General features: G+C 70.9%; 233 protein-coding genes, 1 tRNA gene, 3 rRNA genes, 3 pseudogenes and 2 riboswitches (2 of these 242 only partly in view). Of the genes and pseudogenes, 74 read left to right on the plus strand and 166 right to left on the minus strand.

Features of this window, described 5'->3' with window-relative positions:
• The 12 genes from dop to V6S66_RS07885 all read left to right on the plus strand — a co-directional run.
• Positions 1–1256, plus strand: partial view of a depupylase/deamidase Dop gene (gene dop / locus V6S66_RS07830; RefSeq protein WP_334206187.1) — the 3' portion only. 253 nt of this gene lie to the left of the window's left edge; 1256 of the gene's 1509 nt are visible here — the last part of the coding sequence; its start codon lies beyond the left edge, outside the window; its stop codon occupies positions 1254–1256.
• A gap of 62 nt (positions 1257–1318) precedes the next feature.
• Entirely contained in the window at positions 1319–1513 is a 195-nt protein-coding gene (locus V6S66_RS07835) for a ubiquitin-like protein Pup (RefSeq protein ID WP_334206188.1), read from the plus strand.
• Complete coding sequence (gene prcB / locus V6S66_RS07840) at positions 1513–2343, plus strand: proteasome subunit beta (protein WP_334207239.1); 831 nt, start codon at positions 1513–1515, stop codon at positions 2341–2343. Before V6S66_RS07835 ends, prcB begins: the two co-directional genes overlap by 1 nt.
• Before the next feature lie 16 nt (positions 2344–2359).
• On the plus strand, positions 2360–3055 hold the full coding sequence (gene prcA, locus V6S66_RS07845) for a proteasome subunit alpha (protein WP_334206189.1): 696 nt from the start codon (positions 2360–2362) through the stop codon (positions 3053–3055).
• Positions 3056–3060: 5 nt separating this feature from the next.
• Entirely contained in the window at positions 3061–4422 is a 1362-nt protein-coding gene (gene pafA, locus V6S66_RS07850) for a Pup--protein ligase (protein WP_334206190.1), read from the plus strand.
• 94 nt (positions 4423–4516) lie between these two features.
• A complete protein-coding gene (locus V6S66_RS07855; RefSeq protein ID WP_334206191.1) occupies positions 4517–5527 on the plus strand; it encodes an FKBP-type peptidyl-prolyl cis-trans isomerase in 1011 nt (336 codons plus the stop codon).
• 12 nt (positions 5528–5539) lie between these two features.
• Complete coding sequence (locus V6S66_RS07860; protein WP_334206192.1) at positions 5540–6517, plus strand: helix-turn-helix transcriptional regulator; 978 nt, start codon at positions 5540–5542, stop codon at positions 6515–6517.
• Positions 6514–7488 (plus strand): helix-turn-helix transcriptional regulator, encoded by a 975-nt coding sequence (locus V6S66_RS07865; protein ID WP_334206193.1) that lies wholly within the window; start codon positions 6514–6516, stop codon positions 7486–7488. Before V6S66_RS07860 ends, V6S66_RS07865 begins: the two co-directional genes overlap by 4 nt.
• Entirely contained in the window at positions 7488–7766 is a 279-nt protein-coding gene (tatA, locus tag V6S66_RS07870; RefSeq protein ID WP_334206194.1) for a Sec-independent protein translocase subunit TatA, read from the plus strand. Before V6S66_RS07865 ends, tatA begins: the two co-directional genes overlap by 1 nt.
• A gap of 30 nt (positions 7767–7796) precedes the next feature.
• Positions 7797–8582: a twin-arginine translocase subunit TatC gene (gene tatC / locus V6S66_RS07875; RefSeq protein ID WP_334206195.1), complete on the plus strand. Its 786-nt coding sequence runs from the start codon at positions 7797–7799 to the stop codon at positions 8580–8582.
• Positions 8579–9490: a diacylglycerol kinase family protein gene (locus V6S66_RS07880; protein WP_334206196.1), complete on the plus strand. Its 912-nt coding sequence runs from the start codon at positions 8579–8581 to the stop codon at positions 9488–9490. The genes tatC and V6S66_RS07880 overlap by 4 nt, the downstream gene beginning before the upstream one ends.
• A 34-nt stretch (positions 9491–9524) precedes the next feature.
• A complete protein-coding gene (locus V6S66_RS07885) occupies positions 9525–12266 on the plus strand; it encodes a DEAD/DEAH box helicase (protein WP_334206197.1) in 2742 nt (913 codons plus the stop codon).
• Here V6S66_RS07885 and V6S66_RS07890 read toward each other — a convergent pair.
• Positions 12257–13156, minus strand: a complete 900-nt coding sequence (locus tag V6S66_RS07890) for a 5'-3' exonuclease (RefSeq protein WP_334206198.1) — start codon at positions 13154–13156, stop codon at positions 12257–12259. The genes V6S66_RS07885 and V6S66_RS07890 overlap by 10 nt on opposite strands.
• 62 nt (positions 13157–13218) lie before the next feature.
• Here V6S66_RS07890 and V6S66_RS07895 point away from each other — a divergent pair, with 62 nt between their 5' ends.
• The 3 genes from V6S66_RS07895 to V6S66_RS07905 are packed head-to-tail and all read left to right on the plus strand — an operon-like array spanning position 13219 to position 16563.
• A complete protein-coding gene (locus tag V6S66_RS07895; protein ID WP_334206199.1) occupies positions 13219–14301 on the plus strand; it encodes a M24 family metallopeptidase in 1083 nt (360 codons plus the stop codon).
• 10 nt (positions 14302–14311) lie between these two features.
• Positions 14312–15811 (plus strand): apolipoprotein N-acyltransferase, encoded by a 1500-nt coding sequence (gene lnt / locus V6S66_RS07900; protein WP_334206200.1) that lies wholly within the window; start codon positions 14312–14314, stop codon positions 15809–15811.
• Positions 15808–16563 (plus strand): polyprenol monophosphomannose synthase, encoded by a 756-nt coding sequence (locus V6S66_RS07905; protein WP_334206201.1) that lies wholly within the window; start codon positions 15808–15810, stop codon positions 16561–16563. Before lnt ends, V6S66_RS07905 begins: the two co-directional genes overlap by 4 nt.
• A 1-nt stretch (position 16564) precedes the next feature.
• On the opposite strand, the gene V6S66_RS07910 is transcribed toward V6S66_RS07905, so the two are convergent.
• From V6S66_RS07910 to V6S66_RS07940, 7 genes are all read right to left on the minus strand, one after another.
• On the minus strand, positions 16565–16948 hold the full coding sequence (locus V6S66_RS07910) for an RNA polymerase-binding protein RbpA (RefSeq protein ID WP_334206202.1): 384 nt from the start codon (positions 16946–16948) through the stop codon (positions 16565–16567).
• 103 nt (positions 16949–17051) lie between these two features.
• The gene (locus V6S66_RS07915; protein WP_334206203.1) at positions 17052–18371 is read right to left on the minus strand and encodes an MFS transporter; all 1320 of its coding nucleotides are present in this window, start codon (positions 18369–18371) and stop codon (positions 17052–17054) included.
• The gene (locus V6S66_RS07920; RefSeq protein ID WP_334207240.1) at positions 18371–19096 is read right to left on the minus strand and encodes a glycerophosphodiester phosphodiesterase family protein; all 726 of its coding nucleotides are present in this window, start codon (positions 19094–19096) and stop codon (positions 18371–18373) included. The genes V6S66_RS07915 and V6S66_RS07920 overlap by 1 nt, the downstream gene beginning before the upstream one ends.
• Positions 19097–19127: 31 nt before the next feature.
• The gene (locus tag V6S66_RS07925; protein ID WP_334207241.1) at positions 19128–20621 is read right to left on the minus strand and encodes a UDP-N-acetylglucosamine 1-carboxyvinyltransferase; all 1494 of its coding nucleotides are present in this window, start codon (positions 20619–20621) and stop codon (positions 19128–19130) included.
• Positions 20622–20690: 69 nt separating this feature from the next.
• Positions 20691–21653: a DMT family transporter gene (locus V6S66_RS07930; protein ID WP_334206204.1), complete on the minus strand. Its 963-nt coding sequence runs from the start codon at positions 21651–21653 to the stop codon at positions 20691–20693.
• Positions 21650–22312: an MBL fold metallo-hydrolase gene (locus V6S66_RS07935; protein WP_334206205.1), complete on the minus strand. Its 663-nt coding sequence runs from the start codon at positions 22310–22312 to the stop codon at positions 21650–21652. Before V6S66_RS07935 ends, V6S66_RS07930 begins: the two co-directional genes overlap by 4 nt.
• Before the next feature lie 15 nt (positions 22313–22327).
• The gene (locus tag V6S66_RS07940) at positions 22328–23572 is read right to left on the minus strand and encodes an oxygenase MpaB family protein (RefSeq protein ID WP_334206206.1); all 1245 of its coding nucleotides are present in this window, start codon (positions 23570–23572) and stop codon (positions 22328–22330) included.
• A gap of 44 nt (positions 23573–23616) precedes the next feature.
• Between V6S66_RS07940 and V6S66_RS07945 the strand changes: the two genes are divergently transcribed.
• The 5 genes from V6S66_RS07945 to V6S66_RS07965 are packed head-to-tail and all read left to right on the plus strand — an operon-like array spanning position 23617 to position 26589.
• Positions 23617–24228: a TetR/AcrR family transcriptional regulator gene (locus tag V6S66_RS07945; RefSeq protein WP_334206207.1), complete on the plus strand. Its 612-nt coding sequence runs from the start codon at positions 23617–23619 to the stop codon at positions 24226–24228.
• Between the two features lie 26 nt (positions 24229–24254).
• Entirely contained in the window at positions 24255–25115 is an 861-nt protein-coding gene (locus tag V6S66_RS07950) for an alpha/beta hydrolase (RefSeq protein WP_334206208.1), read from the plus strand.
• Between the two features lie 12 nt (positions 25116–25127).
• Complete coding sequence (locus tag V6S66_RS07955) at positions 25128–25622, plus strand: phosphoribosyltransferase (protein ID WP_334206209.1); 495 nt, start codon at positions 25128–25130, stop codon at positions 25620–25622.
• Between the two features lie 29 nt (positions 25623–25651).
• Positions 25652–26317: a 4a-hydroxytetrahydrobiopterin dehydratase gene (locus tag V6S66_RS07960; RefSeq protein WP_334206210.1), complete on the plus strand. Its 666-nt coding sequence runs from the start codon at positions 25652–25654 to the stop codon at positions 26315–26317.
• Positions 26314–26589, plus strand: coding sequence for a tetratricopeptide repeat protein (locus V6S66_RS07965; protein WP_334206211.1), 276 nt, complete (start codon positions 26314–26316; stop codon positions 26587–26589). Before V6S66_RS07960 ends, V6S66_RS07965 begins: the two co-directional genes overlap by 4 nt.
• Here the strand turns inward: V6S66_RS07965 and V6S66_RS07970 are convergent.
• Complete coding sequence (locus V6S66_RS07970) at positions 26561–27157, minus strand: TetR/AcrR family transcriptional regulator (protein ID WP_334206212.1); 597 nt, start codon at positions 27155–27157, stop codon at positions 26561–26563. The two genes, V6S66_RS07965 and V6S66_RS07970, sit on opposite strands and share 29 nt — an antisense overlap.
• Before the next feature lie 85 nt (positions 27158–27242).
• Here V6S66_RS07970 and V6S66_RS07975 point away from each other — a divergent pair, with 85 nt between their 5' ends.
• Positions 27243–29462 (plus strand): MMPL family transporter, encoded by a 2220-nt coding sequence (locus tag V6S66_RS07975; protein ID WP_334206213.1) that lies wholly within the window; start codon positions 27243–27245, stop codon positions 29460–29462.
• Positions 29463–29469: 7 nt separating this feature from the next.
• A complete protein-coding gene (locus tag V6S66_RS07980; protein WP_334206214.1) occupies positions 29470–30486 on the plus strand; it encodes an LLM class flavin-dependent oxidoreductase in 1017 nt (338 codons plus the stop codon).
• On the opposite strand, the gene V6S66_RS07985 is transcribed toward V6S66_RS07980, so the two are convergent.
• The 3 genes from V6S66_RS07985 to V6S66_RS07995 are packed head-to-tail and all read right to left on the minus strand — an operon-like array spanning position 30483 to position 32852.
• Positions 30483–31040 carry a dihydrofolate reductase family protein gene (locus tag V6S66_RS07985; protein ID WP_334206215.1) on the minus strand — a complete coding sequence of 186 codons (558 nt, stop codon included), beginning with the start codon at positions 31038–31040 and terminating at the stop codon, positions 30483–30485. The two genes, V6S66_RS07980 and V6S66_RS07985, sit on opposite strands and share 4 nt — an antisense overlap.
• A gap of 9 nt (positions 31041–31049) precedes the next feature.
• Positions 31050–31652: a class I SAM-dependent methyltransferase gene (locus V6S66_RS07990; RefSeq protein WP_334206216.1), complete on the minus strand. Its 603-nt coding sequence runs from the start codon at positions 31650–31652 to the stop codon at positions 31050–31052.
• A 9-nt stretch (positions 31653–31661) separates the two neighbouring features.
• Positions 31662–32852 (minus strand): HNH endonuclease signature motif containing protein, encoded by a 1191-nt coding sequence (locus V6S66_RS07995; RefSeq protein ID WP_334206217.1) that lies wholly within the window; start codon positions 32850–32852, stop codon positions 31662–31664.
• A 119-nt stretch (positions 32853–32971) separates the two neighbouring features.
• Between V6S66_RS07995 and V6S66_RS08000 the strand changes: the two genes are divergently transcribed.
• Positions 32972–33751, plus strand: a complete 780-nt coding sequence (locus tag V6S66_RS08000) for an alpha/beta fold hydrolase (protein WP_334206218.1) — start codon at positions 32972–32974, stop codon at positions 33749–33751.
• On the opposite strand, the gene V6S66_RS08005 is transcribed toward V6S66_RS08000, so the two are convergent.
• The 3 genes and pseudogenes from V6S66_RS08005 to V6S66_RS17025 all read right to left on the minus strand — a co-directional run.
• Positions 33722–34915 carry a low temperature requirement protein A gene (locus tag V6S66_RS08005; RefSeq protein WP_334206219.1) on the minus strand — a complete coding sequence of 398 codons (1194 nt, stop codon included), beginning with the start codon at positions 34913–34915 and terminating at the stop codon, positions 33722–33724. The genes V6S66_RS08000 and V6S66_RS08005 overlap by 30 nt on opposite strands.
• Positions 34916–35527: a DMT family transporter gene (locus V6S66_RS17020; RefSeq protein ID WP_442885897.1), complete on the minus strand. Its 612-nt coding sequence runs from the start codon at positions 35525–35527 to the stop codon at positions 34916–34918.
• Positions 35506–35913 (minus strand): annotated as a pseudogene (locus tag V6S66_RS17025) (EamA family transporter); the annotation flags it as partial. The pseudogene V6S66_RS17025 and the gene V6S66_RS17020, both read right to left, overlap by 22 nt.
• Between V6S66_RS17025 and V6S66_RS08015 the strand changes: the two are divergent.
• On the plus strand, positions 35888–36394 hold the full coding sequence (locus tag V6S66_RS08015) for a MarR family winged helix-turn-helix transcriptional regulator (RefSeq protein ID WP_334206221.1): 507 nt from the start codon (positions 35888–35890) through the stop codon (positions 36392–36394). The pseudogene V6S66_RS17025 and the gene V6S66_RS08015 overlap by 26 nt on opposite strands.
• Before the next feature lie 19 nt (positions 36395–36413).
• On the opposite strand, the pseudogene V6S66_RS08020 reads toward V6S66_RS08015, so the two are convergent.
• Both V6S66_RS08020 and V6S66_RS08025 read right to left on the minus strand, forming a co-directional pair.
• A pseudogene (locus V6S66_RS08020) lies at positions 36414–36785 on the minus strand (DoxX family protein); the annotation flags it as partial.
• A gap of 50 nt (positions 36786–36835) precedes the next feature.
• On the minus strand, positions 36836–37009 hold the full coding sequence (locus V6S66_RS08025; RefSeq protein WP_334206222.1) for a hypothetical protein: 174 nt from the start codon (positions 37007–37009) through the stop codon (positions 36836–36838).
• Between the two features lie 107 nt (positions 37010–37116).
• On the opposite strand from V6S66_RS08025, the gene V6S66_RS08030 reads away from it, so the two are divergent.
• The 6 genes from V6S66_RS08030 (at position 37117) to V6S66_RS08055 (ending at position 41276) form a co-directional block, all read left to right on the plus strand.
• Entirely contained in the window at positions 37117–37263 is a 147-nt protein-coding gene (locus V6S66_RS08030; protein ID WP_334206223.1) for a hypothetical protein, read from the plus strand.
• Between the two features lie 304 nt (positions 37264–37567).
• On the plus strand, positions 37568–38788 hold the full coding sequence (locus tag V6S66_RS08035) for a Fic family protein (RefSeq protein WP_334206224.1): 1221 nt from the start codon (positions 37568–37570) through the stop codon (positions 38786–38788).
• A 201-nt stretch (positions 38789–38989) separates the two neighbouring features.
• Entirely contained in the window at positions 38990–39550 is a 561-nt protein-coding gene (locus V6S66_RS08040; RefSeq protein WP_334206225.1) for a hypothetical protein, read from the plus strand.
• Positions 39547–40125 (plus strand): dihydrofolate reductase family protein, encoded by a 579-nt coding sequence (locus V6S66_RS08045; RefSeq protein WP_334206226.1) that lies wholly within the window; start codon positions 39547–39549, stop codon positions 40123–40125. The genes V6S66_RS08040 and V6S66_RS08045 overlap by 4 nt, the downstream gene beginning before the upstream one ends.
• Before the next feature lie 121 nt (positions 40126–40246).
• A complete protein-coding gene (locus V6S66_RS08050) occupies positions 40247–40720 on the plus strand; it encodes a GNAT family N-acetyltransferase (protein ID WP_334206227.1) in 474 nt (157 codons plus the stop codon).
• A gap of 34 nt (positions 40721–40754) precedes the next feature.
• On the plus strand, positions 40755–41276 hold the full coding sequence (locus V6S66_RS08055) for a GNAT family N-acetyltransferase (RefSeq protein ID WP_334206228.1): 522 nt from the start codon (positions 40755–40757) through the stop codon (positions 41274–41276).
• Between the two features lie 34 nt (positions 41277–41310).
• Here the strand turns inward: V6S66_RS08055 and V6S66_RS08060 are convergent, their stop codons facing one another.
• The 6 genes from V6S66_RS08060 to V6S66_RS08085 form a co-directional block, all read right to left on the minus strand.
• Positions 41311–42324, minus strand: coding sequence for a zinc-binding dehydrogenase (locus V6S66_RS08060; RefSeq protein ID WP_334206229.1), 1014 nt, complete (start codon positions 42322–42324; stop codon positions 41311–41313).
• A gap of 40 nt (positions 42325–42364) precedes the next feature.
• Positions 42365–42565: a tautomerase family protein gene (locus V6S66_RS08065; protein ID WP_334207242.1), complete on the minus strand. Its 201-nt coding sequence runs from the start codon at positions 42563–42565 to the stop codon at positions 42365–42367.
• A gap of 47 nt (positions 42566–42612) precedes the next feature.
• The gene (locus tag V6S66_RS08070) at positions 42613–43167 is read right to left on the minus strand and encodes a pyridoxamine 5'-phosphate oxidase family protein (protein ID WP_334206230.1); all 555 of its coding nucleotides are present in this window, start codon (positions 43165–43167) and stop codon (positions 42613–42615) included.
• Between the two features lie 67 nt (positions 43168–43234).
• Entirely contained in the window at positions 43235–43639 is a 405-nt protein-coding gene (locus tag V6S66_RS08075; RefSeq protein WP_334206231.1) for a type II toxin-antitoxin system VapC family toxin, read from the minus strand.
• On the minus strand, positions 43636–43881 hold the full coding sequence (locus V6S66_RS08080; RefSeq protein WP_334206232.1) for a type II toxin-antitoxin system Phd/YefM family antitoxin: 246 nt from the start codon (positions 43879–43881) through the stop codon (positions 43636–43638). Before V6S66_RS08080 ends, V6S66_RS08075 begins: the two co-directional genes overlap by 4 nt.
• A gap of 41 nt (positions 43882–43922) precedes the next feature.
• Positions 43923–44558, minus strand: coding sequence for a LysE/ArgO family amino acid transporter (locus tag V6S66_RS08085; protein ID WP_334206233.1), 636 nt, complete (start codon positions 44556–44558; stop codon positions 43923–43925).
• 72 nt (positions 44559–44630) lie between these two features.
• Between V6S66_RS08085 and V6S66_RS08090 the strand changes: the two genes are divergently transcribed.
• A complete protein-coding gene (locus V6S66_RS08090) occupies positions 44631–45515 on the plus strand; it encodes a LysR family transcriptional regulator ArgP (protein WP_334206234.1) in 885 nt (294 codons plus the stop codon).
• A gap of 19 nt (positions 45516–45534) precedes the next feature.
• Here the strand turns inward: V6S66_RS08090 and V6S66_RS08095 are convergent, their stop codons facing one another.
• Both V6S66_RS08095 and V6S66_RS08100 read right to left on the minus strand, forming a co-directional pair.
• Entirely contained in the window at positions 45535–46956 is a 1422-nt protein-coding gene (locus V6S66_RS08095) for a phytoene desaturase family protein (protein ID WP_334206235.1), read from the minus strand.
• 22 nt (positions 46957–46978) lie between these two features.
• Positions 46979–48793 (minus strand): DUF3556 domain-containing protein, encoded by a 1815-nt coding sequence (locus tag V6S66_RS08100; protein ID WP_334206236.1) that lies wholly within the window; start codon positions 48791–48793, stop codon positions 46979–46981.
• Between the two features lie 161 nt (positions 48794–48954).
• Between V6S66_RS08100 and V6S66_RS08105 the strand changes: the two genes are divergently transcribed.
• Positions 48955–50241, plus strand: a complete 1287-nt coding sequence (locus tag V6S66_RS08105; protein WP_334206237.1) for a PucR family transcriptional regulator — start codon at positions 48955–48957, stop codon at positions 50239–50241.
• A 14-nt stretch (positions 50242–50255) separates the two neighbouring features.
• On the opposite strand, the gene V6S66_RS08110 is transcribed toward V6S66_RS08105, so the two are convergent.
• Positions 50256–50669, minus strand: coding sequence for a hypothetical protein (locus tag V6S66_RS08110; protein ID WP_334206238.1), 414 nt, complete (start codon positions 50667–50669; stop codon positions 50256–50258).
• A 104-nt stretch (positions 50670–50773) separates the two neighbouring features.
• Between V6S66_RS08110 and V6S66_RS08115 the strand changes: the two genes are divergently transcribed.
• The 3 genes from V6S66_RS08115 to V6S66_RS08125 all read left to right on the plus strand — a co-directional run bounded on the left by V6S66_RS08115 (position 50774) and on the right by V6S66_RS08125 (position 53252).
• A complete protein-coding gene (locus V6S66_RS08115; protein ID WP_334206239.1) occupies positions 50774–51712 on the plus strand; it encodes a DUF808 domain-containing protein in 939 nt (312 codons plus the stop codon).
• 90 nt (positions 51713–51802) lie between these two features.
• Entirely contained in the window at positions 51803–52672 is an 870-nt protein-coding gene (locus V6S66_RS08120; protein WP_334206240.1) for an HpcH/HpaI aldolase/citrate lyase family protein, read from the plus strand.
• A gap of 49 nt (positions 52673–52721) precedes the next feature.
• Positions 52722–53252 carry a J-domain-containing protein gene (locus V6S66_RS08125; protein ID WP_334206241.1) on the plus strand — a complete coding sequence of 177 codons (531 nt, stop codon included), beginning with the start codon at positions 52722–52724 and terminating at the stop codon, positions 53250–53252.
• A gap of 14 nt (positions 53253–53266) precedes the next feature.
• Here the strand turns inward: V6S66_RS08125 and V6S66_RS08130 are convergent, their stop codons facing one another.
• Both V6S66_RS08130 and V6S66_RS08135 read right to left on the minus strand, forming a co-directional pair.
• The gene (locus V6S66_RS08130; protein ID WP_334206242.1) at positions 53267–53887 is read right to left on the minus strand and encodes an L-threonylcarbamoyladenylate synthase; all 621 of its coding nucleotides are present in this window, start codon (positions 53885–53887) and stop codon (positions 53267–53269) included.
• A 24-nt stretch (positions 53888–53911) separates the two neighbouring features.
• Complete coding sequence (locus tag V6S66_RS08135; protein ID WP_334207243.1) at positions 53912–54190, minus strand: VOC family protein; 279 nt, start codon at positions 54188–54190, stop codon at positions 53912–53914.
• A 50-nt stretch (positions 54191–54240) separates the two neighbouring features.
• On the opposite strand from V6S66_RS08135, the gene V6S66_RS08140 reads away from it, so the two are divergent.
• Genes V6S66_RS08140 through cobA form a run of 4 tightly spaced genes read left to right on the plus strand, consistent with a single transcriptional unit; the run spans position 54241 to position 58487 of the window.
• Positions 54241–55044: a phosphoadenylyl-sulfate reductase gene (locus tag V6S66_RS08140; protein WP_334206243.1), complete on the plus strand. Its 804-nt coding sequence runs from the start codon at positions 54241–54243 to the stop codon at positions 55042–55044.
• A gap of 44 nt (positions 55045–55088) precedes the next feature.
• Entirely contained in the window at positions 55089–56000 is a 912-nt protein-coding gene (gene cysD / locus V6S66_RS08145) for a sulfate adenylyltransferase subunit CysD (protein ID WP_334206244.1), read from the plus strand.
• A complete protein-coding gene (locus V6S66_RS08150; protein ID WP_334206245.1) occupies positions 56000–57277 on the plus strand; it encodes a sulfate adenylyltransferase subunit 1 in 1278 nt (425 codons plus the stop codon). Before cysD ends, V6S66_RS08150 begins: the two co-directional genes overlap by 1 nt.
• 7 nt (positions 57278–57284) lie before the next feature.
• Positions 57285–58487, plus strand: a complete 1203-nt coding sequence (cobA, locus tag V6S66_RS08155) for a uroporphyrinogen-III C-methyltransferase (RefSeq protein WP_334206246.1) — start codon at positions 57285–57287, stop codon at positions 58485–58487.
• A gap of 16 nt (positions 58488–58503) precedes the next feature.
• Here the strand turns inward: cobA and V6S66_RS08160 are convergent, their stop codons facing one another.
• The 3 genes from V6S66_RS08160 to V6S66_RS08170 are packed head-to-tail and all read right to left on the minus strand — an operon-like array spanning position 58504 to position 59886.
• A complete protein-coding gene (locus tag V6S66_RS08160) occupies positions 58504–58899 on the minus strand; it encodes a hypothetical protein (RefSeq protein WP_334206247.1) in 396 nt (131 codons plus the stop codon).
• Positions 58892–59257 carry a hypothetical protein gene (locus tag V6S66_RS08165; RefSeq protein ID WP_334206248.1) on the minus strand — a complete coding sequence of 122 codons (366 nt, stop codon included), beginning with the start codon at positions 59255–59257 and terminating at the stop codon, positions 58892–58894. Before V6S66_RS08165 ends, V6S66_RS08160 begins: the two co-directional genes overlap by 8 nt.
• Positions 59254–59886 carry an alpha/beta fold hydrolase gene (locus V6S66_RS08170; protein ID WP_334206249.1) on the minus strand — a complete coding sequence of 211 codons (633 nt, stop codon included), beginning with the start codon at positions 59884–59886 and terminating at the stop codon, positions 59254–59256. The genes V6S66_RS08165 and V6S66_RS08170 overlap by 4 nt, the downstream gene beginning before the upstream one ends.
• A gap of 121 nt (positions 59887–60007) precedes the next feature.
• Here V6S66_RS08170 and sigK point away from each other — a divergent pair, with 121 nt between their 5' ends.
• Genes sigK through V6S66_RS08185 form a run of 3 tightly spaced genes read left to right on the plus strand, consistent with a single transcriptional unit; the run spans position 60008 to position 62137 of the window.
• Entirely contained in the window at positions 60008–60613 is a 606-nt protein-coding gene (sigK, locus tag V6S66_RS08175; RefSeq protein WP_334206250.1) for an ECF RNA polymerase sigma factor SigK, read from the plus strand.
• On the plus strand, positions 60610–61302 hold the full coding sequence (locus V6S66_RS08180; RefSeq protein ID WP_334206251.1) for an anti-sigma factor: 693 nt from the start codon (positions 60610–60612) through the stop codon (positions 61300–61302). The genes sigK and V6S66_RS08180 overlap by 4 nt, the downstream gene beginning before the upstream one ends.
• Before the next feature lie 28 nt (positions 61303–61330).
• Positions 61331–62137: an alpha/beta fold hydrolase gene (locus V6S66_RS08185; RefSeq protein WP_334206252.1), complete on the plus strand. Its 807-nt coding sequence runs from the start codon at positions 61331–61333 to the stop codon at positions 62135–62137.
• Here V6S66_RS08185 and gcvP read toward each other — a convergent pair.
• The 11 genes from gcvP to V6S66_RS08240 all read right to left on the minus strand — a co-directional run bounded on the left by gcvP (position 62077) and on the right by V6S66_RS08240 (position 71184).
• Complete coding sequence (gene gcvP / locus V6S66_RS08190; protein ID WP_334206253.1) at positions 62077–64902, minus strand: aminomethyl-transferring glycine dehydrogenase; 2826 nt, start codon at positions 64900–64902, stop codon at positions 62077–62079. The two genes, V6S66_RS08185 and gcvP, sit on opposite strands and share 61 nt — an antisense overlap.
• A gap of 78 nt (positions 64903–64980) precedes the next feature.
• Positions 64981–65075: riboswitch (glycine riboswitch) on the minus strand.
• Positions 65076–65159: 84 nt separating this feature from the next.
• Entirely contained in the window at positions 65160–65714 is a 555-nt protein-coding gene (locus V6S66_RS08195) for a maleylpyruvate isomerase family mycothiol-dependent enzyme (protein ID WP_334206254.1), read from the minus strand.
• 8 nt (positions 65715–65722) lie between these two features.
• Positions 65723–66316 (minus strand): MerR family transcriptional regulator, encoded by a 594-nt coding sequence (locus V6S66_RS08200; RefSeq protein WP_334206255.1) that lies wholly within the window; start codon positions 66314–66316, stop codon positions 65723–65725.
• Between the two features lie 167 nt (positions 66317–66483).
• Entirely contained in the window at positions 66484–66945 is a 462-nt protein-coding gene (locus V6S66_RS08205; protein WP_334206256.1) for a bifunctional nuclease family protein, read from the minus strand.
• Between the two features lie 5 nt (positions 66946–66950).
• The gene (ftsR, locus tag V6S66_RS08210; RefSeq protein ID WP_334206257.1) at positions 66951–67643 is read right to left on the minus strand and encodes a transcriptional regulator FtsR; all 693 of its coding nucleotides are present in this window, start codon (positions 67641–67643) and stop codon (positions 66951–66953) included.
• A gap of 39 nt (positions 67644–67682) precedes the next feature.
• Positions 67683–68129: an FHA domain-containing protein gene (locus V6S66_RS08215; RefSeq protein WP_334206258.1), complete on the minus strand. Its 447-nt coding sequence runs from the start codon at positions 68127–68129 to the stop codon at positions 67683–67685.
• 75 nt (positions 68130–68204) lie between these two features.
• Positions 68205–68579, minus strand: a complete 375-nt coding sequence (gene gcvH / locus V6S66_RS08220) for a glycine cleavage system protein GcvH (RefSeq protein WP_334206259.1) — start codon at positions 68577–68579, stop codon at positions 68205–68207.
• 48 nt (positions 68580–68627) lie between these two features.
• On the minus strand, positions 68628–69407 hold the full coding sequence (locus V6S66_RS08225; RefSeq protein ID WP_334206260.1) for a DUF881 domain-containing protein: 780 nt from the start codon (positions 69405–69407) through the stop codon (positions 68628–68630).
• Positions 69400–69732 carry a small basic family protein gene (locus V6S66_RS08230; RefSeq protein WP_334206261.1) on the minus strand — a complete coding sequence of 111 codons (333 nt, stop codon included), beginning with the start codon at positions 69730–69732 and terminating at the stop codon, positions 69400–69402. The genes V6S66_RS08225 and V6S66_RS08230 overlap by 8 nt, the downstream gene beginning before the upstream one ends.
• Positions 69729–70565, minus strand: a complete 837-nt coding sequence (locus V6S66_RS08235; RefSeq protein WP_334206262.1) for a DUF881 domain-containing protein — start codon at positions 70563–70565, stop codon at positions 69729–69731. Before V6S66_RS08235 ends, V6S66_RS08230 begins: the two co-directional genes overlap by 4 nt.
• Positions 70566–70569: 4 nt before the next feature.
• Complete coding sequence (locus V6S66_RS08240; protein WP_334206263.1) at positions 70570–71184, minus strand: CDP-alcohol phosphatidyltransferase family protein; 615 nt, start codon at positions 71182–71184, stop codon at positions 70570–70572.
• 186 nt (positions 71185–71370) lie between these two features.
• Here V6S66_RS08240 and V6S66_RS08245 point away from each other — a divergent pair, with 186 nt between their 5' ends.
• Positions 71371–71988: a superoxide dismutase gene (locus V6S66_RS08245; protein WP_334206264.1), complete on the plus strand. Its 618-nt coding sequence runs from the start codon at positions 71371–71373 to the stop codon at positions 71986–71988.
• A 72-nt stretch (positions 71989–72060) separates the two neighbouring features.
• Here V6S66_RS08245 and V6S66_RS08250 read toward each other — a convergent pair whose 3' ends face one another.
• Together V6S66_RS08250 and V6S66_RS08255 are read right to left on the minus strand one after the other, a co-directional pair.
• Positions 72061–74091 (minus strand): cytochrome c oxidase assembly protein, encoded by a 2031-nt coding sequence (locus V6S66_RS08250; RefSeq protein WP_334206265.1) that lies wholly within the window; start codon positions 74089–74091, stop codon positions 72061–72063.
• A complete protein-coding gene (locus tag V6S66_RS08255; protein WP_334206266.1) occupies positions 74084–74635 on the minus strand; it encodes a copper resistance CopC family protein in 552 nt (183 codons plus the stop codon). Before V6S66_RS08255 ends, V6S66_RS08250 begins: the two co-directional genes overlap by 8 nt.
• Before the next feature lie 659 nt (positions 74636–75294).
• Between V6S66_RS08255 and V6S66_RS08260 the strand changes: the two genes are divergently transcribed.
• The 4 genes from V6S66_RS08260 to rocD are packed head-to-tail and all read left to right on the plus strand — an operon-like array spanning position 75295 to position 79489.
• On the plus strand, positions 75295–76014 hold the full coding sequence (locus tag V6S66_RS08260; RefSeq protein ID WP_334206267.1) for a YcnI family copper-binding membrane protein: 720 nt from the start codon (positions 75295–75297) through the stop codon (positions 76012–76014).
• Positions 76011–77648, plus strand: a complete 1638-nt coding sequence (locus V6S66_RS08265; RefSeq protein ID WP_334206268.1) for a copper resistance CopC/CopD family protein — start codon at positions 76011–76013, stop codon at positions 77646–77648. Before V6S66_RS08260 ends, V6S66_RS08265 begins: the two co-directional genes overlap by 4 nt.
• Positions 77645–78268, plus strand: coding sequence for a DUF1775 domain-containing protein (locus V6S66_RS08270; RefSeq protein WP_334206269.1), 624 nt, complete (start codon positions 77645–77647; stop codon positions 78266–78268). The genes V6S66_RS08265 and V6S66_RS08270 overlap by 4 nt, the downstream gene beginning before the upstream one ends.
• Positions 78269–78277: 9 nt before the next feature.
• Positions 78278–79489: an ornithine--oxo-acid transaminase gene (gene rocD, locus V6S66_RS08275; protein WP_334206270.1), complete on the plus strand. Its 1212-nt coding sequence runs from the start codon at positions 78278–78280 to the stop codon at positions 79487–79489.
• A 268-nt stretch (positions 79490–79757) separates the two neighbouring features.
• Here rocD and V6S66_RS08280 read toward each other — a convergent pair whose 3' ends face one another.
• The 8 genes from V6S66_RS08280 to V6S66_RS08315 all read right to left on the minus strand — a co-directional run bounded on the left by V6S66_RS08280 (position 79758) and on the right by V6S66_RS08315 (position 87456).
• Positions 79758–80930 carry a glycosyltransferase family 4 protein gene (locus V6S66_RS08280; RefSeq protein WP_334206271.1) on the minus strand — a complete coding sequence of 391 codons (1173 nt, stop codon included), beginning with the start codon at positions 80928–80930 and terminating at the stop codon, positions 79758–79760.
• Between the two features lie 111 nt (positions 80931–81041).
• Positions 81042–81626: a TIGR00730 family Rossman fold protein gene (locus V6S66_RS08285; protein ID WP_334206272.1), complete on the minus strand. Its 585-nt coding sequence runs from the start codon at positions 81624–81626 to the stop codon at positions 81042–81044.
• Positions 81623–82396 (minus strand): inositol monophosphatase family protein, encoded by a 774-nt coding sequence (locus V6S66_RS08290; protein ID WP_334206273.1) that lies wholly within the window; start codon positions 82394–82396, stop codon positions 81623–81625. Before V6S66_RS08290 ends, V6S66_RS08285 begins: the two co-directional genes overlap by 4 nt.
• A gap of 9 nt (positions 82397–82405) precedes the next feature.
• The gene (locus V6S66_RS08295) at positions 82406–83320 is read right to left on the minus strand and encodes a bile acid:sodium symporter family protein (protein ID WP_334206274.1); all 915 of its coding nucleotides are present in this window, start codon (positions 83318–83320) and stop codon (positions 82406–82408) included.
• A gap of 33 nt (positions 83321–83353) precedes the next feature.
• The gene (locus V6S66_RS08300; protein WP_334206275.1) at positions 83354–83971 is read right to left on the minus strand and encodes a dihydrofolate reductase family protein; all 618 of its coding nucleotides are present in this window, start codon (positions 83969–83971) and stop codon (positions 83354–83356) included.
• A gap of 43 nt (positions 83972–84014) precedes the next feature.
• The gene (locus V6S66_RS08305; RefSeq protein WP_334206276.1) at positions 84015–85208 is read right to left on the minus strand and encodes a dipeptidase; all 1194 of its coding nucleotides are present in this window, start codon (positions 85206–85208) and stop codon (positions 84015–84017) included.
• Positions 85205–86299 (minus strand): alanine/ornithine racemase family PLP-dependent enzyme, encoded by a 1095-nt coding sequence (locus V6S66_RS08310; RefSeq protein WP_334206277.1) that lies wholly within the window; start codon positions 86297–86299, stop codon positions 85205–85207. Before V6S66_RS08310 ends, V6S66_RS08305 begins: the two co-directional genes overlap by 4 nt.
• Positions 86296–87456, minus strand: a complete 1161-nt coding sequence (locus V6S66_RS08315) for a DUF1611 domain-containing protein (protein WP_334206278.1) — start codon at positions 87454–87456, stop codon at positions 86296–86298. Before V6S66_RS08315 ends, V6S66_RS08310 begins: the two co-directional genes overlap by 4 nt.
• Before the next feature lie 184 nt (positions 87457–87640).
• On the opposite strand from V6S66_RS08315, the gene V6S66_RS08320 reads away from it, so the two are divergent.
• Genes V6S66_RS08320 through V6S66_RS08335 form a run of 4 tightly spaced genes read left to right on the plus strand, consistent with a single transcriptional unit; the run spans position 87641 to position 89928 of the window.
• The gene (locus V6S66_RS08320; RefSeq protein ID WP_334206279.1) at positions 87641–87820 is read left to right on the plus strand and encodes a hypothetical protein; all 180 of its coding nucleotides are present in this window, start codon (positions 87641–87643) and stop codon (positions 87818–87820) included.
• A gap of 38 nt (positions 87821–87858) precedes the next feature.
• On the plus strand, positions 87859–88896 hold the full coding sequence (gene moaA, locus V6S66_RS08325; protein ID WP_334206280.1) for a GTP 3',8-cyclase MoaA: 1038 nt from the start codon (positions 87859–87861) through the stop codon (positions 88894–88896).
• A 40-nt stretch (positions 88897–88936) separates the two neighbouring features.
• On the plus strand, positions 88937–89440 hold the full coding sequence (locus tag V6S66_RS08330) for a MogA/MoaB family molybdenum cofactor biosynthesis protein (protein WP_334206281.1): 504 nt from the start codon (positions 88937–88939) through the stop codon (positions 89438–89440).
• Entirely contained in the window at positions 89437–89928 is a 492-nt protein-coding gene (locus V6S66_RS08335; protein ID WP_334206282.1) for a molybdenum cofactor biosynthesis protein MoaE, read from the plus strand. Before V6S66_RS08330 ends, V6S66_RS08335 begins: the two co-directional genes overlap by 4 nt.
• On the opposite strand, the gene V6S66_RS08340 is transcribed toward V6S66_RS08335, so the two are convergent.
• From V6S66_RS08340 to modA, 5 genes are read right to left on the minus strand one after another with little or no spacing between them, the layout of a single operon-like run.
• Positions 89883–90116, minus strand: a complete 234-nt coding sequence (locus V6S66_RS08340; RefSeq protein WP_334206283.1) for a MoaD/ThiS family protein — start codon at positions 90114–90116, stop codon at positions 89883–89885. The genes V6S66_RS08335 and V6S66_RS08340 overlap by 46 nt on opposite strands.
• Positions 90113–90592, minus strand: coding sequence for a cyclic pyranopterin monophosphate synthase MoaC (moaC, locus tag V6S66_RS08345; RefSeq protein ID WP_334206284.1), 480 nt, complete (start codon positions 90590–90592; stop codon positions 90113–90115). The genes V6S66_RS08340 and moaC overlap by 4 nt, the downstream gene beginning before the upstream one ends.
• A gap of 33 nt (positions 90593–90625) precedes the next feature.
• Positions 90626–91690, minus strand: a complete 1065-nt coding sequence (locus V6S66_RS08350) for a sulfate/molybdate ABC transporter ATP-binding protein (protein WP_334206285.1) — start codon at positions 91688–91690, stop codon at positions 90626–90628.
• Positions 91687–92472: an ABC transporter permease gene (locus V6S66_RS08355; protein ID WP_334206286.1), complete on the minus strand. Its 786-nt coding sequence runs from the start codon at positions 92470–92472 to the stop codon at positions 91687–91689. The genes V6S66_RS08350 and V6S66_RS08355 overlap by 4 nt, the downstream gene beginning before the upstream one ends.
• A complete protein-coding gene (modA, locus tag V6S66_RS08360; RefSeq protein ID WP_334206287.1) occupies positions 92469–93188 on the minus strand; it encodes a molybdate ABC transporter substrate-binding protein in 720 nt (239 codons plus the stop codon). The genes V6S66_RS08355 and modA overlap by 4 nt, the downstream gene beginning before the upstream one ends.
• 194 nt (positions 93189–93382) lie before the next feature.
• On the opposite strand from modA, the gene V6S66_RS08365 reads away from it, so the two are divergent.
• From V6S66_RS08365 to V6S66_RS08385, 5 genes are all read left to right on the plus strand, one after another.
• A complete protein-coding gene (locus tag V6S66_RS08365) occupies positions 93383–94072 on the plus strand; it encodes a hypothetical protein (RefSeq protein ID WP_334206288.1) in 690 nt (229 codons plus the stop codon).
• A 138-nt stretch (positions 94073–94210) separates the two neighbouring features.
• Complete coding sequence (locus tag V6S66_RS08370) at positions 94211–95425, plus strand: molybdopterin-dependent oxidoreductase (protein WP_334206289.1); 1215 nt, start codon at positions 94211–94213, stop codon at positions 95423–95425.
• Positions 95422–95850, plus strand: a complete 429-nt coding sequence (locus V6S66_RS08375) for a hypothetical protein (protein WP_334206290.1) — start codon at positions 95422–95424, stop codon at positions 95848–95850. The genes V6S66_RS08370 and V6S66_RS08375 overlap by 4 nt, the downstream gene beginning before the upstream one ends.
• Before the next feature lie 12 nt (positions 95851–95862).
• Positions 95863–96663 (plus strand): S-methyl-5'-thioadenosine phosphorylase, encoded by an 801-nt coding sequence (locus V6S66_RS08380; protein ID WP_334206291.1) that lies wholly within the window; start codon positions 95863–95865, stop codon positions 96661–96663.
• The gene (locus V6S66_RS08385; RefSeq protein WP_334206292.1) at positions 96660–97700 is read left to right on the plus strand and encodes an NAD-dependent epimerase/dehydratase family protein; all 1041 of its coding nucleotides are present in this window, start codon (positions 96660–96662) and stop codon (positions 97698–97700) included. Before V6S66_RS08380 ends, V6S66_RS08385 begins: the two co-directional genes overlap by 4 nt.
• 1 nt (position 97701) lies before the next feature.
• On the opposite strand, the gene V6S66_RS08390 is transcribed toward V6S66_RS08385, so the two are convergent.
• Complete coding sequence (locus tag V6S66_RS08390) at positions 97702–99108, minus strand: hypothetical protein (protein ID WP_334206293.1); 1407 nt, start codon at positions 99106–99108, stop codon at positions 97702–97704.
• Between the two features lie 141 nt (positions 99109–99249).
• Here V6S66_RS08390 and V6S66_RS08395 point away from each other — a divergent pair, with 141 nt between their 5' ends.
• The 4 genes from V6S66_RS08395 to heR all read left to right on the plus strand — a co-directional run bounded on the left by V6S66_RS08395 (position 99250) and on the right by heR (position 102051).
• On the plus strand, positions 99250–99912 hold the full coding sequence (locus tag V6S66_RS08395; protein ID WP_334206294.1) for a glycosyltransferase family 2 protein: 663 nt from the start codon (positions 99250–99252) through the stop codon (positions 99910–99912).
• Positions 99909–100547, plus strand: a complete 639-nt coding sequence (locus V6S66_RS08400) for a TIGR04282 family arsenosugar biosynthesis glycosyltransferase (RefSeq protein WP_334206295.1) — start codon at positions 99909–99911, stop codon at positions 100545–100547. Before V6S66_RS08395 ends, V6S66_RS08400 begins: the two co-directional genes overlap by 4 nt.
• The gene (locus V6S66_RS08405) at positions 100544–101182 is read left to right on the plus strand and encodes a class I SAM-dependent methyltransferase (protein WP_334206296.1); all 639 of its coding nucleotides are present in this window, start codon (positions 100544–100546) and stop codon (positions 101180–101182) included. Before V6S66_RS08400 ends, V6S66_RS08405 begins: the two co-directional genes overlap by 4 nt.
• Before the next feature lie 77 nt (positions 101183–101259).
• Positions 101260–102051 (plus strand): heliorhodopsin HeR, encoded by a 792-nt coding sequence (gene heR, locus V6S66_RS08410; protein ID WP_334206297.1) that lies wholly within the window; start codon positions 101260–101262, stop codon positions 102049–102051.
• A 40-nt stretch (positions 102052–102091) separates the two neighbouring features.
• Here the strand turns inward: heR and V6S66_RS08415 are convergent, their stop codons facing one another.
• Together V6S66_RS08415 and V6S66_RS08420 are read right to left on the minus strand one after the other, a co-directional pair.
• Positions 102092–103084, minus strand: a complete 993-nt coding sequence (locus V6S66_RS08415) for a phytanoyl-CoA dioxygenase family protein (RefSeq protein ID WP_334206298.1) — start codon at positions 103082–103084, stop codon at positions 102092–102094.
• Complete coding sequence (locus V6S66_RS08420) at positions 103075–103887, minus strand: class I SAM-dependent methyltransferase (protein WP_334206299.1); 813 nt, start codon at positions 103885–103887, stop codon at positions 103075–103077. Before V6S66_RS08420 ends, V6S66_RS08415 begins: the two co-directional genes overlap by 10 nt.
• 66 nt (positions 103888–103953) lie before the next feature.
• Between V6S66_RS08420 and V6S66_RS08425 the strand changes: the two genes are divergently transcribed.
• The 3 genes from V6S66_RS08425 to V6S66_RS08435 all read left to right on the plus strand — a co-directional run bounded on the left by V6S66_RS08425 (position 103954) and on the right by V6S66_RS08435 (position 106314).
• Positions 103954–104844: a class I SAM-dependent methyltransferase gene (locus V6S66_RS08425; RefSeq protein WP_334206300.1), complete on the plus strand. Its 891-nt coding sequence runs from the start codon at positions 103954–103956 to the stop codon at positions 104842–104844.
• 277 nt (positions 104845–105121) lie between these two features.
• Positions 105122–105907, plus strand: coding sequence for a DDE-type integrase/transposase/recombinase (locus V6S66_RS08430; protein ID WP_334206301.1), 786 nt, complete (start codon positions 105122–105124; stop codon positions 105905–105907).
• Entirely contained in the window at positions 105838–106314 is a 477-nt protein-coding gene (locus V6S66_RS08435; RefSeq protein ID WP_334207244.1) for an integrase core domain-containing protein, read from the plus strand. Before V6S66_RS08430 ends, V6S66_RS08435 begins: the two co-directional genes overlap by 70 nt.
• A gap of 57 nt (positions 106315–106371) precedes the next feature.
• Here the strand turns inward: V6S66_RS08435 and V6S66_RS08440 are convergent.
• The 28 genes from V6S66_RS08440 to V6S66_RS08575 all read right to left on the minus strand — a co-directional run bounded on the left by V6S66_RS08440 (position 106372) and on the right by V6S66_RS08575 (position 134211).
• Positions 106372–106448, minus strand: a tRNA-Pro gene (locus tag V6S66_RS08440).
• Positions 106449–106485: 37 nt separating this feature from the next.
• A complete protein-coding gene (locus tag V6S66_RS08445; RefSeq protein ID WP_334207245.1) occupies positions 106486–107316 on the minus strand; it encodes a pseudouridine synthase in 831 nt (276 codons plus the stop codon).
• Between the two features lie 105 nt (positions 107317–107421).
• The gene (gene der, locus V6S66_RS08450) at positions 107422–108771 is read right to left on the minus strand and encodes a ribosome biogenesis GTPase Der (RefSeq protein WP_334206302.1); all 1350 of its coding nucleotides are present in this window, start codon (positions 108769–108771) and stop codon (positions 107422–107424) included.
• Entirely contained in the window at positions 108768–109478 is a 711-nt protein-coding gene (locus tag V6S66_RS08455) for a lysophospholipid acyltransferase family protein (RefSeq protein ID WP_334206303.1), read from the minus strand. The genes der and V6S66_RS08455 overlap by 4 nt, the downstream gene beginning before the upstream one ends.
• Complete coding sequence (gene cmk, locus V6S66_RS08460) at positions 109475–110149, minus strand: (d)CMP kinase (RefSeq protein ID WP_334206304.1); 675 nt, start codon at positions 110147–110149, stop codon at positions 109475–109477. The genes V6S66_RS08455 and cmk overlap by 4 nt, the downstream gene beginning before the upstream one ends.
• Positions 110150–110156: 7 nt before the next feature.
• Positions 110157–111263, minus strand: a complete 1107-nt coding sequence (locus tag V6S66_RS08465) for a prephenate dehydrogenase (protein WP_334206305.1) — start codon at positions 111261–111263, stop codon at positions 110157–110159.
• Positions 111260–111997: a pseudouridine synthase gene (locus V6S66_RS08470; protein ID WP_334206306.1), complete on the minus strand. Its 738-nt coding sequence runs from the start codon at positions 111995–111997 to the stop codon at positions 111260–111262. The genes V6S66_RS08465 and V6S66_RS08470 overlap by 4 nt, the downstream gene beginning before the upstream one ends.
• On the minus strand, positions 111990–112745 hold the full coding sequence (gene scpB, locus V6S66_RS08475) for an SMC-Scp complex subunit ScpB (protein WP_334206307.1): 756 nt from the start codon (positions 112743–112745) through the stop codon (positions 111990–111992). Before scpB ends, V6S66_RS08470 begins: the two co-directional genes overlap by 8 nt.
• A complete protein-coding gene (locus tag V6S66_RS08480; RefSeq protein ID WP_334206308.1) occupies positions 112738–113697 on the minus strand; it encodes a segregation and condensation protein A in 960 nt (319 codons plus the stop codon). Before V6S66_RS08480 ends, scpB begins: the two co-directional genes overlap by 8 nt.
• Positions 113694–114065: a hypothetical protein gene (locus V6S66_RS08485; protein ID WP_334206309.1), complete on the minus strand. Its 372-nt coding sequence runs from the start codon at positions 114063–114065 to the stop codon at positions 113694–113696. Before V6S66_RS08485 ends, V6S66_RS08480 begins: the two co-directional genes overlap by 4 nt.
• A complete protein-coding gene (locus tag V6S66_RS08490) occupies positions 114050–114895 on the minus strand; it encodes a ParA family protein (protein ID WP_334206310.1) in 846 nt (281 codons plus the stop codon). Before V6S66_RS08490 ends, V6S66_RS08485 begins: the two co-directional genes overlap by 16 nt.
• A gap of 147 nt (positions 114896–115042) precedes the next feature.
• A complete protein-coding gene (locus V6S66_RS08495; RefSeq protein ID WP_334206311.1) occupies positions 115043–115987 on the minus strand; it encodes a site-specific tyrosine recombinase XerD in 945 nt (314 codons plus the stop codon).
• 22 nt (positions 115988–116009) lie between these two features.
• Positions 116010–116633 carry an NUDIX hydrolase gene (locus V6S66_RS08500; RefSeq protein ID WP_334206312.1) on the minus strand — a complete coding sequence of 208 codons (624 nt, stop codon included), beginning with the start codon at positions 116631–116633 and terminating at the stop codon, positions 116010–116012.
• Positions 116630–118315, minus strand: coding sequence for a CTP synthase (locus V6S66_RS08505; RefSeq protein ID WP_334206313.1), 1686 nt, complete (start codon positions 118313–118315; stop codon positions 116630–116632). Before V6S66_RS08505 ends, V6S66_RS08500 begins: the two co-directional genes overlap by 4 nt.
• A gap of 81 nt (positions 118316–118396) precedes the next feature.
• Entirely contained in the window at positions 118397–119254 is an 858-nt protein-coding gene (locus tag V6S66_RS08510) for a copper transporter (protein WP_334206314.1), read from the minus strand.
• Entirely contained in the window at positions 119251–120429 is a 1179-nt protein-coding gene (gene steA, locus V6S66_RS08515; RefSeq protein WP_334206315.1) for a putative cytokinetic ring protein SteA, read from the minus strand. The genes V6S66_RS08510 and steA overlap by 4 nt, the downstream gene beginning before the upstream one ends.
• A gap of 57 nt (positions 120430–120486) precedes the next feature.
• A complete protein-coding gene (gene recN, locus V6S66_RS08520) occupies positions 120487–122178 on the minus strand; it encodes a DNA repair protein RecN (RefSeq protein WP_334206316.1) in 1692 nt (563 codons plus the stop codon).
• A complete protein-coding gene (locus tag V6S66_RS08525; RefSeq protein ID WP_334206317.1) occupies positions 122178–123098 on the minus strand; it encodes an NAD kinase in 921 nt (306 codons plus the stop codon). Before V6S66_RS08525 ends, recN begins: the two co-directional genes overlap by 1 nt.
• A complete protein-coding gene (locus tag V6S66_RS08530) occupies positions 123095–123910 on the minus strand; it encodes a TlyA family RNA methyltransferase (protein ID WP_334206318.1) in 816 nt (271 codons plus the stop codon). The genes V6S66_RS08525 and V6S66_RS08530 overlap by 4 nt, the downstream gene beginning before the upstream one ends.
• On the minus strand, positions 123907–124143 hold the full coding sequence (locus V6S66_RS08535; RefSeq protein WP_334206319.1) for a hypothetical protein: 237 nt from the start codon (positions 124141–124143) through the stop codon (positions 123907–123909). Before V6S66_RS08535 ends, V6S66_RS08530 begins: the two co-directional genes overlap by 4 nt.
• Positions 124140–125144, minus strand: coding sequence for an HAD-IIA family hydrolase (locus V6S66_RS08540; RefSeq protein ID WP_334206320.1), 1005 nt, complete (start codon positions 125142–125144; stop codon positions 124140–124142). Before V6S66_RS08540 ends, V6S66_RS08535 begins: the two co-directional genes overlap by 4 nt.
• Positions 125145–125153: 9 nt before the next feature.
• Positions 125154–125513, minus strand: coding sequence for a single-stranded DNA-binding protein (locus V6S66_RS08545; RefSeq protein ID WP_334206321.1), 360 nt, complete (start codon positions 125511–125513; stop codon positions 125154–125156).
• A 101-nt stretch (positions 125514–125614) separates the two neighbouring features.
• Entirely contained in the window at positions 125615–126550 is a 936-nt protein-coding gene (locus V6S66_RS08550) for a tetratricopeptide repeat protein (protein WP_334206322.1), read from the minus strand.
• A gap of 71 nt (positions 126551–126621) precedes the next feature.
• A 5S ribosomal RNA gene (rrf, locus tag V6S66_RS08555) occupies positions 126622–126738 on the minus strand.
• A gap of 117 nt (positions 126739–126855) precedes the next feature.
• A 23S ribosomal RNA gene (locus tag V6S66_RS08560) occupies positions 126856–129960 on the minus strand.
• A gap of 338 nt (positions 129961–130298) precedes the next feature.
• A 16S ribosomal RNA gene (locus tag V6S66_RS08565) occupies positions 130299–131816 on the minus strand.
• Together the 16S, 23S and 5S rRNA genes form the textbook arrangement of a ribosomal RNA operon.
• 494 nt (positions 131817–132310) lie before the next feature.
• Positions 132311–133567, minus strand: coding sequence for a tyrosine--tRNA ligase (tyrS, locus tag V6S66_RS08570; protein ID WP_334206323.1), 1257 nt, complete (start codon positions 133565–133567; stop codon positions 132311–132313).
• 50 nt (positions 133568–133617) lie between these two features.
• Entirely contained in the window at positions 133618–134211 is a 594-nt protein-coding gene (locus tag V6S66_RS08575) for a DNA-3-methyladenine glycosylase (protein ID WP_334206324.1), read from the minus strand.
• Between the two features lie 29 nt (positions 134212–134240).
• Here V6S66_RS08575 and V6S66_RS08580 point away from each other — a divergent pair, with 29 nt between their 5' ends.
• Complete coding sequence (locus tag V6S66_RS08580) at positions 134241–134684, plus strand: hypothetical protein (protein WP_334206325.1); 444 nt, start codon at positions 134241–134243, stop codon at positions 134682–134684.
• On the opposite strand, the gene V6S66_RS08585 is transcribed toward V6S66_RS08580, so the two are convergent.
• Both V6S66_RS08585 and V6S66_RS08590 read right to left on the minus strand, forming a co-directional pair.
• Complete coding sequence (locus tag V6S66_RS08585) at positions 134677–135996, minus strand: M1 family metallopeptidase (protein ID WP_334206326.1); 1320 nt, start codon at positions 135994–135996, stop codon at positions 134677–134679. The two genes, V6S66_RS08580 and V6S66_RS08585, sit on opposite strands and share 8 nt — an antisense overlap.
• Positions 135993–139859 (minus strand): Pls/PosA family non-ribosomal peptide synthetase, encoded by a 3867-nt coding sequence (locus V6S66_RS08590; RefSeq protein WP_334206327.1) that lies wholly within the window; start codon positions 139857–139859, stop codon positions 135993–135995. The genes V6S66_RS08585 and V6S66_RS08590 overlap by 4 nt, the downstream gene beginning before the upstream one ends.
• Before the next feature lie 95 nt (positions 139860–139954).
• Between V6S66_RS08590 and V6S66_RS08595 the strand changes: the two genes are divergently transcribed.
• Both V6S66_RS08595 and V6S66_RS08600 read left to right on the plus strand, forming a co-directional pair.
• Positions 139955–140611, plus strand: a complete 657-nt coding sequence (locus tag V6S66_RS08595; RefSeq protein WP_334206328.1) for a DsbA family oxidoreductase — start codon at positions 139955–139957, stop codon at positions 140609–140611.
• Positions 140608–140742: a hypothetical protein gene (locus tag V6S66_RS08600; RefSeq protein WP_334206329.1), complete on the plus strand. Its 135-nt coding sequence runs from the start codon at positions 140608–140610 to the stop codon at positions 140740–140742. The genes V6S66_RS08595 and V6S66_RS08600 overlap by 4 nt, the downstream gene beginning before the upstream one ends.
• Position 140743: 1 nt before the next feature.
• On the opposite strand, the gene V6S66_RS08605 is transcribed toward V6S66_RS08600, so the two are convergent.
• The 4 genes from V6S66_RS08605 to V6S66_RS08620 are packed head-to-tail and all read right to left on the minus strand — an operon-like array spanning position 140744 to position 144177.
• On the minus strand, positions 140744–141151 hold the full coding sequence (locus V6S66_RS08605) for a universal stress protein (protein WP_334206330.1): 408 nt from the start codon (positions 141149–141151) through the stop codon (positions 140744–140746).
• Positions 141148–142656 (minus strand): tripartite tricarboxylate transporter permease, encoded by a 1509-nt coding sequence (locus V6S66_RS08610; protein WP_334206331.1) that lies wholly within the window; start codon positions 142654–142656, stop codon positions 141148–141150. Before V6S66_RS08610 ends, V6S66_RS08605 begins: the two co-directional genes overlap by 4 nt.
• A gap of 1 nt (position 142657) precedes the next feature.
• Complete coding sequence (locus V6S66_RS08615) at positions 142658–143191, minus strand: tripartite tricarboxylate transporter TctB family protein (RefSeq protein WP_334206332.1); 534 nt, start codon at positions 143189–143191, stop codon at positions 142658–142660.
• Positions 143188–144177 (minus strand): Bug family tripartite tricarboxylate transporter substrate binding protein, encoded by a 990-nt coding sequence (locus V6S66_RS08620; protein WP_334206333.1) that lies wholly within the window; start codon positions 144175–144177, stop codon positions 143188–143190. The genes V6S66_RS08615 and V6S66_RS08620 overlap by 4 nt, the downstream gene beginning before the upstream one ends.
• Before the next feature lie 87 nt (positions 144178–144264).
• Between V6S66_RS08620 and V6S66_RS08625 the strand changes: the two genes are divergently transcribed.
• Both V6S66_RS08625 and V6S66_RS08630 read left to right on the plus strand, forming a co-directional pair.
• The gene (locus tag V6S66_RS08625) at positions 144265–145884 is read left to right on the plus strand and encodes a sensor histidine kinase (RefSeq protein WP_334206334.1); all 1620 of its coding nucleotides are present in this window, start codon (positions 144265–144267) and stop codon (positions 145882–145884) included.
• Positions 145881–146567 (plus strand): response regulator, encoded by a 687-nt coding sequence (locus V6S66_RS08630; protein ID WP_334206335.1) that lies wholly within the window; start codon positions 145881–145883, stop codon positions 146565–146567. Before V6S66_RS08625 ends, V6S66_RS08630 begins: the two co-directional genes overlap by 4 nt.
• 110 nt (positions 146568–146677) lie before the next feature.
• Here V6S66_RS08630 and argH read toward each other — a convergent pair whose 3' ends face one another.
• The 16 genes from argH to infC all read right to left on the minus strand — a co-directional run bounded on the left by argH (position 146678) and on the right by infC (position 163298).
• Positions 146678–148111 carry an argininosuccinate lyase gene (argH, locus tag V6S66_RS08635; RefSeq protein ID WP_334206336.1) on the minus strand — a complete coding sequence of 478 codons (1434 nt, stop codon included), beginning with the start codon at positions 148109–148111 and terminating at the stop codon, positions 146678–146680.
• Positions 148104–148616 (minus strand): arginine repressor, encoded by a 513-nt coding sequence (locus V6S66_RS08640; RefSeq protein WP_334206337.1) that lies wholly within the window; start codon positions 148614–148616, stop codon positions 148104–148106. Before V6S66_RS08640 ends, argH begins: the two co-directional genes overlap by 8 nt.
• Positions 148613–149560: an ornithine carbamoyltransferase gene (gene argF, locus V6S66_RS08645; protein WP_334206338.1), complete on the minus strand. Its 948-nt coding sequence runs from the start codon at positions 149558–149560 to the stop codon at positions 148613–148615. The genes V6S66_RS08640 and argF overlap by 4 nt, the downstream gene beginning before the upstream one ends.
• Positions 149557–150768: an acetylornithine transaminase gene (locus tag V6S66_RS08650; protein ID WP_334206339.1), complete on the minus strand. Its 1212-nt coding sequence runs from the start codon at positions 150766–150768 to the stop codon at positions 149557–149559. The genes argF and V6S66_RS08650 overlap by 4 nt, the downstream gene beginning before the upstream one ends.
• Positions 150765–151739 (minus strand): acetylglutamate kinase, encoded by a 975-nt coding sequence (gene argB, locus V6S66_RS08655; protein ID WP_334206340.1) that lies wholly within the window; start codon positions 151737–151739, stop codon positions 150765–150767. Before argB ends, V6S66_RS08650 begins: the two co-directional genes overlap by 4 nt.
• Entirely contained in the window at positions 151736–152896 is a 1161-nt protein-coding gene (gene argJ, locus V6S66_RS08660) for a bifunctional glutamate N-acetyltransferase/amino-acid acetyltransferase ArgJ (RefSeq protein WP_334206341.1), read from the minus strand. Before argJ ends, argB begins: the two co-directional genes overlap by 4 nt.
• A gap of 61 nt (positions 152897–152957) precedes the next feature.
• Positions 152958–154007 carry an N-acetyl-gamma-glutamyl-phosphate reductase gene (argC, locus tag V6S66_RS08665; protein WP_334206342.1) on the minus strand — a complete coding sequence of 350 codons (1050 nt, stop codon included), beginning with the start codon at positions 154005–154007 and terminating at the stop codon, positions 152958–152960.
• A gap of 35 nt (positions 154008–154042) precedes the next feature.
• Positions 154043–155476, minus strand: a complete 1434-nt coding sequence (gene argG, locus V6S66_RS08670) for an argininosuccinate synthase (protein ID WP_334206343.1) — start codon at positions 155474–155476, stop codon at positions 154043–154045.
• A gap of 171 nt (positions 155477–155647) precedes the next feature.
• Complete coding sequence (gene pheT, locus V6S66_RS08675; protein WP_334206344.1) at positions 155648–158176, minus strand: phenylalanine--tRNA ligase subunit beta; 2529 nt, start codon at positions 158174–158176, stop codon at positions 155648–155650.
• Positions 158173–159291 (minus strand): phenylalanine--tRNA ligase subunit alpha, encoded by a 1119-nt coding sequence (gene pheS / locus V6S66_RS08680; protein ID WP_334206345.1) that lies wholly within the window; start codon positions 159289–159291, stop codon positions 158173–158175. The genes pheT and pheS overlap by 4 nt, the downstream gene beginning before the upstream one ends.
• Positions 159292–159334: 43 nt before the next feature.
• Positions 159335–160381 (minus strand): ATP-binding protein, encoded by a 1047-nt coding sequence (locus V6S66_RS08685; RefSeq protein WP_334206346.1) that lies wholly within the window; start codon positions 160379–160381, stop codon positions 159335–159337.
• 26 nt (positions 160382–160407) lie between these two features.
• On the minus strand, positions 160408–161136 hold the full coding sequence (locus V6S66_RS08690; RefSeq protein ID WP_334206347.1) for a 3-keto-5-aminohexanoate cleavage protein: 729 nt from the start codon (positions 161134–161136) through the stop codon (positions 160408–160410).
• On the minus strand, positions 161133–161954 hold the full coding sequence (locus tag V6S66_RS08695) for a TrmH family RNA methyltransferase (RefSeq protein WP_334206348.1): 822 nt from the start codon (positions 161952–161954) through the stop codon (positions 161133–161135). Before V6S66_RS08695 ends, V6S66_RS08690 begins: the two co-directional genes overlap by 4 nt.
• A gap of 22 nt (positions 161955–161976) precedes the next feature.
• Positions 161977–162369, minus strand: coding sequence for a 50S ribosomal protein L20 (gene rplT, locus V6S66_RS08700; protein WP_334206349.1), 393 nt, complete (start codon positions 162367–162369; stop codon positions 161977–161979).
• A gap of 44 nt (positions 162370–162413) precedes the next feature.
• A complete protein-coding gene (gene rpmI, locus V6S66_RS08705; RefSeq protein WP_334206350.1) occupies positions 162414–162608 on the minus strand; it encodes a 50S ribosomal protein L35 in 195 nt (64 codons plus the stop codon).
• Positions 162609–163298, minus strand: coding sequence for a translation initiation factor IF-3 (gene infC, locus V6S66_RS08710; RefSeq protein WP_334207246.1), 690 nt, complete (start codon positions 163296–163298; stop codon positions 162609–162611).
• Positions 163299–163584: 286 nt separating this feature from the next.
• On the opposite strand from infC, the gene V6S66_RS08715 reads away from it, so the two are divergent.
• Entirely contained in the window at positions 163585–164574 is a 990-nt protein-coding gene (locus V6S66_RS08715) for a GNAT family N-acetyltransferase (RefSeq protein WP_334206351.1), read from the plus strand.
• Positions 164575–164599: 25 nt separating this feature from the next.
• Here the strand turns inward: V6S66_RS08715 and V6S66_RS08720 are convergent, their stop codons facing one another.
• From V6S66_RS08720 to fmt, 11 genes are all read right to left on the minus strand, one after another.
• Positions 164600–165115 carry an SseB family protein gene (locus V6S66_RS08720; protein ID WP_334206352.1) on the minus strand — a complete coding sequence of 172 codons (516 nt, stop codon included), beginning with the start codon at positions 165113–165115 and terminating at the stop codon, positions 164600–164602.
• The gene (locus V6S66_RS08725; protein ID WP_334206353.1) at positions 165112–165510 is read right to left on the minus strand and encodes a PH domain-containing protein; all 399 of its coding nucleotides are present in this window, start codon (positions 165508–165510) and stop codon (positions 165112–165114) included. Before V6S66_RS08725 ends, V6S66_RS08720 begins: the two co-directional genes overlap by 4 nt.
• A 1-nt stretch (position 165511) precedes the next feature.
• Complete coding sequence (hisG, locus tag V6S66_RS08730) at positions 165512–166357, minus strand: ATP phosphoribosyltransferase (RefSeq protein WP_334206354.1); 846 nt, start codon at positions 166355–166357, stop codon at positions 165512–165514.
• A gap of 53 nt (positions 166358–166410) precedes the next feature.
• Positions 166411–166674, minus strand: a complete 264-nt coding sequence (locus V6S66_RS08735) for a phosphoribosyl-ATP diphosphatase (protein ID WP_334206355.1) — start codon at positions 166672–166674, stop codon at positions 166411–166413.
• A 12-nt stretch (positions 166675–166686) separates the two neighbouring features.
• Positions 166687–167169, minus strand: a complete 483-nt coding sequence (ribH, locus tag V6S66_RS08740) for a 6,7-dimethyl-8-ribityllumazine synthase (RefSeq protein WP_334206356.1) — start codon at positions 167167–167169, stop codon at positions 166687–166689.
• Positions 167170–167173: 4 nt separating this feature from the next.
• The gene (locus tag V6S66_RS08745) at positions 167174–168421 is read right to left on the minus strand and encodes a bifunctional 3,4-dihydroxy-2-butanone-4-phosphate synthase/GTP cyclohydrolase II (protein ID WP_334206357.1); all 1248 of its coding nucleotides are present in this window, start codon (positions 168419–168421) and stop codon (positions 167174–167176) included.
• Positions 168418–169071: a riboflavin synthase gene (locus tag V6S66_RS08750; RefSeq protein ID WP_334206358.1), complete on the minus strand. Its 654-nt coding sequence runs from the start codon at positions 169069–169071 to the stop codon at positions 168418–168420. The genes V6S66_RS08745 and V6S66_RS08750 overlap by 4 nt, the downstream gene beginning before the upstream one ends.
• Complete coding sequence (ribD, locus tag V6S66_RS08755) at positions 169071–170102, minus strand: bifunctional diaminohydroxyphosphoribosylaminopyrimidine deaminase/5-amino-6-(5-phosphoribosylamino)uracil reductase RibD (protein WP_334207247.1); 1032 nt, start codon at positions 170100–170102, stop codon at positions 169071–169073. Before ribD ends, V6S66_RS08750 begins: the two co-directional genes overlap by 1 nt.
• A gap of 128 nt (positions 170103–170230) precedes the next feature.
• Positions 170231–170357: riboswitch (FMN riboswitch) on the minus strand.
• A gap of 50 nt (positions 170358–170407) precedes the next feature.
• Positions 170408–171073 carry a ribulose-phosphate 3-epimerase gene (gene rpe / locus V6S66_RS08760; protein WP_334206359.1) on the minus strand — a complete coding sequence of 222 codons (666 nt, stop codon included), beginning with the start codon at positions 171071–171073 and terminating at the stop codon, positions 170408–170410.
• A gap of 43 nt (positions 171074–171116) precedes the next feature.
• On the minus strand, positions 171117–172388 hold the full coding sequence (locus V6S66_RS08765) for a transcription antitermination factor NusB (protein ID WP_334206360.1): 1272 nt from the start codon (positions 172386–172388) through the stop codon (positions 171117–171119).
• A complete protein-coding gene (fmt, locus tag V6S66_RS08770) occupies positions 172385–173320 on the minus strand; it encodes a methionyl-tRNA formyltransferase (RefSeq protein ID WP_334206361.1) in 936 nt (311 codons plus the stop codon). The genes V6S66_RS08765 and fmt overlap by 4 nt, the downstream gene beginning before the upstream one ends.
• A gap of 74 nt (positions 173321–173394) precedes the next feature.
• Between fmt and V6S66_RS08775 the strand changes: the two genes are divergently transcribed.
• Positions 173395–173676 (plus strand): DUF4287 domain-containing protein, encoded by a 282-nt coding sequence (locus V6S66_RS08775; RefSeq protein ID WP_334206362.1) that lies wholly within the window; start codon positions 173395–173397, stop codon positions 173674–173676.
• A 25-nt stretch (positions 173677–173701) separates the two neighbouring features.
• On the opposite strand, the gene V6S66_RS08780 is transcribed toward V6S66_RS08775, so the two are convergent.
• The 14 genes and pseudogenes from V6S66_RS08780 to V6S66_RS08845 form a co-directional block, all read right to left on the minus strand.
• Positions 173702–175690, minus strand: a complete 1989-nt coding sequence (locus tag V6S66_RS08780; protein WP_334206363.1) for a primosome assembly protein PriA — start codon at positions 175688–175690, stop codon at positions 173702–173704.
• A gap of 259 nt (positions 175691–175949) precedes the next feature.
• Positions 175950–177140, minus strand: coding sequence for a methionine adenosyltransferase (metK, locus tag V6S66_RS08785; RefSeq protein ID WP_334207248.1), 1191 nt, complete (start codon positions 177138–177140; stop codon positions 175950–175952).
• 143 nt (positions 177141–177283) lie between these two features.
• Positions 177284–178516: a bifunctional phosphopantothenoylcysteine decarboxylase/phosphopantothenate--cysteine ligase CoaBC gene (gene coaBC, locus V6S66_RS08790; RefSeq protein WP_334206364.1), complete on the minus strand. Its 1233-nt coding sequence runs from the start codon at positions 178514–178516 to the stop codon at positions 177284–177286.
• Positions 178517–178535: 19 nt separating this feature from the next.
• Positions 178536–178838, minus strand: a complete 303-nt coding sequence (gene rpoZ / locus V6S66_RS08795; RefSeq protein ID WP_334206365.1) for a DNA-directed RNA polymerase subunit omega — start codon at positions 178836–178838, stop codon at positions 178536–178538.
• A gap of 55 nt (positions 178839–178893) precedes the next feature.
• Positions 178894–179481, minus strand: coding sequence for a guanylate kinase (gene gmk, locus V6S66_RS08800; protein WP_334206366.1), 588 nt, complete (start codon positions 179479–179481; stop codon positions 178894–178896).
• On the minus strand, positions 179474–179851 hold the full coding sequence (gene mihF, locus V6S66_RS08805) for an integration host factor, actinobacterial type (RefSeq protein ID WP_442885898.1): 378 nt from the start codon (positions 179849–179851) through the stop codon (positions 179474–179476). The genes gmk and mihF overlap by 8 nt, the downstream gene beginning before the upstream one ends.
• Positions 179835–180272 (minus strand): hypothetical protein, encoded by a 438-nt coding sequence (locus tag V6S66_RS08810; protein ID WP_334206367.1) that lies wholly within the window; start codon positions 180270–180272, stop codon positions 179835–179837. The genes mihF and V6S66_RS08810 overlap by 17 nt, the downstream gene beginning before the upstream one ends.
• A gap of 41 nt (positions 180273–180313) precedes the next feature.
• Complete coding sequence (gene pyrF, locus V6S66_RS08815) at positions 180314–181153, minus strand: orotidine-5'-phosphate decarboxylase (protein ID WP_334206368.1); 840 nt, start codon at positions 181151–181153, stop codon at positions 180314–180316.
• Complete coding sequence (gene carB, locus V6S66_RS08820) at positions 181150–184494, minus strand: carbamoyl-phosphate synthase large subunit (RefSeq protein WP_334206369.1); 3345 nt, start codon at positions 184492–184494, stop codon at positions 181150–181152. Before carB ends, pyrF begins: the two co-directional genes overlap by 4 nt.
• 596 nt (positions 184495–185090) lie before the next feature.
• Positions 185091–186209: pseudogene (gene carA, locus V6S66_RS08825) on the minus strand (glutamine-hydrolyzing carbamoyl-phosphate synthase small subunit); the annotation flags it as partial.
• Positions 186206–187507 carry a dihydroorotase gene (locus tag V6S66_RS08830; protein WP_334206370.1) on the minus strand — a complete coding sequence of 434 codons (1302 nt, stop codon included), beginning with the start codon at positions 187505–187507 and terminating at the stop codon, positions 186206–186208. The gene V6S66_RS08830 and the pseudogene carA, both read right to left, overlap by 4 nt.
• Complete coding sequence (locus V6S66_RS08835) at positions 187504–188466, minus strand: aspartate carbamoyltransferase catalytic subunit (protein WP_334206371.1); 963 nt, start codon at positions 188464–188466, stop codon at positions 187504–187506. The genes V6S66_RS08830 and V6S66_RS08835 overlap by 4 nt, the downstream gene beginning before the upstream one ends.
• Positions 188463–189071: a bifunctional pyr operon transcriptional regulator/uracil phosphoribosyltransferase PyrR gene (gene pyrR, locus V6S66_RS08840; RefSeq protein WP_334206372.1), complete on the minus strand. Its 609-nt coding sequence runs from the start codon at positions 189069–189071 to the stop codon at positions 188463–188465. Before pyrR ends, V6S66_RS08835 begins: the two co-directional genes overlap by 4 nt.
• 94 nt (positions 189072–189165) lie before the next feature.
• Positions 189166–189801, minus strand: coding sequence for a trimeric intracellular cation channel family protein (locus V6S66_RS08845; RefSeq protein ID WP_334206373.1), 636 nt, complete (start codon positions 189799–189801; stop codon positions 189166–189168).
• A gap of 40 nt (positions 189802–189841) precedes the next feature.
• Between V6S66_RS08845 and V6S66_RS08850 the strand changes: the two genes are divergently transcribed.
• The gene (locus tag V6S66_RS08850; protein WP_334206374.1) at positions 189842–190195 is read left to right on the plus strand and encodes an SdpI family protein; all 354 of its coding nucleotides are present in this window, start codon (positions 189842–189844) and stop codon (positions 190193–190195) included.
• Here V6S66_RS08850 and V6S66_RS08855 read toward each other — a convergent pair.
• Complete coding sequence (locus V6S66_RS08855; protein ID WP_334206375.1) at positions 190185–192059, minus strand: acyltransferase family protein; 1875 nt, start codon at positions 192057–192059, stop codon at positions 190185–190187. The genes V6S66_RS08850 and V6S66_RS08855 overlap by 11 nt on opposite strands.
• A gap of 403 nt (positions 192060–192462) precedes the next feature.
• Here V6S66_RS08855 and V6S66_RS08860 point away from each other — a divergent pair, with 403 nt between their 5' ends.
• Positions 192463–193746 carry an HNH endonuclease gene (locus V6S66_RS08860; RefSeq protein ID WP_334206376.1) on the plus strand — a complete coding sequence of 428 codons (1284 nt, stop codon included), beginning with the start codon at positions 192463–192465 and terminating at the stop codon, positions 193744–193746.
• A 4-nt stretch (positions 193747–193750) separates the two neighbouring features.
• Here the strand turns inward: V6S66_RS08860 and V6S66_RS08865 are convergent, their stop codons facing one another.
• The 18 genes from V6S66_RS08865 to V6S66_RS08950 form a co-directional block, all read right to left on the minus strand.
• Positions 193751–195046, minus strand: coding sequence for a hypothetical protein (locus V6S66_RS08865; RefSeq protein ID WP_334206377.1), 1296 nt, complete (start codon positions 195044–195046; stop codon positions 193751–193753).
• Positions 195047–195092: 46 nt separating this feature from the next.
• Positions 195093–195503 carry a transcription antitermination factor NusB gene (gene nusB / locus V6S66_RS08870; protein WP_334206378.1) on the minus strand — a complete coding sequence of 137 codons (411 nt, stop codon included), beginning with the start codon at positions 195501–195503 and terminating at the stop codon, positions 195093–195095.
• Positions 195504–195516: 13 nt separating this feature from the next.
• Positions 195517–196080: an elongation factor P gene (efp, locus tag V6S66_RS08875; protein ID WP_334206379.1), complete on the minus strand. Its 564-nt coding sequence runs from the start codon at positions 196078–196080 to the stop codon at positions 195517–195519.
• The gene (locus V6S66_RS08880) at positions 196080–197150 is read right to left on the minus strand and encodes a M24 family metallopeptidase (RefSeq protein WP_334206380.1); all 1071 of its coding nucleotides are present in this window, start codon (positions 197148–197150) and stop codon (positions 196080–196082) included. The genes efp and V6S66_RS08880 overlap by 1 nt, the downstream gene beginning before the upstream one ends.
• Positions 197151–197170: 20 nt before the next feature.
• A complete protein-coding gene (gene aroB / locus V6S66_RS08885) occupies positions 197171–198271 on the minus strand; it encodes a 3-dehydroquinate synthase (protein ID WP_334206381.1) in 1101 nt (366 codons plus the stop codon).
• On the minus strand, positions 198268–198825 hold the full coding sequence (locus tag V6S66_RS08890; RefSeq protein WP_334206382.1) for a shikimate kinase: 558 nt from the start codon (positions 198823–198825) through the stop codon (positions 198268–198270). Before V6S66_RS08890 ends, aroB begins: the two co-directional genes overlap by 4 nt.
• On the minus strand, positions 198822–200012 hold the full coding sequence (gene aroC / locus V6S66_RS08895; protein WP_334206383.1) for a chorismate synthase: 1191 nt from the start codon (positions 200010–200012) through the stop codon (positions 198822–198824). Before aroC ends, V6S66_RS08890 begins: the two co-directional genes overlap by 4 nt.
• Positions 200013–200045: 33 nt before the next feature.
• Positions 200046–200726, minus strand: coding sequence for an A24 family peptidase (locus V6S66_RS08900; protein WP_334206384.1), 681 nt, complete (start codon positions 200724–200726; stop codon positions 200046–200048).
• A gap of 59 nt (positions 200727–200785) precedes the next feature.
• Positions 200786–201577: a shikimate dehydrogenase gene (locus tag V6S66_RS08905; RefSeq protein ID WP_334207250.1), complete on the minus strand. Its 792-nt coding sequence runs from the start codon at positions 201575–201577 to the stop codon at positions 200786–200788.
• A complete protein-coding gene (mltG, locus tag V6S66_RS08910) occupies positions 201577–202689 on the minus strand; it encodes an endolytic transglycosylase MltG (RefSeq protein WP_334206385.1) in 1113 nt (370 codons plus the stop codon). The genes V6S66_RS08905 and mltG overlap by 1 nt, the downstream gene beginning before the upstream one ends.
• 76 nt (positions 202690–202765) lie before the next feature.
• Positions 202766–203242, minus strand: coding sequence for a Holliday junction resolvase RuvX (gene ruvX / locus V6S66_RS08915; RefSeq protein ID WP_334206386.1), 477 nt, complete (start codon positions 203240–203242; stop codon positions 202766–202768).
• Between the two features lie 7 nt (positions 203243–203249).
• Positions 203250–205928, minus strand: coding sequence for an alanine--tRNA ligase (gene alaS / locus V6S66_RS08920; protein ID WP_334206387.1), 2679 nt, complete (start codon positions 205926–205928; stop codon positions 203250–203252).
• Entirely contained in the window at positions 205928–206233 is a 306-nt protein-coding gene (locus V6S66_RS08925; protein ID WP_334206388.1) for a DUF6167 family protein, read from the minus strand. The genes alaS and V6S66_RS08925 overlap by 1 nt, the downstream gene beginning before the upstream one ends.
• Positions 206230–206802 carry a hypothetical protein gene (locus tag V6S66_RS08930; protein ID WP_334206389.1) on the minus strand — a complete coding sequence of 191 codons (573 nt, stop codon included), beginning with the start codon at positions 206800–206802 and terminating at the stop codon, positions 206230–206232. The genes V6S66_RS08925 and V6S66_RS08930 overlap by 4 nt, the downstream gene beginning before the upstream one ends.
• Positions 206803–206835: 33 nt before the next feature.
• Entirely contained in the window at positions 206836–208209 is a 1374-nt protein-coding gene (locus tag V6S66_RS08935; protein ID WP_334206390.1) for a replication-associated recombination protein A, read from the minus strand.
• A gap of 20 nt (positions 208210–208229) precedes the next feature.
• On the minus strand, positions 208230–210011 hold the full coding sequence (gene aspS, locus V6S66_RS08940; RefSeq protein WP_334206391.1) for an aspartate--tRNA ligase: 1782 nt from the start codon (positions 210009–210011) through the stop codon (positions 208230–208232).
• Positions 210008–211372: a histidine--tRNA ligase gene (gene hisS, locus V6S66_RS08945; RefSeq protein ID WP_334206392.1), complete on the minus strand. Its 1365-nt coding sequence runs from the start codon at positions 211370–211372 to the stop codon at positions 210008–210010. Before hisS ends, aspS begins: the two co-directional genes overlap by 4 nt.
• Entirely contained in the window at positions 211372–212079 is a 708-nt protein-coding gene (locus V6S66_RS08950; protein WP_334206393.1) for an MBL fold metallo-hydrolase, read from the minus strand. Before V6S66_RS08950 ends, hisS begins: the two co-directional genes overlap by 1 nt.
• A gap of 74 nt (positions 212080–212153) precedes the next feature.
• Here V6S66_RS08950 and V6S66_RS08955 point away from each other — a divergent pair, with 74 nt between their 5' ends.
• On the plus strand, positions 212154–213392 hold the full coding sequence (locus tag V6S66_RS08955; RefSeq protein WP_334206394.1) for a DUF349 domain-containing protein: 1239 nt from the start codon (positions 212154–212156) through the stop codon (positions 213390–213392).
• A gap of 134 nt (positions 213393–213526) precedes the next feature.
• The gene (locus V6S66_RS08960; RefSeq protein ID WP_334206395.1) at positions 213527–214459 is read left to right on the plus strand and encodes a hypothetical protein; all 933 of its coding nucleotides are present in this window, start codon (positions 213527–213529) and stop codon (positions 214457–214459) included.
• A gap of 54 nt (positions 214460–214513) precedes the next feature.
• Here V6S66_RS08960 and V6S66_RS08965 read toward each other — a convergent pair whose 3' ends face one another.
• From V6S66_RS08965 to V6S66_RS09020, 12 genes are all read right to left on the minus strand, one after another.
• Positions 214514–216895: a RelA/SpoT family protein gene (locus tag V6S66_RS08965; RefSeq protein WP_442885899.1), complete on the minus strand. Its 2382-nt coding sequence runs from the start codon at positions 216893–216895 to the stop codon at positions 214514–214516.
• A 163-nt stretch (positions 216896–217058) separates the two neighbouring features.
• A complete protein-coding gene (locus V6S66_RS08970) occupies positions 217059–217589 on the minus strand; it encodes an adenine phosphoribosyltransferase (RefSeq protein WP_334206396.1) in 531 nt (176 codons plus the stop codon).
• Positions 217590–217594: 5 nt separating this feature from the next.
• Positions 217595–218161 carry a hypothetical protein gene (locus V6S66_RS08975; RefSeq protein WP_334206397.1) on the minus strand — a complete coding sequence of 189 codons (567 nt, stop codon included), beginning with the start codon at positions 218159–218161 and terminating at the stop codon, positions 217595–217597.
• A gap of 63 nt (positions 218162–218224) precedes the next feature.
• Complete coding sequence (gene secF / locus V6S66_RS08980) at positions 218225–219316, minus strand: protein translocase subunit SecF (RefSeq protein ID WP_334206398.1); 1092 nt, start codon at positions 219314–219316, stop codon at positions 218225–218227.
• Positions 219316–220941, minus strand: coding sequence for a protein translocase subunit SecD (gene secD / locus V6S66_RS08985; RefSeq protein WP_334206399.1), 1626 nt, complete (start codon positions 220939–220941; stop codon positions 219316–219318). Before secD ends, secF begins: the two co-directional genes overlap by 1 nt.
• Positions 220941–221231 (minus strand): preprotein translocase subunit YajC, encoded by a 291-nt coding sequence (gene yajC / locus V6S66_RS08990; protein ID WP_334206400.1) that lies wholly within the window; start codon positions 221229–221231, stop codon positions 220941–220943. Before yajC ends, secD begins: the two co-directional genes overlap by 1 nt.
• Before the next feature lie 148 nt (positions 221232–221379).
• A complete protein-coding gene (ruvB, locus tag V6S66_RS08995) occupies positions 221380–222462 on the minus strand; it encodes a Holliday junction branch migration DNA helicase RuvB (protein ID WP_334206401.1) in 1083 nt (360 codons plus the stop codon).
• 24 nt (positions 222463–222486) lie between these two features.
• On the minus strand, positions 222487–223080 hold the full coding sequence (ruvA, locus tag V6S66_RS09000) for a Holliday junction branch migration protein RuvA (protein ID WP_334206402.1): 594 nt from the start codon (positions 223078–223080) through the stop codon (positions 222487–222489).
• The gene (gene ruvC / locus V6S66_RS09005; protein WP_334206403.1) at positions 223077–223607 is read right to left on the minus strand and encodes a crossover junction endodeoxyribonuclease RuvC; all 531 of its coding nucleotides are present in this window, start codon (positions 223605–223607) and stop codon (positions 223077–223079) included. Before ruvC ends, ruvA begins: the two co-directional genes overlap by 4 nt.
• Positions 223608–223659: 52 nt before the next feature.
• Positions 223660–224424 (minus strand): YebC/PmpR family DNA-binding transcriptional regulator, encoded by a 765-nt coding sequence (locus V6S66_RS09010; RefSeq protein ID WP_334206404.1) that lies wholly within the window; start codon positions 224422–224424, stop codon positions 223660–223662.
• 17 nt (positions 224425–224441) lie between these two features.
• Positions 224442–225038, minus strand: a complete 597-nt coding sequence (gene pdxT, locus V6S66_RS09015; protein WP_334206405.1) for a pyridoxal 5'-phosphate synthase glutaminase subunit PdxT — start codon at positions 225036–225038, stop codon at positions 224442–224444.
• A gap of 27 nt (positions 225039–225065) precedes the next feature.
• A protein-coding gene (locus V6S66_RS09020; protein WP_334206406.1) for a signal peptidase I crosses the window boundary here: on the minus strand, positions 225066–225653 show its 3' portion. It continues 441 nt past the right edge of the window; only the last 588 of its 1029 coding nucleotides appear in the window; its start codon lies off the right edge, out of view; it ends in the stop codon at positions 225066–225068.

Consider the following 225653-nt stretch of genomic DNA (forward strand, 5'->3'; position numbering starts at 1 on the left):
TCCTCACCAACGGGGCGCGGCTCTACGTCGACCACGCCCACCCGGAGTACTCCAGCCCGGAGGTCACGAGCCCCCGTGACGTCGTGGTCTGGGAGAAGGCCGGGGAGGAAGTCATGCGGTCCGCGGCGGAGCTCGCCGGACGCATCCCCGCGAACGGCACGATCGTGCTCTACAAGAACAACATCGACAACAAGGGCGCCTCGTACGGCTCGCACGAGAACTACCTGATGAACCGGTCGGTGCCGTTCGAGCAGATCGTCACGCACCTCACGCCGTTCTTCGCCTCCCGCCAGATCGTGTGCGGAGCCGGTCGGGTCGGCCAGCAGCAGGACGGCAGCGTCCACGCCTTCCAGATCAGCCAGCGCGCCGACTACTTCGAGGTGCCGGTCGGGCTGGAGACGACGTTGAAGCGGCCCATCATCAACACCCGCGACGAGCCGCACGCCGACGCCCGCAAGTACCGGCGCCTGCACGTCATCATCGGCGACGCCAACTGCTCCGAGACCTCGATCTACCTCAAGCACGGCCTGGCCTCGCTCGTGCTCTCCCTGGTCGAGGCGGGGCAGACCGTCACCGACCTGACGCTGGAGAACCCGGTACGGGCGCTCCACCAGATCTCCTACGACCCCACGCTGCGCACCGCCGTGACGCTCGCCGACGGCCGCACCATGACGGCACTGGAGCTGCAGGGGGAGTACCTCACCCGCTCGCGCGACTTCGTCGACCGCCAGGGCGACGCCGATCCGCAGACCCTCGACGTGCTCGACCGCTGGGAGAGCGTGCTGACCCGGCTCGCCCAGGATCCGATGGACCTCGCCACCGAGCTCGACTGGGTCGCGAAGCTGGCGCTGCTCGAGCGGTACCGCGAGCGCGACGGACTCGACTGGGACCACGCGAAGCTTCACCTGGTCGACCTGCAGTACCACGACGTCCGGCCCGAGCGGGGCCTGTTCCACCAGCTCGTGCGCACCGGTCGCATGCAACGCATCGTCGATCCCGCTGAGATCGAGGCCGCCGTCCAGGCGCCACCCACCGACACGCGCGCCTACTTCCGCGGCAAGTGCCTCCAGCACTTCGCCGCCGACATCGCCGCGGCCTCCTGGGACTCGGTCATCTTCGACCTGCCGGGCTACGCCTCCCTGCAGCGCGTGCCCACGCTCGAGCCGCTGCGGGGCACCCAGGAGCACGTCGGTGCGCTGTTCGACTCCGGCCCGACGGCGACCGAGCTGTTCCGGGCACTCACGACCGGCGGCTGACCGCGTCCCGACGCCTCGGGTTCGTCACGCGCCCGCAACCGTTCTGGGTCTAGGGTGAAGACATGTCCGAGCAGCAGCACAGGAGCAACCGTCCGGCCAAGGACGACGAGCAGCAGGTCGACGCCGCCCCGGTCGACTCCGAGGCCAAGGCCAAGCTCGACGACGACGTCGACTCGATCCTCGACGAGATCGACGACGTGCTCGAGGATAACGCCGAGGAGTTCGTGCGCAGCTTCGTGCAGAAGGGCGGGCAGTGATGCTGCCCGATGCCTTCCGCACGGCAGGATCGGCCTCGTTCTCGGAGTTCCTCACCCAGCACGCCCCGGACCAGCTGCCGGGTGCCGGACGGGACGGAGCACCCCTCGAGCGCACCGGTGCCCTCGACGGCGTCACGCACGGCACCACGATCGTCGCCGCGACGTTCCCCGGGGGCGTGGTCATGGCCGGCGACCGCCGCGCCACGATGGGCAACGTCATCGCGCAGCGTGACATCCAGAAGGTCTTCCAGACCGACGAGTACTCCTGCGTCGGCATCGCCGGCACCGCGGGCCTCGCGGTCGAGATGACGCGCCTGTTCCAGGTCGAGCTCGAGCACTACGAGAAGATCGAGGGCTCGGTGCTGTCCACCGAGGGCAAGGCCAACCGCCTCGCCACCTTGATCCGGGGCAACCTCGGGATGGCGATGCAGGGCCTCGCGGTCGTGCCGCTGTTCGCGGCCTACGACCTCCACCTCGGCGTCGGCCGCATCTTCGCGTTCGACGTCACGGGCAACCGCAACGAGGAGCGCACCTTCCACTCGGTCGGGTCGGGCTCGCTGTTCGCCCGCGGCTCGCTCAAGAAGCTGTACCGCGACGACCTGTCTGAGCGTGACACCGTCACCGCCGCCGTCCAGGCGCTGTACGACGCGGCCGACGACGACTCGGCCACCGGCGGGCCCGACCTGGCTCGACGCATCTTCCCGATGGTCGCCGTCATCACCGCCGACGGCTTCCGGGCGTACGCAGACGACGAGACCGCGGCGATCGCCGACCAGATCGTCGCCGCCCGACTCACCGCGCCGGACGGCCCGTCCGCGCCGCTGATCTGACGAAGGGAGCGGCACCATGACCCAGCAGTTCTACGTCTCGCCCGAGCAGCTCATGAAGGACCGGGCCGACTTCGCCCGCAAGGGCATCGCCCGTGGCCGGTCCGTCACCGTGGTCCAGTACGCCGGCGGCATCGTGTTCGTCGCGGAGAACCCGTCGCAGGCGCTGCACAAGATCAGCGAGATCTACGACCGCATCGGGTTCGCCGCGGTGGGCCGGTACAACGAGTTCGAGAACCTGCGGATCGCGGGCGTGCGCCTGGCCGACCTGCGGGGGTACTCCTACGACCGTCGCGACGTCACCGCCCGGGGCCTGGCCAACGCGTACGCCCAGACCCTCGGCACGATCTTCTCCTCCGGGGGCGAGAAGCCGTACGAGGTCGAGCTGTTCGTGGCCGAGCTCGGCACGGAGTCGTCGGGCGACCAGATCTACCGCCTCACCTACGACGGTTCCGTGGCCGACGTGCGGGGCTGGGGCGTCATGGGCGGCACGACCGAACCGGTCGAGCAGTGGTTCACCGACCACTTCACGGCCGATCTCGACCTCGGGTCCGCGCTCCGGCTGGCCCGGACAGCCCTCGGCCACGACGACGCCGCGCCGCGCGAGGTGCCGGCCGAGTCGTTGGAGGTCGCGGTGCTCGACCGCTCACGCGGTCAGCTGCGCAAGTTCAAGCGTCTGACCGACGCCACCGTGGCCGAGCTGCTCGAGGGGTAATCGACATGGACCGGCGCATCATGGGCATCGAGAACGAGTACGGCGTGACCTGCTCGTTCAAGGGCCAGCGCCGCCTGTCGCCCGATGAGGTCGCGCGCTACCTGTTCCGGCGCGTCGTCTCCTGGGGTCGCAGCAGCAACGTGTTCCTGCGCAACGGCTCGCGGCTCTACCTCGACGTCGGCAGCCACCCCGAGTACGCCACGCCCGAGTGCGACGACGTCGCCGAGCTCGTCACGCACGACAAGGCGGGGGAGCGCATCCTCGAGGGCCTGATGCTCGACGCGCAGCAGCGGCTGCGCGACGACGGCATCGAGGGCGACATCTACCTGTTCAAGAACAACACCGACTCCGCCGGCAACTCCTACGGCTGCCACGAGAACTACCTCGTGACCCGCAGTGGCGAGTTCAGCCGGATGGCGGACGTGCTGATCCCGTTCCTGGTCTCGCGGCAGATCATCTGCGGCGCGGGCAAGGTCCAGCAGACCAGCCGCGGCACGATCTTCTCGGTCAGCCAGCGCGCCGAGCACATCTGGGAGGGTGTCTCGAGCGCCACGACCCGCTCGCGTCCCATCATCAACACCCGCGACGAGCCGCATGCCGACGCCGAGCGGTTCCGTCGCCTGCACGTCATCGTCGGCGACTCCAACATGAGCGAGACCACCACGCTGCTCAAGGTCGCCACGACCGAGCTCGTCCTGCGCATGATCGAGGCCGGCGTCACGATGCGCGACCTCACGCTCGACAACCCGATCCGGGCCATCCGTGAGATCTCGCACGACATGACCGGGCGCACCAAGGTCCTGCTCGCCAACGGACGCGAGCTCTCCGCCCTGGAGATCCAGGCCGAGTACTTCGGCAAGGCCGCCGAGTTCGTCGACCGCCAGGGCCTCACCGACCCCGTCGTCCACCGTGCTCTCGACCTCTGGGAGCGCACCATCAAGGCCGTCGAGTCCGAGGACCTGTCGCTCGTCGAGCGTGAGATCGACTGGGTCATCAAGCTGCGGCTGCTGGAGCGCTACCGCACGACCCACGACCTCAGCTGGAGCGACCCACGCATGGCCCAGCTCGATCTGGCCTACCACGACATCAGGCGCGACCGCGGTCTCTACTACCTGCTGGAGCGCAAGGGGGCCGTCGCCCGGGTCACCCGGGACCTCGACGTCTTCCGCGCGAAGTCCGTTCCGCCGCAGACCACGCGGGCCAGGCTGCGCGGCGAGTTCATCAAGCGGGCCCAGGAGCGGCGCCGCGACTTCACGGTCGACTGGGTGCACCTCAAGCTCAACGACCAGGCCCAGCGCACCGTGCTGTGCAAGGACCCGTTCCGCTCGGAGGACGACCGCGTCCAGCGGCTCATCGACGGCATGTGATCGCGCCTGGTCGGGCCGTGCGGGTTGATTGGCTAGGGTGGGCCTCGCTCTGTCGTCGATGGCGCTCCCGTGCGCTGATACCCGAGGTTCCTCCGTGCGCCGCAACACCGTTCTCGCCCTGTCCACCGTGGTGGTCATGGCGGTCGTCGCCGCCCTCCTGATCGTGCTCACCCGCGGTGGCGACGACGGCATCTCCGGGGTCACCGTCAGCGACGGCGACGTCCCGACGATCACGGTCGACCAGCCCGTGGAGATCGAGTCGGGCGACCCTGAGGTCTCGACCCTCGAGGAGGGCGACGGACGCAAGGTGGCCGAGGGCGACTACTTCCGGGCCAACTACATCTTCGCGGACGGCGAGGACGGCGAGCAGCTGGAGTCGTCCTACGAGCCGGCGGCCGAGGGCGCCCCCGCGGCGTCGGTCGTCTTCGAGATGACACCGACCGACGAGGCCGCGTCGCCGTCGGCACCCGGCCTGCCCGGCGGTCTCGTCGACGCGCTGGCCGACACCACGGTCGGCTCGACCGTGCTGGTCGCGCTCACGGCGGAGGACTTCTTCGGCGCCGACGTCTACGAGCAGGCCGAGGCCCAGGGCGGGGTCGACCAGCTGCCGTACACCAAGGACCAGGTCCTGCTGTTCTACCTCGACATCGAGGACTCGATCGACACGCAGGCCGACCCGGCGCCGAAGGGCGACGAGACCGACGTGCCCGCCGGGGTCCCGGCCCCGGTGGTCGACGGTGACGGTGTCGCGAGCCTGGACGGCTCGACGGCGACGGGCCCGGCTGCGGACGGTGTGTTCCCGGTCATCACCGGTGACGGCGACACCGTCGAGGCCGACGACTTCGTCTATGCCAACTACGTCGGCCAGATCTACCCGTCGGGCGAGGTCTTCGACTCCTCGTTCGAGCGCGACGAGCCGTCGCTGTTCTCCCTCACCGGGGTCATCCCGTGCTGGACCAACGAGCTCGCCGGCCAGACCGTCGGGTCCCGCGTCGTCCTGACCTGCACGTCCGAGAGCGCCTACGGCGCCGGTGGCGGGGCCGGCGGCGCCATCCCGCCGAACTCGCCGCTGACGTTCGTCGTCGACATCGTCGCCACCATCTGAGACGAGGACCTCGTGGCCGAGCGCAAGTCCGAACGGTTGATGAACCTCATCTTCCTGCTGCTCTCCACGCGCCAGTTCCTGACCAAGGACCAGGTGCGGGCGGCGATCGAGGACTACCGCGACTCCGGCGACGAGGCCTTCAACCGGATGTTCGAGCGCGACAAGGGTGAGCTCCGCGACCTGGGGATCCCGCTCGAGATCGGGAGCTTCGACCCCCTCCACGAGGACATGCAGGGCTACCGCATCCCGCGCGATGCCGCCGAGCTGCCCGAGCTCGAGCTCACGGCCGAGGAGTCGGCCGTCATCGGCCTCGCGGCGCAGGTCTGGGAGCACGCCGGACTGGCGGGTCAGTCGAGTGATGCACTGATCAAGCTCAAGGCCGCGGGGGTGGCGATCGACACCAGTGCGGTGCCCCTGGCGCAGCCGCGCATCCCGGCCGCGGAGCCGGCGTTCGACGCCGTGTGGGAGGCCGTCCGGGCGCACCAGCCGATCCGGTTCTCCTACGGCCGCACCGGCGAGACCCCCACCGAGCGCCATCTCCAGCCGTGGGGCGTGCTGTCCTGGCGCGGCCGGTGGTACGTCGGCGGACACGACCTCGACCGCGGTGAGCCCCGACTCTTCCGGGTCTCCCGCATCCTCGGCGAGGTCCGCACGGCGGGTCCGGCCGACTCCTACAGCGTTCCCGAGGGCGTCTCGGTCCGTGACCTCGCGGCGTCCTTCACCACCAACGACCCCGTGGGCGAGGCCGTGCTCCACGTGCGTCGCGACCGCGCGCTCCCGCTGCGCCGGCACGCTCTGGCGGTCACGCGGCTCTCCGACGACCACGACGAGGTCGTCGTCGGGTACCGCTCGACGTGGGAGCTGGCCACCTCGGCCGCCTCCTTCGCTCCGCACGTCGTCGTGGTGTCCCCGCCCGAGGCCCGCACGCTCGCGATCGAGGTCCTGAGGTCGGCCGCGCAGGCCAACGCCGACGACGAGGCGTACGCATGAGGCCGTCCGCGCGCGACGTCCAGCGTCGCCTCGCGCTGGTGCCCTACCTCCAGAGCAAGCAGGGCGTGTCGGTCGACGAGGTCGCGCGCGAGTTCAACGTGAAGGCGCGAGTCATCCGCAAGGACGTCGAGCAGCTCATGATGACCGGTGTCGGCGCCCACGGCGGCGAGCTCATCGACATCGACCTGTTCGCGTTCGAGGACGACGACCGCATCTACATCTCGAACGCCGACTTCATGACACGGCCCATGCGGATCAACGGCGGTGAGGCCGCCGCGCTGATCGTCGCGCTTCGCGCACTGCGGGACTCGGCCGGAGACGTCCACACCGACGTCGTCGACTCGGCGCTGACCAAGCTGCAGGGCGCCGTCGGAGGGCAGACTGCCGAGTCCGTGGCCGTGGTCGTCGAGCCGGTCGACCACGGCGTGCTGGGCGCCGTGCGCCGGGCGCTCGGCGCCGGCCGCCGCCTCGAGATCGTCTACACCACGGCCTCACGCGATGCGGTCTCCACCCGGCAGGTCGACCCGATCGCGACGTTCGTGCGCGACGGCCACGAGTACCTGGACGCCTGGTGCCACTCGGCCGGCGGCCAGCGCTTCTTCCGCCTCGATCGGATCGAGCGGGCGGAGGTCCTCGACGTGTCGGTCGAGCACCAGGCCGTCGTGCCGCGACGCGGTGACGGCGGGTTCTTCAGCTCCGGCGAGGACAGTCTCCAGGTCGAGCTCGAGATCGCGCCGGCCGCCCGCTGGATCGTGGAGTACTACGACGCCACGGTCGTCGACGACTCCCACGACGTCTGGCGGGTCTCGCTCCTGGCCGGCGACGAGGCCTGGGTGCGGCGGCTGGCCCTGCGGGCCGGCGGCTCGATCCGTGTGCTGGCACCGGAAACCATCCGCACCGAGGTGACGGACCACGTCCGCTCAGCGCTGGCGGCGTACGATGGACTCACGTCCGCAACCGAGGAGTACTGATGTTCAAAGGTATCGGCGCCCCCGAGATCCTGCTGATCCTGGCGGTGGTGCTGCTGTTCTTCGGCGCCGCCAAGCTCCCCGAGCTCGCCCGCGGCTCCGGTCGCGCCCTGCGTATCTTCAAGTCGGAGATCAAGGAGCTCGAGGACGACGACAAGAAGCGCGCCAGTGACACGGAGGCGTCGTCCGACACGGGGTTCGACACCGGGTCCGACGCCGACGAGCGCCGGACGCGTCAGGTCGAGATCACGCGCGTCGACGGTCCCGACGACAAGTCCTGATCCGCCTTGGGGCGGAAGAAGGGTGCCGACGTGGCGCCCAGCGGAAGCATGCCGCTCCTGGAGCACCTGCGTGAGCTGCGCACGCGACTCCTGCGCGGCGTCCTGGCGATCGTGGCAGCGACCGTGCTGGGCTTCGTCTTCTACGAGCAGCTCCTGGCGTTCCTGACCGAGCCGTACCGCGGGATCGAGCCCGACCTCGCCGCCCAGGGGATCGACACCAACCTCGTCATCACCGGGGTCGGCGGCGCCTTCCAGTTCCAGCTCAAGATCGCGCTCGTGGCCGGCATCGTGCTGGCCAGCCCGGTCTGGATCTGGCAGCTGTGGGCCTTCGTCCTGCCGGCCCTGCACCGTCACGAACGACGCGGGGCCCTCCTGCTCACCGGCATCGGCGTCCCGTTGTTCCTGGCGGGGGTCGCCCTGGCCTACGTCATCCTCCCGAAGGCGATCCTGCTTCTGATCGGCTTCGTGCCCGAGGGCTTCGAGAGCCTCGTCAGCGGTGCGGAGTACTACGACTTCATCATCCGGATGATGCTGGTGTTCGGGGTCGCGGCCGAGATCCCGCTCGCCGTCGTGCTGCTGAACCGGCTGGGCGTCGTGAGCGGCCAGGCCCTCGTCCGCGCCCGTCCGTGGACGATCGTCGGCATGTTCGTCTTCGCCGCCATCGCGACGCCGAGCACCGACCCGCTCACGATGCTGTTCCTCGCCATCCCGATGACCCTGCTGTACTTGGTGTCCGAGACCATCGCCCGTGTGAGCGACCGGCGCCGCGCGAAGGCGGTGCCGGAGGTCCCCGACGACGAGGCGTCACCCCTGTGAGGCACGCCGCCCTCGTCGTGAACCCGGTCTCGGGCCAGCGTCGGGGTGAGGCCATCGGCGAGGTGGCGACCCGCCGCCTGCGAGACGCCTCCTGGACGATCGACCGGGTCACCGGCGACGACGTGCCGGCCGTGCGCTCCTCGCTGCGCACGCTGCTCGAGGCGGGTGCCGACACCGTGGTCGTCATCGGGGGAGACGGGGCGCTCCACGGGATCCTCGACCTGGTGGTCGAGTTCGACGCGACCCTCGGCCTGGTGCCGGCCGGCACCGGCAACGACCTCGCGCGCGGGCTGGACCTGCCGTACCGCGACCCCGAGGCCTGCCTCGACCTGCTGCTCGCGAGTCCTCCTCGCCGCATCGACCTCGCGCGGGTCGACGACGGGCAGCACCGACGCCTCGTGGCCACGGTCGTCGCCTCGGGGTTCGACTCCAAGGTCAACGAACGCGCCAACGCCATGACCTGGCCCCGCGGCAACCTGCGCTACACGATCGCGATCCTCGCCGAGCTCCGGGCCTTCGCTCCGGTGCCGTTCTGCCTGGAGCTGGTCGACGCCGCTGGACAGACGCGCCGCGTCGACACCGAGGCGATGCTCGTCGCGGTCGGCAACGGGCCCTCGTTCGGTGGTGGCCTGCGCATCGCGCACGGCGCCGTGCTGGACGACGGCCTGCTCGACGTCTGCCTGATCCGCCCGGTGAGCCGGTCCCTGCTGGTCCGCACGTTCCCCAAGCTGCGGCGGGGCACGCACGTCTCCCTGCGCGAGTTCGAGCGTCTGATGGTGCGCTCCGTCCGCGTCGACGCGCCCGACATCGTCGGCTACGGCGACGGTGAGCGCCTCGGGCCGCTGCCGGTCACGATCGAGGTCGTGCCCCGCGCCCTCGCGGTGCTCGCGCCTGCGCGCGTCGGCTGACCCACCTGCGTACGCCCTTCCGTAGTCTGGGGGCATGCCCAGTCCGTCGGAGGCCTACGCCCGGTCGCGGGCCGAGCGTCAGTTCCCGCACCTCACCGAGTTCCGCGGCCACCACACCTTCCCGCTCGACGACTTCCAGGTCGAGGCGTGCCGGGTGGTCGAGACCGGACAGGGCGTCCTGGTCGCGGCTCCCACCGGTTCGGGCAAGACGATCGTGGGTGAGTTCGCGGTGCACCTCGCCCTCGCGACGGGCCGCAAGTGCTTCTACACGACGCCCATCAAGGCGCTCTCGAACCAGAAGTTCCACGATTTCGGCGACCGCTACGGCGTCGAGAACGTCGGCCTGCTCACGGGTGACAGCAGCATCAACGGTGACGCCCCGATCGTGGTCATGACGACCGAGGTCCTCCGCAACATGCTGTACGCCCGGTCGCGCACCCTCGAGGGCCTCGGGTTCGTCGTGATGGACGAGGTGCACTACCTCGCCGACCGCTTTCGCGGTGCGGTGTGGGAAGAGGTCATCATCGGCCTGCCGGAGTCGGTCAGCATCGTCTCGCTGTCGGCGACGGTCTCGAACGCCGAGGAGTTCGGCGAGTGGCTCACCGAGGTGCGCGGTGACACCGTCACGATCGTCGAGGAGCGCCGCCCGGTGCCGCTCCACCAGCACGTGCTCGTCGGACGCAAGATGTTCGGCCTGTTCGAGGAGGGCGCCGCCAGCCCCGAGGGCGGCCCGGTCGTCAGCCGCCAGCTCGAGCGGTTCGCCCGCGACGACTGGCAGCTGAGCCGGATGCAGAAGGGGCGCCCGAAGAAGGGCGGCCACCGACCGCGGACGCGCCACACCACCCCGTCGCGCCTCGACATCGTCATGAAGCTGGAGCAGGAGGGCCTGCTCCCCGCGATCGACTTCATCTTCAGCCGCGCCGGCTGCGCCGCGGCCGTGCAGCAGCTCCTCGACGCCCGGGTCATGCTGACGACCCCCGAGGAGCGGGTCGAGATCGAGAGCTACGTGGACGAGGCGTGCGCCCACCTCCCTGACGAGGACCTGCACGTCCTCGGCTTCCACGAGTTCCGCGAGGCCCTCGGACGCGGCATCGCCGCGCACCACGCCGGCATGCTGCCGACGTTCAAGGAGTGCGTCGAGCACCTGTTCAGCCTGGGCCTGGTCCGGGCCGTCTTCGCCACGGAGACGCTCGCGCTCGGCATCAACATGCCGGCCCGGTCGGTCGTGATCGAGAAGCTCAACAAGTGGAACGGGGAGGCGCACGTCGACGTGACGGCAGGGGAGTACACCCAGCTCACGGGTCGCGCCGGGCGTCGCGGCATCGACATCGAGGGCCACGCGGTCGTGCTGTGGCAGGCCGGGTTCGACCCGCGGCAGGTCGCCGGGCTCGCCTCACGACGCACGTATCCGCTCAACTCCTCGTTCCGCCCGTCGTACAACATGGCGGTCAACCTCGTGGCCCAGGTGGGTCGCAAGACCGCCCGCGACCTGCTCGAGCAGTCGTTCGCCCAGTTCCAGGCCGATCGTGGCGTCGTCGGGCTCGCCCGCCAGATCCACAAGGCCGACGAGGCCCTGGAGGGATACGTCGAGGGCGCCACCTGCCACCTGGGCGACTTCATGGAGTACGCCGACCTCAGGCGCCAGATCGGCGACATCGAGAGCGAGGGCTCGCGCGCCCGCAAGGCTCGGGCGCGCGAGGGCGTCGCGTCGTCGTTGCTCGCCCTGAAGCGGGGCGACATCATCGAGATCCCTCGCGGCAAGTGGGCCGGCTCGGCCGTCGTGCTGGACCCGGGCCACGCCGCCGACCGCGAGGGTCCGCGTCCGTTCGTGCTCACCGAGGGGCGTCACGCGCGACGCCTCGCGTCGGTCGACTTCAGCGGCCCGGTCGAGCCGCTCGGGCAGATGCGCGTGCCCAAGAACTTCAATCCCCGCAGCCCGCAGTCACGGCGCGAGCTCGCCACGACGCTGCGCAGCCGCGTGCCCCTGCGTCGCGACGCCGTGGAGCGGCAGGGTCGGTCGCTGCACACCGGCGGCACCGGACCGACCGACGAGGACCCGCGCGTCACCGAGCTGCGGCGGCTCATCAAGTCGCACCCGTGCCACCAGTGCCCCGACCGCGAGTCGCACGCCCGGTGGGCCGAGCGGTACCAGCGGCTCGAGAAGGAGACCCTGCAGCGCCGGCGCACGATCGAGCAGCGCACCAACACGGTGGCCCGTGAGTTCGACCGGGTCTGCGAGGTCCTCGACGAGCTGGGCTACCTCGAGGGCGACACCATCACCGACACGGGACGGCGCCTGCAGCGGATCTACGGCGAGCTCGACCTGCTCATCAGCGAGTGCCTCAACCAAGGCGTCTGGAACGGCCTCACGCCGGCCGAGCTCGCCGCCGTCGCGAGCGGGCTCACGTACACCTCGCGCAACGCCGACGACACTCCGCCGCCGCAGTTCGTGACGCAGCGGTCGCGCGACGTCGCGCACCAGATGGGCGAGATCCATCTGGATCTCTCCGCCCTGGAACGACGCCACCGGCTGCGATTCCTGCGCGATCCGGACTTCGCCTTCGCCCAGGGCGTGGGTCTGTGGGCCGACGGCGCACCCCTGCACGAGGTGTTGAGCATCACCGGCCTGGCCGCCGGCGACTTCGTGCGGTCGATCAAGCAGCTCGTCGACACCCTGGCGCAGATCGCCGTCGCCGCGGGCGACGACTCGGCGATGCGCAGCACGGCGCGGCGTGCCCTCGACGGCCTGCGCCGCGGCGTGATCAGCTACAGCTGAGCGAGCAGACGCACGACGGGGCTGTCGACGCCCCACCGCGCCCCGAACGCGCGCAGGCCCTCGGGGTCGGCCGCGGGCCGGGGCGACGGGACCTCGACCGCGAGGTCCTGACGCACCGCCACGACCGTGCGTGCCGCGTCGACGTAGTCGCGGGAGTCGAGCAGCGACGTGCGCGGCCGGGGCTTGATCGACGAGGTGTCGTCGTCCGCCGCCGCCAGGATGGCGTCGAGGTCCCCGAACTCGTTGACGAGCGTGGCAGCGGTCTTCTCGCCGATCCCGGCCACGCCGGGGAGTCCGTCGGACGCGTCGCCCCGCATCACCGCGAAGTCGACGTACGCCTGCGGCTCGATGCCGTACTTGCTGCGGATCCAGGCCGCGTCGACCGTGTCGAGCTTGGCCACGCCGCGCGCCGTGTACAGGACCCGCACGTCACGGGCGTCGTCGACCAGCTGGAAGAGGTCCCGGTCGCCGGTGACGATGTCGACCGGGCCGTGCCACCGGTGCGCGAGGGTGCCGATCACGTCGTCGGCCTCGGCCTCCGGCGCACCGATCACGGGGATGCCGGCGAGCGCGAGCGCCTCCGCGATCAGGGGCACCTGGGGAGCCAGGTCGTCGGGCGTCTCCTCGGAGTCCGCGCTGCCGTCGGCGAGCCGCTGGGTCTTGTAGCTCGGCACGAGGTCGACGCGCCACTGGGGCCGCCAGTCGTCGTCCCAGCACGCCACGACCGCCTCGGGCGCGTCCTCGCGCCCGATCAGCGTCGCGGTGAAGTCGATCATCCCGCGCAACGCGTTGACGACCGTGCCGTCCGGCGCCTTGAGGGAGTCGGGGATGCCGAAGAACGCGCGGTAGTAGAGGCTCGCGGTGTCGAGGAGCAGCAGACGTCCGGCCATGGACCGATCCTAGGCGTCAGCGCGCGTGAACCGTGTCGTGCGGCGCTCGGTACGCTCGGGGGATGCAGCGACTGGAGCGTGCCCGAGACCTCGCCGCGGCGGCCGACATCGACGCCCTGCTCGTGACCCCGGGGGCCGATCTGCGCTACCTCACCGGATATGCGGCCAAGCCGTTGGAGCGCCTGACCTGTCTGGTCGTCCCGGTCTCGGGCAGCCCGTTCCTCGTCGCCCCGAACCTCGAGGTCGCAGCGGCCGAGGCGGCCGGTGTGGAGCTCGAGATCGTCGGCTGGAACGAGACCGACGACCCGTTCGCGATCCTCGCGTCGCGCCTCGGCGAGGTCACGCGGCTCGCACTGGACGACGAGATGTGGGCCTCGCGCGTCCTGGCGCTTCGCGACGTCGTGCCGACCGCCGAGCAGGTCCTCGCCGGGCCGGTGCTGACGGAGCTGCGCATGCGCAAGGACCCGGCCGAGGTCGACGCGCTCCGGGTCGCCGGCGCCGCGATCGACCGGGTCCACTCCCGCATGGCCGAGTGGCTGCGGCCCGGCCGCACCGAGCGCGAGGTCGGCCACGACATCGCGCGGGCGATCGTCGACGAGGGGCACGAGAGCGTCGACTTCGTGATCGTCGGCAGTGGCCCGAACGGCGCCTCGCCCCACCACGAGGTCTCCGACCGTGTCATCGAGGTCGGCGATCCCGTCGTGGTCGACATCGGCGGCACGACCCCCGCGGGCTACTGCTCCGACAGCACCCGCAACTACCTGGCCGGCGGCTCGGTGCCCACCCTCTACCGCGAGGCGTACACCGTGTTGCACGAGGCCCAGGCGGCCCAGCGAGCCCACGCACGACCCGGCGTCACGGCCGAGTCGGTCGATCGCGTGGGTCGTGACCTCATCGCGGCGGCCGGCTTCGGCGAGCTCTTCATCCACCGCACCGGCCACGGCATCGGTACCCAGACCCACGAGGAGCCGTACATCGTCGAGGGCAACGCGCTGGTGCTCGAGCCCGGCATGGCCTTCTCGATCGAGCCCGGCATCTACCACCCCGGTCAGTTCGGGGCCCGGATCGAGGACATCGCGATCTGCACGGCCGACGGTCTCGAGGTCCTCAACGACACCGAGCGCCAGCTCGTCGTGCTGGACTGACGGCGCGCCCGTGACCTTCCGGCTCGCTGCGCCCCTCGTCGTCCTCTCCGGGGTCCTGTCCTCGTTCGCGTTCGAGCCGCTGGCGCTGCCCTACGCGATGGTGATCGGGGTGGCCGTGCTCTTCGGCGTGCTGCGCGCCGTGCCCGACCTGCGGGGGCGCAGCGTCTATGCCCTCGGCGTGCTCTGGGGCCTGGCCTTCTTCGGGCCCCTCATCTGGTGGATGCGCGCCGTGAGCGACGGCGCCTACGTCGGCCTGGTCATCGCCGAGGCCCTGCTCCTCGGGATCGTGGCGCTGCCGCTCCGGTCCGTCGCCCGTCTGGCCGCCTGGCCGGTGCTGATGCCGGCCGTCTGGCTCCTCGGCGAGCAGGTTCGCGGGTCGTTCCCGTTCTCCGGGTTCCCCTGGGGCCGCCTCGTGCACACCGCGCTCGACACGCCACTGGAGTCCTGGGTCCGCCTCGTCGGCCTCCCGGCCACGTCGTTCCTGCTCGCCTGCCTGGCCGCGGCCCTCGTGCTGGTCGCCGACCGCGCGGCTCGCCACCGCGCCGTCGCGCTCGCAGGGTTCGTCGGCGCCTTCGTGCTCGGCGCGCTGCTCCCCGTGGGGCTGTCCGGACCGTCAGAGGGGCAGACTGCGCGGTTCGCGCTGATCCAGGGCGACACCCCGGGGGAGTTCCTCCAGTGGCCGCCCGGGGCGATCTTCCAGCTGCACGCCGACGAGACCCGACGACTCGTCGAGCGGGTGGAGGCGGGCGACACCGAGGCGCCGGACGTGGTGCTCTGGCCCGAGAACTCGACCGACACCGATCCGCGCAACCGGCCAGAGGAGAGCGCTCAGCTCGATGCGCTCGTGCGGGACCTCGGTGTCCCGATCCTGGTCGGCGGGCTCCTCGACGGGCCCACGGTCGACACCGTCGAGAATGCCGGGCTGGTCTGGACCGCGGACGGTCCGGGCCAGAAGTACGTCAAGCGCAAGCCCGTGGCCTACGGCGAGTACGTCCCGTTCCGCGACGCCCTGGGCAGCCTGGTGCCCAGGATCGACCGCGACATCCCGCGCGACATGGTGGCCGGCGAGGAGCCGGGCGCCTTGACGATCAACGGCGTCCGCGTCGGCGACACGATCTGCTACGACATCGCCTTCGACGGCGTCGTCGACCAGGCGATCGCCGACGACGCCCAGGTCCTCGTGGTCCAGACCAGCAACGCGGCGTTCACCGGAACGGCCCAGCCCGAGCAGCAGTGGTCGATCTCCCGGCTCCGCGCCATCGAGACGGGACGGTGGGTGCTCGTCCCCTCGACCAACGGCATCTCCGGCGTGATCGACGCCGACGGCGACGTGGTCACGCGCGCGCCGCTGCGGCAGCCCGCCACGATCGAGACCGACGTGCCGCTGGCCGACGGCACGGCGCCGTCGGCGCACCTGGCACGCCCCCTCGAGCTGCTCCTGCTGGCCCTCGGTGTGGTGGGATGGGGACTCGCCATCGTGACGAGACGACGGGAGGGCACGACGACGTGAGCACGTTGGTCGTCGTGCCGACCTATGACGAGGCGGAGTCGCTGCCGCGGCTCCTCGACGGTCTGGCCGTCCACGCCCCGTCCGTCGACGTGCTCGTGGTCGACGACGCGTCACCCGACGGCACGGGCCTCGTCGCCGATCGCCTCGCCCGCCGCGACGACCGGGTCCACGTGCTGCACCGCCCCGCCAAGGAGGGGCTCGGCGTCGCGTACCGCGCCGGCTTCGCCTGGGCCCTGGCCCGGGACTACGACGTCGTCGTCGAGATGGATGCCGACGGCTCCCACCGTCCACAGGACCTGCCGACCCTCCTGGCGCGCATCGCCCACGAGGACGCCGACGGGGCGCCCCACCTGGTGCTCGGCTCCCGCTGGGTGCCGGGCGGCGGCGTCGTGAACTGGCCGTGGTACCGCAAGCTGATCTCCCGGGGCGGAACCTGGTACGCCCAGAAGGCGCTCGGCCTGTCGGTGGCCGACGTGACGGGCGGGTTCCGCGCCTTCCGACGCACGACGCTGGAGCGTCTCCCGCTCGACGACGTGTCGTCGCAGGGCTACTGCTTCCAGGTCGACCTGGTGAGGCGGGTCCTCGACGCCGGGATGACGGTGGCGGAGGTGCCCATCACGTTCGTGGAGCGTACGCAGGGGCGCTCGAAGATGAGCGGTTCGATCGTGCGCGAAGCCCTGTGGAAGGTGACCCTCTGGGGCTTCGAGCGCCGGGTAGCGCGGTCGAGGACCGCGCTGACCCGACGCCCCTAGCTCAGCGGCGCGCGGCCGCCTTCTTGGTACGGCGGTGCAGGTGCGGGGGACCGATCTCGCCGGCCCGCAGCAGCTCGATGCGCTCGGTGAGGATCTCCTCGAGCTCGTCGACGGAGCGACGCTCGAGCAGCATGTCCCAGTGGGTGCGGACGTGCTTCTCGTCCTTCGCCTCCGGCTCGGCGCCGTCGACGAGACGGCCGACGATGCCGGACTTCGGGTCCTCCCACTGCAGGGGGACCTCGGCCTCCTCGGACATCGTGACGGTGAAGGTGCGGCCGTCGGGCAGGACGTACGCGACCTCCTGCCGCGGCGCCATCTCGACACCGCGCTCGTCCTCGAAGCTCTGGGCACCCAGTCGCGCACCGCGCAAGGCACGTTCAGCCATGATCGGACTCCTCTCGTGTCGTCTCTTCCTCAACGTACGGCAGGACTGTGAGATTCCCCTGAGCAGCCGGAGAGGAGGAGTGATCCGGTCCCGTGACCCCCATTCAGCCCGAGGTCGCGCGGTCCCGCACGTCGGACGGCACCGCCAGCAGGGCCAGGAGCCCGGCAGCCAGCACGAGCATGATGCCGAGGATGCCCCAGCGGTCGTCCCCGCCGAGGAAGGCGCAGAGGCCGAACAGGGCGGGGGAGAGGAACGAGGCCGCCCGGCCCGTCATGGCGTAGAAGCCGAAGTTCTGGCCCTCCAACCCGGGCGGGGTGAGCCGCACCAGGTAGGTGCGTGCCGCCGACTGGGCCGGACCCACGAACAGGCACAGCATCAGGCCGAAGACCCAGAACATCGCCATCCCGTCGACGACGAGCAGCACCAGGCCGGCGACCAGCATCGCGCTCAACGAGACGACGATCACGGCGCGCGGACCCCGGACGTCGTCCAGGCGCCCTGCCACCAGGGCCCCCGCGGCGGACACGACGTTCGCGGCGATGCCGAAGATGATGACGCTCTCGTCGGTGAACCCGTAGACGGACACCGCGAGCACGGCACCGAAGGCGAAGACCCCGGCGAGCCCGTCGCGGAAGATCGCGCTGGCGAGGAGGTACTGCAGCACGACACGGTCCTCACGCCACATGCGGGCGATGTCCCGGCCCACGTCGCGGTACGACTGGGCGATGCCGACCTTCTCCGCCGGGCTCGCCGACGCGGGGAGCTCGGGCACGACGAGCAGGACCGGCACCGCGAAGACGGCGAACCACACCGCCGCGAGGATCGCGACGACACGGATGTTGAGACCGTCGTCGGTCGAGACGCCCAGCAGACCGCCGTCGCCCGTGATCAGTCCGAAGAAGCAGATCAGCAGCAGGACGATCCCGCCCAGGTAGCCGAAGGCCCAGCCCAGGGCCGAGACGCGACCGACGTTGCCCGGCGTGGAGACCTGACGGAGCATCGCGAAGTAGGGCACCTGGGACAGCTCGAACAAGATCTCGCCGACCACGAGCAGCAGCAGCCCGAGCCAGAGGTACGACGCGTCCTCGCGGACGAAGAACATCAACGCCGTGACGACGACGACCCCGGCGGTCAGGAAGCCCAACGACCGCCGGCGACCGCCGCCGGCGTCGGACCGGCGTCCGGTGACCGGGGCGAGCACCGCGATCACGACGGAGCCGGCGGCGACCGACCACGCGAGCCAGGTCGCGGCCGAGATCGGGCCCTCGAGGTCGTCGCCGACGCCGTCGACCAGGTAGACCGAGAAGACGAACGTGATGATGACGGCGTTGAACGCGGCCGAGCCCCAGTCCCACAGGCTCCAGGCGAGGACCTGTCGGCGGGTCGTCGCGGTCGCCACGGCGTCGGTCACGGGCTCGGCCATCAGTTCTCCCAGGTCCCGAGGGCGACGAGGACGTCGCGCAGCGTGTCGGTGCGGTCGGTGAAGATCCCGTCGACGCCCAGCCCCACGAGGCGCTCGATCTCCGGAGGTGTGTCGATGGTCCAGACGAGCACGCCCACGCCCGTGGCGTGCGCCGCGTCGACGAAGCGCCTCGTGACGACCGGGATGCCCTTGCGGGTGGCGGGCACGCTCAGCCACCGGTATGCCGGGCGGCGGCGCGCCGCCGGCACCAGGAGGGCCTCGATCACCTCACGGCGCGAGGCGGCGGTCTCGACCTGCGGCAGGCGCTGCCGGATGGCCATGGTGCGCCGGTGGTCGAAGCTGCCGAGGCAGACTCGGTCGACGGCACCGAGCCGCTCGACGACCCGACAGGTCTCCTCGACGGCGTCCGGCGACTTGACGTCGATGCTGAACCAGGCGTCAGGGTGCGTCCGCAACACGTCCTCGAGGCGGGGGATCCGGGCGCGTGCGTCGAGCAGGAGCTCGTCGACCTGGGTCGAGTCGAGGTCGGCGACGTGCAGGCGCTGCCCAGTGAGCCGGTGCAGCTTGACGTCGTGGCACGCGTACGCGACGCCGTCGCGGGAGGTGACGACATCGGTCTCGAGGTGCCGGTAGCCCAGGGACGCCGCGTGGGCGAAGGCCTCGAGGGAGTTCTCGATGCCCACGTTGGTCGCCGTGAGACTTCCGCCGCGGTGGGCGATCGCCATGGTCACGGCTCCCACGCTAGGGCGTCGCGGGTCAGATGTCGCGGAAGGTCTCGATCCGCGCGCCGAGGGCGTTGAGACGCTCGGCGAGGTCCTCGTAGCCACGGTTGATGACGTAGACGTTGCGCAGCACCGAGGTGCCCTTGGCCGCCAGCATCGCCAGCAGGATCACGACCGCCGGACGGAGTGCCGGCGGGCAGACCATCTCGGAGCCGCTCCAGTGGGTGGGTCCCTCGACCAGCACGCGGTGCGGGTCCATCAGGGTCACCTTGGCGCCGAGCTTGTTGAGCTCGGTCAGGTAGATGGCCCGGTTCTCGTAGACCCAGTCGTGCAGCATCGTCTGGCCCGTGGCGGTGGCGGCGATCACGGCGAAGAAGGGCAGGTTGTCGATGTTGAGGCCCGGGAACGGCATCGGGTGGATCTTGTCGATCGGTGCCCGCATGGGCGAGGGATGGGTCGTGACGTCGACGAGTCGCGTCCGGCCGTTCTCGGCGAGGTACTCCGGGCTCTGGTCGTAGCGGAAGCCCATGTCCTCGAGCACCGCCAGCTCGATCTCCATGAACTCGATCGGCACGCGGCGCACCGTGATGCTCGACTGCGTGACGATCGCCGCGGCGATCAGGCTCATCGCCTCGATCGGGTCCTCGCTCGGCGCGTACTCGACGTCGCGGCTGATGCGCGGCTTGCCCGTGACGCGCAGGGTCGTCGTGCCGATGCCCTCGATCTCGACGCCCAGCTCGAGCAGGAAGAAGCAGAGGTCCTGGACCATGTAGTTCGGGCTGGCGTTGCGGATGACCGTGACGCCGTCGACCCGGGCCGCGGCCAGGAGGGCGTTCTCGGTGACGGTGTCGCCGCGCTCGGTCAGGACGATGGCCTTCTCGGGCACGTGCGGCGTGGCGTCGGCGTGGTAGCTGCCCTCGGTCGCGACGACCTTGAGCCCGAAGTGCTTCAGCGCGGTCATGTGCGGCTCGACCGTGCGGGTGCCGAGATCGCAGCCGCCGGCGTAGGGGAGCTCGAAGGTCGACTCGCGGTGGATCAGCGGGCCGAGGAACATGATGATGCTGCGCGTGCGCCGGGCCGCCGTCTCGTCCATCTGGTCGAGCCGCAGCTCGGCCGGGACGACGAGCTCGAGGTCGTTGTCGGCGTTGAGCCAGCGCGTGCGGACGCCGATCGACGACAGCACCTCGAGCAGCCGGTTGACCTCCTCGATCCGCGCGACCTTGCGCAGCACGGTGGTGCCCGCGTTGAGCAGGCAGGCGCACAGGAGCGCCACGCCGGCGTTCTTGCTCGACTTCACGTCGATCGAGCCGTGCAGCTCGATGCCACCGTGCACCCGCAGGTGGCTCGGTCCCGAGGAGCCCACGTTCACGAGCCCGGAGTCGAGCGCGCTGCCGATCCTGGCGACCATCTCGAGGGTGAGGTTCTGCGACCCCTTCTCGATCCGGTTGACGGCGCTCTGGCTGCTGCCGAGCGACTCGGCGAGCTGGGCCTGGGTCTTGTTGGCCCGGACGCGGGCGTCGCGGATCATGGTACCGATGCGCTTCAGGTAGTCGTCAGTCACCGCGCCAGCGTATCTCGCATATGAGATACGACAAGCTCACGCCGTCGGCGTGTCCCGCGGGGACGTCAGTGCCAGCGCCACGCCGACGCCGACGAGGGCCACGACGCCGCCGGCGATCCCGAGCGGGCCGACCTCGACCGCAGGGTCGATCACGTCGAGCACCTCCGCCGTCACGACCTGGCCCGCGATCATGCACAGCCCCAGCACGAGCACGCCGTAGGCGTGCACCGCGATCGCCGCGACCATGATGAAGCCGATGCCGAGCACGCCGCCGAGGTAGAGCCATCCCGTCGTCGGCAACGTGCCGACCTGCCCGTCGACCAGGAACGAGGCGGCGAGCAGCACGAGCAGCGCGGTCGTCCCGACTAGGAAGTTGTTCCACGTCGTGGCGGGGGAGCCGACGACCTTCGACACGCGGCCGTTCAGCGCCTGCTGGACCGCCTGGGCGACGCCCGTCGCGAAGGCCAGGACCGCCAGCGCGAGCGTCAGCCACGTGGCGCCGGTCTCGATCTGGTCGAGGGCCTTGAGCAGCACCGCCACGATCGCGAACGCCGCCGCCACGGCCCGACCGGCGGAGGCCCGCTGGACACCGCCGGGGCCGAAGCCGATGTGGTCGACGGCCAGTGAGCTCAGCGACTGGCCCGCGGTGAACGCCACGATGAACAGGGCGACGCCGATCGTGCCGACCGCGATGCCCTGGCTCGCGACGAAGAACGCTCCGCCGAGCCCGCCGAGCAGCTCGTACCACCGCAGTCGCTTGACGGCGCGCGCGTGCGCCAGCCTCCGCATCGACGTGCGGCCCGCGGGGGTGGTCACCACGGCGACCGAGATGACCGCGAGGCCGCTGCCGAAGCTGATGACGGCCGCCAGCGCCCCGGCCCGCAGACCCGAGCCGATCTCGTCGGCGAGGGCGCCGTTCACGCGGGACTGCAGGGCCACCAGGGCACCGGCCAGCACCATGAACGGGACCATCGCGGCCCGTGGGAAGGTCGGTGTCACGCGCTGGCGTCCGCGAGGTCGACCGCGGTGCCGTCGGTCTGGTCCAGGCGGCGCACGTCGTCGACGCCGCCGTGGTTCACGACGTGGTTCCAGTAGATGTCGTACGCCAGCGCCGAGATCGTGCAGTCGTGCACCGGGAAGGCCACGCGTGGAGCCACGCGGCGCAGGAAGTCGACCGTCTCGGAGACCTTGGCCCAGGGCGCGCCGAGGGGGAGGGCGAGGACGTCGACGCCGTCAGGAGTCGTCGCGTAGCTGTCACCGGGGTGGAAGAGCGTCGGCTCGCCCGGCGCCGTGACGAGGATGCCCACGTTGTCGACGATCGGGAGCGACGGCAGGATCTCGGCGTGCTGCCGTCCCGCGGCGCGCAGGACCAGGTCTCCGAGGTCGTGGCGGTCACCGTCGGTGTGGGCCTGCCATGGGCCGCCCAGCTCGCCGGCGGTCATCGGGTCGGCCAGCAGCAGCGCCTCGGGACTCGCTGCAAGAAGCGTGGGGACGCGGTCTCGATCGACGTGGTCCGGGTGCTGGTGGGTCACGACGATCGCATCGAGGTGCTCGAGTCCGAAGGTCGCCGGCGAGCTGAAGGCACCCGGATCGATCAGGACCCGGCGGCCCGCCGCCTCCACGAGCACGGCCGCATGTCCGAAGCGGGTGATCTGCACCGGTCCATCATGCGCTCAGGCGCCCAATCGGCCGACGTCCGGGGCGTCGTCGCCGAAGTAGCGGTACATCTGCTCGTCGCGGTAGGCGCGGGCCCAGCGATCGATCCGCCGACGCCCCCACGCGGTCCGCACCAGCACGCCGTACCGCCAGAGGTTGCCCGGCACCACCAGGGCCGTGGCCCACGGCAGGCGCACCGGGAGACCCAGGTCGGCCAGCCCCCGTCTTCCCAGGAAGGGGCGCAGCATGCTCAGCAGGCGGCGCGGCGCGTACCAGCGGCGGAGCGCGCCGAACCGCCGGAAGTGCAGGTCGGCCTGCGCCTCGACGATCGAGCCTGCGAGCCGGGCACCGGCTTCCGTCACGTCGTCCTGGGCGAGCAGCACGTGGTAGTTCAGCCGGTGCTGCTCGCGCTCGGTGTCGAACAGCCAGTCCTCGTCGACGCCCATGACCCAGCCGACGTACTTCCAGAGGTGCATCACGGCCCGCGACTCCTCACGGGTGACCGTGACGCCGAGGGTCCGGACACCCAGCAGGAGCGCGCCGGTGAAGAGGCCCAGCGTCGCGGCCTGGTCGGTCTGGTTGATCGGACGGCCCCAGTGCGCCGCGTCCCACTCCGGGCGGGCGTCGAACCGGTGGTTGACCAGTGCGTGCATGAGGCGCACGTGGGCCGTGAGCCTCCACCCGGCGCCGTCCCGACGCATCGCGTCGTGCTCGGTCACGGCGATGCTCCACGCTTGCGTCTCGGCGAGCCGGCGACGCGTCATGTCGCCGGTCAGGCCCCCGGTGGCGACGAGCAGGTCGGTCGGGCCGCCGAAGCGGTAGCCACCGATCAGGGACAGCTGCAGCAGGACGTCTCCGGCGTTGCGTCCGAGTCGCCGATAGACCTCGCCCCCGCGATTCATGAGGTCCACGTCGACCCAGTCCGGCGTGTCCTCCACGGTGGCGAAGAACTCCCGCAGCGCGCGGGGTGCTTCCGGAACGGCGTCGATGCCGTGCGCCAGCGCCCGGTGGAACTGGTCGAGCCGGACCTGGTCGTCACCCTTCGACCGGATCGCGGCCGCGAGCCGTGCGCCGGGCTCGTCGACGGTCCAGAACCGCTCGCCGATGCGGGTCATGAGGTCCTCGTCGACCTCGCGCACCCGACCCACGACGCGGAGCATCTTCCCGATGGCGGCACCGCGAGCCTCGGCAGCCCGGAATCGGGTGGGGGGCGCGGGGTGAGCGACGCGGCCCGTGACGTCGGGGAGCAAGGGTGCTGACATGCCGGCAGCGTGACACGAGCAATTACTCGCATACAATTCGCGTCATGACGACGTCACGCCCCGGACTGCGCAAGTCCCCGCAGCAGGAACGGTCGAAGCACATGGTCGACCGGATCGTCACCGCCGGCCGTCAGGTCCTGACCGAGCACGGCTACGAGCGCGCGACGACGAACCGGGTCGCCGAGGCCGCCGGCATCAGTCCCGGATCGCTGTACCAGTACTTCCCGAACAAGGAAGCCGTGCTGTCGGCCGTGGTCGACGCCTACTCGAACGAGATCACCGAGCAGCTCACCGCCGTGGTCACTGAACGCCTCGACCGGCCACCGCTCGAGCTCATGCGGGCCTCCTACGAGGGACTGCTCGAAATCCTGGAGGCGAACCGCGAGTACGTGCGCCTGATGACCCGAGAGCTGCCCCGTGCTCGCGTCGCGCCGCATGTCGACCAGATCGAGCGGCGCATCAGCGAGCTGATCGGGGCGTACCTGGCGGTCTCGCGGCCGACCGACCGCGTGCAGCCGGCGGTCTCCGCGTGGCTGCTGGTGCGCATGGTCGAGCACCTCTGCGTGCAGTGGGTCCTGGAGGAGCCGGGATTCTCCCGGGAGACGCTCCTGGACGAGCTGATGCTCCTCAGCGCGGCGCACCTGGCACCCACCTGACGGGCCACCGGCTCCGAAGTCCCTACATGTCGTTCCTCGCCGATGCCCAGGCCGTCATGACGGGCGCGACCGCGCGCCTCACCGTGCACTACGGCCGGGACCGGGTCTTCGCCGGCGGCGACCTTCCGCAGCCAGAGCGGTTGAAGATCCCGACCCGCCACGGCCGGGTCCGGTGCGAGGTCTACAGCGATCCCGCGCGGACCGTTCCTGCCCCCGTGCACGTGCACCTGCACGGCGGCGCGTTCCTCATGCGGTACCCGCGGATGGACGACTTCTGGTGCCGCTACCTGGTGGCCGAGGCCGGCGTCACGGTCGTCAACGTCGACTACGACGTCGCCCCGCGCCGCCGCTATCCCGTGGCCCAGGAGCAGGCCCACGACGTCCTGGCCTGGGTGCAGCAGAACGGCGACTGGGACCGGACCCGACTGACGGTGAGCGGGTTCAGCGCCGGGGGCAACCTCGCGGCGTCCGCGTGCCTCCAGGCGGCCGACCTCGGGACCCCGCTGCCCCGACTCCAGCTGCTCGGCGTGCCGTCGCTCGACGTGTCCACGGTCGACAAGCCCGCGGCCGCTGGCGCCATGATCTCGCCGGCCGTGATCGACCTGGTGCGCAAGACCTACTTCCGCGACGTCGAGCGGCGGACCGAGCCGTACGCATCACCCTTGCTCGCAGCGACCCTCGCCGGCCAGCCGCCCGCGTTCGTCGTCACCGCCTCCCGTGACCGCCTCCGGGCGGAGGCCGTCGCCTACGTCGCCCGGCTCGAGGCCGCAGGCGTGCCCGTCGAGCACCTCGACCTGCCGGGCCGCGACCACTACTTCCTCGACGGTCCGGCCGAGGACGCCGGGCGCGCGATGGCGACGATGGCGGCAGCCGTCGCGAACGCCTGACACGATGGCGCCATGACGACGCCCGAGCGCGAGGTCCTGACCTGGGATTTGTTCGGCACCGCGAGCCGGGAGCTGGCCACGCTGGTGCACGACTCGGGCTTCGCGCCCGACGTCGTGCTCGGCATCGCCCGGGGCGGCCTCGTGCCGGCCGGGGCGATCGCGTACGCCCTGGACTGCAAGAACCTCTTCGCCCTGAACGTCGAGTTCTACACCGGCGTCGGCACGACACGGGACGCGCCGGTGATCCTGCCGCCGTTCCTCAACGCCGCCGACCTGGACGGCAAGAGCGTCCTCGTGGTCGACGACGTCGCCGACAGCGGCCGCACCCTGGAGCTCGTCGTGAGCTTCTGCCGCGGGCACGGTGACGACGTGCGCACCGCGGTGCTGTACGACAAACCCGCGTCGGTCGTGGCTCCCGACTACACGTGGCGCAGCACCGAGCGATGGATCAACTTCCCGTGGTCCGAACCTCCGCTCGTCGACCGCACCGGGGTCCTCGACGTGTGAGGTGGTCCGGATCGGGCAACACTCGAGGCATGAGTGACTCCGCCACCCCCGTCCCGACCACCCAGTTCCTCGCCGAGGGCCTGCACGACTGGGTGCTGGCCGATCGATGGCTGCACGCCCGCTTCGCGACCCCGGACTTCGTGACCGGTCTCGCGCTCGTCGTCGCGATCGGCGATGCCGCGGAGACCGCGAACCACCACCCGGACGTGATGCTGCGGTACGGCCACGTCGAGGTGCACCTGCGCAGCCACGACGTCGGCGACCTGACGACGCGGGACCTCCGCCTCGCCCACCGAATCACCGAGCTCGCGGCCGAGCACGGTGCCGAGGCCAAGCCCTCCGCCGTCACGCTGCAGCTGCTCGCTCTCGATGCCGCCGACCTCGAGGCGGTCGGTCGCTTCTGGTCGGCCGTCTACACCGGCTCACCGGACAACGTCGACGGCAACGACGTGGTCGATCCCGACACGCACGAGATCCTCCTGTGGCTGCAGGCGACCCAGCCGCACAGCGAGCCGCCTCAGCGCTTCCACGTCGACCTCTGGGTCGCGCCCGAGGTGGCGCCCGATCGCATCGCTGCGATCCTGGCCGCCGGCGGGACCCTGGTCAGCGAGGACGAGTCGCCGTCGTTCACGGTGCTGGCCGATCCGGAGGGCAACAAGGTCTGCATCTGCACCTGTCTGGAACGCCAGCCGTGAGTCACGAGGGCGACGAGGCGGTTCGGCTCTTCGAGGCCGCCGGAGAGCACGACAGCGCCGGACGCGAGGTCGAGGCAGCCGCCCTGTACGAGCAGGCGATGAGCCTCGGACTCGACGAGGACAGGTCGGCGCAGGCGACGATCCAGTACGCCTCGACCCTGCGGAACCTCGGTCGAGCGGAGGAGGCCGTGGTCCCGACGCTTCCGCGCTACCAGCGCTCCGTCGCCGCCTACGGCGTCGCACTCACGGACGGGGCAGACGAGGCCCCATGACGTCGGCGCCCTCGAGCTCGGCGACGACCTCGCGCACGGCGTCGGTGACGGCTCCACCCGGGCGGCTCCGCATCCGGTCCGAGGCCCGCTCGAGCACCAGCACGGCGTTCCAGGAGAGGGCGGAGGCGACGATGTCGTCCTCCGGTGCGCCTCGCCGCTCGGCCAGCGCTGCCGTGAGGGCCAGATGGGTCTGCATGAGCCAGTCGAGGAGCCGCCCGTGCATGCGGGGGTTCTCCTGGATGAGGTCACGGATCCGGCCCGAGTGGACCAGCTCCTCGTCGCTGAAGGACACGAACTCCAGGAGCGCCTCGCCGAGCGCCAGCTCAACCGGCTCATCGCCGGGTCGAGCCCGGACCAGCTCGGCCAGCTGCCCCGGCTCGCCGAGGTAGGAGGTGCCGAGGAGCTCCTTGGTCGGGAAGTACCGGTAGAGCGTGGACAGACCCACCTCCGCCGCGACCGCGACCTCTTCCATCGTGGTCTGCTCGTAGCCGCGCTCAAGGAAGAGCGTCATGGCCGCGTCGGCGATCCCGTTCCGCGTGCGTGTGGCATTCGTCTCGCGCAGGCCCATGGGCACATCCTAGGACTCAATGAGAGACTGTTCCATGGTGGGATGAACTTCCACTTTCCGACGTCTGTCCTCGAGGGAGATTCCCATGGCCTGGAACCTGTACCGCCTCGGACGCTGGAGCTTCCGGCACCGCTTGCGCGTCATCGGCGTCTGGGTCCTGCTCCTGGCCCTCGGTGGCGCGGGCGCACTCTTCCTGTCGGGCCAGACCGACGACTCCTTCCAGCTGCCGGACACCGAGTCCAGCCAGGCCTTCGACCTCATCAAGGAGCGCACCGACGTCCAGGCCGACGGCGCGATCGCCCGGATCGTGGTGTCGAGCGACGACGGGGGAGCGCTGGACCAGGGCGTCGTGACCGGCGCACTCGAGCAGGTCCGGACCGACCACGTCGCCTCCGTCACCGATCCGTTCACGACGGGCACGGTCTCCGAGGACGGGACCACGGCGTACGCGACCGTCAGCTACGACCGCACGGGCCCGGAGCTCGACGCGGCCGACCGTGACGCGCTCGACGACGCGGTGGCCGAGCTCGAGGACGCCGGCCTGACCGCCGCGGTCGGCGGAGACGCCGCAGAGACGCCCGCCCTGAGTCACCTCTCGGAGGTCATCGGCATCGCGATCGCGTTGGTCGTGCTGGCGATCACGTTCGGCTCGCTGGTCGCGGCCGGGATGCCTCTCCTCACGGCGGTCGTCGGCGTGGGCCTGGGCATCATGGGCGTGTTCACGCTGACCGGGTTCCTCGACCTGTCCTCGGTCACCCCGGCACTCGCGAGCATGCTCGGCCTGGCCGTGGGGATCGACTACGCCCTGTTCATCATGTCGCGCTTCAAGCACGAGGTCGGTCAGGGACGCGACCTCGAGGACGCCGCCGGGGTGGCCGTCGGCACCGCCGGATCGGCCGTCGTGTTCGCGGGCCTGACCGTCATTATCGCGCTCGCCGGGCTGTCGGTCTGCGGGATCTCGTTCCTGACGCAGATGGGTCTCGCGGGGGCCGCCACGGTGGCGATCGCGGTGGTCGTGGCCCTCACGCTGCTGCCCGCCCTGCTGGCGCTCGTCGGCAAGCGGATCACCTCGGGCCACGTCCCCGGCCTCCACGACATCGAGCCCGGCGCGCACGAGCGCACGGCCGGCCACCGCTGGGTCCAGCTCGTGACGCGCCACCGCGTCCCGACCCTCGTGCTCGGGATCGCCGGCGCGATCGCCCTGTCGATCCCCGTCGCGTCGATGGAGCTCGCGCTGCCCGACGACGGCTCCCGCCCGGCCGACAGCTCCCCGCGCCAGGCCTTCGACCTGATCGCCGAAAACTTCGGCGCCGGGGCCAACGGCCCACTGACGGTCGTGGTCGACACCGCTGGCGCCGACGATCCCGTGGGTGCGGTCGACGCCGCCATCGCGCAGATCGCCATGATCGACCGGGACGTCGCGGCCGTGGTGCCCCCCGTGACCGATCCCAGCGACGCCACGGCGGTCGCGACGTTCCAGGCCCAGCTCGAGCAGGTGCGGTTCGCCACCGTCACCGTCGTCCCCGAGAGCGGACCGTCGGCGGAGGAGACCAAGCAGCTCGTGCGCGACATCCGCACGGGCCTGTCCGGCCTGGAGTCCGACACCGGCGCCGTCCCCTACGTGACCGGACAGACCGCTGCGGGTGTCGACATCGCCGAGACCCTCAGCGACGCGTTCCCGGTCTACCTGGCCGTGGTCGTCGGGCTGGCCTTCGTGCTGCTCGTGCTGGTCTTCCGGTCGGTGCTGGTGCCCCTGAAGGCCGTCGTGGGCTTCCTGGGCTCGGTCGGCGTCTCGCTCGGCGCCACCGTCGCCGTGTTCCAGTGGGGCTGGCTGAGCAACCTGATCGGCATCGACACCGAGTCACCGGTCGTGTTCATCCTCCCGCTGCTGCTGACCGGCATCCTGTTCGGCCTGGCGATGGACTACGAGGTGTTCCTCGTCTCGCGCATGCGCGAGGAGTTCGTCCACGGGCGCGGCGCGCACGAGTCCGTCGTGACCGGCTTCACCCACAGCGCCCGCGTCGTCACGGCTGCGGCCCTGATCATGACCGGCGTGTTCGCAGGCTTCGCACTCGGTGACGACATCATCATCAAGACGATCGGCTTCTCGCTGGCCGTGGGCGTGATCGTCGATGCCTTCCTGATCCGCATGACGCTCGTCCCCGCGCTGATGTCCCTCGTGGGCCGGCCCATGTGGTGGTTGCCACGCTGGCTGGACCGGGCCCTGCCGAACGTCGACATCGAGGGCGAGTCGCTCGCGCGCGAGCTCGACAGGCCGGGAATGGCTGACGCTCCTGCGCGTTGACACCTGCGTGAAGAAGATCGGTTTCCTGTCCTTCGGCCACTGGTCCGACACGCCCCACTCCCAGACACGTTCGGCCTCCGACGTCCTGCTGCAGTCGATCGACCTCGCGGTAGCCGCGGAGGAGCTCGGTGCCGACGGCGCGTACTTCCGGGTGCATCACTTCGCTCGCCAGCTTGCGTCGCCGTTCCCGCTGCTCGCCGCCGTGGGAGCCCGGACGTCGCGCATCGAGATCGGCACCGGCGTGATCGACATGCGGTACGAGAACCCGCTCTACATGGCCGAGGACGCCGGGGCAGCTGACCTCATCTCCGGCGGCCGGCTGCAGCTCGGCATCAGCCGGGGGTCACCGGAGCAGGTCGTCGACGGCTACCGCTACTTCGGCTACGCGCCCGCGGAAGGCTCGACCGACGCCGACCTCGCGCGCACCCACGCCGACGTGTTCCTGCAGGTCATCCAGGGTGGCGGCTTCGCCGAGCCGAGCCCGCGACCCATGTTCCCGAACCCGCCGGGCCTGCTGCCCATCGAGCCACAGTCTCCCGGGCTGCGCGAGCGCATCTGGTGGGGTGCCGGCAGCCGAGCCACCGCCGAGTGGACCGCCGAGCAGGGCATGAACCTGATGAGCTCCACCCTGCTCACCGAGGACACCGGTGTGCCGTTCCACGAGCTGCAGGCCGAGCAGATCCAGATGTTCCACGACGCCTGGAAGACGGCCGGCCACGAGCGGGCGCCGCGCACCTCGGTCAGTCGGAGCATCTTCCCGATCGTCGACGAGCGCGACCGCGCCTACTTCGGCGGGTCGGGCGGCACCGACCAAGTCGGCTACATCGACGGGGGAGTGGCGCGCTTCGGCAAGACCTATGCGGCCGAGCCCGATCGTCTGATCGAGCAGCTCCGTGAGGACTCGGCGGTCGCCGCGGCCGACACGCTGCTGCTGACGGTGCCGAACCAGCTGGGCGTCGACTACAACGCCCACGTGCTCGAGTCGCTGCTCACGCACGTGGCTCCCGCCCTCGGCTGGCGCTAGTCGGCCCGTCGGTAGCGCACGGCGATCGCGCCGTTGCTCAGCGGATCCGCTGACACGAGGTCGAGACGCCGGATGCTGGGCAGGCCACCCTGGTGGAGGGTGGGCCCGTGCCCGGCGATCCGGGGGTGCACGAGGAACAGGTACTCGTCGATGAGGTCCAGCCGGTCCAGCTCGGTCGCCAGCGCGACGCTCCCGAGCAGCACGCCGTCCGGAGTCCTGTCCTTGAGCTCCTGCACGGCGGTGCGGAGATCGCCCTGGAGGTGGTGGCTGCCCGTCCAGGGGAAGTCGCTGCGCGTGGTCGACACGACGTACTTGGGCTTGGCCTCCAGCTTCTCGGCCCACTCGCGGATCGCCGGGGGAGCGTCGACCTCGCCACGGGCGACCAGGGGCCAGTAGCCCTCCATCAGCTCGTAGGTCGTGCGACCCCAGAGCATCGCGCCGGCCTCGTCCATCAGACGGGTGAAGAGCGCATGCGTCTCGTCGTCGGCGATGCCCGCCTCGTGGTCGACACACCCGTCGAGGGTGACGTTGATGCTGTAGGTGATTAGGCCCATGGGCCGAGGCTAGGTGATCTTCTGCGCGACGAGTAGGCCTTGGGGCCGCGCAGGCGGGTCGTGACGCGTCTGCGCGCTGGTGACGGTCAGCCCGGCCGTCTCCACGACCTCGGTCAGGGCGTCGACGGACCAGTAGTAGGCCGTCACCACGGCGTGGTCGAAGGGCTCGCGCGCCGGCCCGTCAAAGAACCCGATGGCGAGGCTCCCGCCCACCCGGAGGCGCAGGGCCATCTCGCGGACCGCCCCGTCGATCCCGGCGGGGTCAGTGTGGATGAGCGAGAACCACGCCAGGACGCCGCCGAGGCTCTGCTCCGGCACGCCCAGGGCCTCGGCTCGACCGAGTCGGAAGCGCGCCGTGGGATACCGCCTGCGCGCGTCCTCGAGGAACGTCTCGACCGGATCGATGCCCTCCACGTCCACCCCGGCCTCGTGCAGGAAGCTCGTCCACTGACCCGGCCCACACCCGACGTCGAGGATCGGGCCGTCGACGGAACGTGCCCACGCGAGGATCGCCGCGCGATCCGTCTCAGCGGCGTGCTCGATCCGACCGACGACCTCGACGTACTCCGCGGCACGGCGGGAGTACGCCTCCCGCACCCGGTCGATCGTCACCGCGCCACCCTAGGCGGCGTCGTCGAGCTTGAGCTCGATCGTGAGGGCGCGTCCGGGTCCGGTGTCGCGGAGGTGGTCCAGGAGTGCGGGTGTGATGTCGTGGCCTTTGTAGGCGTGGTGCGGTTTGCATCGCCATCGCAGGTTGCTGCCCCGGGTCGGCCCTTCGGGCCACGGAACGTGATGGTCGAGCTCGCACTTGTCGGCGGGGACGAGGCATCCGGGTGTGGTGCATACCCCTGATCTGAAGGTCAGGGCCCGCCGGAGGATGTCGGGTGGGCTGTAGCCCTTGTACTCGTGGGCCAGGACGTCGGCGGTGATGGGATCCAACAGCATGCGGTGCCAGAACGCCTCGCCGGCGAACGCTGACTCCAGGAGCCAGTCGGTGGGCACCTGCCAGGACCCGTCAGCGGCCTCGACCGGTCCCTCGACGGCGCCGGTGAGGACGGCGGCGTCGATCGTGACCGCGATGTCGCACCGCAGGCCGGGGGTGCCGGGCAGGTGGTCGGTCGGGGCCGAGGTCAGCACGTGGACCAGCAGATCGGCGCGGCGTTGCGCGTGCGACCGCTTGATGCCGTCGGCCTTGTCGGTGCTTTGGTGGGTCTTGGCGAGTCGTTCGAGGCGGGTCTCGATCGCTGCGGCCTGGTGCGAGGGCAGGTAGGCCTGCAACCAGGCCATGCCGTCGTCGGTGTGCTCGACCCGCACGTGCCGCTTGGCCCGTTCGGTCTCGGCGCGCTCGTGGGTCAGGTCGGCCTCGACCCGCGCGACGAACCGGCGCAACCAGCGGCGCAGCTCGGCCACGGTGTGGGTGCGGGCATAGGGGACGGCTTCGTCGTCGAGGCGTTGGCGTGAGTCGTCGCGCTCGAGCTTCTCGATCGTCAACGAGATCTCCCGCACCCGGCCGGCGTCGAGGTGTCCGCGACCGAACGCGGCCCAGACCTTCGGCGCGTGCTCGATGACCCGATCGGCCGCAGCAAGACGGTTGACGACCTGCCCTTCCGACATTCCCGTCTCGGACGCGATCTGCAGGGTGACGGCCGAGCCCTCCAGCATCTGCCGCATCGGCGTGGCATCACGGCGCAACCGGGTCAGCGCACCATCGCGGTACCCGACCATCGCCGCCCACTCCGCAGCCTCCGCCTTCGCCCGCTCCCGCGTGACGCGACGCAGGTCGCGCAACGTCGGGAACGAGGAGGAGGGCATGCCCTCATGCTACTCGAACAGACGTTCGATGCCAAGACCGAAAGGTCGAAATCTCCTGCGATGCAGGGGGCACGACAACGCTCGTCCGGGCATCGGAGCCCGGTCGATAGGCTCGAACCGTGACGATCCACGCGAGGCAGGTGGGGAAGACCAGCGAACGCGTCGTCTTCCTCCACGGACTCTTCGGCCAGGGCAAGAACTTCACCCAGGCGGCCAAGGCCCTGCGGCCCGATCTCACCTCACTGCTCGTCGACCTGCCCAACCACGGCAAGTCGACGTGGACCGACCGCATCGACTACGCGGAGATGGCCGACGCCGTGGCCGAGTTCCTCCGCGCGGGCTTCGCGGCGAACGGTCCCGTCCACCTCGTGGGCCACTCGATGGGCGGCAAGGTCGCAATGGTCCTGGCCCTGCGGCACCCGGAGCTGATCGACCGGCTCGTCATCGTCGACATCACCCCGGGTGACAGCGACGGCGCGGGGGAGTTCGAGCACCTGCTGGGCAGCCTCGTCTCGATCGACCTGGCGACGATCGATCGACGCAGCAAGGCCGACGAGGCCCTGCAGGACAAGATCCCGAGCCCCACGATCCGCGGTTTCCTGCTGCAGAACCTCCGGGCCGGCGACGACGACCGCTACAGCTGGCAGGCCAACCTCGAGGTCCTGCGTCGTGACCTGGCGACGATCGGTGGATTCCCCGAGCTCGACGCGACGTTCGACCATCCCGTGCTCTGGATCTCGGGGGAGAACTCGCCGTACGTGCAGGAGGAGGACGAGGAGCGGATGCGCGAGCTGTTCCCCCGCACGCGACTCGTCACGATCAAGGGCGCCGGGCACTGGGTGCACTCGGAGCAACCGGAGTCGTTCGTGTCAGCCCTGCGCGTGTTCCTGCTGGCCTGACCGAGTCACCGGGCCGCGCCGCACGAGGACCGCGACCACGACCACGAGGATCAGGGCGGTGAGCGCCACCGGCACCGGGATCAGCGGATCGAGCAGCACGAGCAGCGCTCCCGACGGGACGACCACGTTCACGACCCGGTCCGCGTGGTCGCGGATCGCGATCCACCAGATCCCCAGGACGAAGATCGCGATCGGGACCGACACGGTGAAGGTGGCGGCGACGGCACTCAGCTTGCTGTGGTCGGTCAGCACATCGATCTCGACCTCGATGCCCGCAGACAGCGCCCCGGCCGCCGCGAACACGAAGTAGTGCACGTAGCCGTAGCGGAGCGACTGCCCGAACGAACCGATGGCCTCGTGATGCGGCGGCCAGAAGTAGATCCACCACAGCGAGCAGGTCACGACAAGGGCGAGATTCGCGATGGCGATCAGAGGAACGAGGTCGGCGTCTCCTTCGAGTGCCTCGATGATGGCGTTCGACGATCCGAGCAGGCTCTCGCCCAGCAGGATCAGCGTGAAGAGCCCGTAGCGCTCCGTGATGTGGTGCGGGTGCCACGGGGTGGTCCCGCGACGTTCAGCCACGACGGGGACGGAGATCTCGGCCAGGAGGAGCACCACGAACAGCGCAGGACGCACCGACTCGGGCACCACCAGCAGGCTCAGCCACAACACCTGCACGGTCGCCACGCCGCCCGCGTAGGTGTACGCCGTCGAGCGCAGCTCGGGCGAGCCGTGACCCGCTCGCGTCCACTGGGCCACCATCGCGACCCGCATGACGACGTAGCCGAGGATCGCCAGCGCGTAGTCGCCGTCATAGAAGTCGTGCAGACCCACCGCGAACGTCAGGACCCCGCCCATCTGCACGAACGTCAGCACCCGGTAGAGCCAGTCGTCGACGTCGAACGAGGTCGCGAACCACGTGAAGTTCATCCACGCCCACCAGATCGCGAAGAACGCAGCGGCGTACGCGACCACGCCTTCCAGGACGTGGTTCTCGGTCAGGGCGTGGTGGAGCTCGACCGACGCCACGCTCACGGCGATCACGAACACGAGGTCGAAGAACAGCTCGAGCGGGCTCGCCGAACGACCAGCTTCGCGCGGATCGCGGGGCCGCATGGGCACGAGGCGCGACAGGCGTGCCGCGGGGGATGAAGAGGCGCTCACCTAGGACTCCGATCGACGCATGGCTGGCGATCCGATGGTCGGACCGCCAAAGATCATGGCAGGTCCGGGCGCGGCAGGGCCACGTCTGCGAGCCGGTCGTGTGGCCACGGCGATCCCGGCCAGAGTCAGCGCGATGCCGGCCAGCTGCTGCGGAGCCAGCCGCTCGTCGGCCACCAGCGCCCCGAGCGCGACACCGGCCACCGGGTTCAAGAGACCGATCACACCCACCGCGCCGGCTCGGATCCGTTGCAGGCCCGCAAACCAGCAGACGAAGGCCAGGGCTGTCGCGACGACCGAGGTGAAGGCGTAGCCGGCGACGGCTGTGGGCTCCACCGCAGGCGGGGAGCCCTCGACCGCAGCTGCTGCGAGCGTGAGGACCGTGCCTCCGGCGACGAGCTGCCAGGCAGTCGTGGCCAGCACCGGCGTGCCGTCGGCCCAGCGGGTGGCAGCACCGAACCGAAGGCCGACAACAGCAAGGCCGACGCGGACGCGACGACCCCGGCGGCCGACAGCTCGCCCCGGGCACCCCCGATCAGGAGCACGACACCGGCGATGCCGCCCACCGCGCCGGCGACGGTGCGCGCGGTCGGCCGTTGGTCGAGCAGCCACCACGCGAACCCGGTCAGCACCAGGGGAGCGAGGGCCATGATCGACGCGGCCACGCTCGACGGCAGGGCCTGCGCGGCGACGTAGACCAACAGGAAGAAGGCCCCGATGTTGACGGTGCCGAGCAGCAGGCTCCGCCACCACCACGACCCGCGGGGGAGTCGTCGCGCGAGGATCAGCAGGAGCAGTCCGGCGGGCATGGCGCGGATCGCCGCACCCCACAGGGGCGCGTCCTCCGGCAGGAGCTGTCGGGTCACGACATACGTGGCACCCCACGCGAGCGGCGCGACAGCGGTAACGGCCACCCATTTGGCTTCCATGGAAGATACATTAGCATTTCGCTTCCTCGGAAGATATGGTGCAACGATGAATGACCGCGTCGGACGCATCATGGGTCAATGGCAGGTCGAGCGACCCGACCTCGACGTCAGCCCGCAGGGGGTCATCGGTCGACTTCACCGCCTGGCCGACCGGCTCCGCGACGAGCTGGTGGCCGAGTACGTGCACCACGGGCTCGGCGAGGGCGAGTTCGACGTGCTGGCCGCGCTGCGTCGCATCGGCGATCCCTACGAGCTGGCGCCCGGCGAGCTGGCCCGCCACACGATGGTCACCACGGGCGCCATGAGCAAGCGGATCGACCGCCTCGAGGAAGGCGGCCTGGTCACCCGGCGCACCAGCGTCGGCGACCGGCGCGGGCGGGTCGTCGGCCTGACGCCCGCCGGGCGTGCCGTGATCGACGAGGCCTTCACGGCCCACATCGCCAACGAGCACCGGCTCGTCGCTCCACTCACCGACGAGGAGCGCGCCGACCTCGAGCGCCTGCTGGCCCGCTGGCTCGATGCCCTCGAGGGTCCCGAGCTCGTCTCGCGCTGACCCACCACGTCCAGGCGCCGGTGCTCCACAGCGCCCAGGCGACCAGCAGCGGCTGGAAGAACAGCCGAGTCAGACGCGCTCCGTCGGAGTCGAGCCCGAAGGCGTCGGCACCCTCGAGGTACTGGTTGACGTTGCCCGGGAACACCGCCACGAAGAAGGCGGCCACGATCCAGCCAATCAACGGCCGTCGGCGGGTCGGCACCAGCAGCGCGACCGCCAGGGCGATCTCGACGACGCCCGACGCGACGACGACGAAGTCGACGCCGAGCGGAAGCCACTCGGGCACCTGCGCCCGGAACGTCTCACGGCCCCAGAACAGGTGCGACAGCCCGGCGAACCCGAGAAATCCGGCCAGCAGGAGTCGCGCAGCGGTTCGCAGCAGGTCACGCATGCCTGGACCCTATCCCCGACTCTCGCATTCCTCCGATAATGCACATTATGTCAACCACCGGACCACGCATCGCCTGCTGCCTGCCCAACATCGGGACCGCTGTCAGTTTTCAAATGGCCTGCACCGTGCCTGTAACGCAGACCACGCTGATGGCCAACAAGAACCAAGGATTTGCCCGTAGAAGTGCGGCTGATCGTCACTACCACCGCCACGTCGCCGTCCATGTCATCTTCTGTCGCTGCATCTGTGGCGGCAACCTAGGACAGCGGCACCGGTTTCGAACCCGGTGCCACCATGGCGGCGTCCGGTCGTCGCAGAGGACGGAGACACGATGGACCAGCAGCGTCGTGAGCCCATCGACTGGCGCAAGACGATCAGGTTCACCCTGTGGTGGCTCTCCCCCGTCATCCTCTTGGGCGTCTACCTACTTGGGATCGAACTCTTCGGGTTCCTCGTGTTCCGCAATTTCGGAGTGTGAACACCCCCGTGCGCGTTCAGCAGGTCTGTCCACCGTCACTGTTCAGAGCGCGCTGAGGATATCCGAGAAAGATCAACTCGCAGGAAGATCCTTCCGGGCTACCCCAGGTAACTGCGAACAACGCTCACGCTATTCGCAGTTAACGAGGCTAAGTGGGAATACAGTGGTGCTTGTTCGCAGTTGACTGAGGTAGCCGATCGCACCCAGGAGCACCATGCCATTCGATCCGTCCGCGCATCCCCGAGGAACCGATCCCCGCAATCGCGGGCGATTCTCCGAGGCCGAGCGCTCTGAGCCGAACTCGTTGAGTCTTGGCGACAGCGACGGCATCGACTGGCCAGCTCACCGAAAGCGGACGGTCCAGTGGGTCTCGCGCAACCGCAACGCTTCGCGCACGGACCGGGAGCTCGACGAGATTGAGGTCTCGCTGCCCCCACTCATCGAGCATCTCGACCACCACGCAGACCCGCGCCTTGCCGCCGAGATGGAGTCTGCGCTGGCAGAGATCGGGACGCTCGACAAGGTCCACGGCAAGAACCTCGGATCGTTGGACTCGCTGCTCATCAGGACCGAGTCGGTGGCTTCGTCGAAGATCGAGGAGATCGAGGCCGACGTCGACGACTACGCACGGGCCCTGCACGGGGTGAAGACCAACCCCTCAGCAACCTCGATGGCCAACGCCACCTTCGCGCTGACGTCGATGGTCAACGCTGCCGGCCGAGACAACGAGATACTTCTCGACACCATCTTGAAGGCGCACCAGGCACTGCTCGACTCCGACCCGGACGAGCAGACGTACGCCGGCAAGCTGCGCGACATGCAGAACTGGATCGGCGGGACAAGCGCCTACTCCCCCATCGCCGCCGACTACATCCCGCCGCCACAGGACAGCGTCGAGGGCTACATGACCGATCTCGTCGCGTACTCGAATCGAGATGACGTCCCGGTCCTGACCCAGCTGGCCATCGCGCATGCGCAGTTCGAGTCCATCCACCCGTTCACCGACGGCAACGGACGAACCGGGCGAGCGCTCGTCAACGCCATCCTCCGCCGGCGCGGCACGACCACCAACTGCGTCGTGCCTCTGGCCTCCGCAATCGTGGCTCAACGAGACCGGTACTTCGCCGACCTGAGCGCCTATCGGGACGGGCACGTCGAGCCCCTGCTTACGACCTTCACCATCGGCTCGAAGATCGCGGCAGAGGAAGCCTCAGCGACAGCCGTGCGTCTGGCCGAGATCCCTGACGAGTGGCGCGGCAGCCTCGGCCGAGTCCGGTCCGGCTCGGCAACGCACCGGCTCCTGCAGCTCGTTCACACCTCACCGGTGGTCTCGGCTGACGATGTCGAGCACCGACTCCAGGACGTGCCCGAGTCCAGCGTCTACCGCAGCATCGCCCGCCTGGAAGACGCCGGCATCCTCGCGCCGCTCACGAATCGGAAGCGTAACCAGATCTGGGGTGCACAGGCCGTCCTAGACGAGGTCGAGGACCTTTCGAGTCGCATCGCTCACCGCGCCAGCCAGTAACCGCTCCGCAGCTCGAAAGCCGCCACATCACGTCGGACTTGTAGCCAGGAGCCACGAAGTCCACTGCCACACCGATAGGTGACAGTTGGGGTTCGGCCGAGATCGCGGCCATCGAGGCGTCGGGTGTCAGTTCCTTCACTGCGCCGCGCTGCCGGCAGGCCGATCAGACACGGAATTCGGCAATGATGGTTTACTAACGTCATGGCCAGACCCCGGACGTCGACCGACGACGAGATCCTCGAACGGATCGCGACGGCCCTGCAGGTCTCAAGCAACGGCTGGACGCTGGCCGGCGCGGCAGCAGCGGCCGGGCTGCACCCGGCCACGCTGATCAAGCGCTTTGGGTCGCGCGAGGGCGTCCTCCTGGCGCTGAGCCGCCGCTGGGTGGAATCGGTGCCGACCGGACCCGCTGGACCCGATCCCCACGCCGAGCTCCTGGCCTGGGCGGCGTCCCTGAGCGTGCGCGACGTGAGCTCGGCGGCGGTCCTGGCTCGCCTCGACATGCTTGCGGAGGACCTCCGCAGCGGAGAGCTGCGTGAGCTGCTGCACCTCGGCTGGCAGCGGCAGCTCGATCACCTCACGGTCCTGATCGAGGCGGCCATCGACCGCGGCGATCTTCGGGTGTCGACCGCGCCGCGCCTCGTGGCGCGATCCCTGATGGACACCGCAGCCGGGGCATTGCTACGCGCTGCCGTGGCACCCGACCCGGCCGACGCCGATCCTTGCTCCGCGGTCCACGACCTGTTGGAGTCACTGACATGACCGAGCATCGAGCCTGGAAGGGCGCCGTGTTCATCGCGGCGAGCGTCGACGGGTTCATCGCCCTGCCTGACGGCGATCTGACCTGGCTGACCGACCCGCCCTCCGAGCCGCGCCACGTCCCGAGTCACGCTGGCGAGGACGCGCCGCCGGGCTACGAGGACTTCATCGCCGGCGTCAGCCACCTCGTGATGGGGCGCGGCACCTACGAGAAGGTGCTGACGTTCGGGTTCTGGCCCTACGAGAACCTGCACGTCGTCGTGCTGAGCACGGTGCTGCCGGCAGACGCTGACACGAGGATCACCGTCGTCCGCTCGCTCACCGAGGCCCGACACAGACTGGACCTCGACGCGGCCACCGGCGTCTACATCGACGGCGGGCAGGTCCTCACCGAGTTCCTCCGCCACGACCTCGTCGACGAGCTCACCGTCACTCGAGCCCCCGTTCTCCTCGGGCACGGACTTCCGCTGTTCCACTCGTTGCCCCACGAGATCCGCTTGGTCCACCTGGGGACCTCGATCTCCGACGCCGGCATGACCAGCACACGCTACGCGGTCGCACGCGCGGCGATCGACTAGCGGAGACGGAGGCCAGATCCGCCGCGAACGGCCTTCTCTCCCCCACCGAGCTCGGCTGAACCCGATCCACCCCCTGCGACCTGCACGTCATCGTGTCGGACCGTCTCCGTAGGCTCCGCGAGTGCCCGTCTCCGTCCGCCTGGTCCCCATGTCGCCTGAACGCTTCCGCTCCTACCGAGTCACGGCCGAACGGTCGTATGCGGACAACATCGCGGCATCGGGGATGATGCCGCCGAGCGAGGCGCTCGAGAAGGCGGCAGCGGACTTCGATCAGCTCCTGCCCGATGGAGTCGACACGGTCGACCACTGCTTCTGGACCGCGCTCGACGCCGACCAAGAAGTGGGGATCCTGTGGCTCGCGTTCTCTGAGAAGTCCAACGGCGTGCACGCATTCGGCTACGACTTCCTGGTCACGTCAGAGCTGCAGCGTCGTGGCTACGGACGAGCCATCATGGCGGCTGCCGAAGAGGTGTGCCGCGAGCGCGGGGTCGTGGAGGTCGGCCTGTCGGTGTTCGGCTTCAACTCCGGAGCACAGTCGCTCTACGAGCAGATGGGCTTCGAGGTCACCATGCTGCAGATGCGCAAGCGAATCTGATCCCCACCCAGCGGATGGACCTCAAGGAAACCTGATGACCGCTCTGACACGCCCGACCCTCGATCTCTACGACTCGTGGGCGGCGTGCGTCGCGGAGTTCGCGTCGGAGCCGGGGCACATCCACGCCTCGGCCACATGGCTGCTGGACCGCGCGCCCGAGACGTCGCAGGGGTACTGCGCCGAACTGGTCGCGGCGATCGAGGCCAACGCCGACACGCGTCGGACGCAGCGTGACGGCATCGTCCACGCCGACACGTTCTGGGTGACCCAGGACGACGTCGTGGTCGGGTTCCTCCAGCTACGCCATCATCTGGATGCACGCCTCCTCCGGGTGGGTGGCCACATCGGGTACAGCATCCGTCCGAGCCATCGCCGCCGCGGACACGCGTCGCAGGCTCTGAACCTGGCTCTGGACCGGGCGCGCGAGCTCGGCCTGGATCGCGTGCTGGTGACGTGCCACGACGACAACCCGGCATCGGCCCGCACGATCGAGTCGGCCGGTGGCGTGCTCGAGGACACCAGCGCCGGAGTGCGTCGCTACTGGATCGAGCTGTGACGGAGCGGATCGACACCGAGACGACGAGGGCACGTCAGGGCTGCAGCACGAGCTTGCCCACGTGCTCACGCCGCTCGAACTCCTCGTGAGCGGCGCGGACCTCCTCGAGCGGGAAGGTGCGCGCCACGACGGGCCGAACCTGGCCGGCACGGGCCGCCGAGACGAGCACCTCGAACTGCTCCGGGGTGTGCATGGTCGAACCGAGCAACGAGATCGACCGGAGGTAGAGCTGACGCAGGTCGAGCTCGATCACCGGGCCCGACACCGCACCAGCGACCACCCAGCGACCGCCAGGGCGCACGTGCGGCATCGCCACCGCCACCAGACCCCCGCCGACGACATCGGCCACGGCGTCCAGACCGGCCGGGACGAGATCCGCCAGCTGCTCGCCGACGTCACCCCCACCACGGTCGACCACGACGTCCGCGCCGGCCTCCTGGACGGCGGCGGCCTTGTCGCGCGAGCTCAAGGCGATCACCCGGGCCCCGCGCGCGGCGGCGAGGCCGACCAGCGCCAGTCCCACTCCGCCGGAGGCTCCGGTGACCAGGATCGTCTCCCCCGACCCCACGTTCGCGCGCTCGAGCATGCCGGTGGCCGTCCCGTAGGAGATCGGTAGGCACGCCAGCTGCTCATCACTCAACGGCGAACCCGTCACGTCGTGGACGCGGTCGGCCCGCACCACCACCTGTTCGGCGTACCCGCCGTCGACCTCGCTGCCCAGCACCGACTCGACCAGGCGCTCCGGCCCGTCCGAGTAGCGCACCACCGGATCGATCAGCACCCGTTGCCCCAGCAGATCCTCGGACACGCCCTCACCGATCCGCGCCACGTGACCACACACGTCAGCGCCCTGCACACGAGGGAAGTCGATCGGCCCGAGCCAGCCAGCGGGCTCGGTGGTGCCGTAGGCCCCCGCCCTCGTCCAGACGTCGGTGTTGTTGAGCGAGACCGCCGCGACGTCCACGACGACCTCACCCGGCCCCGGCTCGGGGCTGGCGACGTCGCGAAGCTCGAGGACCTCAGGACCTCCGAACCGAGTCAGCACCACGGCGCGCACTGGCCGCCTCCTGAGGTCTCGTCGCCTGTTCTCACGCGAGCGACTCGTCCTGGCCGGAGTCGGCGAGGGTCACGCCGCCGACTCCCCAGTTCTCCCGCGGCAGCTCGTCGATCACGACACGGATCGTGTCCGGACGCATCTGCATCACCCGCGCATAGGTGGCCGTGAGCTCGGCGATCAGCTCCCGCTTGCGGGCGGTCGTCGAGGACGTCGCGTTCATGACGTGGATCATCGGCACGTGGATCTCCTGGGATCGGACTTTCGCAGGACGGGCACGGGTCAGACCGGCAGGCCAGGCAGGCCGGGCAGTCCGTCGATGCTCCGGGCATTCTTCTGGGCGCGGTACTGGTCCAGCCCGTCCGGGCCCTTCTTCTCGGCGTGCTGGCGGATCAGATCGCGTTCCCCCGTCATCTCCATGACCGGGACACCCCATCCGCACGAGTCGCTGATGCGGGTGACGTCGACCGTGATCACCGCTCGCGTGCTGGGGTGCTCCGGCTTGAGGGCCACCACCTCGTCGAACCCCGGCTCCCCCGGCAGGTGCACCGACCCCTGCCCGTGCAGGCGGACGATGCGCGGCCGCTGGCCGAACGAGTTGAACATCAGGCACACGCGACGGTTCTCGCGGATGTGGGCGATGGTCTCGACGCCACTGCCGGTGTAGTCGACCCAGCCGACGCGATGGGGATCGAGGAACGCGAACGCGTCGTGACCCCGCGGCGACATGTTCACGTGCCCGTCCCCCGCGAGCGGAGCCGTGGCGACGAACCACATCGGCTGCGCCTCGATCCAGGCCCGCAGGTTGTCGTCGATCGAGTCGAAGATCTTGCCCATGGACTCAGAGTAGAGCGGCCGGGACCCACCACGACGTGCCCCGACCCCGTCGCGCCGGACGCCCTCATCAGAACAGGTCGACCTCGCCGGACTCGGCGGCCTGTCGCAGTCGCTCGTCGCGTGTCGCGAGCGGTAGCGCGAGGCGCTGCGCCAGGAGCAGGTAGGCCGTGTCGTAGGCAGTCAGCTCGTGGATCCGCGCGGCTCCCAGGAGCGCGTACGCCGCCGCCGAGGTGTCGACCTCCTCGATCGGCAGGTCGGCGAACAGGTCGAGGCTGCCGGTCGACTGATCCGCGGTGATCCGACCCCGGCGCTCCCCCTGGCGCAGAGCACTGCACAGCTCGTAGCGCCACAACGTGGGTACGTAAGCCACCGCGCCGTCGGCTAAGGCCTGGCGGAGTCTCTGGGTGTCGTCTCCCGACTCGTCGGAGTACACCAGCGGCAAGGCGCTCGACACGTCCAGCACGAAGCTCACCACCGACGACCTTCCTCGATCAGCTCCTTGAGCGTGACGTCCGGCCCGAGCGTGATGCCTTTGCTCAGCTCGTGGAGCTCCTCCAGCGCCTCACTGACACTGCGCACGCGCTTGGGTGGCGGCGTCAGGTGGGCAACCTCCTTGCCATGGCGGGTGATGACGACGGTCTCGCCCTGCTCAACGGCTGCAATCAGCTTGGACAGATGGGTCTTCGCCTCATAGGCCCCGACGGTGATGCTCATGGAGTCAGACTAGTCGCCGACCAGTCGTAGAACCAGCGTGCTCACCCCCGGAGCAGCGAGACCGCGATGACGACCATGACGACGGCGATGACCCCGTCGAGCACCTGCCAGGAACGCGGGGTCCGGAGCACGCCGCTGAGGTGGCGGGCCCCGAAGCCGAGGGTCGTGAACCAGGTGACACTTCCCGCGGCCGCCCCGAGGGCGAACCACCAGCGGTCGTCGCCGTGCGTCGTGGCCACCGAGCCGAGCAGGAAGACCGTGTCGAGGTACACGTGCGGGTTGAGCCAGGTCAGGGCCACGGCCGTCGCGGCGACGGTCGCCGTGCGCGAGCGGACCGCCACGGCGCCGCCGACCGCGCCATCGGGCACTCCCCCGTCGGCCGGGACGAGCTCGTTCCCGCCCACGATCGCCCGGCGGGCGGCGAGGGCCGCGTAGCCGAGCAGGAACGCCGCTCCCCCCAGGCGTGCGCCGTCGACGAGCCAGGGCACCGCCTCCACGAGGCGTCCCAGTCCGGCGACCCCGGCGGCGACCAGCACGGCGTCCGAGACGGCACAGATCGCGATCACCAGGCCCACGTGCTCGCGGCGGATCCCTTGCCGCAGCACGAACACGTTCTGCGCACCGATCGCGAGGATCAGCGACAACATGACGAAGAAGCCCGGGACGACGGTCAGCATGCGCCCGACGCTAGTGATCGGGCAGCATGAGCACCAGCAATGATGTCTCATGTACATGAAGCGGAGCTTCAGATGGATCCGAGCCTGGCCCTGACCCTCGCCGCCGTCGTCGACGAGGGCACCCTCGACGGTGCCGCACGTCGACTCCACCTCACGCCATCGGCCGTGAGCCAGCGCCTCAAGACCTTGGAGGCACAGCTCGGCCAGCGCCTGCTGGTCCGGTCTCGTCCGGTCCGTGCGACCGAGTCCGGGGAGGCGGTGGTGCGGTTCGCACGCCGCTACGCCGTCCTCGAGCACGAGGCATTGCGGGACCTGGGGGCCGACGGCGCGGGCGCGCTCATCCGCATGACCGTGGGGGCCAACGCCGACTCGCTCGCCACCTGGATCCTCGCCCCGGTGGCGCGGTTCGCATCGGCGCACGACGTCGAGGTCGACCTGGTGCGTCTCGACCAGGACCGGACGGTCGACCTGCTCGAGTCGGGCGCCGCGCTGGCCGCGGTGACCTCGCAGCGCGAGCCGGTGGCGGGGTGTCGCTCCACTCCCCTGGGCCACATGGCGTTCACGGCCATGGCGGCACCGGCCTGGGTCGAACGCTGGCTACCGGACGGACTCGCCGCCGACCGACTCGCCGCGGCACCCCGCGTCGACTTCGATCGTGACGACACGCTGCAGCTCGACTGGCTGCACCACCACGGGGTCGACGGGAGCCACTCGCCCCGGCACCTCGTGCCCTCGACCCACGACATCGCGCGCGCCGTCGAGCTCGGACTCGGCTGGGCCCTCGTCCCGGAGGGCCAGGGCGAGGAGCTGGCCGCGACGGGCCGGCTCACGCCCCTCGGGGGCCCGACCATCACCACTCCCCTGTTCTGGCAGCGCTGGAAGGGCGGGTCGAGCCTGCTCGACGCCCTCTCCGACGAGATCGTCACGGCGGCGACTCGGGACCTGCGCGCTGCCTGACCCGGAGGAGGGACTCCTCCTAGAGGCGTCGGAGCGCCGACTCCGCCGCGTGGAAGCCGCACATGCCGTGCACGCCGGGACCCGGCGGGGTGGCCGCCGAGCAGAGGTAGAGCCCGTCCCCCAGGCGGTACGGGTCCAGGGCAATGCGCGGGCGCATCACGACCTGGCGCGCGCTATTGGCGCCCACGTTGATGTCGCCACCGATGTAGTTCGCGTTGTACGACTCCATGGCCGCCGTCCCGCGGACCGCCGTCGCGAGGATCCGGTCACGGAACCCCGGGGCGAATCGCTCGATCTGGGCGATCACGGCGGCCGTGGCGTCGCCGGTGTAGCCGTGCGGCACGTGGGCGTACGCCCAGACCGGGTTCACCGAGCCCTGCGAACGGCTGGGATCGGCCAGGTACTGCTGGCCCACCAGCAGGAAGGGGCGCTCGGGCATCTCACCCCGGCCCGTGGCCGCCTCGGCCGCGGCGACCTCGGCCGCCGAGCCGCCCACGTGCACCGTGCCGGCCCGTCGGGTTCCGGGATTGGTCCAGGGAACGTCACCCTCGATCGCGAAGTCGACCTTGTGGATGGCCGGGCCGTACCGGTAGCGGCCGAGCTGGCGGCGCACGTGCCCCGACAGACGGTCCCCGAGGATCTGGACCGCCGCCGACGGTGAGGTGTCGAGGAGCACGACGTCCGGGCGTCGTCCGAGGACCTCCTCGAGCTGGGCGTGGGTCGTGACCTCGACACCGGTGCGCACCGACCCACCCAGCGACTCCAGCAGGGCGACGAGGGCGGCCGGGATCGCACCGGAACCGCCGTGTGCCACGGGCCAGCCAGCCGCATGCCCCGCGGCCGTGAGCATGAGCCCGATGGACGAGGTCAACGGCCGGTCCAGGCGTCCGAACGCGTGGGCGGCGACCCCCATCGTCAGGGCCTTGGCGGGTTCGTCACGCCACCGCTTGACCGCCCAGGTGGCCGGGAGCAACGCCTGCACGCCGAACCGGCCGAGCGCGATCGGGTGCTTCGGCACGTGCACGATCGGGCGGAACACCTCCTCGACGAGCTTGTCGAAGTTGCGCGCCTGCGCCCCGAGCGACCGCGCCCACCGGTCCCCGTCGACGCCGAGCGACTCGCGGGTCACCGCCATGTCGCGCGAGATCAGACCGGCGCGACCGTCGTCGAGCGGGTGCGCGAGGTCGACGTCCGGGTAGTCCCAGGTCAGCCCGAATCGCTGCAGGTCGAGGCTCGCGAGGAATGGCGACACCACCCCGGTGGGGTGGAACGCCGCGCAGTCGTCGTGCAGCACCCCGGGCAGGGTCAGCTCGCTGGTGCGCGTGCCTCCCCCAGGCCGGTCCGACGCCTCCAGGACCGTGACGTGCACGCCGGCCTGCGCGAGGCGGATGGCGGCGGTCAGACCGTTCGGTCCGCTGCCCACCACGACTGCGTCGGTCATGTGTCCCTCCCTCGTCGTCGGGTCACCCGCCGACGGAGGCAGTATCCCCCGCCACGTGACCCTCCCCGGGGGTGTACCCCGGCATGACCCAGTCCACCTCCAACGCGATGGGACCGTTCGGCAGCCACGGCTGCTGGGCCACGGCCTCCGCGACGTTCCAGTGCCCACGCTCGACCACGCCGAGGGCTGCGTCGATGACCCGGTAGTGCTGTACGGGCGAGTGCACCGCCTGCGACTCGACCCACATGACCCGGAGGTCGCCCGGCTGCAGGTGCAGCCGGCGCTGGATCGCCTCGATCAGGCGCTCGTCGTGCAGGTGGCCGCACCCGAAGTTCCAGCCCAGGATCGAGTTGCAGAGGAACTCCGCCTCGCGGATCACGTGGGCGTCGACGTCGTCGACGTGCCGGAACAGCACGGAGTAGAGGCCCCGGCCCTGGCTGTGCATCGCCCGCCAGGCCAGCGTCATCTGCATCGTGATCTCCGCGACGTCCGGCTCGAAGCCGAAGGCCTGCAGCTGCTCGACCTGGTTCTTGGCGGGCTTGGTCAGCTCGTTGAGCCGCTGCTCGATCCCCGGCTTCATGGCCCACGTGCCCGACGCCCAGTTGCCGGCGTACTGGCGCATCGCCGGGAGGAACGACACGAGATCGGGACGCAGGTTGCCCAGCACGGGGAAGAACAGCAGTGCGCCGGCGATGGCCGGCAGCATCCACGGCTCCGAGAAGTCGAAGAGTCCGAACCCGTCACCGTTCGGGTACCCCACGAACAGGAAGATCGCGAGGTACCCGAACAGCACGTTCCACTCGAGCGGCACCGCGAGCGGGAAGGCCAGCAGGATGAAGACGTGGAAGAAGGCCATGAAGGCCGCCCCGGCGAGGGCGATCTCGGGGGTGGTCGTGAACAGGAGCACGAGCGGGATCCCGAGCTCGACCGTCGTGCCGCCCACGTGCCCCATGACCTTCGCGAAGCGTGAGGGCAGCAGGTCCTCGCCCTCGACGTCGCGGTAGTGCATCCGGCGCATCGCCCGGGTCGGCATCGTCGGGGCGTTGGACATCATGGGCGGCACCACGTTGGCGAAGTGGTGGCCGAACTTCGAGAAGCCCGCTCCCAGCCACACCGAGACGATCAGCAGCTTGTACGCGATGACCATGTCGGTGAACGGCAGCACGGCCGAGAACACGATGACCGGCAGGTACTGCTCGCCGCGGGCCGCCAGGAAGATGACCTTGTCGCGCAGGCCCATCAGCACGAGCAGGAGGCCGGCGGCGACCCACAGCTCGGTCCGCACCAGTCCGGCCGTCCCCGCGCCGAGTGCCGCGGTGAGGTCGTCGTCCTGGACCCCGGGCAGCACCAGCGCCACGACGAGGCTCGCGAGCACCGCGGCGTAGAGCAGGACGTCGAACGGCGTGCGGGTGTCACCGCCCGTTCCGGGGACTCGACGTCCCCAGGGCGCCATCCGGATCGTGCCGGGCCGGAGCCAGTAGAGCGCTCCGCCGGTCATGGGCTTGAAGTGACCGGCGAGCGGACCCCAGGTGCCGGCGAGGCCGACGGTCTCCAGGAGCAAGGTCCAGAGCACGAGCTTCTGGTAGACGATCGGCTCGTCCCACCAGGAGGTGAACTCCCCCAGACCGCCCAGGTCCGAGGTCCACGAGACGATCAGCAGGCCGCCGAGCCCGTAGAGGACGACGAGCTTGAGGATGTAGACCACGTGGAAGACCGTCGGCGAACCGAATCCGTTGTCGGCCCAGAACAGCGTCAGGATCTTGATCCGGTCGAGGAAGGGCCGGCGGAGGAACTCCTCCGGATCGACCGGTGGCGAGTTCGGCGTCATGAATCCCATGGAGCCAGACGCTAGAGGGCCCGGCTCGGTCACTACTTGTCGCGCGAGCACGAACTCGTGCCATAGTTTTGTGTCCCACATCACTCCCCGCGCCCGTCAGGCCCCGGAACCCCCGTCCCGGGGCCGTCGGCCCCTTGTCGCTCGAGCACGAACGGAGCTCCATGAGTTCGGACACCACCACGGCGCCGGACGCCGACGCGACCGCCCTCATCGAGGCGCTCGGATCGAGGATGGCGGGCGACCTGGAGTCGCTGACTCGTCAGCTCCGCGAGCACCTGGCCGAGCGCATCCTGCCGCTGCAGGGCGACGAGCAGCTGCTGCAGCTGCTCGGTGCGAGCGTGGAGTCCAACCTCGAGAGCCTCGTCCACCTCCTGCGCTACGACCTCCCGGTCGCGGATTCGCACGCGCCGGCGGCGGCCCGCGCCTACGCCCGGCGCCTCGCGCAGCGTGGCATCGGCGTCACGGCGCTGATCCGCGCGTACCGACTCGGCCAGGAGCTCATGACGGGATGGGCCTTCGAGCAGCTCGCGGCGATGGCCTCCGACCCGGTCGTGGCGCTGCGGGCGGAGCGGCTGTTCTCCGAGCTCACCTTCCGCTTCATCGACTCGATCTCCGAGCAGGTCGTCGGGGAGTACGAGACCGAGCGCGCGCGCCGTCAGGCCCAGCGCAACACCATGCGGGTCGCCATGGTCGAGGAGCTGGTCGCCGGCCGGACGATCGACGTGGCGACGGCCGAGCAGGCGATCGGGCACCGGCTCCGCCAGCACCACCTCGCCGTCATCGCCTGGTGCGCCGAGGCGGACTCGCAGGCCAACCCTGTGGCCAGCCTCGAGCACGCGATCGACACCCTCGTCCGGGCCGTGGGTGCCTCGTCGACGCCCCTGGTCCTGCCCCGTGAGCGCACCATGGCGTGGGCGTGGCTGCCCCTGGGTCGCGGCCTGGAACCCGAGCTCGGTCAGGTCCTGCTCGAGCCGTCGCTGTCGGCGATCGGCGGCGGGGTCAGGCTCGCCGCCGGCCGGCCCGGCAGCGGAGCCGGCGGCTTTCGCACGAGTCACCTGGAGGCGTCACGAGCGCACCGCCTGGCCGTCGCCGCCGGCTCCCACGCCGCAGCCGTCACCTCGTTCCTCCGCTCGGACGTCAGGACCGCGACGATGCTCGCCCAGGACCTGGAGTCGACCCGGCAGCTCGTGGCCGGGACCCTGGGCCGGCTCTCGCACGACACCGACGGCGCTCGTCGCCTGCGGGAGACCCTGCAGGCGTTTCTCCACCACCGGGGCAGCTTCGTCGCGACCGGAGGGCACCTTCACCTCCACAAGAACACCGTGAAGTACCGGATCGACAAGGCGGTCGAGGAACTGGGCCACCCGATCGAGCAGGAACGACTCGAGCTGGAGATCGCCCTGGTGGCGGCGGACCAGCTGGGCCCGGTGGTCCTCCAGCAGACCTGACGGGACGGTCGCTCCTAGCGGACGACGATGCGGACCTCGACCTCGCGGTCGGCGTGCGGCACGAGGCCCGCGGTCCCGTCAGTCCCGACGAGCTGCTCCAGCACCTCGATCACGCGATCGGTGACGCCGCGGACCGTGCTGACGGTGACCGGGCCGAGGCCCTCGACCGTGTGCCGCACCCCCAGGTCGAGCGAGGCGACACCGCCGAGCACCTCGTCGGCGGCGACCTGTCGGGCGATGTCGGCCAAGGTCCGGCCGTCGGCCTCGATGCCCGAGATCGACAGGGTGTCGCCCGAGACCCGGATGACCGACCCGTCGAAGGTGTCGAGCGCGTGGACCAGACGGTCGGCCTGGGTCTTCGTGCTGATGTGCGTGCGCATCGGGTCCTCCGCCTCGTGGGTGTCGACCGCGGGGGTGCTGGTCGACACGGACGTACGACGGGCCGGCTCGGCCCGATGTTCCCGGGCGCACGTCGCGGGCGCCTGCTCTACCCTGAGCGCGTGAGCCTCCACGACCACACCAGGACCGTCTGATGGCCGGCGGGATCGTCGCCCTGCTCGACGACGTCGCTGCCCTGGCGCGTCTCGCCGCCGCCTCGATCGACGACGTCGGCGCCGCAGCGGGCCGGGCCAGCGCGAAGGCTGCGGGCGTCGTGGTCGACGACGCCGCCGTCACGCCGCGCTACGTCCAGGGCCTCAAGCCCGAGCGCGAGCTGGCGATCATCGGCAAGATCGCGCGCGGCTCGATCATCAACAAGCTCGTGTTCATCCTTCCGGCGGCGCTCCTGCTGAGCCAGTTCGCCCCGTGGCTGCTCACGCCGATCCTGATGCTCGGCGGCACCTACCTGTGCTTCGAGGGTGCCGAGAAGATCTGGGAGAAGGTGTCGGGGCACGGCCACGGCACCGACGAACCCGCCAGCATCTCCGGTCCCGAGCAGGAGAAGTCGGTCATCTCGGGCGCCGTGCGCACCGACTTCATCCTCTCGGCCGAGATCATGGTCATCTCCCTCAACGAGGTCACCGACGAGCCCTTCCTGAGCCGCGCCGCCATCCTCGTGATCGTGGCGCTCGGCATCACGGCGCTCGTCTACGGCGTCGTCGGCCTCATCGTCAAGATGGACGACATCGGCCTCGCCCTGACCGAGCGGGCCTCGACGATGGCGCAGACCGTCGGCCGCGGACTCGTGCGCGGCATGCCCATCGTGCTCGCCACCCTGGCCACGGTCGGCATCGCCGCGATGCTCTGGGTGGGTGGCCACATCCTCCTGGTCGGTGCCGACGACCTCGGCTGGCACGGGCCCTACGGCATCGTCCATGACCTCGAGGACGCGGTGCACGACGCCACGGCCGGGGCCGGTGCGGTGCTCGGCTGGCTGACCAACACGCTGGCCTCGGCGCTCGTGGGACTGGTCGTCGGGGCCGTGGTCGTCGCGGTGATGCACGTGGTCCCGCGCAAGACCGCGACCCACTGACTCCCCGACCCTCAGGCCACCCGGGTGAGGTGCGTCACCTGAGGCCCACGTGACTTGGGAGTAGTCGCACGAGGTTCCTACGCTCGTCCCGTGACCGCCGTCCAGGTTGACCCTTCCCCCACCGTCCCCGTGTCGATGGCGCGCTCGTGGCGCCTCGTCTCCGCCGCGTCCATCGGCGCCGCCGGGGCCGCGGAGCTGACCGCGGCCGACGTGACGCTGCTCGACCTGGAGGCCGGTTGCCCCGACGACCTCAAGTCCACGGGACGCGACGCGATCGCCCGCCACGCCGACGCAGTGGACGCCGACGCAGTGGACATGGGCGCAGTGGACACCGGCGCCGGGAGCGCCGTCTGGATCCGGCTCAACGGCGCGACCACGCGGGACTGGACCGACGACGTCGCCCTCGCGGCCGGACATCCCGGCATCACGGGCGTCATGCTGGCGATGACCGAGTCCGGCGACGAGGTCCGCGCGACGCTCGACGCTGTCGGCAAGCCGGTCGTCGCGATGGTCGAGACGGCCCGTGCCTTCGTGCACCTGGGTGAGATCGCGACCTCGGGCGCCGCCCGCATCGCCTTCGGCACCGGTGACTTCCGGCGCGATCTCGGCATCGGCAACGACCCGACCGCCCTGCTGCACGCGCGGTCGCAGCTGGTCCTCATGAGCCGGGGCCACGACCTCCCGCCACCGATCGACGGGCCCACCGTCGTCGACGACGCCGAGACGACCCGGGCCGACTCGGTGCACGCCCGCTCGCTCGGCATGACCGGGCGGCTGTGCCTCAGCCACACGCACACCATCGTGGTCAACGAGGTCTTCGCCCCCTCGTCCACCGACGTCCACGCCGCCCGCGCGCTCTTGGCAGCGCCGCCGGAGGGCTACGCCGGCGCGGTCGCACCCCGCCTCGCGCACGCCCGCCAGGTGCTGCACCGTGCCGGCGTGTTCGGCGTCGACTGCTGAGAGTTGCCGGGCGCCCGAAGCCGACCTAACGTCGGGAGCGGGTGAATCGATGGAGCGACCGATGGAGGACCGGCCGGAGCCGGAGCAGAAGTCGGAGGACGAGTCCGTCCTCGAGCGGCGACGCCGGCCTGAGGACACCGCCGTCTGGGTCGACCTGCAGATCCGGGCCGCGATGGCTCGGGGCGAGTTCGACGACCTGCCCTACGCGGGCAAGCCCCTGCCCGCGCACCTCACGTCGACCGACGACCCCGACTGGTGGCTCAAGGGCCTGATCGAGCGCGAACGGATCACCGGGGTGCTGCCCGAGGCGCTCCAGCTGCGCAAGGACGACACCGAGCTCGACGCGCGCCTGGACCGCATCGCCCGGTCGAACGACGTGCGCGAGGCCGTCACGGAGTTCAACCGACGCATCGTGGAGGCCCGGCGCCAGCTGGCCGGCGGACCTCCCGTGATCACGCCACTGCGTGACGTCGAGGCCGAGGTGGCGGCCTGGTTCGCGCGCCGGAAGGAGCGCAGCGCCCGGGCCGTGCGGAACGCGCCGCCACCCCCCGAACGACGTCGCTGGTTCAGGCGGCGCTAGCTCGCCGCCGGCTCCTACTCGAACGGCGTCGTGTCACCCGCACCCGCGCGCACGATCTCCGCCACGTCGTCGAGGAAGTCGATCACGGTCGTGGGCGACGGCGAGACCTCGCCGGAGTCGACCACGGCCTCGACGTCGTGGTCGAGCGTCTCCTTGATGGTCCATGCATCGACCATGGCCTCGGTCTCGCCCGGCAGGATCAGCGTGCTCGTCAGGATCGGCTCGCCGAGGGTCGCGACGATGGCCTGGGTCACGGCGTGGTCGGGGATGCGCGCCCCGACGGTCTTCTTCTTCGGGTGCAGCAGCCGCTTCGGCACCTCACGGGTCGCCGGGAGGATGAACGTGTACGGACCGGGCGTCGCCGACTTGATGGCGCGGAACACCGCGTTGTCGACGTGCACGAACTGACCGAGCTGCGAGAAGTCGTGGCAGATCAGCGTGAAGTGGTGCTTGTCGTCGAGCTGGCGGATCGACCGGATCCGGTCGAGCGCACCGGCGTTGCCGATCTGGGCACCGAGGGCGTAGCCGGAGTCGGTCGGGAACGCGAGCAGCCCGCCCTGGCGGATCAGGTCGACGGCCTGGTCGACCGCGCGCTGCTGCGGGTTCTCGGGGTGGATGTCGATGAAGCGAGCCATCCCCCGACCGTACGCGAACGGGCGTCATCGGGCGATGACGGAGAAGACGTTGCCGGAGGGGTCGGTGAACCACGCGATGTCGGGGCCGTAGCCCCGCATCACGCCGTGCTCGTCCTGCGGCGCCCCGTCGTAGCGCAGGAACTCCACCCCACGGGCAGCAAGCTCGGCGACGGCCTCCCCGACGTCGTCGACCGAGAAGCCGCTGAACGGCCAGTGGAAGGTGACCATGGACCCAATGTGACCCATGTCACTCGATTTCGTTTCGTGATGCGGACACCGCGTCGTCGGAATGGGTCGGCGCAGCGGCCGGTTCTACGCTGAACCCCAGTCGATCGTCGAAGAGGGAGTGTGTCGTGGCCGCAGCGAGCCTCACCCTGGCCGAGCGCCGTGAACGCCAGCAGCGCCACGACGCCGAGCGGACCGCCCACCTGGCCGAGCGCGAGCACCTCCTGTCGCCGCGACGCGACAACACCGAGCTCGAGGCCATCGCCCACGAGGCCGAGGCCCGCTTCGGCCCGCCGGAGACGACCTCCGCCGAGGTCCTCGCGTGGGTCGCCGAGACATTCGGCCTCCGCACCGCCGTCGCCTGCTCGATGGCCGACGCCGTGCTGCCCGCCGTCGTGGCCGAGCACATCGACTGGGTCGACACGCTCTTCCTCGACACCGGCTACCACTTCTCCGAGACGCTGGGCACGCGCGACGCCGTCGAGGCCTCGATGCGGCTCACGATCGTCGACGTGCTGCCACTGCAGACCGTTGCCGAGCAGGACGCCGAGCACGGCGCCGAGCTGCACCGCCGCGAGCCGGCCCTGTGCTGCCAGATGCGCAAGGTCGAGCCCCTCACCCGCACCCTCGCCGGCTACGAGGCGTGGATCACGGGCGTGCGCCGCGACGAGGGGCCCACCCGCGCCGACACGCCGTGGGTCACGTGGGACGCCAAGAACGGCCTGGTCAAGATCAACGCGCTCGCGTCGTGGACGTTCGACGAGGTGCTCGACTACGCCCGCGACCACGACATCATCGTCAACCCGCTCGTGAACGACGGCTACCCGTCGATCGGGTGCGCGCCGTGCACCCGACGCGTCGCGCCGGGCGAGGACCCCCGCGCCGGCCGCTGGGCGGGATTCGACAAGACCGAGTGCGGCCTGCACACGTGAGCACCAGCCCTTCGACCTCCAACCCTTCGACACCGCAAGGAACCATGACGACCGTCGAACCCCGACGACTCAGCCACCTCGAGTGGCTGGAGTCCGAGTCGATCCACATCATCCGCGAGGTGGTCGCCGAGTTCGAGCGGCCCGTGCTGCTGTTCTCCGGCGGCAAGGACTCGGTCGTGATGCTGCACCTGGCCGTCAAGGCCTTCTGGCCTACTCCCGTGCCGTTCCCCGTGCTCCACGTCGACACCGGCCACAACTTCCCCGAGGTGCTGGCCTACCGCGACGCCACGGTCGAGCGTCTCGGCCTGCGTCTCGAGGTCGCCAGCGTGCAGGACTACATCGACGACGGTCGCCTCCGCGAGCGCGCCGACGGCACCCGCAACCCCCTGCAGACGCAACCCCTGCTCGACGCCATCGAGGGGCACAAATTCGACGCGGTGTTCGGCGGCGGACGTCGCGACGAGGAGAAGGCCCGGGCCAAGGAGCGCATCTTCAGCCTCCGCGACGAGTTCGGCCAGTGGGACCCGCGCAACCAGCGGCCGGAGCTGTGGAACCTCTACAACGGTCGCCACACCCCGGGTCAGCACGTGCGGGTCTTCCCGCTCAGCAACTGGACCGAGCTCGACGTCTGGCAGTACATCGGTCACGAGAAGATCGAGCTTCCTCCGCTGTACTACGCGCACGAGCGCGAGGTGTTCGAGCGCGACGGCATGCTGCTGTCGGTCGGCGAGTTCGCCCAGCCCAAGGACGGCGAGACCGTGCAGACGCGCACCGTCCGCTACCGCACGGTCGGCGACATGTCGTGCACCGGTGCCGTCGACAGCCCCGCCCTCACCGTGGAGGACGTCATCGCCGAGGTCGCCGCGACCCGCGTCACCGAGCGTGGCGCCACGCGCGCCGACGACCGCATGTCGGAAGCCGCCATGGAAGACCGCAAGAAGGAGGGGTACTTCTGATGGGCACGCTTCTTCGTCTTGCCACTGCAGGCTCCGTCGACGATGGCAAGTCCACCCTGGTGGGCCGGCTGCTCTACGACTCCAAGTCGGTCCTGGCCGACCAGTTCGATGCCGTCGAGCGCGTCAGCCGTGACCGCGGCCTCGAGCAGGCCGACCTCGCCCTGCTGACGGACGGCCTGCGCTCGGAGCGCGAGCAGGGCATCACGATCGACGTCGCCTACCGCTACTTCGCCACGGCCGAACGGTCGTTCATCCTGGCCGACTGCCCCGGTCACGTGCAGTACACGCGCAACACCGTCACGGGCGCCAGCACGGCCGACGTGGTCGTGCTGCTGGTCGATGCTCGCAAGGGCATCCAGGAGCAGACCCGTCGTCACCTCGCCGTCTCGTCGCTGCTGCGGGTCCCGCACGTCGTGGTGGTCGTCAACAAGATCGATCTCGTCGACTACGACCAGGCCACGTTCGACGCGGTCTCGGCCGAGGTCAACGCCTCCGCCACCGCTCTGGGACTCAGCGACGTCATCACGGTTCCGGTCTCCGCGCTGGCCGGCGACAACGTCGTCACGCGCTCCGAGCGGACGCCGTGGTACGACGGCCCGAGCCTCCTCGAGGTCCTCGAACAGCTCTCCCCCGCGGGCGAGCCGCAGTCCGAGCCGCTGCGCTTCCCGGTGCAGCTCGTGATCCGACCGCAGCAGGCGGCCGGCGAACGCTTCCGCGACTACCGCGGCTACGCGGGCCAGATCGCCTCGGGGCTCGTCCGGGTCGGTGACGCCGTCACTGTGCTGCCGAGCGGTCGCACGAGCACCGTCGCCGGCATCGACACCGCCGATGGCGAGCTGCTCGAGGCGTACGCGCCCCAGTCGGTCACGCTCCGCCTCGACGACGACGTCGACATCGCCCGGGGCGACCTCATCGTCACCTCGCGCAGCGTCCCGACGCCCACGCAGGACGTCGACGGCACCGTGGCCTGGCTGTCGGACCGCGAGCTGCGCGCCGGCGCCAAGGTGCTGCTGAAGCACGGCACCCGCACCGTCCAGGCCATCGTCAAGCAGGTCGGCGGTCGCCTCGACCTCGATGCAGCGCGGCTCCAGCCGGCCGACACGCTCGGACTCAACGACATCGGCCACGTGACGCTGCGCCTCGCCTCCCCCATCGCGGCCGAGGAGTACCTGCACTCACGCGCCGCTGGAGCCTTCCTGCTGATCGACGCGCACGACGGCGCGACGCTCGCCGCGGGCATGGTGGGCGACGCCCTGCTGGCGACGGCCGCGGTCTGACCCGGGCATGGCACCTGGTCCCTCCGGCAGTCTTCCACTGACCCTGCGCCTGGCTGGCCGCCGGGTGCTCGTGGTCGGCGGCGGACACGTCGCGACGCGGCGCACTCACGCGCTGGTCGACGCCGGCGCCGAGGTTGTCGTGGTCTCGCCCGCGGTCAGCGCCCGCATCGGCGAGCTCGCCGACCTCGGGGTCGTGACCTGGCATCGGCGCGGCTACGAGTCCGCCGACCTCGACGGGGCCTGGCTCGTGCAGACCGCGACCGACTCCCCCGTCGACCACACCGTCGCCGCGGACGCCGAGGAGCGGCGCATCTGGTGCCTCAAGGGCGGTGATCCCGACGCCGCCACGGCCTGGGTCCCGGCCGTCGCGGAGATCGACGACATCACGATCGCGGTCAGCGGAGGTGGCGACGCCCGGCGCGCGTCCCAGCTGCGCGACGCCGTCGCCGCTGCGCTCCAGGGCGGTGAGCTCCCCCTGCGTCACCGCACGCACCACCCAGGCGGGTCGGTGGCCCTCGTCGGCGGGGGCCCGGGCGACCCGGGTCTGCTGACCTCGCGCGGGCGACGCCTCCTGGCCGAGGCCGACGTGGTCGTGGTCGACCGTCTCGGCCCCGTGCAGCTGCTCGACGAGCTCTCCCCCGACGTCAAGGTCATCGACGTCGGCAAGCGTCCCGACCACCATCCGGTGCCCCAGGACGAGATCAACCAGATCCTGGTCGACCAGGCTCGCGCCGGCAAGGTCGTCGTGCGCCTCAAGGGCGGCGACCCCTACGTCCTCGGCCGCGGCGGCGAGGAGCGGCTCGCGTGCGAGGCGGCGGGCATCCCGGTCGAGGTCGTGCCCGGGGTCACCAGCGCGATCTCGGTCCCGGCGGCCGCGGGCATCCCGGTGACCCACCGCGGTGTCGCGACGGGCTTCACGGTCCTGACCGGGCACGAGGAGCTGGGCCACCTGCCCCTCGGCGGCCACCACACGATCGTGATGCTGATGGGGGTGCGACGGCTCGCCACGACGGCGGCCGAGCTCGTGGCCGCCGGTCACGACCCGGCGACCCCCGTCGCGGTGGTCGAGCGCGGGTCCCTCCCCGACCAGCGGGTCACGGTCGGCACGCTGGCCTCGATCGCCGATCGTGCCGCTGCAGTCGGGGCGCGAGCCCCGGCCGTGACCGTCATCGGAGACGTCGTTCGCCTCTGCCCCGCCTGGACCGACTGACCCACCCGGCCGCGGTTCAGGCCCTGACCCGGCGGACCCACCAGAGTCCGACGAACGGCAGGACGAGCGGGATGAAGCCGTAGCCGGCGCCGAAGTCGCTCCACACCGTGGCGTCCGGGAAGAGCTCGGCGTCGACCAGCGTCAGGAGCCCGACCCCGAGCACACCGGCCAGCTCGAAGCCGATCGTCGCGACCGCCAGCGTCCGACGGTCGGTCGCGAGCGCGTAGGTGGCCACGAGGTACACGACACCGGCCAGGGCCGACAGCGCGTACGCGACGGGAGCCTCCGAGGCCTTCGAGCTGAGCTGGTAGACCGATCGTGCCGTCGCGGCCAGGGCGAACACGGCGTAGACGGCCACCAAGGCGCGGCCGAAGCCGGTCGAGGTGGATCGGGAGGGGCGGGCCTCAGACATACGCGCCCTGCCAGATCCCCAGGATCCGCACGACGAGGACGGCGACGGTCAGCATCGCCACGAGCACGACACCGGTGCCCCATCGGGACTTCTCGGCGACCCCCCACAGGACGGCCGCCGGCGGGATCACGAGCACCGTCACGAGGTAGGAGATGAACAATACGCCGTCGACGTCACGATCGGTGCGCGACAGCGCCACGGAGCCCCCGACCAGGAGCGCCAGCAGGACCAGCTCCAGCACGATCACGACGTAGAACAGACCGTTCGAGAAGGCCGCGTCGCGCCACATCAGCCACCCGGCGTACACCGCTGCGACCAGCGCGAGGCCGGCCACCGCGTACGCGACGGGATCGTTCACATGGTTCCTCTCCGGCGAATCTCCGCCACGGAGTCTGTCACAAAGCCATTCCAGGTCGACACGCGACGGAACATGAAGTGCCCTGCCCCCGGCAGCGAGGTCCACTCGATGCTCGCGGCGATCGATCGCGCCTGCTCGGCCCAGACCTTGCTCAGCGGTGCGGAGGTCCAGCGGTCACGGGTGCCGTGCAGGATCCGGACGTCCCGGCCGGCCACCCCCGCGATCGGCTCGCCCTCCGGGAGCCACGGCGCCAGCGCCACCACACCGATGACTCCCTTCTCGTCCGCGACGCGGCAAGCGGTGCGTCCGCCCATCGAGTGCCCGACCAGCACGATCGGGAGACCCGGGTGGGCGTCCCGCAGCTCGGCCAGGGCCGCGCGGGCGTCGCCGACGGGCGACGGCGCGGCCGGGTCGTTCCACCCTCGGGCGCCGAAGCGGATCACGTAGGAGAGCGCCGTGTCGTCGAACGCGCCGACGCGCTTCGCCATGGCGTTGACCCGCCACCAGCTGGCGTGCTTCTTCTCGACCGGCTCGAGGTTGTCCTGCTGCCCGCCGTGCAGAAACAGAACGACGCATCCCGCATCAGGCGTATCGTGGACTCGCTCAAGGACATAGGTCACGAGCGTCATCGTCACATGCGCCAGCAGCCGCTGCAGGCCGTCAGGGCGTGATTGGTGACACCGCGAAATGCCACCCATCCAAGGCGTGAGCGGCAGCGAATTTACTATGAAACCCCCAGAGAGGCACCTCATGGCCACATCACCAGCGTCGCGACCGGGCGACAGCCGACCGCTGAGCGCGGTCGGCTCCGACTCGGCTCCGGACCTCGACGACCTGTTGGTGCGCACCGCCCGCGGTGACGACCAAGCCTTCGCCGCTCTGTACGACGCGCTCGGTGCCTCCGTGCTCGGACTGGCCCGGCGCCTCGTCCGCAACCCGGCCCGCGCCGAGGAAGTCACGCAGGAGGTCTTCCTCCAGGTGTGGCGTACCGCGACCCGCTTCGACCCCGACCGAGGTCGGGCGAAGACGTGGGTCCTGGTCCTGGCGCACCGCCGGGCCGTCGACGCCATCCGGCACGACCAGGCGGCCTCCGACCGTGAGGACGCCTACGAGTGGGTCGGTTCCGACCATGACGTGGTCTCCGAGGAGGTCATCGTCAACATCGAGCACCAGCAGGTGCGTCGCTGCATGGACGGCCTGACCGAGCTGCAGCGCGAGGCCGTCAACCTCGCGTACTACGGGGGTTACACCTATCCCGAGGTCGCCGAGATGCTCGATGCGAACCTCGCCACCGTCAAGACCCGAATGCGCGACGGACTCATCCGCCTGCGCGACTGCATGGGAGTCGCAGCATGACCGTCGAACTACACTCACTCATTGGCCCGTACGCGCTCGGAGCGCTGGACGAGGACGAACGGGACGACTTCGAGTCCCACCTCGACAGCTGCCCCACCTGCGCGGAGGAGCTCGACGGATTCATCGCCACGAGCATCCGCCTGGGCGAGGCCGTGGCGGCCGAGCCGCCGGCTGAGTTGCGCGCCCACATCCTGGCCGCAGCCAGCAAGACTTCGCAGGAGCGGCCCACGGTCGTGGCCCTGCGACCCCGGTCCCTGCGCAAGCGCATTCCCGGGCTCATCGCGGCGGCTGCTGTCGTCGTGGCCGCCGCAGGAGTGACGGCCTACGTCAGCGAGCACCAGCAGGTGCAGGACGTCCGCGCCGAGCAGTCCAACGTCGAGCGGGTCATGACCGCGGGAGACGCGGTCACGAGCGAGAGCCAGCTGGGCTCGGCCTCGATGACGCTCACCCACTCGCCCTCCGAGGACGCGCTGGTGCTCGCGGTCAAGAAGCTCCCGGCCCTCAACGACCAGACCTACCAGCTCTGGACCGTCCGCGATGGCGTCACGAGCTCGGCAGGCCTGATCGACAGCAGCGACCTGGTGTACGTCGGCCAGGTCGACGGGGTCGAGCAGCTCGCGCTGACGGTCGAACCGGCCGGCGGCTCGGAGCGACCGACGTCGCTGCCGTTGGCGACCATGCAGCTCTGACCGGATCGGGACCCGTCATGATGGTCGGATGCAGAATCCGATCGTCCTGATCAACCCCGCCATGGCCGTCGGCTCGCGCTACTACGAGCCGCTGGTCAGGTCCTTCGAGGCGCGCGGGTGGGAGGCCCTGGCCCTGCGACGTCGCGGCTTCGAGGACGACCTGCCCACGGCATCTCGCCGCACCGACTGGTCGTACGCCGACGAGATCGCCGACCTGGACGACGCGATCGCCGCGGCACGCGCCGGGGCTCCCGATCGCCCCGTCATCGTCCTGGGCCACAGCCTCGGTGGCCAGATCGCTGCCGGGCAGTGCATCGGCGCCGACGTCGAGGGCCAGGGTCCCGATGCCATCGTGGGCATCGGCGCCTCCACCCCGTGGTTCCGCCGATACCCGCGCGCCGGCCTGCCGGTCCTCGCGGCCGGTGCCATGGCGTGGCCGCTGACCCTCGCGTTCGGCTACCTCCCGAAGCCGGCGTTCGGCGCACCGGGGGCGCGGACCCTGATGCGCGAGTGGGGCGCCTGGGCCGTGACGGGACGACCCCCCTTCCCCGTCCACCGCCGGATCGACGTGCCCACGCTCGTCGTCAAGCTCCAGGCCGACCCCTACGCGGTCTCCGCGGCCACGGACGACTACGTCGAGCGGTTCTGCGACCCCGCCCTCACGACGCGCTGGACCCTGACACGTGAGGCCGCCGGCCCCGACGGCACGACCGACCACGTGCGCTGGGTCCGCAGCCCCGCCGCCGTGGTCGACCGTGTCGTCGACTTCTGGGATCAGGCCTCCGCGAAGGCTTCCAGTGGCGGGCACGAGCAGGTCAGGTTCCGGTCGCCGTAGGCCTGGTCGATCCGGCCCACCGGCGGCCAGTACTTGTCGTCGGTGGAGCCCGAGGGGAACACGCCCGAGGCCACCGGGTAGGCGTGTGACCACTCGAGCAGCTGGCGCGCCGTGTGCGGAGCGTTGACCAGCGGGTTGTCGTCGGCATCCACCTCGCCGCTGGCCACCTGGTCGATCTCGGCCCGGATCGCGAGCATCGCGTCGCAGAAGCGGTCCAGCTCGGCGAGGTCCTCGGACTCGGTCGGCTCGATCATGAGCGTTCCCGCGACGGGGAAGCTCATGGTCGGGGCGTGGAATCCGTAGTCGATGAGCCGCTTGGCGACGTCGTCGATCGTGAGACCGGCCTGCTTCGTGATCTGGCGCAGGTCGAGGATGCACTCGTGGGCCACGAGCTCGTGGTCACCGGAGTACAGCACCGGGTACGCCTCGCCGAGGCGCTTGGCGACGTAGTTGGCTGCCAGGACCGCCACCGAGGTGGCCTGGGTGAGGCCGTCGGCGCCCATCAGGGCGATGTACGCGAACGGGATCGGCAGGATGCCCGCGGAGCCGTACGGCGCCGCGCTGATCGGGCCGAGACCCTCACGGCGGGAGACATCGGGGTGCAGGGGATGCGTCGGCAGGAACGGTGCGAGGTGCTCCCCCACCGCGACGGGGCCCACGCCCGGTCCGCCGCCACCGTGCGGGATGCAGAACGTCTTGTGCAGGTTCAGGTGCGACACGTCGCCGCCGAACTCGCCCGGGCGGGCGTGCCCGACCAGCGCGTTGAGGTTGGCGCCGTCGACGTACACCTGACCACCGTGCTGGTGGACGATGTCGCACAGCTCGGTGATGCCGTGCTCGTACACCCCGTGCGTCGACGGGTAGGTGACCATGATCGCGGCGAGATCGGAGGCGTGGGCCTCGCACTTGGCCCGCAGGTCGACCAGGTCGACCTCCCCCTCGTCGGTCGAGGACACCACGACGACCTTCATGCCGGCCATCACGGCGGAGGCCGCGTTCGTGCCGTGTGCCGAGCTGGGGATCAGGCAGACCGTGCGCGCCTCGTCGCCCCGGCTGCGGTGGTAGGCGCGGATCGCCAGCAACCCGGCGAGCTCGCCCTGGGAACCAGCGTTCGGCTGGATGGAGACCCGGGCGTAGCCCGTGAGATCGGCGAGCCAGCCCTCGAGCAGGTCGATGAGCTCGATGAAGCCCACGGCGTCCTCGGCCGGCACGAACGGGTGCAGCTCGGCGAAGCCCGGGTAGCTGATGGGCTCCATCTCGGCCGTGGCGTTGAGCTTCATGGTGCAGGAGCCGAGCGGGATCATGCCGCGATCGAGCGCGTAGTCACGGTCGCTGAGCTTCTTGAGGTAGCGCAGCATCTGCGTCTCGCTGCGGTGCTCGGAGAAGACCGGGTGCGTGAGGATCTGGTCGGTGCGCAGGAGTCCGGTCGGAAGCGCCGACCCGGGAGTTCCGGCCTGCGGATCGACGCCGAACGCCTGGAGCACGGCGATGACGTGCTCGGAGGTCGTGGCCTCCGACGCGCTGACGCCGACCAGGTCGGGGTCCAGCTGGCGCAGGTGCACCCCGGCGGCGCGGGCCGCGGCCACCACCTCGGCCGCGCGACCCGGCACCTCGACCGTGAGCGTGTCGAAGAAGGCGTCCGACGTGAGGGTGAGCCCGCCCTCACGAAGGCCCCCGGCGATCGTGGCGGCGTGGGCGTGGGTCCGGGCCGCGATCTCCCGCAGGCCCTCGGCCCCGTGGTACACCGCGTACATCGACGCCGTGACCGCGAGCAGCACCTGAGCCGTGCAGATGTTCGAGGTCGCCTTCTCGCGACGGATGTGCTGCTCGCGCGTCTGCAGCGCCAGGCGGTAGGCAGGACGACCGGCGGCATCGATCGACACGCCGACGAGGCGGCCGGGCAGGTGCCGCTCGAGACCGGCTCGGACGGCCATGAAACCGGCGTGCGGGCCGCCGTAGAACATCGGGACGCCGAAGCGCTGGGCCGAGCCGACCGCGACGTCGGCGCCCATCGAGCCGGGCGAGGCGAGGAGCACCAGGGCGAGCGGGTCGGTCACGACGACCGCGAGACCGTTCGCGGCGTGGGTCGCCTCGATCACGGCCCGGGGATCGACGATGGCTCCGTCGCTGCGGGGGTACGCGATGATGGCGCCCGCGCAGTCGTCGACCGGCAGGCCCTGGGCGAGGTCGGCGTGCACGAGCTCGATGCCCATCGCCTCGGCCCGGGTCGCGATGACCGCGATCGTCTGGGGGTGCAGACCCGAGTCCACCACGACGGGTGCGGTGTCGCGTCCGCGGACCGCGCGACGCACGAGCGTCATGGCCTCAGCCGCCGCGGTGCCCTCGTCGAGCAGGGAGGAGTTGGCGGTCGGCAGGCCCGTGAGGTCACCGACGAGCGTCTGGTAGTTCAGCAGGGCCTCCAGCCGGCCCTGGGAGATCTCCGGCTGGTACGGCGTGTAGGCCGTGTACCAGGAGGGGTCCTCGAGCACGTTGCGGCGGATGACCGGCGGCGTGAGGGTCGGGTGGTAGCCGACGCCGATCATTGCCACACCCGGGTTGTTGCGCTCTGATAGCGCCCGCAGGCGGTCGAGCACCTCGTGCTCGCTCTGGCCCACCGCGGAGACCTCGGTGGCCTGCTGGGTGCGGATGCCCGCCGGCACGGCCGCCGCCATCAGGGCGTCGAGCGAGTCGAAGCCGACCCGTTCCACCATCGCGGCGATGTCGGAGGGGCGGGGGCCGATGTGGCGATCGACGAACGAGGTCACGTGACGCTCCAGAGGGGTCAGTACAGAGGGGTCGAGGGGTGCTCCCCTCCCCTTCTGTCGGCGGACCTCCAGAATCGCTTCGTCCGCGTGGTCCTGGGTGCCTGAGAGGTTCCGGGGAGGAATTGCCCCTTCGGCGCTGCCCTGGGTGGGCCAGTCTCTCCCACACGGCGTCTACAGCCCGGTCAGCCTAGCAAGCGGCACCGACCCACGGCACGGAACGCGCGCGGCGTGCCTCACGCGACGGGGGTGGGAGCGGTTCAGGGCTGCCAGGCGGGGTCGCGGCCGATGAATCCCAGGAGCTGCTCCTGGACCGTGGCGTCGGCGGGCACGGGCACCGCGGGGCCGTACTGGCCGGAGGTGCGCAGCACGTCGTCGATGGGGCGCAGGCCTGCGAGCAGGTCGGCGCAGAAGTCGGCGTCGAGGGAGTCGTCCTGCCCGGTGGCACGGGCGAGGTCCCACGTGTGCATGAAGACGTCGGCGGTGTAGAACCGGTCGATCGCGGTGGCGAGCGGGTGCTCGCCCGCGTACGGATGCACGAAGACCCGGTCGGCGTCGGGAGCATCGAGCAGCTCCTGGACCTGTCCGACGTGATGGCTCCAGGCCGCCAACGGCTCATCGGCAACGGGCGGACCCGCAGCCAGGTCGACGCCACCCGCGGCGAGGAAGGCACCGGACCAGGTGATCAGGTGGTCGACGACGTCGACGGCCGTCCAGTCCGACACCGGGGTCGGGACGCTCCAGTCGGTCACGCCCTCGATCCGGTGCGTCATGGCGCCGGCGAAACGGCGGTGCCGGTCGGCCGCGCCGTCCATCGAGAGAGTCAGCTGGCGCCGCGCGCGCGGCGACGGGCGGAGAGCTCGTCGGTCAGGACCGTCTCGTCGACGGTCTGCTCGCTGGGCAGCTCGTGGAGGGAGCCCTCGATCTCCTTCCAGACACCACCGATGGCGATGCCGAAGACGCCCTGGCCACCGCGCAGGAGGTCGATGACCTCGTCGGCGGAACGGCACTCGTACACGCTGGCGCCGTCGCTCATCAACGTGACCTGGGTCAGGTCGTCGGTGCCCCGCTGACGCAGGTGGTCGATCGCGGTCCGGATCTGCTGGAGCGAGACCCCGGCGTCGAGCAGCCGCTTGATGATCTTGAGCAGCAGGATGTCGCGGAAGGAGTACAGGCGCTGGGTGCCCGACCCGGTGGCCGACCGCACGGAGGGCTCCACGAGCTTGGTGCGCGCCCAGTAGTCGAGCTGGCGGTACGTGATGCCGGCGGCCGAGCAGGCGGTGGGGCCCCGGTAGCCGGTGCCGCCGGGGACGGGCGCCAGGTCGTCGTCGAACAGCAGACCTTGGTCGCCGGCTGCGGCAGCAGCAGCGTCGTCGCGCCCCGAGGTGTCAGGTGCAGCGTCGCGGGGTTCGATCATGGCACGGCCCTTCAATGGCGTCGGTACGACGAAGACTACCCCGGACGAATTGCACCGGGGTCATTTCGACAGCACCCTCAAGTTAAAGGTGAGGGTTAGGGTGGTCAAGCACCGCTGCGGCGTGTCGGCGACCGAACCACGCGCCGAAGCCCGGATCGCACCGTGGGCTACCCGAAGTCCTCCGGCTCGACGTCGTCGAGGAACTCCCGGAAGCGCTCGACCTCCGCCTCCTCGTCGGACTCCGGCACGAGCCCCGCCGCGTCCAGGACGTCCTCGGCCACGAGCACCGTGGCCCCCGCCCGGAGGGCGAGGGCGATGCCGTCCGACGGACGCGCCTCCACGACGGCACCGGACTCGAAGTGCAGCTCGGCGTAGAAGATCCCGTCGCGGACGTCGACGATCTCGACCCGTTGGAGGTCGTCGCCCAGTGCCTCGACCACGGTCGCCATCAGCTCGTGGGTGAGGGGCCGGGCGGTGGGCGTTCCCTGGAGGGCGAACGCGATGGCCGACGCCTCGACCGCACCGATCCAGATCGGCACGACGCGGGCACCACCGACCTCGCGCAGCAGCACGAGCGGCTGGTTGGCGGGCATGTCGACCCGGACCCCGACGATCTCGACCTCACGCACCGTCGTCACCTCTGCAGGAGGGACCGGAGCACCAGCGTGTGCAGGCGGATGGACCCCGCCGCCAGGGCGGCCGCCGTGGCCTCGGCGTCGTCGCCGGATCGCGGCCCGACGACCTGGTCGACGAGGTCGGCCTCACGCTGGGCGGCCGACCGGACCTGGCGCAGGTGCCTCGGCTCGACACCCAGGCGCGCGAGCTCGGCGACCGCACTCGCGATCGCGAGGTCGTCGCCGTCGTAGTACTTCTGCCGGGCGCGACGCACGATGAGCCCGTGCGCCTCCATCTCGTCGAGCAGCTCTTCGTCGATGGCGGCCTGCTCGAGCAGGTCGTCACGGGTGAGCCGCTCGCGGCTGGGGCGCTCGCTGAAGGTCTCGGCCGTGGGCAGGCCGTCCTCGGCCAGCGACAGGTGCCGGCCCGTCTGGTCGGTCGGGACCCGTCCGTTGTCCACGTCGTCGAGCACCTGGCGGATGTGGCTCAGCGGCCAGAACGCATCGCGCTGCTGCCGCAGGATGAACCGCAGCCGCTCGACGTCGTCGAAGCTGAACTTGCGGTAGCCCGACGGCGTGCGCTCGGGCTCGAGCAGGCCCTCGGACTCGAGGTAGCGGATCTTGGTGATCGTGAGGTCGGGGAACTCCGTCAGGAGCTCGTCCAGGACCTTGCCGATGCCGAGGCGCTCGAAGGAGGCAGCGCCACCCGTCATGCCGAGGCCGCCTCAAGCTCGCTCATGCCGAGCCCTGGATCAGCCACGGCCGCGCGCGGCGCTGCTGTCGAAGTACAGGAGGCGGAACTTGCCGAACTGCACCTCGTCGCCACCGGCGAGGGCGATGTCGCGCTCGATGCGGTCGCGGTTGACGTAGGTGCCGTTCAGGCTGCCCTTGTCGGACACGACGAAGGTGTCGCCGTCGCGACGGAAGGTGGCGTGACGACGCGAGACGCTGATGTCGTCGAGGAAGATGTCGCTGCCCGGGTGGCGACCCACCGTGACCTCGTCGGCGTCGAGGAGGAAGCGGGAACCCGCCTCGGGGCCGCGCTGCACGAGCAGCATCGACGAGCCACTGGGGAGCTTCTCGACCGTGGCGAGGTCGTCGGCCGACATCTCCTCGGTGTCGTGGTCGACGTAGGGGATGTGGGTCGTGTGCTCGACCGAGTCACGCGGGTCAGGCCCGCCGTCACGTGGCATCGTCATGTGCACTCCCTTCGTGCTGCGCAGCGCTCGCGCGGGGCGCGTGCGGTTCGATGGTCAACCTAACATCCGCAGGCGTCACCCTGAGGTGAGCGCGGCGTAGGCCTCAGGCGTCAGCAGGCCGTCGGTGGCGTCCTCGTCGACTCGCACTTTGAAGAGCCATCCCTCGCCGTACGGATCGGAGTTGATGACCTCCTCGCTGCCGTCGAGCGCCTCGTTGCGGGACACGACCTCGCCGGACACGGGGCTGAAAATGTCACTGACCGACTTGGTCGACTCCAGCTCACCGACCGTGGACCCGGACTCGACCGCGTCGCCGACCTGCGGCAGCTCGACGTAGACGATGTCGCCGAGCTGGTCCTGGGCGAAGTCGGTGATGCCGATCGTGACGACGTCGCCGTCGACGCGCACCCATTCGTGCTCTTCGCTGTAGTGCAGGTCCTCGGGGATCACGGGCGCTCCTTCAAGCAGTCCGAACAGGGTCGGTGGGTCGTGCGGAGGTCAGGAATCGCCCCGAGCGTACTCGGGGGTCACGACGTCAGCCAGGGCGGTGATCGTGATGCTGTCCACACGCTCGACCGAGAGTGTGCCACCTCGGGACTCGACTCGGTCGGCGATCCCGCCACGGAAGTCGATCGCCGGTGCCATCGTGGCCGGATCGCCGATCGCCTCGATGACGTAGGGCCCCTCGACCGCCCTGCCCGAGACCAGGACTCCCCCGGACTCGTCGTCGTCGGCGAACCAGGTCCGGGCGACGACCCGGGCGAAGCCGTTGATCACGATCGCCTCGGCGCCCGCGTCGCGGAGCTCCTGCACCGTGTCGAGCAGGAGCGAGGCGCCGATCGTGCCGTCGGGGTCGGACAACGTCAGCCGCACGCCCGGGCCGGTGGCCCCGACCGTCCCGGCCAGGATCGAGAGGTCGTCGAGTCGACGCTGCGCCTCCCGCTGGGCGGTCTGGGACGCGTCGGTGGAGGTCCTCAGGTCGTTGCGCGTGGCGGTCAGGTCCTCGATCTGGTCCGAGAGGCGCCCGTTCGTCGCATCGAGGGTCTTCAGCAGCTCGACGAGCTCGACGCTGCGCAGGTTCTGGTAGCCGTCGGCCTCGTCCTGACCCAGCTGGACCGTGACCGTGAAGGCCAGCAGGGCCAGCAGTGCCGCCGTGAGCAGCTGGCGCGAACGCTGGCGCACGACCGGAGGACGTTCCTCGCGCACCTCGCCCTCCGCGACGTCGTCCGCCCGGTCGACCTCCGGCTCGCCCTCGGGCTGCTCGTCGGGGTCACGCATGGAACACCCGGCGACGGATGGCCGCCGCGTTCGCGAAGATCCTGATGCCGAGCACCACGAGGACGCCCGTCGACAGCTGGGAGCCCACGCCCAGCTGGTCGCCGAGGAACACGATGAAGGCGGCGATCAGCACGTTCGAGACGAAGGACACGACGAAGACCCGGTCGTCGAAACGCCGCTCGCCGAGCGCGCGCAGGGCGCCCACCACGGCGTCGAGGGCCGCGACGATCGCGATCGGCAGGTAGGGCTGCAGGGCCACGGGCACCTCGGGCTGGAGCACCAGACCGACCGCGACGCCCACGGCGAGGCCGAGGATCGGGATCATGAGGTTCCTTCCTCGGCCGGCGCCGGGGTGGCGCGGGTGATGGTCGTGCGATGTCCAGGGGCTGCGGGCAGCACCTGATCGTCGGCATCGAGCACGTCGTACGTCAACTCGTCCTGGTTCTCGCGCCGCTCCCAGTATCCGTCCTCGCCGCTCGTCTCGAGGCGTTCGCGGATCGCGTCGCGGTCGCCGATGACCGAGAACACGTACGGTCCACCGATCGAGGTGAAGTTGATCGTGATCGCACCGCCGGCTGCCCGCAGCGACGTGAGGGCCCCCCAGCGCTGCCCGTTGATCGCGATCGCCTCGGCCCCGCCGATCCAGAGCTCGTTGACCAGGGCCCGCAGCTCTCCGTCGCCCAGGGCGACCCCGTCCGCGGGGTCGATCGTGATGCGCAGACCGTCGCCGCGGACCTCCGACGCACCCACGGCGACGTCGTCGGCGACCTCGGCGGGCGTCCTCTGCAGGTCTCCGCGCAGCGACGCGACCTCGGCCTCCAGCGCCGCGACCTGGAGCTGCAGGTCGCTCTGCTGGGCCTGGCCCTGCTGGATGTCGGCCAGCAGGGCCTCGCGGGTCTCGCTGCGCGACGGACGGTCCTGGTAGTACTGCACCGCGGTGATGGTCACCATCAAGGTGAAGAGCGTGAGCACGAGGGCCGTCGCCGCCGTGTTGAGTCCGCGCGATCGCGAGTAGCGGCCCGGCCGCACGACGTAGTAGTCGTCGTCGAGGGCGCGCTCGGCGATCTGGTCGAGCAGGCCCGTGGCCTCGCGGCTGTACGGGGTGCGCTCGGGCCTGGGGGTGCGGGTGCCGGGGGCACCCGACCGGTCGGGGCGCATCGGGTCAGCCCGGGTGGCGCTCGCCGCGCGCCGGACGGTCGTCCGGGGCCAGCCTTGCCGAGGTCGTCAGCAGGCGGCGGACCTGGAACGCGTAGAGGACACCGCCCCACCAGTACAGGCCGACGCCCCAGATGGCGAAGCCCCAGCCGAACACGTTGGCGAGGTCGGCGACCGTGCCCGCACCGTCACCGAGCAGCAGGAGCGGGAAGGCGTACAGCAGCCCGGCGGTGGCCGCCTTGCCCAGGAAGTGCACCGGCAGCGAGCTGAACCCGCGGGTGCGCAGGAACGGCACGAGGCTGAACAGGAACACGTCGCGCAGCGGGATGGCGACCACGAGCCACCACGGGATGATCTCCCGCAGACCGAGCCCGACGACGACGGCCAGGATGTACAACCGGTCGGCCACGGGATCGAGGATCGCCCCGATCTTCGAGGTCTGACCGAGGCTGCGGGCCAGCTTTCCGTCGAGGTAGTCGGTGATCCCGGAGACGATGAGCACGAGCAGGGCGAGCTCGTCCCACTCCGGTCCCAGGACGAGCCACAGGAACACGGGAACCAGCAGCAGCCGGACGAAGCTGAGGGCATTGGGCACCGTCAGCACGCGATCCTCGGTGTTCATCACCGGCAAGACTAGGCCATCGACCCGCGAACCCGGCGCCCTGCGCGTCGCGTCGCCGTTCCACATCGAGAGACACCGCAGGGCTCGTGCTGCACGGTTCGCGGTGAGTGCCAAGATGGAAGAGGAAGAACATCTCCACCCCATCGAACTAGGCGGGGCCTGACGGCCCCGACCCGAGGAGGACGCGTGGCTGACTACAGCTTGCCCGATCTGTCGTACGACTACGGTGCCCTGGATCCGCACATCTCCGGCAAGATCATGGAGCTGCACCACTCCAAGCACCACGCCACCTACGTGAAGGGCCTGAACACGGCCCTCGAGAAGCTCGAGGAGGCGCGCGACTCCGACAACTTCGGAGCGATCGCCGGCATCGAGAAGAACCTGGCGTTCAACCTGGGTGGTCACATCAACCACTCGATCTTCTGGAAGAACCTGTCCCCCGAGGGCGGCGACAAGCCCACCGGCGACCTCGCGGCCGCGCTCGACGAGAACTTCGGTTCCTTCGACAAGTTCCGCGCGCACTTCGAGCAGACCGCGCTCACGATCCAGGGGTCCGGCTGGGCCATCCTCGCGTGGGACTCCCTCGGCCAGAAGCTGCTCGTCGTGCAGCTCTACGACCAGCAGGCCAACATCCCGGCCACGCTGATCCCCATCACCCAGCTCGACATGTGGGAGCACGCGTTCTACCTCGACTACCTCAACGTCAAGGGCGACTACGTCAAGGCGTTCTGGAACATCGTCAACTGGGCCGACGCCCAGGAACGCTTCACCGCAGCCACCACCGGCGGCCAGATCATCTTCTGACCACCCCTGGTACGACGAAGGCCCGCACCTGGTGGTGCGGGCCTTCGTCGTGCCCCAGCCGCCGGGCACCGGTCAACGTCCGTCGTTCGCGGCGATGCGCTGCAGGCGCTCGTTGTACGCCTTGAGCTCAGCGTCGTCGTCACGGTCGGCGGCACGGTCGATGCGGCGCTGCTCGCGCAGGTCGGTGCGGAACCACTGCACCAGCAGAGCGACCATGACGATCAGGAGCGGCACTTCGCCCAGCGCCCAGGCGATCGAGCCGCCGAGGTACTGGTCCTGCACGAGGTCGGTCAGGTACGGACGGTCGAGGTCGCGGTAGTACGACTCTCCCGTCGCGACCGTGGCGGACATCACGGCGATCGAGAAGAACGCGTGGAACGGCAGCGTCACGAGCATGACGCCGAACCGCGCCAGCGGAACCAGGCGCCTCGGCGACGGGTCGACGCCGATGATGACGTAGTAGAAGAGCGTCCCCACGGCGAGGAAGTGCAGCTCCATGCCGACGTGGCCCAGGATGCTGCGCATCAAGGTGTCGAACAGCGGCGTGAAGTACAGGCCGTAGAGGCTGCCGATGAAGAGCATCGGCCCCACGACCGGGTGCGTCAGGAAGGTCGCGACGCGGGAGTGGAGGACGGCCGTCAGCATCCCGCGCGGCGAGACCTCGCCGGACTGCCGCGGCCCGGGCAAGGCCCGCAGTGCCAGCGTGACCGGGGCGCCCAGGACGAGGAAGATCGGCGCGACCATCGAGAGCAGCATGTGGCTGACCATGTGCGCGCTGAAGAGCACGTGCGAGTAGGTGCCGAGACCGCCCATCGTGGCCCAGGCGACGACGAGCATGCCGAGGCCCCACGCGACGGAGCGTCCGACCGGCCAGCGGTCGCCACGACGACGCAGCACGAGGACCCCGGCGACGTACAGGGCCGTCCCGAGGCCGACGACCGCGATCCCGATGCCGCTCGGGTAGAACCCGGTCAGGAACCGCTCCAGGGTGGGGGCCGGGGGCATGGGGCCACCGATCAGGTCCTCGGCCGGGGTCAGCAGGACGTCGCCAGCGGGGGGCGCGGTGCGCGAGAGCGCGACCGCGACGCCGACCGTGCCGACCATGATCAGGATCTCGGTGGCCGCGAGTCGCAGGAACCCGCCGCCGGACGCCAGGATGCGACGACGCTGGTACCAGCCGAGGACCCCCAGGACGACGAACGCCGCGGCCTTGAGCAGGACCATGCGGCCGTACGCGGAGTCGAACAGCTCGCCGAGGGAGGTGGCCCGCACGGAGGCGTTGAGCACACCGGACACCCCGACCACGACGAAGCACCACAGCGCGAGGGTCGAGTAGCGGGCGACGGCCGCCTCGAGGCGTCGACTCCCGCGCCGGGCCACCCAGCCCAGGGCCACGAGCCCACCGACCCAGACCGCGACGCCGGCGACGTGGAGGTAGAGGCTGACCGAGGCGAGGGAGTGCGAGCCCCCGGAGGCCGCGTGCCCCGTGAGCGCGGCCGGAAGCAGGACCGCGAGGGCGAACGCGCTCCAGCCGGCCAGCGCGCGCACCCCGATGGTCCAGCGGAGCACGACGGCCAGGACGAGCGCACCCACCGCCTGCAGGACGATGCTGCGGCCGATGTCGCTGTCGCGGGTCACCGCCGTCAGGACGTTGCGGTCGAGCTGAGAGATCGGCACGGCGAAGAGGTCGGCGGCCGTCACGACGTACAGCAGCACCGAGGCCCAGAACCACGTCCAGGCGGCACGGCGCGCGATGCGGATCCCGTCGACCGCCATGCCCCGGGCGTCACCACTGGGCGACGGCAGGAGCAGCGCGGCCAGCACCAGGAACCCGATGACGGCGATCGCCATGAGATCGGCCAGGAGCGTCACGGCTGGCAGCAGCCAACCCACCCAGGGACCCGGGTCGGGCAGGCCCACGGCCGCCGGTTTCGGGGCCGAGCCCCCCACCACGAGGGTCAGGACGAGAGCCGTGAAGGCGACGGTGGCGCCGACCGCCACCGCGAGGCCGGGTCCGGTCGCGGGCCGCCGGTCCGTCTCGGCGGCGGGTCCGGCGCCCCCGCCCTGCTCGGCCTCGGGCTCGGTCGTGGCCTGGTCAGTCATGGGTCTGCCTGGTCGGTCTGGTTCGTTGGCGCTGGAGCAGCAGCGCCGCGAGGGCGAGCCACGGGAGGGTCACGAGACCGACCCACCACCAGGTGGACGACGTGACCTGCTCGACCGGGCCCGACTCCACGGCGTCGCCCGTGGTGACGTCGAACTCCAACGCCCCCTCGACGGGGTGGCCGTCGGCCGAGATGACGCGGTAGTCGACGCGGTAGGTACCGGCCTGACCGGGGTCGTCGACCTGCTGTACGACGTCGGCTCCGTCGACGGCGCCCTCTCCTTCGGCGACCACCGTGCCGTCGGGCGAGGTCACGGTGACGTACGAGGGCCGGTTCATCTCCTCGTTGAACGTCAGTCGGACCTCGGGGGGCATCGTCTCGAGCTCGGCCCGTGAGGCAGGGTTCGACGACAGGAGGCCGGCGTGCGCGGCGGCCGGCGACGCGGCTCCCAGGAGTGTCGCGCCGACCAGGAGCGGAGTCGCCAGGAGGGCCGAGACCACGAGTCCTGTGGACTGGGCCGACGGGCGTGGGAGGAGGTCGGTCATGGCGCTGCCGAGCGTACCTGCCGGGACCGAGGCACCCGATCCCAGTGCTAGGGTCCGGCGCATGTGGGATCCGGGCCGGGGGCGGCTGCGTCTCGTGCGCGCCGGGGCCGTCGGCCTGGTCGTGGCCGGCGTCGCGTCGGCCTCCCACGTCGCCGGCGGCGGAGCCCACACGTCGTGGCTCGCGGTCGTCCTGGCGTGCCTGGCGGTCACCGCCGTCGCCGCGGCGATCGGCGGGCGCCGCATCAGCACGATGGCGCTCCTGCTTCTCCTCGTGGTCGCGCAGGCCGGCGTCCACGCGCTCACCGGGTACCTCCACGGCCTCTCGCCGTGGCACGACCCCACGATGCTCCTGGCCCACCTGGCCGGCGTCGTCGTCAGCGCCGTGGCCCTCGCCCGGGGCGAGGCCCTGCTGTGGCGGCTGCATGCCTGGCTGCGACCCTCGCTCGTGGGCGGGCCGGCCGGAGCCCCCTCGTGGCCCGCCGGATCGCCGCGGCAGCGGTCGTGCCGCATGTCCTGGTTCCGCTCCTCACCGGGTCCGTCACCCGCCGAGGTCCTCCCGTGTCGTTCGTCTGACACCCCGGACGCACCCCGCGGTGCGTCCGTCGCCGTCGCGCGCCCTGCGTGGCGGCGTCCCGACCGAACGCTGAAGGACCACCTGCATGAACCAGTTCACCCTGCCCACACGCGCCGTCAGGCGGCTCAGGCTCGGCGCCGCCCTCGGCCTGGGCACCACCGTCCTCGCGGCCGGTGCCGCGAGCGCTCACGTGACCGTCACCCCGAGCACGACCGCCTCCGGCGCCTACTCCGTCCTGACGTTCAGCAACGGACACGGCTGCGAGGGCTCGCCCACGACCAAGGTCAGCATCTCGATCCCGGACGGCATCTTCGCGGTGACGCCCACCAGGCACGCCGACTACACGATCGAGAAGGTCATGGAGGCGCTCGACGAGCCCGTCGACGACGGACACGGCGGCCAGTACACCGAGCGGGTCGCGGAGGTCGTCTACACCGCGACCACGCCGTTGCCCGACGGGTACCGCGACGCCTTCGAGCTCCAGCTGAGGCTGCCCGAGGGCGAGGCGGGCGACCAGCTCGCCTTCCCCACGATCCAGACCTGTGAGACCGGCGAGACGGCGTGGATCGACGAGACGGTCGAGAGCGAGCCCGAGCCCGACACGCCGGCCCCGGCGTTCACGCTGACCGCCGCCACAGGTGAGGGCCACGGCGCCGGTCACGACGCCGACGAGCCCGCCCGGGCCGCCGACGAGTCCGAGTCCGGCAGCGGTGCCGGGCCCGTGGGCTGGATCGCCCTGGCGCTGGGTGCGGGCGGCCTCCTGCTCGGCGGCACGGCCTTCGTGAGGAGCGGCGCGAAGTCGTGATCTCCACGACGATCCGACGGGCACGGCTCCTCGCCGTGCCCGTCGGGCTGCTCCTGCTCGCCTCGGGCGTCCTGGCGTCGCCCGCAGCGGCGCACGCCTCCCTCGTGTCCACGACCCCCGCGGACGGCGAGGTCCTGTCCGACGCGCCCGGCGAGATCACCCTGACCTTCACCGAGTCGGTGCGCCTGACCGACGGCATCGAGCTGCTCGCTGGCGACGGCACGCCGGTCGCTGCCGACGTCGGTGCGTCCGACGAGGTCGTCACGATCACCCCCGACGCTCCCCTGGCCGACGGCACCTACGTCGTCGGGTGGCGAGTCATCTCGGCCGACAGCCACCCGATCGCGGGGGGCCTGAGCTTCTCGGTCGGGGCGCCATCGGCCACGACGGTCGAGATCGCGACGACCGAGGCCCCCCGCGACGTGGACCTGCTCCGCAAGACCGCCGAGGCCGTCCGCTACGGCGGCGTCCTCGTGGCCGCCGGGCTCCTCCCGTTCGGACTCCTCGTGGCCGGCTCAGCCGTGCGTGACTCGTCGACGGCACGTCGCCGCGTGCTGCGGACCGGGGGTGTCGCCGCCGGACTGGCCGCGCTCGCGGCCGTCGCGCTGGCCCCCCTGACCACGCTCTGGCAGAACGCGAGCCCCCTCAGCGCCATCGGGGCCGTCCTGATCGAGGGCACGACGTGGCGGACCGAGACCGGAGCGGCAGCACTCCTGCTGGTCTGCGCGCTCGGCGTCGCTGTGCTGACCTTGCGCCGTGCCCCGGCGCTCGCGCTCGCCGCGGCGGCCGTCGCCGTGGGCTCCCTCGCCGTCGTCGGTCACACCCGGACCTTCGGGCCCGTGTCAGTGGTGCTCACGGCCGACGTCCTCCACACGGTCACCGCCGCCCTGTGGGCCGGGGGCATCGTGGGTCTCGTGCTGCTGCTCACGGCCGGACGGGCGGTCCGAGCCGCCCTGGTGCAGCAGGCCGTCCGCCGGTTCTCCGCCCTCGCGCTCGTGTCGTTCGCGGTGCTGACGGTCTCGGGCGGCGTGCTCTGGTGGCGGGTGCCCGCCACGGTGGGCGACCTCCCGGACAGCTCCTACGGCGTGCACCTGATCGTCAAGGTCGTGCTGGTCGGGGGCATCGTGCTGGTCGCCGCCTGGAACCTCCGCCACCTGCGGAGCCACCGCACGATCGACCTCACCGCGCTGCGGCGCACCACCGCCGCCGAGGTGGCGCTCGTCGCCGTCGTCACGGCCGTGACCGCCGGCATGGTGACCCAGGTGCCGCGCATCGCCGAGCCCGTTCCGGCGTCCGCCACCCCCGCGCCGGCTGAGCTCGACCTCGACCTCGGCGACGGGATCACGGCCACGCTCGTCCTGACCCCCGGAGGCGTCGGCACCAACAGCGCCCAGCTGACGGTGGTCGACTCCGCCGGCGGTCCCGTCACGGCGGTCGAGCCGCCACAGGTGTCCGTCGGGATCGAGGAGTTCGACCTCGGCCCGTTCCGGCACGAGCTCGTCGCGGTCTCCCCCGGCTCCTACGAGGGCAGCATCGACCTGCCGATCGCCGGGACGTGGCGCATCGACGTCGGCGTGCGGACCTCGGTCTACGAACGCCCGTCCGACTCCGCCACCCTGGAGGTGACCGAATGACGAGGACCAGCATCCGCGGCTCCGCCGTCGTGACCGTGCTGACCTTCCTCCTGTGGTGCGGGGTGGCGCCGGCCTCGGCCCACGTGCTGCTGGAACAGGCCGTGCCGCTCGGTGACGGCTCCGTCGAGCTCACGATCACGTTCGACCACAGCTGCGACGCGTCCCCCACGGTCGAGCTGTCGGTAGAGGTGCCCGAGGGCGCCGAGATCGTCGGTGGCACGGGTCCGGACGGTTGGACCGCGACACCCGGGGGCTCCCGCGTCGTCTTCACCGGGCCCGGCATCGGCGACGGGGCGAGTCCCCGCTTTACCGTCGTCGCCAGACTCACCGGGTCGGTCGGGCAGACCCTGCTCTTCCCGACGCGGCAGACGTGCGCCGACGGCGACGGGTACGACTGGGCCGACTCCTCGGAGTCCGAGGAGCGTCCCGCACCTCGGCTCATCGCCACCGAGGCCGTCCTGGCCGACGTCGTGTCGCCCGCGGCGGCACCTGCGCCGGCAGCCCTGCCCGACGAAGGGGCGTCCGCGACCCAGCTCGCCATCATGTTCACGGTGCTCGCCGGAGCCGCCTACGTCGTCTCCCGCGCGCTCCTGGCCGGCGGCCGTGCGGGGAGCCGTTAGCGTGGGGGCATGGCTGAGCATCTGACGACACAGTCCGTGATCGAGCTGGACGACGCGTGGGGGGCGCACAACTACCACCCGTTGCCCGTCGCGATCGCCGAGGCGGAGGGTGCGTGGGTCACCGACGTCGAGGGCCGCCGGTACCTGGACTTCCTCTCCGGCTACTCGGCACTGAACTTCGGTCACCGGCACCCCGCCCTGATCGCGGCGGTGCGTGACCAGCTCGACCGGCTCACCCTCACGTCGCGGGCGTTCCACAACGACCGCTTCGGCGCCTTCTGCCGTGACCTCGCCGAGCTGACCGGGACCGAGATGGTCCTCACGATGAACACCGGCGCCGAAGCCGTCGAGTCGGCCATCAAGGTCGCGCGCAAGTGGGCGTACGAGGTCAAGGGCGTCGCCTTCGACTCGGCCGAGATCATCGTGGCCGCCGGGAACTTCCACGGACGCACCACCACGATCGTCTCGTTCTCCGACGATCCCGCGGCGCACGACAACTACGGTCCGTTCACGCCCGGGTTCGTCACCGTGCCGTACGGCGACGCGCAGGCCGTGCGGGACGCGATCGGCCCGAACACCGCGGCCGTCCTGATGGAGCCGATCCAGGGCGAGGCCGGGGTCGTCGTGCCGCCGGAGGGGTTCTGGGCCGACGTCCGCGAGGCGTGCGACGAGAACGACGTGCTGCTCATCGCCGACGAGATCCAGTCGGGCCTGGCCCGCACCGGCACCCTGTTCGCGCTCGACCACGAGGGCGTGCGGGCCGACCTCTACACGCTGGGCAAGGCCCTCGGCGGCGGCATCATCCCGGTCTCGGCCGTGGTCGGGCGTCGTGACGTGCTCGGCGTCCTGAAGCCGGGCCAGCACGGCTCGACCTTCGGCGGGTACCCCGTCGCCGCCGCGGTCGGCCACGCCGTGGTCGACCTGCTGCGCACCGGGGAGTTCCAGGAGCGTTCGACCGAGCTCGGCGCCCACCTGCACGGCCGGCTGAACGACCTGGTCGGCCACGGCGTCGCTGCCGTCCGCGGCCGCGGCCTCTGGGCCGGGGTCGACATCGACCCGGCCGCCAAGACCGGCCGCGAGGTCTCGATGGCGCTGCGCGACCAGGGCGTCCTCTGCAAGGAGACGCACGAGCGCACGCTGCGGATGGCTCCCCCGCTCGTCATCACCCGCGACGAGATCGACCACGCCGTCGACGCCCTCGCTACGGCCCTGCAGGCATAGGGCGGGTCACCCGCCAGAGCTGGTGGTGCCGACAAGCAGCATGGACCATCGGCGGATCGTGCGGTCGGCGGGCGTCCGCGGTGGGACCGAGGATGATGCATCCGGGTAGCCAGGACGACCCCGCTGCATCACCGTGTGTCCTCCAGCGACCGAGGACGATGCATTCGGGACGCGCGAGGTACCGCGATGCATCATCCCCCGTCCGACGTCGGCCGAGGTCAGACCCTTCGGTCGGTGCCGCTTGTCAGGGACCGGCAGGGCCCAGCCGTCAGGCGCGGGCGCGACCCCGCTTGCGCAGCAGGCCGAGCGGGAACGGTTCGGCCGGGAGGCCGGCCTCGATCGCAGCGGCGTAGTGGCCGACGAGCTCCCCGCAGACCGACGACCATCGGCGGTCCTGCACGGCGCGGCGCGCCGCCGTGCCGAACGCGCGGCGCTTCGACTCGTCGCCGGTGAGGTCACGGACGTGGTTGGCCATGGCGGCCAGGTCGCCGGGCGGGTAGAGCCAGCCCGTGCGGCTGTGGTCCACGAGGTCGAGCGGGCCGCCCTTCGCGACTGCTACGACCGGGACGCCCGCAGCGAGGCCCTCCTGCACGACCTGGCAGAAGGTCTCCGTCTCCCCCGGGTGCACCATGACGTCCAGGCTCGCGACGTGCCGCCCGAGCTCGGCCCCGTGCAGCATGCCGGTGAAGTGGGCTCCCGGCAGCGCGGCCGCGAGCTTCGCGCGGTCCGGCCCGTCACCGACGACCACGACCCGGATGCCCGGCACGCCGGCGAGAGCGGCCAGGTCCGTGACCTGCTTCTCGGGCGCCAGGCGGCCGACGAAGCCAACGAGCTTCTCGCCGTTCGGGGCCAGCTCGCGGCGCAGTGCCTCGTCACGGTGGTCGGGCGAGAACCGCGCGGAGTCGACGCCCCGTCGCCAGATGCGGATGCGCTGCACCCCCTGCGCCTCGAGCGCGGCCACCGCGCTCGAGGACGGGGCGAGAGTCAGCGCAGCGCGATCGTGGATGTCGCACACGCGACGCCACAGCAGACGCTCGGCCCACGGCATCCCGTACTCGGCGGCGTACGCCGGGACGTCGGTCTGGTAGATCGCGACGGTCGGCACGTCGAGCTCGCGGGCCGCGAGCGTCGCCCGCCAGCCCAGCACGAACGGCGAGGCCAGGTGGACGACGTCGGGACCGAAGTCCTCGAGCAGGCGCTGCAGGCGCGCCACGCCACCCGTCGCGACGCGCACGTCCGGGTACATCGGAAGCGACCACGACGGGACCGTGACGACCTGGGCGCCGTGCACCTCGGACGGCACCTTCCCCGCGGTGCTGTCCGGCACGATCACGAGGACGTCGTCACCACGACGCTCGAGGTGCTGCAGCACGTGCAGCACCGACGTGACCACTCCGTTGGTCTGCGGGAGGAACGACTCAGCGACGATGGCAATCCTCATGCCACCCACGTTCGAGGCGCCGTCTGACGGGACGGAGACGTCACGATGACGTGTCGGCGAACGGCGGGTGCGCGTGAGGGTGGGCTGCGTCACGTCGCGGGCACGCCGGGATCAGGGACGCGTGTCGTAGTCCTTCTGCTGCGCCGGCAGCGGCTGGCCGAGCAGGTCCAACAACGGCACGAGATCGGCGCCGAAGCTCACGAGCGCCGCGTGCTCGGCGGTCAGGAAGCCGGTCTCGACCATCGAGTCGACCAGCGTGGAGAGGGGCTGCCAGAAGCCGCCCACGTCGTAGAACGCGCTGCGCTTGGCGTGGATGCCGAGCTGGGTCCAGGTCCACTGCTCGGTGATCTCCTCGAGCGTGCCCATGCCGCCGGGCAGCGCCAGGAAGGCGTCGGCCCGCTCGGCCATGATCGCCTTGCGCTCGTGCATCGTCTCGACGACGTGCAGCTCGGTCAGTCCGGCGTGGGCCACCTCGCGCTCGTCGAGCGACCGCGGGATCACGCCCACCACCTCACCGCCGGCGGCCACCGCGGCATCGGCGACGGCGCCCATCAGTCCCACCCGGCCGCCGCCGTAGACCAGCGTGATGCCCCGCTCGGCCAGCGTGCGGCCGACCTCGACGGCTGCCGCCTCGTACGCCGGGTCGGTGCCGAACCGCGAGCCGCAGAACACCGCGACGGACGACAGGCCGGTCATGACTGCTCCCCCGTGAGTCGCGCGGTGAGCTCTCGCGCCGCCGTGGGCGGTCCGGCGGTCGACCAGAGCAGCCCCCCGAGCTCGAGCTGGACGGCACTGCAGCCCGCGCCCGCCACGATCGCCGCACCGGGGAGCCAGTCCCACGCCGGCGTGCTGTGCTGGAACCAGGCCCCGAGGCGACCGGTGGCCACCCCGACCAGGTCCATCGAGCCCGAGCCGAGCATCCGGAGGGTCGCCGCGCCCGACGCCGCGCGCAGGAACGGCTCGCGCACGTGGTCGTGGTCGATGCCGCTGGGGTGCAGGTAGCTCGCGACGCTGAGACCGGACAGCTCAGCGTCCTCGCGGGCGTCGATCGGCTGCCCGTTGGCGGTCGTGGGCAGCTCCGGCCCCCCGACCCAGACCGTGCCGCTCGCGTGGTGCGCGACCGCACCGAGCACCGCGACGTCGTCGACCGTCAAGGCGATCGCCGAGCACCAGTAGTCCGAGCCCGAGGCGAAGTTGTAGGTGCCGTCGACCGGGTCGATGACCCACCGGCGGCCCGACGTGCCCTCGCGGGCGGCGCCCTCCTCGCCGAGCAGCCCGTCGTCGGGCCGTTCGGTCGTGAGCGCCTGCACCACGAGCTCCTCGGCGGCGTGGTCGGCGTCGGTCACGACGTCGGAGACCGAGGTCTTCCTCGCGACCTCGAGGCCGTCGGTCCGCATGTGCGCGGCGAGCCGTGCGGCGTCGGTGACGAGTCGGGCGGCGAGCTGGGCGTCGTCGATCAGGGTCACGGCCAGACCCTAGCCGGTCGGCCCCGACACGCCGTCGGGCCGGGCACGGGTCGCAGGATCGGCGGAGCCCGGCCGACGGCCGGCCGTGATCGCGAAGCCGAACGCCGTGGCCAGGACGTACATGAGGATCGAGTAGACCGCGGCCGGGATCGCCACCTCGGTGCTGTCGAGGACGCTCAGCGCGATCGTCAGCGCGATGGTCGTGTTGTGGATGCCGATCTCCATCGAGGTCGCGACGGCCTGGGCGTGGTCGAGCCGCAGGACCCGGGCGCCGAGGTAGCCGAGGCTCAGGCTGATCAGGCAGAACAGGCCGGCCACGATCCCGACCTGCTGGACGTAGTCGGCGATGTTCTCCCGCTCCCCCAGGATCGCGCCGATCGAGACGGCCACGAGCACAGCGATGGAGAACACCCGGACGGGGCGGTCAGCGCGGGCGGCGAACGCCGCGCTGCGTCGGCGGACCGCCATCCCGATCGCGACCGGGACCAGCACGATCGCCACGACCTGCACGACCTTGCCCAGCTGGAGGCCCAGCTCACCGTCCGCGTCGAAGTAGCTGATCGCGAAGTTCGTGACCAGCGGGATCGTCATGGCCGCGAGCACGGAATTGACCGCCGTCAACGTCACGTTGAGCGCCACGTCGCCGTGGAAGAGGTGGCTGAACAGGTTCGCGGTGGTGCCACCGGGCGAGGCCGCGAGGAGCATCACGCCGACGGCGAGCAACGGGTCGAGGTCGAACGCCGTGACGAGTCCGAACGCGATGACCGGCAGCACCAGGACCTGGATCACGAGCGCCACCACGACCGCACGCGGCGATCGCGCCACCCGCCGGAAGTCGCCCACCGTCAGGCTGAGGCCGAGGCCGAACATGATGATCGCCAGCGCCACCGGCAGCCCGGTCGTGATGAGGGCCGAGTCGTTCATCGAACCACCCTAGGTGAGATGCAGGTCACATCCTTAGTGCAGCACCCGGTAGACCAGGTGCGTCACGTGCTCGGTGGCACGGCAGGAGACCTGCTCGAGCCGGACGCCCGGCACCCCGTCGAACAGGCGCTGACCGCCGCCGAACACCACGGGGGCCACGTGCAGGCGCAGCTCGTCGACCAGACCTGCCGCCAGGCACTGGTTGAGGGTCGTGACCCCACCCGCGATCGAGACACGTCCCCCCTCGCCGGCACGGTCGCCGGCCACGGCCACAGCGCGATGGAAGGCGTCCCTGAGGCCGCTCGTCACGAACGTGAACGTCGTCCCTCCGGCCATCGCCAGCGGCTCCCGCTCGTGGTGGGTCACCACGAACACCGGGGCGCGGTAGGGCGGGTCGTCGCCCCACCAGCCGGTCCAGCCGAGGTCGTGCTCGCCGCGGCCGGGAGTGAACATGTTGCGGCCCATCACGTAGGCATCGGCGCCGACGGCCGACCCGATCTCGGCCGCGTTGGCGTCGACGTCGCCGAACCTCCAGCGCGCGAACATCTCGAAGTCGCAGTCGCCGAAGGGACTCTCGCTGGTCTGGCTCCGGTCGGGACCAGCGGCGTACCCGTCGAGCGAGACCATCACGTTGGCGGTCACGTGCACCATGGTCGACTCCTCGAGCTCGCTGGTGCTCGCAGACTAGCCATGATCAGGCCGGCTCGGCACCCATCCGCATGCGCGACGGGCGCCGTGACGCCCCGAGGCGCTCCGCGACGGGCAGGGCCGCCCGCATGACCCGCAGCACGTTGCCGCCCGCGAGCAGCTCGCAGTCGGCGTCCGACCAGCCGCGCGCCACGAGCTCGGCGAAGAGTGCCGGGTAGCCCGACACGTCCGGTAGGTCGTCCGGGAAGTCCGGCGTGCCGTCGTAGTCGCCACCGATGCCGATGCCCTCGATGCCGACGATCGACCTCGCGTGCTCGAGGTGGTCGGCGACCTGGCTCAGGGTCGTGCGGGGCGGCGGGTCGGCGGCGATGAACTCCTGGCGAGCCCCCTCGCGCGATCCGCGGGTGCCGCCCGCGACGCCCCGGAGTCGAAGATGATCCTCCAGGCGCACCTGCCAGGCGTGGTACTCGGCCGACACGAACTCCGGCACGAAGCTGACCATGCACAGGCCACCGTTGTCCCGCAGTCGGTGCAGCACCTCGTCGGGCACGTTGCGCGGGTGGTCGACCAGGGCGCGACAGCACGAGTGGCTGAAGATGACGGGCGCCTCGGTCACGTCGAGGGCGTCGTTCATGGTCTCGATCGAGACGTGCGACAGGTCGACCAGCATGCCGATCCGGTTCATCTCGGCCACGATCTCCCGGCCGAACCGGGTGAGTCCGTGGGCCGCGGGGACGTCGGTCGCGGAGTCGGCCCACGGGACGTTGCGGTCGTGCGTCAGCGTGAGGTAGCGGACCCCCAGCATGTGGAGGGTCCGGAGCGCACCGAGGGAGTTGCCGATCGAGTGACCACCCTCGGCACCGATCAGGCACGCGATGCGCCCCTCCTCCTGCGCGGCCATCACGTCGTCGGCGGTGACGGCGAGGCGGAAGTCACCGGGGTAGGCGGCGATCATCTGGTGCACGAAGTCGATCTGCTCGAGCGTCGCCACGAGGGCACCGTCGTCGGCCAGGTCGGTCGGGACCCACACGGACCAGAACTGCGCGCCCACGTGTCCGGCGCGCAGCCGACGCAGGTCGGTGTGCGTGAGGTCGGCGGTGTCGTGGAGGTCGAGCGCCTCCAGGTCGTAGTCGGCGACCTCGCGCGCGACCCACGGCAGGTCGTTGTGGCCGTCGATGATCGGCTGCCGCTTCAGGATCGCCGAGGCCCGGGCGAGCTGTTCGGCCTGCGTGGTCGTCATGCGGCTCCTTGGGTGGGCAGCGATGTGGTCGTCCCGGTCGGCCGGACGTGCACGAACGGCGACGTCATGGCGCGGACGAGGGCGCTGTAGTCGAGCTGGAAGGTGATCTCGTCGCCCACCACGATGCCGTGGTCACCGACGTCGAGGACGAGGTGGTCGCTGCTGGCCGCCAGCACGGTCATGCCAGCGGGCGGCGTGGCGCCCTCGGGATCGACGTCCTGTCGCCCGAGGGCGACGATCGCCTGCCGGACACGGCCGGGCCTGCCGCGCTCCGGGGTCCTCCCGAAGGCGTCCTGGCCGACGGCTCCCCAGGACTGGCCCGGCTTGGTCTGCACCTCGATGACCTCGGCCACCAGCGTGAACGCATCGGTACGCAGGCCGGCGACGACCTGGCGGTGGAGCGGCTCGGTGCCAAGCAGGATGGACTCCCCCAGCCGGAGCTCGTCGACCCGACCGACGTCACCGGAGCCGAAGGCCCAGTCGAGGTTGGCGGAGTTGCCCCCCGTCACGATCGTCATCGGGTGACCCACGCGCGCCTCGACGAGGTCGACCAGGGCCGAGAGCTGGTCCATCTTGTCCTGGTCGGGGACGATGCCGCTGCGGCACGCGAGATTGGTGCCGAGTCCGGCCAGACGCAACCCCGCCAGGCCCGCCACCGTGGCGGCGAGGCCGACGACCTCGTCGACGGCCACGCCCTCGCGCAGGTCGCCGAGCTCGACCATCAGCACGACGTCGTGCGACACCTGCTCGCGGAGGGCGGCGGCCGACAGCGCCGCGAGCACGACGGTCTCGGTGTTGAGGCTCATGTCGCTGCTGCGGACGACGCGGTCGACCTGGCTCAGCATCGGCGACCTGATCAGGGTCAGCGGCGTGAGGCGGTCGCCCGCGCGGAGGCGCTCGAGGTTCTCGACGCGGGAGTCACCGATCGCCGTCGCCCCGCCCCGCACCATGGCGGCGGCGACCTCGCTCGACCCCAGTGACGCCTTGGACACGCCCGTGACCCGAATGCCCCGCGGTGCGAGCCGGTCCACGAGGACCCGTGTGTTCTGGGCGACCAGGTCGAGGTCGACGTCGAGCCGGGGCGCCGTCACCGAGCGACCGGGGCGAGGCGAGCCTCGAGCTCCGGGAATGCCAGCAGCACCATGTCGACCAGGCGGTCGAGGGGACGCGTCAGGGGGTCGGTCGCCGGGAGGCCGAGCTCGAGCTCGAGCGTCACGATGGCATCGCTGATCTCGTCGTCGGTCATGCGCTCGTGGTTGACCGTGATGCCGATGACCTTCGTGTCGGCGAAGGCCTCGATCAGCGCGACCTCGCTCGCGGCGGTCGGCATCGCGACCATCGGGAAGTCACCCAGGACCTCCCGCTTCGGCGCGTGCTGCACGATGACGGCCTGCGGCCGGCTGCCGCGCAGGATGTGGCCGGAGGTCAGGTAGGCCGGGTGGCTGAGCGCGCCCTGCCCCTCGACCACGATGACGTCCGGGTCCTCGTTCTCGAAGGCGAGCACGACCTGGTTCTCGACCTCGCCCGAGATGAACTGCGGCACGAGTGCGTCGAGAGCGGCGCCGTACTTGCCGCCCTGGATCAAGGTCGTCTGCCCCGTGCCGACCATGACGGCCCTGATCCCCACCGAGTTGAGCGCCTGGACCAGCAGCGTGGAGGTCGTGCGCTTGCCGATCGCGCCGTCAGTGCCGAGCACCGCGATCCGCGGGCAGGTGACGTCGAAGATCCGACCGGAGAACAGGTGGAGGTCCTTGGTCTCCTTCGGACGCCGGATGTCGGTGATCGTCACGTTCGCCAGCAGGCTCGCCGCCACGAACTCGGCGTCCTCGTTGAGGAACTCGTGCAGCCCGTTGATGACGTGCATGCCGCGGGAGATGCCGTCGAGCAGCACCAGGCGCTGGGCCGTCGACAGCAGGCCGTCGGCCGGCGCGACGCCGCAGATCAGGTAGTCCGGGACGAACCCGGCTGCCGCGACGGCGTCGTCCAGGCTCGCCAGCACCGGGATGCCGTTCGGCGTGCCGTCGAGGAACTCGCCCGCGTCCGCACCGGCCTGACGGCTGTCGATGACGCTGAGGATCTGGTACTTCTCGGAGTGGCGCACGAGCCCGTTGGCCGTCTTGCCGTCCTGCTCACCGAATTGGCCCTCGCAGTACGTGATGGCGGTGCTGCCGGTGGGCAGCGACGCCGCGACGCCGGGCACGGCCCGCAGGCGCGCGCCGAGGTCGGAACGGGGAACGGGGGGAATCATGGGTCTCCTCGGGAGGTCCTTCAGAGGAGGCGTCCCAAAAAGAGAGAAAGGCCAGCGGGCCGGACGGTCGACGTAAGAGTCTTCCCTGAGTGCGGCGAGATGCCGACCCCCTCAGGATACCAGTGGGATCGCACCGTTCCGTCCGTCTCGACGAGGTCACGGCCCGCGACGGTAGCCTTCGGCCATGGCGCAGCGGCTCCGACACTCCTCCCTGATCCTTCCCCTCGACGAGGGCGTCGACAACCAGGCCGTCGACCGTCACATGCTGCTCTGGACCGACGAGGGCTGGTCGCTGCAGCACTTCAGCACGACGGCCGACCCCCGCAACCACTCGTTCCACTTCGTCTGGACCCGCCCCCACTGACTCAGCCGGGCTGCACGGCGCGGACTACGCTGGAACCGATGAGCCTCGGCGTGGAACCTACGAGCGGCACCGGCCTGGTCGACTCCTTCGGCCGGGTCCACACCGACCTGCGCATCTCGTTGACCGACCGCTGCTCCCTGCGCTGCACGTACTGCATGCCCGAGCAGGGCAACGTGTGGCTCACGCGCTCGAGCATCATGTCGGCCGACGAGATCGCGCACGTCGCCCGCGTGGCCGCTGATCTCGGCGTGACCTCGTTCCGACTCACCGGCGGCGAGCCCCTCCTGCGCGTCGACCTGGCCGAGATCGTGAGCCGCGTGGCCGCGCTGCGCAGCGGCGGGGCACCCGTCGAGGTCACCCTGACGACCAACGGCATCGGCCTCGCCTCGCGCATCGACGAGCTCGTGGCGGCCGGTCTGTCGCGCGTCAACATCAGCATCGACACGGTGCGGGCCGACCGGTTCCTGTCCCTGACCAAGCGCGACCGGCTCGCCGACGTGCTCGAGGGCATCGGAGCCGCTGCCGCCTCGTCGTTGCGACCTCTCAAGCTCAACGCGGTCGCGATGCGCGGCGTCAACGACGACGAGCTCGTCGACCTGGTCGAGCTGGCGGTCGCCCACGACGCCGAGATGCGGTTCATCGAGCAGATGCCGCTGGACGCCGGACACCAGTGGGACCGATCCACGATGCTGACCCGTGACGAGATCCTGGCCGTCCTGGGTGAGCGGTGGTCGCTGGCCCCGGTCCCGGGGCGCGGTGACGCGCCGGCCGAGCGGTTCGTGCTCGACACCGGCCCGCACACGGTCGGCGTGATCGCCTCGGTCACAGCCCCGTTCTGCTCGGCGTGCAACCGCCTGCGGCTCACCGCCGACGGCCAGGTCCGCAGCTGCCTGTTCGCGACGGACGAGCTCGACCTGCTGCAGTCGCTGCGCGACGAGACGCTGCCGGAGGCCGACCGCGACGTCGCTGTCGAGACCGTGCTGCGGCGTTCGGTCGGGGCCAAGCTGGCCGGCCACGCGATCAACGACCCGCTCTTCCTCCAGCCCGTCCGGGGCATGAACGCGATCGGCGGCTGACCCCGCGGGGTCGGGACGCAGCTGATGGGATGCTGGTGACATGAGCCACTCCGGCGTGCGCGCCACCGTGATCACGGTCTCCGACCGAGCGTCGTCCGGTGTGAGTGAGGACCGCAGCGGGCCACTGGCCGTGGCACTCCTCGAGGGCGCCGGGTTCACCTGCGCGGCCGCCACCGTGGTTCCCGACGGCGCCGCGTCGGTCGAAGGTGCGCTCCGCGCCGCGATCGTCGACGGCGCGCGCCTGGTGGTCACGACCGGGGGCACCGGGATCGGGCCGCGCGACCTCACCCCGGAGGGCACCGCGCCCGTCCTCACCCGCCAGCTGCCCGGCCTCGTGGAGGAGATCCGTCGCCTCGCGACGCTCGAGACGCCCGGCGGCATGCTGTCGCGCGGTCTGGCGGGAGTCGTCGACGGACCCTCCGGCTCCGGCGCGCTCGTGGTCAACGTGTCCGGTTCGACGGCGGCCGTCAGGTCAGCGGTTCCGGTCGTGCTGGCCGTCGCGCCGCACGCCATCGCCCAGCTCGACGGCGGCGATCACGCATGAGCCCCGACAAGCTACAGCCGGAGATCGTGCTGGCCGAGGTCACGACCACGCCGCTCGACGTCGCCGCACACCTGACCGCGGTCTCCCACGCAGCGGCAGGCGCCGTGGCGACCTTCGTCGGCCAGGTGCGCGACCACGACCCGGAGGCCCAGGGCGAGGTCGAGCTCCTCGAGTACGAGGCGCACCCCGACGCCGAGCGCGCGCTGGCCGACATCGCCGTCCGCGTCGCCGCGGGGCAGGACGTGCGGATCGCGGTCAGCCACCGCTCCGGATCGCTGGCCGTCGGCGACGCGGCCGTCGTCGTCGCCGTCGCCTCGCCCCACCGCGCTCTCGCGTTCGAGGTCTGTCGCGAGCTCATCGAGACCATCAAGACCGACCTACCGATTTGGAAGCGTCAGGTCGACGCCTCCGGACGATCGACGTGGAAGGGCCTCGGCGAGGATCAGCCGCCGGCGAACGGTGGCAGCACGTCGGCCGTGACCGCCTGATCGAGCGTGTGCCCGTCCTCGCGGCGGGTCCCGTCGACCAGCAGGGCGCAGTGGCCGAGCAGCCGCTCCAGCGCCGGATGGTCGCGCACCATCGCGGCACGCATCTCCCCCACCGTCGACTCGTGCCGCGTCTCGCACGCGACTCCCGCGGCGTGGCGGGCGGCCGCGAAGTAGCGGACCTCGATCACGCCGGCTCCCCTGGCCGCGACCAGTCGCCCGACCGACCGCCGGACTTGGCCACGACCCGCACGTGCTCGAGGCTCGCCGAGCGGTCGGTGCCCTTGACCATGTCGACGACCGCGAGCCCGGAGACCGCGACGGCGGTGAGCGCCTCCATCTCCACGCCGGTGCGGTCCGCCGTGCGCACCGTGGCCGCGATCTCGACACCCGTGTCGGTGATCTCCAGGTCCACCGTCACACCGTGCACCCCGATCACGTGGGCCAGGGGAAGCAGCGTCGGCGTGGCCTTCGCGGCCTGGATGCCCGCGATCCGCGCCACGGCCAGCACGTCGCCCTTGGGCACCGTGCCGGAGCGCAGTGCCGCCACGACCTCTGCGGAGCACGCCACCGCGCCCCGCGCCGTGGCGGACCGGACCGTGGGCTCCTTGGCGGTGACGTCGACCATCCGGGCGTGACCGGCCTCGTCGAGGTGCGTGAAGTCCATGGGGCGATCCTCCCAGACGGTCACGGGTCGACCTCAGGACCGGCGAGCCGCGTGCACCGCGACCTCGACGGCCTTGACCGCGAGGTGCACGTGGCTCCCCGGGACGAGGTCCAGCTCGGCCGCGGCGGACGGCGTCACCTCGGCCGCGATCGCGAGCGAGCCGACCCGGGTCCTGACCCGAACCCGGTCGCCGATCGGCTCGACCTCGGTCACCACGGCGGCCAGACCGTTGCGCGGGCTGCCGGCGCGGGCCTCGGCGTACACCGACACCGCCGACGGCGAGAAGACCGCGACGGCGGGCTCGTGCTCGGCCGGCGCCGAGGCCGAGGGCAGACCCGTCACGACGGCGTCCGCGTGGACCACGGCACCGTCCTCCCATCGGCCGGCCACCAGGTTCAGGCCCGCGACCCGTGCCGCGAAGGCACTGCGCGGTCGGGTGAGGACCTCGTGGCTGGGTCCCTCCTCCACCACGCGTCCCCGCTGCAGGACGACGACCCGGTCCGCGAGCAGCAGGGCGTCCACGGGGTCGTGGGTCACGAGGAGGACCGTTCGCTCGGCCAGGGTCGCCCGCAGGACCTGCCGGACGACGGGCGCCGCGTCGACGTCGAGCGCGGCCATCGGCTCGTCGAGCAGCAGGACCTCGGGCTCGGCCGCCAGCGCACGCGCGACGGCGACGCGCTGCGCCTGTCCGCCGCTGAGCTGGGCGGGCCGCCGGTCCGCGAGGTCGTCGACACCGACCTCGCGCAGGTGGGTGAGCGCCGCGGCTCGGGCGGCGACACGGCCGGCACCGCTGGATCGCGGTCCGAATGCGACGTTGTCGAGCACGGAGAGGTGCGGGAAGAGCAGCGGTTCCTGCGCGAGGAGCGCGACCTTGCGGCGGTGCGGCTCGACGCGCGTGATCTCGCGGCCGGCCGAGGTGACGTGGCCCGAGGTCGGCGCCACGAGTCCGGCGACCGTGCCGAGCACCGTGGACTTCCCCGCGCCGTTCGGTCCGAGCAGGGCCACGCTCTCCCCCGGGCCGACCTCGAGCCGGACGACCACGTCGCGCGGGCCGACCGCGACGTCGACGACCAGACCCGACTCGGAGGTGGTCGTCATGACGCGCCCCGTCCGGGGCGAGCGACACCGATCACGAGGACGGCCACCACGACGAGCACGAGCGAGAGCGCCACGGCCGAGTCCGGGTCCGCGAACCGCTCGAGGTAGATCTGCGTCGGCAGGGTCGTCGTGGTGCCCTGCAGTGATCCCGCGAAGGTGATGGTGGCACCGAACTCGCCGAGGGCCCGCGCGAACGCCAGGACGGCGCCACCGAGCAGGCCCGGCAGCACCAGCGGCAGCGTGATGCGCCGGAAGACGGTCGTGGGTGCCGCACCGAGGGTCGCCGCCACCACCTCGTACCGCTGCCCGGCCGTCCGCAGGGCGCCCTCCAACGAGATCACGAGGAAGGGCAGCGACACGAAGGTCTGCGCCATCACGACCGCTGCGGTCGAGAACGCGATGTCGAGGCCGAGCACCTCGAAGGTGGGACCGAGCAGACCGCGCCGGCCGAACGTGTAGAGCAGGGCGATGCCGCTGACGACAGGTGGGATCACGAGTGGCAGCAGGACCAGAGCTCGCAGGATGCCCTGGCCCCGGAACGAGGTGCGAGCCAGGACGACCGCCATCGGCACGCCCAGCAGGACACACAGCACCGTGCTCGTGCCGCTGGTGCGCAGGCTCAGCCACAGTGCGTCGCGTGCCGATGCCGAGCCCACGAGCGAACCGAAGTCGCCCCAGTCGACCCGGCTGACCATCGCGACCAGCGGCAGCAGCACGAAGACCACGCCGAGCATGGCCGGTACGTACAGCCACCGGGGCAGGCCGACGCCGCGCCCCGTCACGGCGTCCCGAATCCGGCGTCGCCCAGCACGCGACGACCGGTCTCGCCCAGGACCATCTCGATGAACGCGCGCGCGAGCTCCTCCTGCTCCGCCCCCTGCACGCGGGCGATGGGATAGGTGTTGACGACGCTGGCGGCCTCGGGGAACGCAATGCCCTCGACGGTGTCGCCTGCCGCGGCCACGTCGGTGACGTAGACCAGTCCCGCGTCGGCCTCCCCTGCGACCACCTTCCCGAGCACGTCGGTGACGGACTGCTCCTGGCTGTCCGGGCTCAGCTCGACGCCGGCAGCAGCGGCGACCTTCTGCGTCGCACTGCCACACGGGACGTCGGCGGCGCAGACGACGAGGCGCAGGTCCGCCGCGGCCAGGTCGTCGAACGTCTCGATGCCGGCCGGGTTGCCCGGGGGCACCACGATCTGGAGCGTGTTGGTGGCGAAGTCCTGCGGATCGATCGCGCGGTCCCCGAGCTTGGCCATGGTCGCCAGGTCCGCCGAGGCGAACACGTCGACCGGCGCCTCCCCCAGGATCTGGGTGACCAGGTCCGAGGAGCCGCCGAAGCTCAGCTTGACGTCCACCCCTGGGTTCTCGGCCTCGAACTCGGCCTCCACCTCCGCGAAGGTGGCCTGCAGGGACGCCGCGGCGAAGACGACCAAAGTTTTTTTCTCGACCCGATCGGCGCCCGCACAGGCCGTCATGGCCAGGAGCAGGACCCCCACCGCGACGCACCGAAACCGCTGGGATCGCAGTGATCTGTAAGGGGTGCGCTGCCGCGTTCCACGCCCGTTCCCCGCCCACTCGGTCATGGCTGGAGCGTAGTCCTGTCCAGAACTTTCTCGTGATCGACCAATCCGGTCTCCACCCAGCGGCGAAACATCCATGTACACCCCGCCAGACGAACAAAGGATTCATCATGAGCGCCTTCAAGACGCTGAAGACCCGCAAGGTCATGACCGGCCTCGCGATCGCCGCCGTGGCTTCACTCCCCCTGGCCGCCTGCTCGTCCACCGAGGACGACACGTCGAGCTCGAGCTCCAGCTCCGACTCCGACATCGCCAAGCCCGTCGCTCGCATCAACGCTCTCTCGGGCGTCGACACCGGCATCCTCCTGGACGCCGGCTTCGCCGAGGCCCTCACGACCCTCGGCCTGACGCCGGGCACCGTGGGCACCGCGACCCTGGCCGACGGCTCGATCAACTTCCCGATCACCGGTGGCAACGTCACCTACTTCGAGCCCGGCACCGCCAAGCCCTACGTCATCGGCCAGGTCCAGCACGAGGGTTCCGGCCTGTCGCTGACCGCCGGCGACACCGTCGTCGAGCTGACCAACTTCAACGTGGACCCGGGCATCTCGCGTGTCTACGGCGACGTCTCGGTCAACGGCGAGACCGTTGTCGCCAGCGCGTTCCTGTTCCAGCTGCGTGGCGCCACGCTGAAGCCGCTGCAGACCGAGGGTGACACCGCCATCCTCGAGGGCACCAAGGTCTTCATCTCGCCGGTCGCCGCGGAGCTGCTGAACAGCACCTTCGGCACCGACGCCGTGACCGACGCGCTCCTCGTCGGCATCGCCAAGATCACGGTCAACACGACGCCGGCTTCCTGAGCCTCGTCTGATCGAACCTGATCGAATCCAGTGCCCCGGTCCCCTCGTGGGGCCGGGGCACTGGCGTTCGGGCAGGGTAGGTTCCAGGTCAGGCCACTTGGTCCGACCACCGCGCGTGCGTGAGGAGGTGACGACGGCATGAGACTTCCCACCGTCGAGGACATCGAGCGGCGCATCCCGCGTCCGGAGGACTTCGAGAGCCGTGCCCGTGGCACGCAGCTCACCGCACGTGTCGGTGTCGCGCTCGGCGTGGCGTTCGGCATCTGCTTCCTGACCGGGCTCTGGAGCCACGCCCAGTACGACCCGCCGGGCTGGCTGCCGATCGGCCCGCAGCCCACCCAGCTCTACCGCATCACCCAGGGACTCCACGTGATCAGCGGCATCGCCGCGATCCCGCTGCTGCTGGTCAAGCTCTGGTCGGCGTTCCCCCGCTTCTTCATCCGACCGCCCCACGGTCCCCGCGCACTCGTGGTCGAGGCGCTCGAGCGGGCCTCGATCGGTGCGCTCGTGGGCTCGTCGATCTTCATGCTCGCGAGCGGCCTGCTCAATATCGCCCAGTGGTACCCCTGGGACTTCAGCTTCCGCGCCACCCACAACGCCGTGGCCTGGGTCGCCATCGGCTCGCTGCTGGTCCACATCGCCGTCAAGCTGCCCGTCATCCGCGAGGCCCTCGGGGCGCCGATCAACGGGCCCGAGGACGATCCCACCGCCGTCGAGCCCGGGTCCGAGCCCGAGGACGAATCCCCAGGCGAGAACGAGTCCGTGACCCGCCGGACCGTGATGCTGGGCGCCTTCGCCTCCTCCGGTCTCGCCGTGCTGCTGACCGCGGGCCAGACCGTCCCGTTCCTGCGCAAGATCTCGGTGTTCGCCGTGCGCGACGGAGAGGGACCCCAGGACCTGCCGGTCAACCGCACCGCCAAGGCTGCAGGTGCTGCCGAGGCCGCGGCCGATCCGGCCTTCGTGCTGGAGCTCATCGTCAACGGCACGACCCTGACGCTGGACCGCGACCAGCTCGCGGCGCTTCCCCAGCAGACCCACGAGCTGCCCATCGCCTGCGTGGAGGGGTGGAGCCGCAGCGCCTCGTGGACCGGTGTCTCGGTCCGCGACCTGATCGAGATGGCCGGCGGCGAGCCGCGGTCCGACGTGGTCGTGCGGTCGCTGCAGACCAAGGGAGCGTTCGGCACGTCCGTGCTCCCCGCGGCGTTCATCGACGACCCCCGGACGATGTTGGCCCTGGAGCTCAACGGCGAGACCCTGAGCCTCGACCACGGCTACCCGTGCCGCATCATCGCGCCCAACCGGCCCGGTGTGCTGCAGACCAAGTGGGTCCGTCAGCTCGAGGTGAAGTCATGAAGGCCGCACGCGCGCTCCTCGTGGTCGCCGGAGTCGGCTTCGGTCTCTGGGGTGTGTGGCTCATGCGCGACTTCACCTCGGAGCGACTCGTCTCGGCCGGCATCTGGCTGGGCGGAGGGATCGTCGTGCACGACGCCGTGCTCGCGCCGCTCACGATCGCGATCGTCGTCGTCGTGGCGCGTCTGCTGCCGCGGTACGCACGCGCGCCGATGGCGATCGCCTTCCTCGTGTGGTCGACGCTCACGGTCGTGTTCATCCCGGTGCTGAGCGGTCAGGGAGGCAAGCCCGACAACGACACGATCCTGAACCGGCCCTACCTCGCGAGCTGGCTGGTCCTCACCGCGGTGCTGTTCGCCGTGGCGCTGGTCGTCGCCCTGCAGCGACGATCACGGACGGCCACGCCTGCCGCGACCGCCGAGGACTGACAAACTCGGGGTGTGAGCACCCTCGACCGCCCCGAGATCGCCGTCATCGGCGGCTCCGGCTTCTACACGTTCCTCGACGACCCCGAGCCCATCGAGGTCGACACCCCCTACGGACCTCCGTCGGCACCCATCTCCGTGGGCTCGGTCGACGGCCGTAGCGTCGCCTTCCTGCCCCGACACGGACCCCATCACCAGTTCCCGGCCCACCAGGTCCCCTACCGGGCCAACCTCTGGGCGCTGCGCAGCCTGGGGGTGCGGCAGGTCCTGGCCCCCTGCGCGGTCGGAGGGCTGCGGCCGGAGCACGGTCCGGGCACGTTCCTGGTGCCCGACCAGCTCGTCGACCGCACGTCGGCGCGCGTCCAGACGTACTACGACGAGGGCGCCGTGCACGTCTCGTTCGCCGATCCGTACTGCCCGCGCCTGCGCACCCACCTGGTCGACGGGCTGGCGGGGAACGACCCGGTCAACGGCGGCACGATGGTCGTGATCGAGGGCCCGCGCTTCTCCACCCGCGCGGAGTCGCAGTGGTACGCCGCCCAAGGCGGGGCGGTCATCAACATGACCGGACACCCCGAGGCGGTCCTCGCGCGCGAGCTCGCGCTCTGCTACGCGCCTGTCGCTCTCGTGACCGACCACGACGCCGGGGTGGACTCGGCGACCTCCGTCAGCATGGACGAGGTCTTCGCCGTCTTCTCCTCGCACACCGACACCCTGAAGAGCGCGCTGCGCTCGGTCGTCGGGGCCGTGGGAGCCCGCGACTGCTCCTGCGGCGCCGCGGTCGACGGCATGACGCTGCCGATCGAGCTGCCGTGAGGATCCTGCTCACGGGCGCTGCCGGCTTCATCGCGACGCACATCGCCGAGCAGGCGCGAGCCCGCGGGCACGAGGTCATCGGCGTGGACGCCTACCTCGCCGCCGCTCACGGACCCGATGTCGAGCCCGATCCGGCGATCGCACGCCGCGACCTGCGCACCGACGACGTCGACGACCTGCTCGACGGCATCGACGTCGTGTGCCACCAGGCCGCGATGGTCGGCAACGGCGTCGACGCCCAGGACCTGCCGGCCTACGCCGAGCACAACGACGCCGGCTCGGCCCGCCTGCTCGCGGCCATGGCTCGGACCGGCGTCGACGACCTGGTCATGGCGTCGTCGATGGTGGTCTACGGCGATGGCCGGTACACCTGTGCGATCGACGGCGACGTGCCACCGGCCGTGCGCGAGGACGACGACCTCCAGGCCGGCCGCTTCGACCCTCGGTGCCCCCGCTGCGGTGGTGACATCACCTGGCGGGAGATCGACGAGGACACGCCCTTCCTCCCCCGCACGAGCTACGCCGCGTCCAAGGTCGCCCAGGAGCACTACGCCTCCGCCTGGTGCACGCTCCAGGCCAGCCGTGCGATCGCCCTGCGCTATCACAACGTGTACGGCCCCGGCATGCCGGCGGACACCCCCTACTCCGGCGTCGCGGCGATCTTCCGGTCCGCGATCGCCCGTGGTGAGGCGCCTCGCGTCTTCGAGGACGGTCGACAGGTGCGCGACTTCGTGCACGTGAGCGACGTCGCCCGGGCGAACGTGCTCGCGATCGAGCAGGTCGCGCACCACCCGACCGGCCTGACCGCCTACAACGTGGCGTCCGGCCGGACGTTCACGATCGGCGAGATGGCCTCGACGCTCGCGCGCGCGGCCGGCGGCGACCCACCGGTGCTCACGGGTGACTACCGACGCTTCGACGTGCGTCACGTCGTGGCGTCCCCCGCGGCCGCCACGGCGGGCCTCGGCTTCACGGCCGAGATTGCACCCGAGGTCGGACTGGCCCGACTCGCGACCGATCCGCTCCGCACGCGCTGACCTACCAGCGCGTGAGCAGCAGGTGCTGCACGAGCAGCGCCAGGGCGACCTGCGAGACCAGCAGCGGGCGGTGCCAGCGCTGCGGCAGGAGCAGCGGCAACGCCACGACCCAGATCGTGAACGGCATCCAGATCCGCTCGACCTCGGCCTTGCTCATGCCCGAGAGGGTCGCGGCCAGGATCGTCAGCATCGCGGCGGCAGCGAGTGCGGCCAGCACCGTGCGGTCGCGAGGACTCGAGGCGGCATCGTCCTGCGCGATCTCGTCGGAGTTCTCCTCCCACCTGCGGGGCGAGGGGAGGAACCGCGGGCCGAAGGCTCCCCGCAACGCGGCGAGAGCGCGGGGGAACGCCGCCCAGACGGCCAGTCCGACCGTGAAGGTCCAGGCTGCCACGTCGGCCCACACCCAGTACCAGTAGGCCCGGTCCGAGGCGATGCCGTCGTAGTAGCGCTCGCGGAGCACCGGGTAGGCCTCCCACCACGCGAACCCGAGGGCCGTGAAGACCGCCGCGACCGCGACGGCACCACCCAGGGCCCACGGAAGGGCACGCCACGATCGTCCGATCCACAGCACCGCCAGCGCCAGGATGCCCAGGAGCACGAGTCCGTACGACAGGTAGACGCAGAGCCCCAGGAGCAGGCCCGCGCCGATCCCGGCGGTGACGCGATGGCGTGGCACCCGGGTGGCGATCGCCAGGAGGCACAGGCCCCAGGCCGCCACCGCCGTGAAGACCGCGTCGCCGTTGACCCCCATGTACACGGCGACCGGGGCCAGCACGATCCACGGCAGCGCGGCGCGGGCGAGCTTCTCCGAGCCCAGGACCTTCAGCGTCTGCAGCACCGCGACGATCGCCGTGCTGCCGATCGACACCACGACCACGCCGATCCAGAACGGGTCCGTGATCCCCAGTCGGTCGACGAGCACGAAGAAGAGCAGCGCTCCGGGCGGGTGTCCGGCCACGTGGGTGCGCCAGTTGTCGACCGAGTCCATGGGGATGTGGTCGATGAACGTGCGCAGCATCGGCAGGATCGCGTCGACGCGCTGGGCGTCGTAGACGTACTCGCCGGGCCGCTCGACGACGTCGAAGACGCGGGAGAGGCCCTCCGGCCCCTCGGTCATGGCCACGGCCATGGTCCAGACCCACACGCCGACGTAGCCGATCAGGAGCGTCCGGCGCCAGCTCGACGCCGCGACCAGCCGGGGCAGGCCCACGACGAGCAGCAGTCCGATGACGACCGCGGGAATCGCCAGCAGGCCGATGCGTGGATCCCAGTCCGCGTGCAACGGCGGCCAGTTGACCTCGACGTCCTCGCCGGTCACTCGCGGCACGATGATCGCGGCGCCGACCAGCACGACGGCTGCGGCGCCCGAGAGCAGGGCCGCGCGGCCGGACTTCAGACGATCTGACACGACGTCCAGCCTAGAGGCGCGGTCCAGCGCTCGCCGAGGGACGTCGCGCATCACCGCTGAGGGCGAGACCAGCGCGGGTCTTCTCGCTTCCCGCAGAAATCTCGCCGCGCGGCCAATACCGGGACGCCGTAGTTTCGAACCATGATCATGAGGACCTGCGACGTCGTGATCCCGTGTCGCGATGAAGCCCTGGCCCTCCCGCAGGTCCTCGCCGACGTCCCCGACGGCTGGCACGTCATCGTGGTCGACAACGGCTCGTCCGACGGCACGGCCGATGTCGCCCGTTCCCTCGGGGCCACGGTCGTGGACGAGCCGCTGCCCGGCTACGGCGCCGCCGTCCACGCCGGAGTGCTGGCGGCCACCGCCGACTACGTCGCCGTCATCGACGGCGACGCGTCCATGCGCCTGCAGGACCTCGTCCCGATGTTCGACGTCGTGCGATCAGGAGCAGCCACGATGGCGATCGGTCGCCGGCGGCCGATCGCCCGCGGTGTCTGGCCGTGGCACGCGCGGGCCGGAACCCTCGCGCTCGCCACGATGATCCGCCGTCGCAGCGGCTTCGGCATCCACGACCTCGCACCGATGCGGGTCTGCCGTCGCGACGATCTCCTGGCCCTGGGGGTCGAGGACCGCCGTTTCGGCTACCCGCTCGAGCTCATGCTCAAGGCCGCGGCCGCCGGGTGGACCGTGCAGGAGCTCGACGTGCCCTATGGCCGGCGCGCTGCCGGTACTCGCTCGAAGGTCTCGGGCTCGGTCCGCGGAACTGCTCGGGTCATCCACGACTTCGCCGGGGTGCTGCGGTGAACCCGACCTTGCTGATCGTGGCCAAGGCGCCGATCCCGGGTCTCGCGAAGACGCGCATCGGACGCGTCCGCGGCCACGCGCACGCCGCCGAGATCGCGGCTGCCGCCCTCCTCGACACGCTCGCGACCGCCGGTGCCACGGGTTGGCCGGTCGTCGTGGCGATGACCGGCGACCTCGCCGACGCCACGCGGGGCGACGAGATCGCGGTCGCCCTGGCCGGCGCCCGGGTCATCGCGCAGCGTGGTGACGGACTGGGCGAGCGTCTCGCGCATGCTCACGTGGATGCCGATGCCGGTCACGGTGTCGTCCAGGTCGGCATGGACTCCCCCCAGGTCACGGTCGACGACTACCGGCAGGCCGGTGACGCCCTGCGAGGCGGCTCGACCGTGCTGGGCCCCGCCTCCGACGGCGGCTGGTGGCTGCTCGGCGTGCAGCGCGGCAGCGACGCCGCCGCACTGCCGCAGGTCGAGATGTCGCGTGCCGACACCGCCGACCGCACGATCGCGGCCCTCGGTGGCACCGTCGAGCTGCTGCGCACGCTGACCGACATCGACACGTGGGAGGACGTGCTGGCGGTCGCGGGCGACCTGCCTGGCTCGTGTCTCGCCCGCGCGGTCCAGGAGGTGGCTGCATGAGCAGCGCGATCGACGCCGGCAGCGTGTTCGACGACCTCTTCTCGGCCGGCTCGGGACGCTTCGTCCGCGACGACGGCAACGTCGAGCACCTGGCCGTCCACCAGTGGGCGGGCGACACCGACGACGCGGACCGCCACCTGTTCATCGAGCAGTGTGCGGGCCCGACACTCGACATCGGCTGCGGACCCGGACGCCTGGTGGGCGAGCTCGTGAACCAGCGGATCCCCGCCCTCGGCATCGATGTCTCGCGTGAGGCGATCCGTCGGACGCGTGTGCGTGGCGCCCTGGCCCTGCACCTCGACGTCTTCGACGAGATCCCCGGCGCGGGTCACTGGGACCACGCGCTCCTGGCCGACGGCAACATCGGCATCGGCGGGCATCCCGTGCGACTGCTGAACCGCGTCCGTGAGCTGCTCGGGCCGGACGGCACCGTCCTGGCGGAGGTCGCTCCCCGGGGCACCGGCGTCGTCCGTGACCAACGACGCCTCTGGGTCAACGGCCGTTACTCACCGCCGTTCAGCTGGGCCGTCGTCGGGCTGGACGCGATCGATCACGTCGCCGACGAGGCGGGCCTGGTCGTCACCGGGGTCCGCTCCATGAACGGCCGCCACACCGCCACCCTCGCCCGGGGTTGATTCCCCGCACGTCGCAGGATCGAGGCGGGGCGTGAGCAGCGCATGCGACGGGGTCCGGGCGTCGCTACTGTCGATGGATGAGCCCTGCCTCCCCCACTGCCACCTCAGCCATCGCCGACGGCGTCACCGATGACGCGCTGAAGGGTCTGCGCCGCTGGAACCTGGGCCTCACCGTGCTGCACGCGGCCCAGGCCGTCGCGATCCTGGTGCTCGGCAACGGCTTCGCCATCGCCGTCACCTCCACGTTCCCCGAGGGCCCGCCCGGAGCCGACGCGCCCGCGCCCAGCTCGTTGTTCGAGGTGTCGATCTCGGTGGCCATCGCGGTGTTCCTGTTCCTGGCCGCGGCCGACCACCTGGTCACCGCCACGGTGGGGCGCGGCCTCTACGAGTCGGACCTGCGCGGCGGCATCAACCGCTTCCGGTGGGCCGAGTACTCGATCAGCGCCACCATCATGATCGTGCTGATCGGCTTCTACTTCGGCATCACCGACATCACCGCCGTGGTCGCGGTCATCGGCGCCAACGTCGCGATGATCCTCTTCGGCTGGCTGCAGGAGCGCGTGAACCCGCCCGGTCGCACCAGCACCACCATGCTGCCGTTCTGGTTCGGCACCGTCGCCGGCCTGGCGCCCTGGGTGGCGATCGTGATCAACCTGGCCGGATCCGACGGTGCTCCCGGCTTCGTGATCGGCATCTTCGCCTCGCTGGGCCTCTTCTTCTCGACCTTCGCGGTCAACCAGTGGCTGCAGTACCGCCAGGTCGGCCCGTGGAAGAGCTACGCCTTCGGCGAGAAGACCTACCTGGTGCTCAGCCTGGTCGCGAAGTCGGCCCTCGCGTGGCAGATCTTCGGCGGTTCACTCGCCGGTTGATCCCCGGCTGCGCCCGGGCACCGTCAGGAGGGGGTCGACGTCACGCCCGGAGGACACCCACCACCGGGTTGAGCTCGGAGGCCGCCAGGCCTCCCGGCTGCACCCCGGGCAGGAACTCCCGCCAGGTGCCGCTGATCAGGGTCGGGGACTCCACGACGCGAGCACCGTCGGCGAAGTAGGTGGTGGCCAGCGCGCGACGTGGCTGGGTGGTCCGGTTGGGACCGGCGGTGTGGAAGCAGAGCGCGGAGTGGAAGGAGACGTCACCGACCGCGAACGGTCGTGACTCCACGGCCACCTGCCGTTCGGCGAACCGCTGGGCGACCGCCTCGTCGTAGGACGTGCCGACCTTGTCGAAGTCGAGGTCGGCGACCTCCGCGAGCACCTCGCGACCGCGGGCGAAGGACAGCGGTCCCATCGGGCCGGGAATCGCTGACATCGGCATCCACGCCGTGACGGCCTGCACCGTCTGCAGGGGGAAGTGCTCGGCGTCGTGGTGCCACGGCGTGCGGCCACATCCGGGCTCCTTCGACAGGGCGTTGTCGTGGTACAGCCGCACGGCGGGCTCCTCGAGGAGTGCGGCGGCGAGACCACCGATCCGGGGCGAGAGCGCCACGGCACGCATCAGGTCGTCGTGGAGCCACATCTGCTCCAGGGCGGTGAACCGTCCGGCGACGTCGTCGCCGTGCTCGGCCTTCAGCAGCTCCTCGAGCCGCTCGGCCAGCCGCCGCACGACGGCCGGTGAGAGGACGCCGGGCAGGCGGACGAACGCCTCGCGCCGGAAGGACTCGATGACCGTCGGGTCGAGGTCGTACGGCTCGGCCAGCTCGCGCTCGAGCTCGTCGTCGGAGGCCGGAGCGACGTCGGGCAGACCGGGGCCCTCGACGAGCTCGGCGGACGCGTCCTCGTTCTTCGCGAGCGTGACGTACCAGTCCCACCAGTCCTGGTCGTTGCCCGCCCAGTCCTGCTCCAGGCCTTCCCCGCGGTTCTGCTCGGGGAGCCGGTCGTTCGTCGTGGTGTCGTTGTTCAGAACCACAGCAGGGCCGCCTCGTGCTCGAAGGTGTAGGCACCGCTCTCGTCGCGGCAGGAGGCGAGGTAGTCGCCCAGGACGGGAGCGTCTTCCATCTGGGCCAACGACACCGAGTCGTCGAACGCGCAGCGTTGGAGGAAGCCCTCGATGACGGCGCGATCGTCGCTGCCCGTGCGGTAGGTGATGCGCTGGTCCCGCACGTCGGCACCGGCGCCCGTCAGCGCGTCGCGCACCTGCTCGGCGGAGGTGTACGGCGTGGCGTCGCGCACGCCGGCGCGGAAGGCGTCGTAGAACGCCAGGTAGTGCGAGGTGGACGTGGCCTGGGCGACCAGGCCCAGACCGCCCGGGGCCAGGGCGGCCACGATCCGCTGCGCGGCGACGTCGAGCTCATCAGCAGGTAGGGCGTACAGGGCGTGCGTGGCCCACACGACGTCATACCCCGTGCGCTCGGCGGGCAGGTCCTGCAGCGTCATCACCAGGTCGTGCCGGCCGACGAACGGCGGTGCGAGGACACCGCGTGCCTCCTGGACCGAGAAGGCCGACGGATCCAGCAGGTCGTAGGCGATGGCGGGCACCTCGCCCAGATCGGTGTGGAGGCGCAGGGCGGTCGGAAACTTCCCGCTGCCACATGCCACGTCGAGCATCGACCAGCCCTCGTGAGCCCGATCGGCGAGCACCCGTGGCCAGTCGGCGGCCAGCGCCAGCTGGCGATAGTCCTCGGTGGCCAAGGCGTAGAACGCCTCCATGCCGGTGCGCCCCGCCTCGCTCCAGTGCTGGAGACTGCGCTCCGCGGTGGATCCTGTGCTCACGCTGCTCCTCGACGCGCCGCCCAGCGGGTGGCACGCATGTTGTTCCTACCTGATTGACTCCAGTCAATGTCCAACGTATCCCCGTCCACCTCGCCTCACCCCGCACCGGCACTCCACGAGCTTCGCGAGGACGGGATTCTCGGCGACGTGCGCGCGGCTCGTCGCGGGGAGGACGCCCTCTCGGACCTCGCACCGGATGCCTACGCCCGCGGCCACGCCGCGTTCGAGGCGCGCTCGGACCAGCGGTCGTTGATCAGCGGCCATCTCGCCGCCCGACTGGCCAGCCGCGCCACCGGACCGGTCGCCGTGCTCTCCGTCGGCTGCGGCGACGGGTCGCTGGACGTGCCCCTCGCTGCTGCCCTGACCGACGTGGTGCCGGCCCGACCGGTTCGCTACGTCGGCATCGATCCGTACGTCGGGAGCACGACCGCGTTCGCCTCGGCGATGGCTGCGTTGGGTCGGGCCGGTCTGTCGGCCGAGGTTCACGCCACGACGTTCGCCGAGGCGCCGGTCAGCGAGCACTTCGACGTCGTCACGTTCGTGCACTCGATGTACTACGTCCCCGAGGTCGCCTCGACGCTCCGCGAGGCGCATGCGCTCCTGCGACCAGGGGGTGAGCTGCTGGTGGTCAACGCCCCCCGCGGAGCCCTGAACATCCTCGTCGACGTGCTCGCCCCGCCGGTCGAGGGCCACCGGCAGTGGTTCAGCGAGGACATCCCGGCGGCACTCACCCGTGCAGGCTTGCGGACCGAGGAGGTCATCACGGTCGACGCCCGCGTGGACCTGGAGGGCGCCAGCGACGAAGTCCTCGACTTCACGGTGCAGGCTCGACTCACCCCCGCGCTACGACCTCTCGTGCGCGCCTACCTCGATGCGGTGTCGGTCCCTTGCCCCACGTCGGGCGTCCCGCTCGTGCCGCACCCGGTCGACGTCTACCGCGTGCGCAGGGCTGCCTGAGTCGTTCCCACCGGCTCCTGGTGTGGGATCAGCCGATCGAACGTCGACAGGCCCAGAAGTCCTCGGACCTGCGGGCCTGACCAGTCCGGTCGAGCGGATCGGATCGGCACCGGAGCTCCTGGTTCCTCGAATCCTGCACGCCTCGACACAGCACGAAGGGCCCCCCGACTGCGTCGGTGGGCCCTTCGTTGCTGGTCGGGCTGACAGTGTGCTGGTTCAGGACATCGGCAAGGCATGTCTCAAGACATAGGCAACACTCCCGGCCACGCTGCTGGGGGTGTCGAAAGCCAAGCTCGTCATCAGCGCGATCACCGTCCAGGGACTGACCCAGGCCGAGGCCGCCCGCACCTACGGACTGTCGCAGGCCTGGGTCTCGCGCCTGATGGCCCGCTACCGCGACGAGGGTGAGGCCGGGTTCGAACCACGCTCCCGACGGCCCAAGACGTCCCCGAACGCGACCCCGGCCGCGACGGTCGCATTGGTGCTCCAGCTCCGCCGCGAGTTGACGACGGCCGGCCTGGACGCCGGCGCCGACACCATCGGCTGGCACCTGGAACACCATCACCAGACCCCGCTGCCCCGCGCGACGATCCACCGAATCCTGACCCGACACGGCTTGGTCACACCCGAACCGAAGAAGAAGCCGAAAACGGCGCTGCACCGTTTCGAAGCATCCATGCCGAACGAGACCTGGCAGTCCGACTTCACCCACTACCGCCTCAGGACGGGCGTCGACGTCGAAATCCTGACCTGGCTCGACGACTGCACCCGTTACGCCATCCGTGTCACCGCCCACCGAGCCGTCACCGCGATCATCGTCCGAGACTCTTTTCGTGAGGCCGTCAGAACCGCTGGAATCCCGGCCTCGACGCTCACTGACAACGGCATGGTCTTTCCCCCAAGCACTTCGTGCAGGGAGGTGCCCCCACCACCCGCTTCGCGAGTCGTCCCGGTCGCAACGCCCTCGAGAACGACCTCCGCCGCTTCCACGTCATCCAGAAGAACGGCCGTCCGAACCACCCGACCACCCAGGGCAAGGTCGAACGGTTCCAGCAGACGATGAAGAAGTGGCTCCGCGCTCAACCCGCCCAACCGGCCACGATCGACGCGCTCCAGGCGCTGCTCGATGAGTTCGTCGACGAATACAACAACCGGCGCCCCCACCGTTCACTCCCGCACCGAGCACCACCGGCAACCCTCTTCGAGGCCATGCCCAAAGCACTACCGATGAATAGCCGCGACGCCGAGACTCACGCCCGGATCCGACATGACCGCATCGACACCAGCGGCGTCGTCACCCTGCGCATCGCCGGCCGTCTTCACCACATCGGCATCGGCCGAACCCACGCCCGAACCCACGTGATCCTGCTCGTCCACGACCTCCACGTCCGAGTCGTCGCAGCAGCCACCGGCGAACTTCTCCGAGCGCTCGAAATCGACCCAGAACGGGACTACCAACCCCAGAAATAACAAGGCGTGAACCCACATCCGTGGGTTCACGCCTTGCCGATGTCCTGAGACATCACATGGTCGGGCTGACAGGATTTGAACCTGCGACCCCCTGACCCCCAGTCAGGTGCGCTACCAAGCTGCGCTACAGCCCGTGAACCGTCGATCACTCTATCGCAGGTGGGTCGTGGGTCATGCCACCGGCTCGGCGTTCACCGGCAGGGTCCGTCGACTCACGAACCGGCGCTCGTGACCCTCGACGGGATCGGTGAAAGCCAGGGCCTGGGCCAGGAGCTGCAGCGGCGTGCTGAAGTCGTCGACCTCGACCTCGAGGATCTCGGGGTAGAGCGGGTCGCCCACGATCGGGATGCCCAGTCCCGCCAGGTGGACACGCAGCTGGTGGGTGCGTCCGGTCCGGGGCGACAGGCGGTAGACGGCGCGACGGCCCAGGACCTGCTCGAGCTCCACGAGGGTCTCGGCGTTCGGCATGACGTCCGGCACGACCGACGCCTGCAGCTCGCCACGGTGCTTGCGGAGGTGGTTCCGCACCACGACCGGCAGCTCCAGCGCCGGGTCGTACGGCGCCAGCGCCAGGTACGTCTTGGCCACACCCTTGGCCTGGAAGAGACCGTGGTACGCACCGCGCCACCGGCGCTCGGTCGTGAGCACGAGCACGCCCGAGGTGACCCGGTCCAGACGGTGCACGGGCGACAGCTCCGGCAGGTCCAGCTCGTCACGCAGCCGCACGACGACGCTCTGGGCCACGTGGCGCCCGCGCGGGATCGTCGAGAGGAAAGGCGGCTTGTCGACCACCACGAGCCGCTCGTCACGGTGCAGGACGTCAAGGGAACCGGGCACCGTGGGTTCCTCGCGCAGGTCGCGGTGGAACCAGACGAAGGTGTGGGGGCGGTAGGGGTCGTCCTCGCGGACCACCCGGCCGCCATCGCCGACGAATCGCCCGTCGGCCAACATCCCGGACACGTCGACGCGATCGGGAAGCTTGGCGCGGAGCCAGTCGCCCATCGTCGCCCACGGCGCCGCACCCGGCGTTCGGTCCGGGGTGCGGACCCAGGCGGGCGCGAGTCCCTGTCGGGCCGGCAGGGGCGCCTGAGGAGGCATGCCCCCGGCCTAGCGGCGCTTGCGCTTCTCGCGGACGCGCTGGGTCAGGTGGATCGGCGTGCCGGCGAACCCGAACTCCTCGCGCAGGCGACGCTCCACGAAGCGCAGGTACGTGTCCTCGAGCTTGCCCGACGTGAACAGCACGAAGGTGGGCGGTGAGGTCTGCGCCTGCGTGCCGAACAGGATCTTGGCCTGCTTGCCACCGCGCACGGGGTGCGGGTGCTCGGCGACGAGACGGCCGAGGAACGAGTTCAGCATGCCGGTGCCGACGCGGGTCTCCCAGCCGTCGATCGCGGTGTCGAGGGCGCGGACGAGCCGGTCGATGTGCCACCCGGTGAGGGCGGCGATGTTGATGCGCGGCGCCCACTGGACCTGCACGAGCTCGCGGTCGATCTCGCGCTCCAGGTAGAACCGGCGGTCCTCGTCGACGAGGTCCCACTTGTTGAACGCGATGACCAGGGCCCGACCCGTCTCGCGGACGGACTGGATGATGCGGATGTCCTGCTCGCTGAGCGACTGGCTGGCATCGACGACCATGACGGCCACCTCGGCGCGCTCGATCGCCTGGCTCGTGCGCAGGCTCGCGTAGTACTCGTGGCCCGAGGCCTCCCGCACCCGCTTGCGAATGCCGGCCGTGTCGATGAAGGTCCAGGTGCGGCCCCCGAGCTCGACCAGCTCGTCGACCGGGTCGACCGTGGTGCCGGACTCGTCGTGCACGACCACGCGGTCCTCGCCGGCCAGCTTGTTGAGCAGGCTGGACTTGCCGACGTTGGGCTTGCCGACGATCGCGATGCGACGCGGACCGCCGACCGGCTCGCCGTCCCACTCCGGGGCCTCCGGCAGGGCGTCGAGGATCGCGTCGAGCATGTCGCCGCTCCCCCGGCCGTGCAGGGCCGAGACGGGGTAGGGCTCGCCGAGGCCCAGGTTCCACAGCGCCGCGGCCTCGGCCTCGGTGCGCTGGTCGTCGACCTTGTTGGCGGCCAGCACGACCGGCTTGCCGGACGCGCGCAGGATCTTGACGACTGCCTCGTCGGCATCGGTGATGCCCACCGTGGCATCGACGACGAACAGCACGGCGTCGGCGACGGACACGGCGATCTCGGCCTGGGCGGCGATGCGCTCGGCGAGGCCTCGGGCGTCGGGGTCCCAACCACCGGTGTCGACCACCGTGAAGTTGCGCCCGTTCCACGTCGCGTCGTAGGGCACCCGGTCGCGCGTGACCCCGGGGACGTCCTCGACGACCGCCTCACGGCGGCCGATCATGCGGTTGACGAGCGTCGACTTGCCCACGTTGGGTCGTCCGATCACCGCCAGGACGGGAAGGGGCCCGGTGGGCTGGTCGTGCTCGATCTCAGTCATTCGAAGGTGTCCTGCTGGGGAGGCGGACCGGGAAGGTCGCGCTGGAGGGTCTCGGTCGCCCACTCGACGTGGGTCCGCAACGCATCGGCGATCCGGTCGCTCGCGGCCGAGACGGATCCTGCGTCGCGCGGCCACGGTGTGGCCGCGAAGGTCAAAGGACGACCATAGACGACGTCGACCCGTTGTCCCGAACTCGGCTTGCTCTCGATGTCCGCCCCGGGCTCACGGGTGCCGATCACGGCGACCGGCACGACGGGGCTCCCGGTGGCCAGCGCGAAGTACCCCGCACCCCCGAACACCTCGTGCACCAGCCCGTCGCCGCGCTTTCCCTCCGGGTAGACGAGCAGGGCCTGGCCGGCCCGCAGCACGCGCAGCGCGGTGCGGACGGCGGCGGCATCGGTACGACCGCGGTGCAGCGTGATCTGCGCCCCGAGGCGCAGCAGCCAACCCCCGCCGCCCTCGAACGACTCGTGCTTGACCAGCGCGTGCAGGGCACGGTCCGAGGTGATCACGGTCAACGGACCGTCGAGCCAGCCGATGTGGTTGCTCGCAAGGATCACGGGGCCCGCGGTCGGGACGTGGTCGAGTCCGCTGACGTGGACGTCCCAGCGCCGGCTCAGGCGCCGGCGCAGCAGCGGCTTCAGGACGCGGTGCGGCCACTCGGTCAGCCCCGAGCGCACGGGTCCGGGCTGGGCGATCGTCGTCATCGGCGCTGCTCGACCAGCGTCACGATGTGGTCGATGACCTGCTCGAGCGAGAGGAACGTGCTGTCGACCTCGACCGCGTCGTCGGCCTTGGCCAGCGGTGAGGTGGCCCGGGTGGAGTCGATGCGGTCGCGGCTCAGGAGCGAGGCTGCCGTGGCGGCGGTGTCGGTGCCGCCCTCCTCAGCGGCACGACGCGCGGCGCGGGCCTCGGTGTCGGCGACCAGGTAGACCTTGAGCAGGGCGTCGGGTGCGACGACCGTGCCGATGTCACGGCCCTCGACGACGATGCCGGGGCCCGCGGCCTCGATCGCCGCCCGCTGGAGGTCGACCAGGTGGGCGCGCACCTCGGGGACCGTCGAGACCGGGCTCACGTGACGCACGACGTCCTCACCGCGGATCTGCACCGCGACGTCGGTGCCGTCGACCGTGATCGTCGGCCCCAGCGGGTCGGTGCCCGAATCGATCCGGATCTCCGGGACCGTCGCGGCGACCGTTGCGGCGTCGGCGGGGTCGACCCCGCGCTGCAGCAGGGCCCACGTCACGCCGCGGTACATCGCCCCGGTGTCGAGGTAGGCCAGACCGAGCCGGCTCGCGACGCCTCGAGCGGTGCTGGACTTGCCGGACCCGGACGGTCCGTCGACGGCGACGACGAGGGGGGTGGCGCTGACGGGCACAGGGCTCCTATCGGTACGCGGGCCAGCCGCGTGTGGTGAGGGACGTCGTGAGGTGGTCGGCCCGGTCGGCGGCGACCTCGACCTGGGCCAGACCCACGGGTCGACCGTACTCGTGGTCGATGCGGAAGTCCTCGATGTTGACCCCCGAGTCGCCGATGTCGGCCATGAGCTGCGAGAGCACGCCCGGGCGGTCGTCGACCGGGACGAACACCGAGGCGCTGACGGTGCGGATCTCGCCGTGCTTGCCGGGGATGCGCTGCGTCCCGGCCCGGCCCGCGTCGAGCACGTCCGACAGGCGTCCGGCGAGCACGTCTCCCCCGGCGTCGAGCGCGTCGAGCACCCGGTCGAGGTCGCCGCGCAGGGACTTCAGGAGGGTCGTCACGGCGCCGGCGTTGCTGTCGAGGATCTGCAGCCACATGCCGGTGGCGCTCCCCGCGATGCGCGTGACGTCGCGCAGACCCGGCCCCGCGAGGTCGACGTGCTCGCGCGGCGCGCTGGCCAGCAGCCCTGCCGTCAGCACGGAGACGACGTGGGGCACGTGCGAGACGAGGGCGACGGCCTCGTCGTGCCGGTCGGCCTCGAGCACCGTCGGCACGGCCTCGACGGCGTGCACGACCGCGGTGACCAGCGCGAGCGCGCGGTCGCTCGACTCCGGGAGCGGCACGACAGCCCACGGTCGTCCCTCGAACAGCAGCGCGGAGCCCGCGGTCGGACCGGACCGCTCGGTGCCGGCCATGGGGTGTCCCCCGACGAACCGGGAGGCGCCGGGAGTGCCGGCGACGGCGCGCGCGACGGGCGCCTTGACGCTGGCGACGTCGGTCACGACGGCCTCCGGGAACTCCGCCAGGAGCTCCAGCACGGTTGCGGGCACGACAGAGGGCGGGACGGCGACGACGACCAGATCGGGCGCCTCCGCCGGCGCCACGGTGCCGGCGCCCACCGAGGCGGCCACCTCGGCCACGCCCGGCACCGCGTCCCGCAGGTGCACCTGGACGTCGCGCGACCGCAGCGCCAGCGCCACGGAGGTCCCGATCAGGCCGCATCCGACGACGAGGGCCGTGCTGGGGAGGGTGGCGGCGGGCCGAGCAGCCTCAGTCGTCCCCTCCGTCGTCATGCCCCCACGCTATCGAAGAGCGCTCCGAGCTCGTCGCGGCTGAGGTCGCGCGTGCGACCGGAGGCCAGCGCGCCGACCCGGAGCGGGCCGAAGGCCGAGCGGGTCAGGTCGATCACCGGGTGCCCCACGTGGTCGAGCAGCCGGCGGACGATCCGGTTGCGTCCCATGTGGATCTCGAGCTCGACGAGTGAACGGCCCGTCGTGACGTCGTTGACCTTGAACCGGTCGACCACGGCGCGACCGTCGTCGAGCTCGACCCCGGCCCGGAGCTGCGCACCGACGCGGTCGGTGACCTGCCCCTCGACGAGCGCGACGTACGTCTTGCTGATCTCGAAGGACGGGTGCGCGAGCCGGTGCGCGAGGTCACCGTCGTTGGTCATGACGAGCAGGCCGGAGGTGTCGGTGTCGAGCCGGCCGACGTGGAACAGCCGCTCCGGACGGTCGCCCACGAGCGTCCGGAGGTCAGGCCGGCCCCGCTCGTCGTTCATCGACGTCACGACGCCACGCGGCTTGTTGAGCATCACGTACACGTGGTCGTTGGGCGGCGGCAGACGACGACCGTCGACGCGGATGACGGCTCGGGCGGGATCGACGCGCATGCCCATCTGCGACACGATCTCGCCGTCGACCTCGACCCGGCCGTCGAGCATCAGGTTCTCGCAGGCACGGCGGCTGCCGAGGCCGGCCGCCGCCAGGACCTTCTGCAGGCGCACCCCTTCGGCGGACTCAGGCATGGGCGCCCCGGTCCACGTCGTCGTCGGACTCCGCCGGCTCGACCTCGGGTTCGGGCACGGGCGTCTCCTCCGTCGCCTCGCCGGGCGTCCCGTCCGGGTCAGGGCCCGGGTCAGGGGCCGCTGCCGCGGTGGGCGGGGTGGCCGGCGCGAAGAGATCGTCCTCCATCTCGTCGAGCTCGGGCAGCATCGGGGCGATCTCCGGCATCTCGTCGAGGCTGCCGAGTCCCATGCGCTCCAGGAAGTAGCTGGTGGTGCGGTAGAGCAGCGCGCCGCTCTCGGCGTCCTGGCCCGCCTCCTCGATGAGGCCCCGGGTCACGAGCGTGCGCACCACGCCGTCGACGTTCACGCCGCGGATCGCGGAGATGCGCGAGCGGCTGATCGGTTGGCGGTAGGCCACGACCGCGAGGGTCTCGAGGGCGGCCTGGGTCAGCCGGGCCTGCTGCCCGTCGAGCACGAATCGCTCGACGGCCGCCGCGACGTTCTCGCGGGTGTAGTAGCGCCAACCACCGGCGATCGGCCGCAGCTCGAAGCCGCGTCCCTGCTCGTCGTACTCGGCGGCGAGGGCCTCGAGCGCCTCCTGCACGTCGACCGGGGGGTGTCCCACGGCCTGGGCCAGCGTGAGGTGGTCGAGCGGCTGGTCAGCGACCATCAGCACCGCCTCGAGGGCGGGCCGCAGGTCGAGCATCTCGAGCTCGAGCTCGTGGGGGCCCCTCGGCAAGCTCGATGAGGGCAGCTGGGCGTCACTCATGGGAGGTGTCCTTCGCGGGTTCCGGGTGGGGGGCGTCGCCGGGCGACGCGTCCGAGTCGGTCGGGGCGGCACCCGGGTCGTCGAGGTCGGGGGCGAGCAGCTCGGCCGGGAGCACGTGGGCCTCCCCCGTCTCGGGCGGGGCGTCGAACTCGAGGCCGACCTCGATCTCGCCGTCGTCGCTGCCGGTCCACCGCAGATGGAGGTCGCCGAGCGGCGTGGCCTGCTCGAAGGCGACCATGCCCTCGCGGAACAGCTCGAGCAGGGCCAGGAACCGGGCGACCGTGGTCATGAGGTCCGGCGAGTCCGAGGTCAGCGTGCGAAACGTCAGGCGGCCTTCGCGGCGCAGGCGGTCGACCACGACGTGCGCCTGCTCGCGCACGCTGACCTGCGGCGCGTGCAGGTGTGCCAGCGACAGGATCGGCTCGGGCCGCGGGGTCAGGGCGTGGGTGGCCAGCCGGGCGAGGTCGTCGGGCGTCGCCGCGATCAGGATCTCCGGCAGCAGCTGCGCGAACCGTGGCTCGAGCGGCACGGCGCGGGGGTGACGACGCTGCTCGGCCTCCAGACGGGTGCCGATCTGCGCCGCCACCTGCTTGAACGCGCGGTACTGCAGGAGTCGGGCGAACAGGAGGTCGCGGGCCTCGAGCAGCGCGAGGTCCTCCTCGTCCTCCACCTCGGCCTGGGGCAGCAGGCGCGCCGTCTTCAGGTCGAGCAGCGTGGCTGCCACGAGAAGGAACTGCGTCGTCTGCTCCAGGTCGCCGCCGAGCTCGGCGATGTAGGCGATGAACTCCGACGTCACCTCCGACAGCGCGACCTCGGTCACGTCCATCGTGTGGCGACTGATGAGCTGCAGGAGCAGGTCGAACGGGCCCTCGAAGCCGCCGATGCTCAGAGAGAAGCCCGTGCCGGGCTCGGCTGCCGGATCGACCGGCGCGTCGACCTCGACCTCGCTCATCGGTTCTCCGGAAGTCCCTCGATGCGACGGACGAGATCGCTCTCGCCGCCCCGGGCCTCGAGGTCCTCCAGCGACGCGGCGAGTGCCGCCCGGACGATGCGACCGCGGTCGACGTTGCGCCCGACGACGGCACGCACCGTGAGTCGCGCCTGCTCCAGGGCCAACAGCTCGTCGGCCGTCACGTAAACCGTGATCTTCTCGTCGTGCTTGACCCGTCCACTGGCAGCGGGCTTGACCGGCTCCTCGGACGGCGCGACGGGTTCGGGTGCCGTGGACGTCGACGCGGACGTGGACCGGAACAGCTCGTCGGCCCCCGGCATCGTCGGTCGGCGGGCGGAACCGCCGCCCGAGCTCACGCCGCGGGGCATCGCACCAGGACCTCTCGCGCCAGCTGGCGGTAGGCGTCGGCACCGGGCGAGCTGGGGGCGTACTCGGTGATGGGTTCGCCCGCGACGGTCGAGTCGGAGAACTTGACGGTGCGGCGGATGACGGTGTGGAACACGAGGTCGCCCCAGCCCTGGACGAGCGTCTGCAGGACCTCGCGGCCGTGCAGCGTACGGCTGTCGTACATCGTGCCGAGCAGGCCCACGATCTGCAGGCGCGGGTTGGTGCGCTCGCGCACCTTCTCGATCGTCTCCTTCAGGAGCGCGACCCCGCGCAGCGCGAAGTACTCGCACTCCAGCGGGATGATGACCCCGTCGGACGCGGTCAGGGCGTTGACGGTCAGCAGTCCGAGCGAGGGCTGGCAGTCGACGAGGATCACGTCGTAGTCGTCGCGCACGTCGTAGAGGGCGCGGGCGAGGGCCTGCTCGCGGCCGACCTCGGTGACGAGCTGCATCTCCGCGGCGGAGAGGTCGATGTTGGCCGGCGCGAGGTCCAGCCCCGGGACGGATGTGGGGCTGATGATGTCGCGCAGGGACAGCGACCGGTCCATCAGGACGTGGTAGATGCTCTGGTCGAGCTCGTGGGCGTTGAGACCCAGGCCCACGGTGAGCGAACCCTGGGGGTCGAAGTCGACGAGCAGCACGCGACGGCCGGCCTCGACGAGCGCGGCACCGAGGCTGATCGTGGTGGTCGTCTTGCCGACGCCACCCTTCTGGTTGCACATCGACAAGACCGTGGCCGGGCCGGGACGACGGGGCTGGATCTCACCGAACTCCGGTGTCGGACGCCCCGTGGGTCCGGTTTCCTGACTCATCTCGTCCCCATCTTCTCCAGTGCCAACAGTGCCGCTCACCCTATCGCTGTCGCCGCCGGCGACCCGCGATTGAGGCAACACGACAGAGTAACCGTCTTCCACCACGGGCCGAGGCCGGCCGGGGGCCGCGGCGCCGCGCCAGGAACCTCAGCGTCGGGCTCGGGGGTGCGCCGTCGCGTACACCTCGCGGAGGCGGTCGACCGTGACGAGCGTGTAGATCTGCGTCGTCGTGACCGAAGCGTGGCCGAGCAGCTCCTGCACGACGCGGACGTCGGCACCGCCGTCGAGCAGGTGGGTCGCGAAGGAGTGCCGCAGCGTGTGCGGCGACACGTCGACGCCGATCCCGGCGAGCCGGGCCGTGCGGGTCAGGACGGTCCACGCGCTCTGGCGCGAGAGGCGACCACCGCGGGCGTTGAGGAACAGGGCCGATGACGAGGTGGGCGTGCTCGCCGTCGAGGACACGAGGGCCGGACGCGCGGTGGTCAGGTACGTCTCGATCGCGGCGAGCGCATAGCTCCCGACCGGGACGATCCGCTGCTTGCCGCCCTTGCCGCGCAGGAGCAGGGCCCCGTCCTCGCGATCGAGGTCGTCGATGTCGATCCCCACGGCCTCCGAGATGCGGGCCCCGGTGCCGTAGAGGATCTCCAGCAACGCACGGTCGCGACGGGCCAGCGTCGTGCCGGGGGCCCCGGCCGTCTCCAGGATGGCCTCGATCTGGTCGAGCGGCAGCGCCTTCGGCAGCCTCTGGTCGGGGCGAGGTGGTCGCACCTCGGCGGTGACGTCGACCGCGACGAGCTGCTCCCGCAGCCAGAAGCGGTGGAGTCCTCGCACCGTCACGACGTGACGGGCCACGCTGGCCGGCCCCAGGGGCGGGTGGTCGTCGTCGCCGGTGCGCAGCGCAGCCACGAATCCCTGGACGTCGGCCTCCGCGACGTCGGCCGGGCTCGACCGCCCGATCAAGGCGAGGTGGTCGAGATAGCGCCGCAGGTCGCGGCGGTAGGACGTCACGGTGTTGTCGGCGAGGCCACGCTCGACGCCGAGGTGCGCGAGGTAGTCGAGGATCGCGCGGTCGAGGTCCTGCCCCTCGCTCATCGACGTGCTCGCCGGCGGGCACTCACCGCGTGCGCCGGGCGTGCTCGGCCAGGATCGAGCCGATGGCTGCACCGTTCGAGATGCGTCCGGCCAGCACCGCGTCGACGGCGTCCGGGAACGGGAGCCACCACTGGCCCATGTCGGCCTCCTCGGCGTGCCGCTCCGTGCGCTCGTGCTGCGGGATCGGCGACAGACCCGTGGCGCGGAACACCGTCAGCGCCTCGCTCGTGTAGCCGGGCGAGGACCGCACGACGAGCTGGTGCTCCCAGTGCTCGGCCCGGACGTCGGCCTCCTCCGCGAGCTCGCGGGCGGCGGTCGCGAGCTCGTCCTCGCCCTCGACGTCCAGCACCCCGGCCGGCAGCTCGACCATGCGTCGCCCGACCGCGTGCCGGTACTGCGCCACCAGGAGGAGTCGGTCGTCATCATCGAGGGCGAGCACGCCGACCGCGTGACGCGGCTGCACGACCGCGCGCAGGTGCTGGCCCCCGGACGGATCGACGATCGTGTCGCGGCGCAGGGCGACGTAGGGCGTGTCGTAGACCGACTCCGACGCCGCGACGGGCCAGGCGGCGTCGGAGTCGGCGATGTCTGTCGGGGCGAGCCGGCCGGGCAGGCTCGGGTGCAGGCGGGTTCCGTCGCCGGTCACTCCGCCTCCGCCTGGTCCTGGGCTGCGACCTCGACGGGCAGCCGAGTCTCGCGCTGGCGCTGCAGCGCCGCCTTCACCAGCCCGGCGAACAGCGGGTGGGGCCGCGTGGGCCGCGACTTGAGCTCGGGATGGGCCTGGGTCGCGACGTAGTAGGGATGCACCTCGCGCGGGAGCTCCACGAACTCGACCAGGGTGCCGTCGGGCGACGTGCCGCTGAACGACAGGCCGGCCTCGGCGATCTGGTCGCGGTAGGTGTTGTTGACCTCGTAGCGGTGGCGGTGGCGCTCCTCGACCTTGTCGGTGCCGTAGACCTCGGCCACGATGCTGCCCGGCGTGAGCGAGGCGGGGTATCGGCCGAGGCGCATCGTGCCGCCGAGGTCGCCCGCACCATCGACGAACGCCTGCTGCTCGGCCATCGTGGCGATGACCGGCGCGGCCGTGTTCGCATCGAACTCCGTGGAGCTCGCATCGACGATGCCGGCCTCGTGCCGCGCGTACTCGATCACGATGCACTGCAGACCGAGGCAGAGACCGAGGGTCGGGATCTTGCGCTCGCGCACGTACTTCAGGGCGCCGATCTTGCCCTCGATGCCACGGATGCCGAATCCCCCCGGGACGCAGATCGCGTCGACGTCACCCAGCATGCGGGCCGCGCCGGCCTCGGTGGCGCACTCGTCGGACGGCACCCACCGCAGGTGGACCTTGGCGTCGTTAGCGAAGCCGCCCGCGCGCAGCGCCTCACCGACCGACAGGTAGGCGTCCGGGAGGTCGATGTACTTGCCGACCAGGGCGATCGTGACCTCGTCGGCCGGCTCGTGGACCCGGCGCAGCAGCGCGTCCCACTCGGTCCAGCTGACGTCGCGGAACGGCAGGTCGAGGCGTCGCACGACGTAGGCGTCGAGGCCCTCGGAGTGGAGCACCTTCGGGATGTCGTAGATCGACGGGGCGTCCGAGGCGGTCACGACGGCCTCGGGCTCCACGTCGCACATCAGCGAGATCTTGCGCTTGACGCTCTCGGGGATCTCGCGGTCCGAGCGGCAGACGATCGCGTCAGGCTGGATGCCGATCGAGCGCAGCGCGGCCACCGAGTGCTGCGTGGGCTTGGTCTTGAGCTCGCCGGACGGACCGATGAACGGCACGAGCGAGACGTGCAGGAAGAACACGTTCGTGCGGCCGATCTCGTGGCGCACCTGACGGGCCGACTCCAGGAACGGCTGGCTCTCGATGTCGCCCACCGTGCCGCCGATCTCGTGGATCACGACGTCGACGTCCGGGCCGCCCATCGAGAGCATGCGGTCCTTGATCTCGTTGGTGATGTGCGGGATCACCTGCACCGTGTCGCCGAGGTAGTCGCCGCGACGCTCGCGCGCGATGACGTCGGAGTACACCTGACCCGTCGTGACGTTGGCGCGACCCACGAGGTCCTCGTCGAGGAACCGCTCGTAGTGACCGATGTCGAGGTCGGTCTCCGCCCCGTCGTCGGTGACGAAGACCTCACCGTGCTGGAACGGGTTCATCGTGCCGGGATCGACGTTGAGGTACGGATCCAGCTTCTGCATCGTGACGCGCAGACCGCGCGACTTGAGCAGTCGTCCCAAGCTCGAGGCGGTCAGCCCCTTGCCGAGCGACGACGCGACGCCGCCGGTGACGAAAACGTGCTTGGTGACGGCGGTGTTGGCCAAGGCGACTCCCGTGGTTGCGCCCCGAGACCGGGGCCGGATGGAAACTCCACCACGGGATTCCAGCCTACACCTCGGGAGGCGCTACTGGGGCAGCTGTCCGTCGGCGCTGCGTGTCGTGCCCCAGGAGCCGTTCTCGCCCGCCGCCGATCGCACGAGGGCGAGGACCGACACGAGTCGTCCGGCGGCGAGGTCGGTCACGTCGACCGTCGAGAACGACCCGGAGCCGTTGTTGGAGCGCACCTGGTCCAGCACGCCCCCGTCGACGCTCGTGGTCGACGGTCCCACCAGGGCGCCGCCGGCGCCGCTCGTGGCGAGCTGGGAGGTGACGTCGGCGAGGATCTCGCCGCGGGCGCTGTCGGCCGAGGACGGCCCGACCACGACGAGCGCGAGATCGGCGCTCTGCGTGGGCGGCGTGGGCAGGTCCAGCAGACCGCCCTGCTCGAAGGCCGAGCGGATCGTGGAGGCCTGCTCGTCGAGCTCCCCATCGCCCATCAGGGCACGGGCCAGCGCGGCCCCGATACGGGTGTAGCTGTCGCCGGCGGCCTGGACGCCCGGGACGTCGGCGGCGGACTGCTCGGCGATCTGCTCGGCGAACTGGCGGTTGGCCGAGTCCAGCAGCTTGGTGGTCAGGGCGACCTCGCCCACGACCGTGCCTCCGGCGTCGCCGATGCGGGTCGTGAGGTCGTCGATCTCGGAGGTCTTGGCGCCCGGCGTGGTCACGACGACGACCCGGCGCTCGGCCAGGCCGGTGCCCACCAGGCCCGACGACGCATCGGCGAACGCGGTCTCGAACGCCTGCTCGGCGACGTCGGCGCGGGACTCGCCGCCGGCTCCCCCGCCTTCGTCGGAGTCGACGAAGGCGACCCCGAGCGCGACCCCCACGGCCAGCGCGAGGAAGACGGCCGCGAGCGAGACGACGTGGTAGCGGAAGTTGATCACGAGCGAAGTCCTTCGATCCACGAGACGAGGTCGCCGAACTGGTCGGAGACCCACCCGGTGACGTCGCCACCGGCAGAGGTGAGCGACAGCGCGACGCCCAGGGCGACGACGGCGCTCAGCACGAGGAACGCGATCGGCCAGATCGTGATGCGCCCCGTCGTGAGGTGGCCGACGACCTTGGCGTCGACGAGCTTCGCGGCCGAGCGCAGACGTACGACGAACGCAGGCCCGACCAGACCCGGGCTCTGGCCGAGGAAGTCCGACAGCGTCGGCGCGGCACCGGCGTGCACGATGACCGAGGCGCCGTTGGCGTCGGCCAGCAGGATCGCCAGGTCGGCGTCCTCGCCGTCGGCCACGAAGGGCACCACGTCCTTCTGGTGCTTCTCGAGGCGCTCCGGGGTTCGGATCTGGCCCGATGCCGTCGTGACGACGACCTCGTGCGAACGATCCAGCACGGCCGAGCTGAAGCCGTCGACGCCGCCAACCACGACGTCGGGCTTGTAGCCCGCCGCCAGGATCAGGTCGGCGCCCTTGCCGGCGCCCACCAGGACCGGGTCGCGGTCGAGCACGAAGCGCTTGAGCGACTTCAGGTCGGCCGCGGCGTCGAAGGAGTCCGACACGACGATGACGGCCCGACCCTTGAGGCGGGTCGTGAGTCGAGGCACGCGCACCCCGTCGAGCAGCATCGCGTGCTCGCGCCGCAGGTGGTCGGAGGCATTGACCGCCATCGTGTCGAGGCGGGTCGCGAAGTCGCTGGACGCCTCCGAGTAGTCGGCCGTGGCCTGGGCGCCGTCGCGCGCGATGCCGCTCGCGACCAGCACGCCCTCCCGGTAGATCTTGCCCTCGTGGACCCGGACCAGATCGCCACTGCGCAATCGGGTGACGATGCCGTCACCCACCTGGTCGACCAGGGGGATGCCCGCCTCGGCCAGCATCTCGGGGCCGGCGCTCGGGAACCTCCCCGTGGTGGACGGGGCGACGTTGACGACGGCAGCGACCCGGAGCTTGACCAGCTCGGCCGCGTCGTCGCCGTCAAGATCGGTGCGATCGATGATCGCGACGTCGCCGGCGCGGACACCTGCAGTCACCTCGGCGCCGGGTCGCGCGATCCGCGCGGGCCCGGAGACACCGGGGGCGTCGGACGTGCGACCGCCGCCTCGCTTGAAGATGGACATCGCCGCCCATCGTGCCACGGGAGACCCTCGGATCCCGGGAGCCACCGGGGCGGTGTGTCAAGCGTGTCCGGCGAGCTCCAGGAGCTCTCGCGCGTGCTGCTGAGCCGCCGAGGAGTCCTCCAGGCCGGCCAGCATGCGGGCGAGCTCGTCGACACGGTCCTGGCCCTCGAGGCGCACGACCGAGCTGCTGGTGACGTTGCCGTCGTCGTCCTTGAGGACCCGGAAGTGGTGCTGCGCGAACGCGGCCACCTGAGGCAGGTGGGTCACGGCCAGCACCTGGGCGTTCGTCGCCAGCGCAGCGAGCCGTCGGCCCACCTCGACCGCGGCACGGCCGCCGATGCCGGCGTCGACCTCGTCGAACACCAGGGTCGGGACGTCGGACCGGTCGGCGAGGACGACTTCGAGCGACAGCATGAGACGCGAGAGCTCGCCACCGCTCGCGCCCTTGGCCAGGGGGCGAGGAGTCGCGCCCGAGTTGGCCGCGAAGAGCAGCTCGACGGTGTCGCCGCCCGCCGGCCCCAGCTCGGCCTCACGGACGTCGACGACCAGGCGCGCCGACTTCATCGACAGCGCCTCGAGCTCGGCACGGACCTCGTCCGAGAGACGCTCGCCGGCCTCACGGCGGGCTTCGCCCAACGCCGTGGCGAGCGTCGTCAGCTCCGCGTGGAGCCGCTCCCGCTCGGCCTCCAGCCCGGCGACGGTGTCGTCGTCGGCCCCCAGGTCGAGCACGCGCCGACGGGCGTCGTCGGCCCACGCCAGGACGTCGTCGAGATCGGGACCGTACTTGCGCTGGAGCTGGGTCAGCTGCGCGCGGCGGTCCTGCACCGTGGCCAGGCCGGCCGGATCGAGGTCGACCGAGGACAGGTAGCCGGCCAGGTCGCCGGCGAGCTCGGTCACCGAGACCGTCAGGTCACGGGCGCGGGACGCCAGCGACTCCAGCTCCGGGTCGTGCCCGGCCTGGGCCTCGAGCTCTGAGGTGGCCTGGGCGACCAGCGGCCCGGCGCCCTCGGGACCGATCGCCTGCTCGACGTCGCCCGCGAGGAGGTCGTGCGCGACCTGCGCGGCGCGGGCCAGCGACTCGGCATGCGCGAGGCGCGACTCCATGGCTTCGAGCTCGGTGTCCTCGCCCGCGACAGGGGCGACGTCGTCGATCTCGACCAGCCCGTGCTGGGCCGCGTCGAGCTCACGCGCCCGTTCCTGCGAGGCCGACCGGAGCAGACCGATACGCTCGTCGACCTCGCGCCACTGCCGGTACGCCGGGGTGTACCGGGCCAGCAGGTCCGTCACCGCCGTGCCCGCGAAGGCGTCCAGCGCAGCACGCTGGTGGGCCGGACGAGCGAGCCGGTGCTGGTCGGACTGTCCGTGGACCGCGACCAGCTCGTCGGTGAGCTGCGTCAGGAGCCCGGCGGGCACCGAGGTGCCGCCGGCGTAGGCCCGCGAGCGCCCCTGCGCCGAGACGGCCCTGGCCAGGACGAGCTCGCCGTCGTCGACGACTCCCCCGGCGTCGTCGACCGCACCGAGCACGCTGCCCCGTCCGGCGACGTCGATGATGGCCTCGACCCGCGCCTGCGCGGCACCGTGACGGACCAGACCGGCATCCGAGCGCTCACCACGGAGCAGGCCCAGGGCCGTCACGACCATCGTCTTGCCCGCACCGGTCTCTCCCGTGATGACCGTGAACCCGGCCTCGAGCGGCAGCTCAGCGTGCTCGATGACGCCGAGCGACCGCAACTCGAGATGACGCCACATCAGTGATCGCCGCCGGTCGCCAGTCGCCGCGCGGCCTCGCCGCGCCAGCCCTCGACCGGCAGGTCGAACTTGCGGACCAGCCGGTCGGCGAACGTGGCCTCCTGCACCCGGGCCAGCCGGACGCGCTTCGCGCCGCGACGCACCTCGACGCGGGCGCCGGACGGGAGGTCGGCCGCCCGGCGCCCGTCGCACCAGAGCACGCCTTCGCCGCGCTCGTCGACGATCTCGATCGCGAGGGTGGAGTCCGGCGAGACGACCAACGGGCGGGCGAAGAGCGCGTGCGCGCTGATCGGCACCATCAGCAGGGCCGCGACCTCGGGCCACACGATGGGACCGCCGGCACTGAAGTTGTAGGCCGTCGACCCGGTCGGCGTGGCACACACGATGCCGTCGCACCCCCATCGCGACACGGGCCTGCCGTCGATCTCGACGACGAGCTCGACCATGCGCTCCCGCGCCTGCTTCTCGACCGTCGCCTCGTTGAGCGCCCAGTTGCGGGCGACCACGGTCTTGCCCACGAGCACGGCGACGTCGACGGTCAGGCGGTCCTCGACCGAGTAGGTGCGGTCGACGACGCCCCGCACGACGTCGCCGACGTTCTCGGCGTCGACCTCCGCGAGAAAGCCGATGTGGCCCATGTTGACGCCGAGCAGCGGCGTCTCGTGGTCGCGGCACATCTCGGCGGCGCGCAGGATCGTGCCGTCGCCCCCGAAGACCACCGCCAGCTCGCAGCCCTCCGACGCCGACGTGCCCGGCGGCACCGTGGTGACGTCGGTGAGCCCGCACGCGGCGAGCCGCTCGGCCTCCGGGTCCAGCACACGGATGTCGATGCCGGCCGCCTGCAGCTGCTGGGCGACGGTCACGGCCACGGTGTCGGCCTCGAGCCGGCTTCCGTGCGTCACGATCAGGACCGTCCTCATGCTCCGACCTCCAGTGGTCCGTCGGCGACGGCTCGCTCCGCGGCGGCCGGATCGACCGGGTCGGCGTCCGTGCGCAGCCAGCAGAAGTACTCGACGTTGCCGGCGGGGCCGGGCAACGGGCTGGGCGCCAGCGCGCGCGTGCCCCAACCCTCGGCCTGGGCGGCGTGACACACGTCGACCACGGCCTCTGCGTGCAGCGCCGGATCCCTCACGACCCCATTCTTGCCCAAGCGCTCGCGTCCGACCTCGAACTGCGGCTTGACCATGAGCACGAGGTCGCCCTCGGGCCGCGTGCAGGCGGCCAGCGCGGTCATCACGAGGCGCAGGGAGATGAAGGAGAGATCGGACACCGTGAGATCGACGGGCCCGTCGATCTGTTCGGGCGTGAGGGTCCGCACGTTGGTGCGGTCGTGCACGGCGACGCGCGGGTCGTTCTGCAGCTCCCACACGAGCTGGCCGTACCCGACGTCGACGGCGACGACCTCCCGGACGCCGCGCCGCAGGAGCACGTCGGTGAAACCACCGGTGGAGGCGCCGGCATCGAGGCAGCGCCGGTCGGCGACCGTGAGGCCTCGCGGCTCGAACTCGGCCAGGGCGCCCAGCAGCTTGTGGGCACCGCGCGAGGCCCAGGACGGACCTGCGGGCTCGCGCACCACGACGGCGGCGTCGGTGCCCACCTGGGTGGCGGCCTTGCTCGCCACGGTGCCACCGACCGTGACCGATCCGGACTCGATGAGCGCGGCCGCCTGCTCCCGCGACCGGGCCAGTCCGCGCCGCACGAGCTCGGCGTCGAGCCGCACGCGGCGCGTCACAGCGTGCCTGGTCCTTCCGGACGTCCGGCGTCGGCGAGGGTCGTGCGAACGACGTGGTGGATCGCGTCGTACGAGGCGACGTGCTCGGTGACGGGTCGGTGCGGCAGCTGCTCGAGCGCTGCCAGGGCCTCGTCGATCTCGGCGTGCCCCGTGGGCACCACCGCCGGGGCACGCCGCTCCTCGTCGACCGGGTCGACGGGGTCGTCCGCCCAGTCGTGGATCGCGTCGTTCATGCGCCCATCCTCACATCCTCGACCGACACGTCGTCGCCACGGTCGTGCGACGCCCAGGCGAGGGCCACGACGGCTCGGAGCCCGGGCACGCTGTCGGGCTCGGCGCCGCTGACGCGGATCAGGCCGTCGGTGGCCTCGGCGACGGCATCGCCGCACGTCGCGCGGGAACCGTCGACCACGACCTCCGGGTGTGGCTGCCCCAGCCCGCGCAGGTCGGCCGCCACGTACGCGGGGCGATGTCCTGGCGGGATCTCGAGCACGTCCGCGAGCGTGGTGACCCCCGTGAGCACCACCATGGCGTCGATACCGGCGGCGGTGGCACCGTCGATGTCGGTGTCGACGCGGTCGCCGACCATGACCGGGCTCCCCGCCCCCGTCCGCCGTCGCGCCTCGTCGAAGATCGGCGTCGAGGGCTTGCCGGCCACGACCGGCTCGCGTCCCGTGGCCAGGGCCACGGCCTGCACGAAGGCCCCGTTCCCGGGCGCCAGACCGCGCGGGGTCGGAAACGTCGTGTCCGGATTGGATGCGAACCACGGCACACCGGCGGACACCGCGAACGACGCCTCGGCCAGCTCGCTCCAGCACACGTCGATGACGCCGCCCTGCACGACGGCACGAGGCTCGTCCTCGGCCGACGTCACGACGACGAGCCCGAGAGCCTCCAGTGCCGAGCGCATGCCCTCGGCACCCGCGAGCAGGACCTTCGCGCCGTCGCCCACCTCGCGGAGCACGAGATCGGCCACGACCTGCCCCGCCGTCACGACCGCGTCGTCGGCGAGCTCCAGGCCGAACGACCGGAGGTGCTCGGCGACGTCGGTCGCCGACCTGGTGGCGTTGTTCGTCAGGAACGCCACGGGCGTCGCCAGCGCACCGATGGTCTCGGCCGCGTGCGGAACGGCGTCCGGGCCGACGTAGACGACCCCGTCGAGGTCGAGCATGACCAGGTCGTGGACCGAGGCCAGGGGTGACGACGTCGTTGACAGTCCCGCGCCACGTTCCATGCCCCGAGGCTAGCGAGACGTGGTCTCCGCGCGCACGCGATCACACGTGAGCAGGTCCACACCCACGAACGACATCACGCCCGCACCGCCCCGCACGAACCGGCGCCGCAGCTCCCCCGTGATCTCGATGACGTCACCCTCGGTGAGTCGGGCCGCCTTGCGTCGCAGGGCCGACGACCACGCGGTGAGCTCGATCGTGTCGATGCCGACCTTCGAGCGCTTGCGGGCGGCGGGGCTGCGCGGCACCACGATGCGAAGACTCACGAGCTCGTCACCGCTCGGCAGGGTGCGCGTCTCGGGTGTGCCCGAGACGCGGCCGCGGAGCCGCACCGCGTTGTCAGGGAAGTGACCATCCGGGTTCTCGTCCATGACGACAGCCTCGACCGCCGGGACCCGGGGGTCGACGATCGAGGACCTCGCTGTGGACGCCCCCGACCTGTGGACGCCCGCTCACGGGCGGCGCGGCGCCGTCACTCCAGCTCGGCGAGCCGCTCCGCCGCGTCGGTGGAGTGATCGCCGTCGGTGGCCACCGTGCGGTGGAACCACTCCACGGCCTCGTCGCGCCGACCAGCGGCGAGCAGGGCGTCGGCGTACGCATAGCGAAGGCGAGGCACCCACGGCGCACGGGAGGCTGAGCTCAGCGACTCGGTCTCGAGCAGCCGGATGGCGGCCTCGACCTGGCCCAGGTCACGACGGGCGCCAGCCACGACGATGCTGAGCTCGACGTTGCCGGCGTCGTCCAGGACCTTGCGGACCTCAGGCGTGTCGTACGCGAGCGCCTTCTCCGGGCGGCGCAGGGCGCGCTCGCAGTCGGCCATCATGGGCGCGTACATCTGCTGACCGCTCAGGCGGCGGGCAGCACGAAACTCCGCCAACGCCTCCGAGAACTTCCCGGCGGCATAGGCGGTCTCTCCGCACGCCTCACGAATGAGGGCGTTGCGGTTGGCCCGGGCCTTGGCGGCCAGGGCGTGCAGGTAGGCGGTCTCCGGATCAGTGGCAATGAGAAGTCCGGCCATCACCAGATGGCGCGAGACACGATCGGACAGCTTTTCCGGCAGACCCTGCAGGGCCTGCTTGGCGTACTTGTCGAGATCGTTCGCGCTGACATCGTCCGGGATCGGCGGACCGTCGTAGATCTTCTGGTCGACGGTGCGCTCCTCGCGCTCAGGTCGACCGGGGCGACCGCGCCCGCCCTGCTGCGGACGGCCACCGGAGCCGGAGCCCTGGGGACGACCGCCACCGGAACCGCCCTGCTGCGGACGGCCGCCCGAACGTGGACGGTCTCCTCCGCGCTGGGGCCGATCGTCCTGACGACGCTCGCCGCGTCCGCCCTGGCGATCGCTCCGACCCGGACGGTCGCTCGAACCCTTGCGGTCTCCACGACCCTGACGGGGAGCGTCACTCATGTCCAACCTCCGAAATTACAGGTGAAATGCAGCGAGGCCGCTCCCGAAGGAGCGGCCTCGCGCTAAAAATTGTCCGGCGACGTCCTACTCTCCCACACCGTCTCCAGTGCAGTACCATCGGCGCTGAAGGGCTTGACTTCCGGGTTCGGAATGTAACCGGGTATTTCCCCTTCGCCATGGTCGCCGAAACTCTATTGAGCTGACAAAACCAAGCGAGATACTGGCCACCCATCAATGATGGGACCAGTTCTCATGGTTCCCGGCCGCAGCTCGGGAACCTCACAGTGGACGCGACTTCGTAGTGGTGAAACAAGCCCTCGGCCTATTAGTACCGGTCGGCTGCATGCATTGCTGCACTTCCACCTCCGGCCTATCAACCCAGTGGTCTGCTGGGGGCCTTACCTGGTTATCCAGTGGGTAACCTCATCTTGAAACGTGCTTCCCGCTTAGATGCTTTCAGCGGTTATCACTTCCGAACGTAGCTAACCAGCAGTGCTCCTGGCGGAACAACTGGCACACCAGAGGTTCGTCCACCCCGGTCCTCTCGTACTAGGGGCAGCCTTTCTCAAGTTACCTACGCGCGCGGCGGATAGGGACCGAACTGTCTCACGACGTTCTAAACCCAGCTCGCGTGCCGCTTTAATGGGCGAACAGCCCAACCCTTGGGACCTGCTACGGCCCCAGGATGCGACGAGCCGACATCGAGGTGCCAAACCATCCCGTCGATATGGACTCTTGGGGAAGATCAGCCTGTTATCCCCGGGGTACCTTTTATCCGTTGAGCGACGCCGCTTCCACATGCCAGCGCCGGATCACTAGTCCCGACTTTCGTCCCTGCTCGAGTTGTCACTCTCACAGTCAAGCTCCCTTGTGCACTTACACTCGAAACCTGATTGCCAACCAGGCTGAGGGAACCTTTGGGCGCCTCCGTTACATTTTAGGAGGCAACCGCCCCAGTTAAACTACCCATCAGGCACTGTCCCTGATCCAGATAATGGACCTAGGTTAGATATCTAGTACAGTCAGAGTGGTATTTCAACGTTGACTCCACCTGAACTGGCGTCCAAGCTTCAAAGTCTCCCACCTATCCTACACAAACTGAACCAAACACCAATACCAAACTATAGTAAAGGTCCCGGGGTCTTTCCGTCCTGCCGCGCGTAACGAGCATCTTTACTCGTAGTGCAATTTCGCCGAGTCCATGGTTGAGACAGCGCCCAAGTCGTTACTCCATTCGTGCAGGTCGGAACTTACCCGACAAGGAATTTCGCTACCTTAGGATGGTTATAGTTACCACCGCCGTTTACTGGGGCTTAAGTTCTGTGCTTCGCTTGCGCTGACACGTCCCCTTAACCTTCCAGCACCGGGCAGGAGTCAGTCCGTATACGGCGTCTTTCGACTTAGCACGGACCTGTGTTTTTAGTAAACAGTCGCTTGGGCCTGGTCTCTGCGACCTTCAACGCTTCTGGGAGCAAGTCCCATAACGAATCCGGTCCCCCTTCTCCCGAAGTTACGGGGGCATTTTGCCGAGTTCCTTAACCATGGTTCACTCGATCACCTTAGTATTCTCTACCTGACCACCTGAGTCGGTTTGGGGTACGGGCGGCTCTGAATCTCGCTAGATGCTTTTCTCGGCAGCATAGGATCACTCACTTCGACTAAAACGTCTCCGCATCGGCTCTCAGGCATATGAGTGACGGATTTGCCTATCACTCGCCCTACGACCTTGCCCGTGGACTACCATCGCCACGGTTGAGCTACCTTCCTGCGTCACACCATTGCTTGCTTACTACCAGATCGGGTCGTGCGCTCTGCCGGCCAATGTCTCCGAAGAGACTGGAGGCCGGTTTCGGGCACTTAGCATCACTGGATTCTGCATGGGCGATTCAATGCCGGTACGGGAATATCAGCCCGTTGTCCATCGACTACGCCTGTCGGCCTCGCCTTAGGTCCCGACTTACCCAGGGAAGATTAGCTTGACCCTGGAACCCTTGGTCATTCGGTGGAGGAGTTTCTCACTCCTCATTCGCTACTCATGCCTGCATTCTCACTCGTGTGGCATCCACGGCTGGGTTACCCCGCCGCTTCACTCGCCACACGACGCTCCCCTACCGATCCATACGGCTGGACCACGAAGGCCTACCTATTATATGAATCCCATAGCTTCGGTGGATTGCTTGAGCCCCGCTAAATTGTCGGCGCGGAATCACTTGACCAGTGAGCTATTACGCACTCTTTCAAGGGTGGCTGCTTCTAAGCCAACCTCCTGGTTGTCTCTGCGACTCCACATCCTTTTCCACTTAGCAATCTCTTTGGGACCTTAGCTGATGGTCTGGGCTGTTTCCCTCTCGACTATGAAGCTTATCCCCCACAGTCTCACTGCTGCGCTCTCACTTACCGGCATTCGGAGTTTGGCTGGGTTCAGTAAGCTGGTAGGCCCCCTAGCCCATCCAGTGCTCTACCTCCGGCAAGAAACACGCAACGCTGCACCTAAATGCATTTCGGGGAGAACCAGCTATCACGGAGTTTGATTGGCCTTTCACCCCTATCCACAGGTCATCCCCCCAGTTTTTAACCTAGGTGGGTTCGGTCCTCCACGCGGTCTTACCCGCGCTTCAACCTGCCCATGGATAGATCACTCCGCTTCGGGTCTAGATCCAGCAACTCAATCGCCCTATTCGGACTCGCTTTCGCTACGGCTACGGCTCTACGCCTTAACCTCGCTACTGAACGCTAACTCGCAGGCTCATTCTTCAAAAGGCACGCTGTCACCCTTCACAAGGAAGAGCTCCAACGGATTGTATGCACATGGTTTCAGGTACTATTTCACTCCCCTCCCGGGGTACTTTTCACCTTTCCCTCACGGTACTAGTCCGCTATCGGTCATCGAGGAGTATTTAGGCTTAACGGGTGGTCCCGCTAGATTCACACCGAATTTCAGGGGTTCGGTGTTACTTGGGGTGACGCAAAAGAGCCATGAGCTTACGTATACGGGGGTCTCACCCTCTGTGCCGCGACTTTCCAGTCGCTTCAACTTCACTCATGGTTTGTGACTCTTTGTGAGTTCGGCAGAACCCACGTTGCGGCCCCACGACCCCCCAGTGACAACGCCTGCCGGCTATCACATCACTGAGGTTTGGCCTCTTCCGGTTTCGCTCGCCACTACTACCGGAATCACGGTTGTTTTCTCTTCCTGTGGGTACTGAGATGTTTCACTTCCCCACGTTCCCTCCAAACGCCCTATGTGTTCAGGCGCAGGTACCTGGACTTTCTTCCAGGTGGGTTTCCCCATTCGGACATCCCCGGATCACAGGTCGGTTGTCACCTTCCCGGGGCTTTTCGCAGACTCCAACGTCCTTCATCGGCTCTCGATGCCAAGGCATCCACCATGTGCACTTAGTAGCTTGTTGTTCATTACTACAAAGATGCTCGCGTCCACTGTGAAGTTCTCAAGATACGGTCGGTACCGTCCCGATGACCCACGCCTGCGAGCAAGAGCTCGTGGTTCGTGGAAAGGGCGGTCCGAGAGAGAAGGCTAAGAAGCCTGATCCCTCAGGACCCAACAGTGTGCCTGATTTGATGATCGCGCCGGCTGAGGTTCCGTCCTGGCAAGCCAGGTGTACTGACAGCGTTTGTCGCTCATCAAGCCAAATAGTCGACGTCCACTAGTGAGCGTCGTCGCGCAAGACATTCGCTTGCGATCGACGAGCCTGGATCAGATCCGAGGACCTGACCAGTTGCTCCTTAGAAAGGAGGTGATCCAGCCGCACCTTCCGGTACGGCTACCTTGTTACGACTTCGTCCCAATCGCCAGCCCCACCTTCGACGGCTCCCTCCACAAGGGTTGGGCCACCGGCTTCGGGTGTTGCCGACTTTCATGACGTGACGGGCGGTGTGTACAAGGCCCGGGAACGTATTCACCGCAGCGTTGCTGATCTGCGATTACTAGCGACTCCGACTTCATGGGGTCGAGTTGCAGACCCCAATCCGAACTGAGACCGGCTTTTTGGGATTCGCTCCACCTTGCGGTTTCGCAGCCCTTTGTACCGGCCATTGTAGCATGCTTGAAGCCCTGGACATAAGGGGCATGAAGACTTGACGTCATCCCCACCTTCCTCCGAGTTGACCCCGGCAGTCTCCTATGAGTCCCCACCATTACGTGCTGGCAACATAGGACGAGGGTTGCGCTCGTTGCGGGACTTAACCCAACATCTCACGACACGAGCTGACGACAGCCATGCACCACCTGTATACCGACCACAAGGGGGGCTACATCTCTGCAGCTTTCCGGTATATGTCAAACCCAGGTAAGGTTCTTCGCGTTGCATCGAATTAATCAGCATGCTCCGCCGCTTGTGCGGGCCCCCGTCAATTCCTTTGAGTTTTAGCCTTGCGGCCGTACTCCCCAGGCGGGGCGCTTAATGCGTTAGCTGCGGCACGGAGACCGTGGAAGGTCCCCACACCTAGCGCCCAACGTTTACGGCATGGACTACCAGGGTATCTAATCCTGTTCGCTCCCCATGCTTTCGCTCCTCAGCGTCAGGTAATGCCCAGAGAACCGCCTTCGCCACCGGTGTTCCTCCTGATATCTGCGCATTCCACCGCTACACCAGGAATTCCGTTCTCCCCTGCATCCCTCTAGTCTGCCCGTATCGGAAGCACGCTCAGGGTTAAGCCCTGAGTTTTCACTCCCGACGCGACAAACCGCCTACGAGCCCTTTACGCCCAATAATTCCGGACAACGCTCGGACCCTACGTATTACCGCGGCTGCTGGCACGTAGTTGGCCGGTCCTTCTTCTGCAGGTACCGTCACTTTCGCTTCGTCCCTGCTGAAAGAGGTTTACAACCCGAAGGCCGTCATCCCTCACGCGGCGTTGCTGGATCAGGCTTTCGCCCATTGTCCAATATTCCCCACTGCTGCCTCCCGTAGGAGTCTGGGCCGTGTCTCAGTCCCAGTGTGGCCGGTCACCCTCTCAGGCCGGCTACCCGTCGTTGCCTTGGTGGGCCGTTACCCCGCCAACAAGCTGATAGGCCGCGAGCTCATCCTTCTCCGCCGGAGCTTTCCACCTTCCAACATGCGAAGGAAGGTCGTATTCGGCATTAGCCATCGTTTCCAATGGTTATTCCGAAGAGAAGGGCAGATTGCTCACGTGTTACTCACCCGTTCGCCGCTCGTGTACTCCCGAAGGAGCCTTACCGCTCGACTTGCATGTGTTAAGCACGCCGCCAGCGTTCGTCCTGAGCCAGGATCAAACTCTCCGTTGAAAGTTTTTCCTAGCCGAAGCTAGGTAACAACTTGAGTTGATACTGACAACTTGATTGCTGACAATCTAATTGTCGGAATTGTCCTCGACGACATTGGACCGAAGTCCTCCGTCGACGGGGGTTTGTACTGATTATTCGTCGACTTTTGGCACACTGTTGAGTTCTCAAGGATCAGACGCACACCTGCGGCTTGCTCCTGGTGGAGCGCCCCGCTCGGGGCAACTGTTCTAACCTACACGGTCCGTGTCCGCCCGGTCAAACCGGGGTTCGTTCCCGTGTCACTCTCCGTTGTCAGCGTTCAGTTTCCGGATCTGCCCCAGAGTCAAAGCTCCGGGAAGCGTTCCTGGCGTTGAACGTTTCGGTTCGAGTGGCTGCTAGCTCCGATCGCCCGGCGTTTCCGCCTTGCGCTCCGTCGTGCTGTGCAACAAGAAGAACATTACGCGGCCGTTTCGCGAATCGTCAAATCCAGATCGTGTGACCCGCACCACAGAGTTTCACGAATGTAGTTTCACGCCTGCAATTTGGCGCTTTCCGCGGCGCAGAACGATCCAGGATTCGTGCAGCGGGGCGATGTCGGACAGCGCTTGCTCGGGATCGTCGATACGCGCGTTGTTCGCGTACGCGCCACCGTCGGTGACCGCGCGGCGCGCCGCCGAGCGGCTGTCGGACAGGCCGGTCGCGACCAAGGCATCCGTGACGGTGGCCGTGGCGTCGAGCTCGGCCGTGCCGGCCTCGGTGAGGGCCGCCGACAACGTGGCCTCCGGGAGGTCGTCCAGGGCCCCGCGGCCGAACAGGGCCGTGGCGGCCAGCTCGGCGGCGTCGGTCTCGCTCTCCCCGTGCACCAGCGTCGTGAGCTCGCGGGCCAGGCGACGCTGCGGCAGCCGTCGCCCGGGCGCCTCGGCGTGTTCGGCCATCAGCGCGTCGACCTCGTCGATGCCCAGGAAGGTGAACTGCTTGAGGTACTCCCCCACCTTCGCGTCCTCGGCCTGCATCCAGGCCTGGTGGAACGCGTACGGACTCATGAGCTCCGGGTCGAGCCAGATCGTGCCGGTCTCGGTCTTGCCGAACTTGGTGCCGTCGGCCTTGGTGATCAACGGCGTCGCCAGGGCATGGGCCTTGCCACCGTCGGACCGCCGGATGAGCTCCACCCCCGCCGTGAGGTTGCCCCACTGGTCGCTGCCCCCGGTCTGCAGGACGCAGCCGTGGCGTCGGTACAGCTCCAGGAAGTCGAGCGACTGCAGCAGGACGTAGCTGAACTCGGTGTAGCTGATGCCTGACTCGAGTCGGCTGCTGACGACGTCGCGGGCCAGCATCCGGTTGACGGGGAAGTGCTTGCCGATGTCGCGCAGGAAGTCGATCGTGTTGATCTGACTCGTCCAGTCGAGGTTGTTGACGACCGCGGCGGCGTTCTCGCCCTCGAACGACACGAACCGGGAGACCTGGGTGCGGATGCGGTCGACCCAGTCGGCCACGATCTCGCGACTGTTCATGACGCGCTCCCCGGACTGCTTGGGATCACCGATGAGCCCGGTCGAACCTCCCACCAGGATCAGCGGTCGGTGGCCCGCCAGCTGGAGCCGCCGGGCCGTGAGGAGCTGCAGCAGGTTGCCCACGTGCAGGCTGGGCGCCGTCGGGTCGAAGCCGACGTAGTAGGTGAGCGGCCCCTCGTCGAGTGCCGCGCGCAACGCGTCGGCGTCGGTGGCGTGCGCGACGAGGCCGCGCGCGTCGAGGTCGTCGAGGACGTGGGTCACCACAGGCTCCTGGGATTCGGGGACGACGGGCGTCCCGGTTGCTGTCGTCGTCATTGTGGCCGACGCGGCGGCGGGCCCGGGGCACGGGGCGAGCGACGGTAGGCCGACACCGTGGGGTCGCCCGCGATCCAGAACCGCCAGGGCTCATCGGCGGCCAGCGAGACGCCGACCCGGGGGCCGGCGAGGATCTCCGGGTCCTCGACGCGCTCCCCCAGGCCGAGGCCCGAGCCGGTCGTGACCGGGGTGCCGAGGTCGGCCAGCGTGATCCCGAGGGCCTGCGCCAGGTTGCCGGGACCGCGCGCGAGCCGGACATCAGTGACAGTCCCCCGCCGTTCCCGCGCGAGCTCGTGCCCGTCGACGACCCTCCCGGCCCGCAGCAGCACCGCCGCGGCCAGCTCACGGGGCCCGGTCACGACGTTGGCGCAGTGGTGGATCCCGTAGGAGCGGTAGACGTACAGCCGCCCCGACGGTCCGTACATCGTCTCCGACCTCGGCGTGCGGGTGAACGCGTGGGAGGCCGGGTCCTCGATGCCGCCGTACGCCTCGACCTCGGTCAGGACGACCGTGACCCCGTGCCCCGTGAAGGAGCGGCCGAGCAGCGATCTGGCGCGCTCGACGACGGTACCGGTGTGCAGGTCATCCACCGTGGCCACCGACGCGGGACACTGGACGTGTGCAGAACGGACCCGTGCGAGTCGACGTGAGGTGGGGCCGGTCCACGGACGAGGGACTGCTGCGGTGCCTGGTCGCCGACGGAATGGGGGGCGACGCCGAGGACCTCGTGGAACGGCGGCTGTGCCCCGGCTGCGGCGGCTCCGACCACGGTCGGCCGTCCGTGCGACGCCGGGGCGTGAGCACGGGGTGGGTCAGCGTGGCACGGCACCAGGACGTGATGGTCGTGGCCTGGAGCCCGGACGCCCCCGTCGGCATCGACGTCGACGCGGTGCACGCCGGCGACGCGTGGGTGCGGCGTGAGGCACGCGGCAAGGCCGACGGCAGCGGGATCACGGGCACGGATCCCGCGCACCTGGAGACCCTGCTGCTGACCGCACCGCCGGGTCTGGTCGCGGCGCTGGCCGTCGACGCACCGCAGCCGTGGTCGATCACCCTCACGTGAGCGGCGGCAGCGCCGTCTCGTCGAGCCACGGGCCGAAGAACTCCGCGCCGTCGACGCCCGCGAGCTCCTGAGCGAGCTCGACGAAGTCGTCGGTCGTGACCCCCGAGTGCCGGTACCGATCGGTCCACGAGCGCAAGAGCTCGAAGAACGCCTCGTCGCCGACGCGCAGCCGCAGCGCGTGCAGCGTGAGGGCACCGCGCTTGTAGAGCCGGTCGTCGAACATGTCGTCGGGCCCAGGGTCCGAGAGCACCAGGTCCTGCTTGAGCTCCGCGAGGCGGTGCCACTGCTCCTCGGCGTGGGCCGCCGCGGGACGACCGCCCGACTCCTCCGACCAGAGCCACTCGGCGTAGCAGGCGAAGCCCTCGTGGAGCCAGATGTCACGCCAGTGCCGCAGTGTGACGCTGTTGCCGAACCACTGGTGCGCGAGCTCGTGCGCGATGAGCCGCTGGGCCGACCAGTCGCGGTCGACGAGGTTGGAGCCGAAGATCGACAGGCTGTGCGCCTCGAGCGGGATCTCGAGCTCGTCGTCGGTCACGACCGCGGCGTAGGTCTGGAACGGGTACGGGCCGAACAGCCGGCTGAACACCTCGATCATCGCGGGCTGGTCGGCGAACGCCTCGGCGACCGCTGACTTGCGCCCGGGCGGGCACCAGGTCGTGAGCTCGACCCCCGCGGCCTCGCCCTTCAGGGGGACGTAGCGGCCCACCTGGACCGTGGCGAGGTAGGTGGCCATGGGCGAGGACTCGGCGAACTCGTGGCGCACGGTGCTGCCGCGACGCCGGGTGGCCACGGCGCGGCCGTTCGCGATCGCCGTGTAGCCCTGGGGCACCGTGATGCCGAAGGCGTAGGTGGCCTTGTCGTCGGGTCGGTCGTTGCACGGGAACCAGCTGGGCGCACCGTGCGGCTGCGACGCCACGATGAGGCCGTCGGCGAGCTCCTCCCAGCCAGCCTCGCCGTCCGGCCCGGGCATGGGCTGCGGCGAGCCGTGGTAAGAGATCTCGAGGGTGAACTCGGTGCCCGCCGGGATCGTCCGCTGCGGGCGGACCACGAGGTGGTGGCCCCGGTGGTTGAACTTCGCCGGCGGTGCCCCGTCGAGCTTGAGCTTGGAGACCCGGAGCCGGTACAGGTCGAGCGTCAGGTCGTCGAGGTCCTCGAGCGCCGTGCAGCTCAGCATCGCGACGCCGGACAGCGCGTTCGTGACCAGCACGACCGCGAGCTCGAGGTCGTAGTGGCGGACGCTGTAGCTCGGGTCACCGTGCTTGGGCACGTAGACGTCGTTGCCGAGGGGTCCTCGGGACAGGAGGCGCTTCATCCGGCGTCGACCCACGGCCCGATCGGGTTGCCGATCCACCGGGTCTTGGCGGGCACCGACTCGCCACGCATGACCAGGGACACCGGTCCCACGGTGGCGTGGCGGCCGAGCGAGGCGGCGGGGAGGACCACGCCGTGCGGCCCGAGGGTGGCACCTGCTGCGAGCCTGACGGTGTCCATGCTGAGTATCCGATCATGGAACAGGTGCGTCTGCACCACGCACCCTCGGTTGACGGTGCTCCCGGCGTCGAGACGCACGAGATCGGTCTCGGGGAGCCAGTACGACTCGCACCAGACACCGCGGCCGATCCGGGCACCGAGCGTGCGGAGCCAGGCGTTGAGCACCGGGGTCGCCAGCACGTGGCGGGTGAACCACGGCGCCGCGACCACCTCGACGAAGGCGTCCGCCAGCTCGTTGCGCCACACGAAGCCGCTCCACAGGGGGTGCCCGCCGGGACGGACGCGACCGACGAGCGTCCACTTCGCGAGCGTCGTGACGCCCGCGGCCAGGACGCCGCCGAGCGCCAGCACGACGCCGCCGAGCAGCGCGGCGACCGTGACCGACCCGTGCGCCAGGAGCCAGATCATGCCGGCCACGACGAGGACCCCGATCCAGGCCGAGACCCAGACCGCCGCGATCCGGCACACCTCGACCAGAGCGCGGAGCACCCGCAGGCGACGCGGCGGCTCGAAGGTCCGGGACGCGTCGGTGTCGCCGGAGGAGCGACGCAGCTGCACGGGTGGGCTGCCGAGCCACGACGTACCGGCCTTGGCCGTGCCCCGCCGTGGCGCCGCCGACAGCACGGCGACGAGGCCTCCCTTCGGCACCTTGCGGCCCGGCGCCGTCATGCCGGAGTTGCCGACGAAGGCGCGGCGGCCGATCTTGACCCGCTCGACCCGGAGCCAGCCCCCGCCCAGCTCGTACATGCCCAGCATCGTGTCGTCGGCGAGGAACGCGCCGTCGTTCACGGTGGTCAGGCTCGGGATCATCAGGACCGTCGACGCCTCGACGTCGGTGCCGATGCGGGCGCCGAGGAGTCGCAACCACGTCGGGGTCAGGAAGCTCGAGTAGAGCGGGAAGAGCCACGTGCGCGCCTCGTCGAGCACCCGCACGACGGTCCACGCCCGCCAGGCCTGGCTGCCGTGGATCGGGTGGGTGCCCGGCTCGAGCCGGCGCGACTGCAGCCGGACCACGGCGACGATCGCGGCGGCGAGCACCAGACCTGCGACGACCATGATGGCCGGCACGGCGACGAACGCCGTCACGAAGGCGGACTCAGCGTCGTAGGGAACACCCGTGACCGCGAGCCCCAGCAGGGCCGCGAGGGCGAGGCTCAGACCGGGAAGCGCCGACAGCAGGGGCGCCGTCACTCCGTAGGCGACCATCCACGCTGGACTGCGCCGCGCCTTGCTGGTGACCGACGGGCCGCGTGCCGGTCCCACGGCCTCCGCGGGTGCCCCGGACCAGTACTCGCCGGTGGGCACGGCGCCGAAGACCACGGAGCCGGGCCCGATCTCGGCGTCGTCGCCGACCTCGGCTCCTCCGGCGAGCGTGCTCCGGGTGCCGATCCGGGTTCGCTTGCCGACCTCGACACGGCCCAGGTGGAACGTGCCGCCGTCGACCCAGTGCCCGGACACGTCGACCTCGGGCTCGATCGAGCTGTGGGCGCCCAGGGTCAGGAACCCCGTGACGGGTGGGACCGTGTGGAGGTCGACGCCTCGACCCACGGTGCAGCCCAGCAGCTTGGCGTAGAGCGTCGTCAGCGCGGCGGAGCCGAGGCCGGTGGCCCCGACCTCGGCCGCCAGGCGTTCGGCGAACCAGACGCGCACGTGGGTGGCCCCACCCCGCCGGTACCGACCCGGGACCACGCCCAGCAACACGAGCCGAGACAACGCAGCAGCGACCACGATCCGGCCCGGGGGGAGCACGAGCAGCAACCACAACGGCACGACCCACGCCCAGCTCACCGCGGGGAGCCACACGGCGTCCAGGAGCTCCCGCGCCGCCAGGACCCCGAGACCGGTCCAGGCGAGCCAGCGCAGGCCGCCGACGGTGCGGGCGACGACGGTGGCCAGGGTGAGGGCGACCTGCGAGGCGAGCGGGACGGGGTGCACCGTCTCGTTGCCCTTCGCGTCGCGGCCCCGCAGGGACTCCAGGACGACCGCGAGGTCGCCGAGGGTCGGGTGCTCGTAGACGTCGGCGACCGTGAGCTCCGGCACCTCCTCGCGGACCCGCGCGACGAGCTGGGCGGCGGTCAGGCTGCCACCGCCGAGGTCGAAGAAGTCCGCGTCCGCTCCCCCGGGGCTGGCGCCGAGCAGGTCGCGCCAGATGCCCGCGAGCCACGCAGCGCCGGCGCCGAGGTCGGCCGTCGCGGACTCGTCCGAGGGCAGCGGCCACGGGAGCGCGTCGCGGTCGACCTTGCCGGACGTGCGCGTGGGGATCGTCTCGACGACTGCGAGCCGGGGCACCATCGCGGCGGGCATCGTCGCGCGGAGGTGCTGGGACGCCGACGAGGCGTCGAACGCGGGGTCGACCCGCACATAGCCGACGAGGACCGTGTTGCCCGCGGCGCTCTTGCGGATCGCCGCGGCCGCGGCGACGACCCCCGGCAGGCCGAGCAGCGCGCTGTCGAGCTCGCCGAGCTCGATCCGGCGACCACCGATCTTGACCTGGTCGTCCGCACGGCCCTGGAACAGCAGGCCGTCGGGATCGTTCAGGACGACGTCACCGCTGCGGTAGGCACGCTCCCAGCCCAAGGTCGGCATCGCGGCGTACTTCTCGGCGTCCTTCGCCGGGTCAAGGTAGCGGGCCAGACCGACGCCGCCGATGATGAGCTCCCCCGGCTCGCCCTCGGGGACGCGATGGCCCTGCGCGTCGACGACCGCGAGGTCCCAGCCGTCCAGGGGCAGCCCGATCCGCACGGGGCCCTCCGGCCCGAGCCGCGCACCGCAGGCCACGACGGTGGCCTCGGTCGGGCCGTAGGTGTTCCAGACCTCGCGATCGGCCGTGGCCAGCCGGGCGCCGATCTCGGGCGGGCAGGCCTCGCCGCCGAGGATCAGCAGGCGGACGCGGTCGAGGGCCGAGGTGGGCCACAGCGACACGAGCGTGGGCACGGTCGACACGACGGTGATGCCGTTGGCGACGAGCCAGCTCCCCAGCTCGGCGCCACTCTTGACCAAGGAACGCGGGGCCGGGACGAGGCAGGCCCCGTGCCGCCAGGCCAGCCACATCTCCTCGCACGAGGCGTCGAACGCGACCGACAGCCCGGCCATGACCCGGTCGCCCGGCCCGAGTGGCGCGTCGGCGAGGAACCAGCGTGCCTCCGCGTCGACGAACGCTGCCGCGCTGCGGTGGCGCACGGCGACGCCCTTCGGGGTGCCGGTCGAACCTGAGGTGAAGATGATCCAGGCGTCATCCTCGGTCGTGGGGAACGCGCGTTCCTCCTCGCTCAGGTCGCGCGCGGCACGGCGGAGGGCGATCTGCATCCCGTCGCCCACGACCGCTGCCACGGACGCTTCCCCCAGCACGGTGCGAGCACGTTCCGGCGGGTCATCGACGTCGACCGGCACGTAGGCGGCCCCCGCGACGACGACGCCGGCGATCGCGGCGTACAGGTCGACCGTGCCCGAGTCGATGCGGATGCCCACCCGGTCGCCGCGGCCCACGCCGAGCGCGTGGAGCTCGTCGGCCAGGAGCGAGGCGCGCTCCCAGAACTCGGCGTAGGTGAGGACCTCGGCGCCGTTGTCGACCGCCGGGGACTCCGGCACGGTCTCGGCCGTCGTGCGCAGGATGTCGACCAGGGTGCGCGGATCCGGCGCGGCGGCGGATCGCAGCAGGGGCGAGTCCGCAACGGGGTCGGTCACCGGCGGATGGTTTCACGTCCAGGTGAACGCGAGATGACCCGCAGGACCGGGACCGACCCGGGAACACCCACCGCACGGGTGCTGTTGGAACGACCATGAGCAACAACACCGTGAAGGTCGACGTGTGGTCCGACATCGCGTGCCCGTGGTGCTTCGTCGGGAAGCGCCGCTTCGAGCAGGCCGTGGCGCGCTTCGACGGAGAGGTCGAGGTGGAGTACCACTCCTTCGAGCTCTCCCCCGAGACGCCCGTCGACTACGCCGGCTCCGAGGCCGAGTTCCTCGCGCAGCACAAGGGCCTGCCGACGCAGCAGGCCGAGCAGATGCTCGCGCAGATGACCGAGCTCGCCGCGGGCGAGGGACTGGCCTACGACTTCGGCCGCCTGCAGCACGCCAACACCGTGCTGGCCCACCAGGCGCTGCACCACGCCAAGGCGCACGGCCGGCAGACCGAGCTCAAGGAGCGGCTCCTGGCGGCGTACTTCGAGCAGGGTCTGAACCTCAACCACGTCGAGGTGCTCGCCGACCTCGCCGCCGAGGTGGGGCTCGACCGCGACGCGGTGCTCGCCGACCTCGCTGAGGGCACCCACCTCGAGGCAGTGCGCGCCGATCAGGAGCAGGCGATCGAGTACGGCATCGGCGGCGTCCCGTTCTACGTCTTCGACGGCCGTCTGGCGGTCTCCGGCGCGCAGTCCCCCGACGTCTTCGTGTCGGCACTCGAGCGGGTCGCGCAGGAGTCGGGACAACCCGCATGACCGGCCCCTTCGAGCTGGTCGGTGACGCCGACGCGCCCGTGTGCGTCGACGACGTCTGCGCACTGCCCGCGGACGCCGTCGGGGCCGTGCCCGCAGGTGCGGACACGGCCCCGACGGACGAGCAGGGCTAGGTCAGACCAGGTCGGTGCCGGCCTCCGGCTTCACGGCCAGGACGGGGCACGGCGCGTCGAGGATGATGCGCTGCGCGACGCTGCCCAGCAGCATCTTGCCGACCGGCGACCGGTGCCGGATGCCGACGACCGCGAGGGTCGCGGCGGTCGTGCGGATCTCCTCGACCACGGCGGTCGCGACGTCGTCCACGACGCCGTGCGCGACCCGCACCTCGAGCCCCAGCGCCGTGACCGCGGCCGTCACCCGCGCGATCTCGTCGTCGGCGGCGTAGCGCCGGTCGACGAGCGCGTCGCCGCGTGTCACGTTGACGACCACCAGGTCCTCGCGCCTCTGCTCCGCCTGGGCCACCCCGTGCGCCAGTGCGGCTGCTCCGAAGTCGTCGGCCGACCAGGCCACCACGACCGTCATACGGACACCTCCTGCTTCTCGTTCTCCGGATCGGACGTGCCGGCTCCCGCTCGGCGTCCCGCCACGATCGTGCCGACCAGCAGCAGCGCCATGACGAGGTAGACCACGACGGCGACCGGCTCGCCCCACAGCGTCGAGACGTCACCCTGCGAGATCGCGAGTGCCTGCGTGAGCTGGAGCTCCAGCAGCGGACCGAGAATCACGCCGATGATGAGCGGCAGCACGGGGAGCCCGAACCGTCGCATCGCCAGGCCCAGCAGGCCCAGCAGGCCCAGGAGCCCGAGGTCGAACGCGTCGAAGTTGACGCTGTAGGCGCCGAGTGACGCGAAGAACAGGATTCCGGCGTACAGGTAGGGCCGCGGGATCTGCAGGAGCTTGGCCCACACCGGCGCGAGCGGCAGGTTGATGACCAGCAGCAGGGTGTTCGCGATGAACAGGCTCGCGAGCAGGGCCCACACGAGATCGGGATTGGCGTCCATGAACTGCGGGCCGGGCTGCAGGCCGTAGTTCTGCATCGCCACCAGGATGACCGCGGCGGTCGCCGTGGTGGGCAGGCCGATCGCGAGCAGCGGCACGAGCGTGCCCGCGGCCGAGGCGTTGTTCGCGGCCTCGGGACCGGCGACGCCCTCGATGGCTCCGTGGCCGAACTCCTCGGGGTGCTTCGTGAGGCGACGCTCCGTGATGTAGGACAGGAACGTCGGGACCTCGGCACCACCGGCCGGCAGCGCGCCGAACGGGAACCCGAAGGCCGTCCCGCGCAGCCACGGCTTCCACGACCGACCCCAGTCGGCGCGGCTCATCCAGGGCTGGCCGACCGGGATGATCTCGAGGGGCTTGCGACGCAGGTGCGCCGCGACCCACAGGGCCTCGCCGATCGCGAAGATCGCCACGGCGACGACCACGATGTCGATGCCGTCGGCGAGCTTGGCCTCACCGAAGGTCAGACGCGCCTGACCGGTCGACGTGCCGATCAGGCCGATCGACAGTCCCAGGAACAGCGCCACGAAACCTCGCAGCTTCGACGACCCGAGCACCGCGGTGACGGCGAACAGGGCGAGCAGCATGATGGCGAAGTAGGACGGGGCGCCGAGCTGGACGACGAGGTCGGCGATGTTCGGCGCGAGCACCACGAGCAGGACCGTCCCGATCGTGCCCGCGATGAACGAGCCGACGGCCGCCGTGGCGAGGGCCTGGGCCGCCCGGCCCTTCTTGGCCATCTTGTTGCCCTCGAGGGCCGTGACGACCGAGGAGGACTCCCCCGGCGTGTTCAGCAGGATCGAGGTCGTCGATCCGCCGTACATGCCGCCGTAGTAGATGCCCGCGAACAGGATGAGTGCGCTGCTCGGCGAGACGCTGTACGTCACGGGCAGCAGCAGGGCCACGGTCATGGCCGGGCCGATGCCCGGCAGCACGCCGACGGCGGTGCCCAGCAGCACGCCGATCACGGCGAACAGGAGGTTGGTGGGGGTCAGCGCGGTGGCGAACCCGTCGAGGAGCAGCTCCATGTCAGAGCACCCCGTCCAGGACGCCCGCGGGGATCGGGATGCCGAGCCCCACGTAGAGCCCGTACCAGGTCAGCAGCGACAGTGCCACGCCGATGCCGATGTCGAGGATCAGCCGGCGACTGCCGAGGATGCGCGCGGTGCCGACGAACAGGAAGGCTCCCACGATCGCCCAGCCGAGCCAGCCGATCGTGAGCACGACGACCGAGAACACGACCCCGAGCTTGGCCACCGTGGCCCAGTCGCTGCCCTGGGTCAGGTCGATGTCCTCGCCGTCCTCGGCCTCGGCCACGTCACCGCGCCAGGTGGCGATGGCGAGCAGCGCGGACAGGAGCACGAGGACCGTGCCGATCACGAATCCGAAGGCGTACGGCTGGACCGGTTGGTCGGCGAAGCCCTTCTCGAGGCCTGAGGCGTCGACCAGGACCAGCACGCCGACGACGAGCAGGAACGCCGCCAGTCCGTACTGCGCGGTGTCGACGACCTTCCCGCGTGCAGGCACGCGGGTGTCGTGGGTGATGTCGGTGTCGGTGCTCATGCCAGTCCCAGCTCCTTCAGCGTCTGCTCGACGCGGTCGTTCTGGTCGATGAGGAACTCCTCGAACTCCTGGCCGACCATGAAGTTGTCGATCCATCCGTTGCGCTCGAGGGCCTCGTCCCACTCGGGCGTCTCGCGCATCTCGGTCAGGAGGTCCACGAGCTCCTGACGGGCCTCGGTCGAGATCCCCGGGGGTGCGAGAACACCGCGCCAGTTCAGGAACTCCATGTCGACGCCCCCCTCGCGGAGCGTCGGGGCGTCGACGGTCTCGAGGCGCTCGGCGCCCGAGACCGCGAGGACGCGCAGCTCGCCGCTGTCGATCTGGCCCTGGAACTCGCCGAGCCCCGACATGCCGACGTCGATCTTCTCGCCGAGCAGCGCGGTCGTGAGCGGACCGCCGCCGTCGTAGGAGATGTAGTTGACGTCGTTCGGATCGATGCCGACGGTCTGCGCCAGCTGCATCGGGAAGAGGTGATCGGGGCCACCGGGTGAGGAGCCGCCACCGACCGTGATGCTGCCCGGATCGGCCTTCCAGGCCTCGACCAGGTCGTCCAGCGTCTGGAAGGGCGAGTCCGCCGGGACGAGGATGCCCTCGGCCTCCGCGACGAGCCCGGCGATCGGGGTGGCCCGGTCGACCGTGGCGTCGGACCGGTTGGTGAACACGGCACCGACGACGCCCAGGCCCATCAGGAGCATGACGTCCTCGGACCCCTCCTCGTTGAGCAGCCGCTGCATCGCGACGGTGCCGCTCGCACCGATGACGTTGTTGATCTCGAACCGACCGGTCAGCCCCTCCTGCTCCATCGTCTGGGCCGCCGCACGACCGGTGAGGTCGTAGCCGCCACCGGGGCTGTTGGGGATCATCATCCGCAGCCGTCGGTTGTCGGGGTCGGTGCCGTCACGCGTCACACCACACGCGGATACGGTGGCGACGAGGACGGCGGCGAGGGCCAGTGCGAGAGCACGGCTCCATCGACGTGATGTCATGGTTCCTCCTGGGTCACGACGATCCTGCGCGATGATGTGGGCTGCGTCACTCTTCTGGACGCAAAGGAGGTTGTGGTCGTTGTGGTCATGCGTCGCACCCGGCTGACACTCGCCGGCCAGGTCCTCGTCCTGCAGCTCGTGGTCATGAGCGGAGTCCTCGTCGTGATCGCGATCATCTCGGTGCGGCAGAGCACCGAGACCTTCCAGGCGACCCGTGGCAGCGCCATGCGGTCGGTGGCCGAGTACACCTCGAACGTCTCGGTCGTGCGTGACCAGGTCGACGAGGTCGGCGCCACGCGGGCCCTGGCGCCCACGGTCGATCGCAGCCTGCAGCTCTCGGGCGCCACGACGGTGGCGATCGCCGACGCGAACGGCACGATCGTCGCCTCGTCCGACCCGCAGGAGGTCGGTACGCAGGCCGTCCTCGGTGACAGCAGGATCCAGGAGGGCCGCGGCTGGAGCGGCGACCTCACGATCGACGGCGCGCGGGTCGTGGTGGCGCACGCCCCCGTCATCGGCGACGAGGGCACCCTGCTCGGATTCACGATCGCCTCGCAGGAGTATCCGCGGCTGTGGGACCGCATCACCGACGAGACCACCGACCTCGCACTCTTCCTCGGCATCGGGGCGCTCGCGGGCGGGCTCGGCACGTGGTGGGTCTCGCACCTGCTCAAGCGGCGCACCCGTGGCCTCGGCAGCGCCGAGATCGCGACGCTGGCGGACCACCGCGAGGCCCTGCTGCACAGCATCGGCGAGGGCGTCGTGGCGATCGACCCGTCCGGCCGGGTGACGCTCCTCAACGACGGCGCCCGGGCGTTGCTCGGTCTCCGCGACGAGGTGATCGGACGCCCCGTCCAGTCGCTGGACCTGCCGGACGACGTGCGGAGCCTGCTGGCCGACCACGACGACGCGCACGACGAGGTCGTCGTGGTCGGCGACCGGGTCCTGGTCGTCAACCGCCGCGCGGCGCGCAGCCACGGGCGTGGCATCGGAAGCGTCACGACCATGCGCGACCGGACCGAGCTCGTCTCGCTGCAGAACCAGCTCAGCTCGAATCTCTCGATCAGCGACACTCTGCGCGCCCAGACGCACGAGTTCGCCAACCGCCTGCACACGATCTCCGGCCTGGTCGAGCTCGAGGAGTACGACGAGCTCGCCCAGCTGCTCGGGACGCTGACCCGGGAGCGCGCCGCGCTCGACGCGCGGATCCGTGACCGGGTCGAGGACCCGGCCGTCGCGGCGCTGCTCGTCGCCAAGTCGTCCGCCGCGACCGAGGTCGCCGTCCGGCTCACGCTGCACGACGCGGCCCATCTGCCCGCCGTGGCACCGGACCTGTCCGCCGACCTCACCACGGTGATCGGCAACCTGATCGACAACGCGATCGACGCCAGTCGCGGTCAGGACCCGGCGCAGGTCGAGGTGACGATGGGCGTCGTCGGACGGGATGTCGTCGTGGCCGTCACCGACACGGGCCCCGGCGTACCGGACGACCTGCGCGACTCGATCTTCGTGCGCGGCTTCTCGACCAAGCCCGAGGTGCTGGGCGGACGCGGGATCGGCCTGCCCCTCGTGCGCGTCATCGCCGCACGCCGCGGCGGTCGGGTCGACGTCGTGGACCCCGGGCAGCGCGGCGCGCGCTTCGAGGTCAGGGTGCCGCTGGTCTCCCCCATCCCACGTCCGGCCACCTCCGGGGCGCCGCGCCCGTGAACGCCGGACGCGACCTGCGGGTGCTCGTGGTCGACGACGACTTCATGGTCGCGCGCATCCACGAGCGGTTCGTCGAACGCACCCCCGGGTTCGCCCCGGTGGGGACGGCACGCACGGGGTCGGAGGCTCTCGAGCTGGTCGAGCAGCTCGCGCCCGACGTCGTGCTGCTCGACGTCCACCTGCCCGACCTGGACGGACTCGAGGTGCTCCGTAGGCTCCGGGCCGCCGGTCACGAGGTGGGGGTCGTGATGGTCACGGCCGAGCGCGACGCCGAGATCGTCCGCGCAGCCCTGCTCGGCGGCGCCCAGCAGTACCTCGTGAAGCCGTTCGAGCACCCGGCTCTCGCGGCCCGTCTCGAGGCGGTGCGCGCCACGCTGACCGCGCTCGGGACCCTCGACGACGACCGCCAGGCGGTCGACCAGGCCTCGATCGACCGGGCGTTCGGTGCGGCGGCCGTCACGGTCGACCTGCCGAAGGGCCTCAGCCCCGAGACCGCCGAGGCCGTCCTCGAGGCGCTGCGCGTGCGCGAGGAGCTCTCGGCCACCGAGGCCGGCGAGGACGTGGGCCTCTCCCGGGTCAGCGCTCGCCGCTACCTGGAGCACTTCGTCACGATCGGGCGCGCCACGGTGCGCCTGCAGTACGGCACGACCGGTCGCCCCGAGCGCCGCTACTCGCCGAGCTGAGCGCTCCGCCCCTTGAGGTGCGAGGAACGAGCCTCGAAAGGGGTTCCTCAGCCAACCGTGGTTTCGAGGCTCACGCGCCAGAGCGCGTTCGCACCTCAACCATCGGAGTTCTAGACCCGTGCGCGCAGCTCGGCGAGCTGCTCGGTCACGCGCACCAGGGCCGTGCCTCCCCGGCTGTCGCGCGACGCGATGGATCCCTCGACCGTGAGCACGTCACGCACGCCCGCAGTGAGGTGCGGCGAGATCGCCGCGAAGTCGTCGTCGCTCAGCTCGTCGAGCTCGATGCCCCGCTGCTCGCACGCCTGCACGCAGGCTCCGGAGATCTCGTGCGCGACGCGGAACGGCACGCCCTCGCGGACCAGCCACTCGGCGATATCGGTGGCCAGCGCGAAGCCCTGCGGCGCGAGCTCAGCCATGCGGTCGGTGTGGAACGTGAGCGTCGCGATCATGCCCGTGAACGCCGGGAGCAGGACCTCGAGCGTGTCGACGGAGTCGAACACCGGCTCCTTGTCCTCCTGGAGGTCACGGTTGTAGGCCAGGGGCAGCGCCTTGAGCGTCGCGAGCAGCCCGGCGAGGTTGCCGATGAGCCGACCCGACTTGCCACGGGCCAGCTCGGCGATGTCGGGATTCTTCTTCTGCGGCATGATGCTCGAGCCGGTCGAGTAGCCGTCGTGCAGCGTGACGAAGCCGAACTCCTTGGTGTTCCAGAGGATGACCTCCTCCGCCAGGCGGGAGACGTCGACGCCGATCTGGGCCGCCACGAAGGCGAACTCGGCCACGAAGTCACGCGACGACGTGCCGTCGATCGAGTTGGGGGTGGACCCCGTGAACCCGAGATCGGCGGCGACGGCCTCGGGATCGAGTCCCAGGGACGATCCGGCGAGAGCGCCCGAGCCGTAGGGCGACTCGGCGCCGACCCGGGCGTCCCACTCGCGCAGGCGGTCGAGGTCACGCACGAGCGGCCAGGCGTGGGCGAGGAGGTGGTGCGACAGCAGGACGGGCTGCGCGTGCTGCAGGTGGGTGCGGCCCGGCATGGGCGCTCCCAGGTGGGCCTCGGCCTGGTCGGCCAGCGCGCCCACCAGGCGGGCCACCAGGCGGGCCACGACTCGGGCGTGCTCGCGCAGGTAGGCGCGGAAGAGCGTGGCGACCTGGTCGTTGCGCGACCGCCCGGCCCGCAGGCGTCCGCCGAGCTCGGGGCCGAGTCGCTCCATCAGCCCCCGTTCGAGTGCCGAGTGGACGTCCTCGTCGTCGGGGTCGGGCAGGAAGGCACCCGAACGCACGTCGCCGTCGAGGGCCGCGATGCCGTCGAGCATCGACGCGAGGTCGTCGGCCGTCAGGAGCCCCGCGGCGTGGAGCACCCGCGCGTGCGAGCGCGAGCCGGCCAGGTCGTACGGGGCGAGGCGCCAGTCGAAGTGCGTCGAGCGCGACAATGCGGTCAGCTCGGGCGAGGGACCGCTGGCGAAGCGGCCGCCCCACAGGCGCGACTCGCCGCCCTGGCCCACCTCGGAACCGCCGGTGGAGTCGATCTCGCGTGAGTCAGTCATCGGAGGGCACCTTACGGGCGAGGTCGGTGAAGTGGGCGGCGAGGGCGTCGCCACCCAGGGGGTCGCGGCAGATGATCATCACGGTGTCGTCACCGGCGATCGAGCCGAGCACGGCCGGCATCGCGACGTGATCGACCGCGGACGCGAAGTACTGGGCGGCACCGGGCGGGGTGCGCAGGATCACGAGGTTCGCCGACGCCTCGGCGCTGACGACCACCTCACGCGCCAGCCGGGCCATGCGGGCCAACGCGGCAGCGCTGTCGCCCGCCGGCTGCGGCGTGCGATCGCCGCCCTCCGACGGCACCGCATAGACGAGGCCTCCGTCGGCATGGCGCACGCGCACGGCGTCGAGCTCCACGAGGTCGCGCGACAGGGTCGACGGCGTGGCGTGCACACCACGCTCCTGCAGCAGCACGACGAGGTCGCCCTGCGACCGCACGGGGTGGCGCTGCAGCAGCTCGACCACGAGCTGCTGGCGCGCCGCCTTGGTGTCGGGCACGGTCACGATCGGCGGGACTTCTCGAGGAGCCACGTGAGCACGGCCTTCTGGGCGTGGAGGCGGTTCTCGGCCTCGTCCCAGACGACGCTCTGCGGTCCGTCGAGGACCTCAGCGGCGATCTCCAGCCCGCGATAGGCCGGCAGGCAGTGCAGGACGATCGCGTCGGGCTCGGCCAGCGCGAGTGCCTCGGCGGTCAGCGAGTACGGGCCGAAGACGGCCATGCGCTCGGCCTTGGTGTCCTCCAGCCCCATCGAGACCCAGGTGTCGGTGATGACGACGGCGGCACCCGTGAGCGCTGCGACGGGGTCGTCGGTCACCGTGACGGAGCCGCCCGTGGTGGCGGCGATGCGCTCGGCGTCGGCCAGGACCTCCGGCGCGGGCTGGTAGCCAGCAGGAGACCCGACGCGGACGTGCATGCCGGCGGTGGCCCCGCCGAGCACGTACGAGTGGCCCATGTTGCACGCGCCGTCGCCCACGAAGGCGACCTGCAACCCCGCGAGCGCACCCTTGTGCTCGATCACGGTCTGCCAGTCGGCCAGGATCTGGCACGGGTGGAAGTCGTCGCTCAGCGCGTTGACGACCGGGACACCGGACATCGCGGCCATCGTCTCGAGGTCGCTCTGGTGGTACGTCCGCCAGACGATTGAACTGACCATCCGGCCCAGGACCCGCGCGGTGTCCTCGACGGACTCCCCCCGACCAGCCTGGGTCGTGCCTCGATCCATGATCAGCGGCGACCCGCCGAGGTCGGCGATGCCGACCGCGAACGAGACCCGCGTGCGGGTCGACGACTTGTCGAACATGACGGCCACGGTCTGGGGGCCCTCGAGCGGCTTGCGGCTGTACGGCGCGGCCTTGAGCTCCGCGGCGAGCGCCAGGACCTCGGCCTGCTCGGCCGGGCTCAGGTCGTCGTCGCGCAGCAGGTGCCGCAGGACCGCACCCTCGCTCATGCCAGGACCTCGTCGAGCAGCGCCGAGAGCGTGGCCACGGCGTGGGCCGCCTCGTCCTCGGTGAGCACGAGCGGCGGGGCCAGGCGCAACCGGTCCGGCGTCGGGGCGTTGACGATCAGCCCGGCGTCGTAGGCGGCGGTCTGCACGTCGACGGCCCGGGGCTCGGTGAGCACGACTCCACGCAGCAGGCCGCGACCGGTCACGGCACTGACCCGCGGGTGGCGTCCGAGACCGGCGGCGAGCTGGTCGCCGCGCGCCGTGGCGTGCGCCAGCAGTCCCTCGGACTCGATCGTGTCGATGACGGCGAGCGCGGCCGCCGTGGCCACCGGGTTGCCGCCGAACGTCGTGCCGTGGTTTCCCGGGCCCAACAGCGTGGCGGCGTCCCCGAGAGCGATCATCGCGCCGATCGGGATGCCACCACCCAGGCCCTTGGCGAGCGTCACGAGGTCGGGCACGACCCCGGACGCGGTGTGCGCGAACCAGTCGCCCGTGCGGCCCACGCCGGTCTGCACCTCGTCGACCCACAGCAGGGCGCCGTGGCGGGACGTGATCTCCCGTGCTGCGGCGAGGTACCCCTCCGGTGCGTCGATGACACCGGCCTCACCCTGGATCGGCTCCACGACGAACGCCGCCACCGTGTCGTCGACGGCAGCCTCGAGCGCCGCGACGTCGCCGTACGGGACGAACGTGACCTCGCCCGGCAGGGGCTCGAACGGTTCGCGGTACTGCGCCTTCGAGGTGAGCGCCAACGCCCCCATCGTGCGGCCGTGGAAGCTGCCCTCGGTCGAGACGATCCTCGTCCGGCCGGTGCGACGGGACGCCTTGAAGGCGGCCTCGTTCGCCTCGGCCCCGGAGTTCGCGAAGAAGACCTTTCCCTCGTGACCGAGGAGCTCGAGCAGCTTCTCGGCCAGACGGACCTGGGGCTCGGAGATGAAGAAGTTCGAGACATGGCCGAGCGTCTGGAGCTGGGTCGTGACCGCCTCGACGATCGCCGGGTGGGCGTGACCGAGCGCGTTGACCGCGATGCCGCCGAGCAGGTCGAGGTAGCGGTTGCCGTCGACGTCCCACACCGTGGAGCCCTCGCCGCGCGCGAGCACCCGCGCCGGCGTGCCGAAGGTGTTCATGACCGCGCCCTGGTAGCGCTGCGTGAGCTCGGCGCCCGTCACCGGGGTGCCGGCCCAGCCGGCTGGCCGGTCCTGGGTGCTCACGGCTGGTCCTTCTGGACACTCGTCGAGTACAGCGCAGTGCGCACCCGGGTCTCGGCCCCGGGCACGACCTGGGTGCCGACGCCCTCGTCGGTGAAGATCTCCAGCAGCACCGAGTGCGGCTCGCGACCGTCGATCACCGTGGCGCGCTCGACCCCGCCCTGCACGGCCTTGAGGCAGGCCGTCATCTTCGGGATCATGCCGCTGGCGAGGGTCGGGATGAGCTCCTCGAGGCCCTCGGGGCTGATCTCACCGATGACGTCGGTGGAGTTCGGCCAGTCGGCGTAAAGGCCCTCGACGTCGGTGAGCACGAGCAGCTTCTCGGCCCCCAGGGCGACGGCGAGCGCAGCGGCCGCCGTGTCGGCGTTGACGTTGTGGACCTGCCCGTCGCGATCGGGGGCCACGCTCGAGACCACCGGGATGCGCCCGGCGTCGATCAGGTCGCGGACGGCCTCCGGACGGACGTCGACGACCTCGCCGACGAGGCCGATGTCGACCGGCTCGCCGTCGACGATCGGCATCGTGCGCTCGGCCGTGAAGAGCCCGGCGTCCTCGCCGGAGAGCCCGACGGCCATCGCGCCGTGCCGGTTCAGGAGACCGACGAGCTCGCGACCGACCTGACCGGTGAGCACCATGCGGACGACGTCCATCGTCTCGGGGGTCGTGACCCGCAGGCCCCCGCGGAACTCCGACGTGATGTCGAGCTTGTCCAGCATCGTGCTGATCTGCGGCCCGCCGCCGTGCACGACGACCGGCTTGAAGCCGGCCAGCCGCAGGAACACGATGTCCTCGGCGAACGCCTGCTTGAGCGTGTCGTCGGTCATGGCGTTGCCGCCGTACTTCACCACGAGGATCTTGTCGTGGTACTTCTTCAACCACGGCAGCGCCTCGGCGAGGATCCCGGCCTTGGTGGTGGCCTTCTTCCAGTCGTCCGGGTGCCACTCGTCGTTCGGGGTGGTGGTGTCTTCACTCATGATGAGTAGGCGGAGTTCTCGTGGACGTAGGCCTGGGTGAGGTCGTTGGTCCAGATCGTCGCCGCCTCCTTTCCTGCCTTGAGGTCGATCGTGACGGAGACGGCGCGCTGCTCCAGGTCGACACCCGCCGGGTCCTCGGCGGGACCGCTGTTGCGGCACACCCAGACCCCGTTCAGGGCGACGTCGAGGTCCGCGGGGTCGAATGCGGCGGAGGTCGTGCCGACCGAGGCCAGGATGCGGCCCCAGTTGGGGTCCTTGCCGAAAATCGCGCACTTGAAGAGGTTGCTGCGGGCCACGGACCGGCTGACGTCCAGCGCGTCCTGCTCGCTGGCGGCGTTGATCGTCTCGATCGCGATCTCGTGGTCGGCGCCCTCGGCGTCGGCGAGCAGCTGCAGCGCGAGGTCGCGGCACAGGTCGGTCAGGAGCGCCGTGAACTCCTCCAGGTCGGGGGTGACCTCGGTGGCGCCGGAGGCCATCAGCAGGACGGTGTCGTTGGTCGATTGGCACCCGTCGGAGTCCAGGCGGTCGAAGGACTGCGCCGTCGCCGCTCGGAGCGCCGAGTCGAGCTCGGCGGCCGAGAGGTGGGCGTCCGTCGTGATGACGACGAGCATCGTGGCCAGCGCCGGCGCCAGCATGCCGGCGCCCTTGGCCATGCCACCGATGCTGTACCCGTTCGCCGCTGCGGACGTGCGGACCGCCTGCTTGCTGACGGTGTCGGTGGTCATGATCGCCGTGGACGCCGCTGCTCCCCCGTCGGCGCTGAGAGCGGAGGCCGCCTCCCGGACACCTCCCAGGAGGTCGTCCTTGTCGTTCAGCAGACCGATGAGGCCCGTCGAGCACACCTGCACGTCGATCGGAGCGACGCCGAGCAGCTCGCCGGCCAGCTCGGCCGTCTCGTGCACGATCTGGAAGCCGGCGGCGCCGGTGTAGCAGTTGGCCCCGCCGGAGTTCAGCACGACGGAGCGGGCACTGCCCGTCGTGATCGCCTGCTCGCTCCACAGCACCGGGTTGGCCTTGCACCGGTTCGACGTGAACACCGCGGCCGCCGACGAGATCGGACCGTCGTTGACGACGAGGGCGACGTCGGGCGCACCGCTCGTCTTCAGACCCGCGGTGACGCCTGCGGCACGGAATCCGTGGGCTGCCGTGACGCTCACTGTGCTCTCCTCGAGTCGTTCGCTGCGCTCACGGGGCCACTCCTCGAGTCGTTCGCTGCGCTCACGGGGCCACTCCTTCGGTCGGGAGGCCCGTGGTCTCGGGGAGACCGAGGGCGAGGTTCATGGACTGGATCGCGCCACCGGCAGTGCCCTTGACGAGGTTGTCGAGCGCCGTCACAGTGACCAGCCGCCCGACCTTCTCGTCGACCGCGACCTGCACGTGCACCTGGTTGGAGCCGAGGGTCGCCGCGGTCGAGGGCCAGACGCCCTCGGGCAGCAGGTGGATGAAGGGCTCGACGTCGTAGGCCGCGCCGTAGGCCTCCCGGACCGTGGCCAGGTCGGTGCCGGGCCGCAGCCGCGCCGTGGCCGTCGCGAGGATGCCCCGCGACATCGGCACCAACGTGGGCGTGAACGACAGCGCGACCTCGCTCGCACCCGCATGGCGGAGGTTCTGGACGATCTCCGGGATGTGCCGGTGCGTGCCGCCGACGGCGTAGGGAACGGCCGCGCCGAGGCCCTCGGACGCCAGGAGGTGGGGCTTGGCCGCCTTGCCGGCTCCGGAGTACCCGTTGGCGAGCACGGCGACGATGTCGGTGCTCTCGACCAGGTCGCCCGCGATCGCGGGCTGCAGACCCAGCGTGACCGCCGTGACGTTGCAGCCGGGGACGGCGATGCGCTTGACCGATCCCAGGGCGTCACGCTGGCGGGTCGCCCCCGTCATGAGCTCCGGCAGGCCGTACGGCCAGGTGCCGGCGTGATCGCTGCCGTAGTACTCGACCCAGTCAGCAGCGTCCTCCAGGCGGTGGTCGGCCCCGCAGTCGATCACGAGCGTGTCGGGACCGAGTGCGGCGGCGACCCTGCCCGACTCGCCGTGGGGCAGGCCGAGGAAGACGACGTCGTGGCCCGCGAGGGTCTCGGGCGTCGTGGGTTCGATCACGCGGTCGTACAGGCTGACGAGGTGCGGCTGGTGCTCGACCAGGCGCGATCCGGCGCTCGAGGCCGCGGTGAGCGCGCCGATCGTGACGTCCGGGTGCGCGAGCAGGAGGCGCAGGACCTCACCACCGGCGTACCCACTCGCGCCGGCGACGGCGACCTTGTACGTGTGGCTCATGGTTCAACCCTTGCAGATCGTGGGGGCGGGCGTGCTCAGTCGGTGCCGAGCTCCATGGCGGCGGCGTCGAGCGCGAGCTCCTCGTCGCCGCTGGCAGCGGGGTTGGCCTCGATGCGCACGGCGCCGCCGGCGGGCAGCTCGCCGAACAGCGTGCCGTTCTCCACGAGCACCTGGCCCTGGTCGAGCGGCTGGGCGGCGTACATCTCGAGCTTGGACCGCGAGTCCGCGATGTCGAGGTTGCGCATCGTGAGCTGGCCGATGCGGTCGGTGGGACCGAACACGGCGTTGTCGGTGCGCTCCATCGACAGCTTGTCGGGGTGGTAGGAGAAGTTCTCGCCCTGCGTGTCGAGGATCGAGTAGTCCTCGCCGCGACGCAGGCGCAGCGTGACGCTGCCGGTGACGAGCGAGGCGATCCAGCGCTCGACGGACTCCCGCAGCATCATGGCCTGCGGGTCGAGCCAGCGGCCCTCGTACATCAGCCGGCCGAGGCGACGGCCGTGCTGGTGGAAGTTCGCGATCGTGTCCTCGTTGTGGATCGCGTTGACGAGCCGCTCGTAGGCGATGTGCAGCAGCGCCATCGCGGGCGCCTCGTAGATACCGCGGCTCTTGGCCTCGATGATCCGGTTCTCGATCTGGTCGGACATGCCGAGGCCGTGCCGGCCGCCAATCGTGTTGGCCTCGTGGACGAGCGCGACGGCGTCACCGTCGAAGGTCTGGCCGTTGATCGCGACCGGGCGTCCGGCCTCGAAGGTGATCGTGACGTCCTCGGTGTCGATGTCGACCGACGGGTCCCAGAACTTGACGCCCATGATCGGCTCGACGGTCTCGAGCGAGACGTCGAGGTGCTCGAGCGTCTTGGCCTCGTGGGTCGCGCCCCAGATGTTGGCGTCGGTCGAGTACGCCTTCTCCTGGCTGTCGCGGTACGGCAGGTCGCGCTCGGTCAGCCACTGGCTCATCTCGGTGCGGCCGCCGAGCTCGCTGACGAACTCCGCGTCGAGCCACGGCTTGTAAATCCGCAGCTCCGGGTTGGCCAGCAGGCCGTAGCGGTAGAACCGCTCGATGTCGTTGCCCTTGAACGTCGAGCCGTCGCCCCAGATGTCGACGCCGTCCTCGTGCATCGCCCGCACGAGGAGGGTGCCGGTGACGGCACGGCCGAGCGGCGTCGTGTTGAAGTACGTGCGGCCGCCGGAGCGGATGTGGAAGGCCCCGCACGCGAGCGCGGCCAGGCCCTCGTCGACGAGGGGCTTCTTGATGTCGATCGCCCGGGCCAGCTCGGCGCCGTACTGCATCGCTCGCCCGGGGATGCCGGAGATGTCCGGCTCGTCGTACTGACCGATGTCAGCGGTGTACGTGCAGGGAACGGCGCCCTTCTCCCGCATCCAGGCCACCGCCACCGAGGTGTCGAGGCCGCCGGAGAACGCAATGCCGACCCGCTCACCGGCGGGCAGGGAAGTCAGTACCTTGGACATGCCTCATATTCTTGCATACCTCTGCAAGACCTTGCAGCCGGGGGTCGGGGTGCCCCCGCGTCGACGTTCCGCTCGCGAGAGAGAACGTTGGTGGTCAGGAGAGACTTTGTTGGTGGACAGGAGACAACAAAGTCTCTCCTGACCACCAACAAAGTCTCTCGCGAGCGGTACCTACCTCAGGGTGGCGGAGAACTGGGTCGAGGCGGCCTGGACCGCGGCCTCGCGGGCCGACTTGATGTCGGCCTCGGTCAGGGTGCGGTCCGGAGCCCGCAGGCGCAGGGAGAACGCGAGCGAGCGCTGGCCCTCCGGCACCTGGTCGCCCGTGTAGAGGTCGAACAGGCGCACCGACTCGATCAGGTCACTCGCCGACGCGAGGGCCGCGCGGAGCGACTCGGCCGGGACCTGGTCCGCCACGAGGAACGCGAGGTCCTCCTTGGCCACCGGGAAGGCCGAGAACGAGGGCTTCGGGCCGATCGCGGGCGCAGCGGCCAGCATCCGGTCGAGGTCGATCTCGCCGATGCCGACGCGGCCCGGAAGACCGTGCTCGGCAGCCACCGCGGGATGCAGCTCACCGGCATGGCCCACGACGGTGCCGGACAGGGGGCCGTCGGCGACGACCAGCTCCGCGCACCGACCCGGGTGGTAGGGCGCCACCTGGGCGGCACGGACGGTGACCTCGACGTGCAGGACCCGCGCGACACGTCGCAGCACCGAGACCGCGTCGGACCAGGCGGCCGGGCGACCGGGACCGTCCCACCCGCCACGCTCCCGCTCCCCCACGAGCACCAGCCCCACGTGGTGCGGCTGGTACGGCAGGGCGGCATCAAGGGCCTCGAGCTGCTCGGGCGTGGGTCGGGCCTCGACCCCGTAGATCGGCGCAGCCGTCTCGTCCGCGCCCGGCAGGAAGACCCGGCCGACCTCGCTGATCTCGACGACGTCGTGTCCACGCCCCACGTTCAGGGACGCGGCGCGGAGCAGGCCCACGAGCAAGGTCGTCGTGAGGCCCGGTTCCTCGGTGGAGAGCGGGTTGGCGAGCAGCACCTGTCGGCGGCGCTCGTCCTCGGCGGGAAGCCCGAGCCGGTCGAAGTGCGCCGGTCCCGCGAAGGGCAGGGTCAGGACCTCCGTCAGGCCAGCACCCGCGAGCACGTGGCCGACGCGGCGACGCAGCTCCTGCTCGCGCGAGAGTCCGCGGCCGCCCGTGGGCGTCGGGAGGACCGAGGGCACGTTCTCGTAGCCCGCCGACCTCAGGGCCTCCTCGACGAAGTCGTACGGGTCGTTCAGGTCGAAGCGCCACGTCGGGGGCGTGACCGTGAAGGCGGCGCCGTCACGCTCGACGGTGCAGCCGTTGCGCTCGAACACGTCACGCGCGACGTCTGCCGTGATGTCGAGGCCGGAGACCCGCGCGGGCAGATCCACCGGGAACGTGACGGGCGAGCGCCGTGGCACCGAGCCGACGTGCGACGCGCCGGGCTCCACGGTGCCGCCGGCGAGCTCGACGAGGAGCTCGGCGACGCGCGCCGCTCCCACGAGCGTCAGCGCCGGGTCGACGCCGCGCTCGTAGCGCTTCGCGGCCTCCGAGGGCAGCTTGTGACGGCGCTCGGCGCGGAAGATGGTGGTGGGGTCCCAGAACGCGGCCTCGACGATGACGTCGGTCGTGTCGGGGCCGATCTCGGTGGCGGCCCCACCCATGACCCCGGCCAGCCCGATGACGCCACTGTCGTCGACGATCACGAGGTCCTCGGGGGACAACGCGCGCTCGACGTCGTCGAGGGTCGTGAGCCGCTCCCCCGCCGCGGCCCGGCGCACCACGAGGTCGCCGGACACCTTCGCCCGGTCGTAGCAGTGGTTGGGCTGCCCCAGCTCGAGCATGACGTAGTTGCTGATGTCGACCGTGAGCGAGATCGACCGCATGCCGGCCTGCGTCAACCGACGGGCCAGCCAGGCGGGCGTGGGGCGGGTCGGGTCGATCCCGGTCACGACGACGGTCGAGAAGACCGGACATCCCACCGGGTCCTCGACGTGCACCGGGTGACCGCCGTCGCCCGAGGGCTCGACGACGGCATCCGCGGGATCGCTGAAGGGCAGGTCGAAGGCGAGGGCCGTGTCGCGGGCGACGCCGCGCAGGCTCAAGGCGTACGCACGGTCGGGGTTGACCTCGAGGTCGAGCGTCTGGTCGCCCAGCCCGAGCAGCGCGATCGCGTCGTCCCCGGGCGCGGCGGACTCCGCGGGCAGGACGAGGATCCCGGCCGCCGAGCTCGCGTCGTCAGGCAGGCCCAGCTCGGTCGTGGAGCAGATCATGCCGTCCGAGACGTGCCCGTAGGTCTTGCGCGAGCCGATCTCGAAGTCGAGCACGGCCAGGTAGGTGCCCGGCAGCGCCACGACGACGAGGTCGCCCACGGCGAAGTTGTGCGCCCCGCACACGATGCCACGGCTGGCGACGTCGTCGCCGGGCGCGTCGGGCACCGAGTCGAGGTTCTGCGCGCCGACGTCGACGCGGCACCAGTTGATCGTCTTGCCGTTCTTCTGCTTCTCCGGCGAGATCGCCAGGACGCGCCCGACCGTCAACGGACCGGACACCCCGCCGCCGATGATCTCCTCGAGCTTGAGGTCGTACATCGTCAGACGGTCGGCCAGCTGCGCCGTCGTGAGGTCGGCCGGCAGCTCCACGAGGCTCTTCAGCCACTCGACAGGTACCTTCACAGTCCCACTCCGAACGGCTCGGTGAAGCGGACGTCGCCGTCCCAGAGGTCGCGCAGGTCGGCGATGTCGTAGCGACTCGTGACCGTGCGGTCCAGGCCCATCCCGAAGGCGAATCCCGAGTAGCGATCCGGGTCGACGCCACAGGCCACCAGGACGCGCGGGTTGACGACACCGCAGCCACCCCACTCGATCCAGCCCTCGCCGCCGCACGTGCGGCACGACGAGACCGCCGACGGGTCGTTGTGGCAGACGTAGCAGAGCAGGTCGACCTCGGCGCTCGGCTCGGTGAACGGGAAGTACGACGGGCGGAACCGCGTGGTCATGCCGTCGCCGTAGACGGCACGCGCGAAGTGGTCGAGCGTGCCCTTGAGGTGTGCCATCGAGAGACCCTCGTCGATCGCGAGGCCCTCGACCTGGTGGAACACCGGCATGTGGGTCGCATCGGCCTCGTCTGTGCGGTAGACCCGGCCGGGGCACACGACGTAGATCGGAGGCGTGCGGGTCAGCATCGAGCGGGCCTGGACCGGCGACGTGTGGGTGCGCAGGACCTGGCCCGATCCCTGCGGCGTGTCCTCGGGCGCGGCGACCCAGAAGGTGTCCTGCATCGTGCGGGCCGGGTGATCCGGCCCCAGGTTCATCGCGTCGAAGTTGAGCCACTCGGCCTCGACCTCGGGACCCTCGGCGACCTCCCAGCCCATCGCGACGAAGATGTCGGCGACGAGCTCCTGGATCGTGGTGACGGGGTGGCGGGCGCCGACGACCTCACGATCGGTCGGGAGCGTCACGTCGACGGCCTCGGCCGTCAGCCGCGCGACCGACTCGACGGCCTCCAGCTCCTCGGTGCGAGCCGCGATCGCGCGCGTGACCTCACCGCGCGCCTGTCCGATGCGCTGACCGGCCTCCTTGCGCGCCTGGGGCGGCAACGCGCCGATCTCGCGATTCGCGAGGGCCAGGGGCGACCGGTCCCCCGCGTGGTCGATGCGGACCTGCTTCAGGTCGGCCAGGGTCGAGGCCCCGGCGACGGCCTCGAGGGCCTCGGCCGTGACCCGGGCGACCTCGTCAGGATGCAGGGGGGTGACCTCGACGGGGTCGTAGTCGGAGTTGGGTGCGGACACGGGACACGAGTCTAGTGGCGCGGCGCAGCCGGTCTCGCACGGCTCAGTCGGTCAGGGCGTCCGGCTCGTTCACGGGGAGCCATACGTCGATCCGAGCACCGCCGCCGGGTGCGTCGTCGATCGTGACCAGACCGCCGTGCTGGGTCACGATGCCGCCGACGATGTACATCCCCAGCCCGCTGCCGGCACCGGGGCCGGACTTCCAGAACCGGCTGAAGACGCGCTGGCGCAGCTCCTCGGGGATGCCGGGGCCCCGGTCGACGAGACGGACCCGCACACCCGGCACGTCCTCGTGCGCCGCCGGGGCGACCTCCACCCGGCGCAGTCCGTGGCCGTGGCGCATGGCGTTCTCCACGAGGTTCGTCAGGACCTGCACGATCCGGTCGGCGTCGCCCCAGACGAGCTCGACCTCGGCCAGGTCGGACTCCCACGAGGGTTCGCTGCCGGCGGCCGAGACGCTGCGCAGCACGCGGTCGACGAGCTGGTCGAGGCGCACCGGACCCCGCTTCAGGGTGAGCCGCCCCGAGTCGATCCGCGCCGCGTCGAGCAGCTCCGTGATGAGTCGGGTGAGCCGGTCGGCGTCGGCGTCGACGGTCTCGAGCATGAACTGACGCTGCTCGTCGGTGAACCGGTCCCACTTGCTCAGCAGGGTCGCGGTGAAGCCCTTGATGCCCGTGAGCGGTGAACGCAGCTCGTGCGCCACTGTCGCGACGAGGTCGGACCGCTCCCGGTCACGCTGGTTGCGCGCCCGGGCGCTGCGGATGCCCACGACGACCTGGTGCACCGTGCCGGCGGGGCGGTCGCGGCGCAGGGACGCCGTGATCAGGTACTCCGAGCCCCGCGGGGAGTACCAGGACTGCTCCGAGATCGCCGTCCGCGTGTTGAGCCCGTCGTACGGGCGCATGCAGTCCATCCACGTGTGACCGTTGAGGTCGTCGAACGGAAGGGCGTCGGCGAGCGGCATGCCGATCATCTCGTCGCCCTCGGCTCGCGCCAGCTTGCGGACGCGGTCGTTGACGTAGACCACGCGCTGGTCTGCTCCCGCGACGATCAGGCCGTCGGGGAAGTCCGCGAAGTCGTCGGGAGACACGTCGGGCAATGTAGTGCCTCGACCGCTCAGCGACCGCTACGACGCTGGAGCGCGAGCGCGACCAGCTCGGCGTTGCCCGCAACCTCGCTCCCGTCCGGCGCCTCGAGGACGTCCTCGAGCCCGATGCGGGTCGCCACGCCGTGCCGACCCGCGAGGTCGACCATCTCCCACGCCGACCGGCCCTCGCCGTGCAGCAGGATCGGCAGCCCCGCCGGGCGCACCAGCTCGAGCAGGCGCTCGGCCACCTCGACCTGGTCGCCGACGTCCGGCAGCTCGACGAGGACGAGCGCGGTGGCCTCGACCCAGGTCGAGTCGAGCCACTCCTCCGCGTCGCGCTCGCTCCACAGGCCCACGTTGATCGCGACACCCCGCTCCTGCAGGGCGGCGCACACCGCCTCGGACGCGGACTCGTGCCAGTTGACCGACGCGTGATCGGGCAGCACGTCCCACTCGGCGACCGCAGCGGTGGCTCCGGAGGGTCCGCTCCAGGCCCAGGCGCCCGTGGTGACGCCGACCGGGACGTCGACGACCTCACGCACGGCGGCGACCCAGGCACCCACGTGCTCGGCGGCGACGCTGTCACGCCCGTCGGACGTGCGCGGGTGCACGTGGAGGTCGGTGGCTCCTGCCTCGACCGCGGCCAGGGCCTCCCGGGCGCACGCCTCGGGAGTCAGGGGCGCGGCCGGGTGCTCGTCGAGGCCTCGCGACCCGTTCAGGCACGCCTGGATGCCGCTCATCGTGGCGCCTCCGCTCATGGTCGCTGGACGGGCGGGTCGAGGGCCCGCTGACCCTGGGCGCTCGCGTACAGGCAGACCGCGGCGGCCGTGGCGAGGTTGAGGCTCTCGGCCCGACCGTAGATCGGGATGGACACCACCTTGTCAGCCAGGGAGCGCCGGTCGGGCGGCAGCCCCCACGCCTCGTTGCCGAGCAGCCAGGCGCTCGGTGCCGCCAGGTCGAGATCGGGGTCGTACAGCCCGAGGTCGCCACCCCCGTCGGCGGCGAGGACCTGGAGGCCCGCGGCGCGGACGGCGGCGATCGCCACCGGGACGTCACGCTCGACGACGACCGGGAGGTGGAACAGGCTGCCGACCGTGGAGCGCACGACCTTCGGGCCGAGCGGGTCGACGCAGTCGCCGGCCAGGAGCACGGCGTCGGCACCCACGGCGTCGGCGCAGCGGATGACGGCACCCGCGTTGCCGGGGTCGCGCACGTCGGCGCACACGACCACGAGCCGGGCCCCTGCGAGATCGAGGTCGGCGAGGGAGCGCACGACCGTGCGGCAGCGGGCGACCATGCCCTGAGGAGCCACCGCGTCAGCGACCTCGGCGACGATCTCGGGCTCGACGACCTGCCAGTCGGGCGAGGCGGCGACGATGTCGGCGTAACGCTGGGTGGCCTCGGCCGTGGCGAACACCTCGAGCACGACGCCGGCCGCGACGGCCTCGCGGACCGCCTGGGGGCCTTCGGCGAGGAACTCCCCCGTCCTGTCCCGGAACGCACGAGTGGCGAGCCGCCGAGCGTGCTTGACCCGCCCGCTGCGTGCGGTCAGGTCAAGCTGCTCGGGGCTCGCCACGACGTGTTGGTGAGCGGTCGCGTCAGGCGACCGCGTCGTCCTTCGGCGCGTTGACGTCGGCCGGCAGGCTGTCCTTGGCCAGCTGCACGATCGCGCTGAACGCGGCCGGGTCGTTGACGGCCAGGTCGGCCAGGTTCTTGCGGTCGACCTCGAAGTTCGCGGCCTTCAGCCCCTGGATGAACCGGTTGTAGGTCAGGCCCTCGGCGCGCGTGGCGGCGTTGATGCGCTGGATCCACAGACGACGGAAGTCGCCCTTGCGCGCCTTGCGGTCGCGGTAGTTGTAGACGAGCGAGTGGGTGACCTGCTCCTTGGCCTTGCGGTACAGGCGCGAACGCTGACCGCGGTAGCCGGAAGCGCGCTCGAGAGTCTCGCGACGCTTCTTCTGTGCGTTGACAGAGCGCTTGACGCGTGCCATCTGGATCTCCTAAAGAAAAACGGGGGTGGTGGAAAGAGCGCTGGTCAGAGACCGAGCATCTTCTTGACGCGCTTGGTGTCGGCCTTGGCGACGTCGGTCGTGCCGGCGAGGCGGCGCGTACGGGTCGAGGACTTGTACTCCAAGAGGTGCCGGCGGTTGGTCTGCTCGCGACGGAGCTTGCCCTTGCCGGTGATCTTGACGCGCTTCTTCATTCCCGAGTGGGGCTTGAACTTCGGCACTTATGCCTCCATGTCTGGGTCGAGGTTCTCGGAACGACGACGGGGCTTCTTGGGGGTGGCGGTCTCGCGGGCCGCCTCGCGGTGTGCCTTGTCGGCGGCCTCGTCGGCCTCCTTCTCGGCGGTGCGCTCGGCCGTGACCTTGGCCTTCTCGGCCTTGACCTCGGCCTGGGCCTCGGACTTCTTCTTCAGGGGTCCGAGCACCATCGTCATGTTGCGGCCGTCCTGGCGCGCGTTGCTCTCGATGAAGCCGAGGTCCTCGACGTCGGCAGCGAGCCTCTGGAGCAGGCGGTAGCCCAGCTCCGGGCGGTGCTGCTCACGACCACGGAACATGATCGTGATCTTGACCTTGTCGCCCGCCTTCAGGAACCGCACGACGTGACCCTTTTTCGTGTCGTAGTCGTGCGCGTCGATCTTGGGGCGGAGCTTCATCTCCTTGATGACGGTGTTCGTCTGGTTGCGTCGCGACTCGCGAGCCTTCTGGGCCGCCTCGTACTTGAACTTGCCGTAGTCCATGAGTCGGCACACGGGCGGACGCGCGGTCGGCGCGACCTCGACGAGGTCGAGGTCGCTCTCGGCGGCCAGTCGCAGGGCATCCTCGATACGAACGATGCCCACCTGCTCCCCGCCGGGTCCGACGAGACGGACCTCGGGTACGCGGATGCGGTCGTTGACGCGCAGCTCGGTGGTGATGGATCCTCCTGGGGGTCGTGGTGAGGGCCCACGAAAAAAAGGCCCCCGTCTGAAACGGGGGCCACCAGGGAACGCGTCACGCCACCGCCGCAGCGGTGCACGACACACGTCGTGAGCCGGACGGATCCGGCGCTACCCCAGGACCGTGAGCCCTGCAGGTGGGAGATGGCCTCCACTTCAGTGCACCATCCTAGCAGCGCCCGCGCTTCCCGTACAAAACCGTCATCTCACGTCGGCGAAACACCCGTGGCGCCGATCGGAAACACGCGCGACGCAGGCTGGCCCCATGCCCTGGCGCGTGCGCACGACCCTCGACGACCGACCCGGAATCCTGGCCGACATCGCCCAGGCGTGCGGTCGGGCGGGTCTGAACATCGCCTCGATGCAGGTCTTCGGGATCGCCGACCGCGTCACCGACGAGTTCGTGGTCGACGGCCCGCTCGACGAGCTCGCCGTGGCCCGCGTCTTCACCGACGCCGGCGGCACCGACGTGTCCGTGACCCGGATCGACGACGGCACCGTCGTGGACGCCCCGACGCGGTACCTCGAGGCGGTCCACCAGGTCCTCGAGGAAGGACGCGACGTCGAGGACGTGCTCCGCGAGCTGCTCGCCACCGAACCGCCCGACGTCGCGGACTACGCCGGGCACGACGTGCTCGACCTCGTGCGCCGTGGTGGGACGACGCTGCGCATCAGCCGTGCGGTGCCGTTCACGCCCGCCGAGCGATCTCGCGCCCAGGCTCTGTTGTCCCTCGTGAGCGACGCCGGCGCCGACCTGCCGCTGATCGCGCCGTCGACGACGCGCCCGATCCCGTTGGTGCGAGAGGCGACGCTCGCCGACATCGACGCGGTGGCCGCGATGCACAGCCGCTGCAGCGTCGAGACGCTGTACGCCCGCTACCAGACACCGCTGCGCATGCCCATGACGACGCGGCTGGCGCGGCGCCTGGTCGTTCCGGAGCGAGGCGTCGCCCTCGTCGCGCAGGCCGGGCTCGACGTCGTGGGCCACGCGGTCCTCGAGCCCAGCGAGCATCCTGACAACCCCCGGTGGACCGGCCGGGTGCTCGTGGAGGACGCGTGGCAGCACCGGGGCATCGGCACGATGCTGGTGCGCCAGTGCGCCGGCACGGTCCGTGAGCACCGCGGCGACGCGTTGACGTTCCTGACCGCCGGTTCGAACGACTCACTGCTGCGGTCGGTCGGCAGCGCCGGCTTCGTGGCCCGGGTCGAGCGGCACGACGACGTCGTGCACATCACCGTGCCGCTTCGACGCTAGGAGGCGGTCAGGCGACCGTGGCACATCAGCTGCCCGCGCGGACCCAGGCCGTGCCGCTGCTGGTGCGGGCGAGGGTGTCGCCGGCGGCCAGGTGGCCGAGGTCGTCGGTCTCGACGACCTGCCAGTGGGGCTGGCCCAGGTCCAGGACGATCGCGGACGCGGACTCGGCAAGGGCCGACTGCGCCGCGGCCTGGCCGTGCACGGGCACGGGACGCGCCTGCGGGTTCCACGCCTCGAGGGCCGCGACGCTCGTGAACGCCAGGAGCGCCTGCCGACCATCGGCACCCGTCATCAGGACGGCCGCCATGTCGGCACTCTTGTCGGAGCCGTCGGTGGCGCGCTCGCCCAGCACCGCGACGATCGGGACGAAGACGCGTGCCTCCCCGAGCACGGCCAGGACGCCGGCCGGGTCGCCGAGCGCGGGCGCCAACGCCGGGTCGACCGAGCCGTCGTCGCCGGGGAAGGCCGGCTCCGCCAGGCTGCGCTCGTGCTGACGGGGCTCGTGCTGACTGGGCTCGTGCTGCGGGGGCTCGGAGGTCATGCCGCCCAGGCCCGCAGCTGTCGGACGACGTCGCGGCCGTCACCGTCGGTGCGCTGCAGCGCGAACAGCATGACGCGCTCGTCGTCGGTCGTGACCAGCGTGGCCCAGGGCGCTCCGGACTTCATCGAGATGCCCTCGACCTGGTCCCACGTGAGGCGGTGGCGCTTGTAGCCGTTGAGGACCTCGATCGAGGACGCATCGGCGCGCACGTAGCTGCGCCCCACTCCGTGCAGCAGCGCGAGCACGGCCACCAGCAGCAGCGTCATGGTGGCCTTCTCCGCGATCGTGAACGCCACGAAGTCGGGCAGCGCCCGACCGATCGCCACGATGCTGATGATCATCAGCACCATGACGCCGTAGGCGACGATGCGCGGGCCCTGCGGTCGGATCGTCATGTCAGATGCGGCAGGCGAGGATGTCGGTCACGAGGATGCCCCGCGCCCCGACGGCGTACAGGTCGTCCATGACGTGCTGGGCGCGGTCGCGCGGCACCATCGAGCGCACTGCGGACCAGCCCTCGCTGTGCAGCGGCGAGACCGTGGGCGACTCGATGCCGGGGGTCAGGCGCACGGCCTGCTCGACCTGGTCGGTGCGGATGTCGTAGTCCATCATCACGTAGCTGCGCGCCACCAGGACGCTGTCGAGACGGCGCTTGAAGACGTCGAAGCCCGCGGGGTCGCCCGTGCCGGATCGGCGGGCGAGTACCGCCTCGGACTCCAGGATCGGGTCGCCGAAGACCCGCAGACCCGCCTGTCGCAGCGTGGTGCCGGTCTCGACGACGTCGGCGATCGCGTCGGCGACCCCGAGGCGGATCGAGGACTCGACCGCCCCGTCGAGCCGCACGACCGACGCCTCGAGGCCCCGCTCGGCCAGATGCGCCTGCACGATGCCGCGGTACGAGGTGGCGATGCGGCGACCGGCGAGCTCCTCGACCGACTTGATGCCACCCTCGGGCGCGGCGAACCGGAACGTGGAGGCGGCGAAGCCGAGCGCCATGACCTCGTCGGCCTTGGCGCCGGAGTCGAGCAGCAGGTCACGCCCGGTCACGCCGACGTCGAGGGTGCCCTCGCCGACGTAGATCGCGATGTCACGCGGACGCAGGTAGAAGAACTCGACGTCGTTCTCGGCGTCGACACAGACGAGGTCCTTGGCGTTGCGGCGCTGCCGGTAGCCGGCCTCGGCGAGCATGAGCGACGCGGCCTCGGCGAGCGACCCCTTGTTGGGGACGGCGACCTTCAGCATGGGTGTTCTCTTTTCGGTGGGGGTGACGGTGCGCAGGAGTGGGGGTCTCCCCCTCACAGATGCGCGTACACGTCGTCCAGCGAGATGCCCTTCGCGATCATCATGACCTGCGCGTGGTACAGCAGCTGGCTGATCTCCTCGGCGGCTCGCGCGGCGTCCTCGTGCTCGGCGGCCATCCAGGACTCGGCGGCCTCCTCCACGAGCTTCTTGCCGATGGCGTGCACGCCGGCATCGAGCTCGGCGACGGTGCGCGAGCCCTCGGGTCGGGTGGCGGCCTTGTCGCTCAGCTCGGCGAACAGCTCGTCGAAGGTCTTCATGGCGTCCTCAGTCTAGGGGGCGTCCGAGACGAGCTCGCGCAGCACCTGCCAGGCACCCAGTGCGGCCTCCGCCGCCTCGCGACCCTTGTCCTCACGACTGCCCGGCAGACCGGCACGGTCGAGGGCCTGTTGGTCGTCGTCGCACGTGAGCAGACCGAAGCCGATCGGCACGCCGGTGTCGAGCGCGACCCGGGTCAGGCCGTCGGTCGCGGCCGTCGACACGAACTCGAAGTGCGGGGTCCCGCCGCGGATGATGACACCCAGGGCGACGACCGCGTCGAAGCCGGCCACCGCAGCGCCCTGGCAGACGAGCGGCAGCTCGAAGGACCCGGGAACGCGGATCAGCTCGATCTCGGTGACGCCCGCCTCGGCCAGCGCCTCCTGCGAACCGGCGATGAGCCCGTCCATGACCTCGGTGTGCCACAGCGACGCGACGATCGCGACGCGTGCGCCGCTTCCGTCAATGTCGAGTGCCGGTGCTCCGTGCCCTGCCATGTCGTCAGGCCTCCTCGGTCGTGGCGACGGGGAGCGGGAGGTCGTGGCCCATCCGCTCCGCCTTGGTCGTGAGGTAGCGCAGGTTGTGCTCCGTCGGCGCGATCTGCACCGGGATCCGCTCGCTGACCTTGACGCCGTAGCGCTCCAGGGCCGCCGACTTCTCCGGGTTGTTGGTCAGCAGCCGGACCGACTCGATCCCGAGGTCGCGCAGGATCTGGGCCGCGGCCGCGTAGTCACGCTCGTCCTCACCGAAGCCGAGCTCGAGGTTGGCCTCGACGGTGTCGCGACCGCGCTCCTGGAGCTCGTAGGCCTGCAGCTTGTGGAGCAGGCCGATGCCGCGGCCCTCGTGGCCACGCAGGTAGACCACGACACCGGCACCCTCGTCGGTCAGGGCCGCGAACGACGCCTGGAGCTGCGGGCCGCAGTCGCAACGTCGGGAACCGAGGACGTCGCCCGTGAGGCACTCGCTGTGCACGCGGACGAGGACGTCCTGGGTCGCCGGCTGGCCGTGCACCAAGGCGATGTGCTCGGAGGCGTCGATGCGGTCGCGGTAGCCGAGGGCCGTGAACGTGCCGAACTCGGTCGGCAGGTTGGTCGTGGCGAGCCGCTCGACCTGCTGCTCGAGACGGCGAAGGTGGATCTGCAGGTCCTCGATCGAGACGAGCGCGATGCCGTGCTCGTCGGCGAACTCGCGCAGCTCGGGCAGCCGCTTCAGGGTGCCGTCGTCGTTCATGACCTCGCCGATCACCCCGGCGGGGGTGAGGCCGGCCAGCCGGGAGAGGTCGACCGCAGCCTCGGTGTGTCCGGGCCGCTCGAGCACTCCGCCCGGCTTGGCCCGGAGCGGCACGATGTGACCCGGCTGCGTGATCTCGAACGGCTCGGTGGCCGAGTCGGCGAGGACCCGGCACGTGCGCGCGCGGTCGGAGGCCGAGATGCCGGTGGTGACTCCGTCGCGCGCGTCGATCGACACCGTGTACGCGGTGCGGAGGCGGTCGCGGTTGTGTGGGGTCATGAGCGGGATCGCGAGCCGGTCGAGGATGTCGCCCGTGATCGGCGCGCACACCAGGCCGCTCGAGTAGCGCACCAGGAAGGCCATGAGCTCGGGCGTGGCCTTGCTCGCGGCGAAGATGATGTCGCCCTCGTTCTCGCGGTCCTCGTCGTCGACGACCACGATCGCGCGGCCCGCGCGGATGTCGTCGATCGCGCGCTCGATCGGGTCGAGCACGACGCGCTGCGTCTCGGTCTGGCTCATGACTGCGGTCCTTCGCTCGGCTGGGGGGTGGTGCGGTGGGCGAGCATGCGCTCGACGTACTTGGCCAGGACGTCGACCTCGAGGTTGACGAGGTCACCGGGCTGGAGGGCGCCGAGCGTGGTGTCGGCGAGGGTCGTGGGGATCAGGGAGACGGAGAACCAGGTGGCCCCGGGGCCGTCGTCGGACCCGTCGCCGTCGACGACCTCGACGACCGTCAGGGAGACCCCCTGGACCGTGATCGAGCCCTTCTCGACGAGGTAGCGGGCCAGACCGTGCGGCACCGAGAAGCGCAGGACCTCCCAATGCTCGCTGGGCGTGCGGTCCAGGAGGCGGCCGGTGCCGTCGACGTGCCCCTGCACCAGGTGGCCCCCGAGACGGTCACCGACGGCCATCGCCCGCTCCAGGTTGACGGTCGAGCCGATGCCGAGCGCGCCGAGCGACGTGCGGGCCAGCGACTCCGCCATGACGTCGGCGGTGAAGGTGTCGGTGGTGGGGTCGACGACGGTCAGGCAGCAGCCGTTGACGGCGATCGAGTCACCGTGCCCGGCGTCGCTGGTCACGACGGCGTCGCGCACCGTGAGGCGCACGGCGTCACCCTGCTGCTCGATCGCGGTGATGGTGCCGATCGACTCGACGAGTCCGGTGAACATCAGACGTAGGTCTCCCTCGGTGCCTGGCCCGGGGTGCCCACGATGCGGATGTCCGGGCCGATCATCCGCAGGTCGTCGATCTGGATCGGGCGCAGGTCGGCCAGCGTGGCCGCCTCGCCCTCGAGCGCCGCGCGGCCGGAGCCCAGCATCGACGGCGCGATGTAGCCGATCACGCGGTCGATCAGGCCCGCCTTCCAGAATCCTCCGGCGAGGCGGGGGCCGCCCTCGAGCCACACGTGCTTGACGTGGTTCTCGGCCAGCTTGGCGAGCACCTCCTCGGGCTCGCGCGACTGGATCATGAGCGTCGGCGCGACCCGGTCGAAGACGCGGTAGTAGTTCGGGATCGTGGACTCCCCCACGACGACGCGCAGCGGCTGGAGCTCGTAGGGCAGCGGCAGGTCGTCGGCGTCGCGCACCGTGAGTCGCGGGTCGTCGGCCAGCACCGCGCCGGTGCCGGCGACGATCGCGTCGCACTGGGACCGGTACTGCTGCACGTCACGACGGGCGTCGGGCCCGGTGATCCACTTGCTCGAGCCGTCCGGCGCGGCGCTCAGTCCGTCCAGGGTGGCGGCGTACTTCCAGGTCACGAACGGGCGGCCGTGGGTCACGGCGAACCGCCAGGCGCGGTTGTGGGGCTCGGCCTCGTCGGCCAGGACCCCGGTCTCGACCTCGATGCCGGCGGCGCGCAGCACGTCGGCTCCCCCACCGGCCTCGGGATGGGGGTCGGTCTGCGCCACCACGACCCGCGCGACGCCCGCCCGGATCAGCGCCTCGGTGCACGGGCCGGTGTTGCCGACGTGCCGGCACGGCTCCAGCGTCACGACGGCCGTCCCGCCGCGGGCCCGCTCCCCGGCAGCTGCGAGCGCCTCGATCTCCGCGTGAGCACCCTGGCGCACCGTGGCGCCGACGCCGACCTCGACACCGTCCGCGTCGAGCACGACGCAGCCGACGGTGGGGTTGGGCAGGCAGTTTCCGCGCTCGCGCGCTGCATCGATCGCGCGGCGCATGGCTGTCTCGATCCGGCCCTGCAGCTCGATCTCGCTCGCCATGGGTACCTCCGGTCGGGCTCACGGCCACGAGGCGACGGGAGGGCTGTGGGGCGGACGTGTCCCGTGCGGGACCGTCCGTCGTCGTCCCTCCGCGCGGGGAGGACGACGACCCACGACTCTTCCCTTCCGGACTTTCACCGTCGGTCCCGGAGTTCCACCAGGTCAACCGGGTCCAGGTGGACACGGGTCGCGGACTGTCACCGCCGGCTCGGAATTGCACCGACCCCAGAGTCTGTGAGCGATTTCTCGTTCACGTCCGATTCTACTCAGGCGCGAAATGCGTCCGATCAGTGCCCACAGGCCGAGACCGCGGCGGACCGCAGCGCCTCGACCATGTGCTCGGGGTCGTCGGCCCCGAAGACGGCCGAACCGGCCACGAAGACGTCGGCCCCGGCCTCGGCGCACCGCTCGATCGTGTCGAGCGAGACGCCGCCGTCGACCTGGAGCCACACGTCGCCGCCGCTCGCCGCGATGAGCTCGCGCGCCCGGCGGATCTTCGGCAGGCACAGGTCGAGGAACTTCTGCCCGCCGAACCCCGGCTCGACCGTCATGACCAGCACCATGTCGAGCTCGGGCAGGAGGTCGGCGTACGGCTCGATCGGCGTCGCGGGCTTGAGCGCCATCGAGGCGCGGGCGCCCTGCGCGCGGATCTCGCGCGCCAGCCGCACCGGAGCCGCGGCCGCCTCGACGTGGAACGTGATGCTGCCCGCGCCCGCTTCGGCGTAGGCCGGGGCCCAGCGGTCCGGGTCGGCGATCATGAGGTGGGCGTCGATCGGTTGCGCCGCCGCCTTGCCGAGCGCCTCGATGACCGGCAGTCCGAGGGTGAGGTTCGGGACGAAGTGGTTGTCCATGACGTCCATGTGGAGCCAGTCCGCGCTCGGGATGCGAGCGGCCTCGTCGGCGAGGTGCGCGAAGTCGGCGTTCAGCAGGCTCGGCGTGATCTGGATGCCCATGGCGGGCAGCCTAGCGAGCGGGCGCGCTCGTCCCGGGACCTGGTCAGCGCTTGCGGAGCAGGGCGACGAACATCGCGTCGGTGCCGTCGCGGTGCGGCCACCACCGGTCGACTCGCTCCAGGACCGCGACCCCGCGTCCGACCGTCTCGATGACGTCGAGCGTCTCCGCCGGGGACGGCGAACAGGTCGCGTACGCCAGGACCCCGCCCGGGCGCAACAGGTCGACTCCCCGGCGCAGCAGCGCCTGCTGCAGCGGCTGGAGGGCCTTGAGGTCCTCGGGGGTCCGGCGCCACCGGGCCTCCGGCCTCCGGCGGAGCGCACCGAGGCCGGTGCAGGGCGCGTCGATCAGGATGCGGTCGAACGATCCCGGTTCCCAGGGCCCCTCCCGGCCGTCGTAGGACGTGACCTCGACCTCGGGCAGCGCACGCAACGACTGCCGGACCAGCTCCGCCCGGTGCGGCTGGACCTCGTTGGCGACCAGGTGGGCGCCCCGTTCGGCGGCGAGGGCACCGAGCAACGCCGCCTTGCCGCCCGGCCCGGCGCACAGGTCGAGCCATCGGGTGCGGGGTGGCTCGAGCGGCAGGTCGACGAGCGCCTTCGCGACGAGCTGCGAGCCCTCGTCCTGGACCGCGGCCCGCCCCTCCCGGACCGCGGCGATGGCACCGGGGTCGCCCCCGTCGAGCACGACGGCCCAGGGCGACAGCAGGCCGGGGGTCCCAGGAAGCTCCTTGACCGTCGCCAGCCGGGGCCGCGCCACCAACGTGACCTTCGGCGGCACGTTGTCGGCCGCCAGGAGCTCCTCGAGCTCGTGCGCCGCGTCGACGGCCAGGAGGGAGCGCCGCAGCTCGGCCACGACCCAGGTCGGGTGCGAGTAGCGGACAGCGAGGGCGTCGTCGCCGGTGAGGCCCTCGGTCACGAGGTCGATCCAGCTCGCGAGGTCACGCTCGGAGACCCGTCGCAGGATCGCGTTGACGAAGCCCGCGGGCTTGTGGCCGACGACGCGCTTGACCAGCGCCACCGACGTCGAGACGGCCGCGTGGTCGGGCACCCGCATCGCGAGCAGCTGGTGGGCTCCCAGACGCAGCACGTCGCGGACCGCCGGGTCGAGGTCACGCTTCGCGAGGTGGTCGACGACGGCGTCGTAGGTGCCCTGCCAGCGGATCGTGCCGTGGGTGAGCTCGGTCGCGAAGGCGGCGTCGCGACTGTCGAGGTTCTGCTCGCTCATCAGGCGCGGCAGCAGGAGGTTGACGTAGGCGTCGTCCTCGCGCACCGCCGCCAGCACCGTGTACGCGACCCCGCGCGCCAGGTCCGTCATGCCGGCACCGGTCCGGAGAAGGACCCTGGCGGGTCGGCGAGGCCGCGGCCCCAGTCGGCGGCGGCCATGGGCTTCTTGCCGTGCGGGACGACGGTGCCCAGCACGACGTCGGTCGTGGCGGTGCCCACCCGGACCTCGCGCTTGCCGAACTGCACCTGGCCCGGGGCGAGGGTCGACTCCTCGGCGATCGTGAGCGGCTCGATCTTGACCCTGAGGTCGCCCAGCTCAGTCCAGGCGCCAGGGGCGGGCGTGCACCCCCGTACGTGGCGGTCGATCGCGAACGCCGGGCGGTTCCAGGTGATGCGAGCGTCGTCCGTGGTGAGCTTCGGGGCCAGGCTGACGAGCTCGTCGTCCTGCTGCTGCACGCCGATGTCACCGTCCTCGATGTGGTCGAGGGCATCGACGAGCAGTCGGGCGCCCTCGTCGGCGAGCCGCGACAGAAGCGTGCCGGCGGTGTCCTCCGGGCGGATGCGCTCGGTGATGACACCGAGCACCGGGCCCTCGTCGAGGCCCTCCGTGAGGCTGAAGACGCTGGCGCCCGTGACCTCGTCACCGGCCATGATCGAGCGCTGGACGGGTGCTGCACCACGCCAGGACGGCAGCACCGAGAAGTGCAGGTTGACCCAGCCGTACTGCGGGACGTCGAGGGCCTCACGGCGGATCAGCGCGCCGTAGGCGACGATCGGGCAGCAGTCCGGGGCGATCTCCCGCAACCGGCCCAGGAACTCCGGGTCCGAGGGCTTCGCGGGCTTGAGGACCTCGATGCCGTGCTCGGTGGCGAGCTGTGCGACCGGCGAGTCCACCAGGGTGCGCCCGCGGCCGGCACGGGCGTCGGGTCGGGTCACGACGGCGGCGACCTCGTGCCGGCTCGCGATCAGCGCGCGCAACGAGGGCAGGGCGGTCTCGGGGGTTCCGGCGAAGACGATTCTCATCGCGGCCGAGTCTAGGGACTCCCCCACCGGGCCCTCACCTGGCTAGGCTCGGGGCTGCCAGACCGAGGAGGGCCATGAGCTTCCAGGCGTACATCGACGCGATCGAGACGAAGACCGGCAGGATCCCGCAGGAGCTGGTCGACGAGGCGCACGCGCGCGGGTTCGGCCCGGACACGAAGGCGGGCGAGATCGTGGCGTGGCTCGCCGACGCGTACGCACTCGGCCGGGGGCACGCCATGGCCCTGGTGCACGTGGTGAAGAACGGCCCGCAGATCCCCGACAAGCACGTCGGCACGGCCGGCAGCCACAGCGATGAGTCGAACGTGCTCCGGCTCGACGGCATCGCGCGCCGCTGACCGCCCTCGGGAGCGTGGGACGACCTCAGAACGTCAGGGGATCGACCTGCACGCGCACCGGCGACTCCTTGGCGGCACTGCGCTCGGCCGAGACGGCACGGAGCCCTGCTGACAGGGCTGCACCCTCGGACCGGGGGGCCCGGAGCACCAGGCGTTCGACGGTCGGGTCGCGCGGGTCGGCCGCGACGGGTCCCAGCACCTCCGTGTGCGGGGTCCACGGCCGGCCGGCCAGGACGCTCAGGACCTGCGACGAGGCCTCGAGCGTGGCCAGGCGACCGAACGGCGGCAGGTGCGTGTCGCGGCGCTGCTCGAGCTCGCGCCGGGCGAGGCCGACCGGATCCACGCGCACGAGAGCCTGGAGGGTCGCCGGGTCACCGACCGCGATCGACCGGCCGGTCGGAGCCGCCATCGCCAGCGCGTTGAACCAGCGCCGGTGCGCCTCCTCGACGACGCGGACGTCGTCGCGCCCCAGGGCGAGCCACGTGTCCATCAGCACGACGACCGCGTAGCCGCCGGCGACCCGCGGCTCGGCGCCCGGCGTGGCGAGCACGATGCGCCGGCCCGGTTCAACCTCGCTCAGCACGGAGTCGCCACCGGAGGTCACGATCTCGTGATCCGGGAACGCCTTGGCGTACTCCTCCGCCGTGCGGAGCTGTCCGACCACGGGTGCGCGCAACCGGGCCGAGCCGCAGCTCGGGCAGGACCAGTCGGGAGCGGGGGTCGCGCACCACCGGCACACGAGCGTGGCCTTCGAGGAGAGCTGCACCAGCGGACCCGCGCACGCCCGGCAGCGGGCCGGTTCACGGCAGGACTGGCACGACAACGACGCCCGGTAGCCGCGTCGCGGCACCTGAACGAGCACGGTGCCCTCGGACTCGCGGACCGCACGGAAAACCTCGGTCGGCAGGCGCGCCGGCGCCGATCCGTGGGTCGAGCCGTCGGTGACGTTCGGGCGGACCCAGGCGGCGCGGCGCACGTCGTCGTCGGCCGTCAGGTCGACGCACCACCCCGAGTCGACGAGCGCCTGGGCCTCGGCGCTGCGGGCGTGGCCGGCCAGCAGGACCCCGGCGTCGTGCTCGACCGCCCGGGTCAGCAGGATCTCCCGCGCGTGCGGATAGGGGGCGCGTGGCTCGGCGAAGAGGTCGTCGCCGTCGTCCCACATCGCCACCAGCCCGAGGTCGTGGACCGGCGCCCACGCCGCGGCCCGGGTGCCCAGCACCACGGGGACGTCGCCCCGACGGGCCGCGAGGAACGCCCGGTACCGCGCGGCCGGTCCCTGCCCCGCTGAGAGGACCACATGCCGGCCACCGCCGAGGACGGACGTGAACACGGCGTGCCAGCGGTCGAGGTCAGTGGCGTCCGGCACGCACACGACGGCCCCCCGGCCGGCGTGGAGCGTCGCCAGGACGGCACGGGCGACGACCTCGGCCGGGTCCTCCGTCGGCAGCACCGACCGGACCCCGCGGGCCGGACGACGGTCGCGGAGCGCACCGAGGAACGCTGCCGCGCCCGGGACGTCGGGCCAGGCCTCGGGGTCCGGCGCGGGGAGAGCTTCGGCCGGCGCGGCGGGCCGGTCGCGCGCCTCCGTGCGCGCGTGCCGGGGTGGAATCGCCAGCCGGAGGACGTCGCTCGTGGTGCCGGCCCACCGGTCGACGACCGCGTGCGCCAGCGCCACGATCTCCGGTGCCAGCACGGGTTCGGGCGACACGACCTTGACCAGGGGCGCCAGCGCTCCCTCGTGATCGCTCGCGGCCACCCGCTCGAGCAGGAAGCCGTCGGTCCGGCGGCCGGCGAAGCGGACCTTGACGCGGCTGCCCGGCACCGCGGCCTCGTGGAGCGTGGCGGGGACGAGGTAGTCGAACGGCCGGTCGAGGTGGGCCAGGCCGGTGTCGACCTGCACCCGTGCGACCGGCAGCTCGGGCGCGGGATCCGGCAGGGGTCTACTCGGCGTGGCCGCGGGCTTGCGGACAGGCTCGGCGACCATCCCGAGATCGAGCTGCCCGTCGTCCGCCACCCGGCAGTTCTACCAGCCGCGACCGACGGGCCAGGTCCGCGCGGACCCGTGGGGCGGTGAGTGCGCCACCTTTCAGCCCATGTCGCTGGGCCCGCGGTGGCGCAGCCACCTTTCGGACCCCTCGAAAGGTGGTTCACTCACCGCCCTCACCCGCGGTCCGTCCCGAAAGGTGGCTGGCTCACCGCCCCGCGCCGGACGGGGAACGGCCCCCGTCCCCGGGCGGGGACGAGGGCCGTTGCGTGCGGCGGGCTGCTGCGGATCAGACGCCGGCGGCCTTGCGCAGCGCGTCGGCGCGGTCGGTGCTCTCCCACGGCAGGCCGGCGCGGCCGAAGTGGCCGTACGCGGCGGTCTGCGCGTAGATGGGACGCAGCAGGTCGAGGTCGCGGACGATCGCGCCGGGACGCAGGTCGAAGACCTCGAGCACGGCGGTGCGGATCGTCTCGACGGGGACCGTCTCGGTGCCGTAGGTGTCGACGTAGAAGCCGACCGGCTTGGACACGCCGATCGCGTACGCGACCTGCACCTCGGCCTTGGTGGCCAGGCCCGAGGCGACGATGTTCTTGGCGACCCAGCGCATCGCGTAGGCGGCCGAGCGGTCGACCTTCGACGGGTCCTTGCCCGAGAACGCGCCGCCGCCGTGGCGGGCGTAGCCGCCGTAGGTGTCGACGATGATCTTGCGGCCGGTCAGGCCCACGTCGCCCATCGGGCCACCGATGACGAAGCGCCCGGTGGGGTTGATGTGCATCGTGTAGTCGCTGGAGTCGATGTCGTACTGCGCCAGGACCGTGTCGATGACGTGCTTCTTGATGTCGTTCGGGAGCTGGTTCTCCAGGTCGACGCCGTCCTCGTGCTGGGTCGAGACCACGACGGCCTCGACGCGGACCGGCTTGTCGTTGTCGTCGTACTCGATGGTGACCTGGGTCTTGCCGTCAGGACGCAGGTACGGCAGCGTGCCGTCCTTGCGCACCGCGGTGAGCTGCTCGGCCAGACGATGCGCGATCGTGATCGGCAGCGGCATGAGCTCGGGGGTCTCGTCGACCGCGAAGCCGAACATCAGGCCCTGGTCGCCGGCACCCTGCAGGTCGAGCGGATCGGTCGCGCCACCGACGCGACCCTCCTCGGCGGTGTCGACGCCCTGCGCGATGTCGGGCGACTGCGCGTCCAGCGTGATCTGCACGCCGCAGGTCTCGCCGTCGAAGCCCTTGACGGATGAGTCGTAGCCGATCTCGAGCACGCGGTCACGGGCGATGCGTGCGATGTCGGCGTAGGCCTCGGTCGTGACCTCGCCACCGACGATGATCAGGCCCGTCGTGATGAAGGTCTCGGCCGCGACACGGCTCTTGGGATCCTGGGCCAGAAGGGCGTCGAGGACGCTGTCGCTGATCTGGTCGGCGATCTTGTCCGGGTGACCCTCGGTCACGGACTCGGACGTGAAAAGTCGGCTCACAATGCTCCTGGTCGGGGTTGAGGCACAGCTGGGTTCGGGAAACGCTCGGCGCGCGGGCGCGATGGAGCCGCGCGCGGGGCACGGCACAGTCTAGACAACGTCTCAGCTGGTGTCGGGTTATCCCACGTCGTGGAACGTCGTGGGACTCAGGCCAGCAGGTCCGCGACGTGCCGCCAGATCTCGTGGGACAGCGCGGACTTCTGGCCGAGCGGGACCTCGTGCGCCTCGCCGCCGGCCGTCAGGATGACGGCCTCGCTGTCGGTGCGTCCGAAGACCTTGCCCTCGCTGACGTCGTTGACCACGAGCAGCTCGCAGCCCTTGCGCGCCAGCTTGGCCCTGGCGTGGTCGAGCACGGTGCCGTTGGCGTCGCCGGTCTCGGCCGCGAAGCCGACGACGACCGGGACGCCGGGGCGCGTCGACGCGTCTCGCTGGCGCACGACCTCGACGAGCACGTCCGGGTTCTCGACGAGCTCGATCGTGGGCGCCTGGCCGTCCGCCCGCTTCTTGATCTTGGCGTCGGCGAAGGACACGGGCCGGAAGTCGGCGGGGGCCGCCGCCATGACGACGGCGTCGGCCTGCGCCGCGTGCTCGAGCGTGGCCCGCCGCAGGTCCTCGGTCGAGACGACCTCGACGAGCTCGACGCCTGCGGGGGTCGGGACCGCGACGTTGGCGGCCACGAGCGTGACGCGGGCGCCGCGCGCGACCGCGGCCTCGGCGAGCGCGACGCCCTGCAGGCCCGAGGACCGGTTGCCCAGGTACCGCACGGGGTCGAGGTACTCGCGGGTGCCACCGGCCGTGACGACCACGTGGCGTCCGCTCAGGTCGCGGGGATGGCCCGCGAGCAGCGCCGTGGCCGCGGCAGCGATCTGCTCCGGCTCGGGAAGGCGACCGGGGCCGGAGTCGGAGCCGGTCAGACGACCGACCGCGGGGTCGAGGACGGTGACGCCCCGGTCGCGCAGCGTGGCGACATTGGCCACCGTCGCGGCGTGCTCCCACATCTCGGTGTGCATCGCCGGGGCCATCAGCACGGGACACCGCGCGGTCAGGAGCGTGTTGGTGAGCAGGTCGTCGGCCATGCCCGCCGCGGCGCGCGCGAGCGTGTTGGCCGTGGCGGGGGCCACGACGACCAGGTCGGCGTTCTGCCCGAGCCGGACGTGCGGCACCTCGTGCACGTTCTCGAAGACCCCGGTCTGCACCGGGCGACCCGACAGGGCCTCCCACGTGGCGCGGCCGACGAACTCGAGGGCAGCGTCAGTGGGGACGACCGTGACGCCGTGCCCGGCCTCGGTGAACAGCCGGACCAGGAGCGCGGCCTTGTAGGCCGCGACTCCCCCGCTGACTCCGAGGACGATCTCGCTGGGTCGCTGGCGCTCGTTCATCGGCGGACAGCTGCGGTGATCAGGCCTGCTCGGCGGCCGGGGCTGCCGGCACCTCGGCGTCGGGGTCGATGTCCTCGACGGTCAGCAGACCGGCGTTGATCTCGCGCATCGCGATCGAGAGCGGCTTCTCCTGCACGTGCGTGTCGACGAGCGGGCCGACGTACTCCAGCAGGCCCTCGCCGAGCTGGGCGTAGTACGCGTTGATCTGGCGAGCGCGCTTGGAGCTGTACAGCACCAGCTTGTACTTGGAGTCGGCCTTCTCGAGCAGGTCGTCGATCGGCGGGTTGGTGATGCCGTGGGCGACGGAACGCGTGGTGGACACAGGAGACCTCACAGTGGTCGGAAGACGGGGGCGCAGGGACACCTGCGACGCGGGTTCAACCCGCGGCAGGGGCCGATCGGAGCAACTCTACCAACTCTTCGCACGCGGACTCGACATCGGTGTTGACGATCGTGACGTCGAACTCCCCCTCGGCCGCCAGCTCCTCCCGCGCCGTCTCGAGGCGGCGCGCCCGCTCCTCGGGCGACTCGGTGCCGCGGCCGACCAGCCGTCGTTCGAGCTCCTCGAACGTCGGCGGGGCCAGGAACACCAGGAGCGCCTCCGGCATGGCAGCGCGCACCTGGCGCGCCCCCTGCAGGTCGATCTCGAGCAACGCCGGGCCACCGGTGCGCAGCTGCGCCTCGACCGCGGCGCGCGGCGTGCCGTAGCGAGCCGCCTGGTGCACGACGGCCCACTCCAGCAGGCCACCGGTCTGGACCAGCCGGTCGAACTCGGCGTCACTGAGGAAGTGGTAGTGCTCCCCGTCGACCTCACCGGGTCGTGGGGTCCGCGTCGTGGCCGAGACCGAGACCCAGATGTCGGGGTGGTCGCGTCGCACGCAGGACGTGACGGTGCCCTTGCCGACGGCCGTCGGACCGGCGAGCACCACGAGACGGGAGGAGCCGGCGGGACCGGCTTCAGTCACGGTGCCCGAACTCCCGCAGGAGCGCCTGGATCTGGTTGGCTCCCAGACCGCGGAGCCGGCGGCTGTCGGCGATGCCGATGCGCCGCATGATCTCCTGCGCCTTGACCTTGCCGACGCCCGGCATCGACTGCAGCAGGTCGACGACCCGGAGCTTCGCGACGACCTCGTTGGCCCGCGACTCGGCGATGACATCGGCGATCGAGGCGCCGGACGTCTTGAGTCGGTGCTTGATCTCGGCACGGAGCTGGCGAGCCGCGGCTGCCTTCTCGAGCGCAGCCTGCCGCTGCTCGGCAGTCAACTTCGGGAGCGCCACGGTCTTGCCTCTCTTGCTTCCGTCGGTGGTGGCGATGAGCCTACTGGCCCTGCTCACCGGGTGTCTTCAGGGTGAGGTCGCACTCGTCCTGCACGGAGTCGGCGATCGCGCGCCGATGGGTCGCCGTGTCGTTGAACGCCTGGTAGGCGGCACGCAGCGCAGCCGTGTCGTCCTCCGACAGGTCGACGACGTCACCGTGGGTCAGCTCCTCGATGGGGACCTCGGCCACCGCCTCGGCCGCCAGCAGGGCCTCGACGGAGTCGGCCACGGCCGTGTAGTCGTCGCGCACGCCTGACGGCGCCTGCTCCTCGATCGCGCGGAGGGCCTCGCCGAGGGTCGTGAACGAGGCGGTCGTCAGCGTCGCGTCGTCGATCCCGGCCCGGTGCTCCTCGACCGCGGCGCAGTACGAGCTCGTGCCGCAGCCGGACAGCGCGGAGGCGACGAGCACGGTCAGGCAGACGGCGGCACGACGACGCATGCGGGCGCTCCTCCGGTCGGTCGAGTCACGTGGTCAGGGCCTCATGAGGATACGAGCTGGGCGTTGACCTGCTGGGCCGACGCGCGGAGGGCGGCCGGATCGGGTCCAGCGTTCAGGATGCCCCGCGACGAGGACGGGACCACCTGGGACCAGACGTCGCCGAACAGCCGCTTCAGGTCCTCCACGGTGCCGCCCTGGGCCCCGAGGCCCGGCACGAGCAGCGGGCCGTTGATCGCGAGGTCCTCGCCGGTGGTGCCGATCGTGGCACCCACCACCGCGCCGAAGGGGCCGAGCGGCCCCCCGCCCGGGGCCGACAACAATGCACCGGCGTTCAGGCCGGCGAGCTGACGCAGCACCGATCCGGCGACGGTGCCCCCGTCACGCGCCGCGGCGTGCTGGAACTCCGGGCCCTCCGGGTTCGAGGTCAGCGCCAGGACGAACACGCCGGCGTCGTTGCGGGCGGCCTCGGCGAAGAAGGGATCGAGCGACCCGAAGCCAAGGAACGGGCTGACCGTGACCGCATCGGCCGCCATCGGCGCGTCGTCGTCGAGGTAGGCCTCCGCGTACGCCTGGGCCGTCGAGCCGATGTCGCCCCGCTTCACGTCGAGCACCGTGAGGGTGCCGGTGTGCCGGAACTGCTGCAGCAGCCACTCCAGGACGGCGACACCGCGGGAGCCGAAGCGCTCGAAGAACGCCGACTGCGGCTTGACCACGCCGACCTGACCGGCGAAGGCCTCGACGCACACCTCGGCGAACCGCTCGAGCCCCTCGAACGTGTCACCGACGCCCCACGCCTCGAGCACCGAGGCGTGGGGGTCGAGGCCGACGCACAACGGGCCGTACGCCTGCGTCGCCGCCGTGAGGCGGGACCCGAAGGTCATTCGGCCGTCCCGGCGGTGCGAGCTGCTCCCTCGATCGCCCAGTCCTGCAACGACTTCACGTCGAGCCCGCCGTCGATGAGTGCCTCGATGCCCTGCACGGCCGCCGCGAGGCCCTGCACCGTCGTGATGCAGGGGATGCCCTCGGCGATCGCGGCGGTGCGGATCTCGTTGCCGTCGACGCGCGCGTTGACGCCGGACGAGACGCCGTGCGGCGTGTTGATGATGAGCTGCACGTCCTGGGCGCGGATCTTCTCGACGATCGTCGAGCGGGTCTCGCCCGGCAGGGGGTCCTCCCCCAACTTGCGCACCTCGGAGGTGTGCACGCCGTGGCGCCGCAGGACCTGGGCCGTGCCCCGCGTCGCGAGGATCTCGAAGCCGAGGTCGGCGAGGCGCTTGACCGGGAAGATCACGTTGCGCTTGTCGCGGTTGGCCACCGAGACGAAGACCTTGCCGGCCGTCGGCAGGCCGTTCTGCGCGCCCGCCTGGCTCTTGGCGAACGCGGGGCCGAAGCCCGCGTCGAAGCCCATGACCTCGCCCGTCGAGCGCATCTCCGGTCCGAGCACGGTGTCGACGTACGTGCCCTCGTAGGTGCGGAAGCGGTTGAAGGGCATCACGGCCTCCTTGACCGCGATCGGCGAGTCCTCGTGGATCACGCCCCCGTCGCCCTCGGCCGGGAGGACCCCGGCGGCCCGCAGCTCGGCGATGGTCTCCCCCAGCATCAGGCGGGACGCCGCCTTGGCGAGCGGGGTGTTCGTGGCCTTCGAGACGAACGGCACCGTGCGCGACGCCCGCGGGTTGGCCTCGAGCACGAACAGCGTGTCGGAGGCCAGCGCGAACTGGATGTTGATCAGGCCCCGCACGCCGACACCGGCCGCGATGGCCTCGGTCGAGGCACGGATGCGGTCGATCTCCAGTGCGCCGAGCGTGATCGGCGGCAGGGTGCAGGCCGAGTCGCCGGAGTGCACGCCGGCCTCCTCGATGTGCTCCATGACGCCGCCCAGGAACAGCTCGGTGCCGTCGTAGAGCGCGTCGACGTCGATCTCGATCGCGTCGTCGAGGAACCGGTCGACCAGGACGGGGTGCTCCGGGGAGATCTCCGTGGCGCGGCCGATGTAGCCCGAGAGGGTCTCCTCGTCGTAGACGATCTCCATGCCGCGGCCGCCCAGGACGTACGACGGGCGCACGAGCACGGGATAGCCGATCTCGTCGGCGATCGCCTTGGCGCCCTCGAACGTCGTGGCCGTGCCGTGCTTCGGCGCGGGCAGGCCCGCGTCGGCGAGCACCCGGCCGAAGAGCCCCCGGTCCTCGGCGAGGTCGATCGCCGACGGGCTGGTGCCCACGATCGGGACCCCCGCCTCCTCGAGGCCCTTCGCCAGTCCCAGCGGGGTCTGCCCGCCGAGCTGCACGATGACGCCCGCGACCGGGCCGGCGACGCGCTCGGCGTGGTAGACCTCGAGCACGTCCTCGAGCGTCAGCGGCTCGAAGTACAGGCGGTCGGAGGTGTCGTAGTCGGTCGAGACCGTCTCGGGGTTGCAGTTGACCATGACGGTCTCGTAGCCGGCCTCCGAGAGCGCCAGGGCGGCGTGCACGCACGAGTAGTCGAACTCGATGCCCTGACCGATGCGGTTCGGACCGCTGCCGAGGATGATGACGGCCGGCTTCTCGCGCGGCGCCACCTCGGTCTCGTCCTCGTAGGACGAGTAGTGGTACGGCGTGCGCGCCGCGAACTCCGCGGCACACGTGTCGACGGTCTTGTAGACCGGACGGATGCCGAGCGCGTGGCGGACACCACGCATGACGTCCTCACGGACACCACGGATCTCGGCCAGCTGGGCGTCCGAGAAGCCGTGCCGCTTGGCCCGCCGCAGGATCGCCGGCCGCAGCTCGACGGCCTCACGGACCTCCCGGGCGACCTCGTCGATGAGGACCAGCTGGTCGACGAACCACGGGTCGATGCCGGTGGCCTCGTTGACCTCCTGCGCCGTGGCGCCGGCGTGGATCGCGTGCATCACGGTCTGGAGGCGGCCGTCGTGCGGGCGCGCGACCTCCTCCAGCAGCGCCGCGCGATCACCCGGCTGCGTGGGCCAGGTGAACTGCGCGCCCTTGCGCTCCAGGGACCTCAGGGCCTTGCCGAGCGCCTCGCTGAAGCTGCGGCCGATCGACATCGCCTCGCCCACCGACTTCATGTGGGTCGTGAGCGTGTCGTCGGCGGCGGGGAACTTCTCGAACGCGAACCGCGGCACCTTGACGACGACGTAGTCCAGGCTCGGCTCGAAGCTCGCCGGCGTGCCGAAACCGCCCGGGGTCGAGGTGATGTCGTTCGGGATCTCGTCGAGCGTGTAGCCGATGGCGACCTTGGCGGCGATCTTGGCGATCGGGAACCCCGTCGCCTTCGAGGCCAGGGCGCTCGAGCGCGAGACGCGGGGGTTCATCTCGATCACGACGATGCGGCCGTCGGCCGGGTTGATCGCGAACTGGATGTTGCAGCCACCGGTGTCGACCCCGACCTCACGGATCACCCCGATCGAGATGTTGCGCAGCCGCTGGTACTCGACGTCGGTCAACGTCATGGCCGGCGCGACCGTGATCGAGTCGCCCGTGTGGACGCCGACCGGGTCGAAGTTCTCGATCGAGCAGACGATCACGACGTTGTCGGCGCGGTCGCGCATGACCTCGAGCTCGTACTCCTTCCAGCCGAGGATCGACTCCTCCAGGAGCACCTCGGTCGTGGGGCTCAGCGCGAGCCCCGAGCCGGCGATGCGGTGCAGGTCGGACTCGTCGTAGGCCAGGCCCGAGCCGCTGCCGCCCATCGTGAACGACGGACGGACGACGACCGGGTAGCCGAGCTGCTCGACGGCCGCGAGGCACTCGTCCATCGTGTGGCAGATCGCCGACTGCGCGACCTCCGCGCCCCACTCGGGCGGCAGGTCCTCGACGATCCGCTTGAAGATCTCGCGGTTCTCGCCCTTGTTGATGGCCTCGATCGACGCACCGATGAGCTCGACGCCGTACTTCTCGAGGACACCGCGCTCGTCGAGCTGCATCGCGCAGTTCAGCGCGGTCTGGCCGCCCAGGGTCGCCAGGACGGCGTCGGGACGCTCCTTGGCGATGACCTTCTCGACGAACTCCGGCGTGATCGGCTCGACGTAGGTCGCGTCGGCGAACTCCGGGTCGGTCATGATCGTGGCGGGGTTGGAGTTGACGAGGATGACCCGCAGGCCCTCCTCGCGCAGCACGCGGCACGCCTGGGTGCCGGAGTAGTCGAACTCGCACGCCTGGCCGATGACGATCGGGCCGGAGCCGATCACCAGGACCGACGAGATGTCATCACGCTTGGGCATCAGGCCTCCTCGTCGGTGTCGTTGCTGGGGGTGCTCGCCTGGTCGGTGCGTCCGGGCGGCGGGGGCTGCGTCGGTCCGTCCCCGTCGGGGCTCGGAACGTCGAACGGCGGGGGCTCGCTGGCCCACTCGATGACCGTCATGCTGTCCCGGTCCAGGTCGTCGTCGTCCTCGGACGAGAACCAGGCGCCGGGGCTGTTCGACTCGGAGTCGCTGACGTCGGAGTAGCTCAGGTCGAGGTCGTCCGACGACGGGTCGCCGGACACCGGGGTCCAGCCCAAGGTCTCCGGGGCCACCTGGTCGACCGCCTCCTGCTGCTCCTCGGACGGCTCGATGGGCCCGTCGAGGTCGGCGTCGGGGCCCCAGCCGGCGGTCTCCGGGTCGGCCTCCTCCGACGTCTGCGGCGCGGCGGCCTGGGTCGGCTCGACGGCCGCCTGGTCGTCCCCGTCGCTGCGGGGCGCCTCGTCGCCGAGGCGCTCCTCGCTCTGGTGCCCCTCGGTCTGGTGCCCCTCGGTCGGATGCTCCTCGACCTGGGCCTCCTGCTGCGGATCGGTGTCGGGCGGGGTCTCGGCCACGACCCGGGCGCCGGCGCGCGGCTGACTCATCAGGGACACGAACCGGTCGAACAGGTAGGACGCGTCGTGCGGCCCCGCGGCCGCCTCCGGGTGGTACTGCACGCTGAACCCCGGCGCGTCGACCAGGGCGATACCCTCGACGACGTCGTCGTTGAGGCCCACGTGCGTGACCCGCCCGGGACCGTACGGAGTCTCGAACGTGCCCTCGAGGGGGGCGTCGACCGCGAAGCCGTGGTTGTGGCTCGTGACCTCGACCTTGCCCGTCGTGAGGTCCTTGACGGGCTGGTTGATGCCGCGGTGGCCGTACTTGAGCTTGAAGGTGCCCAGGCCCAGTGCACGACCGAACAGCTGGTTGCCGAAGCAGATGCCGAAGTAGGGGACCCCCGCGTCCAGCACGCCGCGCAGCAGCTCCACCGGGCCGTCGGCGGCCGACGGGTCGCCCGGGCCGTTCGAGAAGAACACGCCGTCGGGCCCGCCGGAGGTCACGGCCAGGACGTCGTCGAGCGTCGAGTCGGCCGGGAGCACGTGCACCTCGATGCCACGCTCGGCGAGAAGCTTGGGGGTCATGCCCTTGATGCCGAGGTCGATCGCAGCCACGGTGAAGAGCTTCTCGCCCACGGCCGGCACGACGTACGCCTCGGTCGTGGAGACCTCGCTGGCGAGGTCGGCACCGGCCATGCTCGGAGCCTTGCGGACCCGCTCGAGCAGGTGGTCGGGCCGGGTCGTCATGGAGCTGATGCCGGCTCGCATCGCCCCACGCTCGCGCAGGTGGCGCGTCAGGGCACGGGTGTCGATGCCCTGGATGCCCACGACCTGCTGCTGCTCGAGGAAGTCGTCGAGGGTGCCCTCGCTGCGCCAGCTCGACGGCACGCGGGCGGGGTCGCGCACGACGTAGCCGGCGACCCAGGCGCGGCTCGACTCGTTGTCGGTCGCGTTGACGCCCGTGTTGCCGATGTGCGGCGCGGTCTGGACCACGATCTGGCGCTGGTACGACGGATCGGTGAGCGTCTCCTGGTAGCCGGTCATGCCGGTGTTGAAGACGATCTCGCCGATCGTCTCGCCGACCGCTCCGTAGGACTCGCCGCGGAACGTACGACCGTCCTCGAGGACGAGGATCGCCTCGGTGGGGCTGTCGGTAGTCATGGGGAGACCTCCTGGAGTTGACCGTCGAGGACGGTGGGGACGCCGCGCAGGAACGTGGCGACGACACGACCGGGAAGCTCGCGCCCGGCGTAGGGGGTGTTGCGGGACAACGATGCCGTCTCGGCCGGGACGATCGTGCGGGTCGCCTCCGCGTCGTACAGCACGACGTGGGCGGGCTCCCCCACCGCGAGCGGTCGTCCGTGGCCGCCGCCCACACGGCTGATGCGCGACGGTGCGGCTGACAGCCGTTCGGCGACCTGCTCCCAGGTCAGCATCCCGGTGTCGACCATGGTGTGCTGGACGACCGAGAGCGCCGTCTCGAGGCCGATCATCCCGAAGGCGGCCGCCGACCACTCGCACTCCTTGTCCTCCATCGGATGGGGCGCGTGGTCCGTCGCGACGATGTCGATCGTGCCGTCGGCCAGACCCTCGCGGACCGCCGCGACGTCGTCGGCCGTGCGCAGCGGCGGGTTGACCTTGTAGATCGGGTCGTAGCCGCGCACGAGGTCGTCGGTGAGGAGCAGGTGGTGGGGCGTGACCTCGGCGGTGACGTCCCAGCCCTTGCTCTTGGCCCACCGGACGATCTCGACCGAGCCACGGGTCGAGAGGTGGCACACGTGCAGGCGCGAGCCGACGTGCGCCGCGAGCACGCAGTCGCGCGCGACGATGGCCTCCTCGGCCGCGGCGGGCCAACCGGTGAGGCCGAGCTCACCGGAGACCAGGCCCTCGTTCATCTGCGCACCCTCGGTGAGGCGCGGCTCCTGGGCGTGCTGGGCGACGACGCCGTCGAAGGCCTTGACGTACTCGAGCGCCCGACGCATCAGCACGGCGTCGGAGACGCACTTGCCGTCGTCGGAGAAGACCCGCACGTTGGCGGCGGAGTCGGCCATCGCGCCGAGCTCGGCGAGCTGCGTGCCGCCCAGGCCCACCGTGACGGCGCCGACTGGCTGCACGTCGCAGAACCCGCCCTCGCGGCCCAGGCGCCAGACCTGCTCGACCACGCCGGCGGTGTCGGCCACGGGATCGGTGTTGGCCATCGCGTGCACGCACGTGAAGCCACCGCGGGCGGCGGCCTGGGTGCCCGTGAGCACCGTCTCGGCGTCCTCACGACCCGGCTCGCGCAGGTGCGTGTGCAGGTCGACCAGGCCGGGCAGCGCGACCAGACCCGTCGCGTCGACCTCGGTCGCGTCGCCGAGCGGGAGGCCGGCACCGATCGCGGTGATGACGCCGTCCGCGATCGCGATGTCGGTCGGGTCGCCACCCAGGATCCGCGCCTGGCGGATGACATAGCTCGTCATGAGCCCTCTCCCTCGTCGTTCGTGGCCCCACTGACCAGCAGGTAGAGCACGGCCATGCGGACCGCGACGCCGTTCGTGACCTGTTCGACGATGACCGAGCGGCCGGAGTCGGCCACGTCGGCCGTGATCTCCATGCCACGGTTCATCGGTCCGGGATGCAGGACGATCGCGTGGTCCGGCAGGCGGTTCATGCGGGTGGTGTCGAGCCCGTAGCGGCGGCTGTACTCGCGCGCGCTCGGGAAGTAGGAGGCGTTCATGCGCTCGTGCTGCACGCGCAGCATCATGACCGCGTCGGCCTTCTCGAGGGAGTCGTCGAGGCTGTAGGACGTCTCGACGGGCCAGGTGTCGATGCCGACCGGCAGCAGCGTCGGCGGGGCCACGAGCGTGACGTTCGCGCCGAGCGTGTGCAGCAGCAGGGCGTTCGACCTGGCCACCCGGCTGTGCAGCACGTCGCCCACGATCGTGACGTTCTTGCCCTCGAGGTCTCGGCCGACACCGCCCTCGGGCATCAGGTGCGAGCGCATCGTGAAGGCGTCGAGGAGGGCCTGGGTGGGGTGCTCGTGCGTGCCGTCACCGGCGTTGACGACCGCACCGTTGGTCCAACCGGCCGCTGCCAGCCGGTGCGGGGCACCCGAGTGGTGGTGACGGATGACGACCGCGTCGGCACCCATGGCCTGCAGGGTCAGCGCGGTGTCCTTGAGGCTCTCGCCCTTGGAGACGCTCGAGCCCTTGGCCGAGAAGTTGATGACGTCGGCGCTGAGTCGCTTGGCCGCCGCCTCGAACGAGATGCGCGTGCGCGTGGAGTCCTCGAAGAACAGGTTCACGACGGTGCGGCCGCGCAGGGTGGGCAGCTTCTTGATCGGGCGCTGGGCGACGCCGAGCAGCTCGGCCGCGGTGTCGAGCACGCGGACGGCGTCGTCTCGGGTGAGGTCGCCGGCGCTCAGCAGGTGCTTCTTCACGCGGCACCCCCCGTGACGGGCCCCACGATGCCGACGGCGTCCTCGGTGTCGTCGGACTCGGAGAGCCGGACGCGCACCTTCTCGGTCAGGGCGGTGGGGAGGTTCTTGCCCACGAAGTCGGCGCGGATCGGCAGCTCTCGGTGCCCGCGGTCGATCAGGACCGCGAGCTGGACCGCGCGCGGGCGACCGAGGTCGCCCAGGGCGTCCAGGGCGGCGCGGATCGTGCGACCGCTCATGAGCACGTCGTCGACCAGCACGACGATCTTGTCGTCGACGTCGTCGGGGGTCTCGGTGTGCTCGAGGGCCCGTGCGGGCTTGAGACGCAGGTCGTCGCGGTACATCGTGACGTCGAGCGCGCCCGAGCGGATCTCACGTCCTTCGACCTCGCCCATGCGCCGCGCGATCCGACGCGCCAGCGGCACGCCCCGCTTCGGGATGCCCAGCAGGACGACTTCGGCCGATCCGTGGTTGCGCTCGAGGATCTCGTGCGTGATGCGGGTCAACGCCCGGGAGATCTCCCCGGCGTCGAGGACCGTACGCACCGGATCAGAGATCGGACGGACCGAGTCCGCGGCAGCATCGGAAACGTTGTCAGGCGTGGCCATGCTGACCTCCTTCTCCGCCTCACGGGACGGCCGTTAAAGGATGTCGATGTTCGGCGCTCAGCGTACCAGCGGCCGAGGTGCTCGCGACGCGCAGTCAAGGTCGTGGCCGAGCGCCCGGTCGCGGCAACGTCCAGTCGAACCGGATGGCCAGCACGCGGAGCACGAACGTGACCGCGACGGCCGACCACCGGGCGAGGTCGCGGTCGAGATCGGCAGCGTCGAGGGCGACGAACAGGACCGAGCCGGCGATCGCCGTGAGGGCGTAGACCTGGCCCACCAGCACCAGTGGACGCTGCCCGGCGAGGACGTCCCGGATCACGCCGCCGCCCACGCCCGTGACGACACCGAGCAGCACGGCGACGTCGCGCTCCACGCCGGCGGACAGGGCCAGGGTCGTGCCGAGGACCGTGAAGACCGCCAGGCCCGCCGCGTCGGCGACCAGGACGACGCGCAGACTGTCCGGCTCGTGCTGCGGGCTCCAGTGCGAGACGCCGATGACGACGGCCGAGGTTGCGAGCGCGACCCAGATGGGCCAGGGCTCGACCACCCAGCCCACACCGTCGCCGATCAGCAGGTCGCGGATGGTCCCGCCCCCGATCGACGTGATCGTGGCGAGGACGACGATGCCGAGCCAGTCCATGCCCGCACGCACCGCGACGGCCGCGCCGGAGAGCGCGAACGCGACGAGGCCCACCAGCTGCAGCCCCGCGAAGGCGTCGATGTCCGGCACGCCCCGCACGGTAGTCGACCCCGCCGGTAGCGTCGACGAGGTGGAAGCACTGGTCCTGCCCGCTGCGTCGCTGGTCTCGCTCGGGCTCCTCCTCGGCTGGACGGCCCATGCGTCACGGGGCGACGGCCTGGAGCGGAACTCGCTGATCGGCATCCGGACCCGCGCGACGATGGCGTCCGACGACGCGTGGCACGCGGGCCATCGCGCGGCTGCTGGGCCGCTCGGCGTCGCCGCATGGTCGAGCGGCGCCACGGGGGTGACTGGAACCGTCCTGGCGATCGCCGGCTCCTGGCTCGCCGGCCCGGCCGTGGCGGTCGGCTACGTCGCGCTGGTGGTCCTGCTCGTCGTCGCGACGCTCCGAGCCGCCCGCGCGGCACGGAGCACTAGCAGCTGACGAGCGCCTGGCTCAGGACGTCGTTGAAGACGTTCTGGCCCTGCGCGTTGGGGTGCACCCGGTCGGAGGCCGTGAGTTCCGGGTGCTGGACGGCCAGACCGTTCCAGTCGACCAGGCGCACGTTGTCGTGGGCCGCAGCCACCTGGTGGATCGCCTGGACCGCTTGGTCCGACCACGAGCGGCCCGGGACCGACGGGGTCACGAGGGCCACCTGCCGGCCCGCGAGCTCGTTCGACACGAGGCTCTCCAGATCGGCAGCGTCGATCGTGCCGTTGGTGCCCGTCGCGATGACGACGGTCGGCTGCAGCTGACCGGCGGCCGCCACCTGACGCAGGGCCGTGGCGACGTCGCCGTACTGCCAGCCGACCGTCGCGATGGCGACCGAGCCCGGCCGACGCCCCATCAGCACGGGGGCGACCGCGACCGTCACCGAGTCGCCGAAGGCCGTGACGGGCGAGCCCTCGGCCACGGGCTGGCACGCTCGGGCCGACGCGGTGGGCTCGGGGACCGGCTCGGGCCTGGACTCGATGTCGTCGGCGGAGTCGATCACGACCTCCTGGCCGACCCGCAGCATGTTCTCGACGTCGGACTCCGCCGGCGCCTGCCACACCGCAGCACCGGCGAGCACGACGGCGAACGCCGAGGCCGTCGCGACGATCCGTGGTCGCCGGGCCCTGCGGTCGCGAAGGTCCGCCCTCCAGCGGCGCAGGGTCGCACCGATGCCGTCGCGGCACATCGGCACCTCGACCCACCGGTAGGAGATCGCCGCCAGGACGACGGCGATCACCACGGCGAGGCTCCCGGCCAGCTCGGCCTCGGTGGGCGGGGCCAGACGCACGGCGAACACGATGAGCGGCCAGTGCCACAGGTATAGCCCGTATGAGCGCTCCCCCAACCACCGCAGCGGCGCCCAGCCGAGCACCCTCGCGACCGGTCCAGGATTGGCCGCCGCGTGGATCACCGCGACCGACGCGAGCGAGACGAGGCCGAGGCCGCCGAGGAAGTTGGCGTCACTGTTCCAGGGGACGAAGGCGGCGAAGGTCAGGACCCCCGCGAGGCCCAGCAGGCCGAGCAACGTCCGCCGCCGCGTCGCGGTGCTCGCCGCGGCGTCGACGGAGTCGGGGTCGACGGGATCAGTGTTGGCGCGGCCGATCAGGTGAGGGGCCGCGCTCAGCGCCAGGGCGGCGCCGAGGAGGAGCCCGAAGGCGTGCGAGTCGAGCCCCATGTAGGCCCGGTTGGGGTCGCCGCCCCGGTACCAGAACGCCATCAGGGCGACCGACGCCAGCGCCAGCGCCACCACGAGGTGGAGCGACACGCGACGCTTCAGCACCACGAGGGCAGCCAGCAGCAGGAGCGGCCACAGCAGGTAGAACTGCTCCTCGATCCCGAGCGACCAGAGATGGTTCAGCAGGGGCGGAAGGTGCTGGTCGGAGTAGGACCAGCCCTGGTGGATCTGGACCCAGTTGCTGGTCCAGGTGAGCGCACCCGCGACCTGGCTCCGCAGACCTGACCCTGTCTCGTGACCGACGGTGAGCGTCGCGGCCGACACGAGGATCAGCATCACGACGAGCGCCGGGACGAGCCGCCGGATCCGGCGCACCCAGAAGCTCCGCAGTCGCACCGTGCCGGTGCGCTCCTTCTCACGCAGCAGCAGGGCCGTGATGAGGAACCCGCTCAGCACGAAGAACACATCGACGCCGACGAATCCGCCGGGCAGCCGCTCGGGCAGGGCGTGGTAGACCACGACCAGCAGCACGGCGACGCCACGCAGGCCGTCCAGGCCGGCCAGGTGGGAACGCGGCGGAGGCGGCACCGGGGTGTCTGGGGTGTCCGGGGCCTTCTTCTCCGCGAGGACCGCGGTCACGCCATGTCCTCCAGCGGCACGGCGTGCCGCTCGGGGCGAGGCAGGGGTGAAACAGGCACGAGAAGCATCCAAACACGGGGCGCAACTCCGATTCACCTTTGACCGACGTGATCCTCGTCGTGTCGCCGCGGATCCCGCTCGCTGAGGGGTGACGAGCCTGTCCCCCGCCTCCCCGTTCCCCACCTCCCGTTCCTTGAGGTGTGAACGCCCCCTGGGGCGTGAGCCTCGAAAGGCTGGGCGGCTGACCTCGAGCGGTCTTGGCGGACAAGCGGCTGGAGACCGAAAGCCATGGCTCGGGGCCCGGCGCAAGTGACAGGTGCTCCGGTCAGAATGCGCTGTCATTCCAGCAGATTCCTTGCCCGGGGGCCTTGCTCTCGAACATCTGTTCGAGTACACTCGAGACATGGTCTCGGGTCCCACGGTGCAGGCGCTGCGAACCGCCGCGCACGCCGTCACCTCGGCCGACCACCGGTCCGCTCTGGTCGCGATCCAGACCGCGCAAGACGCGCTCGACGCCGCGAAGGCCCACCACCTGGCCGAGCTCGAGAAGTCGGCGGAGTACGAGCTCGACGGTGCCTCCACCGTCACCACCTGGGCGCGCCAGCACCTGCGTCTCGACGCCCGCCAGACCCGCAGCCTGATCGACGCCGACCACACCATGCGCGAGCTCCCCGCCGTCGGTGACGCCGCCGCTGAGGGTGCGGTGCGCCTCGACCACGTCAGGCTCTTCACGTTCGGGCTCAAGCACATCGGCCAGAAGGTCGTTTCTGATGCCGAGCCGTGGCTTCTGGCCGTCGCGACAACTCACGAACCGGTGCAGCTGCGCCGCGTGATCCGCGCGCTACGCGACGCCGTCTACCCCGACGCGTTGGACGAGGACTGGATCAAGGGGATGGCCAAGGAAGACATCCAGCTCTCGCCCGTGCCGGAGGGTTGGCACCTGTCCGGCTTCCTGAAGACCGAGACCGGCGCCAAGCTCAAGGCGGTACTGGAGTCGTTGTCGATCCCGACCCAAGCCAACGACGACCGCACCAGCGCAGAACGCCGTGTCGCCGGGTTCGACCGGCTGTTGTCGTCGGTGCTCGAATCAGGCTTGCCGTCCAGCAAGGGCATCCGCCCGCAGCTGTCGGTCATCGTCGGCGTCGAGACCCTCCACGAGGCCATGACCGCCGAACCCGGTCAGGCGAAGCCGGTCGGTGAACCCGCAGAGCTGGCTGGGTTCGGCCCCATCGGACCCCAGCTCCTCTCCTACCTCGCCTGCACCGGCGACACCACCCCCATCCTCACGTCCGACGATGACGTCGAGCAGGCGCAGGTCCTCAACGTCGGCGACACCATCCGGTTGGCCACCCCGGCTCAGCGCAAAGCCGTCATCGCCCGCCAGCACGGCGTCTGCGCCGCACCCGGCTGCACCCACACCCACCTCGAGATCCACCACACCACCTGGTGGTCCAACGGCGGCCGCACCGACCTCGACGGACTCATCGGCATCTGCAGCAACTGTCATTCGCTGGTCCACCGCGGGCTCCTCGTCATCGAAGCCCTCGGACAAGGCAAGTTCGACCTCGCCACCCGCGACGGCCGACCGGTCGACCTCACCCAACGCCGCACCACCCGCCAACACCTACGCCGCATCCGCAAGGCAGCCCAAGACATCCGCGAGCCCGAGTACCCACTCCGCGCCTGAGGGCTCAACCGAACGATGCTCGCCAGCGCTCACCCCACCACGACAATCGACCCGCCGGACCTCGCACCGGTCGGGTTGCCACGTGGGTCGCCACCACGCTGCCGTTCTCTCCCAGCAGCTCCACCACCGGGCAGGTGCCATCTCGGCTCATCCCCCGGACACGCGCGTCCCAGGGCGGAGGGGACAGGTCGCGCCAACCCGGGCGGGCCTCAGAGTCATGACCGCCTCCGCCGAACTCGGCGCCATCGACGACGAACATGATCACGTTCAGGATCCACGTCCCCACCCTCGAGACGTATTGACGCCCCGAGTAGTCACGGGACGACTCAGCGTGCCACGTCGACGGGATCCAGGCGACGGCAGAGTCGTGATCACGGGATACCGCCGCTGTCGATGGCACCGAGAGGATCTCGAGCCCTCGGCCGCCGGGGCCCGGCCTCACGACGCACCGCAGTGCCGCGCGGCCACCTGCGAACACCGAGTCTCTGCGTCGCACTCGCGGCAACACCACGAACAGCAGCGCGACGCCCGCCACGACGCCCGCGGCATCGATTCGGAACGCGCTGTACCCCTGGTCGACGTCATAGTCGTTCCACGGCTGGAACCGTCCCTCCGGATCAACGTGCACCGGATAGGACTCGCCCACCACGTAGTCGTCGGAGTCCTCGACCCAGAGGTCCCACGTCTTTCCATCGACGTCAGCCACGATCCACCCGTCCTCGACTGCCGTGACCGTCGCCGGTGCCGTGACGGACCTCGCCTCGGAGGCACGCAGCTCGGGCCACAGCAGTACCCAGCTCACGGCCAGCCCCAACGCGCCCGCGATGAGAACGGCGCTGATCACGACCCGCCCCGGCTCGTTCAGCGGACGTCGCGGCACGACCGAGGTCGTCGGCCGCGACAGCGCGCGGAAGCGGTCGTCGTGCGCGGTCTGCTGACGCCAGCGATGGTGCACGTCCGCGACGAGAATCGAGGCCCACGGGATCCAGAGCAGCTGGGCCAGCAGGGACTCGGTCGGTCCGAAGACGGGAGGCGAGATCGCGACGAGCACGAGCCACCCGATGATCCGCGGTGCGAGCCACGCCGTCACCAACAGGACCACCATGACCCCGAACACGAACGAGCTCACGGTCCAGTCCCAGGACGTGAGCTCCGCGATGGTCGAGGTGCTGTCAGGGATGTCGTCCCATGTCAGGAACAACATCAGCGCCAACGTCGCCGCCGGACCCACGGCCAGCACCGGAGCCGGTATCCGACGCGACCAGAGCCGACCGAAGTCCGGAGTCAAGGCGTCGCGCACCCGGCGATGTTAGGCGAGGACCGTGCCACACCGCCGGAAAATGGCCCTACGCGTCCTGCTTGGCCTTGCCCTCGATGATCGCGCCGAGCACGCCGGCCACGAAGGACGGCGAGTCGTCGGTGCTGAGCTCACGGGCCAGGTCGACGGCCTCGCTGACGGCGACGGCGTCGGGGACGTCCTCGGCGAAGAGGATCTCGTACGTGCCGAGGCGCAGCAGGTTGCGGTCGACGCCGGGCATGCGGTCCAGCGTCCAGCCGCGCGAGTGCTCCGCGAGGAGCTCGTCGATGTGCGTCTGGTTCTCAGCCACGCCCTCGACGAGCGTGACCGTGTACGCGTTGATCGGCGGGTGGTTCGTCACGAGACGCTCCGCCAGCGAGCCGCCCATCGACAGGCTCTGCAGCTCGGACTCGAAGAGGATGTCGAGCGCGCGCTTGCGGTACTTGGTGCGCGCTCCCATCAGTGACCACCCGTCATGACTTGACGCGGCCGAGGTAGCTGCCGTCGCGGGTGTCGACCTTGATCTTCTCGCCGGTCTCCAGGAACAGCGGGACCTGGATCTCCTTGCCGGTCTCCAGCGTGGCGGGCTTGGTGCCGCCCGAGGAGCGGTCGCCCTGCAGGCCCGGGTCGGTGTGCTGCACGGTGAGCTCGACCGACAGCGGGAGCTCGACGTAGAGGACGCGGCCCTCGTTCGTGGCCACCACGGCGTTGGTGTTCTCGAGGATGTAGTCGACCGCCGTGCCCATCTGCGCGGGAGCGATCTCGAGCTGGTCGTACGTCTGGATGTCCATGAAGACGTACGACGAGCCGTCGTTGTACAGGTACTGCATGTCGCGCTTGTCGACCGAGGCCGTCTCGACCTTCGTGCCGGCGTTGAACGTCTTGTCGACGACCTTGCCGGACTCGACGTTCTTGAGCTTCGTGCGGACGAAGGCGGGACCCTTGCCCGGCTTCACGTGCTGGAACTCCACGACAGCCCAGAGCTGTCCGTCGATGTTCAGCACAAGGCCGTTCTTCAGGTCGTTCGTGGTGGCCATCAGCCAATCTCCAACAAGTCGGTGGGCGCCGGCGTGAGGACCTCGGGATCCCCCGGGGTCACGCAGACGGTGTCTTCGATGCGCACGCCGCCACGACCGACCAGGTACACACCCGGTTCCATCGTGAGCACAGTGCGATCGACCAGTCTACCGGTGCGCGTGGGTCCGAAGAACGGGTCCTCGTGGATCCGCAGCCCCACCCCGTGTCCGAGACCGGTCGTGAAGTGGTCGAGCCACCCCGAGGCGTCGAGATCACTGCGCACCGCGGCGTCGATCTCGGCCGGCGTGCGACCGACCCGGAGGCCGTCGACGCCCAGCGCCTGCGCCTGCCGGACGGCCTCATGGATCTCCCGCTGCCAGTCGGCAGCGCGACCGAGCACGACCGTGCGGGTGCAGTCGGCGTGGTAGCCGCCGACGCGAGCCCCGAAGTCGATCTTGAGCAGGTCGCCGTCCGCCAGGGGCCGGTCGGTGGGGCTGTGGTGCGGGATCGCGGAGTGCTCGCCGGCCGCGCAGATCGTGTCGAACCCCGGCGCCTCGGCACCGAGGTCGACCATGAGTCGCTCGAGCCCGACGGCGACCTCCAGCTCGGTCCGGCCGACGAGGGGGCCGGACCAGGTCTGGGTCAGCGCCTCCACCGAGATCGCGCAGGCCTGTCGCAGCAGATCGACCTCGGCAGCGTCCTTGACCTCGCGCAGGCGCTCCACGAGCGCTCCGGCGGCGAGGGGCGGGTGGTCGAGCTCCTCGACCAGGATCGCGTGCTGGTCGACGGTGAGGACGTGCGTCTCGACCGCCCACCGCTCCCCCGGGGCCAGGGCGGCCGCGGGAGCGAGCAGGGTCGGCGCGACGTGGATCTCGACTCCCGGGCACTCAGCTGCGCCCTGGTCGCGGTACCGGCCGTCGGTGACCAGCACCGCCGTGCCGTCCGCCGACAGGACGACGGCGCCGTTGGAACCCGTGAAGCCGCTCAGGTACCGCACGTTGACGAGGTCGGTCACGAGCAGCCGGTCGGCGTCCAGCTCGCGCAGCGCCTCGGCGGCGCTGTCGCGCCGACTCCCCCAGTCCGTCGTCACCGATTCCTCGCCCTTCGTGCTCAGGCGCTGACGGCGCGGTAGGCGTCGCGCAGCAGGTACTCGTCGGTGACCGGCAGGATCTTCGGCGAGGCCAGCCGGTCGAGCACGACGAAACGCAGCGTCGAACCACGCGTCTTCTTGTCCAGGCGCATCGCGTCGAGCACCTCGGGCCAGGCGTCGGCCCGGTACGCCGTCGGCAGGCCCACGAGCTCCAACGTGGTCCGGTGCCGATCGACGAGGTCGTCGTCGATGAGTCCCTGAGCCCGTGCGAGCTCGGCCACGAACACCATGCCGACACTGATGGCCTCGCCGTGACGGATCGCGTAGCCCTCGTGCCGCTCGATCGCGTGCCCGAGCGTGTGGCCGTAGTTGAGCGCCTCGCGCCCGATCGTGCCGCCGGCGCCGCCTCCCTCGCGCAGGTCTCCCTTGACCGACGAGGCCTTGACCGCGATGCCCTTGGCGATGAGCTCGGTCATGACGGAGGACCTGACGTCGCTCGCGCTGCGCGGGTCGGTCTCGACCAGGTCGAGGATCGACGGATCGGCGATGAAGCCGCACTTGACGATCTCGGCGAGACCGCTTCGGACCTCGCGGGTCGGGAGCGTCACGAGGCTGTCGAGGTCGCAGAGCACGCCGACCGGCTCGTAGAAGGCGCCCACGAGGTTCTTGCCCTGGGCCGTGTTGATGCCGGTCTTGCCGCCGACCGCGGCGTCGACCATGCCGAGCACCGTCGTGGGCACGTTGATGAACCGCACGCCGCGCAGCCACGTGGCGGCGACGAAGCCGGCGAGGTCGGTCGTGGCCCCGCCCCCGAGCCCGATCACGACGTCGGAGCGGGTGAACCCGGCCTCGCCCAGGACGCGCCAGCACTCGGTGAGCACGGAGGCGGTCTTGGCCTGCTCGGCGTCCGGCACCTCGATGACACGGACCGCGACGCCGGCGTCGGCCAGCGGCATGCGCAGGGCCGTGGCCCGGTCGGCGACGCTGGGCGCGTGGATGATGGCGACCCGCGCGGCGTCGGGTCCCACGAGGTCGAGCACCCGGTCACGCAGGCCGTGGCCGATCACGACGTCGTACGGCTGCGCCGTCGCGACCCGGATCTCGATGGGACCGGACGTCATGGTGTCTCCTCGATGCGTTGCGCGTGGTCGTCCCCGATGAGCTCCAGGACGAGGTCGGCGACCTCGTCGGCCGTGCGGTCGTCCGTGCCGACGGTCCAACGGGCCAGGGAGGTATAGATCGGTCGGCGCTCGTCGAGCAGGCCCTTGAGGCGTCCACGCACGTTGCCGACCAGGAGTGGCCGACTCGCGTTGAGGCCCACCCGGCTGGCTGCGCCGGCCAGACCGACCTCGAGGTGCACGACGCGGTGGCCGGCCAGGCGCTCGCGTGTCGCCGCGCTCAGGACCGCTCCCCCTCCGAGGGCCAGGACGCCCTCGTGCTCGTCCAGAGCGGTGGCCACGGCCGCCTCCTCCAGGGCCCGGAACGCCGGCTCGCCGTCGGTCACGAAGATGTCGGAGATCTCGCGGCCCGCACCGGCGACGACATCGGCGTCGGTGTCACGCAGCTCGAGTCCGAGCCGATCCGCGATCCGGGTGCCGACCGTGGTCTTCCCGGCTCCGGGAGCACCGATCAGGACGAGGAACGGTCCGGACGCGCCGGTCCGGTCTGGGCTCAACGGAACCTCAGGTTCGAGCGGTAGCCGTCGACGTTGCGCCGGGTCTCGCCGAGCGAGTCGCCACCGAACTTCTCCAGCACCGCCTCGGCGAGCACCAGAGCGACCATGGCCTCGGCGACGATGCCCGCGGCCGGCACGGCGCACACGTCCGAGCGCTGGTGGTGCGCGCGCGTCTCCTCGCCCGTCGTGACGTCGATCGTGCGCAGGGCGCGGGGCACGGTGGCGATCGGCTTCATCGCCGCTCGGACCCGCAGGATCTCGCCCGTCGTCATGCCGCCCTCGGTGCCGCCCGACCGGCCGGACGCACGACGGATGTGCTCCAGGCCGGTCTCACCGCCCGGGATGATCTCGTCGTGGGCCAGCGAGCCACGGGTGCGGGCCAGCTCGAAGCCGTCACCGACCTCGACGCCCTTGATGGCCTGGATGCCCATGAGCGCGGCCGCGAGGCGGGAGTCGAGTCGTCGGTCCCACGCGGTGTGCGAACCGAGACCCGGCGGCAGGCCGTGGACCGCGACCTCGACGACGCCGCCCAGGGTGTCGCCGTCCTTGTGCGCCAGATCGATCTCGGCCACCATCGCTGCGCTCGCCTCCGGGTCGAAGCACCGGACCGGGTCGGCGTCGAGGGCGTCGACGTCACGCTTGGCGGGAACGAGGCCGGCCGGCGCCTTCGCGGTACCGATCTCGACGACGTGCGACACGATCGTGGCTCCCGTGGCCTGCTCGACGAACTGGGCCGCGATCTCGCCGAGGGCGACGCGTGCCGCGGTCTCGCGGGCGCTGGCGCGCTCCAGGATCGGGCGCGCCTCGTCGAAGTCGTACTTCTGCATGCCGGCGAGATCGGCGTGGCCGGGGCGCGGTCGCGTCAGGGGCGCGTTGCGCTTGAGCCCTTCGAGCACCTCGGGGTCGACCGGGTCGGCGGCCATGACCTGGTCCCACTTGGGCCACTCCGAGTTGCCGATGCGCAAGGCGATCGGGCTGCCGAGGGTCAGGCCGTGTCGGACCCCTCCGATGATCTCGAGGACGTCGGCCTCGAACGACATGCGGGCGCCCCGACCGTAGCCGAGACGACGGCGCGCGAGGGCCGCGTCGATGTCCTTGGACGTGACGGACACCCCAGCAGGGACACCCTCGATCAGGGCGGCGAGCGCCGGGCCGTGTGACTCACCGGCGGTGGACCAACGAAGCATGGCGTGATTCTCCCACGCCCGCCGGGTGCGCCGTCACGAGCCGTACAGAGTGGGCCCCCAGGCCGCGCCCACGACCGCCCCGAGCACGAGGTACTGGCCGAACGCGAAGCTGCTGCGGTCGATCAGCCGGGCCAGGGAGAGCACGCCGCCCGCCACCGCTCCGACGAGGAATCCGGCGTACATCCCCACCAGCGTGACCTGAGCCCCGAGCGGACCGAGCACGAGCGACAGCACTGCCGCGAGCCGGACGTCGCCGTAGCCGAGGGCACCTCCGAAGAAGCGGCCGATCTCGTAGAGCACGCGGAAGATCACGTAGACGACGATGTTCGCGACGAGCGCGCGCACGAAGATCTGCACGTCCTGCTCGACCAGGGCCGCGACGCCGACCAGCAGCCAGGTGGCGAGGTACAACGGTGCGACGATCGCGTACGGCAACAGCCGCGTGCGGATGTCGACGTACGAGAGCCACGCCCCCACACCGCTGACCAGGACCCAGGCCGGCATGAGCGCGGGCGCATCCGTGCCCCAGGCGACCGCACCGGCGAAGATCGCGGCCACGACGGCCAGCACCGGGGCCAGCCAGCGGTGGCGGGCGATGTCGGCGTACGTGCGCTTGTCGCCGTCGGGCTCGTCGGGCTCCGGCACGCGAGCGATCACCCACGGTCCGAGGGCACCGATGACACCGGCTGCGACCGCGCTGAGCAGGATCTCCACCCGGTGAGGCTAGCCGGGCCCAAGGTCGTCGTCCGCTCGACATCCCCAGGTCGCTCTGGTCAACGTGCGGCGAGCTCCAACGCCGCGGCGCCGCGGAGCAGCGACGGACGAACCGTTCCACCGGTCATGAGATGCACCTGCAACGCCGCCTGGTGGGCCAGCAGATCGAGCCCGTTGACGACCGGGATGCCGCGCGACTCCGCCTCGGACGCCAGCGCAGTGGGCCACGGGTCGTACACGACGTCGAAGACCGCCTCGGCACGGTGCGCCTGGTGCGGGTCGACGACCGCTGCCGGGATCGTGGAGACCAGGACGTCGACGGCGCCGCGCTCGCGGTCGGTGAGCGACGTGACCTCGACCGCCATCCCGCAGCGGTGGGCCACGTCGACGACCTCGAGCGCCCGCGCGGGGTCACGAACCGCGACCTCCAGCCGACGGGCGCCGAGGCGGGACAGGGTCAGGGCCATGGACGCAGCGGTCGCCCCTCCCCCGAGGATGCGTGCGCTGACGACGTCGTGGACACCCGCCTCCCGGAGGGCGTTCAAGCCACCCGGGACGTCGGTGTTGTGGCCGATCCTCTCGTCGCCGAGCAGCACCGTGTTAGCAACACCCAGCAGCTCGGCGTCCTCGCTGACGTCGTCGAGCAGGGCCACGAGCCGGCGCTTCAGCGGCGCGGTGACCGAGAGGCCACGCCAGGTGTCGTCGAGGCCGTCCAGGAACGGCGCCAGCTCGTCCTCACCGACCTCGATCGCCTCGTAGTCCCAGTCGACCCCGAGCTCGAGGTACGCCGCGCGATGCATGACCGGCGACAAGGAGTGGGCCACCGGGCTGCCCAGCACGGCGCAACGCATCAGCAGCTGAACCCGGCGTCGCGGCACGCCTGCTGGTGCTCCGAGTAGGACACCGAGAAGGTCGTCTCACCCGTCTCGGGATCGGCCACGAAGTACACCCAGTCGCCGTCCTCCGGGTTCAGGGCGGCCTCGATGGCGGCCTCGCCGGGCGAGCCGATCGGCCCCGGAGGGAGCCCGGGGAACTTGTACGTGTTGTAGGGCGAGTCGGAGTCACGCTCCTCAGGCGTCGTGAACACGTCGCCGCTGCGTCCGCTGATGTAGTGCACCGTGGAGTCCATCTGGAGCGGCATGCCCTCCTCGAGCCGGTTGTAGAAGACGCGGGCACCCCGGGCGAAGTCGTCGTTCGAGACCTCGTACTCGAGGATGCTCGCGATCGTCAGGACCTCCTCGGTCGTGTAGCCGAGATCCGCGGCCCGACCCTCGATGTCGAGCTCCGCCGTGACCTCCAGCGTCTTTGCGACCATCTTTGAGAGCAGCGAGACGGCCGTCTCGCCGGGATCGACCGTGTACGTGGCGGGGTACAGGTACCCCTCCGGGTTGCCGGCCGCGATCTCCGGCAGTCCGATCGCTGCCGGGTCCGCGAGCGCCGCCTCGAGGTCGGCCTGCGGGATCTCGGTCCGCTCCGTGATCGACGCGACGATGTCGTCGACCCGAGAACCTTCCGGCACCGCGACCGTGGCGTCGGCGTTCACGATCTCGGTGGTGAGCGCGCGGTACGCCGCTGCCGCCGACATCTTCTCCCGCATCTGGTACGAGCCGGCCTTCAGCACCGCCTGCTCGGGATCGTCGAGGGCCTCCTCGTAGAACGCCGTGGCGGACTTGACGACGTCCTGGTCCTCGAGGTCGTACGACAGGCTGCGCCAGCTCGCGCCCGACTCGACCTGCACGACGACCTCGCCCGTCCCCTCGCCGCTGTAGTCCTCGGCGGCTCCGAACCGGTCCTGCGCCCACCCGTAGGCCCAGTAGCCACCCCCGGCCAGCAGGGCGAGCAGCGCGACGAGCACGACCAGACCGCGCCACGGGCGCTTCGTCTTCTCGGCACGCCGTCGACCGCGGTCGGGGCGAGGGGGCTCGCCACCGGTGACGAGGTCGAGCCCGGTGTCGGTGGTCATGCCGTCACCGCCTGCAAGAACGTCAGGGCAGGCGTCAACGGCGTGACGACCTCATGCTTCCCTCGCTGGCGCTCGGTCACGGCGTCTCCTTCTTCACGGCGTTCGGCGGGTCGATCAGGTGGCCGGGCGGAGTCCCCCGCATCCGCTCGCCCTCCAACGCATTCTGCAAGATGACCACGGCTGCCGCTTGGTCGATGACGGGTCGCTGCTTCTTCGCCTTGGTGCCACCGGCCCTGAGCTGCTGCGACGCGGTGACCGTGCTGAGGCGTTCGTCGACCAGTCGCACCGGTCGCGGCGTGGCGGCCATCAGGGCGCCGACGGCCTCACGGACCGTGGCGGCAGCGGGTCCCTCACGTCCGGACAGCGAGTACGGAAGCCCCACCACGATCTCGACGACGTCGTACTCGTCGGCCAGTGCGACGAGGCGGGCGACGGACCCGGTACCGGCGGGGACGGTCTCGACCGGCGTGGCGATCAGCCCGTCGGGGTCACACGTGGCGACCCCGATGCGGGCCGACCCGATGTCGACGCCCAGCCGACGTCCGCGGCGCACGTCCTCGTCACGCCCCCGAGACGGCGGACTCGACCGTCGCGATCGCGGCGTCGACTCCCGACGCGTCGGTGCCGCCGCCCTGGGCCACGTCAGCCTTGCCGCCACCGCGACCGCCGATCTGCTCGCCCGCGGACCGCACGAGGTCACCCGCCGAGAGACCCCGGTCGATGGCGCCCGGATTGAGCGCGATCACGACGGATGGCTTGCCGTCCGTGACGCCGAACAGCGCCACGACGGCCGGACGGTCCTGTCCGAGACGGTTGCGCACGTCCAGGGCCAGGGTGCGCAGGTCGCCTCCGCCCACGCCGTCGAGCCGGGTGGCCACGACCGCCGTGCCGGCGACGTCCTTGGCGCCCTCGGCGAGGGTGCCCGCGCCGGAGAGCAGCTCGGCGGCCCTGATCTTGTCGAGCTCGCGCTCGGTGGCCTTGAGCCGCTCGACGAGGTCGCCCACGCGGCCGGGGATGTCGTCGGGCTTGACCTTGAGCAGGCCCGAGAGCTGCGCGACGAGGTCGCGCTCGCGTGCCAGGTAGGCGAAGCCCTCGATCCCGACGAGCGCCTCGACCCGGCGGTTGCCGGCGCCGACCGAGCTGTCGGACGTGAGGACGACCGTGCCGATCTGCGAGGAGTGCTCGACGTGGGTGCCGCCGCAGAGCTCGCGCGACCAGGGGCCGCCGATCTCGACGACGCGCACCTGCTCGCCATAGGTCTCGCCGAAGAGCGCGAGGGCGCCGGCCTCCTTGGCCTGCGCGATCGTCATGAGGTTCGCGCTGACCGGGAGATCGGCGCGCAGCGCGCGGTTGGAGGCCTCCTCGACCTCGCGCAGCTGGTCCGGCGCGAGGGCGCTGCCCCAGCCGAAGTCGAGTCGGAGGTAGCCGGGACGGTTGTACGAGCCGGACTGCAGCGCGGTGGGTCCGAGCACCTCGCGGAGCGCGGCGTGCACGACGTGGGTGCCCGAGTGCGCCTGCCGGGCACCGGTACGCCACTCGGGGTCGACGAGGGCCTCGAGGTCGACGTCGAGCGTGAGCTCGCCCTCGAGCACGCGGACCTGGTGCACGACGAGCCCCTTGATCGGCCGCTGCACGTCGAGCACCTCGGCCCGGCCCGATCCTGCTGGGCCCCCTGACCACACCAGGTGGCCGGCGTCAGCGTTCTGACCACCGGACTCGGCGTAGAACGGCGTGCGGTCGAGGACGACCTCACCGAGGGACCCCGCCCCGAGGGCCGGGGTCGGCTCGCCGCCGGCCAGCAGGGCGACGACACGCGACTCGGTGGCCAGCGAGGTGTACGCGAGCCAGTCGGTCGGCCCGTGGGCGTCGAGGGCGGCCCGGTACGCCGTGGTGTCGGCGTGCAGGCCCTTCTTCGACTTGGCGTCGGCCTTGGCCCGCGCCCGCTGCTCGGCCATGAGCGAGCGGAATCCGTCGGCGTCGACCGACAGGCCCTGCTCCTCGGCCATCTCGAGGGTCAGGTCGATCGGGAAGCCGTAGGTGTCGTGGAGCGTGAAGGCGGCGTCGCCGGACAGGCCGGCACGACCTGCCTCCTTGGCGTTGCGCGCGTGGAGGTCGAAGATCTGCGTGCCCTTGCCCAGGGTCTGGCGGAACGCCTCCTCCTCGGCGAACGCGATCTGGCTGATGCGGGCGAAGTCCTTCTCGAGCTCGGGATAGCTCGACCGCATGCGCTCCTGGCTGACCGGGAGCAGCGCCGGCAGGGCCGGGTCGTCGTAGCCGAGCAGGCGCATCGAGCGCACCGCGCGACGCAGGAGCCGGCGCAGCACGTAGCCACGCGACTCGTTGCCGGGGGTCACACCGTCGCCGATCAGCATCAGACCGCTGCGCACGTGATCGGCGATGACGCGGAAACGCACGTCGTCGACCGGGTCGGCACCGTAGCGGCGACCCGTGAGCTCCTCGGCTCGCGAGATGACGGGGAAGACCTCGTCGATCTCGTACATGTTCTCCTTGCCCTGCAGGAGATACGCAACACGCTCCAGGCCCATGCCGGTGTCGATGTTCTGGTGCGGCAGGGGCGCCACGACCTCGAACTGGTCCTTCGCGCGGACGTTGGTGATCTCCTCCTGCATGAACACGAGGTTCCAGATCTCGAGGAACCGGTCCTCGTCGGCCTCGGGGCCGCCGTCGGGACCGTACTGGGCGCCGCGGTCGACGTAGATCTCGCTGCACGGACCACCCGGACCCGGGACGCCCATGTGCCAGTAGTTGTCGAGGAGTCCGCGGTTCTGGATGCGCTCGTCGGGCAGGCCCGCGATCTTCTTCCAGAGCTCGCGCGACTCGGTGTCGGTGTGCAGCACGGTGACCCAGATCGTGGCGGGGTCGAAGCCCAGACCGCCGTCGTCCACCGACCCGGTGATGAGGTTCCAGGCGTGCTCGATGGCCCCGGCCTTGAAGTAGTCGCCGAACGAGAAGTTGCCGTTCATCTGGAAGAAGGTGCCGTGCCGCGTGGTCTTGCCGACCTCCTCGATGTCGAGGGTGCGGACGCACTTCTGGACGCTCGTGGCCCGGTCGAACGGAGGCGTCTCCTGCCCGAGGAAGTACGGCTTGAACGGCACCATGCCGGCGTTGACGAACAGCAGGTTCGGGTCGTCGAACAACAACGGGGCCGACGGCACGACGGTGTGGCCGGCGGTCTCGAAGTGAGCGAGGAATCGACGCCGGATCTCGGCGGTCTCCATCAGGCGGTGTCCTTCTCGGCGGGGTTCGGGTGAGTGCTGGTGGGCCCGGACTCGAGGAGCTCGGGGACGTCGGCGTGGGCCGGCGGGAGCGCAGCGCGACGGTACAGGTCGCGGGCGACGTCGTGCTGCTTGGCCTCCATGCCGTCGCGGACCTCGCCGGCGAGCTCGCGCAGGCCGAGTCCGAGCGCCGCAGCCTGGTCGGCGATGCCCGGGACGGAGAGCCGGTGGGCGGCGCGACGGGCCTTGACGGAGGCGTAGACGCCCGCAGCGGTGCCGGCGACGAACCAGACCACGCGCGGGGTCATCGGGTCCGCTCCACGTCGGGACCCGAGACCCAGGCCGTGCCGGGGTTCGGCGCGGCCGAGGGCGTGTGCAGCCGAGCCGCCTGGCGGGCCGCACGCTGGCGCTCGCGTCGGCGGCGGGTGAACTCACGGCGCATCAGGGCCGAGATGCGGTCGCGTGACTCCGGGCGCAGGGCGTGGGCGAGTCCGTGGACCAGGACCGAGACCCGGATCGCCGGGCGGCTGAGTGCCGTCGCGACGACGTCGTGCTGGGTCGGCACCACGAAGACCTGGCCGTCGACGACACGCGTCTGGGTCGGTGCGGTCTGCGGTCGGACGACGAGGTCGCCGGTCTCACCCCGGCGGTCGACCTTCGGGTCGTACGGCACCGGCACCAGAGCCTCGGCGGCGAGAACGGCGGCCCGCTCCGACGACTGACGCTCCTCGGCGGCGCGACGCGCCTCGAGCTCGGCTCGCAGCTCGGCCCGGTCGCGGGCGCTCGAACGCGCGACCCGCACCGTGACCACGGCGGCGACCAGGGCGACGACGGCGAGCACCGCGGTGGCGGCGAGCACGACGACGTCGGTGGACATGGCCTCGAGGTTACTAGGGACGGGTGGGGCGGGTCACCGTGCGCCGCGCAGGATGGCCCGGAGGCGAGCGAGCCGTTCGCGCAGCGATCCTTCGAACCCGTGCGGGGTCGGCACGTAGTACTCGGCCCCGTCGATCTCGTCGGGCGCGTACTGCTGGCCGGAGACCGCCCGCGGGTCGTTGTGGGGGTACAGGTAGTCGTGCCCGTGGCCGAGCTTCTTGGCTCCGGAGTAGTGCGCGTCGCGCAGTGCCGGGGGCACCGCACCGGCCTTGCCCGCCCGGACGTCGGCCAGCGCGGCGTCGATGGCCTTGTAGGCCGCGTTGGACTTGGGCGCGAGCGCGAGGTGCACCACCGCCTGCGCGAGTGGGATGCGTCCCTCGGGGAGCCCGATCATCGCGACGGCCTCCGCGGCGGCGACGACGGTGGGCAGGGCTGTGGGATCGGCCATGCCGACGTCCTCGCTGGCCGAGATGATGAGTCGGCGCGCGATGAACCGGGGGTCCTCCCCCGCCTCGATCATGCGGGCCAGGTAGTGCAGCGCAGCATCGACGTCGGAACCGCGGATGCTCTTGATGAGGGCGCTCGCGACGTCGTAGTGCTGGTCGCCCTGGCGGTCGTAGCGCACCGCCGCCTTGTCGACCGCGAGCGCGGCGTCCTCGACCCCGATCTCGGTCTTGCCCTGCGCACGGGCCGCGCCGGCCGCCGCCTCGAGATAGGTGAGCGCCCGGCGTCCGTCGCCGCCGGCGAGGCGCACCAGGTGGTCCTTGCCCTCCTCGGTCAGGGTGACGGCGCCCGCGAGGCCTCGCTCGTCGGTGACGGCGCGCTCCATCAGGGTGGCGACGTCGTCGTCGGTGAGGTTCTGGAGCGTCAGCAGCAGCGAGCGGCTCAGCAGCGGCGAGATGACGCTGAAGTGCGGGTTCTCGGTGGTGGCCGCGACGAGGCTGACCCACCGGTTCTCGACGCCGGGCAGCAGGGCGTCCTGCTGGGCCTTGCTGAACCGGTGGACCTCGTCGACGAACAGCACGGTCTCCCGCCCCGTGTTCGCCAGGGCGGTGCGGGCGCCGGCGATGACGTCGCGGACGTCCTTGACCCCGGCACTGACGGCCGACACCTCGACGAAGCGACGGTCGGTGTGGTTGCTGATCAGGCTCGCGACCGTGGTCTTGCCGGTGCCGGGCGGGCCCCACAGCAGGATCGTGAGGGGCTGGTCGCCCTCGATGACCTGGCGCAGCGGGGAGCCCGGCGCCAGCAGGTGCTGCTGGCCGACGAGCTCGTCGAGCGTGCGCGGTCGCATGCGGACTGCGAGCGGTGCGTTGGCCGACGCGCCGCCCGCGAGGGATCCACCCGAGTCGCGTCCGGGCGCGCGGCCGCCCCCGTGCTGGGGCAGGTCGAACAGGCCGTCGCTCACCCGACGAGCGTAGTCGTCGATCAGGACCCTTCCGGGCCGTCCTCGTCCTCGGGCTCGAAGTCGACACCGGCCTCGGCGCGCTGCTCGTCGGTGATCGGTGCCGGAGCCGCGGTGAGCGGGTCGTAGCCGCCGCCGGACTTCGGGAACGCGATCACGTCGCGGATCGAGTCCGACCCCGTCAGCAGGGCCACCGTGCGGTCCCAGCCGAAGGCGATGCCACCGTGCGGCGGGGCACCGAACGCGAAGGCGTCGAGCAGGAAGCCGAACTTCTCCTCGGCCTCCTCGGCGCCGATGCCCATGATCTCGAAGACGCGCTTCTGCACGTCCTGGCGATGGATGCGCAGCGAGCCGCCTCCGACCTCGTTGCCGTTGCAGACGATGTCGTAGGCCCAGGCGAGGGAATCACCCGGCGTCGCGAGCGTCTCGACGTCCTGCGGGGCGGTGAAGGCGTGGTGGACCGCGGTCCACTCGCCGCCACCGACGGCGACGTCACCAGCGTCCAGCTCGCTGACCGACTCGAACATCGGCCAGTCGACGACGAAGCAGAACGACCAGGCCGACTCGTCGATCAGGCCCTCGCGCCGGGCGATCTCCACACGGGCGGCACCGAGCAGCTGACGCATCGACTTCGTCGGTCCGGCGGCGAAGTAGATCGCGTCGCCGGGCTTGGCTCCGGCCGCGGCGGCGAGGCCGTCGCGCTCGGCGTCGGACAGGTTCTTCGCGACGGGCCCACCGAGCGTCCCGTCCTCCTGCACCAGCACGTAGGCCAGGCCACGTGCACCACGCTGCTTGGCCCACTCCTGCCAGCCGTCGAGCGTGCGACGCGGCTGCGAGGCGCCGCCGGGGTGAACCACGGCACCCACGTAGGGCGCCTGGAAGACGCGGAACGGTGTGTCCGTGAAGTACTCGGTGAGCTCGGTGAGCTCCAGGTCGAAGCGCAGGTCGGGCTTGTCGGAGCCGTACTTGCCCATCGCGTCGGCGTACGTGATGCGCGGGAAGGGGCGCGGCAGCTCGACGTCGATCAGCTTCCAGAGCTCGGCATAGATCTCCTCGGCCAGGGCAATGACGTCGTCCTGGTCGACGAAGCTCATCTCGATGTCGAGCTGGGTGAACTCGGGCTGACGATCGGCACGGAAGTCCTCGTCGCGGTAGCAGCGCGCGATCTGGTAGTACCGCTCGAGCCCGCCGACCATCAGGAGCTGCTTGAACAGCTGGGGGCTCTGCGGGAGGGCGTACCAGCTGCCGGGACGCAGTCGGGCCGGCACCAGGAAGTCGCGAGCCCCCTCAGGGGTCGAGCGCGTCAACGTGGGGGTCTCGACCTCCACGAACTCGTGGCGGGCGAGCACCTCGCGGGCGGTGGCGTTGACCTTCGAGCGCAGACGCAGCGCGGCGGCCGGGCCGGAGCGGCGCAGGTCGAGATAGCGGTGACGCAGGCGGGCCTCCTCGCCGACCTCGCCGGCACCGGAGCCTGCGGCGTCGTCGATCGGGAACGGCAGCGGCGCCGACGCGCTGAGGATCTCCACCTCGTCGGCGACGACCTCGATCTCGCCCGTCGCGATGCCCGCGTTCTCGTTGCCCTCGGGGCGCCGCTGCACGGTGCCGACGATCTTGAGGCAGTACTCGGCACGGAGCTGGTGGGCGACGTCCTCGCGGACCACGACCTGCACGACACCACTGGCCTCGCGCAGGTCGATGAAGGCCACACCACCGTGATCGCGACGGCGGGCCACCCAGCCGGCCAGCGTCACCTGCTGGCCGATGCTGTCGGCGGTCAAGGTGCCGGCGTCATGCGTGCGGATCACGGGGTCTTCTCCTGGAGGTCGGGAACGGGGGGCGTGGGGGCGACGACCTGCGGACGCAGGTCGTCGGCAGGGGGCGTCCAGGTGGCCGGGTCGGCCTCGACCTGGTCGCCGCTGCGGATGTCCTTGACGGTGGGGGCGGAGCCGTCCGCTCCCCCTGGGAAGAACACGAACGGGATGCCGCGACGCTCGGCGTGGCGCAGCTGCTTGCCGAACTTCGCGGCCGACGGGGCGACCTCGGTCGGGACACCTCGCGAGCGCAGCGACCTGGCGACGTCGTCGGCACCGCGGCGGTCGGCCTCGTCGGCGACCGCGACCAGCACGGCCGTCGGCACCGAGCGGCTCGCGGTGACGCCGTCACCCAGCAGGGCCGCCAGGAGGCGGGACACACCGAGCGAGATGCCGACGCCGGGGTAGGTGCTGCGGTTGTCGGCGGCCAGCTTCTCGTACCGGCCGCCGGAGCAGATCGACCCGAGCTGCTCGAAGCCCGACAGGCGTGTCTCGAAAACCGTGCCCGTGTAGTAGTCGAGGCCTCGGGCGATCCGGAGGTCGGCGGTCACGGTGACGCGGCCGGGGGCGACGATCGAGCCGACCACGTGGGCCAGCTCCGAGAGGCCCTCGGCCAGGAGCTCGTGCTCGACACCGAGCGCCTCGACCCGCTGCACGAACGACGTGTCGGTCGTGACGATCTCGGCCAGGGCGAGCACCTTGGTGGCACTGTCGTCGGAGACGCCGATCTCGCCGAGCATGACGCGGATCTTCTCGGGGCTGACCTTGTCGAGCTTGTCGACGACCTGCATCACGGCCGTGCTGTCGGTCAGTCCGAGGCCCAGGTAGAAGCCCTCGAGCACCTTGCGGTTCGAGACCTGGAGCGTGGCGTGCGCATCTGCCGAGCCGACGAGGTCCATCAATCCGCCCAGCGCCTCGGTCATGACCTGCGCGACGTCGACGTCGGCGTGCGGCGACAGCACGTCGCGGCCGACGACGTCGATGTCGGCCTGCGTGAACTCGCGGTAGCGCCCCTGCTGCGGGCGCTCGCCGCGCCAGACCTTCTGGACCTGGTAGCGGCGGAACGGGAAGTCGAGGGTGTTCGCGTTCTCCACGACGTACCGGGCGAACGGCACCGTGAGGTCGAAGTGGAGCGCCAGGTCGGCGTCACCGGCACCGTCGGCGAGCCGCCGGACCGCGTAGACCTCCTTGTCGATCTCCCCCTTGCGCAACAGCACGTCGAGGGGCTCGACCGCGCGGGTCTCGACCGAGGCGAAGCCGTGCAGCTCGAAGGTCGACCGAAGGTGGTCGAGGACGGCCTGCTCGACGATGCGCTCGCGCGGGGTGTACTCGGGGAACCCGGAGAGGGACGCCATCAGGCGAGCCCGTCGGCGATCTGGACGAGGTACGGGTTGGTCGTGCGCTCGCGCCCGACGGAGGTCTGAGGTCCATGACCGGGCAGCACCACGACGTCGTCGCGCAGCGGCAGCACCTTGTCGCGCAGGCTGTCGATCATCTGCGGGTGCGAGCCGCCCACGAGGTCGGTGCGGCCGATCGATCCGGCGAACAGGAAGTCGCCGGAGAACATGACCTGCGAGACCTCGTCGTTGTCGGGGTAGTCGATCAGGTAGTACAGCGTGCCGGGCGTGTGCCCGGGCACGTGGGCGACCGTGAACGTGATGCCGTCGACGTCGATCGTCGCGCCGTCGACCGCGTCACGGACGTCGGCGGGCTCCACGAACTCCGGCAGCTCGCCGTCGAGGCCCAGCTGACCGCGCAGCATCGCAGCAGACTCGTTCGAGATGGCCGCCATCGGATCACTCAGCAGGTGTCGGTCGGCCGGGTGGATCCACACCGGGCAACCCCACTCCGCCGCGACGTCCTGGGCGTTCCAGAGGTGGTCGAAGTGACCGTGCGTCACCAGGACGGCCTGCGGGGTGAGGTCGTGCTCGGCGGCCACCGAGCGGACCCCCTCGATGGCGTCCATGCCGGGATCGACGACCGCACAGCCGGCGCCCGGTCCACGGGCGACGAGGTAGCAGTTCGCCTGCAGCGGACCGGCAGGGAAGGACGTCAGGAGCACGTCCGACAGGGTACGCGAGGCCACGGATCGGTCCGGCGCCACTCCTGTCCGACAGGCGTCCCTAGACTGTGCCCATGACCACACCCGCCGAGCACCCGTGGGGCCGCGTCGACGACGAGGGCAACGTCCACCTCCGCACCGCCGACGGCGAGCGCATCATCGGCCAATGGGCCGCGGGTTCCGACCCGACCGAGGCGCTGGCGTTCTACGAGCGGCGCTTCGGCGCGCTCGAGACGGAGGTCGAGCTGCTCGAGAAGCGACTCGAGTCCGGCGCCCTCTCCCCCGCTGACGCCGTGAAGGCGCTCGACAAGGCGCGACAGAACATCTCCGGGGCCGCGGCCCTGGGCGACCTGGCCGCCCTCGAGGTCCGGCTCGACGCGCTCGCGCCGCAGATCGAGAAGGCACGCGAGGCCAAGAAGGCTGCGCGCGAGGCCGAGCAGGCCGTGGCCGAGCAGCGCAAGACCGAGATCGTGACCGAGGCCGAGAAGATCGCGGCCGGCACCGAGTACCGCAAGGGCTCCGACCGGCTCACGGCGCTCCTGGAGGAGTGGAAGGCGCTGCCGCGCCTCAGCCGTTCGGCCGACGACGCGCTCTGGAAGCGCTTCAGCGGCGCACGCACCTCGTTCATGCGGGCGCGCAAGACCTTCTTCGCCGAGCAGGACGGCCAACGCGCCGAGGCGAAGAAGATCAAGGAGAAGCTCATCGTCGAGGCCGAGGCCCTGTCCGGCTCCACCGACTTCGGCGCCACCGCCGGCGCCTACCGCGACCTGATGTCGCGGTGGAAGGCGGCCGGCTCGGCCCCGCGCAACGTCGAGGACAAGCTCTGGAAGCGGTTCCGCGCCGCCCAGGATGCGTTCTTCGAGGCGCGCGACGAGGCCAACGCGGCGCTCGACAAGGAGTTCGAGGGCAACGCCGACGTCAAGGAGAAGATCCTGGTCGAGGCCGAGGCCCTCCTGCCGGTCACCGATGCCGATGCCGCGCGCAGGGCGCTCAACGACATCGCCGACCGCTGGGAGGCGGCGGGCAAGGTGCCGCGGGCCCGGATCTCCGAGCTCGAGGGCAAGCTGCGCAAGGTCGAGGAGGCCGTCCGCGCCGCGGGTGAGCGCAAGTGGCAGCGCACCGATCCCGAGAAGTCGGCCCGCGCCGACGACATGATCGGCAAGCTGCAGCGCGCCATCACCGACACCGAGGAGTCGCTCGCCAAGGCCGAGGCCGCCGGCGACCAGCGCAAGGTCAAGGACCTCACCGCCAAGCTCGAGTCCAACCGCGCCTTCCTCGACATGGCCCAGCGCGCCCAGGCCGACTTCTCCTGACCCCCAGGATTGCCGCTCGCGAGAGACTTTGTTGGTGGCGAGGAGAGACTTTGTCGGTGGTCACGAGAGAGTTTGTGCAGCCGCCCTGTGGATGGGAAACCCCACGCTGAGCTGAATCGGTCTTGCATGGCCGCGTGAACGAACTCGTGGCCGGGGGCCTGGTCTTCTCCTCGAACGACGAAGTGATGTCGAGGTACGACGCGCACCACCTGGTGCGCGACGGCGCCCTTCGGCGGGTTCTCCGCGGCGTGTTCGTCGATGCGCGGGTCCCGGACTCGCGCGAGCTGCGCGTCGCAGCGGTCGAGAAGGTACGTCCGCCGGCCGGGGTCGCGTGCGGCGAGACCGCCGCGTGGGCGATGGGCGTCGACGTCTTCGCGCCGGGTCGACGCCACGACTTCACGCCGACGTTCCTCGTGCCGCACGGCACCACCCGCATCACCGTGCCGGGTGTCCAGTGCCGCCAGGCCAAGCTGACCGTCCACGACGTGACCGACGCCTACGGCACGATCACCACGACCCCAGTTCGCACGGCCGGCGATCTCCTGCGTCGCCAGTACCGTCCCTACGCCCTCGCTTCCGCCGATCAGCTGGTGCGGACCGGTCTCGTCGATCTCGCGGACCTGAGCGATCACGTCCATCGCCTGAAGGGATACCCCGGCATCCGCCAGGCTCGCGCCCTGGTCGTCCTCGTCGACCCACGCGCGGAGTCGGCGGGTGAGTCCTGGACCCGGCTCCGACTCCACGACGCGGGATTCCCGACGCCGGAGCTGCAGGTCGTGGTGATCGACCGCGACGGTGTGGCCCGACGGCTCGACCACGCGTACGTCGAGCAGCTGGTCGCCGTGGAGTTCGACGGCCGCGAGCACCACACCGGCGCCCTGGACGCCGCGCACGACCACGATCGCCGCGGACCGTTGGCCGACCAGTACGGCTGGCGATTCGTCGTGGCCCGCTACGCGACCCTGTTCGGGCCGGACAACGCCTTCGAGCGCCAGGTGGGTGACCTGATCGGATTCACGCCCATCCCCCGCTGGTGGGGCACCCGCGCTCCACAAACTCGCTCGTGACCACCAACAAAGTCTCTCCTCGCCACCAACAAACTCTCTCGCGAGCGGAAAGGGTTACTGGGTGAGGCGGTAGACGTCGAAGACGCCCTCGATCGTGCGGACGGCCTTGAGGACGTGGCCGAGGTGCTTGGCGTCACCCATCTCGAAGGTGAACTTGCTCTTGGCCACGCGGTCGGTACCCGTGGAGAGGGCGGCCGAGAGGATGTTGACGTGCTGCTCGGACATGACCCGGGTGATGTCCGACAGCAGCCCCGGCCGGTCGAGCGCCTCGACCTGGAGCGCGACGAGGAACGTGCTCGTGGCGCTGGGTGCCCAGCGCACCGCGACCAGACGCTCGGGCTCGTCGCCCCGCAGCTGGACGAGGTTGACGCAGCTGCGTCGGTGCACCGAGACACCGGACGTGCGGGTGACGAAGCCCTCGATCTCGTCGCCGGGCACGGGCGTGCAGCACCGGGCGAGCTTGACCAGCGCACTGCCCTCGAGGCCGTCGACGACGACGCCCGCGTCCGAACCCTCGCGCGAGCGCGCGGCGCGCCGGCCCACGGTGGGCACGGTGGCCTCGGCGAGGTCCTCCTCGGCGCCCTCGCGACCTCCCGCGAGTGCCAGCACCCGGTCGACGACGCTTCGCGCGCTGACGTTGCTCTCGCCGACGGCGGCATACAGCGCCGTGATGTCGGCCAGGTTGAGGTCGCCGGCCACGACCTCCAACGTGCTCTGGCGGAAGAGCCGCACCAGCGGGAGGCTCTCCTTGCGCATCTGGCGGGCGATGAGGTCCTTGCCGTGCTCGACGGCCTCCTCGCGGCGCTCCTTCGTGAACCACTGCCGGATCTTGTTGCGTGCACGCGGGCTCACGGCGAACTCGAGCCAGTCGCGGCTGGGACCGGCGTCGGGCGACTTGGAGGTGAAGATCTCGACGACGTCGCCGGTCTCGAGCTTCGACTCCAGGGACACCAGCCGTCCGTTGACGCGAGCGCCGATGCACGCGTGACCGACCTCGGTGTGCACCGAGTAGGCGAAGTCGACCGGTGTCGAGCCGTCGGGCAGCTGGATCAGGTCGCCGCGGGGCGTGTAGGCGTACACACCCGTCTGGCCCATCTCGTACCGCAGCTGGTCGAGGAAGTCGATCGAGTCCTCGGTCTCGGACTGCCAGTCGAGGAGCTCACGCAGCCACGCCATCTCGGTGCTGATCGGCGCACCCGTGGGGGTGGCCGGCCCCTTCGCCTTGGCGGTGGCGTCCTCCTTGTACTTCCAGTGCGCCGCGACACCGTACTCGGCCCGCCGATGCATCGCATGGGTGCGGATCTGGAGCTCGACGGCCTTGCCCTGCGGACCGATGACCGTCGTGTGCAGCGACTGGTACATGTTGAACTTCGGGACGCTGATGTAGTCCTTGAAGCGGCCCGGGATCGGGTTCCAGCGCGCGTGCAGGACCCCCAGGACGGCGTAGCAGTCAGCCACTGAGTCGACCAGGATGCGCACCCCGACCAGGTCGAAGATGTCGGAGAACTCGCGGCCTCGCACGAGCATCTTCTGGTAGATCGAGTAGTAGTGCTTCGGCCGGCCCGTGGTGGTGGCCTTGATCTTGGTGTGCTTGAGATCGGACTCGACGTCGCCCACGACCCGCTCCAGGAACGTCGAGCGCGACGGGGCGCGATCGGCCACCAGGCGCACGATCTCGTCGTAGACCTTGGGGTGGAGGGTCGCGAACGCGAGGTCCTCGAGCTCCCACTTGATGGTGTTCATGCCGAGGCGGTGGGCCAGCGGCGCGAAGATCTCGAGCGTCTCGGTGGCGATGCGCTCCTGCTTGTCCTGACGCAGGTAGCGCAGGGTGCGCATGTTGTGCAGGCGGTCGGCGAGCTTGATGACGAGCACCCGGATGTCGCGGCTCATCGCGACGACCATCTTGCGGATGGTCTCGGACTGCGCCGTGGCCCCGTACTTGACCTTGTCGAGCTTGGTGACGCCGTCGACGAGATGGACCACCTCGTCACCGAAGTCGACCCGCAGCTCCTCGAGCGTGTACGCGGTGTCCTCGACGGTGTCGTGCAGCAGCGCCGCGCACAGCGTGGGCGCGGTCATGCCGAGCTCGGCCAGGATCGTGGCGACCGCCAACGGGTGCGTGATGTACGGGTCGCCGCTCTTGCGCGCCTGACCGGTGTGCATCCGCTCGGCGATGACGTAAGCCTTCTGAATCGACGCGACATCGCCCTTGGGGTGGGTGACCCGGTAGATCTTCAGGAGCGGCTCGAGCACCGCCTGCCCGGTCTGCGTCTTGCCACCGATGCGGGACAGGCGCGAGCGGACCCGCGCTGAGGCCGGTGCCGTGTCGGGACCGGGGGCCGGTGCGGACTCGGTGGCGTGAGCGCCCTGGTCGGCGGGCGTCTGGGGGCTCGGGACGTGGTCGGGCGCCTCTGCGACCTCACCACGATCTGCCACGACGACCTCCTGCGCTCAGTCTACGGCTCAGGTCAGCCCAGACCCGACAGGAGGGAGGCGGCGACGCCGAGGACGAGCACGGCGACGAGGACGAGGGCGACGACACGCATCTGCGAGGAGTTCATGTGACCTTCCCGGTCGGAGGAGGGGCGGGCGAGCCGGATCAGTAGGAACGCAGCGCGACGCAGGGCGCGTCGAACGCGTGACGCCCGTCGAGTGCGGTGATCTCGATGAGCACCACGGTACTGACGACCTCGGCCCCGCACCGCCGGGCCAGATCCACGGCGGCCGCGAGCGTGCCGCCGGTCGCCAGGACATCGTCGACGACCGCGACCCGCTGCCCCGACGACACGGCCCCAGCGGGCACCTCGATCGTGGCACTTCCGTACTCGAGGTCGTACGAGACGCTCTCGGTGCGACCCGGAAGCTTGCCGGCCTTGCGCACCGGCACGAAGCCGACGCCGAGGCGCTCGGCCACGGCCAGGCCGAACAGGAAGCCACGCGCCTCCACGCCGAGCACGACGTCGACCTCGCCAGCTGCGGCCGCCATGGCCTGCGCCACCGTGCCGAACGCCACCGGGTCGGCCAGCAGTGGAGAGATGTCCCGGAACAGCACGCCCGGCTCCGGCCAGTCGGCCACGGTCGGCACCGTCGCGTCGACGAGCGCCTCGATCTCGGTGGCGGCGTCAGGCACGGAGGTCACTGGGCCGCGGTCGAGAGCTGGAGGTCGATGTCGCAGCGGTCCTTCGCATCCTTCGTGATGGCGTTGACGGCCGCGGTCGACTCGGAGTCGGCCAGCTTGTTCTGCACCTCGGTGGCCTCGGCCTGCAGGGCCGGATCGATCGAGGTGAGCGCGCCGGACTGCACGTCGGTGGCGAACTTCTGCACGGAGGCCGGGTCGGTCAGGTCGTACCCGATCTTCTGGAAGACCTCGACGACGTCCTGCAGACGCTCGTGGAACAGCTTCCAGTCGTCCTGGACGTCGTCCGGGCCGTCCTTCGAGAACTGCTCGGCGCCGTCGAGGCGGCGCGTGACGCTGCCGGCGAGGAACTCCGCCGACGTCGCGACGTCGGCGTCGGGCGCCAGGGTCTCCTCGCTCTTGTCTTGCCAGGCCTGCAGGTCGTCGCAGTAGGCACCGCTGCCGTCACGCAGCAGGAAGAACCACCCGCTTGCGGCGAGCGCCAGCACGAGGACGCCCGCGATCGCGAGCACCTGGGGGCGACGCCACGCGGGTGCGGACGAGGCGGTCTTGGCAGTGGACGACATGAGAGCTCCTTGGGTCACGGACACGGTACTGGGACGAGGTTCGGGGCGGGACAGAACCCGGGATCACCGACCGCGGCGCTGCTGGCGGCTGGATCGTTGCGGTTGCCTGCGCCCCGAGGCGCCCGAGGCGGTGACCGGCCGAGCGGCGGCCGGGGCCGCGGCGCCGGCCGCCTCCAGGCTCTTGGCGCGACGCTCCAGCACCTTGGCGGTGTGCTCACGGATCGTGGGGTCGCGCTCCTTGAGCTGGGCCGCCAGCGGCGTCGCGATGAAGATCGACGAGTACGTGCCGACGGCCATGCCGACGAACAGCGCCAGCGCGAGGTCCTTCAGCGGACCACTGCCCAGCACCCCGACACCGACGACCAGCAGCGCCCCGACGGGGAGCAACGCGGCGATGGAAGTGTTGATCGAGCGCACCAGGGTCTGGTTGACGGCGAGATTCGCCTGCTCGGTGTAGATCCGGTTCGTCGACGCGGTGATGCCCCGGGTGTTCTCGCGGACCTTGTCGAACACGACCACGGTGTCGTAGAGCGAGTACCCCAGGATCGTCAGCAGACCGGTGACGGTCGCGGGGGTGACCTCGAAGCCCGACCACGCGTAGACGCCGACCGTGATGACGATGTCGTGCGCCAGCGCGACCATCGCGGCGACGGACATGCGCCACTCACGGAAGTACGCCCAGATGAACAGCACCACGATGACGAGGAAGACCAGAAGCCCGGTGAGCGCCTTCTTGGCGACCTCGGCACCCCACGACGGGCCGACGAGGTTCTGGCTCACCTCGGTCGCACCGGCGGACTCCAGGGCCGAGACCACCTGGCTCGTCTCGTCCTGCGTCAGGGTGCCGGTCTGGATGCGGACAGCGCTGTCGCCGGAGGCGTTGGCCACCGGTTCCGACGCGGCGTCCAGGCCCACGTCGACGACGGCCTCCCGGAGGTCGTCGACCGTGTTCGCGTCGTTCTGGTCCACCTGGGCGGTGAACTCGACGCCGCCCTTGAAGTCGATGCCGCGCTCGAGGCCGTTCACCCCGAGTCCGGCGGCGGAGCCGAGGACCAGCACGGCGCTGATGGCGTACCAGAGCATGCGCCGTCCGACGAAGTCGAACGAGATCCGGCCCGTGTAGAGGTGCTGGCCGAAGCTGCTGATTCGTCCCATCAGGACCGGCCTCCCTTCGCCGTGGCGAATTCCGTGACCTTGCGGCCCTCGATGCCCAGGTGCGAGGCGTCGAGCCCCGAGAGCTTGTGGCCCTGGCCGAAGAACTTCGTCCTGGCGAGCACTGACATCAACGGCTTGGTGAACAGGAACACCACGAGGATGTCGACGAGGGTCGTCAGTCCCAGCGCGAACGCGAACCCACGCACGACGCCGATCGCGAAGATGAACAGGATGAACGCCGCCATGAACGACACGGCATCGGCCGCGAGGATCGTCGACCTCGCCCGCTCCCACCCGGCCTCGACGGCCAGGCGCAGCGACTTGCCGTCGCGGACCTCGTCGCGGATGCGTTCGAACAGGACGATGAACGAGTCGGCCGTGATGCCGATCGCCACGATGAGGCCGGCGATGCCGGGCAGCGTGAGCGTGAAGCCCACCGCCTGCCCCAGGAGCAGCACCAGTCCGTAGGTGATCGCCGCGGCGACACCGAGCGACGCGATGACCACGAGCCCGAGCCCGCGGTAGTAGAAGAGTCCGTAGAGCAGCACCAGCACCATGCCGATCGCGCCGGCGATCAGGCCGGCCTGCAGCTGGCTGCCCGCCAGTGTCGGCCCCTCGACGGAGACACCGTTCACCGCGAAGGTCAGCGGCAGGGCGCCGTACTTGAGCTGGTTCGCGAGGTCGACCGCGGTCTCCTGCGTGAAGCTGCCGCTGATCTGCGCCCGGCCGTTGGTGATGTGCGCGTTCGAGGTCGGGGCCGTGATGACCTCGCCGTCCAGCACGACCGCGAAGCGGCCCTGCACCGGGGTGAGTGCGTCGGTGACGGTGTCGAACGTGTCGCTGCCCTCGCCGTCGAGCTCGATGTCGACGACCCACTGCGCCGTGCTCTGCGGGACGGTCGCGCTGGCGTCCTCGACGTGCGAACCCTCGATGACGGCCGGGCTGAGCACCACGACCTCGCCGGTCTTCGGGTCGCAGGTGACGATCGGAGCGTCGGCGGTGTCGACGACGGTCAGCTCACCCGGGGCGCAGACGAAGGCCTGGGCCTGCTGCTGCAGCGCCGCGACCCCGGCCTGGTACTCCGCCGGTAGTGCCGCGGGTGTCTGGGTCTCGGCGGCGATGAGCTGGTCGAGGCTCAGGGCCGACCAGTCGACGGCGTCGACCGCCGCCTGGGCCTGCTGGGCCGCGGCCTCGTCGAGCGCCTGACCGGTGGAGGCGACCTGCTGCTGCCAGACGAGCCGGAACTGCAGCTGGGCCGTGCGACCCACCTGATCGACGATGTCGCCGCGTTCCTTGCCGGGGATCTCGATGACGATCTGGTTGCCGCCCTGCGTCGTGACCTCGGCCTCGGAGACGCCGGTGGCGTTGACCCGCTGGTCGATGATGCCGCGCGCCTGGCTGAGGTTGTCCGCGGTCACGTCGCCGTCGGCCGACTCGGCCTGCAGCGTGATGCGCGTGCCGCCCTGCAGGTCCAGGCCCAGACGCGGCGCCCAGGTGCCGTGACCTCCGCCGTCCTCGAGGTCGATGAACCCGACGAGCGCGAACATCGCGACGACGCCGGCGAGGAACAGCACGAGCGTGCGTCCCGGGCGGCGCACCTTGCGGCCGCGGGCGGGCGCGGCCATCAGAGGCCTTCAGCCGAGCCGGGCTCGGGGTCGGGGCGCACGACCTCACCGATCGCCTGGCGGTGCACCCGGATCTCGACGCCGGGGGCGATCCGCAACACGGCGTCGATGTCGTCGATCGAGACGATCTCGGCGAAGATGCCGCTGGTCGTCATGACCTGCTGGCCGGGCGCGAGCTCACTCTGGAGCGTCGAGTACTCCTGCTGGCGCCGGCGCTGCGGGCGGATGATGAACAGCCAGAAGACGACGACGATCAGCAACAGCGGGATGAAGCCGGCCAGTTCGGACACGCGGGAGCTCCAGACGAGGGTGAGGACATCGCCGGGCGCCGGGCGCCGGGCGGATCGGCCTGTGGGCCATCGGGAAGTGTAGACGCCGCGACGCCCGTCACCCCGCGTGAGGACGGGGATTCAGCGAGAAATCAGGAACTCGGGTCGCTCAGCCCTGGACCGGAGGGTCCTCGGGCTCGCCCGGCAGCGGGAGCTGCGCGTCGGCGCCGACCGGTGGAGTCAGACCAAGGTGGCGCCACGCGGCCGGGGTCGCGACCCGGCCCCGGGGCGTGCGGGCGAGGAAGCCCAGCCGCACGAGGTAGGGCTCGGCGATCTCCTCGACGGTCTCGCGCTCCTCGCCGACCGCGACGGCGAGCGTGGAGACGCCGACCGGGCCCCCGCCGAAGCTGGCGCAGAGCGCACGCAGGACGCCGACGTCGAGCCGGTCGAGCCCGAGCTCGTCGACCTCGTACAGGGCCAGGGCGGCTCGAGCGGCCTCGAGGTCGAGCACGCCCTCCGTGCGCACCTGCGCGTAGTCGCGGACCCGGCGCAGGAGTCGGTTGGCGATCCGTGGCGTGCCGCGGGAGCGGCCCGCGATCTCGGCAGCGCCCTCGGGCGTGAGGTCGAGGGCCAGCAGGCCGGCCGAGCGGGTGACGATGCGGTCGAGGTCGGCCGCCTCGTAGTAGTCGAGCTGGGCCGTGAAGCCGAAGCGGTCGCGCAGCGGACCCGGCAGCAGTCCGGCGCGGGTCGTGGCCCCCACGACCGTGAAGGGTGGGATCTCCAGCGGGATCGCCGTCGCTCCGGGGCCCTTGCCCACGATGACGTCGACCCGGAAGTCCTCCATCGCCATGTAGAGGAGCTCCTCGGCCGGGCGGGACATCCGGTGGATCTCGTCGATGAACACGACGTCGCCCTCGTTGACGCCCGAGAGGATGGCCGCGAGGTCGCCGGCGTGCTGGATCGCCGGGCCGCTCGTGATGCGCAGGGGCGCCGCGAGGTGGTTCGCGATGATCATCGCGAGCGTGGTCTTGCCCAGGCCGGGCGGCCCGGAGAGCAGCACGTGGTCGGGGACGGACCCGCGGGCCGTGGCGGCCTCGAGCACGAGCGCGAGCTGCTCGCGCACGCGGTCCTGCCCCACGACCTCTTCGAGCGTGCGGGGGCGCAGCGCCGCCTCGTAGGCGCGGTCATCGGTGCCGGCGGCCGGCGCCACGATGCCGACCTCCCCGGTCTCCAGCGGCTCGTCGTCCCTCATCGCATTCCCCTCATCGATGCCCCTTCATCGGGACCGCGCGAGTGAGCGGAGGGCGTCGCGCAACGCCGTGGCGACCTCGGGCTCGGCGCCGTCGGTCAGGCCGGCGGCGACGGCGTCGACCGCCGACTCGGCGTCGCGGGCGCTCCAGCCGAGGCCGAGCAGTGCCTCGTGCACCTGCTCGCGCCAGGCCGGCGCGCCCGTGGCGCTGGTGGTGGTGGCGAGCCCGACGCGGTCCTTGAGCTCGACGACGATGCGCTCGGCACCCTTGCGGCCGATGCCGGGCACCGAGGTCAGCACCGCGAGGTCGGACTGCGCGATGGCCGAGCGCAGCCGGTCGGGGTCGAGCACCGAGAGCATCGCCAGCGCGACCTTGGGGCCGATGCCACTGGCGGTCTGGACGAGCTCGAACATGTCGCGCTCCTCGGCGCTGCCGAAGCCGTAGAGCGTCATGGAGTCCTCACGGACCACCAGCGTGGTGCTGACCGTGGACTCCTGGCCGAGGCGGAGGGTGGCGAGCGTGCCCGGCGTGCTGCGCACGAAGTACCCGACCCCGCTGACGTCGAGGACGGCGCCGTCGAGCTGGACGGCGACGACCGTGCCGCGGAGCGAGGCGATCATCGGCCGGCCCTCGCGAGGGCGTCGGCGAGGCGCTGCTGCGCTCCCCCGCGCCACACGTGGCAGATCGCGATCGCGAGCGCATCGGCGGCGTCGGCCGGCTTGGGCGCCTCGGTGAGTCGCAGGATGCGCGTGACCATCTGCCCGACCTGCGCCTTGTCGGCGCGGCCGCTGCCCGTGACGGCGGCCTTGACCTCGCTGGGGGTGTGCAGGTGGACGCCAAGGCCGTGGCGTGCCGCCACCGCCATCGCGACGCCGCTGGCCTGGGCCGTGCCCATCACGGTGCGCACGTTGTGCTGGGCGAAGACCCGTTCGATCGCCACCGCATCGGGCCGGTGCTCGGCGATGGCGGACTCGATGCCCTCGGACAGCAGCAGCAGACGGCGGGCGACGTCGAGGTCGGCCGGCGTGCGGACGACCCCCACGTGCACGAGGTTCATCGGGCGACCGACGGACCCCTCGACGACCCCGACACCACAGCGCGTGAGGCCGGGATCGATGCCCATGACCCGCAGTCCGACCGAACTCATGTTCGACAGCCTAGGCGTCGGCGCCGACTCCCCCGGTCACGACACGCCCGGCTCAGGCCTGGGCCTGCTCCATGACCTCGTCGCTCGCGTCGAAGTTCGCGAAGACGTTCTGCACGTCGTCGCAGTCCTCCAGCGCGTCGATGAGCTTCAGGACCTTGGTGGCGCCGTCGACGTCGACCTCGACCTGCACCGACGGCACGAAGGAGGCGTCGGCGGAGTCGTAGTCGAGGCCCGCGTCCTGCAGCGCGGTGCGCACCGCGACCAGGTCGGTCGGCTCGCACACGACCTGGAACGCGCCGTCGAGGTCGTTGACCTCGTCGGCACCGGCGTCGAGGACCGCCAGGAGGATGTCGTCCTCGTTGGTCTCGCTGCCCTCCTGCTCGGCGGGCACGATGATGACGCCCTTGCGGTGGAACAGGTAGGAGACCGATCCGGGATCGGCCATCGTGCCGCCGTTGCGCGTCATGGCGGTACGTACCTCCATCGCGGCACGGTTCTTGTTGTCGGTGAGGCACTCGACCAGCATCGCGATGCCGTTCGGGCCGTACCCCTCGTACATGATCGTGGTGTAGTCGACCGCGTCGTCGCCGATGCCGCCGCCACGCTTGACCGCGCGGTCGATGTTGTCGTTCGGGACCGACGACTTCTTGGCCTTCTGGATCGCGTCGTACAGCGTGGGGTTGCCGTCGGGATCGGGCCCGCCGGTGCGCGCCGCAACCTCGATGTTCTTGATCAGCTTGGCGAACATCTTGCCGCGCTTGGCGTCGACGACGGCCTTCTTGTGCTTCGTGGTGGCCCACTTGGAGTGCCCTGACATGGCGCGTCCCCTCTTCTCTACTGCGTGACGAGATCGACGAAGAGGCCGTGCACCCGGTCGTCGTCCCCGACCTCCGGGTGGAAGGCGGTGGCGAGCAGGTGGCCCTGTCGAACCGCCACGATCCTATCCGCGCCGGCGACCTCGACCGAAGCCAGCACCTCGACCGACTCCCCCGCCTGCTCGATCCAGGGGGCGCGGATGAACACGGCGTGGACCGGCTCGGCCAGGCCCGCGAGGTCGAGATCACCCTCGAAGGAGTCGACCTGGCGGCCGAACGCGTTGCGGCGGACGGTCACGTCGAGACCACCGAAGGTCTCCTGGTCACGCGTACCGTCCTTGACGCGGTCGGCCAGCATGATCATGCCCGCGCAGGTGCCGAACGTCGGCATGCCCGAGCCGATCCGGTCGACGATCGGCTCGAAGAGCTCGAAGGTCCGCGCCAGCTTGAACATCGTGGTGGACTCACCGCCCGGCAGCACGAGGGCGTCGCACCGGGCGAGCTCCTCGGGACGGCGCACCGTGATGGCCGTGGCACCGAGTCGCGCGAGCGCGGTGACGTGCTCGCGCACGTCACCCTGCAGAGCAAAGACACCGATCGTGGGGCTGGAGGTCACCGGGACAGGGTAGTGCGGGTCTGAGGATCAGCCATGGCCGCAGCGGAAGGCGGCCCCGATGAAGAGGATGCTGTCCCGACGGACCGGCGTCGTCGTCGTCGCGGCAGCGACCCAGGCGTTGGTGCTGGAGAGCCGCGCGCGGACGACGACGTCGTAGTTCGCGTTGACTCCGATGAGACCCGTCCCGATGTTCAGCTCGACGACTGACCCCAGGGCCTGGCCCTGCCCGACCTCCCCCGACCCGACCGCGACGCTGTCGCTGGTGCGCCTCAGCTCCCAGAAGTACTCGTACTTCGCGTCGACCTGCGTCCATGAGAGCCGGGCGACGTTGCCGAGCACCAACAACCCGTTGACGTTGGCGCAGGTGGGCTGGGCCTGGCTCACCACCCTGTGCGAGCTGATGCTTCCCGTCGACATGGGGGCACTGTCGGTGAAGTAGGCGAGCGTTCCCTGCGGCTGCGCGAGCGGCAGCGCGAGCAGGGCTCCCCCGAGGACGGCCATGACAGCTCGTGCATCTGTCCCACGTCGACGCCCGGCCGGACGCCGACCCGCCTGTGTCCTCGGTCGTGTCGGCGCGAAGGCCAGGTAGAGGCACAGCATCACGAGCGCTCCGCA

The sequence above is a fragment of the Aeromicrobium sp. Sec7.5 genome (genome assembly GCF_036867135.1).
Classification (GTDB): domain Bacteria; phylum Actinomycetota; class Actinomycetes; order Propionibacteriales; family Nocardioidaceae; genus Aeromicrobium.

Bases quoted from the DNA above. Each gene is read 5' to 3' on its own strand.
- V6S66_RS08485 (WP_334206309.1), bottom strand. From the start codon at position 114,065: ATGCCCCGCGGCGTGAGCTCGGGCGGCGGTTCCGCCCGCCGACCGACG.
- V6S66_RS07975 (WP_334206213.1), top strand. From the start codon at position 27,243: ATGGCCTGGAACCTGTACCGCCTCGGACGCTGGAGCTTCCGGCACCGC.
- carB (WP_334206369.1), bottom strand. From the start codon at position 184,494: ATGCCCAAGCGTGATGACATCTCGTCGGTCCTGGTGATCGGCTCCGGC.
- argG (WP_334206343.1), bottom strand. From the start codon at position 155,476: ATGTCCAAGGTACTGACTTCCCTGCCCGCCGGTGAGCGGGTCGGCATT.
- V6S66_RS08765 (WP_334206360.1), bottom strand. From the start codon at position 172,388: ATGACGGACCTGGCGCGCGGGGTCGCGTACACGGTGCTGGCGGCGGTG.
- V6S66_RS08230 (WP_334206261.1), bottom strand. From the start codon at position 69,732: ATGATCCCGATCCTCGGCCTCGCCGTGGGCGTCGCGGTCGGTCTGGTG.
- V6S66_RS08370 (WP_334206289.1), top strand. From the start codon at position 94,211: ATGAGACTTCCCACCGTCGAGGACATCGAGCGGCGCATCCCGCGTCCG.
- V6S66_RS08350 (WP_334206285.1), bottom strand. From the start codon at position 91,690: ATGACGACCACCTCCGAGTCGGGTCTGGTCGTCGACGTCGCGGTCGGC.
- mltG (WP_334206385.1), bottom strand. From the start codon at position 202,689: ATGACCACCGACACCGGGCTCGACCTCGTCACCGGTGGCGAGCCCCCT.
- der (WP_334206302.1), bottom strand. From the start codon at position 108,771: ATGACTGAGATCGAGCACGACCAGCCCACCGGGCCCCTTCCCGTCCTG.
- V6S66_RS09010 (WP_334206404.1), bottom strand. From the start codon at position 224,424: ATGTCAGGGCACTCCAAGTGGGCCACCACGAAGCACAAGAAGGCCGTC.
- V6S66_RS08975 (WP_334206397.1), bottom strand. From the start codon at position 218,161: ATGTCGTCCACTGCCAAGACCGCCTCGTCCGCACCCGCGTGGCGTCGC.
- heR (WP_334206297.1), top strand. From the start codon at position 101,260: ATGAGCCCTGCCTCCCCCACTGCCACCTCAGCCATCGCCGACGGCGTC.
- argF (WP_334206338.1), bottom strand. From the start codon at position 149,560: ATGAGCGAGGGTGCGGTCCTGCGGCACCTGCTGCGCGACGACGACCTG.
- V6S66_RS08620 (WP_334206333.1), bottom strand. From the start codon at position 144,177: ATGACATCACGTCGATGGAGCCGTGCTCTCGCACTGGCCCTCGCCGCC.
- V6S66_RS08830 (WP_334206370.1), bottom strand. From the start codon at position 187,507: ATGACGAGCTATGTCATCCGCCAGGCGCGGATCCTGGGTGGCGACCCG.
- pyrR (WP_334206372.1), bottom strand. From the start codon at position 189,071: ATGGCCACGCCTGACAACGTTTCCGATGCTGCCGCGGACTCGGTCCGT.
- V6S66_RS08365 (WP_334206288.1), top strand. From the start codon at position 93,383: ATGAGCGCCTTCAAGACGCTGAAGACCCGCAAGGTCATGACCGGCCTC.
- prcB (WP_334207239.1), top strand. From the start codon at position 1,513: ATGCTGCCCGATGCCTTCCGCACGGCAGGATCGGCCTCGTTCTCGGAG.
- V6S66_RS08115 (WP_334206239.1), top strand. From the start codon at position 50,774: ATGGCCGGCGGGATCGTCGCCCTGCTCGACGACGTCGCTGCCCTGGCG.
- V6S66_RS08525 (WP_334206317.1), bottom strand. From the start codon at position 123,098: ATGAGGACGGTCCTGATCGTGACGCACGGAAGCCGGCTCGAGGCCGAC.
- V6S66_RS07960 (WP_334206210.1), top strand. From the start codon at position 25,652: ATGAGTGACTCCGCCACCCCCGTCCCGACCACCCAGTTCCTCGCCGAG.
- secD (WP_334206399.1), bottom strand. From the start codon at position 220,941: ATGGCCGCGCCCGCCCGCGGCCGCAAGGTGCGCCGCCCGGGACGCACG.
- V6S66_RS08595 (WP_334206328.1), top strand. From the start codon at position 139,955: ATGAGCAACAACACCGTGAAGGTCGACGTGTGGTCCGACATCGCGTGC.
- V6S66_RS08540 (WP_334206320.1), bottom strand. From the start codon at position 125,144: ATGGAACGTGGCGCGGGACTGTCAACGACGTCGTCACCCCTGGCCTCG.
- hisS (WP_334206392.1), bottom strand. From the start codon at position 211,372: ATGGCGTCCCTCTCCGGGTTCCCCGAGTACACCCCGCGCGAGCGCATC.
- V6S66_RS08030 (WP_334206223.1), top strand. From the start codon at position 37,117: ATGGACCAGCAGCGTCGTGAGCCCATCGACTGGCGCAAGACGATCAGG.
- hisG (WP_334206354.1), bottom strand. From the start codon at position 166,357: ATGCTGAAGGTCGCCGTCCCCAACAAGGGGTCGCTCGCCGAGGCCGCG.
- V6S66_RS08065 (WP_334207242.1), bottom strand. From the start codon at position 42,565: ATGATCCACGTCATGAACGCGACGTCCTCGACGACCGCCCGCAAGCGG.
- V6S66_RS08930 (WP_334206389.1), bottom strand. From the start codon at position 206,802: ATGTCCACCGACGTCGTCGTGCTCGCCGCCACCGCGGTGCTCGCCGTC.
- V6S66_RS08955 (WP_334206394.1), top strand. From the start codon at position 212,154: ATGACCACACCCGCCGAGCACCCGTGGGGCCGCGTCGACGACGAGGGC.
- V6S66_RS08070 (WP_334206230.1), bottom strand. From the start codon at position 43,167: ATGGGCAAGATCTTCGACTCGATCGACGACAACCTGCGGGCCTGGATC.
- V6S66_RS08105 (WP_334206237.1), top strand. From the start codon at position 48,955: ATGAGTTCGGACACCACCACGGCGCCGGACGCCGACGCGACCGCCCTC.
- V6S66_RS08750 (WP_334206358.1), bottom strand. From the start codon at position 169,071: ATGTTCACCGGACTCGTCGAGTCGATCGGCACCATCACCGCGATCGAG.
- V6S66_RS08605 (WP_334206330.1), bottom strand. From the start codon at position 141,151: ATGACGGTCGTGGTGGCCTGGTCGGCCGACGACTTCGGAGCAGCCGCA.
- V6S66_RS08280 (WP_334206271.1), bottom strand. From the start codon at position 80,930: ATGAGGATTGCCATCGTCGCTGAGTCGTTCCTCCCGCAGACCAACGGA.
- argB (WP_334206340.1), bottom strand. From the start codon at position 151,739: ATGAGTGAAGACACCACCACCCCGAACGACGAGTGGCACCCGGACGAC.
- V6S66_RS08260 (WP_334206267.1), top strand. From the start codon at position 75,295: ATGAACCAGTTCACCCTGCCCACACGCGCCGTCAGGCGGCTCAGGCTC.
- V6S66_RS08585 (WP_334206326.1), bottom strand. From the start codon at position 135,996: ATGAAGCGCCTCCTGTCCCGAGGACCCCTCGGCAACGACGTCTACGTG.
- V6S66_RS08215 (WP_334206258.1), bottom strand. From the start codon at position 68,129: ATGACGATGCCACGTGACGGCGGGCCTGACCCGCGTGACTCGGTCGAG.
- V6S66_RS08775 (WP_334206362.1), top strand. From the start codon at position 173,395: ATGAGCTTCCAGGCGTACATCGACGCGATCGAGACGAAGACCGGCAGG.
- V6S66_RS07995 (WP_334206217.1), bottom strand. From the start codon at position 32,852: ATGCCCTCCTCCTCGTTCCCGACGTTGCGCGACCTGCGTCGCGTCACG.
- V6S66_RS08085 (WP_334206233.1), bottom strand. From the start codon at position 44,558: ATGCTGACCGTCGTCCCGGGCTTCTTCGTCATGTTGTCGCTGATCCTC.
- V6S66_RS08480 (WP_334206308.1), bottom strand. From the start codon at position 113,697: ATGAGCGAGGTCGAGGTCGACGCGCCGGTCGATCCGGCAGCCGAGCCC.
- V6S66_RS08405 (WP_334206296.1), top strand. From the start codon at position 100,544: ATGAGCAGCGCGATCGACGCCGGCAGCGTGTTCGACGACCTCTTCTCG.
- rocD (WP_334206270.1), top strand. From the start codon at position 78,278: ATGGCTGAGCATCTGACGACACAGTCCGTGATCGAGCTGGACGACGCG.
- V6S66_RS08455 (WP_334206303.1), bottom strand. From the start codon at position 109,478: ATGACGACGATCGCCCAGCCCGGACCCGTGCGCTCGGGGCTGACCGAG.
- argC (WP_334206342.1), bottom strand. From the start codon at position 154,007: ATGAGCCACACGTACAAGGTCGCCGTCGCCGGCGCGAGTGGGTACGCC.
- V6S66_RS08395 (WP_334206294.1), top strand. From the start codon at position 99,250: ATGATCATGAGGACCTGCGACGTCGTGATCCCGTGTCGCGATGAAGCC.
- prcA (WP_334206189.1), top strand. From the start codon at position 2,360: ATGACCCAGCAGTTCTACGTCTCGCCCGAGCAGCTCATGAAGGACCGG.
- pafA (WP_334206190.1), top strand. From the start codon at position 3,061: ATGGACCGGCGCATCATGGGCATCGAGAACGAGTACGGCGTGACCTGC.
- V6S66_RS08270 (WP_334206269.1), top strand. From the start codon at position 77,645: ATGACGAGGACCAGCATCCGCGGCTCCGCCGTCGTGACCGTGCTGACC.
- V6S66_RS08445 (WP_334207245.1), bottom strand. From the start codon at position 107,316: ATGGGCGACTGGCTCCGCGCCAAGCTTCCCGATCGCGTCGACGTGTCC.
- V6S66_RS08715 (WP_334206351.1), top strand. From the start codon at position 163,585: ATGCCCTGGCGCGTGCGCACGACCCTCGACGACCGACCCGGAATCCTG.
- V6S66_RS08320 (WP_334206279.1), top strand. From the start codon at position 87,641: ATGGCGCAGCGGCTCCGACACTCCTCCCTGATCCTTCCCCTCGACGAG.
- V6S66_RS08330 (WP_334206281.1), top strand. From the start codon at position 88,937: ATGAGCCACTCCGGCGTGCGCGCCACCGTGATCACGGTCTCCGACCGA.
- V6S66_RS08745 (WP_334206357.1), bottom strand. From the start codon at position 168,421: ATGAGCCAGACCGAGACGCAGCGCGTCGTGCTCGACCCGATCGAGCGC.
- secF (WP_334206398.1), bottom strand. From the start codon at position 219,316: ATGGGACGAATCAGCAGCTTCGGCCAGCACCTCTACACGGGCCGGATC.
- V6S66_RS08095 (WP_334206235.1), bottom strand. From the start codon at position 46,956: ATGACCGACGCAGTCGTGGTGGGCAGCGGACCGAACGGTCTGACCGCC.
- sigK (WP_334206250.1), top strand. From the start codon at position 60,008: ATGGCCACATCACCAGCGTCGCGACCGGGCGACAGCCGACCGCTGAGC.
- V6S66_RS08180 (WP_334206251.1), top strand. From the start codon at position 60,610: ATGACCGTCGAACTACACTCACTCATTGGCCCGTACGCGCTCGGAGCG.
- V6S66_RS08545 (WP_334206321.1), bottom strand. From the start codon at position 125,513: ATGGACGAGAACCCGGATGGTCACTTCCCTGACAACGCGGTGCGGCTC.
- ribH (WP_334206356.1), bottom strand. From the start codon at position 167,169: ATGGCAGGGCACGGAGCACCGGCACTCGACATTGACGGAAGCGGCGCA.
- V6S66_RS08465 (WP_334206305.1), bottom strand. From the start codon at position 111,263: ATGACGACGGAGGGGACGACTGAGGCTGCTCGGCCCGCCGCCACCCTC.
- aroB (WP_334206381.1), bottom strand. From the start codon at position 198,271: ATGACGTCCGGTCCCATCGAGATCCGGGTCGCGACGGCGCAGCCGTAC.
- V6S66_RS07950 (WP_334206208.1), top strand. From the start codon at position 24,255: ATGTCGTTCCTCGCCGATGCCCAGGCCGTCATGACGGGCGCGACCGCG.
- V6S66_RS08425 (WP_334206300.1), top strand. From the start codon at position 103,954: ATGTCCAACGTATCCCCGTCCACCTCGCCTCACCCCGCACCGGCACTC.
- V6S66_RS07895 (WP_334206199.1), top strand. From the start codon at position 13,219: ATGCAGCGACTGGAGCGTGCCCGAGACCTCGCCGCGGCGGCCGACATC.
- rpe (WP_334206359.1), bottom strand. From the start codon at position 171,073: ATGGGCATCCAGATCACGCCGAGCCTGCTGAACGCCGACTTCGCGCAC.
- V6S66_RS08905 (WP_334207250.1), bottom strand. From the start codon at position 201,577: ATGCGTTGCGCCGTGCTGGGCAGCCCGGTGGCCCACTCCTTGTCGCCG.
- efp (WP_334206379.1), bottom strand. From the start codon at position 196,080: ATGGCCACCACGAACGACCTGAAGAACGGCCTTGTGCTGAACATCGAC.
- V6S66_RS07865 (WP_334206193.1), top strand. From the start codon at position 6,514: ATGAGGCCGTCCGCGCGCGACGTCCAGCGTCGCCTCGCGCTGGTGCCC.
- V6S66_RS08600 (WP_334206329.1), top strand. From the start codon at position 140,608: ATGACCGGCCCCTTCGAGCTGGTCGGTGACGCCGACGCGCCCGTGTGC.
- recN (WP_334206316.1), bottom strand. From the start codon at position 122,178: ATGTGGCGTCATCTCGAGTTGCGGTCGCTCGGCGTCATCGAGCACGCT.
- V6S66_RS08160 (WP_334206247.1), bottom strand. From the start codon at position 58,899: ATGTCTGAGGCCCGCCCCTCCCGATCCACCTCGACCGGCTTCGGCCGC.
- moaA (WP_334206280.1), top strand. From the start codon at position 87,859: ATGAGCCTCGGCGTGGAACCTACGAGCGGCACCGGCCTGGTCGACTCC.
- ruvC (WP_334206403.1), bottom strand. From the start codon at position 223,607: ATGAGTTCGGTCGGACTGCGGGTCATGGGCATCGATCCCGGCCTCACG.
- V6S66_RS08195 (WP_334206254.1), bottom strand. From the start codon at position 65,714: ATGGACGGCGCGGCCGACCGGCACCGCCGTTTCGCCGGCGCCATGACG.
- V6S66_RS07970 (WP_334206212.1), bottom strand. From the start codon at position 27,157: ATGGGCCTGCGCGAGACGAATGCCACACGCACGCGGAACGGGATCGCC.
- ftsR (WP_334206257.1), bottom strand. From the start codon at position 67,643: ATGACGGGTGGCGCTGCCTCCTTCGAGCGCCTCGGCATCGGCAAGGTC.
- V6S66_RS08535 (WP_334206319.1), bottom strand. From the start codon at position 124,143: ATGAACGACGCGATCCACGACTGGGCGGACGACCCCGTCGACCCGGTC.
- V6S66_RS08125 (WP_334206241.1), top strand. From the start codon at position 52,722: ATGGAGCGACCGATGGAGGACCGGCCGGAGCCGGAGCAGAAGTCGGAG.
- V6S66_RS08185 (WP_334206252.1), top strand. From the start codon at position 61,331: ATGCAGAATCCGATCGTCCTGATCAACCCCGCCATGGCCGTCGGCTCG.
- cobA (WP_334206246.1), top strand. From the start codon at position 57,285: ATGGCACCTGGTCCCTCCGGCAGTCTTCCACTGACCCTGCGCCTGGCT.
- V6S66_RS08040 (WP_334206225.1), top strand. From the start codon at position 38,990: ATGGCCAGACCCCGGACGTCGACCGACGACGAGATCCTCGAACGGATC.
- scpB (WP_334206307.1), bottom strand. From the start codon at position 112,745: ATGAGTGACGCCCAGCTGCCCTCATCGAGCTTGCCGAGGGGCCCCCAC.
- V6S66_RS08170 (WP_334206249.1), bottom strand. From the start codon at position 59,886: ATGACGCTCGTGACCTATGTCCTTGAGCGAGTCCACGATACGCCTGAT.
- rplT (WP_334206349.1), bottom strand. From the start codon at position 162,369: ATGGCACGCGTCAAGCGCTCTGTCAACGCACAGAAGAAGCGTCGCGAG.
- V6S66_RS08235 (WP_334206262.1), bottom strand. From the start codon at position 70,565: ATGCGCCCCGACCGGTCGGGTGCCCCCGGCACCCGCACCCCCAGGCCC.
- nusB (WP_334206378.1), bottom strand. From the start codon at position 195,503: ATGGGAGCGCGCACCAAGTACCGCAAGCGCGCGCTCGACATCCTCTTC.
- V6S66_RS08615 (WP_334206332.1), bottom strand. From the start codon at position 143,191: ATGAGCACCGACACCGACATCACCCACGACACCCGCGTGCCTGCACGC.
- V6S66_RS08810 (WP_334206367.1), bottom strand. From the start codon at position 180,272: ATGCGTCGTCGTGCCGCCGTCTGCCTGACCGTGCTCGTCGCCTCCGCG.
- V6S66_RS08550 (WP_334206322.1), bottom strand. From the start codon at position 126,550: ATGAGTGACGCTCCCCGTCAGGGTCGTGGAGACCGCAAGGGTTCGAGC.
- V6S66_RS07920 (WP_334207240.1), bottom strand. From the start codon at position 19,096: ATGGCGATCGCCCACCGCGGCGGAAGTCTCACGGCGACCAACGTGGGC.
- V6S66_RS07915 (WP_334206203.1), bottom strand. From the start codon at position 18,371: ATGGCCGAGCCCGTGACCGACGCCGTGGCGACCGCGACGACCCGCCGA.
- V6S66_RS08690 (WP_334206347.1), bottom strand. From the start codon at position 161,136: ATGAGCGGAGGCGCCACGATGAGCGGCATCCAGGCGTGCCTGAACGGG.
- V6S66_RS08025 (WP_334206222.1), bottom strand. From the start codon at position 37,009: ATGGACGGCGACGTGGCGGTGGTAGTGACGATCAGCCGCACTTCTACG.
- V6S66_RS08335 (WP_334206282.1), top strand. From the start codon at position 89,437: ATGAGCCCCGACAAGCTACAGCCGGAGATCGTGCTGGCCGAGGTCACG.
- V6S66_RS08375 (WP_334206290.1), top strand. From the start codon at position 95,422: ATGAAGGCCGCACGCGCGCTCCTCGTGGTCGCCGGAGTCGGCTTCGGT.
- ruvA (WP_334206402.1), bottom strand. From the start codon at position 223,080: ATGATCGCCTCGCTCCGCGGCACGGTCGTCGCCGTCCAGCTCGACGGC.
- V6S66_RS07835 (WP_334206188.1), top strand. From the start codon at position 1,319: ATGTCCGAGCAGCAGCACAGGAGCAACCGTCCGGCCAAGGACGACGAG.
- tatA (WP_334206194.1), top strand. From the start codon at position 7,488: ATGTTCAAAGGTATCGGCGCCCCCGAGATCCTGCTGATCCTGGCGGTG.
- V6S66_RS08495 (WP_334206311.1), bottom strand. From the start codon at position 115,987: ATGAGCGAGGGGCAGGACCTCGACCGCGCGATCCTCGACTACCTCGCG.
- V6S66_RS08255 (WP_334206266.1), bottom strand. From the start codon at position 74,635: ATGACCGACCTCCTCCCACGCCCGTCGGCCCAGTCCACAGGACTCGTG.
- V6S66_RS08860 (WP_334206376.1), top strand. From the start codon at position 192,463: ATGGTCTCGGGTCCCACGGTGCAGGCGCTGCGAACCGCCGCGCACGCC.
- V6S66_RS08490 (WP_334206310.1), bottom strand. From the start codon at position 114,895: ATGAGTCAGGAAACCGGACCCACGGGGCGTCCGACACCGGAGTTCGGT.
- V6S66_RS08015 (WP_334206221.1), top strand. From the start codon at position 35,888: ATGAATGACCGCGTCGGACGCATCATGGGTCAATGGCAGGTCGAGCGA.
- aroC (WP_334206383.1), bottom strand. From the start codon at position 200,012: ATGCTTCGTTGGTCCACCGCCGGTGAGTCACACGGCCCGGCGCTCGCC.
- V6S66_RS08925 (WP_334206388.1), bottom strand. From the start codon at position 206,233: ATGACCCCGCGCGTGGTCTGGTTCGTCGCCGGCACCGCTGCGGGCGTC.
- V6S66_RS08100 (WP_334206236.1), bottom strand. From the start codon at position 48,793: ATGGGATTCATGACGCCGAACTCGCCACCGGTCGATCCGGAGGAGTTC.
- V6S66_RS07945 (WP_334206207.1), top strand. From the start codon at position 23,617: ATGACGACGTCACGCCCCGGACTGCGCAAGTCCCCGCAGCAGGAACGG.
- V6S66_RS08285 (WP_334206272.1), bottom strand. From the start codon at position 81,626: ATGACCGGCCTGTCGTCCGTCGCGGTGTTCTGCGGCTCGCGGTTCGGC.
- V6S66_RS08725 (WP_334206353.1), bottom strand. From the start codon at position 165,510: ATGACGATCCGACCGCAGGGCCCGCGCATCGTCGCCTACGGCGTCATG.
- V6S66_RS07890 (WP_334206198.1), bottom strand. From the start codon at position 13,156: ATGGCCGGACGTCTGCTGCTCCTCGACACCGCGAGCCTCTACTACCGC.
- ruvB (WP_334206401.1), bottom strand. From the start codon at position 222,462: ATGAGGGACGACGAGCCGCTGGAGACCGGGGAGGTCGGCATCGTGGCG.
- V6S66_RS08055 (WP_334206228.1), top strand. From the start codon at position 40,755: ATGACCGCTCTGACACGCCCGACCCTCGATCTCTACGACTCGTGGGCG.
- V6S66_RS08150 (WP_334206245.1), top strand. From the start codon at position 56,000: ATGGGCACGCTTCTTCGTCTTGCCACTGCAGGCTCCGTCGACGATGGC.
- steA (WP_334206315.1), bottom strand. From the start codon at position 120,429: ATGTCCATCTTCAAGCGAGGCGGCGGTCGCACGTCCGACGCCCCCGGT.
- V6S66_RS07885 (WP_334206197.1), top strand. From the start codon at position 9,525: ATGCCCAGTCCGTCGGAGGCCTACGCCCGGTCGCGGGCCGAGCGTCAG.
- V6S66_RS08470 (WP_334206306.1), bottom strand. From the start codon at position 111,997: ATGCCTGAGTCCGCCGAAGGGGTGCGCCTGCAGAAGGTCCTGGCGGCG.
- V6S66_RS08080 (WP_334206232.1), bottom strand. From the start codon at position 43,881: ATGAGCATCACCGTCGGGGCCTATGAGGCGAAGACCCATCTGTCCAAG.
- V6S66_RS08045 (WP_334206226.1), top strand. From the start codon at position 39,547: ATGACCGAGCATCGAGCCTGGAAGGGCGCCGTGTTCATCGCGGCGAGC.
- coaBC (WP_334206364.1), bottom strand. From the start codon at position 178,516: ATGAACGAGCGCCAGCGACCCAGCGAGATCGTCCTCGGAGTCAGCGGG.
- alaS (WP_334206387.1), bottom strand. From the start codon at position 205,928: ATGGAGACCGCCGAGATCCGGCGTCGATTCCTCGCTCACTTCGAGACC.
- V6S66_RS08300 (WP_334206275.1), bottom strand. From the start codon at position 83,971: ATGGTGCACGTGACCGCCAACGTGATGGTCTCGCTCGACGGGTACGCC.
- cysD (WP_334206244.1), top strand. From the start codon at position 55,089: ATGACGACCGTCGAACCCCGACGACTCAGCCACCTCGAGTGGCTGGAG.
- V6S66_RS08250 (WP_334206265.1), bottom strand. From the start codon at position 74,091: ATGACTGACCAGGCCACGACCGAGCCCGAGGCCGAGCAGGGCGGGGGC.
- moaC (WP_334206284.1), bottom strand. From the start codon at position 90,592: ATGGACTTCACGCACCTCGACGAGGCCGGTCACGCCCGGATGGTCGAC.
- V6S66_RS07955 (WP_334206209.1), top strand. From the start codon at position 25,128: ATGACGACGCCCGAGCGCGAGGTCCTGACCTGGGATTTGTTCGGCACC.
- V6S66_RS07925 (WP_334207241.1), bottom strand. From the start codon at position 20,621: ATGATCCGCGACGCCCGCGTCCGGGCCAACAAGACCCAGGCCCAGCTC.
- V6S66_RS08295 (WP_334206274.1), bottom strand. From the start codon at position 83,320: ATGAACGACTCGGCCCTCATCACGACCGGGCTGCCGGTGGCGCTGGCG.
- V6S66_RS08305 (WP_334206276.1), bottom strand. From the start codon at position 85,208: ATGACGACCACGCAGGCCGAACAGCTCGCCCGGGCCTCGGCGATCCTG.
- V6S66_RS08225 (WP_334206260.1), bottom strand. From the start codon at position 69,407: ATGCGTGACCCCGACGAGCAGCCCGAGGGCGAGCCGGAGGTCGACCGG.
- pyrF (WP_334206368.1), bottom strand. From the start codon at position 181,153: ATGACCTTCGGGTCCCGCCTCACGGCGGCGACGCAGGCGTACGGCCCG.
- V6S66_RS08610 (WP_334206331.1), bottom strand. From the start codon at position 142,656: ATGGAGCTGCTCCTCGACGGGTTCGCCACCGCGCTGACCCCCACCAAC.
- V6S66_RS08240 (WP_334206263.1), bottom strand. From the start codon at position 71,184: ATGAACACCGAGGATCGCGTGCTGACGGTGCCCAATGCCCTCAGCTTC.
- V6S66_RS08720 (WP_334206352.1), bottom strand. From the start codon at position 165,115: ATGACCTCCGAGCCCCCGCAGCACGAGCCCAGTCAGCACGAGCCCCGT.
- V6S66_RS08130 (WP_334206242.1), bottom strand. From the start codon at position 53,887: ATGGCTCGCTTCATCGACATCCACCCCGAGAACCCGCAGCAGCGCGCG.
- fmt (WP_334206361.1), bottom strand. From the start codon at position 173,320: ATGAGAATCGTCTTCGCCGGAACCCCCGAGACCGCCCTGCCCTCGTTG.
- V6S66_RS07940 (WP_334206206.1), bottom strand. From the start codon at position 23,572: ATGTCAGCACCCTTGCTCCCCGACGTCACGGGCCGCGTCGCTCACCCC.
- V6S66_RS08090 (WP_334206234.1), top strand. From the start codon at position 44,631: ATGGATCCGAGCCTGGCCCTGACCCTCGCCGCCGTCGTCGACGAGGGC.
- V6S66_RS07910 (WP_334206202.1), bottom strand. From the start codon at position 16,948: ATGGCTGAACGTGCCTTGCGCGGTGCGCGACTGGGTGCCCAGAGCTTC.
- V6S66_RS08200 (WP_334206255.1), bottom strand. From the start codon at position 66,316: ATGATCGAACCCCGCGACGCTGCACCTGACACCTCGGGGCGCGACGAC.
- V6S66_RS07985 (WP_334206215.1), bottom strand. From the start codon at position 31,040: ATGGGCCTAATCACCTACAGCATCAACGTCACCCTCGACGGGTGTGTC.
- V6S66_RS08625 (WP_334206334.1), top strand. From the start codon at position 144,265: ATGCGTCGCACCCGGCTGACACTCGCCGGCCAGGTCCTCGTCCTGCAG.
- argH (WP_334206336.1), bottom strand. From the start codon at position 148,111: ATGACTGACTCACGCGAGATCGACTCCACCGGCGGTTCCGAGGTGGGC.
- V6S66_RS08735 (WP_334206355.1), bottom strand. From the start codon at position 166,674: ATGAAGACCTTCGACGAGCTGTTCGCCGAGCTGAGCGACAAGGCCGCC.
- V6S66_RS08315 (WP_334206278.1), bottom strand. From the start codon at position 87,456: ATGATTCCCCCCGTTCCCCGTTCCGACCTCGGCGCGCGCCTGCGGGCC.